Here is a 165,847-nt window from a genome sequence, read left to right as displayed (position 1 = left end):
GCGCCGCCGAGGCCGTTCGCGACCGGGCGCTGGCCCGCTGCACGGAGCTGGAACGCCAGATCGAGGTGCTGATCGAACGCGGCGGCGACGGCGACCGGGCGGAACTGGCCGCCGCCCTGAACGCCGCCACCGAACGGCACGAGGCCGCGGGCCGCGCGGCCGTCCGGCACGACGACCTCACCGTCGAACTGGCTCGCCTCCGCACCGACGAGACCCGGCTGCAGGACGAACTGCGCGACCTCGAAAGCCGGTGCAGCGCAGTGCAGGAGCGCATGCTGGCCGCCGACCGGCGACTGGCCGAGCTGACCGAACGGCTGCGCGAGGCGGCCGGCGGCGACGGCACGGTGGAGCGCCGCCGCGCCCGCCTCGAGGCACTCGTCCGCGACGCCGCCGAGCTGCGCACCGCCCGGGCGGAGGCCGATACGGCCCGTGATCAGGTCGGCACGCAGGCGCGGCGGGTCGAACAGCTCGCGCGCGCCGCCGCATTGGCCACGGAGGTGGATGTCGTCGGCGATGCCGAGCCCGACTACGCCGTCCTCGCGGCATACGCGAAGGTAGTGGACGCCGCGACCCGCACCGCGCAGCGGCAGGCCGATATCGAGGCGGAGCTGGTGGCCGCCGACCGGGCCCGGGCACACGCGGAGGCGGTGCTGGCCGAACCGGAGATTCAGGCCGCGGCCGGTGCCGAGCCGGGCGATCTCGAGGCGCTGGAAACCCAGGTGGCGCAGGCGCGTACCCGACTGGACGCCGCGGTGGCGGCGCATGCCGAGGCGTCCCGCCGCGTGGCGCAGCTGGAGGAACTGGGCGGGCAGCTGTGGGCCGCGGTGGACCGCATCGCCCCGGCGCAGCAGGCCCACGACGAGCTGGCGGGTCTGGCCGAGGTGGTGGCCGGGCGCGGCGAGAACAATCGCCGGATGTCGCTGCGCTCCTACGTGCTGGCGGCCCGCCTGGAGGAGGTCGCGGTGGCCGGTTCCGTGCGGCTGGGCCGGATGTCCGGTGGCCGTTACGAATTCGTGCACTCCGATGTGGCCGGTCCCCGCGGTCGGCGCGGTGGGCTGGGGCTCGACATCCGCGACGACTACACCGGCGCCGTCCGCCCCGCGAAGACCCTGTCCGGCGGCGAAACCTTCATGGCCTCACTGGCTCTGGCACTGGGCCTGGCCGATGTGGTGGCCGCGGAATCCGGCGGCCTGGTGCTGGACACCCTGTTCATCGACGAGGGCTTCGGCAGCCTCGACGCCGACACCCTCGACGCCGTCATGGGGGTGCTCGACGAATTGCGTTCCGGCGGGCGGGTCGTCGGCATCGTCAGCCACGTCGACGAGATGCGCCAGCGCATCCCGAGCCGCCTGCACGTCCTCCGCGAACCCACCGGCTCCCGCCTGCAAACCATCGTCTGAGCCCCGCGGGAAGCGGTGTTATCGCGCCGGGGCGGCCTCGTGGTCGAGGAGCCAGCGTTTGACCGGGAGGCCCCAGCGGAAGCCGCCCAGCGTGCCGTCGGTGCGTAGTACGCGATGGCAGGGCACGAAGAGGGCGGCGGCATTGCGGGCGCAGGCGTTGGCGGCGGCACGCACCGCCTCCGGGCGGCCGGACAGGCCCGCGAAGGCCGTGTAGGTCACCGGGTCTCCGGCCGGAATCTTGCGCAGCACCTCCCAGGCGTGCACGAGGAACGGGCCCGAGACCTGCCGCACGGCGATGTCGTCGATCGCGAGAACGTCACCGGCGTGGTACTTCTCGACCGCCCGGGTGACCGCGCCGAGGGATTCGCGCCGCCGCAGCTCGGCCGGTCGCAGCCGCGGATGCACCAGCTCCCGGAGCCCGTCGGCGTCGGTGGTCCACCCGGCGGCGAGTACGGCGCCCTCGTGGTCCACGAGCGTCGTGAACGGGCCGATGGGGGTCGAGACAGTCGCGTAGTCGGCGGAACTCACTGCCGTACACCCACTTTCACAGCGCCGTTGGTGGAGATCGCGGGGACCGTGCGCTCGGTCAGCGCGCGCTTCCACAGATGCATGGACAGGTAGGACCGCCACGGCGCCCAGCGCGCGGTGTCGGTCAGGTCGATCCCGAACAGGGACGCTCCCTGCCGCACCACCAGATCGGTGTGCAGCAGGATGTCCGGATCGGCGAGCAGCCGCATGGCGACGTAGTCGGCGGTCCACGGCCCGACTCCGTCCAGCGCCAGCAGATCTCGCCGCACGTCGCCCGCCGTGCGTCCCGCGTGCAGCGACAGCTCGCCGGACGCGAGCGCGCGGGCGGCCGACAGGATGGAGGCGGTCCGCCGGGCCGGGCCGGTCAGTACCTCGGCGCCGCGGTCGGCGATGGCCTCCGCGGTCGGGAACAGCCGCGGCACCGGGCCGTTGACGTTCTCGCCGAGCGCATCGACCAGGCGCGCGGTGTGGGTGACGGCCGCCGATACCGAGATCTGCTGCCCGATCATGGTGCGCAGCAACAGCTCCGGCCCGTCCAGGCAGCCGGGCACCCGGATGCCGGGTGTGACCGCCGCGGGGCCGCCCCGGAAGCCGGCGTCGAGCGCCTCGTCGATGCCGATCGGGTCGGCGTCGAGGTCGAGCAGATGCCGGAGCCGCGCCACCGTCGGTGCCAGATCGCGCATGTCGTGCAGCGCCAGGCCCGCGCGCACGTGCCCCGTGTGGACGCTCAGCCGTACTGTCGCGTGCCCGTGCGGGGTGCGCAGGGCGCGGGTGTAGGTGCCGTCCTCCCAGAGCTCCAGCCCGGGCACCGCATGCGAGGACAGGAACCATTCCAGCCAGGACTTGTCGAGCGGCTCGCGATACGGCAGCCGCAGCGTGAGCATGCCGTTGGTGGCGGGCAGGGTGTCGCCGCGCAGCCGCCGCGCCTCCTCGCGCAGGGTGGTCGGGCTGACCGCGAACACCTCGCGCACGGTGTCGTTGAACTGCCGGATGCTGGCGAAACCGGCCGCGAACGCGATGTCGGACATCGGCATTCGCGTGGTCTGGATCAGCAGCCGGGCGGTGTGGGCGCGATGGGCGCGGGCCAGCGCCAGCGGCCCCGCGCCGAGTTCCGCGGTGAGCACCCTGGTCAGCTGGCGCTGCGAGTAGCCGAGCGACCCCGCCAGCGCCGGTACCCCGCCGCGTTCGATCACCCCGTCGGCGATCAACCGCATCGCGCGCGCGGCGAGGTCGGCGCGGGTGTTCCACAGCGGCGAGCCGGGCGCGGCATCGGGTAGACAGCGGCGGCAGGCCCGGAAGCCCGACTGCTGCGCGGCCGCGGCGGTGGGCAGGAACGTGACATTCGCGCGCTTCGGAGTGATAGCGGGACACGATGGGCGGCAGTAGATTCCGGTCGTCCGCACCGCGGTGAAGAACTGACCGTCGAAACGGGCATCGCGGGTCGCCACAGCACGGTAACAGCGCTCGAAGTCCAGACCGTTCGCACTCACGCTGTCCACCATGTCAGTCCGAGTCGATCCGCGCTAGCGGAAATCAGTCAGCTTCCCCCGAGTGCGTGCGTTGCAATGCGATGCCTGTTTGCTATCAAGAATGTTGCCAGCTGGAAGCTGTATTCCATTCCTTGGGCTCGGACCTGCTCAGCAGCATCGATTGGCCGGGTTGCGGGCGGCCTCGTCGTGCCGCTCGCGCCAGTAGTCCCGCTCCGAGGGGATCGGCCGGTCGGGATGGTTGCGGCGCAGATGCTCGACGTAGCGCGCATAGTCCTGCCCGCCCAGCACGGCGTTCATGTAGGAGACCACGGCGCGCGCGCCGCGCAGGACGGTCCGCACCGGACCGCCCCGCGCGACGGGCGCCGTCCCCGGCTGCGCCTCGCTGGCGCTCGGCTCCGCCGTGACCGTCGTCGCTGTGTCTATGGTGCCCTCGCTGCGCTCGGTCACTCTGTCGACATCGCGTGCGCGGCGCCGGGAACCCGGACCTTGCCCGCCTTCGCCAGTTCGTCCCATTCCCGCTGCACCTCCTTCTCGGGTTTCGAGGCGATGAAGCCCGAGGGCCCGAAGATCTTCGACGGCACCTCCGGCGATTCGGTGGTCGGGCCGCCGCCCTTGCGGAACGCCCGGATGCAGACGATCAGGCCCACGATCGCCACGATCAGCACCAGCACCGCGAAGATGATCGACAGCGTGCCCTGGATGAAGGTGTTGCGCACCACCTTGTCCATATCGGCCATGGTCTTCGCCGGTGCCAGGATCTTGCCCGCGTCCCGCGCATTGCTGTAGTTGGCGTGCTGCGTCCAGTATCCGATGTTCTTGTCGCCGGAGAAGATCTTCTGCCACGACGCCGTCATGGTGACGACGAGATCGAAGATCAGCGGCACCGCGGGAATCCAGGCCCACTTGAACAGGCCCTTCTTCACCACGATGACGAGCACGACGGTCAGCGCGACCGCGGCCAGCAGCTGGTTGGCGATGCCGAACAGCGGATACAGCGTGTAGATGCCGCCCAGCGGGTCGGTGACGCCCATCAGCAGCACCGATCCCCACGCGGCGACCACGATGAACGAGCAGATGAACACGCCCGGCCACCACGACGGATTCTTGAACTTGGCGGCCGGACCGCCGAAGTTGCCCAGGGTGTCCGACAGCATGAACCGGGCCACGCGGGTACCGGCGTCGATCGTGGTGAGGATGAACAGCGCCTCGAACATGATCGCGAAGTGGTACCAGAACGATTTGAGCGCGGTGCCGCCGATGAAGTTGTGCATCACTTCCGTCATGCCCATCGCCAGCGTCGGCGCGCCGCCGGTGCGCGAGACGACGTTCTCCTCGCCGACGTCCTTCGCGATCTGCGTCAGCTCGCCCCCGGTGATGGGCGGGCCGCTCAGCCCGAGGCTGTTGGTGTAGGTCGCGGCCTTGTCGGCGGTACCTCCGGTGACGCCCGCGCCCGCGTTCATGGCGAAGTACAGGTGCTGGTCGAGGATGCTGGCGGCGATCATCGCCATCACCGCGACGAACGACTCCATCAGCATGCCGCCGTAGCCGATCATGCGCGCCTGCGACTGCTTCTCCAGCAGCTTCGGCGTGGTGCCCGAGGACACCAGGGCGTGGAATCCCGACAGCGCGCCGCAGGCGATCGTGATGAACAGGAACGGGAACAGGCTGCCCGCGAACGACGGGCCGCTGCTGTTGGAGGCGAACTGCGACACCGCGGGCGCCTTCAGCACCGGCATGGTGACCACCACGCCCACCGCGAGCAGCACGATGGTGCCGACCTTCATGAACGTCGACAGATAGTCGCGCGGCGCCAGCAGCAGCCACACCGGCAGCACCGAGGCGATGAAGCCGTAGATGATCAGCATCCAGGCGATGGTGGTGCCCGACAGGGTGAACAGGTCGCGGCCCCAACCGGATTCGGAGACCCAGCGACCCGAGATGATGGCGAGCATCAGCAGCGCGAAGCCCATCAGCGAGATCTCGCCGACCTTGCCCGGGCGCACATAACGCAGGTACAGGCCCATCAGCACGGCGATCGGGATGGTCATCGAAATGGAGAACACGCCCCACGGGCTGCCGCCGTGCAGCTGCCCGTCCGCGCCCTTGGTGGCGGCCAGCGCGTTGACCACGACGATGCCCAGCACCGCCAACAGGATCACCATGATCACCAGTACGGCGGCCAGCGCGGCGATACCGCCGACCACGCCCAGCTCGTCGCGGGCCATCTGCCCGAGGCTGCGGCCGCGGCGCTTCGTCGACGCCCACAGCACCAGGTAGTCCTGCACGGCACCGGCCAGCACCACGCCGAACACGATCCACAGCGTGCCCGGCAGGTAGCCCATCTGCGCGGCGAGCACGGGCCCGACCAGCGGACCGGCTCCGGCGATGGCGGCGAAGTGGTGGCCGAACAGGACCCGCCGGTCCATCGGCATGTAGTCCTTGCCGTTCTCCATCTCCTCGGCGGGGGTGGCGACCCGGTCGTCCGGTTTGGTGATCTTCCATTCGATCACCCGCGCGTAGAGCTGATAGGCGAGGACATAGGTACAGACGGCGGCCAGCACGATCCACACCGCGTTGACGTTCTCGCCGCGCGCGATGCCGAGGACGGCCCAGGCGGCCGCGCCGAGAATGGCGATCGCGAGGAAGATGCCCTTCTTCGCGGGGCTGATCCGAGAACGATCCACGACTCCCACGGGAGGTAGGTCGGGGTCTGTTCGGAGGTATTCGATGGTCGCCATGCGAGCTACTCCCGTGCTGTTCACTGGGGTCATGCGGAAACGGACACAACGTAGCCGAACCGAGGCGTGCGTGAACGCGACTTAAGAAAGTCTGAACATATATTCCTCGGCAGGTGGTCGGCCTGTCGGGCGGGCTGCCGGAAGTCCGCTGTTCACGGGCCCGGCAGAGACGGTTCGGCGCGGCTGGGGTGGTGCCGGTCGCGGTGTCGTATCCGACTGTATGCTGCCACGCCGATCCCACATATTGCGGGTCATTTCTCGCCAGTTGGGATTGCCGTGGGCGAACCGCCCGCAGGCCTTCGACAGTCCGGGGTCGGGTGCGCGTGTCATCCGGGCGCGCGGCATGGATATCCGTATGCTCCGGTGCTGGTCAGCGATTGTTTGCGGAGCGTAGCGAGTCGGAGGGAGGTCCGTGGCACCGACGCGTCGCTCCGTGCTCCGGTCGGCATTGGCGCTGCCGCTGGCGGCGGGTGCCGCGGCGGCGTGCGGGACGGCCGACGACGACGCGGTGACCTTCTTCTTCCAGGCACGGCCCGAGGAGGCGCGGGCCCGGCTGCGCATCATCGACGAATTCCACCGGCGCCGGCCCGATATCCGGATCCGGACCATCATGTCGGGCCCGGATCCGCTGCAGCAGATGCTGACCTATTGCGCGGGCGGCAAATGCCCGGACGTGCTGATGTCCTGGGAGTTGCTGTACGCGGGTCTGGCCGAGCGCGGCGTACTGCTGGATCTCGACACGCTGCTGAACCGGGAGCCGGAGTATGCGCGGAACCTGCACGGCGACAGTCATCGGCCGCTGTACGACACATTCACCTACGGCGGCGGGCAGTACGCGCTGCCCGAGCAGTGGTCCGGGGTGTTCCTCTATTACAACCGGAAACTGTTCGAGCAGGCCGGGATTCGCCCGCCGGGGACCTGGCGCGACGCCTGGTCCTACGCCGAATTTCTCGCTGCCGCACAGGAACTGACCCGCCGTGACGGGCGTGCGCGGCAGTGGGGTTTCGTGGACGGCTGGGTGCCCTATTATTCGGCGGCCTGTTTCGGGATGAACAACGGCGCCGAATGGTTCACCCCGCCGATGGCGCCGGCACGGACGAATATCGGTGATCCGCGGTTCGCGGACGGTGTGCAGTTCTACGCCGATCTCGCGCTGCGGCATCGGGTAGCGCCGGATATCGCTGACCGGCAATCGGTTTCGGCCTACGATCTGTTCGCCGGGGGCCGGGCGGCCATGCTGCTGGGCGGGCACTGGCTGTACTCGGAGTTCGCCGAGGAGGACGAACTCGATTTCGATGTCACCGTGCTGCCGGTCGGCCCGCACGGTGGCCCGGGCGCGATCACCGACGTCGGCTGCACCGGGCTCGGCATCGCGGCCGCCAGCCCGCGCCGCGAACAGGCCTGGGAATTCGTGAAGTTCGCGACCGGGCCGGTGGGGCAGGAGATCATCGCCGAATCCGGACTGTTCGTGCCGGTCCTGCATTCGGCCCTGCGCTCACCCGGTTTCGCCGCGGCCCATCGCGATATCCGCAACCTCGACGTGTTCATCGACGGGCCCGAGCATTCCCGTCAGTTCGCGATCACTCCCGCCTGGAGCAAGGTCGAGTCCCTGCTGTCCCGCAGCTGCAATCGGGTGCTGCGCGGAGCGGATACCGCCGACTCGCTGGCGGGGACGGCCGCCGACATCGATGCATTGCTGCGGGCGCGGACATGAACGGGAGCGATCGGGGAGGTGCCGCCACCGGCACCATCCGTCGGCCCGCCGGCGCGGCGGAGCTGACGCCCGGGTCATGGCGGGCCGCCGCGTCCTCCGGCCCCGCGACTGCCCGAAAGCGGCGGCGGTCAGGGCTGGAGCGCCGCCGGATGCGGGCCGGAATAGGCTTCATCGCACCGAATCTCGCTGCTGTCGTGGTTTTTCTGCTGTTCCCCCTGGGCTTCTCGCTGTATCTCAGCTTTCATTCGTGGGATCTGTTCGGGCCGATGCGGTTTGCGGGATTGGGCAACTACCGGCAGCTGCTCGACGATCCGCTCTTCTATATCGCTCTGCGCAATACGGCCGTGTTCACGGTGCTGGCGCTGGTGCCGACGGTGGTGATCAGCCTCGCCGTGGCCGCCGCGTTGAATCGGAAGCTGCGGGGGATAGGGCTGTTTCGCACCCTGGCCTTCCTGCCGCTGGTCGCCTCGACCGTCGCGATGGCCGTGGTCTGGCGATTCCTCTTCACCACCGACGACGGGCTGGTGAACCTGATGCTCGGCTGGGCCGGGGTGCCGCCGATTCCGTGGCTGAGCGATCCGAACTGGGCGCTGCTCGCGCTGAGCGTCGTCACGGTGTGGAAGAGCGTGCCGTTCGCCGCGGTCATCCTGCTCGCCGCCATGCAGGGCGTCCCCGAAAACCTCTACGAGGCAGCGAAGATCGACGGGGCGGGGCCGTGGCGGCGGTTCCGGTCGATCACCGTGCCGCTCATCCGGGGCGCGCTGTCGTTCGTCTTCGTCATCACGATCATCAACTCGGTGCAGGCATTCGATCAGGCCTACGCGCTCACCGACGGCAACGGCGGCCCGGAGACCGGTACCTACGTGTTGGGAATCATGCTGTTCCAGAACGCCTTCCGGTTCTACGAGATCGGCTACGCCGCGGCGCTGGCCTGGGTGCTGTTCGCGCTGCTGCTGGTGCTCACCCTGATCCAGCTGTGGCTGTCGCGCCGGGATCCGGAGGAGGCGTGAGTGCGCACGGGCAGCGGAGGATCCTGCGGCGAACGGTGCGCGGGGTACTGATCTACGCGGCGCTGATCGCGATCGCCTGGTGTGCGGTGGGCCCGATCCTGTGGGCACTCGGGGCCTCGCTGAAGGCCGAGGGGACGGTGAGCGATCCGAACCCGATTCCGTCCGACCCGCACTGGTCGAACTACGGCGAGGTGTTCGGCCTGCTGCCGCTCGGGCGGATGCTGCTGAACACCGCCGTCTACGCCGGGTGCATCACCGCCGGGCAGGTGTTCTTCTGCTCGCTGGCCGGATACGCGTTCGCGCGCTTGCGTTTTCCCGGCCGCGAGGTGCTGTTCCTCGCCTATCTGACGACGCTGATGGTGCCGCTGACGGTGACGGTGATCCCGCAGTTCATCCTCATGCGCACCTTCGGCTGGGTGGACACCCCGTGGGCGATGATCGTCCCCGGCCTGTTCGGCTCCGCCTTCGGCACCTACCTGATGCGGCAGTTCTTCCGCACCCTCCCCGCGGAGTTGGAGGAGGCGGCCATCCTCGACGGGTGCAGCACCTGGCAGGTCTACTGGCGGGTGCTGCTTCCGCACGCCCGGCCCGCCGTCATGGTGCTGGCCGTACTCACCTGGATCACCGTCTGGAACGACTTCCTGTGGCCGCTGGTGATGATCCAGCGCAACGAGATCGCCACCGTCACACTGGGTCTGGTCCGGCTGCAGGGGCAGTACCACACCCAGTGGCCGCTGCTCATGGCCGCCGCCGTCACCGTGCTGACCCCGCTGCTGATCGTCTACGCCTTCGCGCAGAAGTCGTTCGTGCGCGGGGTCGCGCAATCGGGGCTGGGCGGTCGGTGAACGCTCAATCCTGCTGCTGCCGTGGCGGATCCCAGGGCCCGACGGCCTCCGTGTACCGGCGGCCCAGGGTCCGGATGTGCTCGACGAGCTCGGGTGGATCCTCGACCCGGAAGTCCATCATCAGCATGCTCAGATAGATGGCGATCGTCTCCAACGCGTCCGCGCCGGTGAACAGGTGACACGACCGGTCGTCGACGGGTTCGACCACGCCGACGGTGGGATTGATCCGCGCGATGACGACGTCGGCGGGGGCGAGCACGGTCACCCGTGCGTGCACTTTCCAACCGGCCGTGGCGATTTCGCGCAGGACGAAGGAGACCAGGTTGTCGTCGGGCAGCGCCCGGGCGGCGAACTGGTGGCCGGTCGGCTCGATCTCTCGCAGGCCCGCGACCGGAAGCGCCCGCCAGGAATGGGTTTCGAGGCCGTAGGCGACCAGGTACCAGCGCCGCTGCCAGTTGACGAGACGATAGGGCTCGACTCGGCCGGCGTCGGTGCGCAGTACCCGGCCGCCGCGAATACCTCCGGCGATGGTCGCGAGCGTCTGCGCCGGCACCGGTGCGTCCGGTTCGCGCGATCCGGTGACCGCCGGGCCGATCTCGGTGCTGCTGCGCAGCGCGGTCACCTTCTGCTGCAGGCGTTTCGGCAGGATGCGTTCGAGCTTGGCGAGGGCCCGGCGCACGCTCTCGTCGATATCGGCGATACCCGTCGAGCCGTCCTCCGCCAGCCCGACCGCGACGGCGACGGCGACCGCCTCGTCGTCGTCGAGCAACAGCGGCGGCATCGTCGCGCCCTGCCCCAGCCGGTAACCACCGATCGACCCGCGCGCGGCGTGCACCGGATAGCCGAGTTCGCGCAGGCGCGCGATGTCCTGGCGCAGCGTGCGATCGGTGACGCCGAGCCGCTCGGCCAGCTCGCGGCCGGTGTGCGTGCGGCTCTGCAGCAGCGACAGCAAACGCAATGTGCGCGTTGTGGTGGAGGTCACAGTCGGCTCTTTCCGATCCGAGTCGTAATTAGGAAGAAAAGCAGCCTAATACGCCCATAGTCTGAGTTCAACGCCATCGAGAACGATTGAAAGGCACGAACGATGAACACCTCCCCGCAGACCTCCTCCGCCCCGGCCACCGCACTCGCCCCGGTCTGGCGGGACGTGCTCGCGGCCTCGCACCGGGCGCTGACCGATGTGGTCGCCGGGATCGGCGCGGGCCAGTGGGAGCTGCCCACGCCGTGCGCGGACTGGACCGTGACGCAGGTGATCCAGCACGCCGCCGGCGACCAGCGCGCCTACGCGAAATTCCTCGGCATCGGCACCGGCCCGGATTACGATCCGTTCGCTCCTTCCGGCGCCCTCGACGGCACCGCCGCCGAATTGGTCTCCGTCGCAATCGAAGAGACCGCCGCGGCGTGGGCGACCGTCGCCGACGACACCGAGATCGTGCCCACCCCACTGCCGCACGGCGAACTGCCCACCCCGGTCGCCGCCGTCATGTGCGCCCTCGACGCCGCCGTCCACGCCTGGGACATCGCGATGGCCACCGGGCAGCCGTCGCCGCTCGATGACGAGATGGCGGGCCACTTGCTCACGGCCGCAACGGGTTTGATCGAACCTCTGCGCCAGTGGGGTGCCTACGCCGCGGTCGTCGCCCCGGAATCCGGCGACACCGCCCTCGATCGGCTGCTGCGCTATCTGGGCCGGGCGCCGCGCGGGTAGGGCCGCGAGGCTCTGCGGGCGGACATCCTTCCGCCCGCAAAGGTGGTTCTCGGGCGAGAGCTCAGACCTCCAGGTGTTCTTCGATGCCCTTGAGCCGATGCCTGGCCATCGCGAGGTTGGCACGGGCCCTGTCGAGCGCGATGTAGAGGAACAGCCCCTTGGCCTTGCGGCCGGTCATCGGTCGGATGATGTGGTACTGGCTGGACAGCGAGATGAGGATGTCCTCGATCTCCTCGTTCAGCTCGAGCTGGTCGATGGTGCGCATCTTGGCGCGCACCACCTCGGTATTGCCGGCGGCCGCGACCTGCAGATCCAGGGCCTTGGAGCTGCCGAGCATGCCGAGTGCCATACCGCTGTTGAAGTCGACGATCGCGGCGCCGACCGCGCCGTCGATCGTCATCATGTCCTTCAGCGCAAGATCCATGGTGGACATGTTCGTTCCCTTTCAATCGGTGTTCGGTGCCTCGTTATTTCTGAGGTCTTTCGTTGCTGCCGCCAGATGGTCGGCGATGGCGCCCGCGACAGGTCGTGACTCCAGATGGAGTCGCCCCACGTTCACCTCCGGGCCCGCCAGTACCGTCAGGGCGGTCCAGCTGGCGGCGTAGACCACCACATATCCGGCCGTCCCGTGCACCACGACCTCGCGGAATCCGCCGCCGTGCGCGGTGGTGCCCATGCGGTAGGACAGCGCCAGCAGCGAGGCGGCCAGCGCGGCCATTCCGGTGGGCTCGATATTCGGGGGCAGGGCGTGCGCGATGAGCAGCCCGTCGCCGGATGCCACCAGCGTTCCGGTGAGCTGCGGGATGCGGTCGCGCAGACCGCGCAGTTCGGTCAGCACCGCCGGGTTCGGTTCGTATCCGAACGTCCCCGCTCCGGTCATCCCCATTCCTGGTCACCCTTCCCATCGGAGTGCCGAGCGGTCTTCCCGCACGGTCACGCGAGTTCCTCCAAAGCCGTTCGCAGCCGGAGGAGTACGTCCCGGTCGACCGGCTCCCAGCGGTCCCCGGCGGCGACCGGTGCGGTCGACGGCACCCGGCGCCGAAGTGGTGGCCCGGGTCCCGGCGTCGCGGGCCCCGGCGTCGCGGGGTCGTCCCGCACCGCCTGCCCGTTCACCGGCCCGGGGACGATGACCGGCGGTTCGATCAGCCCGGATGCGGTCAGCTCGCGCACCGCGGTCAGGCAGCCGTAGGTGGTGCGGCCGAGGTCGTGGGCGATTCCGGTGATGTGCCGGCGGGTGTCCGCGGCGGACAGCACCTCGGTCTGGCCCGCCGTGAGCACCACCCGCCGCCGGCGGACGTGGCGCACCGGAACGATGGGGTGGCGATCCACCCATGCGGCCGGCCACGGCCCGGCACTCGGGTCACCGCGCCGCTCGACCTCGTGGACGAGCGCACCCGGCGTGATGCGGCAGACCGGGGCGAGCCAGTGCGGCGGAGTGGGCCGGAATTTGGCGACCGTGGGCAGTGCCAGCAGGAAGTACGTGGCGTCGAACACCGCCAGCAGTGCCAGCACCGTCAGCCGGGGATGGTTCAGAAGCGTTGTGGGATCGCCGGATTCGGCTCTGCGCCAGTCCTCGGCGGACGCTACATCGGTTTCCACGACGAGCCGTTCCAACCCGGTGGTGCGATCGCAGGCGGCGGCCGTCACCGCACCGTCGGAGAGGTGGAACGCGCCGTCGCCGACCCGCAGCACGCCGGTTCGCTTCTCCCGCTCCAGCTGCCGGAGCACGTCCGCGAGTTCAACACTCATGACCGTCGCCCACCAACTCGGCCAGGATGTCCCGGAGCCGGAATCGGGCCATCGCCAGATTCCCGGTGTCACCGTCGAACAGGACGTGGACGAACAGCCTGCCCTCGAAGTCGCCGCTCACCAGGTTCAGCAGGTGATATCCGCGGGGGCCGCAGACGACGATCTCGGTGATGTCGTCGCCGTCGCCGCCGGTCGCCAGCGCCGGGCAGCCGAGCACCGCGCGGACCACGTCGGTGGTGGCCGCGGCGCGCTCGTGCACGTCCAGCAGATGGTGCCGACCGGCCGCCGCGACGGCCAATCCGCTCGCGCCGTCCACCAGCGCCACACTTCGCGCACCGGGAATATCGATGATTCGCTCCAGGTAGCCCTCAATACCGATCACCGCGCCACCGTTTACTCGTTCTGGTTTGGAATCCAGACGCTACACAGCGCGGTCGAATGTTGTACAGCAAAACGTTAGATAATTGTCAGCTATCTTTTATTGTTCGGAGTATAGAAAGCAATCGGTTGGTTTCTCTGCCTGGGTTGCGCGGCCGGCGGACGGTTGTGCGATTGCGGGTGAGATGGAACTCGACCGAACGGTTCGGAATTGCCGAGGGTGTCCGGTTAATCCGTCTTGACCTGTAGCAGTGCTGGTGGGGAAGGCCGGTTGGCGGACTGCGGGCCTCCTATCAGGGCCTGCGCGAATCGAGCGGGGGACGTGCGAGCGACCGTCGCGGGAATTTTGCGGATCAGGTTGCTCTAAAAGTTTCGTCCTGACAGGATGTCCTCAGTCGGCGATCGGGTTCGATGATCGTCGCGGTCGGGGTGAAATCGATCGCCTAACAACTATTTCAGGGAACATCTCGTGCCACCGTCCTGTGGGCCGAATCGGCTATTACTCAACCTCCGGTTGCTGTCCGGCAAATTACCGATCCGGTGACCGGAGGTTAAATCTTCGGGTGTATCCCTGTCGGAGACAACTCCGGCAGGGAGAGTTTTCGCTGCGATCCAATACCCGTTGTTCCGGGATCATTCTGCACACCGTCAGTGAGTATCCGATGTTCCGTCTACTTCTCCATCCGCGGAGTTCGAACCATGACGACCGGTCCTTCCGCTGGCTCGGCGCGGCTGCCGGCGCTCGGCCGACAAGCGGCTCAGCAAGTGGCGCGGGAGCTGACGAAGGCGACCGCGGTCGGGCGAACGGGAGATCTGCACGTCTCCGGCGACCCGGGCGGCCGGCTGCGGGTCGTGCACGGGCGAGTTCTCACGGTCAGCACCGTGGGGGCGCCCGGCCTGGCCGAATTGCTGGCACGTCCCGGACGAAAGGTGCCCGGAGCGGCGGAGCGGCGGGCGCTGGAGGTGATGGCGGCGCTGGACGCGGCGTTCGCCATCGCCTCCGGCTGGATCGACGGCTGCTTCTGGACGACCGAGATCGACTTGGATTCGACGAATCTCGACCGTGCCGCCCCGGCGCCGCAGCTCTGCGGCGTGGAGGCGGACCGGCTGACCGCGGAAACCGAGCGCAGGCTGCGCGCACTGGCCAACAGCAGGGTGTCGCCGCACCGGAACCGCTTGGCGCGCACGGAACGTGGCGAATCTCTGCTGCGGGACTGCACGGCCGGGCAGCGGCGGGAGATCCTGCTCCAGGTGGACGGGCGGCACCGCTGCCGCGACATCGCGTTCGCCCTGGGGCGGGGCCTGTATCCCGTCACCGTCGAGGTCTCCCGATTGCTGGCCGAGCGGGCGCTGGTGGTGCCGCCCGGCTCGAACGGCCTCGCCGCCGCGCTCGTGCCGAGCTCCCTGCCCAGGTCGGCGCTACCGCGCCGGCATCGCGGCGCCAGCGGCATCAACGAGCTGTATCCGCCCCGCGGCCGATGAGTTCCCTTGGCGCGCAGTGAATGTCAACCACAAGACCGCCGGATCGGCGGACGGCAGAAAGGATGCGATGAACGCACCGAGTAATAAGGGTCCCGGCAATATGACGGATCGGATCGGCTTGCTGGTCAAGATGTTGCGGGGCGAGGTACCGGAATGTGTAGCGTCCGGAGCCATCGATATGTCCACCGGCATGCTGCTGGCGGTGCAGACCGTGGACAACCATCCCGCCGAGGTCCTGGACCTGCTCGCGGCGGCGACCCTGGAGCTGTTCCAGGGGCGCAATGTCGTGATGATCGAGGAGATCTGGAAGGAGCGCCGGGGCGTCCGCAGCGACGCGCACTACTTCCAGGAGATCCTGGTCAACAGCGAGAACCTGACCCATCTGTTCCTGCGCACCGAGGGTCGCGACGATGTCGTGGTGGTGGTCGTCTGCCGCAAGTCGGTGAACGTCGGAATGCTGATGGCCCAGGCCAGACGAGTCGTGCGGGATATCGGACGACTGTGAGGAGTCGAGCGCGAGTGCGGGCTGCCCCCGGGGCCGCTCGCACTTGCGTCGGCACGACCATGACGGAGAAGTGCACACATGGGGCGCCCGCGAGCGATCGGGTATCTGCGCCGCGACGTATCTCGTATCAGGCAGCGGTGGGACGAAGAGCAGATCCGCAGTCTCGCAGCATTATTCGGGTACGACCTCGCGAAAATCGTGGTGTTCGGCCCGTATACGGATGACAGCGTGCACCGCCTGTGCAAGGTGGTGGTCGGATCGGCCGCCGCCGCGGTATTCACCCCGAGCACAGGACATTTCGATGGTGGCGTGGTGCCCGAGGAGCTGATCCGCGTGGCCGACGTGGTGACCGTCGAGGACCACGACATCTATGTGCGTGCGGGTGTGGAACACCGGAATGCGTAGCCGCGCAGGCCGGATCGCTCAGCCGGCGCCGTCGGTCCGGTCGGCGACGATGGATTTGGTGATCTGACTCGTGCCGATAACGGTGGATCCGGGTGCGTCCAGCGTCGCCGTCGCGGTTACGAAGGCCAGGGTGCGGCCCCGTTTCGACAACGCACTGCACACATGCACCCAGGCGTCGCGCGGGGCCGCCCGGATCACCTGCGTGGCGATGGCGTGCGTGACGGCGTGCTCGCCCGGGCCCAGTGTCGGTGCCACCGCGAGATATCCGGCGAGTTCGGCGATCGCGTTGAGCGCCCCGGCGTGCAGGGTGCCCGCCGGAGTCGCCGCCAGGCCGCGCACCGGGAACCGCACCCCGGCGGCGGGATCGGCGGTATCGATCAATTCGGCGCCCAGCGCCCGCTGCAACTCGACCCGGAGCGCGGCATCGACACGCGCGCGGTAGTCGGCTTCGGTTTCCGTCGGCACGGCACGCAGCCTAATTCGCTCACCTGGTCGTCCCGTGAACGTTTCGGTACGGGAGTACGAACACCGGCGTGACCTCGGTCGGGTCCCGGCAACTCGGGCGAATCGGCGATTGCGGCTATGTTGTCCGCTACGGACGCGATCCCCGGGTCGCCGTTCGCAAGCAATACCGGGTTAGTGCGGGGAGTGGAAAATGCTTCGTAGCGGTGAGATCTTCGCCGACTATGTGATCGAGCGCGAGCTCGGGCGCGGTGGAATGGGTTCGGTGTTCCTGGCGAAGCACCCTCGGCTGCCCCGCCGGACGGCGCTGAAAGTGCTGAATCGCGAGCTGTTCTCGGATGCCGAGAGCCGGGCCCGATTCGATCGGGAGGCCGATCTCTTCGCGCGCCTGGACCATCCGAATATCGTGGCGATCTACGACCGCGGCGCGGTGGGTGCGCAGCTGTGGATCTCCATGCAGTACGTGGAGGGTCGTGACGCGGCCTCGGTTCCCGGACAGGAGATGCCACCGGAGCGGGCGGTGCGGATCGTCGCCGAGGTGGCCGAGGCGCTGGATCACGCGCACGGCCGGGGCGTGCTGCACCGTGACGTCAAGCCGGCGAACATCCTGCTGGAACAGTCGGCGAACGGGCGCCCCGAGCGAGTCCTGCTGACCGACTTCGGGATCGCGCGTCTGCGCGATGACGCCGGGCACCTGACCCGCACCGGAACCTTCACCGCGACCCTCGCGTACGCATCGCCGGAGCAGTTGTCCGGGGAGCCGCTCGATCCCCGGGCGGACCAGTATTCCCTGGCCTGCACCCTGTTTCGGCTGCTCACCGGTTCGGGTCCGTTCGAGGCGGACCATCCCGCGGTGGTGATGCAGGGGCACCTGTACGACACGCCGCCCAGCCTGAGCGCGATACGGCCCGATCTGCCGCCGGCGGTGGATCGGGTGCTGGCCCGGGCGATGGCCAAGCGACCGCAGGACCGGTTCGGCACCTGCGCGGACTTCGCGGCCGCGGCGCGGCGGGCACTGGTCGAGCGCCGCGAGCCGGAGACGACGGTGACGGCGCCGCTGAACACGCCCGGCGGCACGACTCGGCATCCGTTCGCGGGCGATCCCACCGTCGGCGCGCGGCCCCAGGCTGCCGCCGCATCCGCACCGCCCGCTGCACCGGCGCGCTCGCGGCGGCGGCTCTTCGCCGGAATCGGTGCTGCCGCAGTGGTTGTCGTCCTCGCGGTCGCGGGATTCCTCTACGTCAACGACGTCTTCGGCAAGGGTGAGCAGACGTCGGCCGGTGATCACGAGGCGATCTGGCGGGCGTTCCCGAAGATGGTCCCCGTCGACACCAAGCGCAAGGAGGGTTTCAGCGCGGCGCGGTGTGAGAGTTTCGAGCCCGCGGCGCGGCCGCCGGATGATGACGACGGCCTGAACTTCGGCAAGTGGACCGCCCAGTGGGAGTGTGAGAGCGGCGGCGACTACAAGGACCCGGCGTTCCGGTTCTACGCCTACAAATCGTCGGCCGACGTGCGCGCGGTCGTCGCGCTGCTGGACTCGGGCAAGCGTTTCGTCGAGAGCAACCACGGCCGCTCCTACACCAACTACCGCGTCAAATCGTACTGGGGCGAGGCGATCGTCACGGTCTTCCTGGACACCGACGACCGCGCCGCCTTCCTGATGTATTCCCGCCCGAAGTCGTCGACCGAACGCCAGGACGTCGTCGCCTGGTGGAAGACGACAACCCTGGACTGAACGGTGGCCACGTCGGCATCGCTCCGCGCCCGGCGCGTAGACTGCACTACTCGTGAGTCTCACCCTCGGTATCGTCGGCCTGCCCAACGTCGGAAAGTCGACGCTGTTCAATGCGCTGACCAAGAACGACGTGCTGGCGGCGAACTACCCGTTCGCCACGATCGAGCCGAACGTCGGAGTGGTGCCGCTGCCCGACCCGCGGCTGGACAAGCTCGCCGAGATCTTCGGATCCGCGCGCATCCTGCCCGCCACCGTGTCGTTCGTCGATATCGCGGGCATCGTGAAGGGCGCCTCCGAGGGTGCGGGCCTGGGTAACAAGTTCCTGGCCAACATCCGTGAGGCCGACGCCATCTGCCAGGTGGTCCGCGTCTTCGCCGACGACGATGTGGTGCACGTCGACGGCCGGGTCGACCCGCTCGCCGATATCGAGGTGATCGAGACCGAGCTGATCCTCGCCGACCTGCAGACCCTGGAGAAGGCCGTCCCGCGCCTGGAGAAGGAAGCCAAGGTCAAGAAGGACCGCAAGCCGTTCTTCGAGGCGGCGAAGGCCGCCCAGGACATCCTCAACGAGGGTAGGACCCTGTTCTCGGTCCGCGACAAGCTCGACACCGATCATCTGCGAGAGCTCTCGCTGCTGACGATCAAGCCGTTCCTGTACGTCTTCAACGCCGACGAGTCGATCCTGACCGACGAGGCCCGCGTCGCCGAGCTGAAAGCCGCTGTGGCCCCGGCGGATTCGGTATTCCTCGACGCCAAGGTGGAGGCGGAACTGCTCGAGCTGGACGAGGAGTCGGCCGTCGAACTCCTGGAATCCATCGGCCAGGCCGAACCCGGCCTGCACGCCCTGGCCCGCGCGGGCTTCCACACCCTGGGCCTGCAGACCTACCTCACCGCAGGCCCGAAGGAAGCCCGAGCCTGGACCATCCACCAGGGCGACACGGCCCCCAAGGCCGCCGGCGTCATCCACACCGACTTCGAACGCGGTTTCATCAAGGCCGAAATCGTCGCCTACGACGACCTGGTCGAGGCCGGTTCCATGGCGTCGGCCAAGGCCGCAGGCAAGGTCCGCATGGAAGGCAAGGACTACGTCATGCACGACGGCGACGTGGTCGAGTTCAGATTTAATGTGTAGCTTCCCAGACTCCAATACAACGACATTGCACCGCGATGTTGTCGCCTCGAGGTCCGTACGGATCTTGGTGATCGATGGCGTGTAGCCGTATCCTTGGCGGATAGATCCAGGAAGGGAGGTGTGTCGTCATGGGTACAGAGGTAGCGAGGAAGGTTGCCGCGTGGCGTGCTCTCCCGAGGTCGGAGAAGGTCCGCCTTCGTCGAGCGGCTGTCGTCGACCAGGTTGTGGGCAGCATGGCCATGGAAGATGAGCCGGTTTCCGCCGATTGGATCGAACGGGCGTGTCGGCGCCAGTCGAAGGACGTCTGAACCGCCTACACGACGAGCGAGGACCTGATCGGTGGAGCCCGTTGAAGATGTCAGCCTGACTCGTACCTTCGATACACCATTCGGCGCGAAGACGTACGCCGAGATTTCCGATCTGATCGCAGAACCGCTTCGGGTCACGATGGACGGGATCGCGAGGGGCGAGTTCAGTGATCTGCGCTTCGACGTCGAGCTGATACGTGGATTTCACCGAAGAATATTGCAGGAAGTGATTCCCGACATCGCAGGCGAGTGGCGGTCCTGTGCTGTACGCGTTGGAAGTCATTACCCGCCTGAACATTTTCACGTACAACGGCGCATGTTGGAAATGGTCGACCATGCACAAGCCCGGCTTCAGTATGCGAATGATAACCTTGACTTCCAGATTGAGGCGCTCGCATACATCGAAGCCGAGTTCCTGCACATTCATCCATTCAAGGATTTCAATGGTCGAGCCGTGCGGCTGCTGTTGGCGGAGATGATACAACGCCTCGACCTGCCTGTAGTGCCCCTTTACGTCGAGAAAGACACAGATGCTTTCCGGGCCTACCTGGCTGCACTCAACGCGTACGATATCGACAGTTCATTGTTCCCGATGAAGGAATTCTGGGAAGCGTATAGGTTCGGCGCGGTCTAATCCGCGGATGCGAGGCTCGGCCAGCCGGAGTCGTGCGGGTCCGGTCGGATTCTCGAAGCGTCGGAAATTGCTGCGGCGGAGAATGGTTCGGCAAGCCGACGAGTGAGTTGACGGTGGTGTGCCAGTCGTAGGTCGGTCGTCGAGGTTTCGGATGGCTGGCAGCCAATCCCACTGGCGGAGCGTCTGGCGAACCGTCTTGATTCGGTCCATTGCTGACCGCGGCGGCGAGGTCGGCGAGGTAGATGGTTCGCTGTTTGATCGACTCCTCGGGGGAGATCTGCGATGACCTGTTCGAGTGTTTCGCGGGCTTCTCGGCCGTGCCCGGCAACGATGAGGGTGTTGCCCTTGAATCCGTCGAGTGGAGAACGAGGACTATCGCCACGGATGTTGAGCGCGCACCTCGCCATCCGCCGGAGTGCTGGTGGCCGCGCTGGGCGCATTGCGCGGCTGGTCGTGTCACGATTTGTTGCGTGGCAACTGACTCGTCGCGGCTGGCGGACTATCTGGCGGCTCGGCCGTATTCCCGCGCCGAGGTGCTTGCTAAGCCATCTCCTGTCCCGGCGGAGCGTGGCGTCTATGGCTGGTGGTTTCGGAGACTCCCAGCTGAGATCGATGCTGGGTGCTGCGCTACGAAGGACGGTCTTACGCTGCTCTACATCGGAATCGGGCCGTCGAAGCCGCCGTCGAACGGGAAGGCGCCGAGTCGGCAGACCATTAGATCGAGGATCAGGACGCATTACACGGGTAATGCCGCCGGTTCGACTCTGCGGTTGACACTCGGGTGTCTGCTGTCGGATGAGCTTGGGATCGAACTCCGGTTGTTCGGCTCGGGCAAGCGACTGCATTTCGGCCGGGGAGAGCGTCTGTTGTCGCAATGGATGCACGAAAATGCGCTGGTTTCATGGATAACCGACACGTCGCCCTGGGTTCTCGAGGATGAGCTGATCGCGACGCTCGATGTACCTTTGAATCTGCAGGGCAACGCGTGGAACGGGTTTCACGCATTTCTCACGGCAGCCAGGTGGTCGGCAGCGAGGATGCGTGCGACCGGTCTGCCGGTGCTGGCCAATCCGGGAGTAGGCGGCCGCTGGCCGTAGCGGCCGAAGTCGCGGATGCGGGTTGTGCCTTGCTGCCAAGCCCCATCCGGTATTCAGTTGGGGGCAGTCGATTTCTGAGCGCCGGGCATGCGCTGTCAGGCGGCGAAGACTGTGTGGACGATGGATTCGTCGCCCTCGATTTCGATCAGGCCGTGGGTGCGGGCTTCGGTGAGGGGGAGGGCGCCGGCGGCGAGGCCGAGGATGTAGGCGGGGTCGGCGCGGAGGGTGGCGTCGAGGGGGCGGTCGTCGTGTGGGGTGACGTCGAAACCCGAAGGCGTCGCGCGGAGTTGGAGGGGTGGGCCGCCGATCTCGAGGCCGATCATTGCCGTGGGGCGGGTCTCGACTCGGGCGTCGAGGAGGGCGGGGACGGCGAGGGCGAGCCACTCGGGGCGGAAGGAATCGCCGTCGGGGCCGCGGACCATCAGTGGGGTGGACCATCGGATCAGGCTCTCGATCGGCTCGCGCAGCTCGGCGCCCCACGGAGTGAGCGCGTACTCGACGACGCTGCCCGCACCGGCCAGTCGCCGCTCGATCACGCCCGAGGCTTCGAGGTCGCGGAGCCGGTCGGCGAGCAGGTTGGTCGCGATGCCGGGGAGGCCGTCGATCAGGTCCCGGTAACGGGCGGGGGCGATGAGGAGTTGGCGGACGATGAGCAGGTTCCACCGATCGCCCACGACCTCGAGTGATCGGGCGAGCCCGCAGTACTGGCCGTAGCTACGCATTTCTACCTCGTGCTTGATTTTCTCAAGTGTGCGTGAAAGGCTCAAGTCTATCGTAGGAATGAGCCAGGAGGGGGCCGCCATGGCCGAGATCACCGAGAGTGTGCGGCCCGCATGGGTCGACGACGAGCTGTTCCCGTTCGAGAGCCGGTTCATCGAAATCGACGGGCACACAGTGCATTACATCGACGAGGGGTCGGGTCCCACGCTGCTGTTCCTGCACGGCAACCCGACCTGGTCGTTCCTGTGGCGCGACGTGATCCGTGCGCTACGCGACGACTTCCGGTGCATCGCCCTCGACTATCCGGGCTTCGGCCTGTCGACGCCGCGGCCCGGCTACCGCTACTTCCCCGAGGAGCACGCGGACGTGGTCACCGCGTTCGCCGAGACGCTCGGCCTCGAGAAGGTCACCCTGGTCGGGCAGGACTGGGGCGGGCTGATCGGCCTGGCTACCGCGCAGCGGCTGCCGGGCGTCTTCGATCGGCTGGTGCTTGCCAACACGTGGGCCTGGCCCGTCAACGGCGACTTCCACTTCGAGTACTTCTCACGCATCTTCGGTGGACCCCCGGGGCGCTTCCTGGCCCGGCGGCTGAACTTCGTCGTCAACATGTTCATCCCCCTGGGCCATCGACGCCGGAAACTGACGGCCGCCGAGATGTCCCACTACCGCCGGGCTATGGACACCCCCGAGCGGCGAATAGCCTCCGCGGTATTTCCCGGTCGGGTCCTCGCCAGCCGAGACTTCTTCGCCGAGGTCGAGGCGGGCCTCGCCGATCTGTCTCACCTGCCGACCCTGATCGTGTGGGGAGACGCCGACATCGCCTTCCGCCCCCGGGAGCGAGAGCGCCTGGAAGCGACCTTCACCAACCACGAGACCGTGATCATCGAGGGCGCCGGAACCTACGCGGAGTCCGACGCGCCCGAGGAATTCGTCACCGCGATGCGCGAGTGGACGGCGACACACGGTGACGCGAGCCGGGCGGGCGAGGCGAACAAGTAGACACAACCGGCTCTCAGTCGATGGGGCTGCCGAACCAGCGAGCAAGGTGGTGATTCAAGTCCTGCTGGCGTTCGCCGATCCAGGCGACGTGGCCGTCGGGGCGTAGCAGGAGGGCCGGAACATCCAGTGCCGCAGTGGGATCGGTGATGAGGTCGACCCGGTCGGACCAGCCCTCGACGGTGAGGCGGTCGGTGCGGTCGAGGACCAGGCCGCGGCCTCGACGTAACTGGTCGTAGAGGCGGCCGTGCTTCAGGTCGATGTCGCGCAGGCGGCGGCCGAGCAGGTCCGCGCCTTCGCCGCTGAGCACATGTTCGGCTCCGCCTGCATTTTCGGCTTCGCCGAAGTCGTAACGGATGTCGATCGCGGCGATCTTCTCGATCAGGTACCGGTTCACCTCGTCGAAGTCCATCAGTTCGGTGAGCAGTCTGCGGACCGCCTGCGGGCCCGGTCCGGTGGACGACAGTTCCATCTGGGCGCGGGTGTTGTCCAGCACGTCGGCGGCGACCGGATGGCGTTCGGTGTGGTAGGTGTCCAGCAATGATTCCGGTGCCCAGCCGTCGATCTGCGCGGCCAGTTTCCAGCCGAGGTTGGCTGCGTCCTGAACGCCCAGATTGAGGCCCTGACCACCGGTGGGCGGGTGGATGTGCGCCGCGTCCCCGGCCAGCAGCACCCGGCCGACCCGATAGCGCTCGACCAGCCGGGTGGCATCGCCGAAGCGGGACAGCCCCCGTGGGGAGTGCACGCCGAAATCGGTTCCGGCGATGGCGCGCAACTGTTTTCGAAAATCCTCGAGGGTGGGTGGCTCCGCGCGATCACCGACTTCCGCGGCGGGGACGATGAATTGGTAGGCCCCCGGTCCGAAGGGCCTGATACTGAATCGCCGGTCGGTCTTGTGGATTTCGGCCACCTTGGCGGCTATCTCCTCCGGCGGCACACCCACTTCCAGCTCACCCATCAGCGTGTCGTTTCGCGAGGGTTCGCCGGGAAAGCCGACGCCGAGCAGTTTGCGCACCGTACTGTGCGCGCCGTCGCAGCCGACGAGGTAGCGCGCTCGCAGCTGCTCACCGTCCGCCAGCCCGACGGTCACTCCCTCGTCGTCCTGCTCGAAACCGGCTACGGCACAACCGTTTCGGACCTGCGCGCCCAGTTCGATCGCATGGTCCTCGAGCAATGTGTTGATGACCGGCTGGTGGATGCCCAGCAGGTATGCGTGTGTGGAATCGAGGCCCTCGGGGGCGGGTTTGGGGATGCCCGCGAAAATACCGCCGACCGGGCGCTGCCTGCCGTGTTCGAGAATGCGATCCAGCAGTCCGCGCATCGCTATCAGCTCGAGACTGCGCATGTGCAAACTGACTATGCGCACGAGCGACGGCGGCTCGGTCTCCTTCTCCAGAACGAGCACCCGCACACCGTGTAGCCGCAACTCGGCGGCGAGCATCGCACCCGTCGGCCCGCACCCGGCAATGATCACATCGAACATGAACCGCCCGTTCGCTGATTTCCGCAGTTCCTGGCATTGGCGGCCAATCTTGCGGGACCCTCGGGCCCGGCCGCAAGCGATATATGGCGACAGGGGTCATTCGTGGAATCTGGTTGTTTCGTCGAGTTCCGCGCGAGTGATCGTGAGGTTGTTGACCGGCGCGTTCTCGAGGGCGTAGCCGAAGGAGATTCCGAAAAGCACCTTGCTGTCCCGGATATTCAAGGTTTCGCGAATTGTGTTGCCGTAGAAGCCGAGCAGGCCCTGGGGGCAGCTGGCTACCCCGTAGGCGGTCATCGCCAGAAGCAGCGTCTGGCCGTACATGCCCAGATCGGCGGTCATCCGTGCGTCCGCGTTGGCGGGGGCGCACAGCAGCGCGACGTGGGGCGCGCCGTAGAACCGCAGGCTTTCCGCGTTGTGCGCATCGCGTGCCGCACGGTCGCCGCGGTCGATACCCAGTGCGGCGTAGATGGTTTCGCCGAAATCCCTGCGGCGCCGCTGATGCACGTCGCTGTAGAGCTCGTCTCGGTAGGGGAAGTCCACGGACAGGAGGTTGTGCGCGTGGGCGGCCACCAGTGCGTCGCCGAGCCGATCGCGCATCGCGCCGCTGACCACTTCGACGGTCCACGGCTGGGTGTTGGAGTTCGAGGGGGCCGCACCCGCCAGCGAGAAGATCGCCCGCATCGTGTCGGTCGGGACCGGGTCGGGCCGGAAGGCGCGCACGGCTCGCCGGGAACGGATCAGTCGCTCGGCGTAGTCGGGCGCGGCGGTGAGGGGGCTGGTCACGGCTTCTCCTCCTGAATTCTTATGTATACGGAGCCGTTTACATAATGATGGGGAGGTTAGCACGCGTTAGCCTGTTAAGTACACGGGACCGTATGCTTTAGGCGTGAGCGAGGTGCAGACGATCCGACGTCGCCGCGGCCGGGGCGGTCGTGAGCGCATCCTGGCGGCGGCCACCGCGCTGTTCGAGTCGCAGGGGATCACCGCGACGGGGATGGAGCAGGTCGCCGCCGCCGCTCCCGTATCCAAACGCACTCTGTACACGCACTTTTCGACCAAGGACGAGCTCGTCGTCGGCTACCTCCGGCACCTGCTCGAATCTGGACGCACCACGGAGGGCGTGCTGGAGCGAGAGGACCTGCCTCCTCGCGAACGGCTCCTGGCCTTGTTCACGATCCCGGATCACGGCGACGGCCCGATCCGCGGCTGCCCCTTCGTCGACGCCGCCGCCGAATTCCCGGACCCGCACAGCCCCGTCCACCGCTACGCGGCCGAGCAGAAGCGTCGTTTCGTCGATCGCCTGACCGAGCTGGTGGGCACCCTGGGAGTCGCGCACCCCCGACTCCTGGGCGAACAACTCGCGATCCTCGCCGACGGCGCCGCCACCCGCTCGATGGTCCTCAACGACACCGCCAGCACCCACCCCGCCAGAGCCGCCGCCACGGCCCTCCTCGACGCAGCCACCCCACCTCACTGAACCGCACTGCTCAACTCCTGGGCAGCCGATTGAGACTGTCGCACAGGACACATCGGCCTCCTCCTCTCGACAGCAGGCGACCTTCGCGAGCAACCAGTGTGGCAGCACACGCCGCCCGCCACGTCCTAGCCTGTGGCGGGTACGAACGTCACGGGCAACTCGGTCAGCGCGCGGTGGAATGGTCCGGGCCGCCAGGTCGGCCGGCCCGTTGTGAAGTTCAATCGCATTTCGGGCAGCATATCGAGCAGTTGATCGATGGCGTCCTGGGCGATCATGTAGGCGGGAATCCGTGCGGGGCAACTGTGTTGCCCGACCCCCCAGGCCAGATGGGAACGGTTGCCGGTCAAATCGTCGGACCGGATCGAGGGGTCGTTGTTGCATGCGGCCATGCTGATGACGACCGGCTGGTGAGCCGGAAGCCAGATGTCGTCGACGAGCACGGGCTGCCGCGGGTAGGTGATCAGTAGATTCGCCAATGGTGGGTCGTCGAACAACACCTCGTCCAGCGCATCGCGGGTGGACAGCGTTCCGCCCACGACGCTGTCGCCGAAGCGGCTGTCGGACATGATCAGCAGCAGGGTGTTGACGATCAGGTTCAACAGGAATTCGATGCCGGTCCCGTAGATCTGAGCAACATGGTTGGCCGCCTCGGCATCATCGAGGTCGGCCGGGTGCCGCAATATCCGTGAGGTGATGTCGTTACCCGGCTGGCCGCGTTTGAGCGTGACGAGTTCGATCAGCGCCGCGTAGAGCATCCGGTTGCCCTCTTCCGAATCGACGGCCTCGACGATCGCGGCGGTCGCGATGGCGAGTCGCTGGCCGATCTCGGGTGGGCAGCCCAGCAGGGTGTTGACGACCTGGAAGACCAGCGGGAAGACGTACTGCTCGATCAGTTCGGCGGTGCCGTCACGGCAGAAGCCGTCGATCAACGGGGCAGCGATGGCCTCCACCGTCGCGTGCAACGCGTACAGGTCCACCGCATTGATACTTTCGGTGGTGGCCGGCCGATAGCGCAGATAATCGGCACCGGTGCTGCGGCTGGCGACAGGCCGCCATTCGAGCATCGGAAGAACCGGGCAGTCGGAGGGGATGCCGCGCTGCCAGGCGCGGGGATCGGCGGGGAAATGCTCCGGATCGTTGAGGATCCGGACCGCGGTGCGGTACCCGAGCACCAGGGTGGCGGGCACACCGGGTGAGAGTTCCACCGGCGCCAAACTACCGTAGCGGCTTCGCATTTCGTGATAGGCAGTGTGCGGGTCGGCCGCGAATTCCGGTGTGTACATCGGAACCCGCGGCCCGTCGAAATCCATCGGCGCGCTGTGGGCGGTTGCATACGAGAGAGACTGAGAATCACTCAACAGGGAGACTCCAGGGTGCGGTGGGTATCGCGGGTGGTTTACCAGCTGTACGGCGTCGAACCCCACCGGCCCGATTCCACCGATGGGAAGACACAACCTGGATTGCCGAACCAGTTACAGCCGGACGAGATCAGACGCCGAGAGCGTCCAGCGAAGCGAGATCATCGACGGCCGAGGTAATCCGCCGCAGCAACGTGAGACAGGTTTGTACCGACTGCATCTCGGGTTGGTAGATCGCGCGGCCGATCGTGAAAGCCCATGCCGCATAGGCGAACATCGACTGTTGACGGTAGGCGAGCCAGGCGTCGTCGAACGACAGCGGGCTGCCACCGCAGCGTTCGAGCTCATCGAGGTAGGCCCGCAGTAGGTCACGATCCCAGGCACGCCGATCGTCCGGCTCACAACCCGAGTTCACTGTGTAGGCGAAGTCGTGGGCCCAGCCGCCCTGCATCACCACCTGCCAGTCAGCGAAACCCATCTGCCCATCGCCGGTCAGATAGGTCTGCCCGATATGCGGATCGCCGTGCAGTACGGTGCGGGGCATCTCGTGTGTGGCGAGTTCGAGGGCGCGCTCGACACCGGCCCACAGCCGATCGTTCTCGCCATGCAGCGCCGCGGGGACGACGTCTGCCGCCCGTTTCAAACCGACAGCACAGCGTGTCTTCATATCGATCGCGGACAGCAGAGAAATCAGGAACTCCGCCGGGGTGTGCAGAACACTGACCGATGGATGCTCCCAGAAGCCGCCGTGCAGACGCGCGAGATTTCGTACCAGCCCCTCCATCTGCTCCCGGGTGACCGGCGCGATCGGCTCGCTGAACACAGCATCCCGGGTGGCGACAACATCCTCCATGAGCGCAATCGACCGCCACGACCGAGGGTCGACCGCACCCCAGTAACCGCGCGGTGCCTCCATCTCCACACGTGGGCGAAAGTCCTTGAAGAACCGCGTTTCTCCGTCGATCACCCCGGTCCCACCCAGCAGCAATCGTTGCCGCAGAGACGTACTCGTCTTCGCGAACAAGTCGACCGGCAATCCAGCCCGATGCCCGGCATCGTTGTATTCGACATGGATGCCGACTCGCGTGGAAGTCCCGCTGCCGCCATCGGTGGTGGTGAAGGCGCGGACCTCGGCACCAGCCACTTCTCGGCACAGAACTGCGGTGAGCCACTGAGTTGTGACAGCAGCGCCGGACGCGGGGATATCGGCGATGCCGACCGCCCTCGGTCGCGTGACCTTCTCCTGGAAGACATGCCCGCCGACCGTGGTGAGCCGACCGAGCAACCAGAGCTTGTGGTTCATGGAGCCACGCCTCGATTCAAAGGGAGGGGACGGAACACCTTGTGCGACAGCGACTATCCGTGCTGCCGATCGTAGCGGTGTGTCCCCACCCGATGAGCCCCCACCAGTGGCGGCACTGTTAATAGGGTGCGGTCCAGTTGATGAGCCTGTGCCGCCTACCGTTTGCTCTCCGCCCGCAGCTCCGCCAGGGCCAGTTCGGAGGTGTTCACCAGATCCTCTGCCTCCTGCTTGGTGCCGACCATGGGTTGGGAGCCGCGGAGGGGGAGTAGGGAGGATTCGCGGAGGAACAGGGCCGCTATGAAACCGATTATGCCGGAGGCGATCAGGTAGAAGGCGGGCATCATCAGGTTGTGCGTGACGTCGACCAGGGCGGTGTTGACGAGGGGGGTCGTGCCGCCGAAGGCCGAGACCGCGATGTTGAACGAGATGCCCATGGCGCCGTAGCGGATGGCGGTGGGGAAGAGGGCGGGCAGGGTGGCGGCGCTGGGTCCGGCGAAACCGGCCAGGAGCGCGGCCAGGACCAGCGTGCCGAGCAGGGGCAGTATCCAGCCGTCCTGCCGGATCAGCATGAAGCACGGGTAGGCGAGGACGATCTGGGCCACCGCGGCGGTCAGGAAGACCGGGCGCCGGCCGAATCGATCGCTGGCCCGGCCCACGAAGGTGATCAGCAGGACCACCAGCGCCATCGCGCTGAGCACCAGGATGTCCGAGTGCGTGGTGGAGCGGTGCAGTGATTCGGTCATGTAGGTCGGCAGGTAGGCCGTCACCATGTAGTTGGTGACGTTGTAGAGCAGCACCAGGCCGATGCACATCAGCACCGCCCGCCAATGCCGGGTGAGGATCTCCACGATCTCGTGCAGTCGCCCGCTGCCGGACTCCTGCTCGGCCAGGTCCCGGTCGTGCGCGTCGAGTTGTTCCTGGTAGGCGGGGCTGTCCTCCAGTTTCAGCCGGATATACAGGCCGATGGCGCCGATCGGCCCGGCGATCAGGAAGGGCAGGCGCCAGGCCCAGGACTCCAGGGCCTGGTCACCGAGGGTCGCGGTGAGCACGGTGACGAGCCCGGATCCGGCGGCATAGCCGGTGAAGGTGCCGAAGTCGAGCCAGCTGCAGAGGAAACCGCGCCGCCGGTCGGGGGAGTACTCGGCGACGAAGGTGGTGGCGCCGCCGTATTCGCCGCCGGTGGAGAAGCCCTGCACCATCCGGCAGACCAGCAGCAGGATCGGGGCGAATACGCCGATCGTGGCGTAACTGGGGATGAAGCCGATCGCGAAGGTGCTGCCCGCCATCATGAGCATGGTGGTGGCCAGCACCTTCTGGCGGCCGATCCGGTCGCCGAGCGGGCCGAAGTACAGTCCGCCGAGCGGTCGCACCAGGAAGGCCGCGGCGAAGGTCGTGAACGAGGCCAGCACCTGCACTCCCGCGCCGACGTCCGGGAAGAACACCTTCCCGATGACAACCGCGAGATAGCTGTAGACGCCGAAGTCGAACCATTCCATGCAGTTCCCGACGGAGGCGGCGACCACGGCCCGCTTGAGCATCCCCGCGTCGACGACGGTGATGTCCTTCAGCGCGAGTGGACGGCCGCGCTTGCGCATGCGCCGGGTGAACTCCGCCCGCACATGGCCCGGCATGGCCTGCAAGACGTCGCGCGCCGACCGGCGGCCGCTGCTCTGTTCCATCGCCGCACTCCCCACTCTGGACGGATCATGCTCTGCCGCTGTCAACGAAGAATCGTAGGCGCGCGACGCGTCCGTCCCAGGTAGGCGCACCCGACATGGATGCCGCGGGTTTGCTGGTTCGGGGGTGTCGGCGGACGTGCCGAGCCCCATCCGGCGTGCCGGATGGGGCTCGATTCGAGGCCGGTCAGTGCGTTGCGTCGGCGAGGTCGACGACCGTCGCCCCGGCCGCGTTGCTCTGCACCGATGTGATGCCCTTCTTCGCCGCGTCCTTGGTCGCGTAGGCCTGGCTCTGGGCGATGACCTCGCCGTTGCCGGCCTTCAGGCGCCAACGGAATTTATCGGCGGCGTCAGCGAAGAGTTCGAATTTGCCGGACATTGTTTCCTCCCGTTTCATTTCGTCGGGAAACTCGTCTTACTACATGGGTTTGCCCGGATCGACGAGCCTCAATCACCGATGGATGCACCTTCGGTCCACGCCGCCTCGAGGTGCCGCTCGGCGCGGGTTTCGGACATCTCGAAATCTAGGGCAGAAGTTGTCCTAGGTGCTTCCTACGGTAATTCTCATGAGCGCAGACATCACCCCCTTCCGCATCGACGTCCCCCAGGAACAGCTGGACGACCTGAACCGTCGCCTGGACGCCACCCGCTGGCCCGATCAGGCTCCCGGCGTCGGATGGGCGCAGGGCATCCCGCTGGACTACACCCGGGAACTGGCCGACTACTGGCGCCACACCTACGACTGGCGCGCGCAGGAGGCCCGGCTCAACTCCTTCCCGCAGTTCCGCACCGAAATCGACGGCCACAGTGTGCATTTCATCCATGTCAGCTCGGCCGAACCCGACGCCCTGCCCCTGGTGCTCACGCACGGATGGCCCGGTTCGATCGTCGAATTCCTCGAGGTGATCGAGCCGCTGACCAACCCGGTGGCGCACGGCGGCAGGCCGGAGGACGCCTTCCACGTCGTCGTGCCCACCATCCCCGGCTACGGGCTGTCCGGGACCGCCGTCGGCTGGTCCACGACGCGGGTCGCGCGGGCGTGGGCCGAGTTGATGCATCGCCTCGGCTACGAGCGCTACGCCGCGCACGGTGAGGACACCGGCGCGGCGATCTCCCGCCAGTTGGCGGTGATCGACGCCGAGCACCTGGTCGCGGTGCACCTGACCGACATCGCGTCGGCCACGGTGACCGCCGAGACCGCGGACCCCGACGATCCCGCCGAACAGCGCGCTGCCGAGGAGGGGATGCACTTCCAGTTCCAGTTCGGTGCGTACGCGCTGCTGCAGGCCAGCCGTCCGCAGACGCTGTCCTACGCGCTCACGGACTCGCCGGTGGGCCAATTGGCTTGGATCGTCGAAAGATTCAAGGACTGGACCGACTCCACAGACGCACCCGAGGACGCCGTCGACCGCGACGCGATGCTGACCAACGTCATGATCTATTGGCTCAACGGCACCGCCGGTTCGTCGGCGCGCTACTACTACGAGGGTGCCGCCACGTGGGGCTCGCCCGAGCCCGATACCGATGTGCCGGTCGCCGTGGCGGTCATGCCGCACGACATCGGTGGCGCCCTGATCCGCCGCATCGCCGAGCGGAACCACAACATCGTGCGCTGGACCGAACTCGAGCGGGGCGGCCACTTCGCCGCCATGGAGGAACCCGACCTGATCGTCGACGATCTGCGCGCGACGTTCCGCGACTACCGGAAATGAATCCGCCCGTCAGCACGAGGCACCGGCCCGGTCCCGCAGTCCCTCGGCGAACAGGCGCGCCGCCTCGAGGTCGGCGGCGTCGGGCCGCCCCTTCCGAATACCGCCGACGAGCTTGAACGGCAACCAGGTGTCGTACGCGCGGCACGCGAACGTGTCGACCACCTGGAAGCCCCGCTGCTCGAGCAGGCGCGCCAGCCGACGGATGTAGGGGCGGAACGGCGGTTCCGGCAGGCCGCTGCTGGTGAAGACGAACGCCCGGCCGCGCTGCTCCGGCGGCAGCGCCCGGACGAATTCGAGGAGCCGCGGATGGAACTCCAGGTTGAAGATGCCCGAACCGAAGCCCACGAGGTCGTAGGCGGCCAGCTCCGCCGCCCCGATCTGTTCCGGTGCCACGACCCGGGCCCCCAGCACCCGGCCCAGGACATCGGCCACCTTCCTCGTATTGCCGTGAGATACGGAGGTGCACACGATGATTGCCTTCATGACGACGGTCCTTCCCCGGTGGTGCTCGCCTGATCTGCTCGATCTCTGAGACACCGCCCGAGCCGGGACCGTGACACGGCGGCCGCTGTGGTCTCCGTTACACCGGATGGGTCTGCCGATAGCTGCGCGCGACGAGCGCCGAGCGCAGGTACCACAGCCCGCTGGCCTGCGTGGGATCGCATCCGGTGAGGGTGGCGATGCGCTTGAGCCGGTAATCGACCGTGTTGGTGTGGATGTGCAGGGCGTGCGCGGTGCGCTGGCGGTTGAGGTTGTTGCTGATGTGCCGCTGCAGGGTCTCGAGCAGTTCGGGATGCGCGTCCAGGGGATCGAGCAGGGTGCCCAGGTGCTCGCGGCCGGGACCCGGCCGGGTGAGCTGGTATTCGAGGGCGATGTCGTCGAATCGGTACAGGCCCCGGACGAGCTTCAGCCGGTGCACCATGTCGAGCAGTTGGTGTGCCCGGTCGGCGGCCGCGGGAATGTCGTGGGAACCCGCGGTGACGACGGTCGCCGTGATGGGCACCTGCGCCGCCTGCGACAGCACGGTGACGAGGCGGTCGAGTTCGTCGGTATCGCCGTCGGTGGTGGGAATGAGCAGGGTGCCGCCGTCGACGCTGAGCAGCGACAGCACCGTGTTGCCGTCGTGTCCGGTGGCGAGCGCGGCCTGAATGCGCCGCAGCTTGCGCCGGGCGACCACCGCGCCGTCCACCATCGGGTTGGCCTCCTCGGGATGCGCCGGGATGGCCAGGGCCAGCACGTTGTACTGCTCGGCGATCTCGATGCCGCATTCGCGGGCCATGGTCGAGGTGGGGTGCCCGCCGAGCAGCGCCGAGGTGAGCGTGTGCACGGCCGTGTGATGCTCGCTGACCACCGACCGCAGTTCGCGCACATAGGCTTTCGAGACCGCGGTGGTCATGGTGTCGAGCATGTCGACGACGAGCTTCGCACCGCCGATCAGGTTGTCGTAGTCGCCGCGGCGCAGCAGCAGCATCTCCTCGTCGCCGTCGCGCATGCGGCGGTAGCTGTTGGTGGCACTGGTGACCACGAGGTCGAATCCGAGGCGGAAGCCCTCGTGGATGGCGTGGTGGATGGTGTCGATCGGCACGCCCTCCCGCGCCCACTGCGCGGCGGTGTCCTCGAGCTTGCGGATCTTCTCCGGGACGTCGACACCGTCGAGCATGCTGACCGCCAGTTCCAGGCACAGGCGGGTGATGCTGGTGACGTCGCCGTGGATGGCGTCGCCCGGCAGCGTGCGGCACGGCGCCACCGTCTCCACGAAATGCCCCACCATCTGCCGAGACAGGGCGCGCACGTTCTTCAGCGGTTCGGACAACGGGGTGCCCGAATACGTCAGGCCTGGGTTGTTCGACGTGTCGGCGGTCATCGGCGACCTCTCTTCCAACCATGAGTCAGACGCGGTGGTCTGCTATCGCTGTTTGCTCTGCCAGAAACGGTAAGCCGAGCGCGCGCTCACCTTCTACTCCTCTTTGAAAGGTTGTCGGCAGTCGCAAAAATAGCCCTTCAGCAGGCAATTCGTCCGTTCGCGGCTGGAACGATGTGGGTCATGGTGAGCCGATAGTTGGGGAGGTGCTCACTTTTTGTGCGACGGCGGTGTTTCAGGCGGCCCGGGCCTTGATTTCCGCCTCGGCCATGGCCGCCATCATGCGCGCGGTCATTGCGATGGCCTCCTTGCGCTCCTGGCTGTCGACCTCCAGTGCCGACGCCCGGAGCACCGCCGCGAAACCCGTGTTGATCAGCACGAATGTCATCACGTCGTACTCGTGGTCGTCGCCGGGGCCGAGCAACTGGATCACCAGCACCTTCACCAGCAGGCGCAGGCGCGGTTCGAATTCGGGGATGCCGCTGCTGTAGAACTGCACCCCCGCCACCAGCGCCCGCACCAGCTTGGCATTGGCCACCAGCTCGTCGGTGATGACCTCCAGGATGCCGGTGACCAGCTCCAGGATGGATTTCTCCGACATGCCGAACACCCGCTGTGTGAAGCGTCTTTCGACGTTCTCGAGCAGCCGCCCGAGCAGTTCTTCGACGATGACGGAGCGATCGGAGAAGTATCGGTAGACGGTGCCGACGCTCACCCCGGCCTCGGCCGCGATGCGATTCGTCGAGGTATTGGCGATGCCGCGCTCCCCGAAAAGCTGTGCGGCAGTGTCCAGGATGTGCTCCCTGGTTGCCTTGGCCCGGTCCTGTGTCGGACGACGACGCTGGCCCACAGTTTTCGATGGCATCGCGACCTCCTGCCTGCTGTCGCTAGAAGATGAGCATCGCTCAGTTTAGTCACCGCCCCTGTTGCTACGGGGCGAAAACGTGCAGAGTGAACACCGCATCGCTCGGAAGATGTGCCAATGGAGGTGCGATAGTGGGCAATCGGGTGCCGAAGGGTCGTCTCGCGCGGGGCGGCAGGATGGGCCGACTGGTTGCGGGGCAGGCCATTCGCGGAGTCGGTACGCGGCTGTCCATGATCGGAAAGCCCGACCAGGCCCGGCAGGTCCTGGCCGAGCGGTCCACCCTGCAGACCGCGCAGCAGCTCGTCACCGTGCTCGGCGGCATGAAGGGCGCGGCGATGAAGCTGGGCCAGATGCTCTCGGTTCTCGATGTCGACCTGCTCCCGGAATCGCATCGCGAGATGTTTCGCGACAAGCTCGCCGAGCTGCGCGATCAGGCTCCGGCGGCCCCGTTCGCGGCCATGCGCAAGGTGATCGAGGACGATCTCGGGCCGATGGCGCGGGTCTTCGCCGATTTCGACGAGGAACCGATAGCCGCGGCCTCGATCGGTCAGGTCTATCGGGCCACCCTGCGCGACGGGCGCCGGGTCGCGGTGAAGGTCAAATATCCGGGTGTGGACCGGGCCGTCGAGGCCGATATGCGCAATCTGGTGATGATCAGCCGGCTCTGGAAATCCATTCTGCCCAGCGCGGCCGACAACGAGGTGCTGGACGAGATCGCCCGCAATATCGGCAGCGAACTCGATTACGAGCGCGAGGCCCGCAGCCAGCATCACGTGGCGTCGCGCTACCGGGATCATCCGTTCATCACCGTCCCCGACAGCGTCGAAGAACTGTGCGGGCACAACGTGCTGGTAACCGAATTCCTAGACGGGAAATCGTTTCCGGAGATCCAGGAGCTACCGGTCGACGATCGCAATCGGATCGGCGAGCTCATCTATCGCTTCTACGTCAATACCGTGTTCTCCGACTACCAGTTCTGCGGCGATCCGCACCCCGGCAACATCATGCTCGCGGCCGACGGCCGGGTGGGATTCGTGGATTTCGGGCTCTATCACTCCATGGAGCCGGAGTATGTCGAACTGGAGCGCACGGGCATGCGGGCGGCGGGCGAATATCGCGCGCAGGACCTGTACGACCTGTGGGTCGGGCGCGGCATCATCGAACCCGACGCGAGTATCGATCCGCAGGAAGTGCTGGAGTACGTGTGGGCCGCCGCGGGCTGGCATCTGCTCGACGAGGAAATAACGATCACTCCCGAACTCGCCACCGGCGCGGTCGTGCTCGCCGTAGACCCCCGGGCCGCCGAATTCCAGGGAATGCGGCAGCAGCGGCTGCCACCCGAGCATGTTTTCTCGCGGCGAGTGGACCTGTTCACCTTCGCGGCGCTGGGCCAGTTGGAGACCACCAACAACTGGCATCGCATCGCCCGGGAGTGGCTCTATCGCGAGCCGCCGACCACCGGCATCGGGCAGACGGTGGCGCGCTGGCAGAGCCGAGCCTGACGCCGAAAGTTACACTCCGAGACCGGAATTGCCCGCGATCGGGGTGAGCCGGGCCAGATCGGTCCGGCGCCGGGACACCCATCCGACGATCGGTCCCGCGAACAGGTCCGCCAGCCGGGTGTACGGCCAGACGGCGAGGAGCAGGACGATGATCAGGCCCCGGGCCTGGTAGAGGGCGGGGGCCGCGGCCATCGCGGCCGGGTTCGGGTGCAGGGTCGGCAGCGAACGAGCCCAGGTGAACAGCGTCTCGGCGGTGCGGTAGTGGTCGCCGGTCGAGTTCGGATCCATCCTGATGAGGACGCCGGACAGCAGCATCGCGGTCAGGACGGGGAGGGTGATGCGGTCCACCGGTGTGATCGGTGTACGGTGCGTGCCCGCGATCATCGACGGCAGGATCAGCATCACCGCACCCGCGGCGGCGGTGGGTAGCGCGACCACCTCGACCGCGAGGATGACGAGGTAGAACGCCTCGGGCGGGTGGTTGTGCGGGCCCGAGGCGAGCAGGTCGGTGAGTCGGGCGGCCACGACGAGGGTCGCGCCGAGCCGGAACGCGATCGCGCCGTACCACTCGGCACGGTCGGCGTCCGGCGACGGGCGGAAGCGGTCGCGGCGAAAGCGCCAGAGATGGCCCAGCGCAAAAGATCCCAGCGCGCAGTAGGGCAGTACGATCCACAGCAGAACCGTCACGGGTCGGATCATCGCCTTCCGTCTGGGGATGTCGGGACCCTCACGCTCGCAGAGGCGCAAATTGCGGGCAAGGGACCTTGGACACCTACCGGTGCGTATCCGGACGAATCGCCGTGTGCAGTTGCCGCAGGAATGCGCGCGCCGTGTCGAGGTGCGCGGGCTGCAGCCCGTCGTACCGGTCGACCGCGATCAGCCGGGTCGGCGCTCCGGAGTCGCTGCGCCGCCGGGCCCAGCCCTGGTCGTCCGGCTGGAACTCGTCGTCGAACCAGCAGAACGGCCGCCGGCCGGCCCATCGAGCGATTGCTGGAAGTTTGCCGTTATGGCCATCCCGATGCCGGAATCCGGTGTCCTCGAAGCCGATCACCGCGAGTGCCGGGAGGCCCAGCACCGGGCTCAGGAGCCGGTTGGCCTCATGTTGCCAGGCCGTCGCCCAGACCAGCTCGGCATCGCTCTCGGCCGCGAGATCCAGTAGCCGCGGGCCGAGTTCGAGGTTCAGCGAGACGCGGTGTTCGACCGGCGGGATCGCCGCGATGATCCGGTGGCGCACCACATACGGCCGAAATCCGATGGGCCGCGGCCGATCCCGCGAAGGGTAGGGGTTCAGCGGGCCGTCGACATCCAAAAGTATTGCCGCACGGTGTGGTTCGATCATGCGCACCCTCCCCGGCTCGGTATCGAGGATACCGTGACGCACGGTCCACCGAGCGGCGATCCGTCGCGGCCGCGGGTTTGCCGGACTATCGAGGCCTGGCCGACGCGGGCAGGTCTGTGGCATATTTGACTGGGTAACGAGCTCTCGGCCCTCTTCGTCAGGAGACCGGATGTCCGATCCGTTGCACACCAGAATCTGCCTCACCGGTGCGGCGCACCGGGCCCCGATGGTGAGCCTGTTTCTCGTCCCCGAACCCCGCGTGCGCGGCGCCTGCATGCTGCACCTGCTGGAGCAGGCGCCGGTCGGCGACGTCCCGCGCCGCGATCCGGATCTCATCGCGTCGGTCGAGGCCCGCTGTCTGCCGGGAGCGCGGGCCCGGCTGGTGGCGTTCGAGTCCGCCGACCATCCGGCGATCCCCGGGGCGGGCCTGCGCACCGTCTACCACGATCACTACATCGCCGACGGCCCGCTGGGCCTGGACACCGGGGACCCGGCCGAACTGGCCCGGCTGTCGATGCTGCCCGAGCATCCGATCGGCCTGCGCCGCATCGACGACTTCGAAGATCATTCGGTGCGCCGGGCCATGCTGGCCGTGTATCGCTATTTCGGTGTGGACCAACGCATTCCGCTGATGTACCACGGTTTCGCCGAGCCACAGGACGGCTGGCTGGCACTACGCACCGCCATCGCCTGACTCCGCGGTCAGCGTGCCGTGACGAAGCCCTGGGAGACCAGCCAGTCGCGGGCGACGTTCGCGGGCTCCTGACCCTCGACGTCCACCTTGCGGTTGAGTTCGGTGATGGACTCGTTGGTCAGCAGCCGCGAGATCGGCTCCATCACCTGCGCGACCTGCGGGTGCGCGGTGGCGAAGGATTCCCGCATCACCAGTGCCGCATTGTATTTCGGGAAGAACTTCTGGTCGTCCTCGAGCAGTTTCAGGTTCAGCGCCGGGATGCGGCCGTCGGTGGCGGCGACGGATCCGAACTGGCAGGTGCCGTTGGCCGTCGCCGGGTACACCAGCGCGTCCTGCATGACCTGCTTCTTCACCTTGCCCATATCGACGCCGTACTTGCGGACCAGGCCCGGGAACCCGTCCTGGCGGACGCTGAATTCCGTACCGACGCAGGTGTTTCCGGTGGCGGGGTCGGTGTTCACCAGGCGCGCGTAGTCCGACAGGGTGACGGCGCCGGTTTTCTGCTGGCTCTCCGCGCTGGTCACCAGGGCATAGGTGTTGTTCATCGGCGCCATATCGGCCCACACCATGCCGTGCTTGTCGCGATCCTGGTCGCGCACCGCATCGAACTGCCCGACCGAGTCGGGAATCGGCGTCTCGTTGCCGAGATAGTTGATCCACCCGGTGCCGGTGTAGTCGAACGCGACGTCGACCTGACCGTGCAACTGCGCATCGCGCAGGCTGTTGGAACCGGTGATGGCGGTCAGGTCGCGGACCTCCGCCCCGGCGGCGCTGAGGGCGAATTCGATCAGGTAGCCGAGGATGATCTGCTCGGTGAAGTCCTTGGAGCCCACGATGATTCGCACGCCGTCCAGCTCGGGGACGGGCTGGATACTGCCGGGCCCGACCCGCAGCGGGACCGCGCCACCCGCCTCCAGGCCACAGCCGGAGAGCAACAATCCGACGGCGGCCACGGCGGCGACCAGCTTCGCCCACCTCGTCGACGCCCGGATTCCGCCCGATCTCATCGCAACCCCTTCGGCTCGAGGAACCGTTCGGCCAGCGCGCCGAGCCAGTCCACCAGCAGGGCCAGCGCGACCGCGAGGATCGCGCCCACCCACAGCGTCACGTTGTCGCGCAGCTTGTAGCCGGTGTCGATGAGGATGCCGAGGCCGCCCGCGCTCACCAGGAACGACAGCGTCGCGGTCCCGACCGCCAGCACCAGGGAGGTGCGCAGCCCGGCCAGGATGTAGGGCACGGCGAGGGGAAACTCGATGCGGCGCAACACGGTTGCCGCCGACATGCCCTGACCGCGTCCGGCATCGACGAGCATCGGATCGACCTGCTGATAGCCGAGGATGGTGTTGCGCAGCACCGGAAGCAGCGAGTACAGGGCGATCGGGCCGACGCCGACCCAGAACCCGGTCTTCTGCGTCCACAGGTAGGTGAGCACGATCAGGCCGATGGTCGGCGCGGCGGAGCCGATATTGGCGATGCCGACGAACAGCGGTGCCAGCCGCCGATACCGCGCCCGGGTCAGCAGCGTGCCGAGCGGCACCGCGATCACGACCACGATCGCGATGACCGTCGCCGTGATCACCACGTGCTCCCAGGTGGCGGTGGCGATGTTGTCGGCGTTCATGCTGGCCTGCTGCGTGGCGGTCAGCGTCCGGCTGAATCCCCAGACCAGCACGCCGACGGCCAGCGCGATCGCCAGCACCGGCTGGGCGTACAGGCGGAGGCGTTCGGCCCGCCGCTCGGGATGACCGGTGACCTCACTCATGTTTGTTCGCCCGAATCCGTTGTGGCCGAGGTGTGTTCGGCGCGCATATCGGACAGGTGCGATACCAGCGTATCGATGGTGATCAGACCGGCGTACTCGCCGCGGCGACCGGTGACGACGGCGTTGGCGGTGCTCTCGGTCAGCAGCGCCTCGAGCGCCTCCTGCAGCGACGAGCGCCGCGAGACGGTGCCCGTCACGGGCAATCCGACGTCGCGCAGCGACGCGGTCGAGGCCAGCTGCGCGGCCGACACCCAGCGCAGCGGGCGGCGCTGAGTGTCGAGGACCAGGCCCCACTTCCACTCCCGCTCGGCGAGCGTCGTGCGCAGCGGCGCCACGTCGTCGGTTTCCAGCGCGGTCGGGCACTGGCCGAGTTCGACGTCCTCGACTCGGACCAGGGTGAGCTGCTTGAGCCCGGCGTCGGCGCCGACGAATCCGGCGACCGTCTCGTCGGCGGGCTCGGCCAGGATCGCCGCGGGGGTGTCGTACTGCAGGATCCGGGACTGGTTGCCCAGCACCGCGATTCGATCGCCGAGCTTGACGGCCTCGTTGAAGTCGTGGGTGACGAAGACGATCGTCTTGTGGAGTTCGGCCTGCAGGTGCAGCAGTTCGTCCTGCAGCAACCCGCGGGTGATCGGGTCGACCGCGCCGAACGGCTCGTCCATCAGCAGCACCGGGGGGTCGGCCGCCAGCGCCCGCGCCACGCCCACGCGCTGCTGCTGCCCGCCCGACAGCTGCCGCGGATACCGGTCGCGGAAGGTGCCGGGATCGAGGCCGACCAGCTCGAGCATCTCGTCGATACGGGCGGTGATCTTGGCGCGGTCCCAGCCGAGCAGCCCGGGCACGGTGGCGATATTGCGGGCCACGGTCATGTGCGGGAACAGCCCGGCCTGCTGGATCGAGTAGCCGATCTCGCGGCGCAGCCTGTCCGGGTTGACGCGGGTGACGTCGCGGCCCGCGATCGTGATGGTGCCCGACGTCGGCTCGATGAGCCGGTTGATCATCCGCATCGTGGTGGTCTTGCCGCAGCCCGACGGGCCGACGAAGACCACGGTCTCCCCGGCGGGAATGGTGAGCGAGACGTTCTCGACGGCCGGATCCCGCTGTCCCGGATAGCGTTTGGTGACCGAATCGAGCACGATCTCGGCCCGGGGATGCTCCTCGGTGTGCTCGGAGGCGGCGGTCGCGGTATCAGTCACGGATTCCCCTCGGGGTGGTGAGGCGGCCGATGAGAACGAGCGCGGCATCGAGCGCGAGCGCCAGCACGATGATCAGCACCGTGCCGGTCAGCGCCATCGGCACCGCGGTCGGGCTGCCCAGCCGGGCCAGGCCGGAGAAGATCAGGTTGCCCAGGCCCGGGCCCTTGGCGTAGGCGGCCATGGCCAGAATGCCCATGCTCAGCTGCGTGCTGACGCGGATGCCCGCCAGGATCGACGGCCAGGCCAGCGGCATCTCGATCCGGGCCAGCACGCGCAGCCGGTTCATGCCCACACCGCGGGCCGCGTCGGCCACGGCCGGGTCGACCCCGGCCAGGCCGATGATGGTGTTGCGCAGGATCGGCAGCAGCGCGTACAGCACCAGGGCCGTGACGGTCGGCATCACGCCCAGGCCCATCGCCGGAATGAGCAGGCCCAGCAGGGCGAACGACGGAACCGTCAGAATGATGCTGGCGGCCGCCGTGGACAGCGCCGAGCCCCACGGGCTGCGATGGACGGCGATGCCGATCAGCACCGCCACCACGGTCGCGAGCAGCACGGACTGTACGACCGCCGAGACATGCAGATACGAGTCGGTCAGCAGCTGGTTTCGGTGATCGACGACGAAGTTCCACAGCGTGTCCAGGGTTTAGCCCTCCCGCATCCTCGACGTCCGGGCAGAGTGTATCGACACGGGGCGAAAAGGTATGGCATTTCGGCCGGTTTGTCGCAATGGCGATACCGTCTCAGTATCGTCGGGCCGGGACGGAGCAGACGGTGAGGCGGAGGACTCGATGACTCGGGGTGGGACGGCAACGCCGGGCAGGGCACGCGCGAAGGCATGGTGGGCCGCGGCGGGCCTCGCGCTCGTGCTCGCCGTCGCCGTGGTTGCGGGAATGCAATGGTGGCAGCACAATTCGGCCCCCGCGGCGATCGCGGGCGAGCGATTGACCGCCTTCCCCGACATCGATCCGACCGGCCTCGACGCCGATCAGGCCCGCATCGTCGAGGTGGTACGCGGCGAATACGACAACCCCGGCGACGGCCTCGAGTACGCCGAGGGCGTCGAGGAGCCCTGGTGCGCGGACTTCGTGAGCTGGGTGATGCGCGCGGCCGGGCGCCCGCTGGCCAACCCCAATTCCGGGTCCTGGCGCATCCCGGGAGTCTATACGCTGCAGGAATACTTCGAAGGAGAGGGCCGGTTCGCCGCCGCCGACTCCGGCTACCTGCCGCGAGCGGGGGATGTGGTGCTCTACGACGCGACCAGCCCGTTCGGCCAGCACACCAATATCGTGCTGGCGGCCGATTCGGCCACGCTGACCACGATCGGCGGAAACGAGCGGGGAGTTATCGGAATTCACCATTACATCCGGGCCGAGATTCCGGGTATGGTCGGGTTCGGTCGTTTGTGAAACGTATCCACCTGCGGGGGATATATCTGGCTGGTGGGGGAGGTGCCCGACGTGCACCTCGTCCCTACGATGAACCCGGCGGTGCCCGGCAGCGCCGCCGTCGCGGGCCCTGTCCTGCTGCCCCCTCATCGGCAGGACAGGGACTGCATCTCGTACGGCGCGGGCAGGTCTCCGGCGCCTCGTGCCGCGCTCGGGGTGGGTCATGATGGGCGCGTACGCCGTCCGACACAGCGAGGTTCCGGGAGCTCATGCGACAGTTCAACGGCCACGACCATCCCACCTGGATCGACTACGCGGATTTCGGTGAGAGGTTCGTCACCTACGCGGTGACGCCGGCGCGCATCGAGGCCGCGGTGTCCGGGATGGCGGGGCGGGGGATGACCATCGGCCCGTTCTCGGTCGGTCCGGCGGGGCTGGCCGGTTTCGTCGCAGAGGGCAGCGTGGGGAAGCCGGTGATCGCGCGCAGCGGTCCGCATGTCACCTTCGAGGTGCGGCTACCGGTGTCGCTGCACGTCACCATCACCCTGGGCGGGCAGCGGCTGCGGCTGGAGGCGCTCGTCGAGATCGATCTCACGCTGCACGCGCGCACCGCGGATCCGCTGCTGATCATCATCGATATCCCGCCGGTCACCGCCCGCGACGTCAGCTTCGTGGTGCGCGCGCAGGCCATCGGCGCCGCATTCGAGCTGCTGCTGGATCCGATCGCCGTCCTGGTGCAGCGTGAGGTGGCCAACCGCCTCAACGGCATGCTCGCCGATCCGGCCGCGCGCAGCGGGCGGGTGTTCGACGTCGAGGCGATCCTGAACCGGACCCGATCGCCGCATCTGGCGCAGGAGAGCTTCGACTGGATCGGCTACGACGAATTCGGGCAGCGCTTCTTCCCGCTCATCGTGACCGCCGAGCGGGTCCGCGAGGTGGTCGAGGGCCTGGCCGGGCGGCCCATCGAGGTCGGCCCGCTGCGCACCGGCCCGCGCGAGGCCGCGACGGTCGAGGTGAAGGGCACTGTCCGGATGCCGCGGCTGTCGGACCGGGTGGGCGAGGATCCGGTGTCGTTCGACCTGACCATCCCGGTGGCCCTGGACATCACGGTCGACGTCCTCAAGTCCAACCACTATCGCGCCGAGGTGGAGATCCCGCTGGTCCTGATCGCCCGCGCCGCCGATCCGCTACTGATCGTCATCGACGCCTCCGCGCCCGACCCGCACACCATCTCCGTCGACCTGCACGCCGAGGGCTGGCGGGCCCGCGCCCTCGGCAAACTCGGCAATATCCGCCACCAGATCGCCCACCAGGTCGCGGCCGTCATCCGCGGTGAACTGGCCGACCCCTCCTTCCGCACCATCGACGTAGGCACGCGCATCGACGGCGCTGCCTGATCCCATGTGGCACATGTGATTGATGTGTCTAATGAGCCTGGCGGTTCTTGTGTGCATGTGGTGAAATGAGTTCACGTTCGAGGCTCCCGGCGCGCACAAGCTTGGGGAAGGTGCGCCGGGCCAGTTCCAACCGGCCCTGCAGGGTGGCCGGTCCAGGTCAGGCACTGCGCGAAGGAGTACTTCGATGCGTTCTACACCCATGTCTCGGCGCACCCTGTTCGGCGTTGCCGCCGGTGCAGCCGCCACCGCCGGGCTCTCGGCCCTCGCCCCGAATTCCGCGGCCACCGGAGCCGGACTGGGCACCCTGCTCGACTATGCGGGTGCGGTGCCCGCGGCCGAGGAGATTCGTGCCGCCGGGCATATCGGCGTGATCCGGTACGTCTCCGATCGCCGCCCGGGCGCGGAGTGGATGGAGGGAAAGCCGTTGCGCGCCATCGAGGTCGACGCGCTGCGGGAGGCCGGGCTGTCGGTCGTGTCCTGCTACCAGTACGGCAAGGCCGACACCGCGGATTGGCGCGGCGGGCTGGAGGCGGGCAAGAAGCACGCCGAACGCGGCCTGGAACTGCACCGCGAGGCGGGCGGGCCCGACGGCGTGCCGATCTACGCCTCCATCGACGACAAGCCCACCGAGGCCGACTTCGCCACGATGATCGCCCCGTACCTGATGGGCTGGCAGTCGGTGCTCGGCGCCGAGAACGTCGGCGTCTACGCCAACGCACCGACCATCACCTGGGCGAAGGCCGCCGGGCTGGGATCCTGGTTCTGGCAGCACAACTGGGGCACCCAGAAGGGCTACGTGCATCCCTCGGCGAACCTGCACCAGTTCGAGATCGATAAGCGCTCGGTCGGGGGAGTGGGTGTGGACGTCAACGACATCCTCACCCCGCAGTACGGACAGTGGTGGTAGCCGCGCCTCAGGTCTGGCAGTGGCAGGTCGGGTCGGCGCAGAGGTCCGGCTCATCGGGGACCACCGAGAGCAGTGGCCGGGCCTCCGGCGCCTCGCGCACGCCCATCCAGGAGAACAGCGACCAGCGCGACAGCCCGGAGAACGCCGAGCCCAGGCTGAAGAACGAGCCGACGGAGCCGACCGACAGCACCGAGCCCACGCTGCCGACGGACAGGATCGAATAGGCCGAGCCGATGGACAGGATCGAGCCCTCGGAGCGGAAGGACAGGATCGATCGGTGCGAGCGCGAGGACAGCACCGATTTGTAGGAGCGGCGCGACATGACGGACCGGCGGGAGCGGCCACCGGGCTTGCGCGCCGCCGGTGCGGTGGAATCTGCGGACCGTACGAGCTGATCGACAGTCGCCATAGTTGTCGGTTTACCACAGGTCACAGCCGGTTGCCGGGCTAATGGCAGCAAAAAGCCCGGAGTGTCGTCTCTGTGACAACTCCGGGCCTGTGCCTCTAGGGGTTAACGCTGCGACTGCGCCTGCGGTTGCGTCTGTGCCAGCGCCGCAGGGGCCGCCGGTGCGACGTTGAAGAAGCCGAGCGTCGGCAGGAACGAGCAGGTGATCGGCGGCTTCTCGGCGTCGGACTGCGTGGTCAGCGAGCCGGAGACCACGGCGATCACGCGGCCGGGGCCGGTGTTGGCGATGGCCGACAGGGTGGCCGGGCCGTCGGGGTTGATATGCGCCTCGTCGGTCAGCGGCTGGATGGCGCTCTGCCGGGTGTCCAGGTTCAGCCACTGCACGGTCATCGGCGGATTCTGCTGCGGCGTCAGGCCTTTGGTGCCCAGCGCCGTGAACACGAATCCGGCCTGGCCGCCCTGCGGGCCGGGCGGCGGCAGTTCGGCCGGGCCGGGAACGGCCAGCGCGGTGCCGACCGAATCGGTGCCCGGTCCGATGCAGCCCTTGCCGATGGTCGGGTAGAGGAACTGCGCGATATTGGGCCCGTTCTCCGGGAGCTCCGGGCCGCCGCCACCGCTGCCGTCGAGGAATTTGATGATGGCCTGCAGCGCCGCCTTCACCTGGGGCGGCAGGTTGGCCGAGTTCAGGATCTGCTTGGCCTGGTCCAGAATGGTCTGCTGGCCGGGCGAGGCGATATCGGCGGCGCCCGCGGCGGCACCGACGATGGCCGGCGCCAGGTTGGCGATCGCATCGATCGGCACACCCTCGGGAATCAGTGGGGCGCTGGCCGGGGCCTGCGGCTTCGGCGCCGGAGCGGCGACCGCCGTAGACGCGGCGACGCTGGCGCCGGCCGCGAGGGCCAGTGCGGACACTGCGAACCGCGATCCTCTGGTGCGAAGCACTGGTGTAGCCGTCCTTACCTCGGGTACCTCATCCGGCGATGCGGCCGCATCGCTTGCGTCACTTTAGGGATAGAGCAGCCGTGTTGTACAGCCGTACCGCGATCTTGCCAACAGCTATTCGTCGGTTATTTGCCGTTCCCGGACCATAACCCCATTCCGGTGTTACTGGAGTGATCAGTGATGCAAATGTTACAAGATAGGCCGTTCTCGGCCCCGTGACCGCCGCCGGTAATCTTGTCCCGGCCCGTCACCGACCGGAAAGTTTGCACGCCGTGAACCGACTGCTCCGATTGGCCTCCGGCGGTAGCGACGGGACCGGAGGTGGACGCCGCGTCGCCCTGACCGCGCTGGGCTTATCGATACTCGCACGGCTGGCGTGGATGCTGTTCTCGCCCAACGGGATGAACCTGGTCGACCTGCACGTCTACGTCGACGGCGCCGCCAGCCTGGGCAGCGGCCACCTCTTCGACTACACCTACGCGGAGAAGACCCCGGACTTCCCGCTGCCCTTCACCTATCCGCCGTTCGCGGCCGTGGTGTTCTATCCGCTGCATTTCCTGCCGTTCACCCTGGTCGCGGTGGCCTGGCTGCTGCTGATCGCGGCGGCGCTGTACGCGGTGGTGCGGATCAGCTTCGCGCTGCTGCTCGGCGACGCCGCACGCGAGAGTCGTTGGCGCACGGCCGCGATCGGCTGGACCGCGGTCGGACTGTGGCTGGAGCCGACCCGCACGACCATGGACTACGGGCAGGTCAACGTCTTCCTGGTGCTGGCCGGGATGGCCGCCGCCTATTACACGGCGTGGTGGCTGTCGGGCCTGCTGGTCGGCGTGGCGGCCGGGGTGAAGCTGACACCGGCGGTCACCGGGCTGTACTTCCTGACCCAGCGCCGGTGGGCCAGCGCGGTCTGGGCCGCGGTGGTCTTCGCGGCGACGGTCGGGGTGAGTTTCGCCATCTCCCCGGCCGAGACCCGCACGTACTTCGGCCCGCTGATCGGTGATGCCAACCGCATCGGACCGGTGGGCTCGGTCTGGAATCAATCGCTGCGGGGAGCGCTGACCCGAATCCTGGGCTATGACGCAGGTGCGCCATGGCACGTCGGCGGACATCGAATCCCGTTCGGGCCGTGGTGGCTCGGCGGGGTCGTGGTCGTCGCGGTGCTGGCCTTCTTCGCCTGGCGTGCCCTCGGCGCGGGGGATCGGCTGGGAGCGCTGCTGGTGGTGCAGCTGTTCGGGCTGCTGGCGTCGCCGATCTCGTGGTCGCACCACTGGGTGTGGCTGCTACCGGTCGTGCTGTGGCTGCTGTACGGGCCGATGCGGGCGGTGGCGGGCGCCCGGATCCTGGCCGGCTACTGGCTGGCGACCGCGTTGATCGGGCTGCCCTGGGTGCTGTCGTTCTTCCAGCCCACGATCTGGACGATCTCCCGGCCGGGCATCCTGTCCTGGCTGGGCGCGGTCGACCTGATCGGCGTGATTGCCTTCTACCTCTGGGTGATTCGCTTCGGTCGGGAGCGACCGCTCAGCTCTCCTGAGCCAGTCGATCGATCTCCTGGGCGAGCGCCGCATCCAGCCGGGTCAGCCCGCCCTCGGAGTGGGTGGACAGCGTGAAAGTGACTCGGCGCCAGCGGATATCGATGTCGGGGTGGTGATTGGCGGCCTCGGCGGCACCCGCGACCCGGCGTACCAGCTCGATTCCGGCCAGGAAGGAGGGCGCCTCGATGGTGCGGGCGATACTGTTGCCGGTACGAGTCCAGTCCGGCAGCTCGCCGAGTGCGGTAGCGATTTCGTCGTCGGTCAGCAGTGGGGTGCTCATACCCCGGTTCTACTCTCGACTCAGGCCGCGCGTGCCTGCTTGAGGTACTTCTTGAGGTCTTTTCCGCATACCCCCGCGGACTCGGCCTTCTTCATCCGCATGATCACGACAGGGCATTTCACGCAGCGCGTCTTCTTGCGACAGCACTTCTTCTTCGGCTTGAGGCGGGAAACCTCCTTGGCCTTGACCTTGCCCATGAAGGTAAGCATAGCCTAACCAGGGCGGCCCGGAATCTGGGGTCGCGCCGCATTTCGGTACTGTGTATCTGGCCGCATGCCCGGTGAGTCACTCGTCCACCTGTCTTGCACTGACCCTCTACGGCGAGGGTTGGCCGGCAACCATCTCATTCAGCAGGAGGATTCAACGTGTCGTCTGTCGAGTTTCGCAACGTAGCAATCGTTGCTCACGTCGACCACGGCAAGACGACGCTGGTCGACGCGATGCTCAGGCAGTCCGGCGCGTTCGCCGAGCGGGCCGAGCTCGTCGATCGCGTGATGGATTCGGGCGATCTCGAGCGCGAGAAGGGCATCACCATTCTCGCCAAGAACACCGCCGTGCACCGGCACAACGCCGACGGCAGCGTCACCGTGATCAATGTCATCGACACCCCCGGCCACGCCGACTTCGGCGGCGAGGTCGAGCGCGGCCTGTCCATGGTCGACGGCGTCGTGCTGCTGGTCGACGCCTCGGAGGGGCCGCTGCCCCAGACCCGCTTCGTGCTGCGCAAGGCGCTCGCGGCGTCGCTCCCGGTGATTCTGGTGGTCAACAAGACCGACCGCCCCGACGCGCGCATCGCCGAGGTCGTGGAGGAGTCGCACGACCTGCTGCTGGATCTGGCCTCCGACCTCGACGACGATGCCTCCGAGGCCGCCGAGCTAGCCCTGGATCTCCCCGTTCTCTACGCCTCCGGCCGCGCGGGCAAGGCCTCGACCAGCCGACCCGAGAACGGCACCAATCCCGACGCGGAGAACCTCGACGAGCTGTTCGAGGTGCTGCTGAAGTACGTGCCCGCCCCCAAGGGCGACGCCTCGGCGCCGCTGCAGGCGCACGTCACCAACCTCGACGCCTCGCCCTTCCTGGGCCGTCTCGCCCTGGTCCGCGTGCACAACGGCACGCTGCGCAAGGGCCAGAACGTCGCGTGGATGCACGGCGACGGCACCAAGACGGTCAAGATCACCGAGCTGCTGCAGACCGTCGGCGTCGAGCGGCAGCCCGGCGAGGAGGCCATCGCGGGCGATATCGTCGCCATCGCGGGCATCCCGGACATCATGATCGGCGACACGCTCGCCGACACCGAGAATCCGGTGGCGCTGCCACGCATCACCGTCGACGAGCCCGCCATCTCGGTGACCATCGGCACCAACACCTCGCCGCTGGTCGGCCGGGTGCAGGGGCACAAGCTCACCGCCCGCATGGTGAAGGCGCGCCTGGATCAGGAGCTGGTCGGCAACGTGTCGCTGCGGGTGCTCGATATCGGCCGCCCCGACGCGTGGGAGGTGCAGGGCCGCGGTGAGCTCGCCCTGGCGATCCTCGTCGAGCAGATGCGCCGCGAGGGTTTCGAGCTGACCGTCGGTAAGCCGCAGGTGGTGACCAAGCAGGTCGACGGCAAGGTGCACGAACCGTACGAAGAGCTGACCATCGATTGCCCCGACGAATACCTGGGCGCCATCACGCAGCTGCTGGCCGCCCGCAAGGGCAAGATGGTGCAGATGAGCAACCACGCCGCCGGATGGGTGCGCATGGAGTTCATCGTCCCGTCGCGGGGCCTGATCGGCTTCCGCACCGACTTCCTCACCGAAACCCGCGGCACGGGTATCGCCAACGCCGTCTTCGACGGATACGCGCCGTGGGCCGGCGAGATCCGTGCCCGGCACACCGGTTCGCTGGTGTCGGACCGCGCCGGATCGGTGACGCCGTTCGCCATGATCCAGCTCGCCGACCGCGGCCAGTTCTTCGTCGAGCCGGGCGCGGACACCTACGAGGGCATGGTCGTCGGCGTGAACCCGCGCGCCGAGGATCTCGACATCAACGTCACCCGCGAGAAGAAGCTGACCAATATGCGGTCGGCCACCGGCGACGTGCTGGAGACCCTCGCCAAGCCGCTGCAGCTGGATCTGGAAGCCGCGATGGAGTTCTGCGCCGGCGACGAATGCGTCGAGGTGACTCCCGAGGTGGTGCGGGTGCGCAAGGTCATCCTCGGCGCCACCGAGCGTGGGCGCGAGGCCTCCCGCCGCAAGGCCCGCGACCGCGCCGCGCAGAACGCCTGACACCTGGCGATCTGTAGAGTGCCGGTCGTGATGTCGGGGCCGAGTTTTCGCACCAACTGGCGTGCGGTGGTGTTGCTGCTGGTGGCATCGGTGACGGTGCTCGCCGGGTGCACCGCGAATCCGCCGCCGCCGATCGAGAGCACCGACAGCCCCAAGACCACGCCCGCCAAGCCCACCAAGAGCACGGTGGTGGTGGCCGTCGACGACATCGGGATCGGGTTCAACCCGCATCTGCGGTCCAATCAGTCGCCGGCCACCAACGCGGTCAGTTCGGCGGTGTTCCCCAGCCCGTTCCGGCCGGTGCCCTCGCCGACGGTGCCCGGCGCGACCGACTGGGTGCCCGACAACGCGCTGATGGTGTCGGCGGACGTGACCGCGCAGGAGCCGTTCACCCTCACCTACAAGATCCAGAACCAGGCGTCGTGGTCCGACGGTGCGCCGATCGCCGCCGAGGACTTCCGGTACCTGTGGCAGCAGATGATCACCCAGCCCGGGGTCGTGGATCCCGCCGGGTACCGCCAGATCTCGGATGTGGGCTCCTCCGACGGCGGCAAGACGGTGACCGTGACCTTCCGGGAGCCGTATCCGGCGTGGCGGCAGCTGTTCACCGATCTGCTGCCGTCGCATCTGCTGAAGGATTCGCCGGGCGGCTTCCAGCGGGCGCTGGCCGTCGAGCGCGGCCTCATCGATCAGAACCCGATCTCGGGCGGGCAGTTCCGGGTCAAGCAGGCCGACTCCGGCCGCGAGGAGATCCTGCTCGAGCGCAACGACCGCTACTGGAGCACCCCCGCGGTTCCGGACCAGATCATGCTGCGGCGCGGCGGCACCACCGCGCAGCTGGCCGAATCGCTGCGCTCCGGGGATGCGCAGATGGCGCTGGTGCGCGGCGGCACGGCGACTCAGTCTCAGCTGCAGGCGATTCCGGCGGTGCGCACCTCGATGATGCCGCAGGCCCGCGAGCTGCAGCTGGCGCTCAACGGCCGCGTCGGCGACCTCACCGATCCGCGGGTGCGCCACGCCGTACTGGGGCTGCTGGATCCGACGCTCCTGGCGACCGTCGGCGCCGAGACCGGCGCATGGATGGAACCGGCTCGGGCCCAGGTGCTTTCGCCCTCGGATCCGGGCTACGCGCCGACCGCGCCACCGCGGCTCTCGGCCGACGAGGCGTTCGCGCTGCTGGCCGAGGCCGGATACGCGCGCGCTCCGGAGACACCACCGGTGGGCGCCTCGGCGACATCACCGGCGCCGCAGCCGCGCCAGGTCGTGAAGAACGGCAGGACACTGGCCATCCGGCTGGGCGCGGTGGACAAGGACACCACCGCGCTGGCCGTGGCCAACACCGCCGCCGACATGCTGCGCAGTGCGGGCATCGATGCGAGCGTGCGCAGCCTGCCCGCCGAGGAGCTCTACGGCAAGGAGCTGCTGGACGGCACGGTCGATGCGGTCGTGGGCTGGGATCGGGCCGGGAACGACCCGGCCACCGTGCTGGACTCGCGCTACGGCTGCCCGCCGCCGCCGGCCACCCCGCAGGACGACACGTCGTCGCGGGTGGAGGATCTTCGCAAGGCGCCGAGCAATATCTCGGGCATCTGCGATCCGGCGCTGCAGCCCGCCATCGACGCCGCCATGCGCGGGCAGGACGTGCCCAGGGTGATCGGCGAGGCCGAGCCGAAGCTGTGGGATCTGGCCACCGTGCTGCCGATCATGCAGGACAACGGGGTGGCGGCGGCCAGCTCGCGGATGGACGGAGTATCGCTGAGCGGGGCCATCGAGGTCGGGATCTTCGGTGGGGCGGGGACCTGGCGGCGGTTGTCGTGAGCGAGCTTGCGAGCGAACCATCGACACAGCGTGCCCCGCGCACGGCGGAGCCGAGCGCTAGCGAGGCGGAGTCGTGAGTGGGCTGCTGCTGGTCCACGCGCATCCGGACGACGAATCCATCGCCACCGGCGGCACCATCGCGCACTATCGGCGGCGCGGTGTCCCGGTGACCGTCGTGACCTGCACGCTCGGCGAAGAGGGCGAGGTCATCGGCGAGCAGTGGGCGCAGCTGGCCGGCGATCAGGCCGATCAGCTCGGCGGCTACCGGATCGGCGAATTGACCAGGGCGCTGGCGGAATTGGATGCCGGGCCGCCGCGGTTCCTGGGCGGCGCCGGGCGCTGGCGCGATTCCGGGATGACGGGCACCGTCGCCGATCCGCGGCCGCTCGAGCCGCTGCACCCGCGCGCGTTCGCGGACTCGGGCGACGCCGCCGTGGACGCGCTGGTGCAGGTGCTGCTGGAGGTTCGGCCGCAGGTGGTGGTCGGATACGACCCGCGCGGCGGCTACGGGCATCCCGATCACGTTCGGGCGCACCGGATCACGATGGCCGCGCTCGACGCCGCGAAGGAACAGGGCTGGGATACGCCGAAGGCGTACTGGACCGTGACGGACGCGGCCGTCCTGCGCCTGCATACCGAGGCGCTGGCCCGGCGCACCGTCGACCAGCTGCCCGGGGCGCTGCCGCCGGGGTGGCGGCTGCCGGCCGTCGGCGACCTGGCCTGTGTGCCCAGCGAATCGGTGACCACCACGATCGACGTATCCGACGCACTGGCGGCCAAGCGCGCCGCACTGCGCGCCCATGCCACACAGGTGAGCGTGGCGCCGTCGGGGCGCGAGTTCGCGCTGTCCAACAACATCGCCCAGCCGGTACTGCCCGAAGAACATTTCGTGCTGGTACGCGGGCGGAGGGGCCCGGTCGGCGCCGATGGACGCGAACACGACCTGTTTGCCGGTCTCGGCCCGGGCATAGACTGACCGGCATGTACAACTGGAGCCTGCAGGACGCCATAGTCGCGTTCGTCGACAGCCAGAAGCCGAACTGGCAGGCGCAGCACGATCTGTACCTGCACGTGCTCTACGGATTCGTGGACATGCAGAGTCACCTGCTGACCCTGCTCGGCTTCCCGCCGGTGCCGTGACGGCGGCCGCGATCGACCGCACGCCGGCCGCGTCCGGCGTGCAGCCGCCCGGGTGGGCCGCCCTCGGCGCGACGCTGGCCGGGGTGCTGGTGTTCGAGGGCCTGCTGTCGCTGGTCCTCGAGGTGTTCTACCTCCCGACCTATGTCGGCAGCACCCCGCTCCCGTTCCCGATCCTCGTGGCGGCGGTGGTGAACGTGCTGCTGGTGATGGGCATGGGCGTGGTGACGAACCGCCCGGCCGCCATGGCCCTGCCGCTGGCGGCGTGGCTGTTCGGCTTCCTGCTGTGCGCCACGACCGGCCCCGGCGGTGACGTGCTGCTCACCGACAGCTGGACCGCGCCGGTCCTGCTGGCGGGCGGGCTGATCCCGGCCGGGTTCTACCTGTTCCGCCGCGTCTTCGTGCGCCCGCGCGCCTGAACCGGAATCACGCGCGTTCCAGGCCCGGCTTGCGGTCCTCGATGACGAACGACGCCTTGGTTTCCACGGGCGCCCCGGGCGTCGACACGTAGGGGACCGCGCGGAAGTCGGCGCGAATCTCGGTGGGACCGATACGCGTTCGCACGTAGCCGCGGCGATTGTTGTGGAACTTGATATGCGGGTTCTCGGCGAGCACACCGGCGGTGTCGGCGGTCGTCTCGGAGCCGTCGCCACCGCTGGTGATCGAGGTCGCCACCAGTTCGGTGCCGACGGTGGGGGCGGCGGGGTCGTTCCAGCGCTGCTTGATGTCGGCGGCCCAGGAGGCGTGCACGTCACCGGTCAGCACCACCGGATTGCGCACCTGCGCGTCGACCCATCCGGCCACGACGCGGTCGCGGTCGGCGGCGTAACCGTCCCAGGCATCCATATTGTTCTTCTCGCCCGGTCCGGGCCGGACGTCCTGCTGGGCGAAGAACACCTGCTGCCCGAGCACGTCCCAGCGGGCCCGCGAACCCCGGAATCCGTCCAGCAGCCAGCGCTGCTGCTCGGCCCCGGTGATGGTGCGCTGGGGGTCCAGGCGCTCCGGGCAGGTCTTGGCGCCGTCCCCGCAGGCCTGGTCGTCGCGGTACTGGCGGGTGTCGAGCATGTGGAACGTGGCGAGATCACCCCACTGGACGCGCCGGAACAGCCGCATGCCGCCGCCGGTGGGTGCGGCGCCGCGGCGCAGCGGCATGTTCTCGTAGTACGCCTGGAAGGCGGCCGCGCGGCGGGCGAGGAAGTTCGGCTGGGGTTTCTCGGGCTTCTCGTAGATGTCCCCGGCCCAGTTGTTGTCGATCTCGTGGTCGTCCCATACCGGCACCCACGGTGCGATCGCGTGCGCGGCCTGCAGGTCGGGATCGGCCTTGTACTGGGCGTGCCGCTGCCGGTAGTCGGCCAGCGTCTCGGTCTCGGGCCCGGCGTGGTCGCGCGCATTGCCCTCGTCGAGGACGTAGCCGCCGGGCGCGTACTCGTAGATGTAGTCGCCCAGGTGCAGGATCAGGTCCGGGTGCTCCTCGGCCAGGCGGCGGTAGGCGGTGAAGTAGCCGTGCTCGAATTGGGAGCAGGACGCGAAGCACATGGTGAGCGCGCCGCCGATGCCGAGCGCGCTGAGCCCGGCGATCGGTGCGGTGCGGGTGCGCCCGGCGGGCGACAGCTGTCCGTCGGCGCGGAAGCGGTAGAAGTATTCGGCGCCCGGCAGCAGCCCGGCGACCTCGACGTGCACGCTGTGCCCCTGTTCCGGGCGCGCCTCGACGGTGCCGCGCTGCACGACGGTCGCGAACCGCTCGTCCATCGCGATCTCCCAGTCGACCGGCACCGCGCGGTCCGGCATGCCGCCGCTCCCGTCGTCGGCGAGTGGGTCCGGTGCCAGCCGCGTCCACAGCACCACGCCGTCGGCGGCCGGATCCCCGGACGCCACCCCGAGCGTGAACGGATCCCCCAGGCGCCGAGACGGATTCGGCGGAACCGCTCGGACGAGCGGGCTACCCAGTCCCGTCGCGGCCACCCCGAGCGCCGCACCGCCCCCGAGTAGGACTCCACGGCGCGAGACAGTGCCGGACATGATCAACCTCTTCCGTCGGCTAATTATCTGGACACCCCATGAGATAACTGTCGATTGACCCGAAGACAACGACGGCATCACGGTGAGATGAACGGAATGTCGGTGCGGGCGAACGATTGTCGAACAAGCGGTGAATGAGTGGAGTCGGCCCGACCCCTCTCCCTCGTCCGATGCCCGCCGGGGCGACGCGGCTAGCGGGGGCCGGACTGGCCCGGTGTCACTGCCTCGATCAGTGCCCACGCTTCGTCTATGGGGATGTCCACCACGTGGTAGCGCTTCTTTCCGGCGGCCGAGGCGGCGACGAGGGTGGCTACTCCGGCGCGGCGCTGGAAGAAGGTCTGGCGGACGGTCCATCCGATGATGCCGGGGGCCTCGAGGCAGTCGCGGTCGCGGTCCAGGGAACCGCTGCGGGTGATCAGCCAGGTGGGCCGGTCGCCGGTGCCGGGCAGCACGGCGTGACCGAGCCCCCGGTAGCGGTCGTGGGCCAAAGCCGTTGCCGCCAGGGCGATCACGGCCAGCACGATCCACACCCACGGCGGAACACCGAGCCCCGCAACCGTTCCCGCGGCAACCACCATGGCCGCCACCAGCACCGGTGTCAGCGCGCGGGTGTAGCGCCGCCGCCGGGCTCGAGGGCCGTGCGGAATCAGCGAAATCGTCGCCGGTGCAGCCGATTCCGCAGTCCCCGGACCGGTGGGTCGCGTGGAATCGGATCGATCGGCGGGACGGCTCGCGAGCAGGTGGCCGAGCGTGCGGTCGACGGCGGCACGCGGGGCCTGCGGCAGGATCTTCTGCCGGGGGCTGGTGCCGGTCATGATCGCCTCGAGTTCGGCGCCGCCCGCCAGCCGCAGCAGCAGCGGTTCGTTCACCGTCGCGCCGCGCAGGCGGGCCAGATCCAGGGTGGTCTGGCGCGTGGTGAACAGGCCGTGCCGCAGGTGCAGGGTGCGGCCGTCGTCGAGCACGCGCAAGCCGAAATACGTTGCGAGATACCGTGCGCACCCGGCGAGGCTGACGATCGCCACCACGGCGGCGACCAACGCCACCACCACGGCGGTGAGGAACCAGGCGCCGCGGCCCTCCACGCTGTGCACGGCATCCGAACGGAAGATGGCCTCGGCGAGGCCGTACTGGAAGGCCAGGCCGACCACCGGCGCGACGATGGCGAAGCCGGTCAGCGACAGCGGCGCGTAGCGCACCCAGCCCGGTTGCCAGTGCGCGATCTCGGTGCCTTCGCGGCGCGCATCCATCGCCTCCGGTGCGGGTGCGGCGGAGCCGGGGGTACTCGCCGCCGATTCACCGACGGGCGAATCGGCTTGTCCACCAACGGCTTCCACCTTGTTAAGATGCGCCAGCAGTTCCGCCCGCAGGCCCGGCACCAGCCGGGCGTCGAGGGCGTCGAGCTTGAACTGCTCGTCCTTGCCCACCTGCTGCCCGGTCCCGATGGTCAGCACCGCCAGCCCCAGCCCGCGGTGCAGCGGATCGGCCTCGATATCCACCGAGCGGATCCGAGACCGCGGCACCGCCAGCCGCTTGCGCTGCAGCAGCCCCGTGCGGAGTTCGACATTGTCCGCGCCGATGCGGTAGGTCGTGGTGAACCACCGCAGCACCGCGAATCCGACGATGACGGCCAGGGCGAGCAGACCCCACCCCGGATTGTCGTTGCGGGTGCCCACGACCACGGACACGATCAGCACCGGGATGTACCGGACCACCTCCCGCACCGGATGCACCAGCAGCATTCGCTTGTCCAGCCGCTGCCAGGAGGTGTGTGCGGCGTCCTGCGGGGCGATATGTCCGGAGTGCGGTGGTTCGCTCACGACTGCACCTCGCTGTGAGTCGGTGGCGTCATGTCGCGTCCCCCCGGTGCAGCGCCGCGATTTCCGTCAGCCGGGTGACCGTCTGCTCGGCGACGGGCAGGTCCAAGGCGCTGATCTGCACCGCCCCCGCCGAGGAGGCCGTGGTCACCGTGACCGTGGCGAGCCCCAGCATCCGCTCCAGCGGCCCGCGCTGGGTGTCGACGGTCTGCACCCGCGTAATGGGAGCCACCCGGCTCTCCTGCGTGATCCAGCCGGTGCGGGTGTAGACCGCCTCGTCGGTCACCTCCCACCGGTGCACCGCGTACCGCCACAGCGGCACCACCGCCACGGTGAACACCGCCACCACCAGCGTCGCCGCCACGGCGGCCAGCTGGGCGGGCCGATGCGCGCCGTCCACCGCGATCCACACCAGCTCGCCGATCAGCACGATCGCCCACCCGACGGCGGGTCCCAGCGCCCACAGCAGTTTCGCGCGCGGGCTGGGCCGCCAGGCCGGTTCGGCCAGAATGCTGCGCCCGGGCGTCGCGGTGACCTGGGCCCGGTCGTCGGGATGTGCCATGCACGCCATGGTTCCATGGACGCGCGTTCCGCGGCCGGTGCGCGCGCCGCCGACACCGTGCGGCCCACCCCGGCGGCGGGGTTCCGCCGCCTGACCCGCCGGAGGATGATGCTGTGCGGCAGGCATTTCGGCACGGGTTTGCCGAAGCTGGAATAGGCCGCCGCAACGCCGGGTTGTCTCACGTCACAGGCACCGGAGGGAGAACACTCGGATGGTTGGCGCATGATCGAGGGCGTGACGGATCTACCGAACCCTGGCATCCCGCCCGCACCCCCGACCGCCTCGGCGATGCGCCGGGCGTTGCGGCGGGCCCGCGACGGAGTGACGTTGAACGTCGACGAGGCCGCCGTCCTGCTGCACGCCCGCGGCGACGACCTGGTGGAGCTGAGCCGCAGCGCCTCCAGGGTGCGCGACGCCGCCATGGAGTCGGCGGGCCGACCGAAGACCATCACGTACTCCAAGAACGTCTTCATCCCGCTGACGCACCTGTGTCGCGACAAGTGCCACTACTGCACGTTCGTGACGGTTCCCGGCAAGCTGCGGGCCGAGGGCCGGGGCATGTACCTGGAACCCGACGAGGTGCTCGATATCGCCCGCCGCGGCGCGGCGCTCGGCTGCAAGGAGGCGCTGTTCACCCTCGGTGACCGCCCCGAGGACCGCTGGCCGGAGGCGGCGCAGTGGCTCGACGAGCACGGCTACGACTCGACCCTGGACTACCTGCGGGCCGTCTCGATCATGGTGCTCGAGGAGACCGGGCTGCTGCCGCACATCAACCCCGGGGTCATGTCGTGGGAGGAGATCTCCCGCCTCAAGCCGGTCAGCCAGTCCATGGGCCTGATGCTGGAGACCACCGCCGCCCGGCTGTTCACCGAGAAGGGCAACTGCCACTACGGCAGCCCCGACAAGGATCCGGAGGTGCGGCTGCGCGCGATCACCGACGCCGGCCGGCTGTCGGTGCCGTTCACCACCGGCATCCTGGTGGGCATCGGCGAGACGCTGCACGAGCGCGCCGAGTCGATCATGGCGATCCGCAAGCAGCACAAGGCGTTCGGGCATGTGCAGGAGGTGATCGTGCAGAACTTCCGCGCCAAGGACGACACCGCGATGCGCGACACCCCCGACGCCGACATCGAGGAATTCCTCGCCACGATCGCGGTCTCGCGGCTGCTGCTACCGCCGGACGTGGCCGTGCAGGCGCCGCCGAATCTGGTGTCGCAGGCGGAGTGCCAGGCGCTGATCGAGGCCGGTATCGACGACTGGGGCGGCGTCTCGCCGGTGACCCCCGATCACGTGAATCCCGAACGGCCGTGGCCGAATCTGGACACCCTCGTCGAGATGACCGAGGCGGCCGGGTACCGGCTGGCCGAGCGCACCTCCGCCCATCCGCGCTATGTGCGGGCCGGGAATCCGTGGGTGGATCCGCGCATCGGCGCCCATGTCGCCGCGCTCTCCGATCTGAGCACGGGGCTGGCGAATCCGGACGCGATTCCGCAGGGACTGCCCTGGCAGGAGCCGGACGAATCGTGGGAGTCCGCGGGCCGGGTCGACCTGAACACCGCGATCGATACCGACGGCCGCAACACCGAGGCGCGCAGCGACGCCGGGCTCGGCGGCGACGACGTGGTCGGCGCGTTCGGCGACTGGGAGACCATCCGCGAGCAGGTCCGCGAATTGGCCGCCACCGCACCGGAGCGGTTCGACGCCGACGTGCTGGCGGCACTGCGGGAGGCCGAGCGCGATCCGGCGGGGCTGTCCGACGATCAGTATCTGGCGCTGGCCACCGCCGAGGGGGCCGAGCTGGACGCGATCGCCGCGCTGGCCGATCAGCTGCGCCGCGACACCAACGGCGACGATGTCACCTACATCGTCAACCGCAATATCAACTTCACCAATATCTGCTACACCGGGTGCCGGTTCTGCGCGTTCGCCCAGCGCAAGGGCGATGCCGACGCGTTCAAGCTGAGTGCCGAGGAGGTCGCCGACCGGGCCTGGGAGGCGCATGTCGACGGCGCGACCGAGGTGTGCATGCAGGGCGGCATCGACCCGGATCTGCCGGTGACCGGCTACGCGGATCTGGTGCGGGCGGTGAAGCGGCGGGTGCCGTCGATGCATGTGCACGCGTTCAGCCCGATGGAGATCGTGAACGGCGCCTCGCGCGGCGGACAGAGCGTCCACGACTGGCTGGCGGCGCTGAAAGAGGCTGGGCTGGACACGATTCCGGGCACGGCCGCGGAGATCCTCGACGACGAGGTGCGCTGGGTGCTGACCAAGGGCAAGCTCCCCGCCTCCGCCTGGATCGATGTCGTCACCACCGCGCACAAGCTGGGCATCCGCTCCAGCTCCACGATGATGTACGGGCATGTCGACAGCCCCCGGCACTGGGTCGGGCATCTGCGGGTGCTGCGCGGAATCCAGGACGAGACGGGCGGTTTCACCGAATTCGTGCTGCTGCCGTTCGTTCACCAGAGCGCGCCGCTGTACCTGGCGGGCGCGTCCCGGCCGGGGCCCACGATCCGGGACAACCGCGCCGCCCACGCCCTGGCCCGCATCATGCTGCACGGCCGCATCGACAACATCCAGACCAGCTGGGTCAAGCTGGGCACCAAGGGAACCCAGGTGATGCTCAACGGCGGCGCCAACGACCTCGGCGGCACGCTCATGGAGGAGACCATCTCCCGCATGGCGGGCTCCGAGCACGGCTCCGCGAAAACCGTTGCGGAGCTGACGGAAATCGCCACCGGCATCGGCCGCCCGGTCCGCGAGCGCACCACCACCTACGGCACCCCACCCCACCGCGCCCCCGCACTGTCCCTGCAGGTGGGGTGAACCCGGCTACGATCATGACGTGACCGTGAGCTGGCCGGACCCGCAGCACGATCCCTTGACCTGGGAAGAGTTCCTCGATATCGACGAGGATCTCCGACGAGGGCTGGAAATCGTCGACGGCTATGTCGTGCCACGCGAGCAGCGCGGCCGCGATCATCAGAAGGTGGGCACGCGGCTCTCGATGGCCTTGGAACGGGCCGCTGTCGAGGAGATGCGTCGCAGCGACGGGTCCTGCTACGAGACCAACACCGAGGTCGACGTGTTGCTCTGGGAGGTGCCACCGACCGCACGCAAGCCGGATGCGGTGCTGCATCGATGTCTGCCTGACTACGAGCAGCTGGCGGCGCAGCACTGCTTGGTCGTCGCGGAGGTGTTGTCCACGTGGTCGGAGCGTCGAGATCGTGTCCACAAGATGAGTGACTACGCGGACGCCGGTATACCGCACTACTGGTTGGTGACGTTCGACAAGATTGGTGCGTTGACGATCGAGCGCTATGCGCTGTCGGACCGAACCGGCCCGTATGCCCATATCGGGACGTCGCATCGCGATATGGGCCCGGTTGCCGTGACCGTCTCCGATCCGTTTCCACTGCAATTGCTTTGGGCTGATCTGGAGATCGCCCCGCGGGTGTGAGGGGGCGATCCGGCTCGGTGGCTCAGGCAGGGACGGGTGACCGGCGGTCCTGGCGCAGCATGTGCCCGGCGAGGATCACCCCGATCAGGGTGAGGGCTGCGCTGATCAAGGGCAGGGCGTGCAGGCCGGGGCCGTCGGCGATGACCCAGCCGCCGAGCTTGCCTGCGATGGCCGCCGCCACCTGGTAGCCCGCGGCGTTGATCGCGATACCCAGGGTCGGGGCGGCCGCGGCGGCGGTGATCACGCGGGTCTGCATGCCGGGGATGACCGCGAACGCCAGTGCGCCCAGCAGGAATACGAGAACCGCCGCGGCCGCGGGAATCTCGCCACCGATCCAGAACAGCGCCAGCGCCGCCGCCAGGGCGGTGAGCAAGCCGATCAGGGCGGGCAGCAGGGCGCGATCGGCCAGCCACCCGCCGAGCTGGTTACCGACCACCGCGCCGGCGCCGTAGACCAGCAGCAGCGCGGGCACGGTCGCCGCGCCGAATCCCGCGACATCGGTGAGCAGCGGCGCGATGTAGGTGAAGACGCCGACCACGCCGACACTGCCGACGGCGGTCAGGGCGATGGCCAGCAGTAGCCGCCGATCCGCCAGCACCCGCAGCTCACCCAATACGGAACCCGTTGCGGCGGGGGGAAGTTCGGTGACGAACCGCAGCACCATCAGCAATCCGAGCCCGGCGAGCGCGGCGACGGCGGCGAAGGTCACCCGCCAGCCCAGGTGCTGACCGACGAAGGTGCCGATCGGGGTACCGAGGACGATGCCGAGGTTCATGCCGAGGGCCACCTGCGCGATGGCCGAGGCGGCCCTGCCCTCGGGCGCCGTCGCCACCACCGTCGCGATCGCGAGCGCGAAGAACGTCGCCACGATGAGTCCGGCGGCGAACCGGGTGACCAGCAGGATCGGGTAGCCCGGCGCGAGTGCCGAGGCCAGATTGGCCAGGACCGCGAACCCGACGAGGCCGATGATCAGCCGACGCCGCGGCACCCGCGCGGTCAGCACCGTGACCACCGGACCGCCCACGATCATCCCCAGGGCGTAGGCGGTGACCAGCTGGCCCGCCGACGAGACGGGCACCGCGAGATCCGGGGCCACCTCCGGCAGGATCCCGGCGATCGCGAATTCGCCGGTGGTGAGGCCGAATACGACCAGCATCAGAGACAGGACAGGGAGTCGCATCACCGCTCCAAGTAGTTACAGCTCGAATAATACGAACTATAACTATCACAGCTCGAATCATCATCGCTAGACTCGACCGCATGACCCGGCGCCCCGATCCTGTGGCGAACTTCCCGGTGGAGACCGAGGTGGATCGCGACGTGTGCAAACTGGTGCACTCGTTCACGCACCGCCTGGAGGTGCACGTGCGCCGCGTCGCCGAGCAGCTGGGGCTGACGTCGTCGCAGGTCGTCGCGCTGCGGGAGCTGTCGGAGCCGATCACCGCCCGGGAGTTGGCGGCCCGGATGTCGTGCGAGCCCTCGAATGCCACCTTCGTGCTCGATAGGCTGGAGGCGCAGGGCCTGGTGGAACGCAAGCCGCATCCGACCGATCGGCGGGCCAAACGGATCGAACTCACCGCCGCCGGGCACGACAGTCGCGCGGCCGTACTGGCCAGGCTCGGCACGGGATCACCGCTGACCTCGTTGAGCACCACCCAGCAGCGGGAATTGCGCGACCTGCTGCGGTTGTTGACCGATTCGGCGGAAACCGATTCCCGCGAACGGGATTCGTGATGGGCGGCAACGCATCTACCAGCGTTGCGGCTTACCTCCGGCCAACGAGGGCCGGACGAAGTTAGGCAAGGCTGGCCAGTAGTAACGTAGGGCCGCCGGATACTGTTGCGCGGGCGGAAACCTCCCGCGGGCAAGAACAGACTAGGAGAGCGGCAGTGACGTACATCATCGCTGAACCGTGCGTTGACGTGAAGGACAAGGCGTGCATCGAGGAGTGCCCCGTAGATTGCATCTACGAGGGTGGCCGCATGCTGTACATCCATCCGGACGAGTGCGTGGACTGTGGTGCATGTGAGCCGGTGTGTCCGGTGGAGGCGATCTTCTACGAAGACGACACCCCGGACCAGTGGAGTGGGTACGTCAACGCCAACGTGGACTTCTTCGAGATGGAGGGCCTGGGCTCGCCCGGTGGCGCCACCAAGGTCGGTGCGCTCACCTACGACCCGCCGCTCATCAAGGAGCTTCCGCCGATGGCGAACGACGAGTAACGACGTTGTCCCGCAGTAGAACACCGGTGAGCAGTCTGCTCCCCGATTTCCCTTGGGACACCATCGCTTCCGCCAAACAGCGGGCGGCGGCCCATCCGGGCGGCCTCGTGGATCTCTCGGTGGGCACGCCGGTCGACCCGGTCGATCCGCTGATCCGGGCGGCGCTCGCCTCGGTGGCGGAGGTGCCCGGGTATCCGACGACGCACGGCACGCCGCAGCTGCGCACGGCCGCGGTCGACGCGCTGAAGCGGCGCTTCGGGATCACCGGTATCGCGCCGGAGGCGGTGCTGCCCGCGGTCGGTACCAAGGAACTCATCGCCGGGCTGCCGCGGCTGCTCGGCCTGGCCGCCGACGATCTGGTGGTGATTCCCGAGGTGGCGTACCCGACCTACGAGGTCGGGGCACTGCTGGCGGGCACCCGCATCGCCCGCGCCGACGGTCTCACCCAGCTGGGCCCGCAGGCGCCGGCGCTGATCTACCTGAACTCGCCGTCCAACCCGACCGGCCGGGTGCTGGGCGTGGATCATCTGCGCAAGGTGGTGGCCTTCGCCCGCGAGCGCGGCGCGATCGTCGCCTCCGACGAGTGCTACCTGGGCCTGGCGTGGGACGAGCGCGCGGTGTCGGTCCTGGATCCGGAGGTCTGCGCCGGCGACCACACCGGGCTGCTGGCCATCCATTCGCTGTCGAAGACGTCGAATCTCGCCAGCTATCGCGCCGGGTTCGTGACCGGTGATCCGGCACTGGTGCGCGAGCTGCTGGAGGTGCGCAAGCACGCGGGCATGATGGTGCCGTTCCCGGTGCAGGCCGCGATGACCGCGGCGCTCGGCGACGACGCCCACGAGGCCCGGCAGCGCGAACGCTACCGCGCCCGTCGTGAGGTGCTGCGAAAGGCGTTGCGGGAGGCCGGTTTCCGCATCGACCACTCCGAGGCGGGCCTGTACCTGTGGTCGACCCGCGGCGAGAACTGCCGCACCACCCTGGACTGGCTCGCCGAGCGCGGCATCCTCGCCGCCCCCGGCGACTTCTACGGTCCCACCGGCACCGAGCACGTCCGCATCGCCCTCACCGCCACCGACGAACGCATCGCCGCGGCCGCCGACCGCCTCACCCCCTAGACCTCCCGGATCAGTCGGGCGGGGCGGCGAAGACCAGGTGGAGCAGGGGGTGGGGGCGGCCCTCGGAATCGGTTTCGGAGCGGCCGGTGACTACGAAGCCGTGGCGCTGGTAGAAGCCGAGGGCCTGGGGGTTCTCCTCGTTGACGTCGACGGTGAGGGACGGAAACCGGTCCAGGGCGGCGCGCAGCAGGACCGAACCGATCCCGCAGCCGCGGAAATCGTCATCGATGAACAGCATCTCCAGCTGCCCGGCGGAGATCCCGGAGAATCCGACGATGCGATCGTCCAGCACCGCCACCGTGAGATCGACGAGGGGCAGGTAATCGCTGGCCAGATGACTTTCGATGTGTTCGAAATACTCCCGGGACAGGAAATCGTGCGTGGCCGCGACGGCGCTGCGCCACACCTCCACCAGCCTCGGAAACTCGGTCCGACCCGCGCACGGCCGCAGCGTTATCGTCATGTCGGTCACTCCAGGATGGTAAGGGTCGCGCGACCTCACCCCGAGCCGGACCGCTCGGCGTTAGCCTGAGGTATGGACGCTGTCACGGTTGTCCCCGCCCCGGCCAACGAGCCGGTGCACTCCTACGCACCGGGAACCGCCGAGCGTGAGCGCCTGACGGCCCGGCTGGCCGAGATCTCCGCCGAATCCGTGGATGTGCCGCTGGTGATCGGCGGCAAACATCAGCCGGGCACCGGACCGCGCCGCGACATCGTGATGCCGCATCGCCACCGGCACGTGCTCGGCACCTACTCCGACGCCACCCGCGAGGAGGGCAGCGCGGCGGTCGAGGCGGCCGTCGCCGCCGCACCGGCCTGGCGCGAGACCTCGTTCGACGAACGGGCCGCGGTGCTGCTGCGGGCGGCCGACCTGCTGTCCGGGCCATGGCGGGAGACCGTCGCGGCGGCCACCATGCTGGGCCAGTCGAAGTCGGCGTATCAGGCCGAGATCGACGCACCCTGCGAGCTGATCGACTTCTGGCGGTTCAATGTCGCCTTCGCCCGGCAGATTCTGGAGCTGCAGCCCAATTCCGGTGCGGGCGTGTGGAATCGGATGGACTACCGGCCGCTGGAGGGTTTCGTCTACGCGATCACGCCGTTCAACTTCAGCGCGATCGCGGGCAATCTTCCCACCGCACCGGCGCTGATGGGCGCCACGGTGGTGTGGAAGCCCTCGCCCACCCAGACCCTGGCCGCCTACTACACCATGCGGCTGCTGGAGCAGGCCGGCCTGCCGCCCGGCGTGATCAACCTGGTCACCGGGGACGGCGCCGAGCTGTCGGAGGCGGTGCTGCCGGATCCGCGGCTGGCCGGGATCCACTTCACCGGTTCCACCCGCACCTTCCAGTACCTCTGGCAGCAGGTCGGCGCGAATCTGCCTCGGTACCACGGGTATCCGCGGCTGGTGGGGGAGACCGGGGGTAAGGACTTCATCGTCGCGCACTCCTCGGCCGATCCGGATGCTTTGCGGGCCGCGCTGATTCGCGGCGCCTACGAGTACCAGGGCCAGAAATGCTCCGCCGCCTCCCGCGCCTATGTGCCGCGGTCGGTATGGCGCCGCATGGGCGACGATTTCCTGCACGAAACCGACGGCATCGGCTACGGCGACGTGGCGGATCTGTCGAATTTCGGTGGGGCGCTGATCGATCGGCGCGCCTACGACAAGAACGTGGCGGCCCTGGAGCGGGCCCGCGCCGCGGGTCTCGAGATCCCGGTCGGCGGTCGCTACGACGACAGCGAGGGCTACTTCGTCCGCCCGACCGTGCTGCTGGCCGACGATCCGCGGGACGAGGCTTTCACCACCGAGTACTTCGGGCCGATCCTGTCGGTGCACATCTACGACGACGCCGACCCGGCCGCCTTCGCCACGCTGCTGCGGGAGGTCGACACGGCCGCACCGTACGCGCTCACCGGCGCGGTGTTCGCCCGCGACCGTGCGGCGGTCGACGAGGCCGAGGCCGCCCTGCGGTACACCGCGGGCAACTTCTACATCAACGACAAGCCGACGGGGGCCGTCGTCGGACAGCAGCCGTTCGGCGGCGCCCGCGCCTCCGGCACCGACGACAAGGCGGGCTCGTACCTCAACCTGCTGCGCTGGGTGGCGCCCCGGACCATCAAGGAAACCTTCGTTCCGCCAACGGATTACCGCTACCCGCACATGGGGTCGGGTGGCCGGTGAACCCGCTGCGCCCCGCAATCCTGGCCGCGGCCGAATCGCCCCGCATGAAGAACGCCGTCCTGCGGGTCCCGATCACCGCCGCCGTGGTGCGCCGGTTCGTGGCGGGGGAGACCCGCGCGGATCTGGTTCCGGTACTGCGGGACCTGTTGCGCGACGGGCGGATGGTCAGCGTCGACCTTCTCGGCGAGCACACCACCGAGCGCGCCATGGCGGACGACGCCGTCACCGAATATCTGGCGCTCATCGACGAGCTGTCGGTGCTGAGCCGGTTTGTCGAGGCCGGCACTGTGGCGTGGCGCGCGGATGCGTCGCGGAGTGCGGCCACCGAACTCCACGCGAATTCGGTTCGCTGCGTGGAGGTTTCGGTCAAACTGTCGGCCCTCGGCCAGGCGCTGGAGCCCGACGGCCCCGCCATCGCCGCCGCGAACCTCCGCTCCCTGTGCCTGCGCGCGGCCGAGGCCGGGGTGTGGGTCACCGTCGATGCCGAGGACCACACCACCACCGACGCGACCCTGGACACGGTGCGGCAGTTGCACGGCGAGTTCCCGGGGCTGGGGGTCGCGGTGCAGTCCTACCTGCGGCGCGCCGAGACCGAATGCCGTGAACTCGCCGGGGTCGGCACGCGAATCCGGTTGTGCAAGGGCGCCTATCGCGAACCCGAGGCCGTCGCCTACCAGCGGCGCGCCGATGTGGACTCGTCGTACCTGCGCTGCCTGGACGTGCTGATGCGCGGCGGCGGGCGGCCGATGGTGGCGACTCACGACCCCGCCATGATCGAGGCGGCCACCCGGCTCGCGCTCGAAAATGCCCAAGGCCCAGGCGATTACGAATACCAGATGCTCTACGGCATCCGTGACGCCGAGCAGCGCCGACTGGCCGCCGACGGGCACGCGATGCGCGTCTACGTCCCCTACGGCAGCCAGTGGTACGCCTACCTCATCCGCAGACTGGCGGAGCGTCCAGCCAACCTCGGCTTCTTCCTGCGAGCCCTCGCCGAACGGCAGTGATCGCTAGACCAGTGGGCGGCCGAAGCGGCGGCGCATGCGCATGTCGAACAGGTAGGTGTTGAGCGGGGCCGCGCGGACCACGCCCGGCAGCCGCGTCCAGACCGCCGAGATGGCCTTCAGCACCAGCCGGAAGCGGCGCTCGTCGCGTGCTGTCCAGGTCATGCCCATCTCGTCGCGCAGGTGCTGCGGCAGCAGCGCGGTGACGGTGAACCGGTGGAATCGGCCGAACAGCAGCTGTACCGGGCGCGGCAGCATCTTCAGGTCGATCAGGCCGTTGAAGTAGTCCCGCACCGGCTGGTCGATGCTGCGCTGCGCCAGGTTCTCGTCCCAGTACCGGAAGAACTCCGCCCGCGTGGCGGGCCACATCTCCGGCCGCATCTGCAGCGTGGTGCCGAGCCGGACGCTGTAGCGGTAGAAGTCTTCGGCCCGTTCGGGTTCCATCGGGCCGCGCATCCGGGTGTAGAGGTCGTCCACGCCCCAGTACAGGCAGGCCGCCACCCACAGCTGCAGCTTCGGGTCGAACGCGTTGTATTTGACCGGGCTGTCCGGGTTCGAGCGCACCGGCCGATGGGAGACGTTGACCGCCTCCCGGTAGGCCTTGCGATCTTCCTCGTTTCCCATCCACGCCACGGCCAGATATGTGAGGGTGGTGCGCAGCCGCTTGATCGGGTGCAGCGTCACCTTGCCGCTGTCGACGGTGCTCTCCAGTACGCCGTAGCCCACCGGTGGGTGGCTGAGCTGCATGATGACGTTCGCGGCGCCGCCGAGGAAGGCGGCGACACCGTCGATGTGATCGCGGACGGTGTCCGGGGTCAGGGTCGACTCCGGGATGGACGGTTCATGGTCGGTCGCACGCATGGCGGCGGTCATCGTTGACTCGTCTCCTCGATCTCGCTTCACCCGTAAGGGCCAAAAAGAAGTGTGAGAAACTTCCCCTCTCACCTTCTCATCGAAGATCAATGCTGTCAATCGCTGGCAACCCCCCATTGATCATGTGCGATGATTTTAATGTCATCGTGTCACAGCGAGAGGGGATCGGGTCATGGCCAAGCTGGCCAAACTGCTGCCGCTGGTGCGTGGGGCGGGCACCGAGGACCGCAGCCAGTCGAAGGTTCTCGATGCGGCACTGATGGCATTCCTCGACTTCGGTATCAAGCGGACGAGCATGGTCGAGGTCGCTCGCCGCGGCGGGCTGTCGCTGGCGACGCTCTACCGGCGCTTCGCGGGCAAGTCGGATCTGATCCAGGCGGTCGGGCTGCGGCAGGCGCGCCAGTTCATCGATCAGGTGGATGCGGTCGTGCAGCAGCAGATCGACCGCGACGCCGGCGCCGAGGAGCAGATCGCGGAGCTGTTCGTGGCCTTCATCGACGGCCTGCGCGGCAACCGGCTGCTGGATCGGCTGCTGAAGACCGAGCCGGAGATCGTGCTGCCGTACCTGACTGTGCACGGCGCCCCCGTGATCGAGCTGGGGCGTGACTACCTCGCCGAATTCATCACCCGGCTGCAGTCCGAAGGCAAACTGCCGCAGTACGATCCGCAGCCGCTGGCGGAGATGATCGCGCGCACCTCGCTGTCGATGGCACTCACGCCGCAGACGGTCATCCCGCTCGACGACGATGCCGCCCTGCGGCGCTTCGCGCGCGAGCATGTGGTGCCGGGCTTCCGGATCTCGTAGCGCGGCAACCGCTTCCGCTAGACCAGGCGCAGTCCGAGTCGGCGCCGGAGGCGTAGATCGAGCAGGAAAGCGTTGACGGGGAACATCTTCACGGATGTGGGCATGCGCGCCTCCACCGCGCCGACCGTGCGCAGCAGCCGGGCGAGCCTGCGGTCGTCGCGCTCGTTCCAGGTCATCCCCATCTGCTCGCGCAGGTGCGGCGGCAGCAGGCCCGCGACGACGAATCGGTGAAACCTGCCGAACGCCAACCGAACCGGCAGCGGGAACATCTTCAGATCGACGAGATCCTGGAAGTAGGCGCGGACGGGCGGGTCGATGGTGGTCTTCGCCAGATTCGCCGCCCAGTACCTGTCGAAGGCGGTGCGGTCGGGCGGCCACAGCTCGGGCGGCATCTGCAGCGTGGAGCCCAGCCGCTCGGCGTGCCGGTAGAAGGCGTCGGCGTCGGCGTCGTTCATCGGGCCGTGCATGCGTTCGTTCAGATCGCGGGCGCCCCAGTACAGGCAGGCCGCGACCCACAGCTGCAGGCGCGGGTCGAAGGCGTTGTACTTCACCGGGCTCGACGCGGTCGAGCGGACCGGGCGGTGCGAGGCGTTGACGGCGTCCCGGTAGGCGGCGCGCTCGTCGTCGCTGCCCAGCATCGCCACCGCCAGATAGGTGAGCGTGGTGCGGGTGCGCTTGATCGGATGGAGGAAGATCTTGCCGCTGTCCACGGTGCTTTCCATCACGCCGTAGCCGACCGGCGGCGTGCTGAGCTGCATGATGACATTGGCCGCGGCACCGAAGAAGGCCGCGGACCCGTCGAGGTAGCGGGAGATGTCGAAATCGCTACCGGGAAGGCCGGTTTCGTCCGTCGTTGCGCGCCGCGGGCTGGTCATCGTTGACCCCATCCTCTGTGAGAAGGCTATATATCAACACTCTCACCCACTCAACATTGTGTCAACCGTCACAGCCCATGGAACTGCGGGTCGCGCCGTGGGAGTTGCCGGGCGCGTCGCGTTGGTAGGTTGGGCGCGTGTCATATGGGTCGTTGCCGCTGTTGCGGTCGCTGAATGCGGCCGCCGTCGCCGCCGGGGCGGACATTCCGGACGCCGTCACCATCGACGGGACCACGCTGTCGCGCAGCGATCTGCTGGGCGCGGCCACCTCGGTGGCAGAGCGGGTCGCGCGGGCGGAGCGGGTGGCGATCCTGGCGCGCCCGACCCCGGCGACCGTGCTGGCGGTGATCGGATGCCTGATCGCCGGAGTCACCGCGGTGCCGGTGCCGCCGGATGCGGGTGCGGCCGAAATGACGCACATACTCGACGATTCGGGCGCGCAGGCCTGGCTCGGCGAGGCGCCCGAAGGCGCCACGCTGCCGGTGATTCCGGTGCGCCTGCACGCGCGATCCTGGCACGTCTATCCCGAACCTCCCCCGGAGGCAACGGCTTTCGTGCTCTATACCTCCGGAACCACCGGGGCTCCGAAGGGCGTGATGCTGAGCAGGCGGGCCATCGCCGCCGGGCTGGACGCGCTCGCCGAGGCCTGGGCGTGGACGGCGAACGACATTCTGGTGCATGGACTTCCGCTGTTCCACGTGCACGGGCTCATCCTCGGCGTGCTCGGCCCGCTCCGGGTGGGCAGCCCGCTGGTGCACACCGGCAAGCCCACCCCGGCGGCGTATGCCGCGGCCAAGGGGACGCTGTACTTCGGCGTGCCCACGGTGTGGTCGCGGGTCGCCGAGGACCCCGGCGCCGCACGGGAATTGGCGAATGCCCGGCTGCTGGTGTCGGGCAGTGCCCCGCTGCCGGTGCCCGTCTTCGAGCGGCTGCGGGAGCTGACGGGTCATGCGCCGGTCGAGCGCTACGGCATGAGCGAGACCATGATCACCCTGTCGACGCGCGCGGACGGTGAGCGCCGCCCCGGCTGGGTGGGCACGCCGGTCGCCGGTGTGCAGACCAGGCTGCGGGACGAGGCGGGCGAGCCGGTGCCCCACGACGGCGAGAGCATCGGCGGGCTGCAGGTGCGCGGCCCGATGCTGTTCGACGGCTACCTGAACCGTCCCGAGGCCACCGCCGAATGCCGCACCGCCGACGGCTGGTTCGCCACCGGCGATGTGGCCGCGATCGATCCGGACGGCTTCCACCGCATCGTCGGGCGCGAGTCGGTGGATCTGATCAAATCCGGCGGCTACCGCATCGGCGCGGGTGAGATCGAGACCTGCCTGCTGGGTCATCCGGCCGTCGGCGAGGTCGCGGTCGTGGGTGTGCCCGATGACGATCTCGGCCAGCGGATCGTCGCGTACGTGGTGCCTTCCGGTGCCGCGGTGACAGACGAAGCCGCGCTGATCGATCATGTGGCGCAACAGCTTTCCGCGCACAAGCGGCCCCGGGAGGTGCGCTGGGTGGAGTCGTTGCCGCGCAACGCCATGGGGAAGGTGCAGAAGAAGCTGCTGGATTGAGATCCGGCGTTCGGAGGCTCGAACTATGTCGCGCACGGCCCGCATCACCGTTGTGCTGCTGTTCGTGGCATGGACGATCGACTTCATCGACCGGCTCGTGATCAACTTCGCGCTGCCCGCCATCGCCGACGACCTCGATCTCGACCACACCGGCACCGGGATGATCGTCTCGGCGTTCTTTCTCGCCTACGCGGCCATGCAGTTGCCGGGCGGGCTGCTGGCCGACCGGTTCGGCGCGCTGCGCATGTGTGTGATCGGCATGCTGGCGTGGTCGGTATTCACCGGATTGACCGCGCTGGCTTGGTCGTTCGGGGCGCTGCTGGTCGCCCGGTTCGTGTTCGGTCTGGTGCAGGGCGTCTTTCCGGCCGCCGCGACGAAGGCGCTGGCCGAGCGCAGTACGCCCGCCGAGCGGACCACCGCGGCGGGCTGGACCAACGCCTCCAATGCCTGCGGCGTGCTGCTGGCGGCGGTCATCGCGGCCGCCATGCTGCCGAGTATCGGGTGGCGGGGGATGTTCGTGGCGATCTCCGCGCTCGGGGTGCTCGTCGTGCTCGCCTGGTCGCGCTGGATGCCGCCGCCGCTGACGGAGGCGGCCCCCGTCGGCGGCGGGTCGTGGTCGCTGTTCCGGGTGCCCGCGCTGATCGGCTGTGCGGCAATCTACTTCGGGTACGGGGCCTTCAACTGGGGACTGGTCTCGTGGGTGCCGACCTATCTGCACGAGGCGCGCGGCGTGGAACTGGACCGGGCCGCCCTGCTCGCGGTGTTCCCGACCGTGGCGGCGGCCGTCGGCATCGTGAGCGGTGGCTGGCTGTCGGACCGGCTGCGCGGGCGTCCGCGCCGGATCGTGGTGCCCAGCATGGTAATTGCGGCCGCGGGATTGTTCGTACTGCCCGCCACGTCCTCGGTTCCGGTGTTCATGGTCGTGTTGACCGTCGCCACCGGGATCGGGGCGCTGACCTACATGGCCGCCCTGGCGCTGCCGCTGCGGGCGTTGCCCAGCACGCTGATCGGGACGGCGGCCGGGATGATCGTCTTCGGCGCGCAGCTGGGTGGAATTCTGTCCCCGCTGCTGTTCGGGGCGATCGTCGACCGCGTCTCCTACGGCGCGGCCTTCGCCGCGCTGGCGTTCGGGCCGCTGGTGGCGATCGTGGCCGCCGCGCTGATGCCGCAGTCCGCCGCGGCCTTTCTCGCCTCGGTGCGCGGGAAACCGGCCCTGGCAGCACATCTGGGGGAGACAGCGCCTTCCATCCCCCAGGACCGTGATCCCGCCGCCGATCGGTGAGCCCTGCGATTGACCTTCAGTGCACTCGAGGTTGTACCGTCGGCACATGATCGCCACGCTGTCGCCCGCCCAGATCGAATACCTGCGCAGTCAGCGGCTCGGTCGGCTCGCGACGATTCGCCCCGACGGCTCGCCGCAGAACAACCCGGTCGGGTTCCGCTACAACGAGGCCCTCGGCACCATCGATATCGCCGGGTACAACATGGGCGCCTCGCAGAAGTTCCGCAACCTCGACAAGGAGGAGCGGGTGGCCTTCGTCGTCGACGACATCAAGTCGGTGGACCCCTGGGAGGTCCGCTGCCTCGAAATCCGGGGCACCGCCCAGGCTCTGCGCGATATCGACACCTATATCCAGAGTGCTTCTCGTGAACTGATTCGCATCACTCCGGCTCGAGTCCTCGCCTTCGGCATCGAGTAATCCCGAGGTATCCGCCGCGACCGTATTGTCGATCTCATGAGCGATACCTTTGCGCGGGACATGTGGCGGGTCCTGGAGCCGCTGCACGCGATCACCTACTTCGCGCCCGAATGCGTCTCCGCCCTGAAAGCCGTTGGCCTGCGTGGTTTCTGGATGGGGTACTTCGGTGCGCGCTCGGCGCCGCTCGGGCCGGTGGGGCCCACTGTCGTGGAGGCCGTCTTCTACAACTTCCATCCCGACATGGTCCGGCGCGCGATTCCCGACGCGTGGAAGTTCGCTGCCCCCGAGGCGATTCTGGACGCGCGCCGCACCTCCGCCGCGCGGGTGCTGCGTGAACTGGTCCCCGACAGCGCCGATATCGCGTCGCAGGTGCTGCCCACAGTGACGGCGGCGATCGACGGCGCGCCCGCGTGCGGTCGCGCGTTGTTCGCGGCCAATCGCGACCTGCCCGCGTCCGACGAGCCGGTCGAAGCGCTCTGGCAGGCCGTCACCACCCTGCGCGAGCATCGCGGCGACGGGCACTTCGCCACGCTGCTGGCCGAGGGGCTCGACGGTTGCGAGGCCGTCGTACTCTTCGCCGCCGATACCGGGACCACGCCGGACATGTGGCGCGAACTCCGTAGCTGGAGCGAAAGCGACTGGGCCGCAGCGCAATCCCGGCTGACGGCCCGCGGACTGCTGACGGAATCGGGCGGCATCACCGAAGCGGGCCGCGCGCTCCGCGCGCATATCGAATCCCGCACCGATGCCCTGGCCGCGACGGCCTATCGAGACATACCCGGGGCCGAGGCGGCGCTCGGCGCACTCGTTCCGGCCGCCCGCACCATCAGGAGCGCCGGACTGGCCAGTTCCGCCGACTTCCTCCGCGCCGGGAGGCTGGCCGGATGAAGTTCACGAAGGATGTCGAACGCGGTAGGTGGCTGCTGGAGCGCGCGAAGGGAGACGGGATCGGCGTCATCGCCGGTACCGGCTTCGACGCTTACGTGCGGATCCTGCACCCGGTCGAGGCGACCCGCTACGACGCGGCGGTCATCGACGAGTGGGGCTGTCCCACGATCGTGGAGGAGACGATGTGGCCGTGGGCCGAGGTCGCCGCGCGTAACGGCAGGGTGATGCATCCGCTGGTGCAGTGGCGCAACCTCACCGATGGTGAGGACCAGGCGGCGATGTCGTTCGACGACGGGTGGTCGGTAGGCAACACCGCCCTGGGGTGGTTCGACCCGAACCTGCTGGCCGCTCTCACCGTCCACCTCCGCGCGGCCACCGAAACACCGGAGGAGGTGACGGCCGGAGCCTGGAACGGATACGGCGGCGGCTCCGACGCGTCCTCGAGTGTGGTATTCGTCGCGTCCACCGACGACGACCCGGAGGAGCTCGAACGTGAGCGAGCCCGAATCGAGGCGGAGACGGCCGCCGCTGTCGTGCCGGAGGTCGAACGGGCGATGGAGGTCGGGCCTTTCCTGCGGTGGCCCGGCCGCGACTTCGTGCTGTTCGACACCGGTCTCTCCGAACTCGCCGACCCCGGCTGGGTGTATTCGGCGGGCCTGGGCTGGATGACCGATTTCACCGGACAGATGCCCCAGCTGCTCTGGCCCGCCGACCACACATGGGTCGTGGCCAGCGAGATCGACATCGACTCCACGATCGTCGCCGGGTCCCGAACCCTGATCGACGCGATTCTGGCGGACGATCGTTTCGAGACGTTCGAGATCGCCGAGAAGTCGGACCTGAGCTGGGGCGGCGACAAGATCAACCCCGCACCGAAGGACTGAACCTCACCAACCGCTCCCAGCGGTCTCGCTCCCTAGAGGACAAGGACCGCCACCACGATGGCCACGACGACGAGGACGCCGAGGATCACCCATTTCAGCCACGGCGGATCTTTCATTTCTTCGTCCGCGCTCGCCCGTTGTTCGGGTGTGGTGAGTGCGTTGTAGAGCACCGGCAGCAGCATCGCGTTCGGGCAGTTCTTGTCGAGGCTGACACCGCCCCGGAAGCCTTTGATGGGATAGATGCTGATCTCGCCGGGTTCGTCCTTGACGTAGACATCGCTGAATCGACGCAGCGGTTGCTTCTGGTCGAGGAAGTAGAACCCGTCGGCGTCGACGTCTACATCGGCGTCGATGACATGGGCCCGCTGTCCGGCGCGCACCTGCTGGAGGATCTCATCGATCAGGCGCGGCTCCAGGAACGCCCGCGACAGGCTGACCAAGCCGAGCCACGGCTCGGCGGGAAGGTCGGAATTCCCATTCCAGACGTACGAGACCATCAGCGCCGATTTCAGTGCGGCTTCCTCGGATTCGCCGTCCCTTGCCCAGTTGCCGACCGCGAAGGTGACCTGATTGCTGCGACTGACCGTGACGTTGAGAGCCGGCCCCTTCTGCTGCGTCTGGGTTCGCTTGTACATCACCCAGTCCACATCGGACCAGCGCATCCGCCGACCGTCGTACTCCACAGCGTCGGAGTCCGCGCGCAATTCCTTCAGCTCGTAGTCGACGAGCCCCTTGTCGAACGGGATGGATGCGCGAACGTGGTCGCCCAGAACGACATCGGTGCGATCGGCCAGTTGCCGCCACGCTTCGACGGTGCGCCATGCTCGCGGTGCGTCGGTCACTGCACCCGCCCCCATCCCAGTCTGGGCTTCTGATGGGAGCAGAGACTACCGGCCCGGCGGACGGAAGGTCGGCGAATCAACCTCGCCGCCACCGAAATACGGTCCGGGTATGACGCCGTTCGGCGCGTCGGATCAGTTGGCGTGCAGGGCGGCGTTGAGTTCGATGCCGGTGCCCTGGCGGGCGACGACCTCCACCGCGCCGGTCAGGGAGTTGCGGCGGAAGAGCAGGTTGGACCGGCCGGAGAGTTCGAGGGCCTTGACCGTGCGGCCGTCGGGGAGGGCGACCTTGGTGCCCGCGGTGAGGTAGAGGCCCGCCTCGACCACCGAGTCGTCGCCGAGGGAGATGCCCAGGCCCGCGTTGGCGCCCAGCAGGCAGCGCTCGCCGATCGAGATGACCTGTTTGCCGCCGCCGGACAGCGTGCCCATGATCGAGGCGCCGCCGCCGATATCGGAGCCGTCGCCGACCACGACCCCCGCGGAGACGCGGCCCTCCACCATGGAGGCGCCGAGCGTTCCGGCGTTGAAGTTGACGAAACCCTCGTGCATGACCGTGGTGCCCTCGGCCAGGTGCGCTCCCAGGCGGACACGGTCGGCGTCGGCGATGCGGACGCCCGCGGGCAGCACGTAGTCGACCATGCGGGGGAACTTGTCCACGCCGTAGACGGTGACCGGTCCGCGGGCGCGCAGCTTGGCGCGCACCAGTTCGAACTCCTCCACCGAGCACGGCCCGTGGTTGGTCCACACCACGTTGGCGAGCAGCCCGAACTGGCCCTCCAGGCTCAGGCCGTGCGGCCTCACGAGCCGGTGCGAGAGCAGGTGCAGGCGCAGGTACTCGTCGTGGGTGTCGGCGGGCGGGGCCGACAGGTCGGCGATGGTGGTGCGGACCGCGATCACATCCACGCGGCGGGCCTCGTCGAAGCCCACCAGTTCGGCGAATCGGGCGTACTCGGGGTCGGCCGGGGTCAGCTTCGTGGTCGCGGATTCGGCGAACTCGCCGAGCTCCGGATACGGAAACCAGGTATCGAGGACCGTGCCGTTCACGGTCACCGTGGCGAGGCCGACTGCGGATGCTCCCTGAGTACTCACGCAGGTCAGTGTATGGGCAATCGAGTTCCCGGCGGTCCCGTGGGTCCGCGGGCGGTGGCCCGAACATTAGGCTGCGTGGGGTGACCATCGATCTGCGCGCCGACCCCATCACCCTCACCGCCGCTCTCGTCGATATCCCGAGTGTCTCCCGGGACGAGGCCGCGATCGCCGACACCGTCACCTGGGCGCTGCGCGAGCAGACGACCGGATTCGAGGTGCTGCGGCACGGCAACACCGTGCTCGCCCGCACCGATCGCGGCCTTCCGACCCGGGTGATCCTGGCCGGTCATCTCGACACCGTGCCGATCGCCGACAACGTGCCGGGGCACTTCGACTTCGAGGGCGGCGAGCAGGTGCTGCACGGCTGCGGCAGCGTCGATATGAAATCCGGCGACGCGGTCTTCCTGCACCTGGCCGCCACCGTCGCCGATCCGGTCTGCGATCTGACGCTGATCTGCTACGACTGCGAGGAGATCGCGGCCGAGTTCAACGGCCTCGGCCGCATCGAACGCGAGCTGCCCGAATGGCTCGACGGCGACCTCGCGATCCTGGGCGAGCCGTCCGGCGGCTGGATCGAGGCGGGCTGCCAGGGCACCCTGCGGGCCCGGCTCACGGTCTCCGGCACCCGCGCGCACACCGCGCGGGCGTGGCTGGGAGACAACGCGATTCACCAGCTGGCGCCGATCCTGGAGCGGCTGCGGGACTATCGGCCCCGGCAGGTCGACATCGACGGCTGCGTCTATCGAGAAGGCTTGTCGGCGGTGCAGGTCTCCGGCGGCGTGGCGGGCAATGTGGTGCCCGACGAGGCGTCGGTGGTCGTGAATTTCCGCTTCGCACCGGACCGTTCCCTCGACGAGGCGACCGAGCATGTGCGCGAGGTGTTCTCGGGCCTCGACCTGACCTTCGAGCGCACCGACGGCGCCCCCGGCGCCCTGCCCGGGCTGTCCGCGCCCGCGGCGAAGGACCTCGTGCAGAAGGTGCACGCGCACGGCGGCGGCGGGGTGCGCGCCAAGTACGGCTGGACCGACGTCTCCCGCTTCGCCGCCCGCGGCATCCCCGCGGTCAACTTCGGCCCCGGCGACCCGAACCTCGCCCACAAGGTCGACGAGCGAGTCCCCACCGCCCAGATCACCACGGTGACCGAGATCCTCCGCAGCTACCTCACGGGGCAGACGCACTGATCGTGCCGGGTACGTCCGGTACGGCGGTTGCGCGCCCGGCGCTACCGGTGCGCCGGGTTGCGCCCCAGTAACCTGGTGCGCATGTCCACCGACTCCGAGCCCGTACATGTCCGATCGCCGAAGTCGACGCCTACCTTCCGCGGACCGATAATGCTGCGCCGGGACCGGAAGGGGGAGACCGGGAACACCGACCAGCATCTGCTCGACGGCCGCGGTCCCAGCGACTGGGTGCACACCGATCCCTGGCGGGTGCTGCGCATCCAGAGCGAATTCGTGGAGGGGTTCGGCGCGCTGGCCGAGATCCCCAGGGCGGTAGCGGTTTTCGGTTCGGCCCGCACCCAGGTCGATACGCCGGAGTACCAGGCGGCCGGCGCCATCGGCGGCGCGCTGGCCCGCGCCGGATTCGCCGTGATCACCGGCGGCGGCCCGGGTGTGATGGAGGCGGCCAACCGCGGCGCCTCGGAGGCAGGCGGGTTCTCCATCGGACTCGGCATCGAGCTGCCCTTCGAGCAGGGCCTCAACGAGTGGGTGGACCTGGGCATCAACTTCCGGTACTTCTTCGCTCGCAAGACCATGTTCGTGAAGTACTCGCAGGCGTTCATCTGCCTGCCGGGCGGTTTCGGCACCCTGGACGAGCTGTTCGAGGCGCTGACCCTGGTGCAGACCCGCAAGATCACCCGGTTCCCGATCGTGCTGTTCGGCACGCGCTACTGGTCCGGCCTGGTCGACTGGCTGCGTGATTCGCTGGCGGGCTCGGGCAAGATCTCGCCCGGCGACCTGAGCCTGCTGCATGTCACCGACAGCGTGGAGGAGGTCGTGGAGATCGTGCTGGCCGCGGCCGAGAGCCGCGCGGGCAACGCGCACGGGACGGAGGACCAGTGGTGAGCGCGCGGCCGTACGCGGTGTGCGTGTACTGCTCGGCCAGTGCCACGGACCCGGCGCAGCTGCGGTTGGCGGCTCAGGTCGGCACCGAGATCGCCCGGCGCGGTTGGCAATTGGTGTCCGGCGGCGGGCACGTGTCGATGATGGGCGCGGTCGCCACGGCGGCCCGGGCGGGCGGCGCGCAGACCGTCGGCGTGATCCCCAAGCAGCTGGTGCATCTGGAGGTCGCCGACGTCGACGCCGACGAACTGGTCGTCACCGACACCATGCGCGAGCGTAAACAGGTCATGGAGGCCCGCGCCGACGCGTTCCTCACCCTGCCCGGCGGCATCGGCACGCTGGAGGAGTTCTTCGAGGCGTGGACCGGCGGATATCTCGGCATGCACGACAAGCCGCTGGTCGTACTCGACCCGCACGGGCACTTCCGCGGGCTGTTCGACTGGCTCGACGGACTGCAGGAGGGGGACTTCGTCGGCAAGGCCGCGCTCGATCGAGTCACCGTGACATCGGATATGGCGACCGCCTTCGACGCGTTGGTCGCCGAGCGGGACTGAGAAGCGGCCGCCGTGGTGGTGCCCCTTCGTGATCTGCCACGGGTTGTGTCTAGAGGCATTGCCACCCCGCCGGTCGTCCCGGCATGCTGTGGCCGGGATCTCGTTTGGAGGTACATGTGACGGATGCACAGACCAGCGTCACCCTGCTCGATATCGCCCGGCGGCTGCCGGGGATGGCGCTGGATACGCCCGGCATGCTCCGCGGCGCGCTGGGCATGCTGGTGAAGCCGGACAGCAAGTCGTCCGTGGGCCTGTACTTCCAGCGGGCGGCGCGGCAGCGTCCGAGCCGTGTGTTCATTCGGTTCGAGGGGCGCGAGTACACCTACCACGATGCCAACGCCGAGGTGAACCGCTACGCGAGCGTGCTGACCGAGCGCGGGGTGCGTCGCGGCGACGTGGTCGGGGTGCTGATGACCAACCGGCCCGAGGCGCTGCTGCTGGTACTGGCCACCGTGAAGCTGGGCGCGACGGTCGGTTTGCTGAATCACCATCAGCGCGAACAGGTGCTGGCACACAGCTTCGGGTTGCTGAACAGCGTGGTCAACGTGATCGGCGAGGAGTGCCGCGAGGCGCTGGAATCGCTGTCCGAACCGCCGGACAACCTGCTGTTCACCGAGGAGCTGCAGCAGTTGGCGCGCGGGGCCGACGCCACCGACCCGCCGGTGTGCGCGGATATCCGGGCCCGCGAGAAGGCGTTCCTGATCTTCACCTCCGGCACCACCGGCCTGCCCAAGGCGAGCGTGATGTCGCATCTGCGGTGGACCAAGAGCATGGCCGGGCTGGGCGGGCTGGGCATCCGCCTGCGCGGCGACGACACGCTGTACTGCTGCCTGCCGCTGTATCACAACAACGCCCTGACCGTGGCGCTCGGCGCGGTGCTCGGATCGAAGTCCACGTTCGCGATCGGCCGCAAATTCTCCGCGTCCGGATTCTGGAACGAGGTGGTCGCCAGCCGCGCCACCGCGTTCATCTACATCGGCGAGCTCTGCCGCTATCTGCTCAACCAGCCCGAAAAGCCCGCCGAGCGGGAGCATTCGCTGCGGCTGGCGGTCGGCAACGGGCTGCGGCCGGAGCTGTGGGACGAGTTCCGCGAGCGGTTCCGGATCCGGCGGATCGTCGAGTTCTATGCCTCCAGCGAGGGAAATACCGCGTTCATCAACGCCTTCGGCGTGGACCGCACCGCCGGGTTCGGTCCGCTGCCGTACGCGGTCGTCGAATTCGACGAGGAGACCGGCAAGGCCAAGCGTTTTCCCGACGGCAAGCTACGCCGGGTGCGGTCGGGCGGGGTCGGGCTGTTGCTGTCGAAGGTGACCAGCCGCTCGCCGTTCGACGGCTACACCGACGAGTCCGCCACCGAATCCAAGCTGGTGCGCAACGCTTTTCGCGACGGCGACGCCTGGTTCGACACCGGAGACCTTGTGCGCGACCAGCATTGGCGGCACATCGCCTTCGCCGACCGGCTCGGCGACACCTTCCGCTGGAAGGGCGAGAACGTCGCGACCACCGAGGTCGAGGGTGCCTTCGACGGCATCGAGGAGATCACCCAGGCCGTGGTCTACGGGGTGGACGTCCCGGGCGCGGACGGCAAGGCCGGGATGGCCGCGGTGACACTGCGGTCCGGCGCGGAGCTGGACGGGCTCGCCGTGGCGCGGCAGCTCTACGACCGCCTGCCCGCCTACGCGGTCCCGCTGTTCGTCCGCGTCGTCGACGAGCTGGAGACCACCTCCACGTTCAAGAGCCGCAAGGTCGAGCTCCGTAAGCAGGGCTACACCCCCGACTCCGCCAGCGCGCTCTACGCTCTGGCGGGTCGCGCCGAGGGTTACGTTTCCTACTACGCCGACTATCCCGACGAGGTCGCGAGCGGCCGCGTACCTAAGCCCTAGCCGCACCCCCGCCGTCGCACGGGGTGCGTGAAAGTCCGGGTGGGACAGGGGTCGGTACAGTCGGGGCATGAGTTCGACGTCGCCGTTGTCCACGCTGTGTGGGAAACCGGTGGCAACGGATCGGGCGCTGGTGATGGCTATCGTGAATCGCACGCCGGACTCGTTCTACGACAAGGGCTCCACCTTCTCCGACGAGGCGGCATTGGCGGCCGTGGCGCGGGCCGTCGCCGAGGGCGCCGATCTGGTCGATATCGGCGGTGTGAAGGCGGGGCCGGGCGACGAGGTGGACGCGGCCGAGGAGGCGCGGCGGACGGTGCCGTTCGTGGCGGCCATCCGTGAGCGCTACCCGGACCTGCTGATCAGCATCGACACCTGGCGTGCCGCGGTGGCGCGGGCCGCGGTGGCCGAGGGCGCGGATCTGATCAACGACACCTGGGCGGGCGCCGATCCCGACCTGGTCGGGGTGGCCGCCGAGACGGGCGCCGGGGTCGTCTGCAGTCACACCGGCGGGGCGCGCCCACGCACCCGGCCACACCGGGTCCGCTATGCCGACGTGGTCGGCGAGGTTACCGAGACGCTGGTCCGGTCCGCCGAAAATGCTGCGGCGGCGGGCGTGGGCAAGGATTCGATTTTGATCGATCCGACCCATGATTTCGGCAAAAACACGTACCACGGGCTCGAACTGTTGCGGGCAATGGACGTTCTTGTAAATACCGGATGGCCTGTCTTGATGGCGCTCAGCAACAAGGATTTCATCGGGGAGACTCTTGGTGTCGGTCTATCCGAGCGATTGGAGGGCACATTGGCAGCAACCGCATGGTCGGCCGCGGCCGGCGCCCGGGTCTTCCGAGTCCACGAGGTCGCCGCAACCCGGCGCGTGGTGGACATGATCGCGGCAATCCAGGGCATCCGGCCCCCCGCACGAACTCTGCGAGGTCTGGTATGACAACCAACCCCTCTCCGACCATTTCCAACCAGAACGACTGGGCGCTCACCAACACCTGGGACAGCCCGCAGTGGACGGTCGACGAGCTGGCCGCCGCCAAGGCGGGGCGCACCGTATCCGTGGTGCTGCCCGCGCTGAACGAGGAACGTACCGTCGCCGACGTGGTGGCCAGCATCCGGCCGCTGCTCGGCACGCTGGTCGACGAGCTGGTGGTGCTCGACTCCGGGTCCACGGACGCGACCGCCGAACGAGCCCGCGCCGCCGGGGCCCGGGTGGTGACGCGCGAGCAGGCGGTACCCGAACTGGATCCGGTGCCGGGCAAGGGCGAGGTGCTGTGGCGCTCGCTGGCCGCCACCACCGGCGACCTGATCGCCTTCGTCGACTCCGACCTGATCGACCCGGACCCGGAATTCGTGCCCCGGCTGCTGGGCCCGCTGCTGATGGTCGACGGCATGCACCTGGTGAAGGCCTACTACCGCCGCCCGCTGCGGCACGGCGACACGGTCGACCACAACGGCGGCGGCCGGGTCACCGAGCTGGTGGCCCGCCCCCTGCTGGCGGCGCTGCGCCCGGACCTGTCGAAGGTGCTGCAGCCCTTGGGCGGCGAGTACGCGGGCACCCGTGAGCTGCTCGCCGCGGTCCCGTTCGCCCCCGGCTACGGCGTCGAAATCGGCCTGCTGCTCGACACTTACGACCTGCTGGGCCTGCCCGCCATCGGCCAGGTGAACCTGGGCGTCCGCACCCACCGCAACCGCCCACTCTCCGACCTGGGCGTCATGAGCCGTCAAATCCTAGGAACGGTCCTGGGCCGCAGCGGAATCCGCGACTCAGGCGCCGCCCTGACCCAATTCCCCCTGGTAGGCGAAGAATTCGCCGAACTCACCACGGAGGTCACCTTGGCGGACCGCCCCCCGATGAACACATTGCGCCCCGTAGAAGTAGCGGCCTGACACCCAGCCTCGCACACGACACCAGCCGCACAGACCACGGTTAACACCGCGCAGCTCCAACGCGCGGGGTGTCTGTGCCCGCAGTCGGCCGTCTCCTTCCCGTGTTCGTGGTCGGTTGTCTCGCGTTCCCGTGTTCGTGGTCGGCGGTCTCGCGTTCCCGTGTTCGTGGTCGGCGGTCTCGCGTTGCTGTGTTCGTGGTCGGCCGTTTCTCATTCCCGTGCTCGCGGCCCCCAGGCCGCGAGCACGGGATCTCACACCCATTGAGCAGCACTACCTTTCGTGGCGGTAGATGGGGGTGAGGAGGTCGGCTTCCAAAGGCTCCCCCGTGTTGCGGTCGTAGCGGACGCCGACGACGGCCGAGAAAGGATGCAGGCCCGCGCGTTCGTGGAGGGTGGCCAGGCGGGTGGCGAGCAGGCGGATGGCGCCCAGCGAGCCGGGCGGGTGCAGGCCGTCGAGTACCAGGACGGTGCCGCGGCCGTCGGGGCGGGGCAGGCGGGCCAGATAGGCGATGTCGTACGGTTCGGTACCGCCCGGCCGGTATACGCGGCGGGCGGCGCGGTCCTCGATACCGCGTCGCACCCGGCCCGCGCGGGCGACCGTGCGGCGCAGCCGCGGATCGGCGGCCGCCAGGTAGCGCAGGCTCGGCGACAACTCCGGACCGCCCAGCACGATCAGGCCGTCGCGATCCAGGTCGAGCGGCCGCCCGGGCAGGAAGCGTTCCACGGCGACGGCAAATCCCAGCTCCCGCAACAGTTCCACCAGCCGGTGCGGCGCCGCGGCATCGGGCGCGCCGACCAGCGGGGCGGTGCGCGTCGTACTGCGCACGTCCGGGGTGAGAACGGTCAGCGGCCCGTGCCCGAAGAACAAGCCCTCCGGCACCGGGCCCTGCGTGCTGACCTGATGAATCCGCGCGCGCGAAAGTCCCGCCGCCGCACCGATTCTGGCGAAGGTCCAGCCTTCGGCGTGCAATTCCCGGATGACCGCGCGCCGGATCCGGGTGAGTTCGTTGATGGTCTGCTGGGCCTGGGCGACGCCTTCGGTGGCCGCCTTGAGGCGCTCGACCTTGTCGTCGATTGCAAAAACCCGCGCCACCTCATCGGCCGACATGTGCGCAGTCTAGATAGCTCGACAGCAGGATGTGTCTAGCCGGGTTGACGAAACGCTCCGGCCTGCGCGGGAATTGCGAACCGACATTTCCGAACGGGAATACCTGACGCCCGGAATCGACGGTGGTCATGGCCGAAATAGTGTCGGACTACTACGTCGCGTCGAAATCGATCGGTGGTTTTTCATTCCGGGCCAACGGCTTCGGCGGCTCCGGCGGCGAATACGCCGGGGGCGGTGAATAGTCCGAACCATTCGACGTACTGGACGGTTTGTCGAATTTTCCGGTGAACAGCGAATCGTCGCCGTCCAGCAGATGTTTGGTCACCGCCGCGCGCGGCGTCATCCCGCGAAACTGGTCGAGCGGCTTGCGCAGCTCCCGGATTTCCTCGATCGGCTTGCGGATCTCGTCGAACTCCGGGCCCAGGTCGTTGCGCAGCTGGCTGGTGGCCCCGGTGGCGTAATCGCGGACCTGCCGCAGGCTCTGCGCGGTCCAGCGGATCGCCCCCGGGAGCCGTTCCGGGCCGAGGATCACCAAGGCAGCGACCACCAGGATCACCATCTCGGGCCAGCCCATATTGAACATGAGGCCAGCTTACTGCGGCTGCTTGGGAGCGCTCTCGTCGGATTCCAGCGTCACCGGCACATCGACCTGGCGGCCGTCGCGGATCACCTGGAACGGGACGGTCTCGCCGATCTGGCGGGACTGCACGGCGACGGTGAGCTCGGCCGGTTCGGTCACCTCGCGACCGGCGACCTTCACGATCACGTCGCCCTCCGCGAGCCCGGCCTTGGCGGCGGGGCTGCCCGCCACCACATCGGCGACCGCGGCGCCGCTCATCGCGTCGTTCTCCACCGACTTGGTCTTGGCGCTCACGCCCAGCCACGGATGATGCACCTTGCCGTCGCGGATGAGCGCCTGCGCGATCCGCTGCACCAGATCCACCGGGATCGCGAAGCCCAGGCCGACCGACCCGCCGCTCTCGCTGCGGATGGCGGTGTTGATGCCGATCAAGCGGCCCTCGCCGTCGACCAGCGCGCCACCGGAGTTGCCGTGGTTGATCGCGGCGTCGGTCTGGACCGCGTCGAAGGCGCCGGCGGTGTCGTCGCCCGGGGTCGTGGGTTCGGCCATGGGCCGGTTCAGGGCGCTGACGATGCCGGAGGTGACGGTCTTGGTCAGGCCCAGCGGCGAACCGATCGCGAGCACGTCGTCGCCGACGCGAACGTCACCGGACTTGCCCATCCGGGCCACCGTCAGGTTCTTGACGTCGACCTTCAGCACCGCGAGGTCGGTCTTGGGGTCGCGCCCGACGATCTGGGCGGGCGCCTTGGTGCCGTCGGAGAAGGTGACCTGGATCTTGCCCCGGCCCGACTTGTCCATCCCCACCATGGAGATCACGTGGTTGTTGGTGACGATGTAACCGCTGCCGTCGATGACCACGCCCGAGCCGAGGGCGCCGTTGTCGCCCACGGTCTCGCGGATCTGCACCACGGCGGGCACCACCGCGTCGGCGACCCGTGTGATCGGGCCCTGCGTCTTGTCCGGATCGCCCTCCTGCTGCAGGGCCACCTTGCGCGAGGTGAGGGCCGAGGTGGAATCGCCGGTCAGCCGTCCGACCAGCCCGCCGACCAAGCCGATCGCGAGGGCGATCACGGCCAGAATGGCCAGTGCGGCCGGGGCCACCTTGCGGCCGAAGAGCACGTCGCGGGCGCCCAGCAGGGTGCCCGGGGGGAGCGACTGCGTCTGCGGTGTGACGATCGCGGGCGCGCCCAGCCGGGCCGCCGCGTCGGGATCGCGCCACGGATCGGCCGGTCCGGCGGGCGGAGCGGTATCGGATTCGGCGTCGGGATCGCGTTGCAGCAGTTCGTCGGAGCCCTCGGGACGGCCGAATGCCTCGGCCAGCACGGCGTCCGGCGGTCGATTCACCAATTCGGGGCCGTAATGGTTCGACGCGCCGGGATTACGCGGCGGCTGCGGCGCGAACGATCCGACCTGGTCTTCGGGGCGCCGGAAAACATGAGCGGTCTGCGAGTCGACATCGGGCCGATAGACCGGCCGCGGTCCCAGTACGGGCGCGTCCGGCGGCCTCAGGTTCCCCCGTTCGGCCGCCGAATCCGAAACAGCGTCTGTCCCGCCGGGCCGTTCGGGTTGTGATCCGGTGTTCGTTGATTCGGTGGTCACGTGTCGAACTCTACTTGCGCCACCAACCGGTCCACCGCCTGCTCTCGGAAGTGAAGTCGCGATCGGTGGAAACGAATCGGAACGAATCCGCCCGCAGGCCCAGGAAACTCGCGCCGCGCGTCATCTCGTCCATCTTGCCGGGAAGATTTGCCAGCGGAATTCGGCTCAGGGTGTCGTGCAGGTCTCCGGGCGCCGCGATCTGCCGTTGCGCGGCCTGGCGCAGGGCGATGCGCGCCTGTTGCTGCGAATCGACCTCGGCGGCGCACTCCGGGCATTTGGCGAGATGTTCGGCGGCGCGCAGGTAGGCGTTCATGCGCAACTCGCCGTCCACGTACGCGGCGATGGCCTCACTGGCCAAGTGTTCGGTCGGAGCGAAGCGAGGCGGACGTCCGGTGCGGGCGCGCTGTGCTCGACCCGCCGCCGCGCCGGAGTCGCGGCCTGTCGCGGCGTCTTCGCCACCCATACGTGCACACCCTTCCGACGGACAATCGACTGGCGCCGGGCGCCGCCCGTAGCGGCTGGAAATTACCCGACCTTCTCGGCAGCGGCGAACCGCTCCTGAGATCCATTATGCGCAAGGTGCTCCCGCAGCGCCTGGCGTCCGCGGTGGATGCGACTGCGCACGGTGCCCAGTTTCACGCCGAGCGTAGCGCCGATCTCCTCGTAGGACAGGCCCTCGATATCGCACAGCACCACGGCGGCGCGGAACTCCGGCGCCAGCGCGTCGAGCGCCGACTGCAGGTCGGGGTCCAGGTTGGCGTCGTGATAGACCTGCTCGGGATCGGGGCCCTCCGAGGGCACCCGGTCGTAGTCGTCGGGCAGCGCCTCCATCCGGATCCGGTTGCGGCGGCGCACCATGTCCAGGAACAGGTTGGTCGTGATGCGGTGCAGCCAGCCCTCGAAGGTGCCCGGCTGGTAGTTCGACAGCGAGCGGAAGACCCGGATGAAGGTCTCCTGGGTGAGGTCCTCGGCGTCCTGCGGATCGCCGGTCAGGCGGTAGGCCAGCCGGTACACCCGGTCGGCGTGCTCGCGGACCAGCTCGTCCCACGAGGGCATCATGGTGCGGTCGCCGGTGGCGTCGAAGGCCGCGGTACCGGTCAGCGGATCCTCCTCGGCGCCCTCCTGGCCCTCGGGGAGGACGGCGTTCTCGGGCATTGCCTCGGCCTCGGGCATCGCGACATCGGCGGATGCCGCCGGGGCGGGCAGCTGGTATTCGGCCGTGCCGTTCGGCAGGCTCGGCTCGGGCAGGGTGGCGTGCTCACGCGCCGCATCGACCATGTGGATGGGGTTACCTCCTACTCGGGACCGTGGGCCGGCGCTGCGACAGTGGGGATCACCCCACCCGTCGCGTACCGGGTACAACCGAAGACCTGTGTCCGGTGTTCCCGGGCGCCGCCCGGCGATCGGTCGGCCTTTGCGTTGTCCCTTACTTTGTCCGGTCCCCATGTGTCGGTGGTATGGGGATGCTGAGGGACACCTGAGAAAAATGGCGGCCTAGCTGCCGCCTCTGTCTCCGAGGGCATCGTTCGCGAGGTCCGGGTGGTTACGCGCCGCCATCGTCTCCGGGCTCGCGGCTCGCACTGGCGGGCCCGTCGGTCGCGACGTGCGGGCGGTTTCGCGATTAGCCTCTTATCCGTGAGTTCCATACCGGCGGCGTCGGCCGTGCAGCGCAACCTCGCCTATGTCGAGGAATCCGTTGTCGAGGACGAGATCCTGGTGGCCGCGCGCGAGCGGGCCACCGAGCTCGGCGCCGCGCCCGTACCGCCCTCGGTAGGTGCGCTGCTGAGCATGTATGCCCAGGTGGGAGGGGCTCGAGCGGTGGTGGAGGTGGGCACCGGCGCCGGTATCAGCGGGCTGTGGCTGCTCGACGGCATGCGCGAGGACGGCACGCTGACCACCATCGACTCCGAACCCGAGCATCAGCGCGCGGCCCGCGACGCCTTCCGCACCGCGGAGGTCGCGCCCGCCCGGACCCGGCTGATCAACGGCCGCGCCCTGGATGTGCTGCCGCGGCTGGCCGATGGCGCCTACGACCTGGTGTTCATCGATGCCGCGCCGCTGGAGCATCCACAGTATGTGGAGCAGGGGGTGCGCCTGCTCCGCGAGGGCGGCGCGATCCTGCTGCACAACGCCCTGCTCGGCGGGCGCGTCCCGGATACGGCCCAGCGCGACCCGGCCACCCAGGCGGTCCGCGCGGCCACCCGCGCGATCGCCGAGGACCCGGAGCTGACCAGCGTTTTGATCCCCGTGGGGGACGGGCTGCTCTGCGCCTCGCGGGGTTAGTACAGCCGCGCGAGCTGCATCCACTCAATCGCGCGAGCTGCGACCACTCAATCCGGCGCGAGCTGCGACCACTCAATGCGGCGCGAGCTGCAACCGCTCAATCCGGCGCGAGCTGCATCCCTTCATTTCCGGCACGCTTTTCGCCGGAATCGCCCTATCATCCGATGTTTCATCAACCCCCTGACCTGCGCTGATGACGATTTCAACTCGGGCCGTGTCAGGTCTTGCGTGACGATTGAACGAGTGTTTAGTATATTGAACATGTGTTTAAGGGAGCAGCCGTACCGGAAGGATCCGCCCAGGATCTGAGCACTCGCGCCCGCATCCGGGACGCCGCGATCGTCGCGTTCGGCGACGAGGGGTTCGGGGTCGGAGTTCGGGCTATCGCCAAGGCCGCGGGAGTGTCACCCGGGCTCGTCAATCACCACTTCGGGTCCAAGGACGGTCTGCGCAAGGCCTGTGACGAGCATGTCCGCTCGGTCATCGTGTCGGCGAAGCTGCAGTACGTGGAGGAGCCCTCCTCGACCGCGACCCTGCAGGCGCTGGCCGATATCGAGGAGTTCGCCCCGTACACCGCCTATCTGATGCGGACCTTCCAAGCCGGTGGTCCGCTGCTGGTGACGTGGTTCGATCAGATGACCGACGACGTCGAGGGCTACCTCGCCGCCGGTGTCAAGGCCGGAACCCTGCGCGCACCAACGGATCCGAAGGCGACGGCGAGGTTTCTGGCCACCCAGAACGGCGGCGGGTTCTTCTTCTTCCTGCAGCTGTACGAGGCCCGGAACGAAGGAAAGCTCGATTTCCGAAAGGCGCTGCGCGAGTACGCCGACCAGATGATGCTGCCAGCGATCGAAATCAACACGCACGGACTATTCACCGATTCGACGGTGCTGGAAAAGCTGCTCGCCGATCGGTAAACCTCCAATCTCACAAGGAGATTCGATGTCATCGGCAATCGTTGTCCGAGATCTGCACAAGCATTTCGGACAGGTACATGCCCTCGACGGACTCGACCTCGAGGTCGCCGAGGGCGAGGTGCACGGCTTCCTCGGTCCCAACGGGGCGGGCAAGTCGACCACCATTCGCATTCTGCTGGGCATCCTCGCCCGCACCTCGGGCGAGGCGCAGGTGCTCGGCCGTGACCCGTGGGCCGACGCGGTCGGCCTGCATCACGAAATCGCCTACGTCCCAGGCGATGTCACGCTGTGGCCGTCGCTGTCGGGCGGGGAGACGATCGATCTGCTGGCCCGCATGCGCGGTGGAATCGACCCGGACCGCCGCGCGGAACTGATCGAGCGCTTCGAGCTGGACACCCGCAAGAAGGCCCGCACCTACTCCAAGGGCAACCGGCAGAAGGTCGCGCTGGTCTCGGCGTTCTCCTCGAACGCGAATCTGCTGATGCTCGACGAGCCCACGTCGGGCCTGGATCCGTTGATGGAGCAGATCTTCCGGGAGTGTGTCCGCGAGGCCACCGAGCGCGGGGTGACCGTGCTGCTGTCCAGCCACATCCTGTCCGAGGTCGAGATGCTGTGCGAGCGCGTCACCATCATCCGCTCCGGGCGGACGGTGGAGAGCGGCACGCTCGCCGAGCTGCGGCACCTGAGCCGCACCTCGATCACGGCCGAAATGCTCGGGGATCCGGGCGATCTCGGCCGCATCCCGGGCGTCGAGGATGTCAGTTTCGAGGACCACACGCTGCGCTGCCAGGTCGACAGCGAACACCTGGGTGAGCTGATCCGGGTGCTCGGCGACGCCGGTGTGCGCAGCCTGGTGAGCCAGCCGCCGACGCTGGAAGAGCTGTTCATGCGCCACTATTCGCTCAACGGCGACGACGCCGCGGACGGCAGCGGCTCGGCCCGGCACTACGCGGAGGCGGCGAAATGACCACCGCGGTTGCGCGCCCGCGCTTCGGATTCGCCGAATCCGCGCGCGGCGGATCGGATTTCACGGGAACCCTGGCACTGCTGCGGCTGTACCTGCGGCGCGACCGGATCGTGCTGACGCTGTGGGTGCTGCTGCTGTCCCTGCCGCTGGGCACCGCCTACATCAAGAGCATCGAGGAGATCTACCAGACCCCGGCCGACCTGCAGAACTACGCGAACGGAATCCTTTCCAGCCCCGCCCAATTGGCGATGTACGGCCCGATCTACAACACCACGCTCGGCGCGGCCGGTGTGTGGAAGGCGGGCATGTTCTACACGCTCATCGCCATAGCCACCATCCTCACCCTGATCCGGCACACCCGGGCGGAGGAGGAGACGGGCCGCGAGGAGCTGCTGGCATCCACGCAGGTCGGGCGGTTCGCCAACCTCACCGCGGCGTTGATCCTGACCTGCACCGGCGCGCTGGCGACCGGTCTGGTCGCCGCCGCGAGCCTGAAGGGCGCGGGCGTACCCGGTAGCGGCTCACTGGCATTCGGGCTCGGCATGGCCGGATCCGGCATCGTCTTCGCCGCGGTGGCCGCGGTGGCGGCGCAGCTGAGCGCGGGTGCCCGCACGGCGCGCGGCATCGCCTTCGCGGTGCTGGCGGTGACCTACACGCTGCGCGCGGTCGGTGATGCCCGCGCCGGTGACGGGCCCACCAACGTGCTCACCTGGCTGTCGCCGCAGGGCTGGTCGCTGCAGGTGCGGCCGTTCGCCGGCGACCACTGGGCGATCCTGCTGCTGCACGTCGTCACGGCGGTCGTGCTGATCGCGGTGGCCTACGGGCTGCTGGCGCGGCGCGACCTCGGGGCCGGGCTGATCGCCGAGCGTCCCGGTGTGCCCGCCGCCGGACCGGGTCTGAGCGGCCCGTTCGGGCTGGCCTGGCGGTTGCAGCGCGGAACGCTGGCGGCGTGGTGTGTGGGGCTGAGCCTGTACGGCCTGCTGATCGGCAGCGTCGTCGACGGGATCGGTGATCAGCTGGGATCCAACCAGACCGTGCGCGACATGATCTCCCGGCTCGGCGGCTCGCAGCAGATCGAGGACTCGATGATCACCATGGCCTACACGATGCTGGGGCTGGCGGCCGCCGCGTACTCGATTTCGGCCGCGCTGCGGCTGCATTCGGAGGAGACCTCGGACCGGGCCGAGACGGTACTGACCGGCGCGGTCGGCCGGATCCGCTGGGCCGCTTCCCATCTCGCCTTCGCGCTGGGCGGACCGGTGGTGCTGCTGGTGATCTCGGGCGCCATCGGCGGGCTGGTCTACGGTCTCGCCACCGACGACGTCGGCGGCAAGCTGCCGCGGGTGCTGGGCGCGGCGCTGGTGCAGCTGCCGGCGGTGTGGTTGTTCACCGGTGCCGCCGTACTGCTGTTCGGCCTGATCCCGCGGTATGCCCCGGTGGCCTGGGGCGTGTTCACGGGCGGGATCGCGCTGTTCCTGCTCGGGTCGATCTCCGGCATGCCCCAGTGGGTGATGGACCTGGACCCCTACAGCCATCTGCCCAAGCTCCCCGCGGCCTCGTTCACCGCCACCCCGGTGGTGATCCTGATCGCGATCGCCGCGGCCCTCACCACGGTGGGCCTCACCGCCTTCCGCCGCCGCGACCTCCGCTGACCGACCTTCACGCACCCCCTGCGTGTTCTCGCACCCCTTGCAAAGCCCTGCAAGGGGTGCGCGCGCATGCAGGGGGTGCGGGAAGTCGTGGGGTGGTCCCGGTTTCGGTGGGGTGCAGGGGGTTACGCGGGGAGTGAGGAGGTGATGCGCTATCGCTGAGCACGGACTGATGCTGGGGGCGCACCTGCCGCCCGGCTGGTTGTTTCCGGTGGCGGTGATCTTCGGGATCGTGGTCGTCGTCGCATTGCTTGTGCTGCTCCTGGTCAGTGGCGCCGATTTCGACGACTCCCAGACCCCGGCAACGACAACCACCCCCGGAACCTGCGCCCCCTTCTGCACCGCCACACCCCACGCACCCGCCCACTGACCGAGCACGACCCCGGGGGTTGCTGTGGCCGATATGATTGTGGGGACAGGTGATTCGCAACCGGTGGAGGCGCGGTGTTATTCGATCGCGGGGTGCTGCTCGAAATCGCGCCGCGCAGCTGGCTGGTGCTGGCTGTCGTATTGCTGGGGTTCATGGTGTTCGTGGCCCTGCTGGTGCTGTTGCTCGTCAACGGAAGCAGTTTCGACGATCCGGCCAGCAATCCGCCGATCACCAAAGGTTCCTGCTACCCGTTCTGCACGGCCACCCCGGCGCCGCCCCCGCCGCGCTGAATACTTCAGTTGCTTTGCGGTGTAGCCTGATTCGCTCCGGCTAGACCCAGATGCCCTTGCCGACCGTCACCACGCCACCGTTGCTGACGGCGAACCGTTCCCGGTCCCTTTCCGTGTCGACGCCGATGATCTCGCCCTCGCCGACCATCACGTTCTTGTCCAGGATCGCCCGGCGCACCACCGCGCCGCGCCCGATCCGCACCCCGGGCATCAGCACGCTGCCCTCCACGGTCGCGCCGTCCTCGACGAACACGTTCGACGACAGCACCGAATTGCGCACCGTCGCCGCCGACAGGATGCTGCCCGACCCGACGATCGACTCCTGCGCCAGCCCGCCCTGCGCGAACTTGGCCGGCGGCAGATTCTCCGCGGCGCCGCGGATCGGCCAGTGCTTGTTGTACAGGTTGAAGATCGGATGCACCGACACCAGATCCATATGTGCGTCGTAGAAGGCGTCGATGGTCCCCACATCGCGCCAGTAGCCGCGATCGCGGTCGGTGGACCCGGGCACGTCGTTGCGCGCGAAGTCGTACACGCCCGCCTCGCCCTGCATGACCAGTGACGGGATGATGTCGCCGCCCATGTCGTGGTCGGAGTCGGCATTGTCGGCGTCGGCGCGGATCGCATCCACCAGCACCTTGGTGCTGAACACGTAGTTGCCCATCGACGCGAACGTGACGTTCGGATCATCCGGGGTGCCCGGCGGGTGCACGGGCTTCTCCAGGAACTGGGTGATCCGCCCGGCCTCGTCGGAGTCGATACAGCCGAACGCACCGGCCTCGCTGCGCGGCACCCGGATTCCGGCCACGGTCACGCCCGCGCCGGAGTCGATGTGATGCGCCACCATCTGCTCCGGATCCATCCGGTACACGTGGTCGGCGCCGAACACCACGATGTAGTCCGGATCCTCGTCGTAGATCAGATTCAGCGACTGCATGATGGCGTCGGCGCTGCCGGTGTACCAGCGCGGCCCGAGCCGCTGCTGCGCGGGCACCGGGGTGATGTACTCGCCGCCGAAGCCCGACAGCCGCCAGGTCTGGGAGATGTGCCGGTCCAGCGAGTGCGACTTGTACTGGGTGAGCACGCACAGCCGCAGATATCCGGCGTTGACCAGATTGGAGAGGACGAAGTCGATCAGGCGGTACGCACCCCCGAACGGGACCGCCGGTTTGGCGCGGTCCTTGGTGAGCGGGAAGAGTCGCTTGCCCTCACCACCGGCGAGCACGATCCCGAGTACGTGCGGCTGGCTCCTCACAACGCCAACTTACCGCTGCGCACCACGCTGTGTCCTGAGGCGGCCGCGGTGCGGTCGCCGACCAGCCGACAGAGTTATCGCAGGCTGCCGTCTCGAGCCGACCCCATCGGCCGCTGCGCGGCTGCGCCGGAGTCGCCACGCGTTCGACTGCGGGACGCCTGGTCGGCTGCGTACGCATGGCCGCGACAACCGCCAGGCGTTCGGCCGAGGGCGCCCGTTCGGCCGCAAACTTACCGGCGCCGCATCCGTGTGGGAGTGGTCACGCCGGGGGTGAACGATTAGGTTGGACCGGTGAGTTTCGGCGCGGAGGGTGGACGCGAGCCGACCGAATCGCGGGAGCGGGCCCGGCTTCAGGTCGCGGTACTGACCCGTGAATATCCGCCGGAGGTGTACGGCGGGGCCGGGGTGCACGTCACGCAGCTGGTGTCGCAACTGCGGCGGCTGAGCGAGGTGACGGTGCACTGCATGGGAATGCCGCGCACGGATGCCGTGGTGCACCAACCGGATCCGATGCTGTACGCCGCCAATTCGGCCCTGCAGATGATGTCGGCGCAGCTGCGCATGGCCGACGCCGTCGGCGGCGTGGACGTGGTGCACTCGCACACCTGGTACACCGGGCTGGCCGGGCATCTGGCCGCCACCCTATACGGGATCCCGCACGTGCTGACCGCGCATTCGCTCGAACCGCGCCGGCCCTGGAAGGCCGAGCAGCTGGGCGGCGGCTACCGGCTGTCGTCGTGGTCGGAGCGCAATGCGATGGAGTACGCCGACGCCGTGATCGCGGTCAGCCAGGGCATGCGCCGCGATGTGCTCGACGCCTACCCGACCGTCGACCCCGCGCGGGTGCACGTGGTGCACAACGGGATCGACGCCGACGCCTGGTGTCCCGGCGGCCCCGTCGACGGTGCCCGGGACGTGCTGGCCGAACTGGGCGTGCGCACCGACGCGCCGATCGTCGCCTTCGTCGGGCGCATCACCCGGCAGAAGGGGGTCGCGCATCTGCTGGCCGCCGCCCGGGAATTCGATCCGGATATTCAGATCGTGCTGTGCGCGGGCGCGCCCGACACCCCGCAGCTGGAGGCCGAGGTATCGGCGGCCGTGGCGGAGCTGTCGCGGCGCCGCGGCGGCGTGTTCTGGGTGCGGGAGATGCTGCCCACCGAGCAGGTGCGCCAGATTCTGGCGGCCGCAACGGTATTCGTCTGCCCCTCGGTGTACGAGCCGCTGGGCATCGTGAACCTGGAGGCGATGGCCTGCGGCACGGCGGTGGTGGCCTCGGATGTGGGCGGAATCCCGGAGGTGGTCGAGGACGGCGCCACCGGCCGCCTGGTCCCCTACGACGACGCCTCGCCGGAGGAGTTCGAGTCGGGACTGGCCCGCGCGGTCAACGCCATAGCCGGAGATCCTCTCCTCGCAGGCTCCCTGGGCGCCGCCGGCCGCGCCCGAGCCATAGCCGAATTCGACTGGGCCCGCGTAGCCGAGCAAACCGTCCGACTCTACGACCGCATCCGCAAGGGCTGAGGCCCGGCCGAAAGCACGCTGCGGATTGCTCAGCGGACCGTGTAGGTGGCGACCGTGACCGAGGCGGTGACCTCTACGGCCTCGGGGAGGGCCGCGATAAGGCCCGCGCGTCCGTCGGTGGCGTGGAAGGCGGAGGGGCCCATGGCGGCGATGTGGGCGACGTCGGTGTGGTCGAGTGCCATCGGGTATTCGACGAGAAGACTGTCGAGGCGGTCGAAGCGGCCGGACAGGGCATCGGCGAGGCGGGCGTCCTTGGCCGTGTCCACGCGCACCATATCCAGCGGGGCGATCAGTTCGGACAGGTGCCGGGGAGTCGGGGTGACAACGACGAACCGGCCGCCGGGCGCGAGGACGCGCGCCACCTCGTCGGGATTGCGGGGAGCGAACACCGACAGCACATGGGTCAGCGCGCCGTCCCGGATCGGCAGTCCGCGCCAGGCGTCGGCCAGCACCGAGGCGGCGCGAACATGGGCGCGGGCACCGCGCCGGGCTGCGGGTTTGGAGACGTCCAGGGCGATCCCGTACGCCGATGGCACCGCATCGAGGGCCGCGGCCAGGTAGTAGGCCGTGCCGGAGCCGATCTCCAGCATGGCGCGCGAGGGCGGGCCGGAGGTGACCGCCGCCGCCACGGCGTCGGCGATCGGTGCGAAATGGCGGGCCCCCTGAAAGGCGGCACGGGCGTCCAACATGTCCGCGGTGTCGCCGGTCATTTTGGTCGACGCACCGGTCAGGAGGCTGACGTAGCCCTGCCGGGCCATATCGAAGCTGTGCCCGCGGGCACAGATGAGCGAGCGGTCGCGCACGGTCATGGCGTCGCCGCATTCGGGGCAAGCCAGAAACCGCGCGACCGCGGCGAGCGGTGACGCGGTGTCCGCTCGCGCCGGGTTCACCGGCATGAGACGGGACGAGTGACTAGCTGCTGGTGACTTCGGTGAGCTCCTTGCCGAGGGCCGCGGCCTCGTCCGGCGTGAGCTCGACGACCAGACGCCCGCCACCCTCGAGTGGAACCCGCATGACGATTCCACGCCCTTCCTTGGTTGCCTCGAGGGGACCGTCCCCGGTGCGGGGCTTCATGGCCGCCATCCTCTGCTCCCTCCAGATCCGCGCGGTCTGCTGCGCACTTTCTTGGAACTCGTGTTGTCACCAACAGGTAGCCCACGCGCACGGCCGGGCCGTGCCCGCGGGGCTACACCACGCCTATTCTTCCTCATCACGGAACTGGGCGGGTACCTGAGTTCGAAAACCGACCGGCGTGGCGCGGCCTCAGCCGCGCACATCGACCCAGCAATCGGCCAGATGATCATCCACCATACCGGTCGCTTGCATCAGCGCATACGCGGTCGTGGGGCCCACGAAACGGAACCCACGCCGCTTGAGTTCCTTTGCGAGAGCAACCGATTCGGGCGTGGTGGCGGGGACGTCGCCGAGCGTGGCGGGACGCGGGCGCGGCGGCGGAGCGAACGACCAGAGCAGCTCGTCGAGGCCGGTTCCGAGCTCGCGAGCAACCTTGGCGTTGGCGATGCAGGACTCGATTTTGGCGCGATTGCGCACAATGCCCGGATCGGCCAGCAGCCGCTCCGCATCGGACGCGGTGTAGTCGGCCACCCGGTCGATGACGAACCCGTCGAAGGCCGCCCGGAAGGCCGGGCGCTTGCGCAGGATGGTGATCCACGACAGGCCCGATTGGAACGCCTCGAGGCACATCCGCTCGAACATCGCGTCGTCACCGTGCAGGGGGCGGCCCCACTCCTGGTCGTGATAGTCGCGGTACAGCTGGGAGGACTCCGACCACCCGCACCGGATCTTGCCGTCCGAGACCACCGCCTCGGCCTGCGGGGCGCTCACTTCGTGTCCTGACCGGCCGCTCCCGGAGGTTGCACCTCGGGAATAGCGGGGTTGGGGCCGGGAATAGAGGCGTTGGAGCCGGGAACAGCGGGGTTGGGGCCGGGAATAGCTGGGCTGGAGCCGGGAACAGAAGGGTTGGAGCCGGGAATGGCTGGGCTGGAGCCGGGAACAGCGGGGTTGGGGCCGGGAACAGCCGGGTTGGAGCCGGGACCGGTGGGATGGGACGACTGCTCGCTGCCCGGATTGCTCGTCGGCTGCGGCCCGTCGTGCCCGGTAGTCGACATGTTGAGGGTGTGGGGCGGCTGTGCTTCTCGGTCGGCGGGCTCTCGGCCGTGGGGTGGTGTGCCGGGTGCGACGGCCGGGATGGTCGTCGGGCGGTGGGTCGGCTGGGTGGTCTCGGGGCCCGGCCACTGATCGGTTACCGGGGTGGGCGGGTGACCGGCGGTGGGAGCGCCGCCATCCTCGGGGAAGCCGCGCCAGGCCTGCTCGGGCGTCTGCTGCTGCGTGGTCGCGGAGTGGCTGGTCGGCCATTCGCGGGTCCGGGTCCACGGACCGGTCTGGGCGGTCTGCGTGGGGAATGCGCCTGTGCTGCCGTTGGCGGGCTGTTCGCCCCGGAATTGGACCAGCTGTGTCTCGAGTTCATCGATGCGGGCGGCGAGCCGGGCCAGGGCCCAGTCCACCTCACCGGTCTTGTAACCGCGGAACACCTGCTGGAAACGCAGCGACCGCACATCGCCGCCGTGGATGCCGGTGGCCGGCAGCACGGTGGCCGTGGTGCCCTCGGGCAGCGGGCCCAGTTCCTCGCCCCGTCCGAACACCGCGCTCGCGACCAGGAACAGCAGCGCGGCCACCAGGCCGACGATCAGCACGTACAACAGCAGCGTGAGCATACCGACGAGGATATGCGGCCGCCCCGACAGCTTCGAAGCCCCCGAGGGTGCGGCCGCCCCGCGGGTACCGGTCCGCTTCCCCGAATCCGGCCCGGTTCCCGCGAATGATCAACCGCCCGTTCACCTTTCTCCGGTGCGACGGAAACAATAGGCGGCGGCCGCCAGGTATTGGCGGCACCTTCCGCCGTGACCGGCGTGCACGGCGAGGATGAACCGGGCGCGGTCGTAGGTGAGGTCGGCCGGTTCGTGTGCGCAGTCGCGGCTGTCCATCAGCCACCGGTCGCGGGCATCCGAGGGTGGTGCGTACATCGGTGGTACCTCCAACTGGTGCGGTGCACCCGGTGCCGCGAAACCGGGGGTCTCAGGATCGCCGCCCTCGGTTTGCGTCATCTATTTGCGAAGGATTTTCGCCGCGGCACCGGGTGCACCTTCAACTTTCGCGGTATTCGGTCCGTTGCGGAATCGCGCAGCGTTGGCGTTGGTGTTGGCTTACTGTTGGCACACGGGTACGAAACGGGGTGTTAACAATGGTGTTGGGTCGGCCCTGGACCGGATTCGAGGCCGTCGCACTGCAGGAGGCGACGCGAAAATCCGTGCGGGAGTTCGCGGCTCACCTCGGGGTCGAGATGACGACCGTGGCCAACTGGCGGTCCGGTCTGAGCGCGGTGACGCCCCGACCGCTCACCCAGGAGCTGCTGGACACGCTGTTGGTGCAGGTCGATTCGGAAGTGCGAGAGCGATTCGAGACGATTCTCGCCGAGGGTGAGCAGGCGCTGGGCCTGCGCCGGCTACCGGCCCGCCGCGCCGCGACGGTGGCCGTTTCGGTCCCGCTCGCCACCGGGCACGACGTCGCCCTGATGTCCCGGCTCGACGATGCCCGGATCGTCATCGACCGCACCCTGGCCGCCGGCACGATCGGTCCCGCGATGGTGGAGCTGATGGAGGAGCGCGCCGCGGGCCGGGTTCTCGCCTACACCCGCACGCCGCCGACCGACGTGCTGTCCACCGTGCTGCCGGATCTGCTGGAGGTGCAGTCGATTTCGACGCAGCGCCAGCCCGCCGCCATCCAATCGCGACTCTCCGAGGTCACCGCCGTGTTGGGGCTGCTGCTCGCCGATGCGCTGATGAAGCTCGGCCAGATCGAGCGGGCCAACTACTGGTACGGCACCGCGCGCCTGGCCGCGGACGACACCGCCGACCGCCGACTGCGGGCACGGGTGCGGGCCCAGCACGCGATGCTGCCCTACTACTACGGCAGTCCCGAACAGGCCGTCGTGCTGGCCCGTGCCGCCCAGGCGCAGCTGCCGGAGACCGCCGACGACGCGACCGCGCTGGCGGCCGCCGCGGAGGCGCGGGCGCTGGCCCGGCTCGGCGACGCCGACGGCGCCGATCTGGCGCTGACGCGGGCCCGGCGGCACATCGAGGAGATCGGCGACGCGGTCACTGACGAGGCGTTCCGGTTCAGCGAAAAGCGTTTGCTGCTCTACCAATCCGGCACGCTGACCAATCTGGGCCGCACCGCCGCGGCGCGGCGCGCGCAGGAGCGCGGGCTGCAGCTGTATCGGGGTAGCCCGGCCGTGGTGGTCGATCCCGCGCTCATCGAACTCGACGCGGCCATCTGCCACGCCCTCGACGGCGCGGTCGACGAGGCCTGCGGACTGGCCTCGCAGGTGCTGACCAGGCTGCCTGCCGAGCATCGCACCACCATCGTGATGACCCGTGCGGCCGCGGTCGTCGAGGCGATCCCCGAACACAGCCGGGGCCGCCGGGTGGTCGACGAGTTGCGCCGGGCGGTGGCGGCCGGGGCCGGGGAGCCGCGGTGACCACCGTGTTCGAGGCGGCGGTCGACCGTGCGACCTCCGCCGACTTCACGCCGCAGCGGACGCGCTGGATTCTGGAAACAGCGTGCCGCCGTGGCGGATTCGACCCGGCCGAGGCCGAACTGCTGCGCCATCACACCAATGCGGTGTACCTCCTGGCGAGCGAGCCGATCGTGGTGAAGATCGACCGGCCGTGCGGGGGAGCGGCGCCGATCGACGTTGTCGCCCTGGTGCGCTGGCTGCGGACTCGGCGTGTGCCCGCGGTACCGCTGGCCGGTGCGACGCAGCCGGTCGAGATCGACGGGTGCGCGGTCACCTTCTGGCGCTATCTGCCCCAGCAGCGCGAGATCGTCGCCGCGGACCTGGCGGCACCGCTGGCCCGGTTGCACAATCTGAGCAGCCGCCCGGCGCAGTGGCTGCCGACGCGTCATCTCCGCGACACCTTCGCCCGCATCGCCCGTGCCATCGACGCCAACACGATCCTGCCGCCCAGCGATCGGCGGCTGCTGCGCGCCGAGCGGAATCGGCTCGCGGCGGGCTGGGACAAGATCACCTATGTGCTCCCCCCGGGGCTGATCCACGGCGACGCGCACCACCGGAATACCCTGTGGGACAACGTGACCGAGCGCAGCGTGCTGTGCGACTGGGAGAGCGTGACGATCGGGCAGCCCGAGTGGGATCTGGTCACCCTCGAGGTGCACTGCCGCCGCTTCGCCCATCATCCCGCCGAATACGACACGTTCTGCCGCGACTACGGTGTCGACATCCGCACCTGGCCCGGCTTCGCCTGGCTCCGCGACCTGCGCGAACTCCGCATGATCACCACCAATGCCTGGAAGTCCGCACCGGGCTCGGACAGCGCCCGGGAGGTGTTGCGCCGCATCGAGGGCCTGCGCACCGGCACCCCCTTGACCTGGAACATCCTCTAACGCAACGTACCCCGCGGCACGCCTCCCCCTCCCGCACCCTTTGCGTATTCCCGCACAGGTTCCAGCGCTCTGCAAGGGGTGCGTGAGCGTGTAAGGGGTGCGGCGATGATCGGAGTGGGGGTTACGTGTGGCGGGTGGTGTCGATGCCCAGGGACATGCCCGCCAGGCCGCGGCGACGGACGGCGAGTTTGTCGGCGATGCTCTGGAGGGCTTGTGCCGCAGGGTCTTCGGGGGCGCGCAGCACGATCGGGGTGCCCTCGTCGCCGGATTCGCGCAGTTCCTGGGTGATCGGGATCTGGCCGAGCAGGGGGACCTCGGCGCCGACGGCCTTGGTGAGGCGGTCGGCGACGGACTGGCCGCCGCCGGAACCGTAGAGCTCCATGCGGCTGCCGTCGGGCAGGTCCAGCCAGGACATGTTCTCCACCACGCCCGCGATGCGCTGCCGGGTCTGCAGTGCGATGGCGCCGGCCCGCTCGGCCACCTCGGCGGCGGCCGGCTGCGGCGTGGTCACCACCAGGATCTCGGCGTTGGGGATCAGCTGGGCGATCGAGATCGCGACATCGCCGGTGCCGGGTGGCAGGTCCAGCAGCAGCACGTCCAGGTCGCCCCAGAACACGTCGGCGAGGAACTGCTGCAGCGCCCGGTGCAGCATCGGCCCGCGCCACACCACCGGGGTGTTGCCCTGGGTGAACATGGCGATCGAGATGACCTTCACGTCGTGCGCGACGGGCGGCATGATCATCCGCTCCACCTGGGTGGGGCGCTGATCGGTGCCCAGCATGCGCGGGACCGAGTGGCCGTAGATGTCGGCGTCGAGGACGCCCACCGACAGCCCGCGCGCGGCCATCGATGCCGCGAGATTCACTGTCACGCTGGACTTTCCGACGCCGCCCTTACCGGAGGCGACCGCGTACACCCGGGTCATCGAACCGGGCTGGGCGAACGGGATCACCGGCTCGGCCGAATCGCCGCGCAGCTTCTTGCGCAGCTCGGTGCGCTGCTCGTCGCTCATCACGTCGAGTTCGACGCTGACCGCTCCGGCGCCCGGCACGTCGGCGACGGCCCGGGAGACCATATCGGTCAGCGTGGTGCGCAGCGGGCACGCCGCCGTCGTCAGGTAGATCTCGACGTGGACGCTGCTGTCGGCGCCGATCGCGACGGTCTTCACCATGCCCAGCTCGGTGATCGGTTTGCGGATCTCCGGGTCGTTCACCTTCGCGAGGGCGCCCCGCACATCCGATTCCGTAACCACAGGCATGTCGCCGAGTCTAGTTACCGGGATCAGATGCGCGGCAGCTGGCCGGACGACGGGGCGACGCCGGTGCGATAGGCGACCTCCCAGGCCATCACGTTGGCCACGTAGGCCATCGAGTTGTTGTAGCGCATGATGGCGCGGGACTGCTGGGACAGGTCGTTCATGTCCAGGTCGCCCGAGCACAGGTACTTGCCCGCGGTGAGGGCGGCGTCGAACAGGTCCTGCGGATCGGAGATGCCGTCGCCGTCGCCGTCGGCCGCGTACTTGCGCCAGGTTTCGGGGAGGAACTGCATCGGCCCGACGGCGCGGGTGTAGGACGACATGCCGCCGTCGAGTTCGCCGTCGGTCGCGTGCACGACCTGATTGCCGCCCAGGCTGCCGTCCAGCACCGGCCCGTAGATCGGATCGATCGGGTAACCCTTGGCGTCGGCCTTACCGTAGGCGTGGTGCGACTCCACCTGCCCGATGCCCGCCAGCACCGACCACGGCATGTGACAGTTCGGATTCTCCTGTGCCAGAACACGTTCGGCATTCTGGTAGGCCGCCTGCGCGACGCCGGGCAGCCCCAGCGGCCCGGCGGGGAGATCGGCCGGGACCCGGCCGTCCGGCTGCGCAACGGTTTTCACGACGGGCGGCCCGGTGTGCTTAGCCGCCTTGAGCATTCCGCCCGACTCCGCGGACGGCCCGGGTCTCGCGGCCTGCTCGTCCTGATCCTGTTGCAGTGCAGACAATGTCGCGTGCTCGGCGGTGTTCACTTCAGCCGCCGAAGCCGCGCTCACGGCGACGACTCCCGCGGGTACGAGCCCAGTCAATGCGATAACAGATCCGCGTCCAACATTCCTAGCAGGTTGTTTGCGGTGACGTCCCACGGTGCGGTGACCCTCCATTGCTCGCTGTGAGCTTTTCGTGACACAACGAGATCAGGTTACCGCATCCGAGACCTTTTCGTTACTGCTTCGTGACCATCTTTCCGGTTTGGCTCCGAGCCGGGATTCCTATGCCGCCGGGGGCAGCGGAATCACGATGCCGAAGGGCAAGGTCATGGCCGGTGCGGGCGGCGGCAGTGGGGCGACCGACTCGGCCGGTTCGGCGGGCTCCACCGGGCCGGGTTCCGGTGTCTTCGCCGGGGTTTCGGCCTGTTGCTGTTCCGGTGCCGCGGCCTCCGGTGCGGGCGCCGGGGGCTGTTGCCCGTTCGGCTGTCCGGGTACCGGTTGTGCCTGCGGCTGCGCGCAGGCGGCCGGGCGGGGCTGGGCGTTCGGATCGTGCGGCGCGTTGGGATCGGCCTGCTGGGCGTCCGCGGGCCGGACCGGATCGCCCGGGGCCCACCGCAGCTGCTCCGGCGCGGCCGGATCGCCCGGTTTCGGCATCGGGGCCGGAACCACGACCTGATCGCACGGCTGCGGCGGGGGCGGCGGGCAGAAGATGCCGCACGGGATCGGCGGCAGGCCGGGGATGTTGATCATCACCTGGGTCTGCACCGGCGGCTGCATCGTGGTCGCCGCGGTCTCGGGCGGCGGCGCCTCGCCGCTCGGGGTCGGGACCGTGGAGTTGACCGCCATCATGTCCGCGCCGGAGGGCGGGGTCTGCATGGTGCCGGGCGGAATCAGGCCGGGGGAGATATCGACCTGGGTCGGCGCGCCGCCGGTCTTGTAGGCGTTGGACCAGCTCAGCACGTTCGCCGCGTAGGACAGCGAATTGTTGTAGCGCAGTACCGAGCGCAGCTCCTGCTGCGGGTCGCGCAGGTCCAGCCCGCCCGAGCACAGGTACTTGGCGGCGCCGACCGAGGCGTCGAAGACATTGTTCGGATCCGACACGCCGTCGCCGTTGCCGTCGGAGGCGTAGTGCGCCCAGGTGCCGGGGAGGAACTGCATGGGCCCGACCGCGCGCACATAGCCGCCGTCGGACGCCTTGATGATCTCGTTGCCCGGCAGCGTGCCGTCCAGCGCCGGGCCGAAGATGGTCCCGGTCGTGGTGCCGGCGGCATCGGTCTGGCCGTGCCGGGCGTGGCCGGACTCGATGCGGCCGATGCCCGCCAGCAGATGCCAGCTCAATCCGCAGTTCGGCATCGAGGACTGCATCGCCAGCTCGGCGTTGCGGTAGGCGGCCAGCACGATCTCCGGGATGCCCAGGGCGCCGCCGCCCGGTAGGGCGATGTCGCGCAGCGGGACAGTCCCGGCGAACGGCGGCACGCCGTCGGCGGGGCTGGTCATCGCGCGAAGTTTGCGCGGCGGTTCCGGGGCCGCCGGAACCAGTCCCGCCGATTGGTCGGCCGTGGTGGTTCCGGAGTCCGTCGGCGCCGTCGCGGCCGCCAACTGTGCATCCGCCGTCTTCGGCGCGCTGGTGCGGGCGGGCGTGTGCTGCGCCGATCCCGAAGCCATCAATCCCGCAACCACCAGCGCCGACACGGTTATCGGACCAGACATTCGCATCGGCACACCAATCCCCTCGTAGCCATTCGGTGACTGAGATCATACGCACTGTCTGAGTCAGTCACTTCCCGCAACGTGATCCAGGTTACCCGGCAGTCAGCTTGTTGTTATCGATATTTGCGGTCAGTTGCCATCGATTTGTGGCGAAATAGGTACCCGACCCCTCTTTCGATCGGTAACCTTCCTCGATTTGGGAGATGGAACAGAATCTTCATCATCCAATGATGCACTCAGCTCGAGGCGTGTCAGCGCCTCTTTGATGTCCTCGAGCTCTCGACGCAAATAGTCTCGCGTGGTGACCTCGCCGACCGCGATCCGCAACGCCGCGAGCTCCCGGGCCAGGAATTCGGTGTCGGCCTTGGTCTGCGCGGCGCGAGCCCGATCCTCCTCCAGGGAGACCCGGTCCCGGTTGTCCTGGCGGTTCTGGGCCAGCAGGATCAGCGGCGCGGCGTAGGCGGCCTGGGTGGAGAAGGCCAGATTGAGCAGGATGAACGGGTACGGATCCCAGCGCAGCCGGACCGCGAAGACGTTGAGGACGATCCAGACGATCACGATGACCGTCTGCAGCGCCAGATAGCGCCCCGTGCCCAGAAACCGGGCGACCCGTTCGCTGCTGCGCGCCAGCGCCTCGGCATCGAAATCGAATCGGAACCGGTTCTCGACCGGCGTTTCCAGCCGCCCGCGCGGCTTGTCGTTGCGTTCGGTCATGGTGTGTCCTCTCCGGCCAGCGTGAGGCCCTGCCCTCCGGCGGCGACCCCGTGGGCGCCGGAGGGAACCGCGTGCGACTCGTCCTGCTCGCGCCAGTCCTCGGGCAGCAGGTGGTCGAGGACGTCGTCCACGGTGACCGCGCCCAGCAGGTGGTTCTCGGCATCCACCACCGGACCGCAGACCAGGTTGTAGGTGGCGAAGTACCGGGTGACCACGCCCAGCGGCGCCTCGGGCTGCAGGCGGGCCAAGTCCTTGTCGACCAGGCCGCCGACCAGGGTGGCCGGTGGTTCGCGCAGCAGTTGCTGAATGTGGACGCAGCCCAGGTACCGGCCGGTCGGGGTGGCGGTGGGCGGGCGGACCACGAACGCCATCGACGCCAGCGCCGGCGTCAGGTCGGGGTCGCGGACCCGGGCCAGCGCCTCGGCGACCGTGGCCGCCGGGGTGAGCACCACCGGGGCGGACGTCATCATGCCGCCCGCGGTGTAGGGGGAGTATTCGAGCAGGCGGCGCACCGGCTCGGACTCCTCCGGATCCATCAGCGACAGCAACGCCTCCGCCTCGCCGGTGGGCAGCTCGCCGAGCAGGTCGGCGGCGTCGTCGGGATCCATCGCCTCGATGACGTCGGCGGCGCGCTCGGTGCCCAGCTGCTGCACCACCTCGATCTGATCGGCCTCCGGCAGCTCCTGCACCACATCGGCGAGCCGCTCGTCGTCGAGGGCGCGGGCCAGTTCGATGCGGCGCTTGGCGGGGAGTTCGCGCAGCAGGTGCGCGACGTCGGCCGCGCGCAGGCCCTCGTACTGCTCGAGCAGCGCGGCGACGCTCTGGCCGGGCATATTCAGTTCCTGCTGGGTCAGCCCGCGCAGATCGGACCAGTTCACCACGTGCGTGGCACCGCGTCGGCGGAGCGCGCGGCCCAGCCCCCGGCGTTCGCGCACCGCCACCTTCGCCACCACCCAGTCGCGGGTGCGGGTCTGCTCGATGCCCAGGTCGATCACGAGCACATCGACACTCTGCAGATCGGGCAGCTCCGGTTTATCGACGCGCACCGTGGAGTCGAGAAGCTGCGCCAGGGCCAGCATTTCGCCGTGCCGCTGCTGGAAGCGGCGCAGGCTCACCGTGCCGGTGTTGAGGTTGACCGAACCGGGCTCGATCGCGGTCACCCGTAGCATCGGCACGAAAATCCGCCTGCGCGTGGGCAGTTCCACGAGTAGTCCGAGCACCCGGGGCTGCTGGCGGTCGTAGCGGATGGAGATCACCACGTCCCGGACGCGGCCGATAGACTCCCCGTCCGGACCCAGCACCACCAGGCCCGCCAGCCGGGCGGCAAAGACCTTCGTCGCTGCCATGTTGCAAGGCTATGTGGTGCAGCGCCCGAATCACGAACTTCAGGAGCCGTGCATGTCAACTCGCCGTACCGGGCTCACCCCCTCCCGACGCTCGGTGCTCGCCGTACCCGGCAGCAACCCCAAGATGATCGAGAAGGCCAAGGGCCTGCCCGCCGACGAGATATTCCTCGATCTCGAGGACGCGGTGGCCCCGGCCGCCAAGGCGACAGCTCGGGCGAACATCGTGGCGGCACTCAACGAACCTGGCTGGGGCGACCAGATCCGGGTGGTGCGGGTCAACGACTGGACGACGCAGTGGACCTACGCCGATGTGATCTCGGTGGTCGACGGCGCGGGCGCCGAGTTGGACGCGCTGTTGCTGCCCAAGGTGGTCGACGCCGGGCAGGTGCGGGCGCTGGACCTGCTGCTGACCCAGCTGGAGAAGTCGGGCGGGCTCGAGGTCGGCCGCATCGCGATCGAGCCGCAGATCGAGAACGCCCAGGGGCTGCGCAACATCGACGAGATCGCCACCGCCAGCCCGCGCGTGCAGACGCTGGTTTTCGGGCCCGCCGACTTCATGGCCAGCATCAACATGCGCACACTGGTGGTCGGGGAGCAGCCGGAGGGCTACGACACCGGCGACGCCTACCACCACATCCTGATGACGATCCTGCTCGCGGCGCGGGCCCACGGGCTGCAGGCCATCGACGGGCCGTACCTGCAGGTGCGCGACCTCGACGGCTTCCGCCGGGCCGCGAACCGCACGGCCGCACTGGGTTTCGACGGCAAGTGGGTGCTGCACCCGTCGCAGATCGAGGCCGCCAACGAGATCTTCTCGCCGCGGCAGGCCGAATACGACCGGGCCGAGGAGATCCTGGACGCCTATGCCTTCCACACCTCGGTCGAGGGCGGGGCGCGCGGGGCGGCCATGCTCGGCGACGAGATGATCGACGAGGCGAGCGCGAAGATGGCGCAGGTGATCGCGGACAAGGGCCGCGCCGCGGGGCTGCGGCGGACCACCCGGTTCGTTCCGCCGCCACGGGCGGACTGAGCCCGCGGCGGAATCGGCCGATGTGCGCCGGTCCGTGGTCGAGCCCATTCTCGATCGCCGGTGACGCTCGCTGTGCCGGATGCGAGCCGGTCTGATTCGGACACGGCCGTGGATGTGAGCCCGGACTGACACGCGGCGCGTTCCGGGCGTGTGGGTACACGGTTGGCGTGGGACCTAGCATGATGGGGGATATGACCAATCCGTTGGGGAGCTCGAATCGCAATCGGCCGGGTCTGCCGACACCCCCGTCCGGCTGGCCGGTCGGGTCGTATCCGACCTATGCCGAGGCGCAGAAGGCGGTCGACTACCTGGCCGACAATCACTTCGCGGTGGAGAACGTGACCATCGTCGGCGTCGATCTGATGCAGGTAGAGCGGGTGCTGTATCGGCTGACGTGGGGCAAGGTCATCGGCGGGGGCATGGTGTCGGGTGCCTGGCTGGGTCTGTTCCTGGGTCTGCTTTTGAGCCTGTTCGTCAGCGGCAGCGCATTCGGCCCGCTGGCGGTCGGCCTGGTGGGCGGTGTCATCTTCGGTGTCATCTCGACCTCGATCCCGTACGCCGCCACCCGCGGCCAGCGCGACTTCGCCTCCACCATGCAGCTGGTGGCCGGTCGCTACGACGTGCTGTGCGAGCCGAAGGCGGCCGAGCAGGCCCGCGACATGCTGGCGCGGCTGGCGCTGTAGTCGATGGATGTTGTCGGCAAGGTCCGGGCCGCGGCGCTCGGGCATTTCGGTGTGTCCACGGCCGATTCGGCATCGGTGACCTTCCTGGGGCTGGAGCCGATCGAGATCCTGCGGATTCCCGACGGCGAATTCGTGCACTACGTGACGGTGGGCGGGGCCAGGCACCCGATGACCGACCCCACCTCCGAGCTGGCCGACCCGACTCGGGGACCGCGCGCGGAACTGGTGCTGACGCTGCGCGGCGGGGTGGGCGGCCATGCCGGCCTCACCCGCGGACTCGGCGTGCTGATCGCCTCGCCCGCGGTGGAAGGCGTTGTGCTGCAGGATGATGCGCTGCTGGATCTGGGAGAACCGTTGTGGCACAACGCCCCTTTCACCGCGGCGCTGCTGAGCCCGGCGGACCTCCCGGACGTCGATCTGCCGGAACCCGCTGAGCCCGTACGGTTTCTGGCCGTTTCGCCGATCACGGCGACTGAGGCCGCGTGGGTGCGTGTGCGCGGTGCGGGAGCGCTGCGTGACGCGTGGAGCGAGGCCGGAATCGATGTGCGTGACCCGGAGCGGGGCGCCGCGAACCTGTAGTTCGCAGCTTCGATGGCCTACAGCCAGTTGTTGCGGCGCAAGGTGTACAGCAGCCCGCCGCAGATGGTGAGGATGATGATCCACACCATCAGGTACCCGTACTTCCAGTGCAGCTCGGGCATGAAATCGAAGTTCATGCCGTAGATGCCCGCGGTCATCGTCGGCACCGCCGCGATCGCCACCCACGAGGAGATCTTGCGCATATCGGTGTTCTGCTGCACGGTCACCTTCGCCAGCGCGGCGTTGATCAGCGAACTCAGCGCGTCGTCGAAGTCGCTGATGCGCTCGGCGACCGCGGTGTGATGGTCGGCCACGTCGCGCAGATAGCGCCGAACCTCCTTCGGCACAGGCAGATCCGTACCGCGCGACAGCACCTGCAGCGGCAGCGCCAGCGGATTGACCGCTCGCCGCAGCTCGACGACCTCGCGCTTGAGCTGGTAGATGGATTCCACCGCGAGGCGGCTGCGTGGGGTGAAGACCTCCTCCTCCATCTCCTCGACGTCGGATTCGATCTCCTGGGTCACCGAGATGTACGAATCCACGACGTGGTCGGCGATCGCGTGCAGCACGGCACCCGGGCCGAGAGCGAGCTGCTGCGGGTTGGCCTCGAGCTCGCGGCGGACTCCGGTCAGCCCGGTGTGTTCGCCGTGGCGCACGGTGACGACGAATTCCCGGCCGACGAAGACCATGATCTCGCCGGTCTCCACGATCTCGCTGACGGCATGCAGATCGTGCTCCACGTATTTCACCGTGCGCAGCACCAGGAACAGGTCGTCGTCGTAGCGCTCCAGTTTGGGGCGCTGACGGGCGTGCACCGCATCCTCGACCGGAAGTTCGTGCAGCCCGAATACCCCTGCGATCTCGGCCATCTGGTGCTGGTCCGGCGTATGCAGTCCCACCCAGACGAAACCGGCGCCGCGCTCGCGGACCGTGGCGAGCCCCTCGGCGGGGGTGTTCCGGCCCGGCAGCCGCTCACCCTCCACGTAGACGGCGCAATCGATGATCGCCCGCGCGGTCGGGACGGGTATCCGAGGGAGCGGACCGTCCGCCTTCCCACGCCCGCGGAACGACGGTATGGGTGGAATCTGCGGCATTGGAGGGATGCTAGTCGGCCCCGATCGCATCGACCTCCGGCCGAGGTCGGCCGAACCGTACTCGTCGACGGCGGGTGGTCCCGATCGCAGCGGCGTGCACCGTGATCGACGGTGCCGAAACGCACTTCGGCAAGATGGACAGGGTGCGCATCGACCTGCATACCCACTCCACCGCCTCCGACGGCACCGATACTCCCGCGGAGCTGGTTCGCCACGCCGCCGCGGCGGGGCTCGACGTCGTCGCGATCACCGACCACGACACCACGTCCGGCTGGACCCAGGCCACCGAGGCGCTGCCGCCCGGGATGACCCTGGTGCGGGGCATGGAGATGTCGTGCGTGGGCCTGGGGGAGGACGGCTGGCCGGTGCCGGTGCATCTGCTGGCGTACCTGTTCGATCCCGCCGACGCCGCGTTCGCGCAGGAGCGGGAGCGGCTACGGGCCGAGCGGGTCGCCCGGGTGCGTTCCATGGCAGAGAAGATGGCGGCGGACGGCCTCCCGGTCGATCCGGACCAGGTGCTGGCCTCGGCGGGACCGTCGGCGGGGCGGCCGCATCTGGCCCGGGCCCTGGTGGCCGCCGGGGTGGTGCCGACCGTGGACGCGGCGTTCGTCGACCTGCTGGCTCCGCGCGGCCGGTACTACGTGGAGAAGGCCGACACCCCGCTGCGCCGCGCGGTCGAAATGGTCGCCGCCGCGGGCGGGGTCACCGTGGTGGCCCACGCGCGGGCGCGCAAGCGCGGCCGGATGCTGGCCGTCGAAGACATCCGGGAGCTGGCGACCCTCGGCCTGGGTGGGCTGGAGGTCGACCACCCCGATCACAGCGACGCGGATCGTAGGGTGCTACGCGGGCTGGCCGGCGAGCTCGGCCTGATCACCACCGGCTCGTCGGACTACCACGGCACCAACAAGACCATCCGGCTCGGCGAATTCACCACGGCCCCCGACCAGTTCGAGGAGCTGGCGGGCAAGGCGTCCGGGGTCCCGGTGATCACGTCGTGAGCGCGCGGACACCGAGAGGCCGGGGATGAGACTGCTCCGCGCGCTGAGCGGAATCGTTGCCGGTGGCCTGGTGGTGCTGACCGCGGTGCTACTCGGCGCCGAACTCGTGGGCCAGCGGCGGGGGTTCCCGGGCCCGGGAACGGCGACGCTCGCATGGCATATCGGGTTGTCGGCGATGGCTGTCGCGGCGCAGATTTTCGCCGACCGCCGTCGAGGTTTTGCGGCCTTTTCCGGGTCGGTGGTCGTTTTTGTGGCGGCGGGTTATCTGTTGGTTACGCAATGGTGGAATTGAGGTCCGCGTAACGGTTGCGATCGGGTGAATTGTGGCCGAATATTTTTCTTTGTGAGCGACACAGCGGCGGATGTCCTGGTGCTGGGTGGCGGCCCCGCCGGGGCCTGGGCCGCCCTCGCCGCCGCACACGCCGGGGCGCGGGTGGTGCTGGTCGACAAGGGGCGGTGCGGCAGCAGCGGTCCGACCGCGAAAGGGTCTGTCGCCCTGTGGAACATCCCGCCCGGACCGGCACGCGAGGAGGCGGTGGACCGCAGCTTCCGGCACGGCGGCGAGCTGGGCGACCAGGAGTGGATGCACCGGGTGCTGCAGGAGACGCACCGCCGGGTGGATCAGTTGGTCCGCTGGGGTTATCAATTTCCGGGGGAGCGGGCCGGGCGGCCGACTCGGGTGCGCCTGGACGGCTCGAAATATCTCGGCCGGATGCGCCGCAGTCTGATCGTGGCCGGGGTGCGCATTCTCGATTACCATCCGGCGCTGCAATTGCTCGTCGATTCCGAGGGCGTGGTGTCGGGCGCCGCGGGGCTGCAGGTGCGCAACGGGTTCGGCGCCTGGAGCGTGCGGGCGAGCGCGGTGGTGCTGGCGACCGGCGGCTGCGCATTTCTGTCCGGCGGCGCGGGCAGCGACGTCGACACCGGTGACGGTCTGCTGATGGCCGCCGAGGTCGGCGGGGAGCTGTCGGGCATGGAGTTCTCCAACGCCTACGCCCTGACGCCGGTCGGCGATCTCGGCTGCGCCGCCGTCGCCGACGAGGTGCCGGGCCCGGGCATCGCCCCGGCCCCCGACCTGGCCTTGCATTTCGCCACCCTCTACGACGAATCCGGCACCGCGCTCGGCGGTTCCGGCTTCGGGTCGCGGGCCGCGGCGTTCGCCGCCATCGCCGACGGGCGGCGGGTCTACGCCGCGCTGGACGAGATTCCCGGACCGCTGCGCAAGCAGCTGGCTCGGACCCCGCTGTTCGCCGCGCAGGGGTGCGATCCCGTGCGGATACCGCTGCGGGCGGTCCTGGAGGGCACCGTGCGCGGCACCGGCGGTGTGCGACTGGTCGGATTCGACTGCGCCACCACGGTTCCCGGGCTGTTCGGCGCGGGCGACGTGACCACGCGCGAGCCCATCACCGGCGCGGTCGGCGGATTCGGCGGCCAGGGCGGGGCGTGGGCGATCTCCTCGGGCGTCTGGGCGGGTGCGGGTGCGGCCGGATTCGCGGGCAGGCGTCCGGGGCTGGGCAAGGCTCGGCCGGCGCACGGTGCGGGGCTGAACGCCACGGCCGGTATCGACCCGCGCGCGGTGGTCGGGCTGGTGCAGGAGCACACGCTGCCGCTGCGGCGCAGCTACTGGCGCAGCGCGGGCAGCCTGCGCGACAGCATCGCCGAACTCGACGGCATGTGGCCGGTGACAGAGGCCGACCTCGGCGGCAAGGGGCCGGACCGGCTGCGGGCCCGGCAGGCGGCGGCGCTGCTGGCGGTGGCGCGGTGGACCAAATACAGCGCACTGGCCCGCGCGGAGACTCGCGGCATGCACCGGCGCACCGATCATCCGGGCGCGGCCAGCGATTGGCGGGTCCGGTTGCGGGCGGGGGGAGTGGAGTCGGTGTGGGTGCGGCCGGAGCAGTGCGATCCGGGAGAGGCGCCGCAGCAGGCGGATTTGACTCCGGCGTAGGTCACGACCTCACATCGGGTTCGCCACGCCCGGTGCGACAGTTCACTTTCCCCGCATCCGGAGCTGCGAGTTTCCCCTTACCCAGGGGTAATTCGGGGTCGCTACCCTCGGGAGATGGCAGCACGCACCGCGAGGCGATTTGGCAAGCCGCCGTTTCGGCTGGCAGAATATTGCGGATTCCCGGCCGACGCCACCGCCCGGTCCGGGACGGTTGGTGACCTACGGTCCGTGACGCACGGCTCCGGATCGCGGATCACCCCACAGCATTGCCCGGACCCACCCGTCCGGTTCTCGCTCGACAGCTCTGTGCAGCGATACGCAAACCGTGTGCCGTAATGCCCCCTGTTCCTTGCCGCGATGTAACCAGTGCGGGCATTTCGCGTCGGACCCGAGCGTGGTCAGCGCACCTGTCAGTAACCCGAAAAACCCCTAATCCTGATACCCGGCGGTAACCGCAGGCCGGGCTAGCCACCACCGAGCAGGAGTGAGATCGTGTCACCCGTGACTGACGCACCGAACGCCGCCACGGCGAGCCGTGAGAATGATGCGGCCAGCCTGTCCGCTATTACGCACGAAGAGATTTTCGCGGGACACCTCGGAGGCAAGCTCTCGGTGGAACTTGCGGCGCCCCTCGACACGCAGCGTGATCTGTCCATCGCCTACACCCCGGGTGTAGCGCAGGTCAGCCGCGCCATCGCGAAGGACGAGGCGCTGGCCAAGCGCTACACCTGGACCGACCGGCTGGTCGTCGTGGTCAGCGACGGCACCGCGGTGCTCGGCCTGGGCGATATCGGCCCGCGCGCCTCGCTGCCGGTGATGGAGGGCAAGGCCGCGCTGTTCAAGAAGTTCGCGGGGCTGGACTCGATTCCGATCGTGCTCGACACCAAGGATGTCGACGAGATCGTGGAGACGCTGGTCCGGCTGCGCCCGAGCTTCGGCGCGGTGAACCTGGAGGACATCTCCGCGCCCCGCTGCTTCGAGATCGAGAAGCGGGTCGTCGAGGCGCTGGACTGCCCGGTGATGCACGACGACCAGCACGGCACCGCCATCGTGGTGCTGGCGGCGCTGAACGGTGCCGCCAAGGTACTCGGGCGCGATATCTCCGGCATGAAGGTCGTGGTGTCGGGGGCCGGCGCCGCCGGCGTCGCCTGCACCAATATCCTCCTGGCCGCGGGCGTGTCCGACATCGTCGTGCTGGACTCTCGCGGCATCGTCGGCCGGGATCGCACCGATCTCAACGAGATCAAGGCCGAGCTGGCCGAGCGCACCAACCCGCGCGGGATCAGCGGCGGCGCCGCCGAGGCGATGGCCGGGGCCGACGTGTTCCTGGGCCTGTCGGCGGGCACCATCGCGGAGGACCTGATCGCGTCGATGGCGCCGGAGTCGATCGTGTTCGCGATGTCGAATCCGGATCCGGAGATCCACCCCGAGGTGGCGCACAAGTACGCCGCGGTCGTGGCCACGGGTCGCAGCGACTTCCCGAACCAGATCAACAACGTGCTCGCGTTCCCCGGCGTGTTCAAGGGCGCGCTGGACGCGGGCGCGCGGCGCATCACCGAGGGCATGAAGGTGGCCGCGGCCAACGCCATCTTCGGCGTGCTGGGTGACGAGCTGTCCCGGGACAAGATCATCCCGAGCCCACTGGACCCGCGGGTCGCCCCGGCGGTGGCGGAGGCCGTGGCCTCCACCGCGCGCGCGGAAGGCGTTGCGTAACAGGCTGTTCTGTCGAACGAAGAGCGCCCCGTTCAGCGGCGAACGGGGCGCTCTTCGTCTGTCCGGGGCCGGAATGGGCATGGCTCGGGAACGTGGCTTCGCCGAATGACGCTGGGGCAGCGGGCGTTACGGTGGATTCTGTGGCCCACGACGACGCCGTGCCCGTTCGCGGTTCGCGGGTTGTCGAATTAGACTGTGCCGTCGGGAGAGGGCGGTGCACATGGGTTTTCGGCGGATTCTCGAGAAGCTGCTGCGCCGAGATCGATCCGAGCAGTGGCAGGCACCGGTCCGCGCGAGCGGACGCGCCGGGGGCGTCGTGCGGGATCTGGACAAGTTGCGGCGGATCAACAAGCGCAACCGGCCGCGCCGCCCCGGCCAGCCCGCGCCCGGGTGGGGCGACGGCGGTTGTACCGGAGGGGGCGGTGGCGGCGAGTAGCGTTGTCGGCCCGCTAGGGACCGGCGGGCGCGCGGCGCAGGCGGCCGGTGCCCGGGGCGCTGGCCCATACGGCGAAGGCCAGGATGGCGTCCAGGACCAGCGCCAGGGCGGCGACGAGCAGGGCGCCGACCAGCACGCGGTCGTATTTGTACAGGCTGATGCCGTCGAAGATGTAGCGGCCCAGGCCACCGAGGTTCACGTAGGCGGCGATGGTGGCGGTGGCGACGACCTGCAGCGTGGCCGAGCGCAGGCCGGTCAGCAGCACCGGCAGCGCGTTGGGGACCTCCACGCGGAACAGCACCTGGCGTTCGGTCATGCCCATCGCCCGGGAGGCATCGACCACATCGGGATTCACGTTGGCGATCCCGGCGTAGGCGCCGGCCAGCAGCGGCGGAATGCCGACGGTGATCAGCGCCAGCAGCGGGGGAATCAGCCCGAGACCCAGCAGCAGCACCACGAACGTCAGCAGGCCCAGGGTGGGCAGGGCGCGCATGGCGTTGGCGAATCCGACGATCACGGCGGCGCCGCGGCGGGAGTGGCCGACCAGCAGTCCGATCGGGATCGCGATCACCGCCGACAGCGCGACGGCCAGCAGGCTGTACCACAGATGCTCCAGCAGCCGGTGGTCGATGCCCGCGCTGCCACCCCAGTTCGCCGAATCGGTGAGATAATGCCAGGCGTCGAGGAAAAGGTTCATGCGCCAACCTCTTTCGATGCACCGACGCCTTTCGCCGGATCGATGGCCGTGCGCAGGCGCCGGGCCAGCGTCGGCCGATCGGTCCGTAGCCACGGCGTGCACCAGCGGCCGACCAGATACAGCGCCCGGTCCACGATCAGCGCCAGCACCAGCACGACGATGATCCCGGCGACGATCTCGTCCGGATAGTTGCGCTGATAGCCCTGGGTGAACAGCTTGCCCAGCCCGCCCACGCCGATCAGCGCGCCGACGGTCACCATCGAGATATTGGTGACCGCCACCACCCGCAGATTGGCCACGAAAACCGGTATCGCCAACGGAAATTCGACGGTCAGGGCGCGCCGCAGGCGGGAGTAGCCGATGGCGTCGGAGGCATCGAGCACGGCGGCCGACACCGAATCCAGCGCCACCGGCACCGCGATCACCAGCAGTGCGACCGAGTAGATGCTCAGTGCGATAACGACATTCAGCGGATCGATGGCGGGGATGCCGGCCAGCGGCGGAATGATCACGAACAGGGCGAGCGAGGGGATGGTGTAGGCGAGGCTGGCCAAGGTGACGGTGGTCCGCCGCACCCACGGGACGCGGCGCACCAGGGTGCCGACCGGGATCGCGATCACGAGGCCGATCAACAGGGGCACCAATGCCAGGTATAGGTGGGTACGCGTGAAACCGGCTATCTCGGAGAAGTTGTCGACGAGGTATCTCATCGCACTCCCTCCTCCTCTTCGAAGAAGTGCCGGTTGCGCGCGGCATCCTCGCCCGATCGTTGCTGCGCGAGTAGTTCGATGATCTCCGTCGCGAGTACCCCGCCGCACGCCGCGCCCGAATTATCCACGGCCACACCGATTCCCGACGGCGAGGAGATGGCCGCGTCCAGCGCCTGGCGCAGGTCGCCGCCGGGAACGAACAGCGAACCACCGGCGGACATGCTCTCGGCCCACGCGTGCCCGGCGCGCACGCCCTCGACACCCGTGACATCCACCCAGCCGAGCGGATGCCGCTGCTCGTCGACGACCAGCACCCATTCGCCCGGCTCCAGGCGCAGCCCGGTGACCTCCTCGGCGGTGGCGGTCCGGATATCGTGCAGCACAACGTCTTCCGCGCTTCGGAACGACAATCCGCGATAGCCTCGGTCGCGCCCGGCGAAGTCGGCGACGAAGTCGGTCGCGGGCTGGGCCAGCAGATGCTGCGGCGGATCGTACTGCTGCAGCACCCCGCCGCGGGCGAAGACCGCGATCCGGTCCCCGAGCTTGATCGCCTCGTCGATGTCGTGGGTGACGAACACGATCGTCTTGTGCAGTTCCGCCTGCAGGCGCTGCATCTCGGCCTGCAACTCCTCGCGCACCACCGGGTCGACCGCGCTGAACGGCTCGTCCATCAGCAGGATCGGCGGGTCGGCGGCCAGCGCCCGCGCGACGCCCACGCGCTGCTGCTGCCCGCCCGACAACTGCGCCGGATACCGTTGCGCCAGACCGCGATCCAGACCCACCCGATCCAGCACATCGAGCGCGGCCCGGCGCGCGGCGCGGCGGGTCTGGCCGCGCAGCACCGGGACCGTCGCGACATTGTCGAGCACGGTGCGGTGCGGCAGCAGCCCGCCGCTCTGGATGACATAGCCGATGCCGAGCCGCAATCGCACCGGATCGACGGTCGAAATGTCCTCGCCGGAGACGGTGATCGTGCCCGAGGTGGGCACGATCATCCGGTTGATCATCCGCATCGATGTGGTCTTACCGCAGCCGGACGGGCCCACGAACACGGTGAACGACCCGGAGTCGATGCGCAGATCCAGATCGGTGACGGCGGTGGTGCCGTCCGGATAGGTCTTGGTGACGCCGCTGAACTCGATCGCGAGTTCGGTTGTGTCCGTTGTTCCCTCACTCACGGGGGTGAGTCTCCTAACCGATCGGCTTGTCCAGGCCCTGCGCGGACACCCACGCCTTGGCGGCCGCGGCGGGCTCGGTCTTGGCGGCGCCGGATACGGCCTCGTTGAGCGAGACCAGTTCCGCCGTGGTCAATTTCGCCGATACCGCGTCGAGCACCCGGACGGCCCGGTCCGACTTCTCCTTCGCGTTCAGCAGCGGCACCACGTTCTGGGCGGCGAAGTTGTTCTTCGGATCGTCCAGCACCACCAGGTTGTTCTCCTTGACGGCCGGAGACGTGGTGAAGATGTCGGCCGCGGTCACCTGACCGGAGGTCAGCGCGCGCACGGTCGCCGGGCCGCCGCCGTCGCCGATCGGGACGAACTTGTCCTTGGCGATATCGAGGCCGTAATTGGTCTTCAGGCCGGGCAGCCCGTAGGTGCGCTCGGAGAACTCCGCGGGCGCACCGAAACTCACCTCGGCCGAGTGCGGGGCCAGGTCGCCGATGGAGCGCAGATTCCATTTGTCGGCGGTGGCCCGGGTGACGACCACGGCGTCGGAATCCTCGCCGGGCGCGGGGGCGCCGATGGCGAGTTGGTCCCCGAGCGCCGCGGTCAGGGCCTGGTTCACCTGGTCGGCGGCCGTGGCGGTCGCCGACTTGTCCAGGTACTGCAGCAGATTGCCGGTGTAGTCCGGGATCAGGCCGATCGAGCACTGGCGCAGCGCCGGGATGTAGGCCTCGCGGCTGCCGATATTGAGCTTGGTGTCGATGTTGAAACCGTTGGCGCGCAAGGCTTCCGCATAAATATTGGCGACCGTCTCGGATTCCGGGAAGTTCGCCGAGCCGATGGTGAGGTCGCTGTCGTTGCCGTCGCAGTCACCGGAGCCGCTCGAGAGCGGGTCGCTGTTGCCGCCGCAGGCCGACAGCGCCATGGCGGCCGCCAGGGCGACGGCGGTGGCGAGGAAGCGCGCGGCGGCCCAGGCGGGGCGCAGGCCGCGGCGGCGTGCGCTGGTGGTGTTCGAGGATTTCACTGCAGGTCCTTCCGATGGCCCGGTGCTCCGAGGTGGGCCGGCGCGTGCTCCGACTACGATTCGTCTGCGGGACGGCCGCCTTCTGGCTGTCCATACTGTCAGCCGGGTGTCGTTCTTACTATCTATCGGGAGTGGGTGTCGCCGGATGGAGTTGGCCGCATCGGTGCGGAACTCGGTTCGCGCCGTGGTCGCGATCATGGCCGCTACGCTGGTCGTTTCCTGTTCGGACGGCGATTCGGGGACGACGATCACCGTCGGCGCGGGGAATTCCGCTCAGTCGGAGTTGATTGCCGAGATCTATGCCGGTGCGCTGGCCCGAGCCGGTGCGCACACCACCACCAGAACCGGGCTCGGCCAGCGCGGCGACTACCTGACAGCGCTGGATGCGGGCACGGTGCAGCTGGTCGGCGACGACAGCGGGGATCTCCTGACGGCCCTGGACTCGGGGTCGCAGGCGCGGCTCCCGGACAAGCTCGCGGCGGCGAAGGTCACGGGGACGGCAGCGCCCAAGGCCAACGGGAACGACGCGCAGGGCACCGGGGGCAAGCCGCCCGGGAGCTCTGGGGGGAACGACGCGCCCGGTGGCGATTCTGCGGGGGTCAAGGCGCCGGATGCACGGGGCGTGGAGCGGGTGCCGGACGTTGCCGATGCGGTCAGCCGTGCCCTCCCCGAGGGGCTGGCGGTATCCGATATCGCCGACGGGACCGACCTGCGTCCCGCGTTCGTGTTCAGCGGTGCGGCATCCGGGCGGTACCCCGATTCCCTGAAGGAACTGGCGCCGCGCTGCGGCGAGCTGACCGTCGGTGTCGCCACGGGTAGCGAACTCGATCCGCTGCGCCGTTCCCCCGATCCGCAACGGGACGTGCTCGAACCGCTGCACACGGTCTACGGCTGCGACATCACCCACCACACCGTTTATCCGAACGACTCCGCACTGCGAAAGGCACTGCAGGAAGGGCAGATTCAAGCCGGTGTTCTGACGGCCCCGGCCGCCCTGCTACCCGGTGGCGCAGGCGATCTGGTCCCGATCGCCGACCCCGACTACGCCTTCCGCGCCCAGAGCGTAATCCCCCTGTACCGCAAGGGAACCCTGACCGCCCGCCAGTTGAAGAAGCTGAATTACGTTGCGGGCGAACTCACCACGGCCGACCTCACCGATATGGTCCGCGCTCTCCGCGACGACCACGCCTCCGCCCCCGACCTGGCCCGCACCTGGCTCGACTCCCACGACCTCTGACCGGGCGTAGAGTCGGGAGAGATCGCCTAGGCGGGGGTCTCGCATGGTTTTGGTAGTCGCGCTGGGGGTGCTGGCCGCGTTCTTGTTTGCGGCGGCCGGGTTTTTGCAGCAGCGGGCGGCTCGGGGAGTGGTGGCCGAGCGGCCGGAGGCGGCGCGGGTGCCCGGGTTGTCGATGTTGATGCGGCGGTTGCTGCGGAGCCGGACGTGGCTGCGGGGGTGGCTGACGAATCTTGCCGGGTTCTTCACACAGGCCGCGGCGCTGCAGGTGGGGTCCGTCGCGGCGGTGCAGCCGCTGATGTCGACACAGTTGCTGTTCGCGGTGCCGCTAGAGGCGGCGGGGCAGCGGCGGCGGCCGCCGCCCCAGGATCTGGCCTACGCGCTGCTGGTGTGCGCGGGGCTGGCGGTGCTCTTCAGCGTCGAGGGCGCGGCGCCGCTGGCGGGTCAGCCGGAGCGGGGACGGGTGCTGCTGGCGACGGTATCGGCCGCCGGGCTCGTGGTGCTCTTGGCGGCGGTGAGTTCTCGCTGCACGATGCGCATCGCCGCCAACCTGGTCGCCGTCGCCGCCGGGATCTGCTTCGCGATGAGCGCCGTGTTCATGAAGCTCACCACCGAGGACCTGCTGCACCGCGGCGTGCCCGCGACGGCGGTGGACTGGCCGGGCTACCTGCTGGCCCTGTCGACCCTGAGCGGCCTGCTGCTGGAGCAGGCCGCCTTCGCCGCGGGCCCGCTCCCGTGGGCCATCGCGGCCATGAGCGTCACCAACCCCGTCGCCAGCTACATCGTCGGCATCCTGGCCTTCCAGGTCACGATCCCCGTCGCCCCCACCGCGCTCGCCGGGATCGCCGCCGCCGGTGCCCTGGTCGTGTGGGGCATCTCCGGTCTCGCGCATTCCCCACTGGCCCAAGCCTTCTACGCGACCGACCCGGCCTCGGGCCATCGCGCGCGAGGCGATGTCGCGATCGGCCGCCAGGAGGACGGCAACCCGGGGCGAGCGACATAGCCGCCGTCAATGCCGCGTCGATCTGGTGCGAAGCTGCCGCGAAACCGCTCTGCCGTCCCGCCGGGGTGTCACACACAGTGCGGTCACGGCCGTCTCGATGTCGCAGATTCTGTTGGCCGACATGCTGTTTCGTGGCGGCGCGGACAGGATTCCGAACAGGCTATCCGCCTGCACTATCGGACTGTTCGCCGACGCTCTCGGCGTACCGCACTTCCAAACCGTCGAGCAGCGCGCGCAATCCGGCGTCGAAGGCGTCGCGATCGATGCGCTGCTGCCGGTCGGCGAGCAGGTGGGCCTCGGTGAGGTGGGGATATTCGCCGGTGTAGACGGCGGCGTCGGCCGGGAACCCGGCGGCGAAGGAGCCCAGGGCCGAACCGGCGACGAAGTACCGCATCAGCGTGCCGACGGTGGTCGCCTCCCGCCGCGGCCACCCCGCGGCGACCAGCCCACCGAAGACGGCATCGGCGATCCGCAGCGCGTTGGGACGTCGGCCGGGCCCGCTGGCCAGCGCGGGAACGATGTGCGGATGGGCGGTGATCGCCGCGCGGTAGGACCGGGCCCAGGAGTCGAGCGCGGTGCGCCAGTCCCGGTTGCCGTCGCCCAGCCGGAAGAACATCGACGTGTCGACCGCCCCGAGGACGGTGTCGACGACCGCATCGATGAGCTCGTCCATCGTGCCCACGTGGTTGTACAGCGAGGGTCCCTGCACGCCCAGTTCGGTGGCCAGGCGCCGGGTCGACAGGGCATCGAGCCCCTCGGCGTCGATGAGCGTCAGGGCCGCGGCCACGATGCGGTCGCGGCTGAGCAGTGGTCGGCGGGGACGGGCCACAGAGAATTCGTCCTTCCTGGGTGAGCCGTCACAAAAACTTGCAGCGATAGTTTACCCGTCTTAGGGTAGCCCTGAAACTTGCAGCGCTAGTTTTAGGGTCGCCGGGCCCCGGCGCACGGCGGTCCGGCGACTCGTCGAGGAAGGCACTATGAGGTACAGATCTCGTCGGGGAGCTTTACTTTGCGCTGCGATCGCGGGGATCACCGCGGTCGCAGTCACTATCGGCGGTGGTCCCGCGACCGCGGATGATCCGGTCCCGTCGACCGAGCAGGCCCTGGTCGCCGCCATCGACGCCGGGCTGCGGCCCGCGCCCGACGGCCGGCAGCCGAAGGCGATCGTCGACACCGGCAGCAGTTCGGGATCCGGGTCGGGCTCGGCGGGGCGCAGTCACGCCTCCGAGGCGATCGGTGAGGGCCCGGAGGTGTCGGCGTACCTGGCGGCCTTCGGCTACGGGCTCACCCATCCTGACGCCGCGCCGCCCGGTGCGAATCGCTGGGACTGCAAACCCACTGCGGCACACCCGGAACCGGTCGTGCTGGTGCACGGCACCTGGCTCAACGCCTACGACACCTTCGCCTATCTCGCGCCGCGGCTGGCGCGGGCCGGGTACTGCGTGTACGCCTTCAATTTCGGGCGCTCGAACGTGCTGGACGGCGGCGGTCTCGGGCCGATCCTGCCCGGCCGCTACGGCGTCGGGCCGATGGAGGAGTCGGCGCGGCAACTGAGCGCATTCGTCGACCGGGTGCGGGACAAGACGGGCGCGGGCAAGGTCGACCTCGTCGCGCACTCACAGGGCGGGCCGGTCTCCCACCAGTACCTGAAGTTCGAGGGCGGTGGCGACAAGGTGGACCAGCTGGTCTCGTTCGGCGGTACCAACCACGGCACCTCGCTGATGGGCATGGCCACGATCGGCCGCATCATGACCAACCTCGGCATCAATATTCTCGGGTTCTATCGGCCGCTCATCGGGCCCGCCAATATCGAGCAGGTCGTCGGATCGCCGTTCTACGCCAAGCTGAACGAGCACGGCGACACCGTTCCCGGCGTCCGCTACACCGCGGTCGCCAGCACGCACGACCAGATCTCCAACCCCTTCGACTGGACCTTCCTCACCCCCGGTCCGGACGCCCCGGTCGACAACATCGCCCTGCAGGCGGGCTGTGAACAGGACCTGTCCGACCACCTCACGATGATGTACTCACCGCGCGCCGCGTCCATCGCGTTGCGCGCGCTCGACCCGGCCGCGCATCCCACGATCGAATGCACCTTCAACCCGTGGATGTTCGGCGGCGGCGGACGCCTGTAGCCCGTCCGCCTCGACGCGCCCCGTGCCTGTTCGCGCACCCCGCCCCTGGAGCCGGTGCGCGAACATGTGCGGGGGCGCAGGGCATTGGGGCGCGGCGCGCACCGCGTCACGGTGACCGTTGCAGCTGTTCGATGATGTGCCGCAGCCAATTCGGCAGTGCGGCAGCGGTCTTGTAATGGCTCGAGCCGGTGGCGAACTGCGAGTCCTCGGCGCTGTTGGTGCTTGCGATGTCGTTCGGCGGCGTATCGGCGGTGCCGACGCCGGTACCGAAAAGTGCTGCCGATCCGGCGAATCCCGCAAGAACGGCCGCTCGGCCCCTGTGATTCATACTGGAACTTCCCATGCCACATGCGAATAGCGATGTGCTGCAGCGAGTTCACGGTAGGGGTGTCGGTCGTACCCCGGGGCGGGCCGAGCGGATTTTCCGCAAACCTCACCATCGTCCGGTGGCGCCCTCGGGACACCGCACAACCAGCTGGTACCCCCTCGAGAGCCCAGAACTATTCGGCGCCCTCCAGGTATTCGGTGAATTCACCGGCAAGACGGGTGAATTGATCGTCTTCCGTGCGCCAGGCGAGGGCCGTGTTGAGGGTGAGGGGCAGGTCCTCGACCGGTAGCACGGTGAATTCGCCGGGAGCGGCGCCGACCGGCAGGTCCGCGTGCAGCGGATACAACGTGAAGCCCCGCGTATGCCGCAGGGCGATGAGCATTCCGCCGATATCCTTGTAGCGATTGGTGCGGTCGTCGACGGCGCCCGCCTCGGCGAGCTTACGACGGGTGCGGGCGATCGCGTCGAGTCCCCAGTGCCGGGGGCCGCGAATGTAGGCCAGCCCGCGCAGCTCCGCCAGACGCAGCGACATGCGCCCCGCGAAACGCTCGGTATCGACGAGCACGCCCATCGGCTGCGTGGCCACGATCACCCGCCGCACCCCGGCCTGCGCCGACGAGATGTGCGACAGCGCCAGGTCGATGCGGTGGTTGCGCAGCGCGGCGCCGAGGTCGACCGAGCCCATCTGCTGCACGGAGAACGAGTATCGGTCCGACAGCGTGCGCATCGCCGCCGACAGTCGGCGCGACAGCTCCGCGCCCAGTACCTCCGGAATACCAAGCCGCACAGCAACTTTCCGGCCGTCCATAGTGAGGCGCCCGGGGATGGCGTCGAAGTCGGCGACCACGGATTCGGCCAGCGGCACCAACTGCTCGCCCGCTGCCGTGAGTCGCACGTGGTGGGTGGAGCGGTCGAACAGCGGCACCCCCAGCTCCTTCTCCAGCGCCCGGATGCGCTGGCTCAGCGGCGGCACCGAGATCTGCAGCGCGTGGGCGGCCCGGGTGAAGTTCAGCTCCCGGGCCACGGCCAGGAAGTAGCGGAGGTGGTGCATCTCCATGGCGAGGATGGTAGCCCGGCGATGGCTGTTGTTATCGGATTGGTCATACCGGTCCTCGAAAGACGGTCATTCCGTTAGGTCGAGTAACGACTTAGCGTGGCTCATAGAAGCGAACGACCTGTGGAAGGACACCGGATGAGTTCCTCGATCGATCTCGGCGGCCCCGCGACCGGGCCACTGCGGGGTGTGACGGTAATCGACCTGTCGACGGTGGTGATGGGCCCGATGGCGGGGCAGATCCTCGGCGATTTCGGGGCCGACGTGATCCGGGTGGAGCCGCCGTTCGACACCGCGCGGATCTCCCCGGGCGGGATGAGCCGCACGCCCGGCATGGCGCCGCTGTACCTGCAGAACAACCGCAACAAGCGCAATGTCGCGCTCAACCTGAAGGATCCGGAGGATCGGGCGGCGCTGTTCGATCTTCTGGACGATGCCGATGTGTTGCTGACCAATATGCGTGCGGGTGCGCTGGAGCGGCTGGGCCTGGGCTACGAGCAGATCCGCGAGCGGTTCCCGCACCTGGTCTACGCGCATGCCCAGGGCTTCAACGCGCAGTCCTCGCAGGCCGGTCGCCCGGCCTACGACGAGGTGATCCAGGCCGTGACCGGTCTGGTGAACCTGCACGACCGCGCCGCCGGGAGCGTGCAGTTCCTGCCGACCTTCATCGCCGACAAGACCGCGGGGCTGTACCTGCTGGCGGGTCTGCTCGCGGCCCTGTACCACCAGGCGAGAACCGGTGAGGGACAGTTGGTTTCGCTGGCCATGGCGGATGCGATGATCGCGATCAACCTCGTCGAGCATCTGGCCGGGGAGGTGTTCTCCCCGCCGACGGGCCCGGTCGGCAATCCGATGAGCCTCGAGGCCGAGCATGTCGCACTGCGCACGGCCGACGGCGGCGCGATCTCCGCCATCCCGTACACCAACGCCGATGTGCGCACGCTGCTGATCGGTGCGGGCTGCACCGAGTTGGCCGCCGATCCGTGCTGGGACGCCGAGGTCACCGACCGCGAACAGCGCCGGGTGGGCGTGCGCGCGGTCATCGCCAACTCCACCACCAGGACGACCGCCGAGTGGACCGACTACCTCACCGCCAACGACATGCCGTTCGGGGTGGTCGTCGATATCGCCGACCTGCCCGACGACCCGTACGTCCGCGAGGTCGGTCTCATCGAGGAGGTCGAGCATCCCACCGAGGGCCGGATGAAGGTGGTGACCAATCCGGCGCATTTCTCCAAGACTCCCACCAACATTCGCCGCCTCGCCGAGCGCGCGGGCGACAGCAACGACGAGGTGCTGGCCCGGCGATCCGCGGATTCCGCCGCGTAGCTCTCGTACTCCCACGGCCCGAAGGACGATCATGAAACTCGAACTCTCCAGTGCGGAACTGGCCTTCCGCGACGAACTGCGCGCGGTGTTCTACGACGAGATCCCCGCCGACATCCGCGCACGCTCCGCCGACGGGCAGCTCACCCGCGACGATATCGTTGCCTCGCAACAGATTCTGAACAAGCACGGGCTCGCGGTACCGAACTGGCCGGTGGCCCGGGGCGGCAGGGACTGGACCCCGCTGCAGCGGCACCTCTACGTCTCGGAGATGCAGCGCGCCGCGGTGCCCACGCCGCTGCCGTTCAATGTGAGCATGGTCGGCCCGATCATCGCCGAGTTCGGCAGCGAGCAGCAGAAGGACCGATTCCTGCCCGCCACGGCCAATCTCGACATCTGGTGGTCGCAGGGCTTCTCCGAGCCGGAAGCCGGATCGGACCTGGCATCGTTGAAGACCACCGCAATTCGCGACGGCGACTCCTACCTGGTCAACGGCCAGAAGACCTGGACCACGCTCGGTCAGTACGGCGACTGGATGTTCCTGCTGGCCCGCACCGACACCCGGGCCGAGCGGCCGCAGCACGGGATCTCGTTCCTGCTGGTGGATATGACGACTCCGGGTATCGAGCGCCGCCCGATCCGGTTGATCGACGGTGGCGCCGAGGTCAACGAGTTCTTCTTCGACAATGTGCGGGTCCCGGCGGAGAACCTGGTCGGCGAGGAGAATCGCGGCTGGTCCTACGCCAAGTTCCTGCTCGGCAACGAGCGCAATGCCATTGCGGGGGTGGGAAATTCGCAGCGCAGCTTCGAGAAGCTGGTAGCGCGGGCAGACAAGCTCGACGTCGGAGGCGGTCCGCTGTCGTCGGATCCGGGGTTCCGGACACGACTGCATGCGGCCAAGCTCCGCCTGCTGGCCCTGGAGGCGACGCAGCTGCGGGTGACCGGCTCGTCGGAGGGCGGCCGGGCCAATCCGGTGTCCTCGCTGCTGAAGCTGGAGGGCAGCCGGGTGCAGCAGGAGCTGTCCGCGCTGCGGGTGGAGGCCGCCGGATCCGACGCGCTGCTCGTCGGCGGACACGACGGGGCCGGGACCGAACTGCACGCGGAGCTGTCCGACGCCGTCGCCGGTGCGCACTATCTGAATCTGCGCAAGCTGTCGATCTTCGGTGGCACCAACGAAATTCAGCGCGGCGTCATCGCCAAGACCATTCTCGGATTGTAAGGAATCGTCGTGAACCTCGAACCGAACGAAGACCAGAAACTGCTGTTCGACACCGTCGATTCGTTGTCGAACCGCTACTACACACCCAACTTTCGCGCCGACACCGTCACCGGCGAACTCGGCTGGAGCGCCGAAGTATGGTCCGCCCTCGCCGAACTCGGGCTCACCGGGCTGACCATCGACGAGGAGTACGGCGGCGTGGGCGCGGGCCCCGCCGAGGTGTACGTGACGCTCGAGGCGCTGGGGAAGCACGGCGCGGTGGAGCCGCTGCTCGATGGCGTGTACGTGCCGTCCTGGCTGATCGCCGCGCTCGGCACGGCCGAACAGCAGGCGGCGCTGCTGCCTCGATTGGCCGGCGGCGAGGAGATTTTCGCGGTCGCCCACGCCGAACCCGGACGGGTGTGGGATGCGGCATCGACCGTCACGGCGACACCGGCCGCCGACGGATCCCTCCTGCTCGATGGGGTGAAATCCCCTGTGCCACATGCGGACCAGGCCACGATGCTGCTGGTCAGCGCGGTGGATCGAGACGGTGTACCGGGTGTGTACCTGGTCGAGCGCGATGCTGCGGGGGTCACCCGCGTCGACGGTCGCGCCACCGACTGGACACACGCCTCCGACGTCACCTTCGAATCCGTGCCCGCCACGCTCCTGGGAGCGGTCGGTGCGGCCGCGGAAAACGCACTGGCGCAAACCTTCTCGCGGGCGCGCATCGCCGTCGCGGGGGAGGCTGTGGGACTCGCCGAGGCCGCGCTGCGGGATACGGTCGACTACCTCGGCCAGCGCAAGCAGTTCCGGGTGCCGCTGTCGCGCTTCCAGGCCCTGGTGTTCCGCGCGGCCGATCTGTACGCCGAGGTGGAGCTGGGCCGGTCGTTCGCGCTGTGGGCCACGGCGGTCACCGAGGACCGAGGTGCGGATCCGGTGGTCGCCGACGATGCGTTCCTGTTCATCGCCGATATGGCGCGCACGACGGCCGAGGAAGCCGTTCAGCTGCACGGCGGCATCGGCATGACCTTCGAGTCGCCCGTGGCCCACTACGCGGCCCGGCTGACCGCCATCACCCAGAGCTATGGTGGAGTGGCCGCGGCCAGGCGCCGCGCGCTGCGCGCCCCGGACCTGACCACGGTCCCCGGCGCCCTGCTCAACTAGGCCCGAAGGTCCGGCTGCCGACTCCCGGCGCGTCGCCCCGCGCGTTGCCCGCCGGAGGAGATCGATCCGACTATTCGAGGAGGCGAGCATGTTCAAGGCACTGTTGGTGCTCGATATTCTTCAGGGTGCGATTCATCGCGTCGATCCGGCCGACGGCACCGTGACGACCGTGGTGGACGACGCCGGGTCGTTTCCCGACGGGCTCGCCTACGACCCGTTCGCCGACCGCGTCTACTGGACCACCATGGGCCAGCCCGCGCGCCGGGAGTCCGGGGAGCCGGACTTCACCGCGCGCGACGGGTCGGTCGAATCCGCCGCGCTCGACGGCAGCGATCGCAGGACCGTGCTGCCGCCGGGCGCCCTCACCACAGGTAAGCAGCTTGCCGCGGATTTCGTTGCGGGACATCTGTTCTGGAGCGACCGCGAAGGCTGCAGGGTGAGCCGAGCCGATCTCGACGGCGCGAATCGCACCGATCTGATCGTCAACTCCCCCGCATCGGGCAAGGACGCCGAATGCGTCGGCGTCGCCGTCGACGCGGGCGCCGGTGCGCTGTACTGGACCCAGAAGGGCCCGGCGAAGGGCGGCCGGGGACGGATCTTCCAAGCTGGCCTGGAGGTGCCGCCGGGGGAGCGCCCGGAGACCCGCACCGATATCGAAACGCTGTGGTCGGGCCTGCCCGAACCGATCGACCTGTGGCTCGACGCCCGCGGCGGCCACCTCTACTGGACCGACCGCGGCGCGGCCCCGGACGGCAACTCTCTCAATCGCGCCCCCGTACCGGCACCGGGCGAGCCGGGTGGGCCACCGCAGATCCTCGCCCGCGGCTTCCGCGAAGCCATCGGCCTCACCGTCGACCTCGACGCCGGGCTCGCCTACGTCACCGACCTCGGCGGGCAGGTGCGGGCCGTCGCGCTGGACGGCACCGCGGATCGGGTCGTGGCCAAGGTGGACGGCGGGGCGCTGACCGGAATCGAAGGTATCTGATATGCGCAGCGAACCCCGCACCATCGCCGTCGTCGGCGCCGGTGTCATCGGCCTGTCCTGGGCGCGGTTGGCCCGCGACCACGGCTGGCGGGTGGTGATCACCGACCCGCGCCCGGATCTGGCCGAGGTCGTGGCGGCCGAGGTCGGCACGGACCCCTCGGTGTCCTATACATCGGTGCTGGCGGATGCGGTCGCGGAGGCGGATCTGGTGCAGGAGAACGGCCCCGAACGCCTGCCGCTCAAGCGGGAGATCTTCACCGAGATTCTGAAAGCCGCTCCCGCCGAGGCGATTCCGGCCACCTCCAGCTCATCGATCACCGCCTCGCTGATCGCCGAGGGCCTCGACGGCGGCGAGCGGATCGTCGTGGGCCACCCGTTCAATCCGCCGGAGCTCATGCCGCTGGTGGAGGTGCTGCCCGGCGAGCGGACGGCGCCCGACGTCGTGTCCCGTGCCGTGCGGCTGTATACCGAACTGGGCCGCGTTCCCGTCGTAATCCACCGGGAGCTACCGGGATTCGTGGCCAACCGGCTGCAGACCGCGGTCTCGCGGGAGGCGCAGTACCTCGTGCAGCAGGGGGTGGTCGGTGTCCGTGAACTCGACACCATCCTGCAGAATTCCCTCGGATTGCGCTGGGCCACAATCGGTCTGTTCGAGGGCAACGTCCTCGGCGGCGGCCCCGGTGGTGCGCGTCATCTGTACGCCGGTGTCGGCGCCCAGACCGGGAAGATCGAACTCGGTGTCCCGTCCGCGGATCCGGCCGTGCGGGAGCGGATGATCGAGAATATCGAGGCGGCGTACGGCACCGGCGCCGATGCCTACGAACGGCTCGCGGAGCGCCGCGATCGCCGCACGCGCGCCGTGCTCACGGCCCTGTCCGAGTCGGCCGAAGACTGACATTACTGCTGCACAACAGAATTCACACCGGAGGCGCCAGGCTCGACCTGGCGCCTCTTTCTGTTCTCGAATAGGTGATTGTTCCCCGGGCAGTGTCGAGATATCGGCGTGCGGCCGAGAATGGCTCCTACAAGGGGTTCGAAACCGATTCGCGCAGGTCGTGACGCTACTTGCGGAAAAGGCTGTGATCCCGCACGGCCGACGGTGGCCAAACCTGTGAGATCTCCGGATCTTGCTATATCGAAACGGCTGTGGGAGTTCCCCAGTCGAACTCTGCGCCTTCGTGATTTCTCCGGATTATCGCTGCGGCAACGCAATTCCCGGGTGGTCGGTTTTAGCGTCTGCGAAGTTCCTGTGCGGTGGCCGAATTAGCCGCCACCGGAACTGGATCGCACCCTTGTGCAGAAAGGTATCGAATGAGACGAACGACCATCCGCAGGCCGCTGCGCGCCGCCGTGATGATGGGCGCGGCGATCCTCGCGATCGGGCTTCCGGGGGCCGGCGTGAACGCCGATCCCGCTCCGGCCTCGCCGGAGCAGCAATTGGCCGATCTGATCGGTGCGGGGTTGAAGGACCCGGCCGCGCATCCGATCGCCGAAGACAGCGGCAGCGCCGGCAGTTCCGGGTCGGCGTGCACATCCGGCAGCGGTGCCGGATCCGGTAACGGGTCCGGCGACTGCTACGGCGGTTCGGGTTCCAGCTCGGGCTCGTCGGGCGGATACGCCTCCGACACAAAGGGTTACGGACCGGCATCGTCGTCGTTCCTGGCGGCGTTCGGCTACAGCCTGCTGAATCCGGACGCGGCGCCGCCGGGTACCAACGACTGGGGCTGCAAGCCGGGCGACGGGCGGAAGCCGGTCGTGCTGGTGCACGGCACCTGGTCCAACGCCTATGACGCCTTCGCGTTCATGAGCCAGCCGATCAAGGACGCCGGATACTGCACCTTCACCTTCAACTACGGCCGGTCGAACCTGGTCGAGGGCGGCGGTCTGGGCTCGGTGCTGCCGGGCGCCAACGGCACCGGCTACATCCAGGATTCGGCCAAGCAGCTGGCGACCTTCGTGGATCGGGTGCTGGCCGCGACCGGTTCGGACAAGGTCGATATCGTCGCCCACTCGCAGGGCGGGTCGATGTCGAACTGGTATACCAAGTTCGAGGGCGGCGGATCCAAGGTGGACAAGATGATCACCTACGGCGCCACCCATCACGGGACGTCGCTGGACGGGATCGGCGCGCTGGGCCGGGCGATCAACAACTTCGGAATCGACGTCCTGGGTCTGATCGAGATCTTCGTGGGCCACTCGGGGATCCAGCAGACCATCGGCTCGGATTTCATCAACCAGCTCAACGCCAATGGCGACACGGTGTCCGGAATCAAGTACACGAGCGTCGCCACCCGGTACGACGAGGTGACCAACCCCTACGACCTGACCTTCCTGAAGGCCGGGCCGGGGGCGACGGTGGACAACGTGCTGCTGCAGGACGGCTGTGAGCAGGATCTGTCGGACCACCTGACGATGATGTACTCGCCGCGGTCGCTGTCGATCGCGCTGCACGCGCTCGATCCGTCGCAACCGCTGCAGTGCACCTTCAACCCGTGGCTGCTGGGAGGTGGCGGCAAGCTCTGACAGTTCCCAGCGATGCTCCGCTCGACGGTCCCGACCATGCCTTCCAGCAGTCGAGCGGAGCACGACCCGCCGCGCAGTTGATGTCGTCCGCCTGCGGACGCCGGTCAGCGACCAGACACCGATGAAAGTACGGCGGGGTGCCCGCCGGGCGGTCCCACAGCGACCCCCGGCGGGCTCTATCGTGTCACGCCGGAAATTGCCGGTGATTCGCCGGGCGGAAGATCGTAAACTGTTGCGCGACTGTGTGTTATGACGGTTGTGTGGGCACTCCCTCGCGGCCCGCCCTGGGGCGGGACATCGCGGTCGGGCTGGCCGTATTCGGGCTGTATCTGCTGGTCGATACGCTGCACAGCCCGGAACGCCGGGTCGCGGCCGATCGCAACGCGCGCGGATTGTTCGAGCTCGAGCGGTGGCTGCACGCCGACGTCGAGCTGTCGCTGAACCGGTGGCTGGCCGGGCGCGAGTGGCTGGCCACCCTCGCCAACTACGAGTACGCGTTCACCTACATCCTGACCGCGTTCGTGCTGCTGTTCTGGATGTATTTCCGCCGTCCCGCCGACTACCCGCGGGCTCGCGACTCGTTCCTGCTGCTGAATGTGCTGGCCATCGCGTGTTTCGCGGTGTACCCGGTGACGCCGCCGCGGCTGCTGCCGGATCTCGGCTTCGTCGACACCGTCGTCGCGGGCGGGACCTGGGGCTCCTGGGGGACGCCGCTGGTGGACGGCAGCAATCAACTGGCGGCGGTGCCGTCGCTGCACGTGGGCTGGGCGCTGTGGGTGAGCGTGGTGCTGGCCCGTATCGCGGGCGGCGTCACCGTGCAGGTGCTCAGCGCGCTGCACGTGCTCGTCACGGTGTACGTGATCATGGCGACCGCGAATCACTTCATCCTCGATGCCGTCGTCGCGGTCGGCTTCGTCGTGATCAGCGTCCTGCTGGTGGATCGCTGGTACGCGCGTCCGCCGGTGGTGGGCCCGGCCGATGCCTTCTTCCTGCATGTCGAGAACGCCGGGGTGCCGCAGCAGGTGGGCGGCATGGTGGTCCTGCACCCCCGGCCGGACGGCGGCCCCACCGCCGACGAGGTCCGCGCCCTGGTCCGTGCCGAACTCGCCCACCTGCCCCGCTTCCGCCAGCGCCTGCACCGCGCGGGCCGCTGGCGCCGCGCGCGCTGGGTCGGCGCGGACATCGACTGGGCCTGGCACGTCACCGAGCGGACCCTCGAAACCCCTTCGGCCCCAGCGTACTCAGGCGGACGCGGCGACTCGTCCACCACCGGGGCGGGTATCGCCGGGCTGGTGGGGGAGTTGGCCGCCGAACCCTTGCCGCGCGATCGGCCGCTGTGGCGGTTGGTGCTGGTGCGGGACCCGGCCGCGGGGGTGGTGGGCGTGCTCCTGCTGCTGCATCACACCGTGGCGGACGGGACCGGGACCGTGATTCAGGCGCTGCGTCTGCTGCGGCCCTCGGTCGATCTCTTCGGCGGCGAGAGCGGGGGCCAGGCCGCGGCGAGTCGGGAGAAACGGGGTGGACGGAGGCGACGCGGACCCGGCCGAGCCGCGAGGATGGCGGCAACGGCGACCGGGTTCGCTCAGCTCGCCACCGATGCGCGCCCGGCGGGACGACTGCCCGGCGGCTCCACTCGACGCACCTTCGCCGCCGTGTCGCTCGACCTGGAAACCGTTCGCGCGGTGGCGCATTCGCATCAGGCGCGGGTGACCGACGTGCTGCTCGCCGTCATGGTCACCACGCTGCACCGCCTGCGGCCGGAATGGGCCGAGCCGCTGCACGGCAGGCTGCGGGTGGCGGTGCCGCTCATGGTGCGCGAGCCGTCCTCGGCGGCCGAGGGCAACCTCACCGCGGCCGTGTTGACCGACGTCCCGTTCACCGCGGCGAGCCCCGGCGCGCTGCTGGCCGATATCCGCACCCGCGGCGCCCGCCTGCACAGCGGAACCCGCGCGCTGGCATCGCATTTCGTGATGTCCACCGGGCTACGCGTGCTGCCCGAACCCACGGTCGGCTGGTTCGCCCGCAGCGTGTACGGCGGGCGTTTCTTCCATGCCATCGTCTCGAATATGGCGGGGCCGGACCGGGACCTGACCTTCGCGAATGTGCCTATAGCCCAGGTGTTTCCGATCTTGCCGTCCGCGCCCGGCGTGCCCCTGGTCGCGGGTGTGCTCAGCTGGCGCGGCGTGCTGGGAATCGGGTTGTCGGCCGATCCGGCGGTGCTGGACGCGGCCGCGTTCGCGGCCGAGTTGCCCAGGGTGCTGGCCGAGTTGGATGCGGCGGCCGCAGTTGCCGATCCGGGCCCGGCGGTCCGTTCCGGCGAGTAATCTGAGCGGATTGATCACGCAGCCGTCGCGGCGCCGCGACGGGCGGGTGGTGTCACAGCGTAGCTGCCACGGCTGCCGCGGCTGTGCGGCCACGACCTGGTAGCGACGCCGTCGAACCCATCCGAGGGAGGCGGGACATGTTCACACAGGGCATGTTCACCCGAAATGCCGCGGCGAAAGTGCTTGCCGCGTGCGCACTGACGACTCTGCTGTCCGCCACTGCCTGCGGCGGATCCGACGAAAAGTCCGGCCCCACGGACCCCACCGGCGCCCCCACCGTCACCGAGGCGGTGACGCAATCCTACGAACGCTTCTTCGACGGTGCCACCGGCGCCGAGGAGAAGATGGCGCTGTTGGAGAACGGCCGGGCCTTCGCCGACATCATGAAGGCCCAGGCGGATTCTCCGATGGCCAAGGCCACGACGGCGACGGTCTCCGGGGTGGCCAGCACCGGCACCGACCACGCCGAGGTCAACTACACGATCCTGATGGGCGGCAAACCGGCGCTGGCGAATCAGCAGGGGGCGGCGATCTACCAGGACGGGGGCTGGAAGGTCACCGCGGCCACCTTCTGCGCCCTGCTGACGCTGCAGGGCAATCCGCCGCCGGTCTGCGCCGCGGCGGCCACCACGCCGGCGGCCCCGCCCACCAACTGATCTCGACCGATCCGGGGTAGCCATGACCGTCCCGACCGCCCGCGCGGCACGGCCGAATATCGCGCTGGCCACCGTCACCGCGGTGCTGTTCGTGACCTTCCTGGATACGACGATCGTCAGCGTCGCGCTCGGTGACATCCAGTCCGATCTGCACGCCGGGGTGGTGCCGCTGCAGTGGGTGGTGAACGCCTACACGCTGGTGTTCGCGAGCCTGATGCTGACCCTGGGCTCACTGGGCGACCGGTGGGGCCGCAAGCGGGTGCTGGTGGCCGGTCTGGTGATCTTCTGCGCCGGATCGGTGCTGTCGGCGACCGCGACCAGCGTGGCAGTGCTGATCGCCGGGCGCGGCGTGATGGGCCTGGGCGCGGCGGCTTCCGAACCCGGCACGCTGTCGGTGATCCGGCACATCTACCCCGACCGCGGCGACCGCGCGAAGGCATTGGGCGCGTGGGCGGCCGTCTCCGGGCTCGCGCTGGCGGCGGGGCCGGTGGTCGGCGGCCTGCTGGTCGGCGCCTTCGGCTGGCAATCGATCTTCTGGTTCAACCTGGTCGTCGGCGTGGTGGTACTGGGCGCCGCGCTGCGCTATGTCCCGGAGAGCGCCGACCCGCAGCCCGGACCGGTGGACCGGGCCGGATTCGTCCTGGGCGCAACGTTTCTCGGCTGCGTGATCTACGCCGGGATCTCAGGGGAGGAGGTGGGCTACGACGCGACCTCGGTCGTCGTGCTGTTCGTCATCGGCGGCCTCGCCTTCCTGGGCTTCCTGGTGGTCGAGATGCGCGCGCGCAACCCGATGTTCGACTTCCGGTATCTGAAGCGGCCGATGGTGCGCAGCGCGCTGATCGTGGCGTTCGCGGTCTACTTCGGCATCTTCTCGATCTTCTTCTTCACCGCGCTGTATCTGCAGGAGGTGATCGGCTATTCGGGCTGGCGCACGGCGGCGGTGTTCGCGCCGATGGCCGTCGCGATCGTCCTGGGCTCGCTGGTCGCCGGATTCTGGGTGGCGCTGCGCGGTTCGCGCACCCCGATGATCATCGGCTGTCTGCTGGGTGCCACCGGAATTCTGCTCGCCCGCGAATGCCTGGGCGTCACCGTGGATTTCACGCCCCTGGCGCTGGCGCTGACCGTCGCGGGCCTCGGATTCGGCATCGCCGTCGTACCGCTCACCTCGGCGGTGCTGTCCGGCGTGCCCGCCGAGCATTCGGGGATGGCCGCCGCGGCCACCAATACGATGCGGCAGGTGGGCGCGGTGGTCGGGGTCGCCGCGCTGGGCTCGCTGGTCAATTCGTTCCTCGACGCCGATCTGGTGCGGCGGCTGAACGAGCTCGACATCCCGGCCAACTTCCAGGCCATCGTCATCGACGCCATCAAGACCGGAAGCGTTCCGGCGGGCGGTGATCCGTCCGCCTCGGCGGCCTACGGGCCGATCGTGGACCAGGTCATCCACGCCACCTACGCCGCCTTCCACCGCGGACTCGATGTGGCCCTGCTGGTCTCGGGCATCATGATCCTGGTCGCCGCCGGGCTGACCGCGCTCTCGGGCTACCGCGCCGGCGACCGCTCCGGTTACGAATACGAGACCTGATCGGTCTGCCGATGATGCGGCAGCGGGCTTAACGTGGAAGTCTCGCTGTCACTTTCGGCGCTCGGAGCCCGTCATGCGCAATCCCGAATTCCCGGACCGTCCGCCGATCCGCCGCGGCCGAACCCGCCGCGGACCCGCCCGGTTCGCGATGCTGTTCGCCACGATCCTCGCGGCCGCCTGCACCGCGTCGGCACCGGCCGCCGTCGCCGCGCCCCAGGTGGCCGTCTATCCGGGCATGACCCTGCAGACCGAGAACGAGCAGTGCTCGGTCGCGATGACGGGCCGCCTCGGTGCCACCTGGTACGCCGTCACCGCCGGACACTGTTTCGAGCCCGGCGCCCAGGTCTACACCGAAAGCGGCACTCCCTTCGGCTGGTTCGAGCACGCGGTGCCCGACGGCGACGCCGCGAATCTCGGCTTCGCCCTGATCCACCTGCACGACAACGCGGTCGCGGGAGCATCGACGGGCCGGTTGGCCATCGCCACTATCGACCCGAACCCCGCTGTGGGCCAGCCGATCTGCAAGGTGGGCGCGCGCACCGGGACGACCTGCGGGGTGATCGGCAGCGTTGCCCCCACCCATCTGCGGACCACGGTCCCGGTGGACCACGGTGACTCCGGCGGCGTCGTCTACACCGAAATCCGTTCCGGCTCGGCCGCTTTCGTCGGCATGGTGGTCGGGATGGGCGCGGACTTCTCGCTCGTGGAACCGGCCGCCCACCTCACCGAGCTGATCCGGACCCGCGGACCCCAGGGTGCCGAGCAGTTCCGCTGGTATGTGACCGACAGCCGGTGAGGCCTCAGTCGCGCAGCGCCTGCGACAGCTCCGGGCTCAATGCCAGCGCCGGAAGCGATTCGACCAGCATGTCGATCAGCTGTTCGCGGGTGATGGTCTCGTGTCGCAGCCAGCTCAGCGTCGTCTCCTCCACGAAGGCGATCCAGCCGCGCACGGCCAGCCGCAGCCGCGGTCGATCCGTGTCCTCGATCGGGACCGGCACCTCGGCGAGGATGCGGTCGACGATGGCGCCGCGGGTCGCATCCACCAGCGTCGTCAACTCGGGGCTGGTGCTGGCCGGGCCGCGCAATAGCGCCAGGTACGAGGTGCGGTTCTCGGAAACGTAGTCGACATAGCGTTGCACCGCGTCGCGCAGCATGTCGAACAGGCCGAGGCTCGGATCCGGTGCGGTGCGGGCCAGCAGTTCGGCATTGGCACGCTGCGCGACCGCCAGCTGGAAGTCCTGCTTGGTCGGGAAGTAGTGGAACAGCAGGCCCCGGGAGATACCGGCCTGCGCGGCGATATCGCCGACGGAGATGTCCTCCAGGGCGCGGTCGCTCAGCATCCGGACGCCGAGCGTGAGCAGCTGCTCGCGGCGCTCGTCCGGGCTCAGCCGCACCCGCTTGCCGTTCTCACCAGGTCCCTTGCCCACGACCCCATCCTACTGAACGTGAGTCAATACTGTTGACTCCTGATCAATAAGCCCCTACTCTCGGGTACATGAGTCGCAAGGTTACAGACACTGGTGTCGCGCGGCACGTGCACGTGCTGATCGTCGGGAGTGGATTCTCCGGCCTGGGCCTGGCCATCCGGCTCAGCCAGCAGGGTCGTGAGGACTACGTGGTGATCGAGCGCGGCAGCGATGTCGGCGGCACCTGGCGCGACAACACCTATCCGGGCGCGGCCTGCGACGTGCCGTCCCAGCTGTACTCGTACTCGTTCGCGCTCAATCCGAACTGGTCGCGCTCGTTCTCCAAGCAGCCGGAGATCCAGCGCTACATCCAGGATGTGGCCGCCCGCCACAACGTGCGCGACAAGCACATCTTCGACTGCGAGATGACCGGAGCGCGGTGGAACGACGCCGACGCGCGGTGGGAGGTGCAGACCTCCAAGGGGGCGTTCACCGCCGACATCCTGGTCTCCGCGGTGGGTGCGCTGTGCGAGCCCAACCTGCCGGATATCAAGGGCATCAACGACTTCCGCGGGCAGATCTTCCACTCCGCGCGCTGGGATCACGACGCGGACCTGACCGGCAAGCGGGTCGCGGTGATCGGCACCGGCGCCTCGGCGATCCAGATCGTGCCGTCGATCGCGCCGAAGGTCTCGCACCTGGACGTCTACCAGCGCACCGCGCCGTGGCTGCTGCCGCGCGTCGACCGGCCCTACACGCTGCCGGAGCGGTTGGCGTTCAAGCACATTCCGGGCGTGCAGAAGCTCGCGCGCGCGGCCATCTATGCGACCCGTGAGCTGGAGGTCGTCGGCCTGGCCAAGTATCCGCGGGCCAATCTCGGCCTGGAACTGGTCGCGCGCGCCAAGCTCGCCTACGAGGTTCGAGACCCCGAGCTGCGCCGCAAGGTCACGCCGAACTTCCGGATCGGCTGCAAGCGCATGCTGCTGTCCAACGAGTACTACCCGGCGCTGGGTCGCGACAACGTCGACCTGGTCACCGACGGCATCAAGGAGATCCGCGCCGACTCGATCGTGACCACCGACGGCACCGAGCGCGAGATCGACGCGCTGATCGTCGCCACCGGATTCCATGTCACCGACTCACCGGCGTACGAGGTCGTCGCCGGTCGCGACGGGCGCACGCTCGCCGAGGTTTTCGATCAGGGCGGTCAGCAGGGTTACAAGGGTTCGGCAATCGCCAACTACCCCAATATGTTCTTCATGCTCGGCCCGAATGTGGGCCTGGGGCACACCTCGATGGTGTACATGATCGAGTCGCAGATCAATTACATCGCCGACGCCATCGACACGTTCGACATGCGTGGCCTGCGCACCGTCGAGGTGCGAAAGGACGTGCAGGACAAGTTCAATCGGGAGCTGCAGGGCAAATTGGTGGGCAGCGTCTGGAGTACCGGCGGCTGCGCCAGCTGGTACCTGGACAAGCACGGAAACAACACCACACTGTGGCCGGATTTCACTTTCCGTTTCCGTAGACTGCTGGAAAAGTTCGATGTGTCCGCTTACGACACGACCGTCAAAGGGGCCGAGGATCGGCCCGATCTGAAAGTGGTGGCAAAACAGTGAGGGAGCGTGCGAGCGAACCAATAAGCCAGCGCGCTTTGCGCACAGTGCCACCGAGCGCTAGCGAGGAGGCACTGTGAGCAATGAGGCTTACTTCAGGGGCAAGGTTTGTGTGATCACCGGCGCGGGATCCGGCATCGGCCGGGCCCTGGCGGAGAATCTGGCCCGCCGGGGCGCGAAACTCGCGCTGTCCGATATCGATACCGATGGCCTGGCCGAAACCGTCAGGCGCTGTGAGGCTTTGGGCGCACAGGTGAAATCCGACCGGCTCAATGTCGCCGAGCGTGAGGCGGTGCTGCTGTACGCCGACGAAGTCAAGAAGCACTACGGCAAGGTCAACCAGATCTACAACAACGCCGGGATCGCCCATCACGGCGACGTGATCCACACGCAGTTCAAGGACATCGACCGGATCATGGACGTCGACTTCTACGGAGTCGTCAACGGCACCAAGGCATTCCTGCCGTTCCTGATCGAATCCGGCGACGGCCACGTGATCAATGTGTCCAGCCTGTTCGGCCTGATCGCGGTGCCGGGCCAGAGTGCCTACAACGCGGCCAAGTTCGCGGTGCGCGGCTTCACCGAGGCGCTGCGGCAGGAGATGCTGATCAAGGGCGAGCCGGTGCAGGTGACCTGCGTGCATCCGGGCGGCATCAAGACCGCGGTGGCGCGCAACGCGACCGTCGCCGAAACGCAAGGGCTGGACCAGAAGAAGGTCGCCGCCCAGTTCGACAAGCAGCTGGCGATGCACACCCCGGAAATGGCCGCCGAGACGATCCTGACGGGTGTGCGCAAGGGCCACGGCCGGGTGCTGATCGGCTGGGAGGCCAAGGTGCTGGACCTGTTCGTCCGCACCACCGCGTCCTACTATCAGCGCATCGCCAGCGTGGTGAGCCGCCGCTTCCTGCCCTGATAACTGAAAGTTCCTGCTATGCCTGCTGTTTCGCTGCCACTGCCGCTGGCCCGCGCGGTGCTGCACCCGATGTTCCGGTACTCCATGCACCACCGGCTGCCGTGGCGGGTCCAGCGGGCCCTGCTCGACGCCGGTTCGGTGCTGCAGGTGCTGCCCGGCGGCACCCGGGTGCACAAGCTGCGGCTGGGCGGCCGCCCGGCCGAGCGCATCACCTCCGAGCGGGCCGATCGGTCCGGTGCGGTGCTCTACCTGCACGGTGGCGGCTACGCCGTCGGCTCGAGCGCCACGCACCGGTCGCTGGCCGCGCACCTGGCGCGCGAGATAGGTTGCCCGGTCTATCTTCCCGACTACCGGCTGGCACCCGAGCACCCGTACCCGGCCGCGCTGGACGACGCGGAGGCGGCCTTCCTGGATCTGGTGTCGACCGGGCTGCGGCCGGAAGACATTGCGGTATCCGGTGATTCGGCAGGTGGCGGGCTGTCGCTCGCGCTCGCGCTGCGGCTGCGCGACAAGCACGGATTCCGGGTTGCCGCACTGGGTTTGATCGCGCCCTGGGCCGACCCCAACGAAGTGCCGGACGGTTACCGCGATCTGGTGATCAACAAGCCGTGGTCGCGGGCCTGTGCCGCGGCCTACCTCGGCGACGGCGACGGTCTGGATTCCGGCTACGCGCCGCTGCTGGGCGATCTGCACGGCCTGCCGCCGACCTATGTCCAGGTCGACGCGAGCGAGCTGCTGCACGACCAGTGCGGGCGGCTGGTGGCGGCGCTGCGGGCCGCCGGGGTGACGACGCAGTTCAGCGTCACCCGCGGGCTGTGGCACGTCGCGCAGCTGCAGGCCTCGATCGTCGAGCCCGCCGCGGCGGCGACGCGCGAGTTGGCCGCGTTCCTGAGCGCATCGCTGCAGGCAGCGCAAACGCGGTCCATAGGATAGAAATTTGGCGGCCTCGCCACCTCGGACGTACACGGCCGCCTCGAGTGGCGTAAATTACCGGTGAGTAAACCACGTGGAAGGGCACCGATGCGAGAGTTCGAAGTCCCGGCGACCTACACCATCCCCGAGGACGCCAATATGTCCGACGGGGCCTTCCGGCATGCCGAGCGCACGCCGGGGCTGGTGGTGTTCAATCGCCCCGACGGCAAGGGCGGGTGGACCGATGTCACGGCCGCCGAATTCGCCGGGGATGTCACGAAGGTGGCCAAGGGACTGATCGCGTCGGGCATCGAACTAGGTGACCGGGTCGCCATCCTGGCCTCGACCCGCTACGAGTGGGTGGTCCTGGACTTCGCCATCTGGGCCGCCGGCGGCTGCACCGTCGCCATCTTCGACAGCTCCTCCGCCGAGCAGGCGCGCTGGATCCTGGAGGATTCCTCGACCAAGCTGCTGGTGGTCGAGACCGCCGCGCAGCGGGCGACCATCGCCGAGATCGAGTCGGGCTTGCCGGAGCTGCGCGAGGTGCTGCAGCTCGCCGACGGCGCCGTCGACCAGCTCATCACCAAGGGCGCGGAGCTGGACGACCAGGCCGTGCACGACCGGCGCGCCCAGGTCAAGGCCGCCTCCCCGGCGACGCTGATCTACACCTCCGGCACCACCGGCCGTCCCAAGGGCGTCATGCTCTCGCATGCCAACCTCTACGCGGAGTCGGCCGCGGACCGGGCGGCCATGCCGCAGTTCCTCAAGCCGGGCAACAAGTCGCTGCTGTTCCTGCCGCTGGCGCACGTCTTCGCCCGCGCGGTGGCGCTCGCCGCCTTCGACGCCGGGGTCACCGTCGCGCACACCTCCGACTGGTCGACGCTGGTCGAGCAGTTCGGGCAGTACAAGCCGGACTTCATCCTGTCGGTGCCGCGCGTATTCGAGAAGGTGTTCAACGGCGCCAAGCAGAAGGCGCACGACGGCGGCAAGGGCAAGATCTTCGACGCCGCGGCCGAGACCGCCGTCGCCTACAGCCAGGCGCTGGACAACGGCGGCGCCGGGCTCGTGCTCAAGGCCAAGCACGCGCTGTTCGACAAGCTGGTCTACGGCAAGCTGCGCGAGGCCATGGGCGGGCGGTGCAAGTCGGCGGTGTCCGGCGGCGGTCCGCTGGGCGCGCGGCTGGGCCACTTCTTCCGGGGCATCGGCGTGACCATCTACGAGGGCTACGGCCTCACCGAGACCACCGCCGCCGTATCGGTCAACACGCCGGAGTTCATCCGCGTCGGCTCGGTCGGCCGCCCGCTGCCCGGGCACGGGGCGAAGGTGGCCGAGGACGGCGAGCTGCTGGTGCGCGGCCCGGTCGTCTTCGGCGGGTACTGGAAGAATCCGACCGCCACCGAGGACGCCTTCGCCGACGGCTGGTTCAAGACCGGTGACCTGGGCGCCATCGACGACCGGGGCTTCATCACCATCACCGGCCGCAAGAAGGAAATCATCGTCACCGCGGGCGGCAAGAACGTGGCCCCGGCCATGCTGGAGGATTCGCTGCGGGCGCATCCGCTGATCAGCCAGGTGATGGTGGTGGGCGACGGCAAGCCGTTCATCGGCGCGCTGATCACGCTCGACCCCGAGGCGCTGCCGGGCTGGAAGGAACGCAACGGCCTGCCCGCCGACCTGCCGATGGAGAAGCTGATCGAGCTGCCCGAGCTGAAGACCGCGATCGATGCCGCGGTGGCCGATACCAACAAGCTCGTCTCGCACGCGGAGCAGATCAAGAAGATCCGCATCCTGCCCGTCGACTGGACTCAAGAGACCGGCGAGCTGACGCCCAAGATGTCGCTGAAGCGGGCCGTGGTCATGAAGAACTACGCCGCCGACGTGGAGGCCATCTACAACGGCTGAGTCTCCGCAAGCGGACCTCGGTCCGGCCGGATTGCCGGTGGCGAGAGTGATGAATTCGTAGAGTGGCCGTCGTCCCTAGTTGGGGCGGCGGCCACTGTCGTCCGTCCGGTCGTGTACTCATCCGAGGAGGCAATCCGTGACGGTCTTGAATCCCTATCTGATGTTCAACGGCAACGCCGAAGAGGCGTTCACCTTCTACCAGTCCGTGTTCGGCGGTGAGCTGCAGCTCATTCGCTTCAGCGAGATGGGCGACGGCGGGGATCTGCCCGGCGAGGCGAAGAATCTGATCGCCCATGCCGCCCTGCCGCTGCGCGGCACCGACCACCTGCTGATGGCGTCGGACTGTCCACCCGGGCAGACCGTCAACACCAGCAACCCGGCCTACGCGGTGTCGCTGGACCTGGACAGCCGCGAGGAGGCCGAGCGGATCTTCGGCGCGCTGTCGGCGGGCGGCGACGTGTCGATGCCGATCGGCAAGACCGAATGGGCCGAGCTGTTCGGCATGGTCACCGACAAGTACGCGGTGCCGTGGATGATCGGCTACACGCCCGCCGAGTAGGCGGGGTGCCCCCACTTCACGCACCCCTGCCGTGTTCTCGCACCCTCTGCACGGGTTTGCGCGGGGTGCGTGAACACGCAGGGGGTGCGTGAAGTGCTGGGGTAGTCAGGCGACTGGGGTGAGGAAGTTTGTCAGTGGTGGGATGGCGGTCGCCGGGCAGTCTTCGTGGACTGTGTGGCCGCAGCCGGGGAGGATCGTTGCCGTCGCGTTCGGTATCCGGGCGGCCAATCCGTGGGCCTGGGACGAGGGCAGCACCTCGTCCTGCTCGCCCCACAGCACCAGGGTCGGCGCGGTGACCTGGCCGAGGGCCGCGTCGGTGAGCCGGAAGTCGAGATTGCGCCACAGTGCCAGGAATCCGTCGCGGTTGTCGGGACGGGTGAACGGCGGCCAGAGTTCGTTCATCATGACATCGGTGACCAGCTCCTTGTGGTGGAAGGTGCTGCGGATGCCCTGGGTGTACACCTCGCGGGTGCTGAGCGCCATGGCGAGTTCGCCGAGCGCCGGAGCGGTGAAAATCGCTGTGGTAGGCGCTTTTTCGGCGTTCAGGCCGGGGGAGTCGAGCAGCGCCAGCTTGGTGACGCGTTCCGGATGCTGTTCGGCGAAGTACAGGCTCCAGGCGCCACCCCACGAGTGGCCGACCAGCGCGGTGCGCTCCAACCCGACCGCATCGAGGAAGCTGCCGATGGCCGCGGACATGGCGGGCAGGTCGAACGCGAAGTCCTTCCTGCGCAGTTCCGTGTAGCCCTGGCTGGGCATTTCGACGGCGTAGACGGTGTGCCGCCGGGCCAGCTCCGGGATGACGTCACGCCAGGAGTACTGCCAGAGCCCGCCGCCCGCGATCAGGACGACCGGGGATCCGCTGCCGGTGACGGTGTAGTGGAATGTGGCGAGATCCGTTTCCGCATACCGTGATTCGATGCTGTCCAGGTACGGAGGACGGTGGTCGGCGCCCGGCGGGGAGGCGGACGCGGACGGTACGGCGACCACGAGCACGGCGGTGACCGCCGCGACCAGTACGGCGGCGAGTCGGTGGAACCAGTGTGGGACCTTCATGATGCACTCCGGATCGGTTGGGTTCTTCGACCTGAGGACGAGCGAGCCCTCGGCGACGTGACGGGTAGTGATCCGATTCACGGTCGAGCGCCGCGCGGCGTGCTCGCATAGGCCCCCTTTCCCCAAGGACCGGCGTTCCCCTCGACTCCCACCCGAGACGAATGTTGCACCGGCAGCATGGATTCCGGTGGAGGGCCCGTCGGAGGCCGAAGTTTACCGTTTCGGCAGCGCCTCAGGGGCGTTATGCCGCGCGGATAGGCGATCCAGGAAATCGGCGATCAGCGGGGCGATTTCGGACACGTGGGTTTCCAGGGCGAAGTGGCCGGTGTCGAAGACGTGCAGCTCCGCGTCGGGGAGGTCGGCCAGATAGGCGTGGGCGCCGGGCTCGGGGAAGAAGGGATCGTTCGCGCCCCACGCGATCAGGGTCGGCGGGGTGTGCTTGCGCAGCCAGGCCTGCCAGGCGGGGTAGCGGGCGATATTCGACTTGTAGTCGAAGGCCAGCGCCACCTGTGCCTCCTTGCGGCCGGGCAGGTCGAGGAAATGCTGGTCCAGCAGCCAGGATTCGGGGGACAGCAGGGTGGGATCGGCGACACCGGTCTCGTACTGACTGCGGGTGCCCTCCACGGTCAGCAGTCCGCGAATCGTGTCCTCGGCACCGTCCTGATCCGGTCGCAGCGCGGTGAATTCGCGTGCGCCGTCGGACAATCCGGCCTCGTAGGCGTTCCCGTTCTGCACGATCAGGCCCGCGACCCATTCGGGATGCCGTTCGGCCAGCCGGAATCCGATCGGAGCGCCGAAGTCGAAGACGTACATGGTGAAACTGGTCAGCCCCAGGCGCCGCACGAAGCCCTCGGTGATGTCGGTGAGGCGGTCGAAGGTGTAGACGAAATCGCCCGGGGCCGTGGTGTTTCCGAAGCCGGGGTAGTCGGGCGCGATGACGCGGTAGCGGTCGCCGAGGGCGTCGATGAGCCTGCGGAACTGGTGCGAGGCCGACGGAAAACCGTGCAGCAGGAGCAGGGCCGGGGCATTGGAGCGTGCCGGGACCGACTCGCGGTAGAAGACGTCGACGCCGTCGACGTCGATGTGACGGTGGTTGACCAGGGACAGGCTCATCGCTTTCACATGCTTTCTTTCGGTGAAGATGCATTAGTTCTAACTGGATCGCCGCTAATGTGTCAAGTCGACGATGTAGCATTAGGAACATGAGCGACCCGACACCGCTGATCGGCGAACCGCTGGCGCTGGACCTGGTGAACACCCGGCCCGCCGACGCGGACCTGCTGAGCACCCCGGAGGAACTGGTCCGCTGGCTGCGCTCGGAGGCCGACCGCCTGCCGGAGCCGCCGATTCCGCACCCGACGAACGAGGACCTGGAGGCCGTCCGGGCGGTTCGCGACCACACCGCGGCGATCCTGGAGGCGGTGCTGGACGGGCATCGCCCTCCGGCCGAGGCATTGCGCGGGCTCGACAGGGCGCAGTCGGCCGCGCCCGCGGTGCGCTATCTGGAGTGGCACGACGGCGCGTTCACGGCACCGACCTTCCGCGCGGGGCCGGAGGGCGCCCGCCTGGCCGCGGCGCTCGCCGAATCCGCCGTCGACCTGCTCATCGATCCGGCCATAGCCCGCCTGAAACGCTGCGAGGCCGACGATTGCGTGCTGCTGTTCCTGCCCGCCCACCCGCGCCGCCGCTGGTGCTCACCGCAGCGCTGCGGCAACCGGGTCCGCGTCGCGCGCTACTACGACCGCCACAAAGACGCGCCCCAGTCGTAGTTTCCTCGCGGAAATCCACGTCGAGATCGCCGACCGATGGCAGCCTTCGAAGGGAGCGGCCGCCCGACAGGAGGACTCGATGAAGAAGCTGATCAATGATCCGGCCGATGTGGTCGCGGAGGCGCTGGCCGGAATGGCCGCGGCCCATCCGGAACTGCGGGTCGACGACAAGCACCGTCTCGTGCTGCGCGGCGATGCGCCGGTGCCGGGCAAGGTGGGGCTGGTGTCGGGTGGCGGCTCGGGGCACGAACCGCTGCACGGCGGATTCGTGGGCCCGGGAATGCTCGACGCCGCCTGTGCCGGTGAGGTTTTCACGTCCCCGGTACCGGATCAGATTCAGGCCGCGACGGCCGCCGTCGACGCCGGGGCGGGCGTGCTGCACATCGTGAAGAATTACACCGGCGACGTCATGAACTTCGAGATGGCCGCCGAGCTGGCCGCCGCGGAGACCGGGACCGAGGTGGTGTCGGTGGTGGTCAACGACGATGTGGCCGTGCAGGACAGCCTCTACACCGCCGGGCGGCGCGGGGTCGGCGGGACGGTTGTGGTGGAGAAGCTGGCCGGGGCGGCCGCCGCACAGGGGCGCCCGCTGGCCGAGGTGGCGGCGGTGGCGAGCCGGGTGAATGCGAACTCCCGCAGCATGGGGATGGCGCTGACCTCGTGTACCGTGCCCGCCGCGGGCAAACCGACCTTCGATCTGCCCGACACCGAGATGGAGATCGGGATCGGCATCCACGGCGAGCCCGGCCGCCGGCGGGAGCCGCTGGCACCGGCCCGGGAGGTCGCCGAGATGCTGGTGCAGCCGATCGTGTCCGATCTGCCGTTCGTCAAGGGCGACACCGTGATCTGCTTCGTCAACGGCATGGGCGGCACGCCGCTGCTCGAGCTCTACATCGTGTACCACGAGGTGGCTCGCATGCTGCGGGGGCACGGGATCGACATCGCCCGCTCGCTCGTGGGGCCCTACATCACCTCCCTCGAGATGGCCGGTTGCTCGGTGACGCTGACCAAGGTCGACGACGAACTGCTGGGTCTGTGGGATGCGCCGGTGCGCACCCCGGCGCTGCGCTGGGGAGCGTGAACGATGACGACACTCGATGCCGTGCGGTGGCTGCGCGAATTCGCGGCCCTGATCGACGAAAACACCGATGCGCTCACCGAATTGGATGCGGCCATCGGTGACGCGGACCACGGCGCGAATATGCGGCGCGGGACGGCGGCGGTCGTCGCGGCCTTCGACGAATCCGCACCCGCAACCGCGGGCGAGGCTTTGAAACAGGCCGGTATGGCTCTGATCCGGTCGGTCGGCGGCGCCAGTGGGCCGCTCTACGGGACGCTGTTCCTCCGCATGGCAACCGCCGTCGGCGAGAACGGCCTGGACGCACCGGCTTTCGCGAAGGCCCTGCGCGCCGGGCTGGACGGAGTGATCGCCCGCGGCAAGGCCGAACCGGGGGACAAGACGATGATCGACGCGCTGCGGCCCGCGGTCGACGCACTCGACGAAACCCTCTCCGGGGGAGCTGATTTCGACGCCGCACTATCCGCCGCCGCGGCCGCGGCCGAATCCGGCCGAGACGCGACGACTCCACTGCAGGCGCGAAAGGGACGCGCCTCCTACCTCGGCGAGCGCAGCATAGGCCACCAGGACCCGGGCGCCACCAGCACCGCCCTGCTCCTGACGGCGGCCCACCGAGCCCTCACATGACCCACCCGCCCACAACCACCGTCCTCCGCGGTGTGCTCGCACCACTATTCCCGGCGTGCTCACGCCGGAAATGCGGGGCGGTGCCGTGGTCGGACTGGATAGCGGCAAGGAGGTATAGGCGTGATCGGGATTGTGGTTGTATCCCACAGTTTTTCCCTCGCTCAGGCGGCCGTCGCCTTGGCGGGGGAGATGGTGCGCGATCGGCCGGTGCGGATCGAGGTGGCGGCGGGGCTCGACGAGCACACCTTCGGTACCGACGCGGTCGCCGTCGCGGAGGCGATCGCCGCGGCGGACAGCGGTGCCGGTGTGCTCGTGCTGATGGACCTCGGTAGCGCGGTGCTGTCCGCGGAACTGGCGGTGGACCTGCTGGAGTCGCCGCACGAGGTGCGGCTGTGCGCGGCGCCGATCGTCGAGGGCTTGGTTGCCGCGGTGGTGTCGGCCGCGGGAGGAGTGGGCCTGGACGAGGCCGCAGCCGAGGCGGCGGACGCGTTGTCCGGCAAGCAGTCCCAACTGGGTGAACCCGCCGGGGTCTCATCGGAGGCATTGCCGGGGAAGCAGCCCCGAGAGGGAGCCGACGCCTCGCCGGACGCCGAGCCGGGCGATGCGGACCTCGGAGCAGCGCGGGCGACGTTCGTGGTGACCAATGCGCACGGTCTACATGCGCGCCCGGCCGCCCGGTTGGTTACCGAATTGCGCGGCTACGACGCCGATGTCCGGCTGCGGAATCTGAGCACCGGAGCCGGTCCGGTGTCGGGGCGCAGTTTGAGCCGGATAGCGGGACTGGGAGTGCGGGCCGGGCACGACGTGGAGGTCACCGCGACCGGTCCCGATGCGCAGCGGGCGGTAGACGGGCTGCTTGCGTTGGCGGAGAAGCGATTCGGGGAATATGCGGCGGCGGACCGACCGCCGGTAGAGGCCCCGCCCGCTGCGGACAGGTCCGGGCCGTATCCGGCCTCGGCGGGTATCGGGATCGGCCCGGCCTGGCAGCTGTCGACACCCGAATACGAGCTGCCCGATCGCCCGGACGGTCCGCCCGCCGAGGAGCGACGGCGGCTCGATGCGGCGATCACCAAGGCACGAGCCACTATTCGCGCGGATGCCGACCGCGCATTCCGGGCGCGGGACGAGGCCACCCAGGGGATCTTCGAGGCACATCTCCTGCTGCTCGACGACGACGAACTGTCCGAGGCGGTGGGGCGGCGGATCGCCGACGGACAGGCGGCGGCGACAGCCTGGGCGACGGTATTGGACTCGGCCGCAGCCGATCTCGACCGGCTGCCCGACGAGTATCAGCGCGCGCGGGCGCAGGACCTGCGTGCGGTGCGTGACCAGGTGCTGGCGGGATTGCTGGCGCGAGGGGCCGAGATCCGCACTCGCCCGGGCATTCTCGTCGCGGCCGATCTGACCCCGGCCCAGGTCGCCGGGCTCGACCCGGAGCTGGTCACAGGTATCGCGCTGGCGCAGGGCAGCCCGACCGCGCACAGCGCGATCATCGCGCGCTCCAGAGGGATTCCCGCCGTCGTGGGGGCGGGGCCGGAGGTGCTGGAAATCCCGGAGGGGACCACGCTGGTCGTGGACGGCGGCGAGGGCGTGCTCGAGATCGACCCCCGCCCGCGAGTTCTCGACGAGTTCGTTGCGCGCGCGGCGGAACGGGAGGCATGGGAAAGGTCGGCCGCGGACGCGGCGACCGAGCCCGCGATCACACTGGACCACAGCCTCGTCCACGTCGCTGCCAATGTGGGCAGCGTGGCCGACGCCGCCGCGGCGGTCCGGGCCGGGGCCGATATGGCGGGTCTGGTCCGAACCGAATTCCTGTTCCTGGACCGCGATCGCGCGCCCACGGTCGACGAGCAGGAGCAGGTGTATCGCGAGATCGCGACGGAGTTCGGCGGCCACCCCGTCACCTTGCGCGCGCTCGACGTCGGCGGTGACAAGCCGCTGCCCTACCTGCCGACGCCGGTGGAGGCCAACCCGTTCCTCGGCGTGCGTGGCATTCGTTTCGCCCTGGCGCGTCCGGACCTGCTGCGTGACCAGCTGTGCGCGATGGCTCGCGTCGCCGCCGATCATCCGGTGCGCGTGATGCTCCCGATGGTCACCGCCGTGGACGAGATCAGCGCCAGCCGTGCGATCCTGGAAGAGGTCGCGCCAGCGGATCTTTCGATCGAACTCGGAATCATGGTGGAGGTCCCGGCGACCGCGGCCAAGGCGGCGGCGTTCGCCGACCACGTCGACTTCTTCAGCATCGGCACCAACGACCTCACCCAGTACGCCCTGGCGGCCGAGCGCGGCAACGGCGCCCTCGCCGCCCTCGCGGATCCGCTCGACCCCGGTGTGCTGCGCCTGATCGAGATGACCTGCCGAGGCGCGGGTGAGACTCCCGTCCACGTCTGCGGCGAGCTGGCCGCCGACCCGGTCGCCGTCCCGATCCTGCTCGGGCTCGGGGTCACCGAACTCAGTATCGCCCCGCCGGCCGTGCCCGAGATCAAGGCGACTGTCCGGGCGCTGGACCTGACCACCTGCAAATCCCTTGCTGCCCGAGCGCTCCGCTGCACCTCCGCCGCCGAGGTCCGTCGCCTGGCCTGACCTCGAGCCATGGATTCCGGCCGAAAACACGCCGGAAATGGGGGAAGTGAGCAGGGTTGGCTCCAGGGTGCTTGACCGGTGTCTGTCCGGTCACATCGCGGTGAATTCCTCCTGAACCCGGCGCTACAGTAAACGGAGGCGGCCACTCCGGTTAAACAGATTCGGCTGTCTGTTCAACGGAGAAGGAGGCCGCGGCATGGTGACTCTGGGACTCGGCGGCCCGGGCATAGATTTCGGCTTCGCGACCGACGGCATCGCGCAGCGGGTACGGAAGGCGGTGCGCGGTCGCGGCGGCGAGGCGGTCGGCCAACTCGTCCTGATCACCGTGCTCTACCTGGGCTATCGGATGGGGCGGCTGCTCACCGCCGACGACACCGTGCGCGCATACGGAAACGCCCACGATGTGCTGGGCCTGGAGGATCGCCTCGGCCTGCCGGGGGAGACGACGGTGCAGGCGATCTTCCTGGATCACGATTCCCTGGCTGTACCGGCCAACTTCTATTACGCCACGGCGCATTTCACCGTCGCGGTGGGGATGCTGCTGTGGCTGTGGGTCTTTCGCCCGGAGCACTATCGGTGGACGCGAAACCTGATGGTGGCGCTGACCGGTGCCGCACTGGCGGTCCACACCCTGTACCCGCTGGCCCCGCCGCGCATGATGCCGCAGTACGGCTTCGTCGATCTCGCGGCGCTGCACGGCCAATCCGTATACGGGCCGGTCGAATCGGACGGACTGTCGAATCAGCTCGCGGCGATGCCGTCGCTGCACGTCGGATGGGCGCTGCTGCTCGCCTTCGCCGGGGTGGCCGCGACGCGCGGCGCCTGGCGCTGGCTACTGCTGGCGCATCCGGTGCTCACCACGCTCATCGTGGTCGGCTCCGGCAACCACTACTGGCTCGACGCCCTCGTCGCGGTGGCCCTGCTCGCCCTGGCGGCCGTCCTGCACACGCTGGTGGTCCCCGCATCGGCCACCGCGTGGGGAACGATGGGGCCCGTCGCGCCGCGACCGGCTCATGCCGTGAGCCGCCATCCCAGTGCGCGCTCGCGTTCCCGCCAGAAATCCGCGTATTTCCCTGATTGACCGATCAATTCGTCGTGCGTGCCGCGCTGCGCGATGCGTCCGTCGTCGAGCAGCAGGATCTGGTCGGCGGCCGCGATCGTGTGCAGTCGGTGCGCGACGACGATGAGGGTGCGCTGCCGGGCGAGCGCACGCAGCGCATCGGCGACCGCCGCCTCGTTGTCGGGGTCCAGTGCGGCCGTGGCCTCGTCGAGCAGCACGATCGGCGCCCGCTTGACCAGGGCTCGCGCTATCGAAACCCGCTGGCGCTCACCGCCGGACAGGCCGACACCGCCCTCGCCGACGCGCGTGTTCCAGCCGTCGGGCAACCTGTCCACGATCTCGTCGACCCGGGCGAGCCGGGCGGCCTCGCCGATTTCCTCTGCGGTGGCATCGGGGCGGCCGATCCGGATATTGGCCTCGATGGTGTCGTCGAACAGATAGACGTCCTGGAACACCATGGCCAGCTGGTTCATCAGGGCCTCGGTGGTCAGCTCGCGGACATCGGCGCCGCCGACGCGCACCGTTCCGGCGTCGGCCTCCCAGAAGCGCGCCACCAGCCGCAGCAGCGTCGTCTTACCGGACCCCGACGGCCCGACGATCGCCGTCAGAGTGCCGGGCCGGGCATCGAAGGAGATGCCGCGCAGCACCGGACGGTCGTCGTACCCGAAGGCGACGTTCTCGAACGACACCTCGCCCGGCGTGATCGCCTGCGACACAGCACCTTCCGGCAGCGGACGGACGGCCAGCACCTCGTCGATCCGGTCGATGTTGTCCGCGGCCGCCCGCAGCGCGGCGCCGTGGTCCATGATCTCGACCAGCGGGCCGACGAAGCGGGTGACGAGCACCAGCAGCGCGATCAACTCCGCGGCGTCGAGCGAGGCCCCCAGGGTCAGCGCGACGCCGACGGCGAGCAGTGCGACGAATACGGCCTGCACGGCGACGGAGAACACCAGCAGCGCGGACACCGCGCGCCGGCTCAGCTGCCCGAGGGCGTGACGTTCCCGGGTGATCGCGTTGCCCAGCAGGGAATTTCCGGCACCGGCGCGGCCGAAGGCGCGCAGGACCGGCTGGCACTGCGCGAATTCCACCACCCGCCCGGCCGCTGCCGCCGCGGCCCGGTCGACCGCGCCGAAGCTCCGCATGATGGCGTTCTGGGCTCGGCGATAGGCGACGAGCAGCACCGATCCCGACAGCGCCGAGGCGACCGCCAGGCGCCAGTCGAACAGCAGCATGCCCGCCACCACGACCGCCGGGGTCACCGCCGCCCCGACCACCGGCTGCATCAGGTGCGCCGGCACACCGAGGATGCTCGTCGTCCCCTGCGACATGGTGTGGGTCAGGCGGCCCGTCCGGTCGGTCCCGAACCAGCCCAGCGGCAGCTTCGCCAGATGGTCGCCGACCCGGTGGTGGATGCCGAGCAGCAGCCGGTCGGCGATCCGGTGGCCGTCTATCGCCTGGGCGTAGAACACCACGCAGGTCGCGGCCGTGGTCGCCGCGAGTGCGGCCAGCCACGGCATCGCGCCGTCGCGATCGCCGTCGAGCAACCGACGCAGGATGGGAACGATGAGCAGGACGCAGATCCCCTGCAGCACGGAGAAGGCGAGGATCAGCCCGACCCATCGGACGAATCGTGCGCGATCGTCCGGATGGACGATCCGGAACAGCTTGCGAATCATACCGATTCCTTCCTGAACGGCGAGTGCCTGTCCCACATCCGCGCGTATTCGCCACCGGCCGTGAGCAGTTCGTCGTGACGGCCGGACTCGACGACCCGGCCGCGCGAGAGCACCACGATGCGGTCCGCGCCCCGGACGGTGTGCAGGCGGTGCGCGATCACCAGCAGGGTCCGCCCCGCGACCAGGCGCGAGAGCGCATCCTGCACCGCCGCTTCGGATTCCGGATCGGCGAAGGCCGTGGCCTCGTCCAGCACCAGGACGGGAGCATCGGCCAGCAGCGCGCGAGCGATCGAAATCCGTTGCGCCTCACCGCCGGACAGGTGCGCGTCCACCCCGATCGCGCTGTCGTAGCCGCGCGGCAGCATCATGATGCGCTCGTGGATCTGGGCGGCTCGAGCCGCGGCCTCGATCTCCGCGAGCCCGGCGCCGGATCGGCCGAGGGCGATATTGTCTCGAATGCTGGTGCGCAGCAACGATGTTTCCTGGAATACGAAGCCGACGTGGCGGTATAGATCGTCCTCCGATACCTGCCGGATGTCGACGCCGCCGATTCGCACGGAACCCTCGTCGACATCCCAGAAACGCGGCAGCAGCCGGGCGAGTGTCGATTTCCCCGAACCGGAGGCGCCGACCAGGGCCGTCACGGTGCCGGGCTCCAGTACCAGGTCGACGCCGTCGAGTACGGTCGACCGGCCGTCGTAGGAGAAACGCACGGAATCGAATTCGACGCGAGCGCCGCCCGGCACGGCCGGATCGGTGGCGCGGGGCAGCTCGGGAGTGGCGAGCAGGTCGGCGACCCTGCCCGCGGCCGCGGTCGCCTCCTGCATCGCCAGCGCGCCGAAGCCGAGCGACAGTACCGGCGCCCCCAGTCCGACCGCAAGCATCACGAATGCGATGACCTCGACCGGATCCGCCCCGAGCCACACCCCGCCGCCGAGTGCGGCGAGCAGCAGGACCGGAGGGGAGATAACCACGGAGGCAAGGGAATCCAGCCGCTGCGTCGGACCCATCCAGTCATCGAGAAAGCGCGCGAGGTCCTCCCCGGCCCGCCGGTATCGAGCCTCCGCCCGGCCCGCCCGGCCGAACGACTTGACGACCGCGATGCCGTCGACGAACTCGACCACCGCGGAGTTGACCTTGTCCAGTTCGGAGGTCCACTGCGCCGCCCGTGCGGCGTCGCCGCGTGACATCAACGCCACCAGTCCGAGCCAGAGTGCCAGGGGCGCAAGGCAGATCGACGCCAGCCGCCAGTCCAGGAAGAACAGGTAGCCGAGCGCCGCGACGGGAGTGACCGCGGCGGCGATCAGATCGTTGATCGCGTGGGCCACCACGTGGTGCACCGCGGTGACGTCGTCGGTCAGGGCGCGCTTGACCCGGCCGGAGCTGCGCTCGGTGAACCAGCCCAGCGACACCCGGCTCAACCGGTCGACCGCGGTGCGCCGGATCCGCAGGGCCACATCGGCATCCGCGACGTGGCTCAGGGTGTAAGCGATCCCGGCGCATACCGTCCGGATGACGAACCCGGCCGCCGCGATCGCCACGCACGCCCAGATCCTGCCGCGGTCCACCGCGCCGCCGCCGACGAACTCGCGGGCGATCTCGACGATCGCGATATAGGGCGCTAGTGCGGCGAGCGCGCCCAGGGCCTGGAGCGTGGCCGCCATCGCCAGCCGACCGCGGACCGGCGCGAGCACCACTCCGAGGCCGCGGCGCTTCTCGTCGACGGGCGGATCTTGTCGCACGGTACTCATCGAACCTCGCAAATTAGATCACTGTTCTAATTGCGAGTGTATAGGCAAGTTCGGCGATTGCAAGGGTGTGGCGGTCCGGCTATCGGGTCCGTGTGGGCGCGTGCGCGCGGAGTTCCCGCAACCGCACCTCGAGTCCGTCGAGGACGCGGTCGAGCGCGTACCGGCAGTATTCGCGCCGGGTGGCGGCGGTTTCGGTGGGGTCGCCCTCGAAGCGGGCGGCCATGCGTGCCATCTGCTCGGCGCCGGGTCCGGCCGACGGGTGCGATTCGAGCATGGACCGCAGCCCGGGGATGCCCGGGTCGGCGGCGTCACCGGGCTGCCGGTCGCCCAGGGCGATGAGGCCGAGGCAGGTGTTGAACGCCATGGAGTGGGCGGGGGCGGATTCCTCGCCCCACCCCGCCTCGAGCATCAGTCGCATCCCCGTTTCGAGCACGGGGACGAGCTGCTCGGTCTGCGGACCGTTGTGCAGCAGCCAGGTGGCGACGCCGCGGTAGCGGGCCAGGTGGTCGATCATTGCCGACAGCACGCTGTGCAGCGCTGTCCGCCAATCGGTTTCGTCGATCGTCAGATCCATGTCGGCGTAGATCCGGTCGACCACGGCGCCGCGCAGCCGATCCCGGTCGCCGACGTGGTGGTAGATCACCGACAGCGAGGTATCGAGGCGGCCGGTGAGGTCGCGCATGCTCCAGCCGTCGAGGCCGCGCTCCGCCGTCAGGGCCAGCGCGGCGCCGACGATCACATCGCGCGACAGGCCGGTGTGGTACGCGCGCCGGGAACCTCTGGGCATCCGGTGACCTCGACTGTGGACGGAAAATGGAACGTTGTTCCACAGCATAGGTAGCATCGGGACGCCTCAGCCGACCGGGCCCTTCGCCAATTCGACCTTGGCGGTTTGGGTTCGGCCGGTGCGGTCGGTCCAGGTGAGATTCACGTTGTCGCCGGGGTGGTGCTTGTCCATCGTGGCGATCAGGGCGTTGGCCGAGTCGATGCGGTCGCCGTCGATATCGGTGATCACGCTGCCGGGCGCCAGTCCGAGTTGCTCGGCCGGGCCGCCGCGCACGATATTGCGCACCAGGGCGCCCTGGCCGTTCGCATCGCTGACCGTGATGCCGAGGAAGGCGCTCGGGCCGACATGCACGGTGCCGGAGCCGGTTCCGGCCCGGATCTGCTCGGCGATCGACCGTGCCTTGTTGATCGGGATGGCGAAGCCCTCGCCGCCGCCGGCGCCGAGCCGGAAGCCCTGGGACGCAGCGGTATTGACGCCGATCACCTGACCGTCCTTGTTCACCAGGGGCCCGCCGGAGTCGCCGGGCTGGATATTCGCGGCGACCTGGATGAGCCCGGTCAATTGCTCCGAGCTGCCGGAGGATTCGTCACTGGCGGTGATCGAGCGGTCCAGCGCGGTCACCCGTCCGCTCGCGGCGCTGGGGCTGCCGGTGCCGCCCGCATTGCCCACCCCGACGATCTCGTCGCCGACGGCGACCTTGCCCGAATCGCCGAGCGGTGCGGTCGGCAGCCCCGAGGCGCCGGACAGGCGCAGCACGGCCAGATCGTTGGTCCGGTCGTAGCCGAGCACGGTGGCGGGGTAGGTCTTGCCGTTGCCGACGCTGGTCACCTCGATGCGGGTGGCGCCCTCGACGACGTGGTTGTTGGTGAGGACATCCCCGTCGGAGGTGAGGACGATCCCGGTGCCCGCGCTCCCACCGCCCTGCGGGCCGAGTTCGGTGTTCACGGTGACGATGCCCGGGGCCACTCGCTGCGCGGCATCGGTGAGATCGGCCGACTGCGTCTGCGAGTCGAATGCCTGCATGACGTTGCCGGACTGTGCCGGTGGCGTCGTCGGAGCGTGCTGGGTCGCGCTCATCCGCGCGGCCACCAGGCCGATGACGACGGCCATGGCGAGCACCAGGGCCGCCACGACGCTGAAGCTCAGCGCCGGGCGGTGCGGCCGAGGGGTCGGCTGCGGGGGTGGCCCGTACGGTCCCTGCGGCCCCGGCCAGCTGCCCTGATTCGGATGCAAGGTCATCACGTCCTCGAATGGTCAGAATGTCTGCATCCATTAGGCGCGCAGTTCCTGAGAACTGGCTGGGTAGCGCCCGTGGAACTGCCACGTGCCCGACCTCACACGTCGCGACGACCGATCCCGCGCCCCGGGATCAGGTCCGTGCGTGGACGACTTCGCGCGCCGCGCGACGGCCGGATTCGACCGCGCCATCGATATAACCGGCCCAGCGGGTCGCGGTCTCGGTGCCCGCCCAGTGCAGCGGGCCGATCGGCGCGCGCAGGGCGGGGCCGAAGCGGGTGAGGGTGGACGGCGTGGCGAAGGCGCCGTAGCAGCCGCGGCTGTATTCCTCCTCGGCCCAGTCGCGTTCCAGATAGGCGATCGGCTGCCGGGCCTCGGGGCCGAAGTATCCCGCGAGATCGGCGAGGACCAGGTCCCGCCGATCCGCGGGGCTCAGCCGGGCGGCGGTATCGGCGTGCCTGCCCTCGAAGAAGCCGACGAGCACGCCGGGCGAGCCGCCCTGCGGGGTGTTGTCGAAGACGGTGCCCAGCGGACGCCGATCGCTGTTGGCCTGTCCGCTGAGTCCGTGGCCGCGCCAGAACGGTTCGTCGTAGACGACATTGACCTTGATCACCCGGCCCATGGGCATGCGCTGGACGAGTTGGTCGCGATCGGCGGGCAGGCCCGGGTGGTACCGCAGCCGCGCGGCCAAGGTCGGCGGCACGGCGACGACGGCATGCCGCGCTCGTACGATCAAGTCTCCCGCGCGCACCCGGACACCCGTGTCGCCCCAGGTCACGTCGGTCACCGGGGCGTCGAGCACGACCCGATCGCCGAGTTCGGCGGCCAGTGCCGCGGCGATCCGCTGCGATCCGCCCACGACGCGGTCCTGCTGTGCCCCACCGGCGACGTTGATCAGCGCATCCACGCCACCGGCCGCGCCGATGTAGAAGCCCGCCCACAGCGCGGACATGTCCTCGGGTTCGGCGGAGAACACCGCCTGCGTGATCAGTCGCAGGAAGGACCGCCCGGCCGGGGTGTAGGCGTTGCGGCGCAGCCAGGTGGCGAAGGTCTGCGAATCCAGTTGTCCCGCAGGCTCGGCCAGCCAGGGCTCCCGTGCGGCCACCTTCCTCGCCATCCGGTCGAGCCGCCACTGGGCCTGGGCGATATCGGCCAGTGCCAGCGGGTTCAGCCTGGGGATGCGGCCGGTGTATCGCGATGTGGCGCCGGCGAATTCGGCGATGTGGCGGCCCGCGGTATAGGTGGGATAGGTCCGCAGGCCCAGCTCGCGGATCAGCCCGAGCACCCGATCCTGGCCGGGGCCGACCCACTGGCCACCGACCTCGATCGGCGCACCGTCCGGCAGTTCCGCGTTGAGCACCCGGCCGCCGACCCGGTCCCGCGCCTCCAGTACCAGGACGTCGATCCCGTCGCGGTTCAGGTCCCGGGCCGTGACCAGCCCGGCGACTCCGGCACCGACGACCACGACATCCACCGAGCGCTCCATGACAACCTCCATACACGATGTATCCAAGCACCACTGGACACCGGGCTGCGACCGTTCGCCGAGCGCGACCACGCGGATCTGTCGGTGCGAGAGCTGGTGCGACCGCAGGCGGCTCGCGTGGGCGATGCGGCCGATCGTCGGGGCGAGAGTCTGACGAATGTGTGACGGCCGGGCCTTCCTGCCTGTTCAGGCGGTCGCGCACGGGCGAAGCGGACGTAGGCTCACGATATGACCGGATCGGGACTGCGCGCGGCCTGCGGCATCGTGGCCGCCGGGCTGACGCTGGGTGTCGCGGAGTTGGTGGCGGTGCCCGTCGGTCAGGGCAGTGCGCCCTTGGCGGCGATCGGTTCCACGGTGGTGGACGGGACGCCCGACAAGGTGCGGGAATGGGCGATCGACACCTTCGGCACCAACGACAAGCTGGTGCTGTTCGTGTGCATGGGGATCGTCGCGGTGGGGGTGGCCGTGGTGGCGGGGCGGGTCGAGCGGACCGGCCGCCCGTTCGGTTCCGCGCTGCTCGCCGTCTTCGGGCTGGCCGCCGCGATCGTCGCGGCCAGCCGCCCGACCGCATCCTGGACCTGGGCGCTGCCGTCGCTCGTCGGTGCGGTGGTGGGAATCCTGGTGCTGCGCTGGTTGATTCGGCGCTGCGATGCGGCCGCTGGAGTCTCCGCGGGAGAAGCGGATCGCCCACCGAGTTCGGCAGTCGGAAGTGCAAGGAGCGCAGGAGCTTCCGGTCCGACGGCCGGGGGTCTGGACCGGCGGCAGGCCGTTCGCGGCATCGTGGGTGTCGGAATTCTGGCCGCCGCAACAGGTTTGACGGGGCGGTTACTCGGCGCTCGGGCGCACAGCGTGTCTTCGGAACGGGCCGCGGTGCAGCTGCCGCCGCCGAAAGCTCCTGCGCCGCCGGTAGATCCGGGCGCGGACCTCCGAATACCCGGTCTCACACCGTATCTGACCTCCAATGCCGACTTCTATCGGATCGATACGGCGCTGGTGGTGCCGCAGGTCAGCACCGACACCTGGTCGCTGCGCATCCACGGCATGGTGGAGCGCGAAATCCGGCTCAGCTATGCCGATCTCGTGCGGCGCCCGGCGGTGGAACGGCTGGTGACGCTGGCCTGCGTATCCAATCCGGTCGGGGGAGACCTGATCGGCAACGCGCGCTGGCTGGGCTACCGGCTGGACGAACTGCTCGCCGAGGCGCGCCCGCATCCGGACGCCGATATGGTGCTCTCGCGCAGCATCGACGGTTTCACCGCGGGCAGCCCGCTGAGCGCGTTCACCGACGGCCGCGACGCCCTGCTGGCCGTCGGCATGAACGGCGAGCCGCTGCCCGTCGCGCACGGCTACCCGGCCCGGCTGGTCGTGCCCGGCCTGTACGGCTACGTGTCGGCCACCAAGTGGGTCACCGAGCTGGAGATCACGAGATTCGATCGCGCCCAAGCGTATTGGACCAAACGCGGCTGGTCGGCACGCGGCCCGATCAAGACCGGCACCCGCATCGATACCCCGCGTGCGGGCGCCCGGCCGAGCGGCGGCCGCGTCGTCGTCGCGGGCGTCGCCTGGGCGCAGCACCGCGGCATCCGAGCCGTCGAGGTCCAGATCGACGACGGCCCATGGGAACCCGCTCGCCTGGCCGCCGAACCCTCCATCGACACCTGGCGCCAGTGGACCTACGACTGGGACGCCACCCCGGGCCCGCACACCCTGCGCGCCCGCTCCACCGACGGCACCGGCCAGGTCCAAACCTCCGAGGTCCGCGACGTCATCCCGGACGGCGCGACGGGGTATCCGACGGTCTCGGTCCGCGTCGGCTGAGTCGAAATCCGGAGCGGCCGGGCTCAGTGGCCGATATCGACCGGGACCTTGGTGTCGGCTTCGGCGTCGGTCGTCTTGGATTTGCCGCCGATGAACAGGGCCGAGGCGACGACGCCGATCAGGAGGATGGCGGCGGGGAGGAGCATCGACTGGCCCAGCGCGCCGCTGAACTTGTCGAGGATGGCCTCCGGGAGTTTGCCCATGGAGGCGCCGCCGCCCTCGGAGACATTGGCGCCACCCAGGCCCTGGGCCGACATGCGGGCCGAGATCAGCGCGCTGATGGCGGCGCTGCCGAGCACCGAGCCGACCTGACGGGTGGTGTTGTACACGCCCGCGCCCGCACCGGCCTGGGACACCGGCAGGTTGCGGGTGGCGGTGGAGGCCAGCGGCGCCCAGATGCAGGAGTTGGACAGACCGGCGATCGCCGCGATCACCAGGAACAGCGGGATGGAACCGTCCGGCTTCATCAGCACCGAGAAGCCGAACACCGAGGCGGCGAACAGCGCGAAGCCGATGGTCGGGATGATGCGCGGCGGCATCCGGTCGGAGATCTTGCCGATGAACGGCGCGGTGAAGCCGGTGACGATCGCCATCGGCGCGAATACCAGGGCCGCCTTGGTCGGCGAGAACTCACGCACCGCCTCCAGATAGAAGTACGCGGGCACCATCAGCGCGGTCACCGCGGCGCCCATCGCGGCGATGGCCACGCTCGACAGCGCGAAGTTGCGGTCGCGGAACAGGCTCAGCGGCACCAGCGGCTCGCCGGTATTGCGGGCCTGATTGACCACGAACAGCGCGAACACCACCAGACCGGCGACGATCATGGTCCAGATCCAGGCGTTCCAGTCGTGCGTGTTGCCCTCCTGGATCCCGAACACCAGCAGGAACATGCCGACGCCGCTGAGGACCACGCCGACCAGGTCGAACTTGTGCTCGTGGGTCTCCAGCGCGGGCACCAGCCAGACCGCGAGCACGAAGGCGATGATGCCGATCGGCACGTTGATGTAGAAGATCCAGTTCCAGCCCTGCCAGTCCACGAGCACACCGCCGAGGATCGGGCCGACCAGCGTGGCCAGACCGGCCACGCCGCCCCACAGCCCCATGGCCGCGCCGCGCCGGTCCGGCGGGAAGGTGCGGGTGATGACCGCCATGGTCTGCGGGGTCATCAGCGCCGCGCCTAGGCCCTGCACCGCGCGCGCCGCGATCAGCATCTCGACGGTGGTGGACATGGCGCACCACAGCGAGGCGAGGGTGAATACCGCCAGGCCGATCAGATAGATGTTCTTGGGCCCGAACCGATCTCCGAGCCGCCCCGTCACCAGCAGCGGCACCGCGTAGGTGAGCAGGTACGCGCTGGTCACCCAGATGACCTTCGTCATGTCGGTGTGCAGGTCGGTCATGATCGCCGGATTGGCCACCGCGACGATGGTCATATCGAGCAGGATCATGAAGAACCCGACGACCAGCGCGTATAGCGCCAGCCACGGATTGCGTTGAGTCGTCATGAAATTCCCTTCCGAAGTTCTGCGAGCACGTCGTCGGTGACCGCCGCGCCCCAGCCGTGGCCGATGACGCCGGTCTCCGGTGTGATGCGGGTGCCGTCGGGGGTGAATGGTTCCCATTCCAGGACACCGGATTCCAGTTCCGTGGTGATGCGGCGCATCCAGGTGACCTCGGCGTCGACCTGTGCCCGCAGGTACTCGAGCACCATCCAGTACCGCCGCGCGACCTTGTGCGTGGTCAGCCAGTCGTGCAATGCGTCCAGTTCGGTGATGTCGTTGTCGAGCCAGCCGATGCGCTCGCGCAGCAGCGCGATCACCTCGTCGCGGGGCAGATTGTGTGCCTCGGACATGGCCAGCGGGAAGATCGGGTATTCGCGGAGGGGACGGCGGATGAGGTCGGATATTCGCGTGCGCAAGGCGGTGGTGCCGGATTCGGTGATCCGGTAAGTCGTGCGTTCGGGGCGATTGCCCGCACGGTCGGTGCCTTCGGCGTGTACCAATTCCTGCTCGGCCAGCTTCGTCACCGTGTGATACAGCGAGCCCGGGCGAATCTTGAGCAGATAGTCCTCCCGGCGCTGCAGCAGCATCTGATACATCTCGTACGGATGCATCGGCCGTTCCTCCAGCAGCGCGAGCACGGCGATCGCCAGCGGCGTCAGCGTGGCACCCGGCTGCTTCGTCATCGTCGATCTCCCTCCGGATTGACTGTGTCGCGAACTCTAATCCCCATCGGCGACATAGCCCGCTTCAAATACTCCACGCCGAATATACGGTGCGGAGGCTTTGCTGGACAAGGGTGGATGATGACCGTCACGACGGCGTCCGGCCCGCTATCGGTTGGCGGCTATTCGGCCTCGTCAGGCCTGAGTCGTAGCTGTCTGAGTTCGGGTACAGCTCGTTGAATGGTGATGAAATCGGTGTCGTTGTGCACCACGATGGCATCGTGCCGCAAAGCGGTCGCGGCGATCTGCACGTCGGTGGTTTGCGCTCCTCGTCCGGCACCGATTGCCCACAGCGCGGCGCGAATTCTCGCAACCTGCGACTCGACCTCCTCGTCACAGGGGAGCCAGTGGAAGACCGATCCGTAGAGGTTCGTGAGGAACTTCAGGTCTCTACTGTTGCGCGCGCTGAACTGTGCTTCGTCCATCGTCACCGCACAGGAGCACAGGACGCCGCTGACCGCGAACTGGTCAACCACGCGTTCGACGGTCGGCTTCGTCCGGTAGTGAGACATCACCGACTGGTCGACCAGGTAGCGAGAGCGATCATCATCGACCGTGGTCACTGGTCGTCCGCCGCGATGGCGTCAGCGAGCTCCTCTTCGGTAAGGAAAGGGTTGTGGTCCATTCGCTTGAGCTGCCGGAGCGCCTCGCGTTGCCGGTACCCTTGCACCAGTTCCGACATGGCGAGGTTGATCACTGCCTTCTTGGTGGTCAGGCCGGTCAGGCGCATCGCTTCGGCCAGCACCTCGTCTGGAATCTCGACGGTCGTCGCCATGTCCACCTCCGTATTATGGATTGCCCATATCAATAATACGCGGGAATCGTAATATTGCGTCCCGGACCGTGCGCCAGCTCGCCGCATATCCTGCGGGGTCGACGCGAGTCGTGCCGGACGATAGACCGGAGACATTGCTGCGCCGGGCCGAAACGCTTCTGACAGAAGCGAATTCGGCCCGGCGCAACGGTCAGGCCCTTACACGGTCGGCGAGAACGCCTCGGCGATGATCTCGGCCTGCTCCACCGCGTGCACCTTGCTGGAACCCGAGGACGGGGCCGACATGGCGCGCCGCGAGATCCGGCGCAGCTTGTTGAAACGCTCCGGCAGGATCTCCGGCAGGTTCAGGCCGAAGAACGGCCAGGCGCCCTGGTTCGCCGGTTCCTCCTGCACCCACGCCAGGTCGGTGGCGTTCGGGTAGGTCGCCAGCTTCTCGTTGAGCCGGTACGACGGGATCGGGTACAGCTGCTCGACGCGGATGATCGCCACGTCGTCGCGGTTCTTCTTGGTCTTCTCCGCCGCCAGCTCGTAGTAGAGCTTGCCGCTGGTCAGCAGGATCCGCTTCACCTTGCTGCGGTCGCCGTCGCCGCTCTCGTAGGTCGGCTCCTCGAACACCGAGCGGAACTTGCTGTCGGTGAAGTCCTCGACGTTGGAGACCACGGCCTTGTTGCGCAGCATCGACTTCGGGGTGAAGACGATCAGCGGACGGCGGATGCCGTCGAGCACGTGCCGGCGCAGCAGGTGGAAGTAGTTCGCCGGGGTGGACGGCACCGCCACCGTCATCGACCCCTCCGCGCACAGCTGCAGGAACCGCTCGATGCGGCCGGAGGTGTGGTCGGGACCCTGGCCCTCGTGGCCGTGCGGCAGCAGCAGCACGACGTCGGACAGCTGGCCCCACTTGGCCTCACCGGAGGAGATGAACTCGTCGATGATCGACTGCGCGCCGTTGACGAAGTCGCCGAACTGCGCCTCCCAGAGCACCAGCGCGTCCGGGTTGCCCAGCGAGTAGCCGTATTCGAAGCCGACGGCGGCGAACTCGCTCAGCGCGGAGTCGTGCACCGCGAACCAGCCCGGGTTGGCGCTGCCGATGTTGTGCAGCGGGGTGTACTCGGCGCCGGTCTTGCGATCGATGACCACCGAGTGCCGCTGGGTGAACGTGCCGCGGCGGGAGTCCTGACCGGTCAGGCGGACCGCGCGACCCTGGTCGATCAGGGTGCCGAACGCCAGCAGCTCCGCGAACGCCCAGTCGACCTTGCCCTCGTAGGCCATCTCGCGGCGGCGATCCAGCACCGGCTTGACGCGCGGGTGCACGCTGAAGCCCTCGGGCACGTCGACGAAGGCGTCGCCGATGCGGTGCAGCACCGTCTTGTCCACGGCGGTGACGACCGTCTGCGGGATGGTCTGTTCCTTCTCGACCGACTCGCTCGGCTCCGGGGTGTACTTCTCCAGCTCCCGGACCTCGTTGAAGACGCGCTCCAGCTGGCCCTGGTAGTCGCGCAGCGCGTCCTCGGCCTCCTTCATGGAGATGTCACCGCGGCCGATCAGGGCCTCGGTGTAGGACTTGCGGACGCTGCGCTTGGTGTCGATGACGTCGTACATGTACGGCTGGGTCATCGACGGGTCGTCGCCCTCGTTGTGGCCG

Annotated in this window: 163 protein-coding genes; 87 read left to right on the top strand and 76 right to left on the bottom strand. The window is 68.9% G+C overall.

The window, feature by feature from the left end:
- Window positions 1-1,400 (top strand): SbcC/MukB-like Walker B domain-containing protein (locus NM1_RS02480; protein WP_303756715.1); only part of this gene is annotated, 1,400 nt, incomplete at its 5' end.
- 18 nt (window positions 1,401-1,418) lie between these two features.
- Here the strand turns inward: NM1_RS02480 and NM1_RS02475 are convergent.
- From NM1_RS02475 to NM1_RS02460, 4 genes are all read right to left on the bottom strand, one after another.
- The gene (locus NM1_RS02475; protein WP_068013343.1) at window positions 1,419-1,928 is read right to left on the bottom strand and encodes a methylated-DNA--[protein]-cysteine S-methyltransferase; all 510 of its coding nucleotides are present in this window, start codon (window positions 1,926-1,928) and stop codon (window positions 1,419-1,421) included.
- A complete protein-coding gene (locus tag NM1_RS02470; protein WP_068013340.1) occupies window positions 1,925-3,430 on the bottom strand; it encodes an AlkA N-terminal domain-containing protein in 1,506 nt (501 codons plus the stop codon). The genes NM1_RS02475 and NM1_RS02470 overlap by 4 nt, the downstream gene beginning before the upstream one ends.
- Window positions 3,431-3,565: 135 nt before the next feature.
- Window positions 3,566-3,865, bottom strand: a complete 300-nt coding sequence (locus NM1_RS44485; protein ID WP_068013338.1) for a YbdD/YjiX family protein — start codon at window positions 3,863-3,865, stop codon at window positions 3,566-3,568.
- A complete protein-coding gene (locus tag NM1_RS02460; protein WP_068013335.1) occupies window positions 3,862-6,156 on the bottom strand; it encodes a carbon starvation CstA family protein in 2,295 nt (764 codons plus the stop codon). Before NM1_RS02460 ends, NM1_RS44485 begins: the two co-directional genes overlap by 4 nt.
- 412 nt (window positions 6,157-6,568) lie before the next feature.
- On the opposite strand from NM1_RS02460, the gene NM1_RS02455 reads away from it, so the two are divergent.
- The 3 genes from NM1_RS02455 (at window position 6,569) to NM1_RS02445 (ending at window position 9,725) form a co-directional block, all read left to right on the top strand.
- Window positions 6,569-7,870 (top strand): ABC transporter substrate-binding protein, encoded by a 1,302-nt coding sequence (locus tag NM1_RS02455; RefSeq protein WP_068013332.1) that lies wholly within the window; start codon window positions 6,569-6,571, stop codon window positions 7,868-7,870.
- A 134-nt stretch (window positions 7,871-8,004) separates the two neighbouring features.
- Window positions 8,005-8,880, top strand: a complete 876-nt coding sequence (locus tag NM1_RS02450) for a carbohydrate ABC transporter permease (protein WP_373864014.1) — start codon at window positions 8,005-8,007, stop codon at window positions 8,878-8,880.
- On the top strand, window positions 8,877-9,725 hold the full coding sequence (locus NM1_RS02445; RefSeq protein WP_068013329.1) for a carbohydrate ABC transporter permease: 849 nt from the start codon (window positions 8,877-8,879) through the stop codon (window positions 9,723-9,725). The genes NM1_RS02450 and NM1_RS02445 overlap by 4 nt, the downstream gene beginning before the upstream one ends.
- A gap of 4 nt (window positions 9,726-9,729) precedes the next feature.
- On the opposite strand, the gene NM1_RS02440 is transcribed toward NM1_RS02445, so the two are convergent.
- Entirely contained in the window at window positions 9,730-10,707 is a 978-nt protein-coding gene (locus NM1_RS02440; RefSeq protein ID WP_068013327.1) for a helix-turn-helix transcriptional regulator, read from the bottom strand.
- A gap of 102 nt (window positions 10,708-10,809) precedes the next feature.
- Here NM1_RS02440 and NM1_RS02435 point away from each other — a divergent pair, with 102 nt between their 5' ends.
- Window positions 10,810-11,433 carry a TIGR03086 family metal-binding protein gene (locus tag NM1_RS02435; RefSeq protein WP_068013325.1) on the top strand — a complete coding sequence of 208 codons (624 nt, stop codon included), beginning with the start codon at window positions 10,810-10,812 and terminating at the stop codon, window positions 11,431-11,433.
- Window positions 11,434-11,494: 61 nt separating this feature from the next.
- On the opposite strand, the gene NM1_RS02430 is transcribed toward NM1_RS02435, so the two are convergent.
- From NM1_RS02430 to NM1_RS02415, 4 genes are read right to left on the bottom strand one after another with little or no spacing between them, the layout of a single operon-like run.
- The gene (locus tag NM1_RS02430; RefSeq protein WP_068013322.1) at window positions 11,495-11,866 is read right to left on the bottom strand and encodes a hypothetical protein; all 372 of its coding nucleotides are present in this window, start codon (window positions 11,864-11,866) and stop codon (window positions 11,495-11,497) included.
- Between the two features lie 12 nt (window positions 11,867-11,878).
- A complete protein-coding gene (locus NM1_RS02425) occupies window positions 11,879-12,319 on the bottom strand; it encodes a roadblock/LC7 domain-containing protein (RefSeq protein ID WP_068013320.1) in 441 nt (146 codons plus the stop codon).
- 47 nt (window positions 12,320-12,366) lie between these two features.
- On the bottom strand, window positions 12,367-13,182 hold the full coding sequence (locus tag NM1_RS02420) for a DUF4388 domain-containing protein (RefSeq protein ID WP_068013317.1): 816 nt from the start codon (window positions 13,180-13,182) through the stop codon (window positions 12,367-12,369).
- A complete protein-coding gene (locus NM1_RS02415; protein WP_068013315.1) occupies window positions 13,172-13,564 on the bottom strand; it encodes a hypothetical protein in 393 nt (130 codons plus the stop codon). Before NM1_RS02415 ends, NM1_RS02420 begins: the two co-directional genes overlap by 11 nt.
- Before the next feature lie 695 nt (window positions 13,565-14,259).
- Here NM1_RS02415 and NM1_RS41825 point away from each other — a divergent pair.
- The 3 genes from NM1_RS41825 (at window position 14,260) to NM1_RS02400 (ending at window position 15,952) form a co-directional block, all read left to right on the top strand.
- Window positions 14,260-15,042: a hypothetical protein gene (locus NM1_RS41825; RefSeq protein WP_147288914.1), complete on the top strand. Its 783-nt coding sequence runs from the start codon at window positions 14,260-14,262 to the stop codon at window positions 15,040-15,042.
- A gap of 67 nt (window positions 15,043-15,109) precedes the next feature.
- Entirely contained in the window at window positions 15,110-15,547 is a 438-nt protein-coding gene (locus NM1_RS02405) for a hypothetical protein (protein ID WP_068013392.1), read from the top strand.
- A gap of 78 nt (window positions 15,548-15,625) precedes the next feature.
- Window positions 15,626-15,952: a hypothetical protein gene (locus tag NM1_RS02400; RefSeq protein WP_068013311.1), complete on the top strand. Its 327-nt coding sequence runs from the start codon at window positions 15,626-15,628 to the stop codon at window positions 15,950-15,952.
- A gap of 18 nt (window positions 15,953-15,970) precedes the next feature.
- On the opposite strand, the gene NM1_RS02395 is transcribed toward NM1_RS02400, so the two are convergent.
- Window positions 15,971-16,417 (bottom strand): PaaI family thioesterase, encoded by a 447-nt coding sequence (locus NM1_RS02395; protein WP_068013309.1) that lies wholly within the window; start codon window positions 16,415-16,417, stop codon window positions 15,971-15,973.
- A gap of 190 nt (window positions 16,418-16,607) precedes the next feature.
- Between NM1_RS02395 and NM1_RS02390 the strand changes: the two genes are divergently transcribed.
- The 4 genes from NM1_RS02390 (at window position 16,608) to NM1_RS02375 (ending at window position 21,320) form a co-directional block, all read left to right on the top strand.
- Window positions 16,608-18,149 carry a serine/threonine-protein kinase gene (locus tag NM1_RS02390; protein ID WP_068013307.1) on the top strand — a complete coding sequence of 514 codons (1,542 nt, stop codon included), beginning with the start codon at window positions 16,608-16,610 and terminating at the stop codon, window positions 18,147-18,149.
- A 52-nt stretch (window positions 18,150-18,201) separates the two neighbouring features.
- Window positions 18,202-19,281 (top strand): redox-regulated ATPase YchF, encoded by a 1,080-nt coding sequence (ychF, locus tag NM1_RS02385; RefSeq protein ID WP_068013305.1) that lies wholly within the window; start codon window positions 18,202-18,204, stop codon window positions 19,279-19,281.
- Window positions 19,282-19,620: 339 nt separating this feature from the next.
- Window positions 19,621-20,223 (top strand): Fic family protein, encoded by a 603-nt coding sequence (locus NM1_RS02380; protein WP_068013302.1) that lies wholly within the window; start codon window positions 19,621-19,623, stop codon window positions 20,221-20,223.
- A 470-nt stretch (window positions 20,224-20,693) separates the two neighbouring features.
- Window positions 20,694-21,320 (top strand): GIY-YIG nuclease family protein, encoded by a 627-nt coding sequence (locus NM1_RS02375; RefSeq protein WP_246010901.1) that lies wholly within the window; start codon window positions 20,694-20,696, stop codon window positions 21,318-21,320.
- A 95-nt stretch (window positions 21,321-21,415) separates the two neighbouring features.
- On the opposite strand, the gene NM1_RS02370 is transcribed toward NM1_RS02375, so the two are convergent.
- On the bottom strand, window positions 21,416-22,042 hold the full coding sequence (locus tag NM1_RS02370; protein ID WP_068013300.1) for a winged helix-turn-helix transcriptional regulator: 627 nt from the start codon (window positions 22,040-22,042) through the stop codon (window positions 21,416-21,418).
- Between the two features lie 58 nt (window positions 22,043-22,100).
- On the opposite strand from NM1_RS02370, the gene NM1_RS02365 reads away from it, so the two are divergent.
- Entirely contained in the window at window positions 22,101-23,039 is a 939-nt protein-coding gene (locus NM1_RS02365; RefSeq protein ID WP_246010903.1) for an alpha/beta fold hydrolase, read from the top strand.
- 13 nt (window positions 23,040-23,052) lie between these two features.
- On the opposite strand, the gene NM1_RS02360 is transcribed toward NM1_RS02365, so the two are convergent.
- Together NM1_RS02360 and NM1_RS02355 are read right to left on the bottom strand one after the other, a co-directional pair.
- Entirely contained in the window at window positions 23,053-24,519 is a 1,467-nt protein-coding gene (locus NM1_RS02360) for an FAD-dependent monooxygenase (RefSeq protein ID WP_084519078.1), read from the bottom strand.
- A gap of 96 nt (window positions 24,520-24,615) precedes the next feature.
- Complete coding sequence (locus NM1_RS02355; protein ID WP_068013292.1) at window positions 24,616-25,302, bottom strand: nitroreductase; 687 nt, start codon at window positions 25,300-25,302, stop codon at window positions 24,616-24,618.
- Window positions 25,303-25,405: 103 nt separating this feature from the next.
- Here NM1_RS02355 and NM1_RS02350 point away from each other — a divergent pair, with 103 nt between their 5' ends.
- A complete protein-coding gene (locus NM1_RS02350; RefSeq protein WP_068013290.1) occupies window positions 25,406-25,996 on the top strand; it encodes a TetR/AcrR family transcriptional regulator in 591 nt (196 codons plus the stop codon).
- Between the two features lie 125 nt (window positions 25,997-26,121).
- Here the strand turns inward: NM1_RS02350 and NM1_RS02345 are convergent, their stop codons facing one another.
- The 4 genes from NM1_RS02345 to NM1_RS02330 form a co-directional block, all read right to left on the bottom strand.
- Window positions 26,122-27,306: a cytochrome P450 family protein gene (locus NM1_RS02345; protein ID WP_068013288.1), complete on the bottom strand. Its 1,185-nt coding sequence runs from the start codon at window positions 27,304-27,306 to the stop codon at window positions 26,122-26,124.
- Window positions 27,307-27,484: 178 nt separating this feature from the next.
- On the bottom strand, window positions 27,485-28,657 hold the full coding sequence (locus tag NM1_RS02340) for a phosphotransferase (RefSeq protein WP_068013286.1): 1,173 nt from the start codon (window positions 28,655-28,657) through the stop codon (window positions 27,485-27,487).
- Window positions 28,658-28,812: 155 nt separating this feature from the next.
- Complete coding sequence (gene proP / locus NM1_RS02335; RefSeq protein ID WP_068013284.1) at window positions 28,813-30,336, bottom strand: glycine betaine/L-proline transporter ProP; 1,524 nt, start codon at window positions 30,334-30,336, stop codon at window positions 28,813-28,815.
- A gap of 184 nt (window positions 30,337-30,520) precedes the next feature.
- Window positions 30,521-30,712: a YegP family protein gene (locus NM1_RS02330; RefSeq protein ID WP_068013281.1), complete on the bottom strand. Its 192-nt coding sequence runs from the start codon at window positions 30,710-30,712 to the stop codon at window positions 30,521-30,523.
- 199 nt (window positions 30,713-30,911) lie between these two features.
- Between NM1_RS02330 and NM1_RS02325 the strand changes: the two genes are divergently transcribed.
- The gene (locus NM1_RS02325) at window positions 30,912-32,045 is read left to right on the top strand and encodes an epoxide hydrolase family protein (protein ID WP_218022160.1); all 1,134 of its coding nucleotides are present in this window, start codon (window positions 30,912-30,914) and stop codon (window positions 32,043-32,045) included.
- 9 nt (window positions 32,046-32,054) lie between these two features.
- Here NM1_RS02325 and NM1_RS02320 read toward each other — a convergent pair whose 3' ends face one another.
- The 3 genes from NM1_RS02320 to NM1_RS02310 form a co-directional block, all read right to left on the bottom strand.
- Window positions 32,055-32,528 carry a flavodoxin family protein gene (locus tag NM1_RS02320; RefSeq protein ID WP_068013276.1) on the bottom strand — a complete coding sequence of 158 codons (474 nt, stop codon included), beginning with the start codon at window positions 32,526-32,528 and terminating at the stop codon, window positions 32,055-32,057.
- Between the two features lie 97 nt (window positions 32,529-32,625).
- Complete coding sequence (locus NM1_RS02315) at window positions 32,626-33,909, bottom strand: PucR family transcriptional regulator (protein WP_068013274.1); 1,284 nt, start codon at window positions 33,907-33,909, stop codon at window positions 32,626-32,628.
- Between the two features lie 232 nt (window positions 33,910-34,141).
- Window positions 34,142-34,771, bottom strand: a complete 630-nt coding sequence (locus NM1_RS02310; RefSeq protein WP_068013271.1) for a TetR/AcrR family transcriptional regulator — start codon at window positions 34,769-34,771, stop codon at window positions 34,142-34,144.
- A gap of 131 nt (window positions 34,772-34,902) precedes the next feature.
- Here NM1_RS02310 and NM1_RS02305 point away from each other — a divergent pair, with 131 nt between their 5' ends.
- Window positions 34,903-36,273 (top strand): ABC1 kinase family protein, encoded by a 1,371-nt coding sequence (locus NM1_RS02305; protein WP_068013269.1) that lies wholly within the window; start codon window positions 34,903-34,905, stop codon window positions 36,271-36,273.
- A gap of 9 nt (window positions 36,274-36,282) precedes the next feature.
- On the opposite strand, the gene NM1_RS02300 is transcribed toward NM1_RS02305, so the two are convergent.
- Window positions 36,283-36,960 carry a respiratory nitrate reductase subunit gamma gene (locus NM1_RS02300; protein WP_169814186.1) on the bottom strand — a complete coding sequence of 226 codons (678 nt, stop codon included), beginning with the start codon at window positions 36,958-36,960 and terminating at the stop codon, window positions 36,283-36,285.
- Between the two features lie 85 nt (window positions 36,961-37,045).
- Window positions 37,046-37,612 carry an HAD domain-containing protein gene (locus tag NM1_RS02295; protein ID WP_147288915.1) on the bottom strand — a complete coding sequence of 189 codons (567 nt, stop codon included), beginning with the start codon at window positions 37,610-37,612 and terminating at the stop codon, window positions 37,046-37,048.
- Window positions 37,613-37,781: 169 nt separating this feature from the next.
- On the opposite strand from NM1_RS02295, the gene NM1_RS02290 reads away from it, so the two are divergent.
- The gene (locus NM1_RS02290) at window positions 37,782-38,306 is read left to right on the top strand and encodes a hypothetical protein (protein WP_068013262.1); all 525 of its coding nucleotides are present in this window, start codon (window positions 37,782-37,784) and stop codon (window positions 38,304-38,306) included.
- An 8-nt stretch (window positions 38,307-38,314) separates the two neighbouring features.
- Here NM1_RS02290 and NM1_RS02285 read toward each other — a convergent pair whose 3' ends face one another.
- The 4 genes from NM1_RS02285 to NM1_RS02270 are packed head-to-tail and all read right to left on the bottom strand — an operon-like array spanning window position 38,315 to window position 41,907.
- Window positions 38,315-39,313, bottom strand: a complete 999-nt coding sequence (locus NM1_RS02285; protein WP_068013260.1) for a glycine betaine ABC transporter substrate-binding protein — start codon at window positions 39,311-39,313, stop codon at window positions 38,315-38,317.
- Window positions 39,310-40,068, bottom strand: coding sequence for an ABC transporter permease (locus tag NM1_RS02280; RefSeq protein WP_068013256.1), 759 nt, complete (start codon window positions 40,066-40,068; stop codon window positions 39,310-39,312). The genes NM1_RS02285 and NM1_RS02280 overlap by 4 nt, the downstream gene beginning before the upstream one ends.
- Window positions 40,065-41,264, bottom strand: a complete 1,200-nt coding sequence (locus NM1_RS02275; protein WP_068013254.1) for an ABC transporter ATP-binding protein — start codon at window positions 41,262-41,264, stop codon at window positions 40,065-40,067. Before NM1_RS02275 ends, NM1_RS02280 begins: the two co-directional genes overlap by 4 nt.
- Window positions 41,257-41,907: an ABC transporter permease gene (locus NM1_RS02270; protein ID WP_068013253.1), complete on the bottom strand. Its 651-nt coding sequence runs from the start codon at window positions 41,905-41,907 to the stop codon at window positions 41,257-41,259. The genes NM1_RS02275 and NM1_RS02270 overlap by 8 nt, the downstream gene beginning before the upstream one ends.
- Window positions 41,908-42,055: 148 nt before the next feature.
- Here NM1_RS02270 and NM1_RS02265 point away from each other — a divergent pair, with 148 nt between their 5' ends.
- The 3 genes from NM1_RS02265 to NM1_RS02255 all read left to right on the top strand — a co-directional run bounded on the left by NM1_RS02265 (window position 42,056) and on the right by NM1_RS02255 (window position 44,956).
- A complete protein-coding gene (locus NM1_RS02265) occupies window positions 42,056-42,673 on the top strand; it encodes a CHAP domain-containing protein (RefSeq protein WP_174556825.1) in 618 nt (205 codons plus the stop codon).
- Between the two features lie 248 nt (window positions 42,674-42,921).
- A complete protein-coding gene (locus NM1_RS02260) occupies window positions 42,922-44,049 on the top strand; it encodes a hypothetical protein (RefSeq protein ID WP_068013249.1) in 1,128 nt (375 codons plus the stop codon).
- Between the two features lie 184 nt (window positions 44,050-44,233).
- Complete coding sequence (locus NM1_RS02255; RefSeq protein ID WP_068013247.1) at window positions 44,234-44,956, top strand: DUF1906 domain-containing protein; 723 nt, start codon at window positions 44,234-44,236, stop codon at window positions 44,954-44,956.
- Between the two features lie 7 nt (window positions 44,957-44,963).
- Here the strand turns inward: NM1_RS02255 and NM1_RS02250 are convergent, their stop codons facing one another.
- Together NM1_RS02250 and NM1_RS02245 are read right to left on the bottom strand one after the other, a co-directional pair.
- Window positions 44,964-45,278: a hypothetical protein gene (locus NM1_RS02250; protein ID WP_068013387.1), complete on the bottom strand. Its 315-nt coding sequence runs from the start codon at window positions 45,276-45,278 to the stop codon at window positions 44,964-44,966.
- Between the two features lie 189 nt (window positions 45,279-45,467).
- Window positions 45,468-46,304, bottom strand: a complete 837-nt coding sequence (locus tag NM1_RS02245; RefSeq protein WP_068013243.1) for an Rv1157c family protein — start codon at window positions 46,302-46,304, stop codon at window positions 45,468-45,470.
- Window positions 46,305-46,567: 263 nt separating this feature from the next.
- Between NM1_RS02245 and NM1_RS02240 the strand changes: the two genes are divergently transcribed.
- Window positions 46,568-47,908 carry a mannosyltransferase gene (locus NM1_RS02240; protein ID WP_373864012.1) on the top strand — a complete coding sequence of 447 codons (1,341 nt, stop codon included), beginning with the start codon at window positions 46,568-46,570 and terminating at the stop codon, window positions 47,906-47,908.
- Here the strand turns inward: NM1_RS02240 and NM1_RS02235 are convergent.
- Together NM1_RS02235 and NM1_RS42900 are read right to left on the bottom strand one after the other, a co-directional pair.
- Window positions 47,820-48,113, bottom strand: a complete 294-nt coding sequence (locus tag NM1_RS02235; RefSeq protein WP_068013240.1) for a 4a-hydroxytetrahydrobiopterin dehydratase — start codon at window positions 48,111-48,113, stop codon at window positions 47,820-47,822. The two genes, NM1_RS02240 and NM1_RS02235, sit on opposite strands and share 89 nt — an antisense overlap.
- A gap of 20 nt (window positions 48,114-48,133) precedes the next feature.
- Complete coding sequence (locus NM1_RS42900) at window positions 48,134-48,310, bottom strand: hypothetical protein (protein ID WP_169814185.1); 177 nt, start codon at window positions 48,308-48,310, stop codon at window positions 48,134-48,136.
- A gap of 168 nt (window positions 48,311-48,478) precedes the next feature.
- Between NM1_RS42900 and typA the strand changes: the two genes are divergently transcribed.
- The 5 genes from typA (at window position 48,479) to NM1_RS02215 (ending at window position 53,754) form a co-directional block, all read left to right on the top strand.
- Window positions 48,479-50,380 carry a translational GTPase TypA gene (gene typA / locus NM1_RS02230; protein ID WP_068013238.1) on the top strand — a complete coding sequence of 634 codons (1,902 nt, stop codon included), beginning with the start codon at window positions 48,479-48,481 and terminating at the stop codon, window positions 50,378-50,380.
- A 30-nt stretch (window positions 50,381-50,410) separates the two neighbouring features.
- Window positions 50,411-52,198, top strand: a complete 1,788-nt coding sequence (locus NM1_RS02225) for an ABC transporter family substrate-binding protein (RefSeq protein ID WP_068013383.1) — start codon at window positions 50,411-50,413, stop codon at window positions 52,196-52,198.
- Window positions 52,199-52,271: 73 nt separating this feature from the next.
- Window positions 52,272-53,174: an N-acetyl-1-D-myo-inositol-2-amino-2-deoxy-alpha-D-glucopyranoside deacetylase gene (gene mshB / locus NM1_RS02220; RefSeq protein WP_068013235.1), complete on the top strand. Its 903-nt coding sequence runs from the start codon at window positions 52,272-52,274 to the stop codon at window positions 53,172-53,174.
- 5 nt (window positions 53,175-53,179) lie between these two features.
- Entirely contained in the window at window positions 53,180-53,338 is a 159-nt protein-coding gene (locus NM1_RS42895) for a hypothetical protein (protein WP_169814184.1), read from the top strand.
- Complete coding sequence (locus tag NM1_RS02215; RefSeq protein WP_068013232.1) at window positions 53,335-53,754, top strand: hypothetical protein; 420 nt, start codon at window positions 53,335-53,337, stop codon at window positions 53,752-53,754. Before NM1_RS42895 ends, NM1_RS02215 begins: the two co-directional genes overlap by 4 nt.
- A gap of 7 nt (window positions 53,755-53,761) precedes the next feature.
- Here the strand turns inward: NM1_RS02215 and NM1_RS02210 are convergent, their stop codons facing one another.
- The 3 genes from NM1_RS02210 to NM1_RS02200 all read right to left on the bottom strand — a co-directional run bounded on the left by NM1_RS02210 (window position 53,762) and on the right by NM1_RS02200 (window position 57,730).
- Window positions 53,762-55,354 carry an alkaline phosphatase D family protein gene (locus NM1_RS02210; protein ID WP_068013230.1) on the bottom strand — a complete coding sequence of 531 codons (1,593 nt, stop codon included), beginning with the start codon at window positions 55,352-55,354 and terminating at the stop codon, window positions 53,762-53,764.
- A 191-nt stretch (window positions 55,355-55,545) separates the two neighbouring features.
- Window positions 55,546-57,171, bottom strand: a complete 1,626-nt coding sequence (locus NM1_RS02205; protein WP_068013227.1) for a PH domain-containing protein — start codon at window positions 57,169-57,171, stop codon at window positions 55,546-55,548.
- 28 nt (window positions 57,172-57,199) lie between these two features.
- Window positions 57,200-57,730, bottom strand: coding sequence for a PH domain-containing protein (locus tag NM1_RS02200; protein ID WP_068013224.1), 531 nt, complete (start codon window positions 57,728-57,730; stop codon window positions 57,200-57,202).
- A 15-nt stretch (window positions 57,731-57,745) separates the two neighbouring features.
- Here NM1_RS02200 and NM1_RS41820 point away from each other — a divergent pair, with 15 nt between their 5' ends.
- From NM1_RS41820 to NM1_RS02190, 3 genes are all read left to right on the top strand, one after another.
- Complete coding sequence (locus tag NM1_RS41820; protein ID WP_157123826.1) at window positions 57,746-57,886, top strand: hypothetical protein; 141 nt, start codon at window positions 57,746-57,748, stop codon at window positions 57,884-57,886.
- A 66-nt stretch (window positions 57,887-57,952) separates the two neighbouring features.
- Window positions 57,953-60,556, top strand: a complete 2,604-nt coding sequence (locus tag NM1_RS02195; RefSeq protein WP_068013221.1) for a bifunctional FO biosynthesis protein CofGH — start codon at window positions 57,953-57,955, stop codon at window positions 60,554-60,556.
- Between the two features lie 19 nt (window positions 60,557-60,575).
- Complete coding sequence (locus NM1_RS02190) at window positions 60,576-61,190, top strand: Uma2 family endonuclease (RefSeq protein ID WP_068013219.1); 615 nt, start codon at window positions 60,576-60,578, stop codon at window positions 61,188-61,190.
- A 22-nt stretch (window positions 61,191-61,212) separates the two neighbouring features.
- Here NM1_RS02190 and NM1_RS02185 read toward each other — a convergent pair whose 3' ends face one another.
- Complete coding sequence (locus NM1_RS02185) at window positions 61,213-62,370, bottom strand: MFS transporter (RefSeq protein WP_068013217.1); 1,158 nt, start codon at window positions 62,368-62,370, stop codon at window positions 61,213-61,215.
- An 80-nt stretch (window positions 62,371-62,450) separates the two neighbouring features.
- Between NM1_RS02185 and NM1_RS02180 the strand changes: the two genes are divergently transcribed.
- From NM1_RS02180 to dapC, 3 genes are all read left to right on the top strand, one after another.
- On the top strand, window positions 62,451-62,924 hold the full coding sequence (locus tag NM1_RS02180) for a MarR family winged helix-turn-helix transcriptional regulator (RefSeq protein ID WP_068013215.1): 474 nt from the start codon (window positions 62,451-62,453) through the stop codon (window positions 62,922-62,924).
- A gap of 155 nt (window positions 62,925-63,079) precedes the next feature.
- Window positions 63,080-63,412, top strand: a complete 333-nt coding sequence (fdxA, locus tag NM1_RS43460) for a ferredoxin (RefSeq protein WP_068013213.1) — start codon at window positions 63,080-63,082, stop codon at window positions 63,410-63,412.
- 26 nt (window positions 63,413-63,438) lie between these two features.
- Window positions 63,439-64,527, top strand: coding sequence for a succinyldiaminopimelate transaminase (dapC, locus tag NM1_RS02170; protein ID WP_068013211.1), 1,089 nt, complete (start codon window positions 63,439-63,441; stop codon window positions 64,525-64,527).
- A 10-nt stretch (window positions 64,528-64,537) separates the two neighbouring features.
- Here the strand turns inward: dapC and NM1_RS02165 are convergent, their stop codons facing one another.
- The gene (locus NM1_RS02165) at window positions 64,538-64,990 is read right to left on the bottom strand and encodes an acetyltransferase (protein ID WP_068013209.1); all 453 of its coding nucleotides are present in this window, start codon (window positions 64,988-64,990) and stop codon (window positions 64,538-64,540) included.
- 72 nt (window positions 64,991-65,062) lie between these two features.
- Between NM1_RS02165 and pruA the strand changes: the two genes are divergently transcribed.
- Together pruA and NM1_RS02155 are read left to right on the top strand one after the other, a co-directional pair.
- A complete protein-coding gene (gene pruA / locus NM1_RS02160; protein WP_068013207.1) occupies window positions 65,063-66,706 on the top strand; it encodes an L-glutamate gamma-semialdehyde dehydrogenase in 1,644 nt (547 codons plus the stop codon).
- Window positions 66,707-66,750: 44 nt separating this feature from the next.
- The gene (locus NM1_RS02155; RefSeq protein WP_084519086.1) at window positions 66,751-67,713 is read left to right on the top strand and encodes a proline dehydrogenase family protein; all 963 of its coding nucleotides are present in this window, start codon (window positions 66,751-66,753) and stop codon (window positions 67,711-67,713) included.
- Window positions 67,714-67,716: 3 nt separating this feature from the next.
- Here NM1_RS02155 and NM1_RS02150 read toward each other — a convergent pair whose 3' ends face one another.
- Window positions 67,717-68,583, bottom strand: coding sequence for an oxygenase MpaB family protein (locus NM1_RS02150; protein WP_068013203.1), 867 nt, complete (start codon window positions 68,581-68,583; stop codon window positions 67,717-67,719).
- 172 nt (window positions 68,584-68,755) lie between these two features.
- On the opposite strand from NM1_RS02150, the gene NM1_RS02145 reads away from it, so the two are divergent.
- Window positions 68,756-69,388, top strand: coding sequence for a TetR/AcrR family transcriptional regulator (locus NM1_RS02145; protein WP_068013201.1), 633 nt, complete (start codon window positions 68,756-68,758; stop codon window positions 69,386-69,388).
- 17 nt (window positions 69,389-69,405) lie between these two features.
- Here NM1_RS02145 and NM1_RS02140 read toward each other — a convergent pair whose 3' ends face one another.
- Window positions 69,406-70,263 (bottom strand): oxygenase MpaB family protein, encoded by an 858-nt coding sequence (locus NM1_RS02140; RefSeq protein ID WP_068013199.1) that lies wholly within the window; start codon window positions 70,261-70,263, stop codon window positions 69,406-69,408.
- Between the two features lie 137 nt (window positions 70,264-70,400).
- On the opposite strand from NM1_RS02140, the gene NM1_RS02135 reads away from it, so the two are divergent.
- Genes NM1_RS02135 through NM1_RS02115 form a run of 5 tightly spaced genes read left to right on the top strand, consistent with a single transcriptional unit; the run spans window position 70,401 to window position 75,297 of the window.
- The gene (locus tag NM1_RS02135; RefSeq protein ID WP_068013196.1) at window positions 70,401-71,825 is read left to right on the top strand and encodes an acyl-CoA synthetase; all 1,425 of its coding nucleotides are present in this window, start codon (window positions 70,401-70,403) and stop codon (window positions 71,823-71,825) included.
- A gap of 25 nt (window positions 71,826-71,850) precedes the next feature.
- Window positions 71,851-73,107 carry an MFS transporter gene (locus NM1_RS02130; protein ID WP_068013194.1) on the top strand — a complete coding sequence of 419 codons (1,257 nt, stop codon included), beginning with the start codon at window positions 71,851-71,853 and terminating at the stop codon, window positions 73,105-73,107.
- Window positions 73,108-73,153: 46 nt separating this feature from the next.
- A complete protein-coding gene (locus NM1_RS02125; RefSeq protein ID WP_068013192.1) occupies window positions 73,154-73,525 on the top strand; it encodes a PPOX class F420-dependent oxidoreductase in 372 nt (123 codons plus the stop codon).
- 36 nt (window positions 73,526-73,561) lie between these two features.
- Complete coding sequence (locus NM1_RS02120) at window positions 73,562-74,413, top strand: SCO6745 family protein (RefSeq protein WP_068013190.1); 852 nt, start codon at window positions 73,562-73,564, stop codon at window positions 74,411-74,413.
- A complete protein-coding gene (locus NM1_RS02115) occupies window positions 74,410-75,297 on the top strand; it encodes a hypothetical protein (protein WP_068013188.1) in 888 nt (295 codons plus the stop codon). The genes NM1_RS02120 and NM1_RS02115 overlap by 4 nt, the downstream gene beginning before the upstream one ends.
- 32 nt (window positions 75,298-75,329) lie before the next feature.
- Here the strand turns inward: NM1_RS02115 and NM1_RS02110 are convergent, their stop codons facing one another.
- Window positions 75,330-76,139, bottom strand: coding sequence for a hypothetical protein (locus NM1_RS02110; RefSeq protein WP_147288916.1), 810 nt, complete (start codon window positions 76,137-76,139; stop codon window positions 75,330-75,332).
- Window positions 76,140-76,271: 132 nt separating this feature from the next.
- Window positions 76,272-77,225, bottom strand: a complete 954-nt coding sequence (gene dapD / locus NM1_RS02105; RefSeq protein WP_068013183.1) for a 2,3,4,5-tetrahydropyridine-2,6-dicarboxylate N-succinyltransferase — start codon at window positions 77,223-77,225, stop codon at window positions 76,272-76,274.
- 80 nt (window positions 77,226-77,305) lie between these two features.
- On the opposite strand from dapD, the gene dapE reads away from it, so the two are divergent.
- The 6 genes from dapE to NM1_RS02075 all read left to right on the top strand — a co-directional run bounded on the left by dapE (window position 77,306) and on the right by NM1_RS02075 (window position 83,621).
- Window positions 77,306-78,406: a succinyl-diaminopimelate desuccinylase gene (gene dapE, locus NM1_RS02100; protein ID WP_068013180.1), complete on the top strand. Its 1,101-nt coding sequence runs from the start codon at window positions 77,306-77,308 to the stop codon at window positions 78,404-78,406.
- 81 nt (window positions 78,407-78,487) lie between these two features.
- On the top strand, window positions 78,488-79,291 hold the full coding sequence (locus NM1_RS02095; protein ID WP_068013178.1) for an LOG family protein: 804 nt from the start codon (window positions 78,488-78,490) through the stop codon (window positions 79,289-79,291).
- On the top strand, window positions 79,285-79,842 hold the full coding sequence (locus NM1_RS02090) for an LOG family protein (RefSeq protein WP_068013174.1): 558 nt from the start codon (window positions 79,285-79,287) through the stop codon (window positions 79,840-79,842). Before NM1_RS02095 ends, NM1_RS02090 begins: the two co-directional genes overlap by 7 nt.
- A gap of 83 nt (window positions 79,843-79,925) precedes the next feature.
- Window positions 79,926-81,725, top strand: a complete 1,800-nt coding sequence (locus tag NM1_RS02085; protein ID WP_068013171.1) for a long-chain-acyl-CoA synthetase — start codon at window positions 79,926-79,928, stop codon at window positions 81,723-81,725.
- 67 nt (window positions 81,726-81,792) lie between these two features.
- On the top strand, window positions 81,793-82,671 hold the full coding sequence (gene folP / locus NM1_RS02080; protein ID WP_068013169.1) for a dihydropteroate synthase: 879 nt from the start codon (window positions 81,793-81,795) through the stop codon (window positions 82,669-82,671).
- Window positions 82,668-83,621 (top strand): glucosyl-3-phosphoglycerate synthase, encoded by a 954-nt coding sequence (locus NM1_RS02075; RefSeq protein WP_068013167.1) that lies wholly within the window; start codon window positions 82,668-82,670, stop codon window positions 83,619-83,621. The genes folP and NM1_RS02075 overlap by 4 nt, the downstream gene beginning before the upstream one ends.
- Window positions 83,622-83,891: 270 nt before the next feature.
- Here NM1_RS02075 and NM1_RS02070 read toward each other — a convergent pair whose 3' ends face one another.
- The 5 genes from NM1_RS02070 to sigE all read right to left on the bottom strand — a co-directional run bounded on the left by NM1_RS02070 (window position 83,892) and on the right by sigE (window position 88,062).
- A complete protein-coding gene (locus tag NM1_RS02070; RefSeq protein ID WP_068013163.1) occupies window positions 83,892-84,728 on the bottom strand; it encodes a hypothetical protein in 837 nt (278 codons plus the stop codon).
- 151 nt (window positions 84,729-84,879) lie between these two features.
- Window positions 84,880-85,311, bottom strand: coding sequence for a Sec-independent protein translocase protein TatB (tatB, locus tag NM1_RS02065; RefSeq protein ID WP_068013160.1), 432 nt, complete (start codon window positions 85,309-85,311; stop codon window positions 84,880-84,882).
- A 9-nt stretch (window positions 85,312-85,320) separates the two neighbouring features.
- Window positions 85,321-86,907, bottom strand: a complete 1,587-nt coding sequence (locus tag NM1_RS02060; RefSeq protein ID WP_068013158.1) for a S1C family serine protease — start codon at window positions 86,905-86,907, stop codon at window positions 85,321-85,323.
- Window positions 86,908-86,917: 10 nt separating this feature from the next.
- Window positions 86,918-87,370 carry a zf-HC2 domain-containing protein gene (locus tag NM1_RS02055; RefSeq protein WP_068013156.1) on the bottom strand — a complete coding sequence of 151 codons (453 nt, stop codon included), beginning with the start codon at window positions 87,368-87,370 and terminating at the stop codon, window positions 86,918-86,920.
- 62 nt (window positions 87,371-87,432) lie between these two features.
- The gene (sigE, locus tag NM1_RS02050) at window positions 87,433-88,062 is read right to left on the bottom strand and encodes an RNA polymerase sigma factor SigE (RefSeq protein ID WP_068013381.1); all 630 of its coding nucleotides are present in this window, start codon (window positions 88,060-88,062) and stop codon (window positions 87,433-87,435) included.
- Between the two features lie 489 nt (window positions 88,063-88,551).
- On the opposite strand from sigE, the gene NM1_RS02045 reads away from it, so the two are divergent.
- The 6 genes from NM1_RS02045 (at window position 88,552) to NM1_RS02020 (ending at window position 93,383) form a co-directional block, all read left to right on the top strand.
- On the top strand, window positions 88,552-89,190 hold the full coding sequence (locus tag NM1_RS02045; RefSeq protein WP_114699504.1) for an O-methyltransferase: 639 nt from the start codon (window positions 88,552-88,554) through the stop codon (window positions 89,188-89,190).
- 263 nt (window positions 89,191-89,453) lie between these two features.
- On the top strand, window positions 89,454-90,107 hold the full coding sequence (locus tag NM1_RS02040) for a TetR/AcrR family transcriptional regulator (RefSeq protein WP_068013154.1): 654 nt from the start codon (window positions 89,454-89,456) through the stop codon (window positions 90,105-90,107).
- 25 nt (window positions 90,108-90,132) lie between these two features.
- The gene (locus tag NM1_RS02035) at window positions 90,133-91,074 is read left to right on the top strand and encodes an ABC transporter ATP-binding protein (RefSeq protein ID WP_068013152.1); all 942 of its coding nucleotides are present in this window, start codon (window positions 90,133-90,135) and stop codon (window positions 91,072-91,074) included.
- The gene (locus NM1_RS02030) at window positions 91,071-92,726 is read left to right on the top strand and encodes an ABC transporter permease (RefSeq protein WP_068013149.1); all 1,656 of its coding nucleotides are present in this window, start codon (window positions 91,071-91,073) and stop codon (window positions 92,724-92,726) included. Before NM1_RS02035 ends, NM1_RS02030 begins: the two co-directional genes overlap by 4 nt.
- A gap of 169 nt (window positions 92,727-92,895) precedes the next feature.
- Window positions 92,896-93,093 carry a hypothetical protein gene (locus NM1_RS02025; protein ID WP_068013147.1) on the top strand — a complete coding sequence of 66 codons (198 nt, stop codon included), beginning with the start codon at window positions 92,896-92,898 and terminating at the stop codon, window positions 93,091-93,093.
- A gap of 74 nt (window positions 93,094-93,167) precedes the next feature.
- Window positions 93,168-93,383, top strand: coding sequence for a hypothetical protein (locus NM1_RS02020; RefSeq protein ID WP_084519072.1), 216 nt, complete (start codon window positions 93,168-93,170; stop codon window positions 93,381-93,383).
- A 40-nt stretch (window positions 93,384-93,423) separates the two neighbouring features.
- Here the strand turns inward: NM1_RS02020 and glgC are convergent, their stop codons facing one another.
- Window positions 93,424-94,638 (bottom strand): glucose-1-phosphate adenylyltransferase, encoded by a 1,215-nt coding sequence (gene glgC, locus NM1_RS02015; RefSeq protein WP_068013143.1) that lies wholly within the window; start codon window positions 94,636-94,638, stop codon window positions 93,424-93,426.
- 291 nt (window positions 94,639-94,929) lie between these two features.
- On the opposite strand from glgC, the gene glgA reads away from it, so the two are divergent.
- The gene (gene glgA, locus NM1_RS02010; RefSeq protein WP_068013141.1) at window positions 94,930-96,156 is read left to right on the top strand and encodes a glycogen synthase; all 1,227 of its coding nucleotides are present in this window, start codon (window positions 94,930-94,932) and stop codon (window positions 96,154-96,156) included.
- 29 nt (window positions 96,157-96,185) lie between these two features.
- Here glgA and NM1_RS02005 read toward each other — a convergent pair whose 3' ends face one another.
- The 5 genes from NM1_RS02005 to NM1_RS01990 all read right to left on the bottom strand — a co-directional run bounded on the left by NM1_RS02005 (window position 96,186) and on the right by NM1_RS01990 (window position 99,200).
- Window positions 96,186-97,052 (bottom strand): putative RNA methyltransferase, encoded by an 867-nt coding sequence (locus NM1_RS02005; RefSeq protein ID WP_068013139.1) that lies wholly within the window; start codon window positions 97,050-97,052, stop codon window positions 96,186-96,188.
- Window positions 97,053-97,068: 16 nt separating this feature from the next.
- Window positions 97,069-97,239 carry a DUF3117 domain-containing protein gene (locus NM1_RS40710; RefSeq protein WP_084519071.1) on the bottom strand — a complete coding sequence of 57 codons (171 nt, stop codon included), beginning with the start codon at window positions 97,237-97,239 and terminating at the stop codon, window positions 97,069-97,071.
- Window positions 97,240-97,419: 180 nt separating this feature from the next.
- Window positions 97,420-98,001, bottom strand: coding sequence for a DNA-3-methyladenine glycosylase I (locus NM1_RS02000; protein WP_281278061.1), 582 nt, complete (start codon window positions 97,999-98,001; stop codon window positions 97,420-97,422).
- A complete protein-coding gene (locus NM1_RS44560; protein ID WP_373864011.1) occupies window positions 97,998-98,891 on the bottom strand; it encodes a DivIVA domain-containing protein in 894 nt (297 codons plus the stop codon). The genes NM1_RS02000 and NM1_RS44560 overlap by 4 nt, the downstream gene beginning before the upstream one ends.
- Window positions 98,892-99,011: 120 nt before the next feature.
- On the bottom strand, window positions 99,012-99,200 hold the full coding sequence (locus NM1_RS01990; protein WP_147288917.1) for a hypothetical protein: 189 nt from the start codon (window positions 99,198-99,200) through the stop codon (window positions 99,012-99,014).
- 218 nt (window positions 99,201-99,418) lie between these two features.
- On the opposite strand from NM1_RS01990, the gene NM1_RS42890 reads away from it, so the two are divergent.
- Window positions 99,419-100,714 carry an NsdA family TPR-like regulatory protein gene (locus NM1_RS42890; RefSeq protein WP_068013135.1) on the top strand — a complete coding sequence of 432 codons (1,296 nt, stop codon included), beginning with the start codon at window positions 99,419-99,421 and terminating at the stop codon, window positions 100,712-100,714.
- Entirely contained in the window at window positions 100,711-101,640 is a 930-nt protein-coding gene (locus NM1_RS01980; protein ID WP_084519070.1) for a phosphotransferase family protein, read from the top strand. Before NM1_RS42890 ends, NM1_RS01980 begins: the two co-directional genes overlap by 4 nt.
- A gap of 121 nt (window positions 101,641-101,761) precedes the next feature.
- Here NM1_RS01980 and NM1_RS01975 read toward each other — a convergent pair whose 3' ends face one another.
- The 5 genes from NM1_RS01975 to NM1_RS01955 all read right to left on the bottom strand — a co-directional run bounded on the left by NM1_RS01975 (window position 101,762) and on the right by NM1_RS01955 (window position 107,378).
- Window positions 101,762-102,898 carry an Mrp/NBP35 family ATP-binding protein gene (locus tag NM1_RS01975; RefSeq protein WP_068013132.1) on the bottom strand — a complete coding sequence of 379 codons (1,137 nt, stop codon included), beginning with the start codon at window positions 102,896-102,898 and terminating at the stop codon, window positions 101,762-101,764.
- Window positions 102,899-102,921: 23 nt separating this feature from the next.
- On the bottom strand, window positions 102,922-103,764 hold the full coding sequence (locus NM1_RS01970; RefSeq protein WP_068013372.1) for a lytic transglycosylase domain-containing protein: 843 nt from the start codon (window positions 103,762-103,764) through the stop codon (window positions 102,922-102,924).
- A gap of 126 nt (window positions 103,765-103,890) precedes the next feature.
- Window positions 103,891-105,318, bottom strand: coding sequence for a lytic murein transglycosylase (locus NM1_RS01965; protein ID WP_307719294.1), 1,428 nt, complete (start codon window positions 105,316-105,318; stop codon window positions 103,891-103,893).
- Window positions 105,319-105,447: 129 nt separating this feature from the next.
- On the bottom strand, window positions 105,448-106,032 hold the full coding sequence (locus NM1_RS01960) for a DUF1003 domain-containing protein (protein WP_068013128.1): 585 nt from the start codon (window positions 106,030-106,032) through the stop codon (window positions 105,448-105,450).
- On the bottom strand, window positions 106,029-107,378 hold the full coding sequence (locus NM1_RS01955) for a magnesium transporter MgtE N-terminal domain-containing protein (protein WP_068013126.1): 1,350 nt from the start codon (window positions 107,376-107,378) through the stop codon (window positions 106,029-106,031). Before NM1_RS01955 ends, NM1_RS01960 begins: the two co-directional genes overlap by 4 nt.
- Window positions 107,379-107,430: 52 nt before the next feature.
- Between NM1_RS01955 and NM1_RS01950 the strand changes: the two genes are divergently transcribed.
- From NM1_RS01950 to NM1_RS01940, 3 genes are all read left to right on the top strand, one after another.
- Window positions 107,431-108,408: an HpcH/HpaI aldolase/citrate lyase family protein gene (locus tag NM1_RS01950; RefSeq protein ID WP_068013368.1), complete on the top strand. Its 978-nt coding sequence runs from the start codon at window positions 107,431-107,433 to the stop codon at window positions 108,406-108,408.
- 191 nt (window positions 108,409-108,599) lie between these two features.
- Window positions 108,600-109,091: a YflT domain-containing protein gene (locus tag NM1_RS01945; RefSeq protein ID WP_068013366.1), complete on the top strand. Its 492-nt coding sequence runs from the start codon at window positions 108,600-108,602 to the stop codon at window positions 109,089-109,091.
- 3 nt (window positions 109,092-109,094) lie between these two features.
- Window positions 109,095-109,670 (top strand): suppressor of fused domain protein, encoded by a 576-nt coding sequence (locus NM1_RS01940; protein WP_084519069.1) that lies wholly within the window; start codon window positions 109,095-109,097, stop codon window positions 109,668-109,670.
- Between the two features lie 17 nt (window positions 109,671-109,687).
- On the opposite strand, the gene corA is transcribed toward NM1_RS01940, so the two are convergent.
- Window positions 109,688-110,764, bottom strand: coding sequence for a magnesium/cobalt transporter CorA (gene corA / locus NM1_RS01935; protein ID WP_068013123.1), 1,077 nt, complete (start codon window positions 110,762-110,764; stop codon window positions 109,688-109,690).
- A 143-nt stretch (window positions 110,765-110,907) separates the two neighbouring features.
- On the opposite strand from corA, the gene NM1_RS01930 reads away from it, so the two are divergent.
- The 5 genes from NM1_RS01930 (at window position 110,908) to NM1_RS01910 (ending at window position 115,859) form a co-directional block, all read left to right on the top strand.
- Window positions 110,908-111,762 carry a PHP domain-containing protein gene (locus NM1_RS01930; RefSeq protein ID WP_068013361.1) on the top strand — a complete coding sequence of 285 codons (855 nt, stop codon included), beginning with the start codon at window positions 110,908-110,910 and terminating at the stop codon, window positions 111,760-111,762.
- A gap of 70 nt (window positions 111,763-111,832) precedes the next feature.
- Complete coding sequence (locus NM1_RS01925; RefSeq protein ID WP_255286155.1) at window positions 111,833-112,054, top strand: hypothetical protein; 222 nt, start codon at window positions 111,833-111,835, stop codon at window positions 112,052-112,054.
- Between the two features lie 51 nt (window positions 112,055-112,105).
- Complete coding sequence (locus NM1_RS01920) at window positions 112,106-113,710, top strand: FAD-dependent oxidoreductase (protein ID WP_068013117.1); 1,605 nt, start codon at window positions 112,106-112,108, stop codon at window positions 113,708-113,710.
- Between the two features lie 555 nt (window positions 113,711-114,265).
- A complete protein-coding gene (locus NM1_RS01915) occupies window positions 114,266-115,423 on the top strand; it encodes an NAD(P)-dependent malic enzyme (protein WP_068013359.1) in 1,158 nt (385 codons plus the stop codon).
- Between the two features lie 220 nt (window positions 115,424-115,643).
- Complete coding sequence (locus NM1_RS01910; protein ID WP_068013114.1) at window positions 115,644-115,859, top strand: hypothetical protein; 216 nt, start codon at window positions 115,644-115,646, stop codon at window positions 115,857-115,859.
- Between the two features lie 13 nt (window positions 115,860-115,872).
- Here NM1_RS01910 and NM1_RS01905 read toward each other — a convergent pair whose 3' ends face one another.
- The 4 genes from NM1_RS01905 to NM1_RS01890 are packed head-to-tail and all read right to left on the bottom strand — an operon-like array spanning window position 115,873 to window position 119,354.
- Window positions 115,873-116,556, bottom strand: a complete 684-nt coding sequence (locus tag NM1_RS01905; protein ID WP_068013112.1) for an ABC transporter permease — start codon at window positions 116,554-116,556, stop codon at window positions 115,873-115,875.
- Window positions 116,553-117,266: an ABC transporter permease gene (locus NM1_RS01900; protein WP_068013110.1), complete on the bottom strand. Its 714-nt coding sequence runs from the start codon at window positions 117,264-117,266 to the stop codon at window positions 116,553-116,555. Before NM1_RS01900 ends, NM1_RS01905 begins: the two co-directional genes overlap by 4 nt.
- Entirely contained in the window at window positions 117,263-118,444 is a 1,182-nt protein-coding gene (locus NM1_RS01895) for an ABC transporter ATP-binding protein (protein WP_373864010.1), read from the bottom strand. The genes NM1_RS01900 and NM1_RS01895 overlap by 4 nt, the downstream gene beginning before the upstream one ends.
- A 13-nt stretch (window positions 118,445-118,457) precedes the next feature.
- Window positions 118,458-119,354 carry an ABC transporter substrate-binding protein gene (locus NM1_RS01890; RefSeq protein WP_084519067.1) on the bottom strand — a complete coding sequence of 299 codons (897 nt, stop codon included), beginning with the start codon at window positions 119,352-119,354 and terminating at the stop codon, window positions 118,458-118,460.
- 244 nt (window positions 119,355-119,598) lie between these two features.
- Here NM1_RS01890 and NM1_RS01885 point away from each other — a divergent pair, with 244 nt between their 5' ends.
- Window positions 119,599-120,690, top strand: coding sequence for a glycine betaine ABC transporter substrate-binding protein (locus tag NM1_RS01885; protein ID WP_068013108.1), 1,092 nt, complete (start codon window positions 119,599-119,601; stop codon window positions 120,688-120,690).
- Between the two features lie 43 nt (window positions 120,691-120,733).
- Window positions 120,734-121,690: a DMT family transporter gene (locus NM1_RS01880; RefSeq protein WP_068013106.1), complete on the top strand. Its 957-nt coding sequence runs from the start codon at window positions 120,734-120,736 to the stop codon at window positions 121,688-121,690.
- Window positions 121,691-121,850: 160 nt separating this feature from the next.
- Here the strand turns inward: NM1_RS01880 and NM1_RS01875 are convergent, their stop codons facing one another.
- Complete coding sequence (locus NM1_RS01875) at window positions 121,851-122,519, bottom strand: TetR/AcrR family transcriptional regulator (protein WP_068013104.1); 669 nt, start codon at window positions 122,517-122,519, stop codon at window positions 121,851-121,853.
- Window positions 122,520-122,667: 148 nt separating this feature from the next.
- On the opposite strand from NM1_RS01875, the gene NM1_RS01870 reads away from it, so the two are divergent.
- Window positions 122,668-123,825, top strand: a complete 1,158-nt coding sequence (locus NM1_RS01870) for an esterase/lipase family protein (RefSeq protein ID WP_068013102.1) — start codon at window positions 122,668-122,670, stop codon at window positions 123,823-123,825.
- A gap of 106 nt (window positions 123,826-123,931) precedes the next feature.
- On the opposite strand, the gene NM1_RS01865 is transcribed toward NM1_RS01870, so the two are convergent.
- Entirely contained in the window at window positions 123,932-124,153 is a 222-nt protein-coding gene (locus NM1_RS01865) for a hypothetical protein (RefSeq protein ID WP_068013099.1), read from the bottom strand.
- Window positions 124,154-124,325: 172 nt separating this feature from the next.
- Window positions 124,326-125,210: a LysR family transcriptional regulator gene (locus NM1_RS01860; protein WP_068013096.1), complete on the bottom strand. Its 885-nt coding sequence runs from the start codon at window positions 125,208-125,210 to the stop codon at window positions 124,326-124,328.
- Between the two features lie 135 nt (window positions 125,211-125,345).
- On the opposite strand from NM1_RS01860, the gene NM1_RS01855 reads away from it, so the two are divergent.
- From NM1_RS01855 to NM1_RS01810, 10 genes are all read left to right on the top strand, one after another.
- Window positions 125,346-126,536 (top strand): CaiB/BaiF CoA transferase family protein, encoded by a 1,191-nt coding sequence (locus NM1_RS01855; RefSeq protein ID WP_068013095.1) that lies wholly within the window; start codon window positions 125,346-125,348, stop codon window positions 126,534-126,536.
- Between the two features lie 31 nt (window positions 126,537-126,567).
- A complete protein-coding gene (locus tag NM1_RS01850) occupies window positions 126,568-127,752 on the top strand; it encodes an acyl-CoA dehydrogenase family protein (protein ID WP_068013092.1) in 1,185 nt (394 codons plus the stop codon).
- 9 nt (window positions 127,753-127,761) lie between these two features.
- A complete protein-coding gene (locus NM1_RS01845) occupies window positions 127,762-128,901 on the top strand; it encodes an acyl-CoA dehydrogenase family protein (protein WP_068013090.1) in 1,140 nt (379 codons plus the stop codon).
- 88 nt (window positions 128,902-128,989) lie between these two features.
- The gene (locus NM1_RS01840) at window positions 128,990-129,886 is read left to right on the top strand and encodes an NHL repeat-containing protein (protein WP_068013088.1); all 897 of its coding nucleotides are present in this window, start codon (window positions 128,990-128,992) and stop codon (window positions 129,884-129,886) included.
- Window position 129,887: 1 nt separating this feature from the next.
- Window positions 129,888-130,781, top strand: a complete 894-nt coding sequence (locus NM1_RS01835) for a 3-hydroxyacyl-CoA dehydrogenase NAD-binding domain-containing protein (protein WP_068013086.1) — start codon at window positions 129,888-129,890, stop codon at window positions 130,779-130,781.
- A gap of 416 nt (window positions 130,782-131,197) precedes the next feature.
- Window positions 131,198-132,409: an esterase/lipase family protein gene (locus tag NM1_RS01830; protein WP_084519065.1), complete on the top strand. Its 1,212-nt coding sequence runs from the start codon at window positions 131,198-131,200 to the stop codon at window positions 132,407-132,409.
- Between the two features lie 260 nt (window positions 132,410-132,669).
- The gene (locus tag NM1_RS01825; RefSeq protein ID WP_068013083.1) at window positions 132,670-134,733 is read left to right on the top strand and encodes a bifunctional phosphatase PAP2/O-acyltransferase family protein; all 2,064 of its coding nucleotides are present in this window, start codon (window positions 132,670-132,672) and stop codon (window positions 134,731-134,733) included.
- 137 nt (window positions 134,734-134,870) lie between these two features.
- Window positions 134,871-135,389 carry an MTB12 C-terminal domain-containing protein gene (locus NM1_RS01820; RefSeq protein WP_084519063.1) on the top strand — a complete coding sequence of 173 codons (519 nt, stop codon included), beginning with the start codon at window positions 134,871-134,873 and terminating at the stop codon, window positions 135,387-135,389.
- A 22-nt stretch (window positions 135,390-135,411) separates the two neighbouring features.
- Window positions 135,412-136,971: an MFS transporter gene (locus NM1_RS01815; protein ID WP_068013081.1), complete on the top strand. Its 1,560-nt coding sequence runs from the start codon at window positions 135,412-135,414 to the stop codon at window positions 136,969-136,971.
- A gap of 73 nt (window positions 136,972-137,044) precedes the next feature.
- Window positions 137,045-137,767, top strand: a complete 723-nt coding sequence (locus tag NM1_RS01810; RefSeq protein WP_068013078.1) for a chymotrypsin family serine protease — start codon at window positions 137,045-137,047, stop codon at window positions 137,765-137,767.
- Window positions 137,768-137,771: 4 nt separating this feature from the next.
- On the opposite strand, the gene NM1_RS01805 is transcribed toward NM1_RS01810, so the two are convergent.
- Complete coding sequence (locus NM1_RS01805; RefSeq protein ID WP_068013075.1) at window positions 137,772-138,398, bottom strand: TetR/AcrR family transcriptional regulator; 627 nt, start codon at window positions 138,396-138,398, stop codon at window positions 137,772-137,774.
- 68 nt (window positions 138,399-138,466) lie between these two features.
- Here NM1_RS01805 and NM1_RS01800 point away from each other — a divergent pair, with 68 nt between their 5' ends.
- From NM1_RS01800 to NM1_RS01780, 5 genes are all read left to right on the top strand, one after another.
- Window positions 138,467-139,999, top strand: a complete 1,533-nt coding sequence (locus tag NM1_RS01800; RefSeq protein ID WP_068013072.1) for a flavin-containing monooxygenase — start codon at window positions 138,467-138,469, stop codon at window positions 139,997-139,999.
- Window positions 140,000-140,072: 73 nt separating this feature from the next.
- Window positions 140,073-140,909 (top strand): SDR family NAD(P)-dependent oxidoreductase, encoded by an 837-nt coding sequence (locus tag NM1_RS01795; RefSeq protein ID WP_068013069.1) that lies wholly within the window; start codon window positions 140,073-140,075, stop codon window positions 140,907-140,909.
- 18 nt (window positions 140,910-140,927) lie between these two features.
- Window positions 140,928-141,842: an alpha/beta hydrolase gene (locus NM1_RS01790; RefSeq protein WP_068013067.1), complete on the top strand. Its 915-nt coding sequence runs from the start codon at window positions 140,928-140,930 to the stop codon at window positions 141,840-141,842.
- Window positions 141,843-141,929: 87 nt separating this feature from the next.
- The gene (locus NM1_RS01785) at window positions 141,930-143,723 is read left to right on the top strand and encodes an AMP-dependent synthetase/ligase (RefSeq protein WP_068013065.1); all 1,794 of its coding nucleotides are present in this window, start codon (window positions 141,930-141,932) and stop codon (window positions 143,721-143,723) included.
- A gap of 136 nt (window positions 143,724-143,859) precedes the next feature.
- Complete coding sequence (locus tag NM1_RS01780) at window positions 143,860-144,282, top strand: VOC family protein (protein WP_114699473.1); 423 nt, start codon at window positions 143,860-143,862, stop codon at window positions 144,280-144,282.
- A gap of 105 nt (window positions 144,283-144,387) precedes the next feature.
- Here NM1_RS01780 and NM1_RS01775 read toward each other — a convergent pair whose 3' ends face one another.
- Together NM1_RS01775 and NM1_RS01770 are read right to left on the bottom strand one after the other, a co-directional pair.
- The gene (locus tag NM1_RS01775) at window positions 144,388-145,335 is read right to left on the bottom strand and encodes an alpha/beta fold hydrolase (RefSeq protein ID WP_068013063.1); all 948 of its coding nucleotides are present in this window, start codon (window positions 145,333-145,335) and stop codon (window positions 144,388-144,390) included.
- Window positions 145,336-145,548: 213 nt separating this feature from the next.
- The gene (locus tag NM1_RS01770; RefSeq protein WP_068013060.1) at window positions 145,549-146,448 is read right to left on the bottom strand and encodes an alpha/beta fold hydrolase; all 900 of its coding nucleotides are present in this window, start codon (window positions 146,446-146,448) and stop codon (window positions 145,549-145,551) included.
- 89 nt (window positions 146,449-146,537) lie between these two features.
- Here NM1_RS01770 and NM1_RS01765 point away from each other — a divergent pair, with 89 nt between their 5' ends.
- The 5 genes from NM1_RS01765 (at window position 146,538) to NM1_RS01745 (ending at window position 152,473) form a co-directional block, all read left to right on the top strand.
- Window positions 146,538-147,104 (top strand): CGNR zinc finger domain-containing protein, encoded by a 567-nt coding sequence (locus tag NM1_RS01765; protein ID WP_068013058.1) that lies wholly within the window; start codon window positions 146,538-146,540, stop codon window positions 147,102-147,104.
- 79 nt (window positions 147,105-147,183) lie between these two features.
- Window positions 147,184-148,185 carry a dihydroxyacetone kinase subunit DhaK gene (dhaK, locus tag NM1_RS01760; protein WP_068013056.1) on the top strand — a complete coding sequence of 334 codons (1,002 nt, stop codon included), beginning with the start codon at window positions 147,184-147,186 and terminating at the stop codon, window positions 148,183-148,185.
- A 3-nt stretch (window positions 148,186-148,188) separates the two neighbouring features.
- The gene (gene dhaL / locus NM1_RS01755) at window positions 148,189-148,809 is read left to right on the top strand and encodes a dihydroxyacetone kinase subunit DhaL (RefSeq protein ID WP_068013054.1); all 621 of its coding nucleotides are present in this window, start codon (window positions 148,189-148,191) and stop codon (window positions 148,807-148,809) included.
- Window positions 148,810-148,929: 120 nt separating this feature from the next.
- Window positions 148,930-151,392 carry a phosphoenolpyruvate--protein phosphotransferase gene (ptsP, locus tag NM1_RS01750; RefSeq protein WP_068013052.1) on the top strand — a complete coding sequence of 821 codons (2,463 nt, stop codon included), beginning with the start codon at window positions 148,930-148,932 and terminating at the stop codon, window positions 151,390-151,392.
- 196 nt (window positions 151,393-151,588) lie between these two features.
- Window positions 151,589-152,473, top strand: a complete 885-nt coding sequence (locus NM1_RS01745; RefSeq protein WP_084519062.1) for a phosphatase PAP2 family protein — start codon at window positions 151,589-151,591, stop codon at window positions 152,471-152,473.
- Here the strand turns inward: NM1_RS01745 and NM1_RS01740 are convergent.
- The 5 genes from NM1_RS01740 to NM1_RS01720 all read right to left on the bottom strand — a co-directional run bounded on the left by NM1_RS01740 (window position 152,404) and on the right by NM1_RS01720 (window position 159,388).
- Window positions 152,404-154,128, bottom strand: coding sequence for an ABC transporter ATP-binding protein (locus NM1_RS01740; protein WP_068013049.1), 1,725 nt, complete (start codon window positions 154,126-154,128; stop codon window positions 152,404-152,406). The genes NM1_RS01745 and NM1_RS01740 overlap by 70 nt on opposite strands.
- Window positions 154,125-155,879, bottom strand: a complete 1,755-nt coding sequence (locus NM1_RS01735; RefSeq protein ID WP_068013047.1) for an ABC transporter ATP-binding protein — start codon at window positions 155,877-155,879, stop codon at window positions 154,125-154,127. The genes NM1_RS01740 and NM1_RS01735 overlap by 4 nt, the downstream gene beginning before the upstream one ends.
- Before the next feature lie 79 nt (window positions 155,880-155,958).
- Window positions 155,959-156,666 carry a TetR/AcrR family transcriptional regulator gene (locus NM1_RS01730; protein WP_068013045.1) on the bottom strand — a complete coding sequence of 236 codons (708 nt, stop codon included), beginning with the start codon at window positions 156,664-156,666 and terminating at the stop codon, window positions 155,959-155,961.
- 66 nt (window positions 156,667-156,732) lie between these two features.
- Window positions 156,733-157,776: a S1C family serine protease gene (locus NM1_RS01725; protein ID WP_068013345.1), complete on the bottom strand. Its 1,044-nt coding sequence runs from the start codon at window positions 157,774-157,776 to the stop codon at window positions 156,733-156,735.
- Between the two features lie 259 nt (window positions 157,777-158,035).
- On the bottom strand, window positions 158,036-159,388 hold the full coding sequence (locus NM1_RS01720; protein WP_068013043.1) for a flavin monoamine oxidase family protein: 1,353 nt from the start codon (window positions 159,386-159,388) through the stop codon (window positions 158,036-158,038).
- 228 nt (window positions 159,389-159,616) lie between these two features.
- On the opposite strand from NM1_RS01720, the gene NM1_RS01715 reads away from it, so the two are divergent.
- Window positions 159,617-161,206 (top strand): molybdopterin-dependent oxidoreductase, encoded by a 1,590-nt coding sequence (locus tag NM1_RS01715; protein WP_068013041.1) that lies wholly within the window; start codon window positions 159,617-159,619, stop codon window positions 161,204-161,206.
- Window positions 161,207-161,229: 23 nt separating this feature from the next.
- Here the strand turns inward: NM1_RS01715 and NM1_RS01710 are convergent, their stop codons facing one another.
- The 5 genes from NM1_RS01710 to NM1_RS01690 all read right to left on the bottom strand — a co-directional run.
- Window positions 161,230-162,711, bottom strand: a complete 1,482-nt coding sequence (locus tag NM1_RS01710) for a DHA2 family efflux MFS transporter permease subunit (RefSeq protein WP_068013038.1) — start codon at window positions 162,709-162,711, stop codon at window positions 161,230-161,232.
- Window positions 162,708-163,391: a PadR family transcriptional regulator gene (locus tag NM1_RS01705; protein WP_068013036.1), complete on the bottom strand. Its 684-nt coding sequence runs from the start codon at window positions 163,389-163,391 to the stop codon at window positions 162,708-162,710. Before NM1_RS01705 ends, NM1_RS01710 begins: the two co-directional genes overlap by 4 nt.
- A 161-nt stretch (window positions 163,392-163,552) precedes the next feature.
- A complete protein-coding gene (locus tag NM1_RS01700; RefSeq protein WP_068013035.1) occupies window positions 163,553-163,993 on the bottom strand; it encodes a type II toxin-antitoxin system VapC family toxin in 441 nt (146 codons plus the stop codon).
- On the bottom strand, window positions 163,990-164,205 hold the full coding sequence (locus NM1_RS42885; protein WP_169814182.1) for a type II toxin-antitoxin system VapB family antitoxin: 216 nt from the start codon (window positions 164,203-164,205) through the stop codon (window positions 163,990-163,992). Before NM1_RS42885 ends, NM1_RS01700 begins: the two co-directional genes overlap by 4 nt.
- A gap of 198 nt (window positions 164,206-164,403) precedes the next feature.
- Window positions 164,404-165,847 (bottom strand): 2-oxoglutarate dehydrogenase component E1 family protein (locus NM1_RS01690; protein ID WP_507762178.1); only part of this gene is annotated, 1,444 nt, incomplete at its 5' end.

The sequence above is a fragment of the Nocardia mexicana NBRC 108244 genome, from assembly GCF_001613165.1.
Lineage (GTDB): Bacteria > Actinomycetota > Actinomycetes > Mycobacteriales > Mycobacteriaceae > Nocardia > Nocardia mexicana.
Note: the sequence above shows the minus strand (reverse complement) of the source record. Positions and strands in the feature narration are given on the sequence as shown.

Bases quoted from the DNA above. Each gene is read 5' to 3' on its own strand.
- NM1_RS02210 (WP_068013230.1), bottom strand. From the start codon at position 55,354: ATGTCCGGCACTGTCTCGCGCCGTGGAGTCCTACTCGGGGGCGGTGCG.
- NM1_RS01830 (WP_084519065.1), top strand. From the start codon at position 131,198: ATGAGACGAACGACCATCCGCAGGCCGCTGCGCGCCGCCGTGATGATG.
- NM1_RS01815 (WP_068013081.1), top strand. From the start codon at position 135,412: ATGACCGTCCCGACCGCCCGCGCGGCACGGCCGAATATCGCGCTGGCC.
- NM1_RS02360 (WP_084519078.1), bottom strand. From the start codon at position 24,519: ATGTTCGATGTGATCATTGCCGGGTGCGGGCCGACGGGTGCGATGCTC.
- NM1_RS02330 (WP_068013281.1), bottom strand. From the start codon at position 30,712: ATGTCCGGCAAATTCGAACTCTTCGCTGACGCCGCCGATAAATTCCGT.
- NM1_RS02470 (WP_068013340.1), bottom strand. From the start codon at position 3,430: ATGGTGGACAGCGTGAGTGCGAACGGTCTGGACTTCGAGCGCTGTTAC.
- NM1_RS02285 (WP_068013260.1), bottom strand. From the start codon at position 39,313: ATGAGATCGGGCGGAATCCGGGCGTCGACGAGGTGGGCGAAGCTGGTC.
- NM1_RS01720 (WP_068013043.1), bottom strand. From the start codon at position 159,388: ATGGAGCGCTCGGTGGATGTCGTGGTCGTCGGTGCCGGAGTCGCCGGG.
- NM1_RS01800 (WP_068013072.1), top strand. From the start codon at position 138,467: ATGAGTCGCAAGGTTACAGACACTGGTGTCGCGCGGCACGTGCACGTG.
- NM1_RS01880 (WP_068013106.1), top strand. From the start codon at position 120,734: ATGGTTTTGGTAGTCGCGCTGGGGGTGCTGGCCGCGTTCTTGTTTGCG.
- NM1_RS02055 (WP_068013156.1), bottom strand. From the start codon at position 87,370: ATGGGTGGCGAAGACGCCGCGACAGGCCGCGACTCCGGCGCGGCGGCG.
- NM1_RS01725 (WP_068013345.1), bottom strand. From the start codon at position 157,776: ATGGCCGTCGTCATCGGCCTGGTGGCCGCGCGGATGAGCGCGACCCAG.
- NM1_RS42895 (WP_169814184.1), top strand. From the start codon at position 53,180: ATGTACAACTGGAGCCTGCAGGACGCCATAGTCGCGTTCGTCGACAGC.
- NM1_RS02130 (WP_068013194.1), top strand. From the start codon at position 71,851: ATGTCGCGCACGGCCCGCATCACCGTTGTGCTGCTGTTCGTGGCATGG.
- NM1_RS01955 (WP_068013126.1), bottom strand. From the start codon at position 107,378: ATGGCAGCGACGAAGGTCTTTGCCGCCCGGCTGGCGGGCCTGGTGGTG.
- NM1_RS02030 (WP_068013149.1), top strand. From the start codon at position 91,071: ATGACCACCGCGGTTGCGCGCCCGCGCTTCGGATTCGCCGAATCCGCG.
- NM1_RS01835 (WP_068013086.1), top strand. From the start codon at position 129,888: ATGCGCAGCGAACCCCGCACCATCGCCGTCGTCGGCGCCGGTGTCATC.
- NM1_RS02025 (WP_068013147.1), top strand. From the start codon at position 92,896: ATGCTGGGGGCGCACCTGCCGCCCGGCTGGTTGTTTCCGGTGGCGGTG.
- NM1_RS01900 (WP_068013110.1), bottom strand. From the start codon at position 117,266: ATGAGATACCTCGTCGACAACTTCTCCGAGATAGCCGGTTTCACGCGT.
- NM1_RS02435 (WP_068013325.1), top strand. From the start codon at position 10,810: ATGAACACCTCCCCGCAGACCTCCTCCGCCCCGGCCACCGCACTCGCC.
- NM1_RS01840 (WP_068013088.1), top strand. From the start codon at position 128,990: ATGTTCAAGGCACTGTTGGTGCTCGATATTCTTCAGGGTGCGATTCAT.
- NM1_RS01965 (WP_307719294.1), bottom strand. From the start codon at position 105,318: ATGTCTGGTCCGATAACCGTGTCGGCGCTGGTGGTTGCGGGATTGATG.
- NM1_RS01740 (WP_068013049.1), bottom strand. From the start codon at position 154,128: ATGATTCGCAAGCTGTTCCGGATCGTCCATCCGGACGATCGCGCACGA.
- NM1_RS02095 (WP_068013178.1), top strand. From the start codon at position 78,488: ATGTCCACCGACTCCGAGCCCGTACATGTCCGATCGCCGAAGTCGACG.
- NM1_RS02165 (WP_068013209.1), bottom strand. From the start codon at position 64,990: ATGACGATAACGCTGCGGCCGTGCGCGGGTCGGACCGAGTTTCCGAGG.
- NM1_RS02115 (WP_068013188.1), top strand. From the start codon at position 74,410: ATGAAGTTCACGAAGGATGTCGAACGCGGTAGGTGGCTGCTGGAGCGC.
- NM1_RS01730 (WP_068013045.1), bottom strand. From the start codon at position 156,666: ATGCCCAGAGGTTCCCGGCGCGCGTACCACACCGGCCTGTCGCGCGAT.
- NM1_RS02315 (WP_068013274.1), bottom strand. From the start codon at position 33,909: ATGACCGCCGACACGTCGAACAACCCAGGCCTGACGTATTCGGGCACC.
- NM1_RS02125 (WP_068013192.1), top strand. From the start codon at position 73,154: ATGATCGCCACGCTGTCGCCCGCCCAGATCGAATACCTGCGCAGTCAG.
- NM1_RS02290 (WP_068013262.1), top strand. From the start codon at position 37,782: ATGTCCGATCCGTTGCACACCAGAATCTGCCTCACCGGTGCGGCGCAC.
- NM1_RS44560 (WP_373864011.1), bottom strand. From the start codon at position 98,891: ATGCTCACGCTGCTGTTGTACGTGCTGATCGTCGGCCTGGTGGCCGCG.
- NM1_RS01865 (WP_068013099.1), bottom strand. From the start codon at position 124,153: ATGAATCACAGGGGCCGAGCGGCCGTTCTTGCGGGATTCGCCGGATCG.
- NM1_RS02320 (WP_068013276.1), bottom strand. From the start codon at position 32,528: ATGAAGGCAATCATCGTGTGCACCTCCGTATCTCACGGCAATACGAGG.
- folP (WP_068013169.1), top strand. From the start codon at position 81,793: ATGAGTTCGACGTCGCCGTTGTCCACGCTGTGTGGGAAACCGGTGGCA.
- dhaL (WP_068013054.1), top strand. From the start codon at position 148,189: ATGACGACACTCGATGCCGTGCGGTGGCTGCGCGAATTCGCGGCCCTG.
- NM1_RS01885 (WP_068013108.1), top strand. From the start codon at position 119,599: ATGGAGTTGGCCGCATCGGTGCGGAACTCGGTTCGCGCCGTGGTCGCG.
- NM1_RS02390 (WP_068013307.1), top strand. From the start codon at position 16,608: ATGCTTCGTAGCGGTGAGATCTTCGCCGACTATGTGATCGAGCGCGAG.
- NM1_RS02075 (WP_068013167.1), top strand. From the start codon at position 82,668: ATGACAACCAACCCCTCTCCGACCATTTCCAACCAGAACGACTGGGCG.
- NM1_RS02180 (WP_068013215.1), top strand. From the start codon at position 62,451: ATGACCCGGCGCCCCGATCCTGTGGCGAACTTCCCGGTGGAGACCGAG.
- NM1_RS01710 (WP_068013038.1), bottom strand. From the start codon at position 162,711: ATGACGACTCAACGCAATCCGTGGCTGGCGCTATACGCGCTGGTCGTC.
- NM1_RS02425 (WP_068013320.1), bottom strand. From the start codon at position 12,319: ATGGGGATGACCGGAGCGGGGACGTTCGGATACGAACCGAACCCGGCG.
- NM1_RS02070 (WP_068013163.1), bottom strand. From the start codon at position 84,728: ATGTCGGCCGATGAGGTGGCGCGGGTTTTTGCAATCGACGACAAGGTC.
- NM1_RS01810 (WP_068013078.1), top strand. From the start codon at position 137,045: ATGCGCAATCCCGAATTCCCGGACCGTCCGCCGATCCGCCGCGGCCGA.
- NM1_RS01890 (WP_084519067.1), bottom strand. From the start codon at position 119,354: ATGGCGCTGTCGGCCTGCGGCGGCAACAGCGACCCGCTCTCGAGCGGC.
- NM1_RS01855 (WP_068013095.1), top strand. From the start codon at position 125,346: ATGAGTTCCTCGATCGATCTCGGCGGCCCCGCGACCGGGCCACTGCGG.
- NM1_RS02260 (WP_068013249.1), top strand. From the start codon at position 42,922: ATGCGACAGTTCAACGGCCACGACCATCCCACCTGGATCGACTACGCG.
- dhaK (WP_068013056.1), top strand. From the start codon at position 147,184: ATGAAGAAGCTGATCAATGATCCGGCCGATGTGGTCGCGGAGGCGCTG.
- NM1_RS01990 (WP_147288917.1), bottom strand. From the start codon at position 99,200: ATGTACGCACCACCCTCGGATGCCCGCGACCGGTGGCTGATGGACAGC.
- NM1_RS01820 (WP_084519063.1), top strand. From the start codon at position 134,871: ATGTTCACACAGGGCATGTTCACCCGAAATGCCGCGGCGAAAGTGCTT.
- NM1_RS02265 (WP_174556825.1), top strand. From the start codon at position 42,056: ATGACTCGGGGTGGGACGGCAACGCCGGGCAGGGCACGCGCGAAGGCA.
- NM1_RS41820 (WP_157123826.1), top strand. From the start codon at position 57,746: ATGGACGCGCGTTCCGCGGCCGGTGCGCGCGCCGCCGACACCGTGCGG.
- NM1_RS01850 (WP_068013092.1), top strand. From the start codon at position 126,568: ATGAAACTCGAACTCTCCAGTGCGGAACTGGCCTTCCGCGACGAACTG.
- NM1_RS02225 (WP_068013383.1), top strand. From the start codon at position 50,411: ATGTCGGGGCCGAGTTTTCGCACCAACTGGCGTGCGGTGGTGTTGCTG.
- NM1_RS40710 (WP_084519071.1), bottom strand. From the start codon at position 97,239: ATGGCGGCCATGAAGCCCCGCACCGGGGACGGTCCCCTCGAGGCAACC.
- NM1_RS02150 (WP_068013203.1), bottom strand. From the start codon at position 68,583: ATGACCGCCGCCATGCGTGCGACCGACCATGAACCGTCCATCCCGGAG.
- NM1_RS02420 (WP_068013317.1), bottom strand. From the start codon at position 13,182: ATGAGTGTTGAACTCGCGGACGTGCTCCGGCAGCTGGAGCGGGAGAAG.
- NM1_RS02145 (WP_068013201.1), top strand. From the start codon at position 68,756: ATGGCCAAGCTGGCCAAACTGCTGCCGCTGGTGCGTGGGGCGGGCACC.
- NM1_RS42885 (WP_169814182.1), bottom strand. From the start codon at position 164,205: ATGGCGACGACCGTCGAGATTCCAGACGAGGTGCTGGCCGAAGCGATG.
- tatB (WP_068013160.1), bottom strand. From the start codon at position 85,311: ATGTTCAATATGGGCTGGCCCGAGATGGTGATCCTGGTGGTCGCTGCC.
- NM1_RS02085 (WP_068013171.1), top strand. From the start codon at position 79,926: ATGCTGTGGCCGGGATCTCGTTTGGAGGTACATGTGACGGATGCACAG.
- NM1_RS02155 (WP_084519086.1), top strand. From the start codon at position 66,751: ATGAAGAACGCCGTCCTGCGGGTCCCGATCACCGCCGCCGTGGTGCGC.
- NM1_RS02280 (WP_068013256.1), bottom strand. From the start codon at position 40,068: ATGAGTGAGGTCACCGGTCATCCCGAGCGGCGGGCCGAACGCCTCCGC.
- NM1_RS02140 (WP_068013199.1), bottom strand. From the start codon at position 70,263: ATGACCAGCCCGCGGCGCGCAACGACGGACGAAACCGGCCTTCCCGGT.
- NM1_RS02200 (WP_068013224.1), bottom strand. From the start codon at position 57,730: ATGGCACATCCCGACGACCGGGCCCAGGTCACCGCGACGCCCGGGCGC.
- NM1_RS02005 (WP_068013139.1), bottom strand. From the start codon at position 97,052: ATGCCGGTGAACCCGGCGCGAGCGGACACCGCGTCACCGCTCGCCGCG.
- NM1_RS01950 (WP_068013368.1), top strand. From the start codon at position 107,431: ATGTCAACTCGCCGTACCGGGCTCACCCCCTCCCGACGCTCGGTGCTC.
- NM1_RS01960 (WP_068013128.1), bottom strand. From the start codon at position 106,032: ATGACCGAACGCAACGACAAGCCGCGCGGGCGGCTGGAAACGCCGGTC.
- NM1_RS01775 (WP_068013063.1), bottom strand. From the start codon at position 145,335: ATGAAGGTCCCACACTGGTTCCACCGACTCGCCGCCGTACTGGTCGCG.
- NM1_RS01910 (WP_068013114.1), top strand. From the start codon at position 115,644: ATGGGTTTTCGGCGGATTCTCGAGAAGCTGCTGCGCCGAGATCGATCC.
- NM1_RS42900 (WP_169814185.1), bottom strand. From the start codon at position 48,310: ATGGGCAAGGTCAAGGCCAAGGAGGTTTCCCGCCTCAAGCCGAAGAAG.
- NM1_RS01905 (WP_068013112.1), bottom strand. From the start codon at position 116,556: ATGAACCTTTTCCTCGACGCCTGGCATTATCTCACCGATTCGGCGAAC.
- NM1_RS01715 (WP_068013041.1), top strand. From the start codon at position 159,617: ATGACCGGATCGGGACTGCGCGCGGCCTGCGGCATCGTGGCCGCCGGG.
- NM1_RS02295 (WP_147288915.1), bottom strand. From the start codon at position 37,612: ATGATCGAACCACACCGTGCGGCAATACTTTTGGATGTCGACGGCCCG.
- NM1_RS01785 (WP_068013065.1), top strand. From the start codon at position 141,930: ATGCGAGAGTTCGAAGTCCCGGCGACCTACACCATCCCCGAGGACGCC.
- NM1_RS02250 (WP_068013387.1), bottom strand. From the start codon at position 45,278: ATGTCGCGCCGCTCCTACAAATCGGTGCTGTCCTCGCGCTCGCACCGA.
- corA (WP_068013123.1), bottom strand. From the start codon at position 110,764: ATGCCGCAGATTCCACCCATACCGTCGTTCCGCGGGCGTGGGAAGGCG.
- NM1_RS41825 (WP_147288914.1), top strand. From the start codon at position 14,260: ATGACGACCGGTCCTTCCGCTGGCTCGGCGCGGCTGCCGGCGCTCGGC.
- NM1_RS01860 (WP_068013096.1), bottom strand. From the start codon at position 125,210: ATGGAGATGCACCACCTCCGCTACTTCCTGGCCGTGGCCCGGGAGCTG.
- NM1_RS02035 (WP_068013152.1), top strand. From the start codon at position 90,133: ATGTCATCGGCAATCGTTGTCCGAGATCTGCACAAGCATTTCGGACAG.
- pruA (WP_068013207.1), top strand. From the start codon at position 65,063: ATGGACGCTGTCACGGTTGTCCCCGCCCCGGCCAACGAGCCGGTGCAC.
- proP (WP_068013284.1), bottom strand. From the start codon at position 30,336: ATGGAACAGAGCAGCGGCCGCCGGTCGGCGCGCGACGTCTTGCAGGCC.
- NM1_RS02120 (WP_068013190.1), top strand. From the start codon at position 73,562: ATGAGCGATACCTTTGCGCGGGACATGTGGCGGGTCCTGGAGCCGCTG.
- NM1_RS02340 (WP_068013286.1), bottom strand. From the start codon at position 28,657: ATGAACCACAAGCTCTGGTTGCTCGGTCGGCTCACCACGGTCGGCGGG.
- NM1_RS01735 (WP_068013047.1), bottom strand. From the start codon at position 155,879: ATGAGTACCGTGCGACAAGATCCGCCCGTCGACGAGAAGCGCCGCGGC.
- NM1_RS02310 (WP_068013271.1), bottom strand. From the start codon at position 34,771: ATGCCATCGAAAACTGTGGGCCAGCGTCGTCGTCCGACACAGGACCGG.
- NM1_RS01975 (WP_068013132.1), bottom strand. From the start codon at position 102,898: ATGCCTGTGGTTACGGAATCGGATGTGCGGGGCGCCCTCGCGAAGGTG.
- NM1_RS02370 (WP_068013300.1), bottom strand. From the start codon at position 22,042: ATGCGTAGCTACGGCCAGTACTGCGGGCTCGCCCGATCACTCGAGGTC.
- NM1_RS01745 (WP_084519062.1), top strand. From the start codon at position 151,589: ATGGTGACTCTGGGACTCGGCGGCCCGGGCATAGATTTCGGCTTCGCG.
- NM1_RS02365 (WP_246010903.1), top strand. From the start codon at position 22,101: ATGAGCCAGGAGGGGGCCGCCATGGCCGAGATCACCGAGAGTGTGCGG.
- NM1_RS02195 (WP_068013221.1), top strand. From the start codon at position 57,953: ATGATCGAGGGCGTGACGGATCTACCGAACCCTGGCATCCCGCCCGCA.
- NM1_RS02345 (WP_068013288.1), bottom strand. From the start codon at position 27,306: ATGGATTTCGACGGGCCGCGGGTTCCGATGTACACACCGGAATTCGCG.
- NM1_RS02185 (WP_068013217.1), bottom strand. From the start codon at position 62,370: ATGCGACTCCCTGTCCTGTCTCTGATGCTGGTCGTATTCGGCCTCACC.
- NM1_RS02255 (WP_068013247.1), top strand. From the start codon at position 44,234: ATGCGTTCTACACCCATGTCTCGGCGCACCCTGTTCGGCGTTGCCGCC.
- NM1_RS02405 (WP_068013392.1), top strand. From the start codon at position 15,110: ATGAACGCACCGAGTAATAAGGGTCCCGGCAATATGACGGATCGGATC.
- sigE (WP_068013381.1), bottom strand. From the start codon at position 88,062: ATGCCCGAGAACGCCGTCCTCCCCGAGGGCCAGGAGGGCGCCGAGGAG.
- NM1_RS01790 (WP_068013067.1), top strand. From the start codon at position 140,928: ATGCCTGCTGTTTCGCTGCCACTGCCGCTGGCCCGCGCGGTGCTGCAC.
- NM1_RS01870 (WP_068013102.1), top strand. From the start codon at position 122,668: ATGAGGTACAGATCTCGTCGGGGAGCTTTACTTTGCGCTGCGATCGCG.
- NM1_RS01770 (WP_068013060.1), bottom strand. From the start codon at position 146,448: ATGAGCCTGTCCCTGGTCAACCACCGTCACATCGACGTCGACGGCGTC.
- NM1_RS02235 (WP_068013240.1), bottom strand. From the start codon at position 48,113: ATGAGCACCCCACTGCTGACCGACGACGAAATCGCTACCGCACTCGGC.
- NM1_RS01765 (WP_068013058.1), top strand. From the start codon at position 146,538: ATGAGCGACCCGACACCGCTGATCGGCGAACCGCTGGCGCTGGACCTG.
- NM1_RS42890 (WP_068013135.1), top strand. From the start codon at position 99,419: ATGGTGTTGGGTCGGCCCTGGACCGGATTCGAGGCCGTCGCACTGCAG.
- NM1_RS01705 (WP_068013036.1), bottom strand. From the start codon at position 163,391: ATGACGAAGCAGCCGGGTGCCACGCTGACGCCGCTGGCGATCGCCGTG.
- NM1_RS02460 (WP_068013335.1), bottom strand. From the start codon at position 6,156: ATGGCGACCATCGAATACCTCCGAACAGACCCCGACCTACCTCCCGTG.
- NM1_RS01945 (WP_068013366.1), top strand. From the start codon at position 108,600: ATGACCAATCCGTTGGGGAGCTCGAATCGCAATCGGCCGGGTCTGCCG.
- NM1_RS02430 (WP_068013322.1), bottom strand. From the start codon at position 11,866: ATGTCCACCATGGATCTTGCGCTGAAGGACATGATGACGATCGACGGC.
- NM1_RS01940 (WP_084519069.1), top strand. From the start codon at position 109,095: ATGGATGTTGTCGGCAAGGTCCGGGCCGCGGCGCTCGGGCATTTCGGT.
- NM1_RS02400 (WP_068013311.1), top strand. From the start codon at position 15,626: ATGGGGCGCCCGCGAGCGATCGGGTATCTGCGCCGCGACGTATCTCGT.